Annotated in this window: 220 protein-coding genes, 2 tRNA genes and 1 pseudogene (2 of these 223 cut by a window edge); 100 read left to right on the top strand and 123 right to left on the bottom strand. The window is 68.0% G+C overall.

What is annotated here, in order from left to right:
- The 5 genes in view from AC1RGU_RS06060 to AC1RGU_RS06040 are tightly spaced (at most 40 nt apart) and all read right to left on the bottom strand, a layout consistent with a single transcriptional unit that may run on beyond the window.
- A protein-coding gene (locus tag AC1RGU_RS06060) for an acyl-CoA dehydrogenase family protein (protein ID WP_492695398.1) crosses the window boundary here: on the bottom strand, positions 1 to 324 show its 5' portion. The gene continues 708 nt to the left of window position 1, outside the view; only the first 324 of its 1032 coding nucleotides appear in the window; it begins with the start codon at positions 322 to 324; its stop codon lies off the left edge, out of view.
- Positions 325 to 350: 26 nt separating this feature from the next.
- A complete protein-coding gene (locus AC1RGU_RS06055; RefSeq protein ID WP_492695396.1) occupies positions 351 to 1541 on the bottom strand; it encodes an acyl-CoA dehydrogenase family protein in 1191 nt (396 codons plus the stop codon).
- 40 nt (positions 1542 to 1581) lie between these two features.
- On the bottom strand, positions 1582 to 2550 hold the full coding sequence (locus tag AC1RGU_RS06050) for a tripartite tricarboxylate transporter substrate binding protein (protein ID WP_492695394.1): 969 nt from the start codon (positions 2548 to 2550) through the stop codon (positions 1582 to 1584).
- Between the two features lie 39 nt (positions 2551 to 2589).
- Positions 2590 to 4677 (bottom strand): acetate--CoA ligase family protein, encoded by a 2088-nt coding sequence (locus tag AC1RGU_RS06045; RefSeq protein WP_492695392.1) that lies wholly within the window; start codon positions 4675 to 4677, stop codon positions 2590 to 2592.
- A 6-nt stretch (positions 4678 to 4683) separates the two neighbouring features.
- Complete coding sequence (locus tag AC1RGU_RS06040) at positions 4684 to 5481, bottom strand: enoyl-CoA hydratase (RefSeq protein ID WP_070059491.1); 798 nt, start codon at positions 5479 to 5481, stop codon at positions 4684 to 4686.
- Positions 5482 to 5571: 90 nt separating this feature from the next.
- Here AC1RGU_RS06040 and AC1RGU_RS06035 point away from each other — a divergent pair, with 90 nt between their 5' ends.
- Both AC1RGU_RS06035 and AC1RGU_RS06030 read left to right on the top strand, forming a co-directional pair.
- Positions 5572 to 6336, top strand: a complete 765-nt coding sequence (locus AC1RGU_RS06035) for an IclR family transcriptional regulator (RefSeq protein WP_492695390.1) — start codon at positions 5572 to 5574, stop codon at positions 6334 to 6336.
- A gap of 11 nt (positions 6337 to 6347) precedes the next feature.
- The gene (locus tag AC1RGU_RS06030; RefSeq protein WP_492695388.1) at positions 6348 to 7613 is read left to right on the top strand and encodes an OmpA family protein; all 1266 of its coding nucleotides are present in this window, start codon (positions 6348 to 6350) and stop codon (positions 7611 to 7613) included.
- Between the two features lie 26 nt (positions 7614 to 7639).
- On the opposite strand, the gene AC1RGU_RS06025 is transcribed toward AC1RGU_RS06030, so the two are convergent.
- Positions 7640 to 8476: a MurR/RpiR family transcriptional regulator gene (locus AC1RGU_RS06025; protein ID WP_062480494.1), complete on the bottom strand. Its 837-nt coding sequence runs from the start codon at positions 8474 to 8476 to the stop codon at positions 7640 to 7642.
- A gap of 159 nt (positions 8477 to 8635) precedes the next feature.
- On the opposite strand from AC1RGU_RS06025, the gene AC1RGU_RS06020 reads away from it, so the two are divergent.
- A complete protein-coding gene (locus AC1RGU_RS06020) occupies positions 8636 to 10381 on the top strand; it encodes an ATP-binding response regulator (protein ID WP_492695386.1) in 1746 nt (581 codons plus the stop codon).
- On the opposite strand, the gene AC1RGU_RS06015 is transcribed toward AC1RGU_RS06020, so the two are convergent.
- Positions 10378 to 11445: an agmatine deiminase family protein gene (locus AC1RGU_RS06015; RefSeq protein ID WP_492695384.1), complete on the bottom strand. Its 1068-nt coding sequence runs from the start codon at positions 11443 to 11445 to the stop codon at positions 10378 to 10380. The genes AC1RGU_RS06020 and AC1RGU_RS06015 overlap by 4 nt on opposite strands.
- Before the next feature lie 98 nt (positions 11446 to 11543).
- Here AC1RGU_RS06015 and AC1RGU_RS06010 point away from each other — a divergent pair, with 98 nt between their 5' ends.
- From AC1RGU_RS06010 to AC1RGU_RS06000, 3 genes are all read left to right on the top strand, one after another.
- Complete coding sequence (locus tag AC1RGU_RS06010) at positions 11544 to 12437, top strand: LysR family transcriptional regulator (RefSeq protein WP_492695382.1); 894 nt, start codon at positions 11544 to 11546, stop codon at positions 12435 to 12437.
- Positions 12438 to 12514: 77 nt separating this feature from the next.
- Positions 12515 to 13678, top strand: a complete 1164-nt coding sequence (locus tag AC1RGU_RS06005) for an agmatine deiminase family protein (RefSeq protein WP_492695380.1) — start codon at positions 12515 to 12517, stop codon at positions 13676 to 13678.
- 34 nt (positions 13679 to 13712) lie between these two features.
- A complete protein-coding gene (locus AC1RGU_RS06000) occupies positions 13713 to 14813 on the top strand; it encodes an agmatine deiminase family protein (protein WP_492695378.1) in 1101 nt (366 codons plus the stop codon).
- A 17-nt stretch (positions 14814 to 14830) separates the two neighbouring features.
- On the opposite strand, the gene AC1RGU_RS05995 is transcribed toward AC1RGU_RS06000, so the two are convergent.
- Together AC1RGU_RS05995 and AC1RGU_RS05990 are read right to left on the bottom strand one after the other, a co-directional pair.
- Complete coding sequence (locus tag AC1RGU_RS05995) at positions 14831 to 15478, bottom strand: response regulator (RefSeq protein WP_492695376.1); 648 nt, start codon at positions 15476 to 15478, stop codon at positions 14831 to 14833.
- Between the two features lie 78 nt (positions 15479 to 15556).
- Complete coding sequence (locus tag AC1RGU_RS05990) at positions 15557 to 16057, bottom strand: hypothetical protein (protein WP_492695374.1); 501 nt, start codon at positions 16055 to 16057, stop codon at positions 15557 to 15559.
- Between the two features lie 227 nt (positions 16058 to 16284).
- Between AC1RGU_RS05990 and AC1RGU_RS05985 the strand changes: the two genes are divergently transcribed.
- Positions 16285 to 17946, top strand: coding sequence for a GMC family oxidoreductase (locus AC1RGU_RS05985; protein WP_492695372.1), 1662 nt, complete (start codon positions 16285 to 16287; stop codon positions 17944 to 17946).
- On the opposite strand, the gene AC1RGU_RS05980 is transcribed toward AC1RGU_RS05985, so the two are convergent.
- Genes AC1RGU_RS05980 through AC1RGU_RS05945 form a run of 8 tightly spaced genes read right to left on the bottom strand, consistent with a single transcriptional unit; the run spans position 17912 to position 24621 of the window.
- The gene (locus AC1RGU_RS05980) at positions 17912 to 18940 is read right to left on the bottom strand and encodes a LacI family DNA-binding transcriptional regulator (RefSeq protein ID WP_159272412.1); all 1029 of its coding nucleotides are present in this window, start codon (positions 18938 to 18940) and stop codon (positions 17912 to 17914) included. The two genes, AC1RGU_RS05985 and AC1RGU_RS05980, sit on opposite strands and share 35 nt — an antisense overlap.
- A gap of 1 nt (position 18941) precedes the next feature.
- A complete protein-coding gene (locus AC1RGU_RS05975) occupies positions 18942 to 19922 on the bottom strand; it encodes a 2-hydroxyacid dehydrogenase (protein ID WP_492695369.1) in 981 nt (326 codons plus the stop codon).
- Positions 19922 to 20875 carry a sugar kinase gene (locus tag AC1RGU_RS05970; RefSeq protein ID WP_095744765.1) on the bottom strand — a complete coding sequence of 318 codons (954 nt, stop codon included), beginning with the start codon at positions 20873 to 20875 and terminating at the stop codon, positions 19922 to 19924. The genes AC1RGU_RS05975 and AC1RGU_RS05970 overlap by 1 nt, the downstream gene beginning before the upstream one ends.
- A gap of 10 nt (positions 20876 to 20885) precedes the next feature.
- Positions 20886 to 21629, bottom strand: a complete 744-nt coding sequence (locus AC1RGU_RS05965; protein ID WP_492695366.1) for a sugar phosphate isomerase/epimerase family protein — start codon at positions 21627 to 21629, stop codon at positions 20886 to 20888.
- Complete coding sequence (locus tag AC1RGU_RS05960; RefSeq protein WP_056583293.1) at positions 21629 to 22384, bottom strand: amino acid ABC transporter ATP-binding protein; 756 nt, start codon at positions 22382 to 22384, stop codon at positions 21629 to 21631. The genes AC1RGU_RS05965 and AC1RGU_RS05960 overlap by 1 nt, the downstream gene beginning before the upstream one ends.
- A 27-nt stretch (positions 22385 to 22411) precedes the next feature.
- On the bottom strand, positions 22412 to 23209 hold the full coding sequence (locus AC1RGU_RS05955; protein ID WP_095744763.1) for a transporter substrate-binding domain-containing protein: 798 nt from the start codon (positions 23207 to 23209) through the stop codon (positions 22412 to 22414).
- Between the two features lie 55 nt (positions 23210 to 23264).
- Positions 23265 to 23918 carry an amino acid ABC transporter permease gene (locus AC1RGU_RS05950; protein ID WP_492695363.1) on the bottom strand — a complete coding sequence of 218 codons (654 nt, stop codon included), beginning with the start codon at positions 23916 to 23918 and terminating at the stop codon, positions 23265 to 23267.
- Between the two features lie 31 nt (positions 23919 to 23949).
- Positions 23950 to 24621 (bottom strand): amino acid ABC transporter permease, encoded by a 672-nt coding sequence (locus AC1RGU_RS05945; RefSeq protein WP_062474717.1) that lies wholly within the window; start codon positions 24619 to 24621, stop codon positions 23950 to 23952.
- A gap of 135 nt (positions 24622 to 24756) precedes the next feature.
- Between AC1RGU_RS05945 and AC1RGU_RS05940 the strand changes: the two genes are divergently transcribed.
- Together AC1RGU_RS05940 and AC1RGU_RS05935 are read left to right on the top strand one after the other, a co-directional pair.
- On the top strand, positions 24757 to 26451 hold the full coding sequence (locus AC1RGU_RS05940) for a hypothetical protein (RefSeq protein WP_492695360.1): 1695 nt from the start codon (positions 24757 to 24759) through the stop codon (positions 26449 to 26451).
- 289 nt (positions 26452 to 26740) lie between these two features.
- Positions 26741 to 27490 (top strand): metallophosphoesterase family protein, encoded by a 750-nt coding sequence (locus AC1RGU_RS05935; RefSeq protein ID WP_492695358.1) that lies wholly within the window; start codon positions 26741 to 26743, stop codon positions 27488 to 27490.
- 7 nt (positions 27491 to 27497) lie between these two features.
- Here AC1RGU_RS05935 and AC1RGU_RS05930 read toward each other — a convergent pair whose 3' ends face one another.
- A complete protein-coding gene (locus AC1RGU_RS05930) occupies positions 27498 to 28034 on the bottom strand; it encodes a cysteine hydrolase family protein (RefSeq protein ID WP_492695356.1) in 537 nt (178 codons plus the stop codon).
- Positions 28035 to 28188: 154 nt separating this feature from the next.
- Between AC1RGU_RS05930 and AC1RGU_RS05925 the strand changes: the two genes are divergently transcribed.
- Positions 28189 to 29316: an MBL fold metallo-hydrolase gene (locus tag AC1RGU_RS05925; RefSeq protein WP_492695354.1), complete on the top strand. Its 1128-nt coding sequence runs from the start codon at positions 28189 to 28191 to the stop codon at positions 29314 to 29316.
- A 115-nt stretch (positions 29317 to 29431) separates the two neighbouring features.
- Here the strand turns inward: AC1RGU_RS05925 and AC1RGU_RS05920 are convergent, their stop codons facing one another.
- Positions 29432 to 29698 carry a hypothetical protein gene (locus AC1RGU_RS05920; RefSeq protein WP_492695352.1) on the bottom strand — a complete coding sequence of 89 codons (267 nt, stop codon included), beginning with the start codon at positions 29696 to 29698 and terminating at the stop codon, positions 29432 to 29434.
- 179 nt (positions 29699 to 29877) lie between these two features.
- Here AC1RGU_RS05920 and AC1RGU_RS05915 point away from each other — a divergent pair, with 179 nt between their 5' ends.
- Positions 29878 to 30831, top strand: coding sequence for an ABC transporter substrate-binding protein (locus tag AC1RGU_RS05915; RefSeq protein ID WP_492695350.1), 954 nt, complete (start codon positions 29878 to 29880; stop codon positions 30829 to 30831).
- A gap of 21 nt (positions 30832 to 30852) precedes the next feature.
- Here the strand turns inward: AC1RGU_RS05915 and AC1RGU_RS05910 are convergent, their stop codons facing one another.
- From AC1RGU_RS05910 to AC1RGU_RS05890, 5 genes are all read right to left on the bottom strand, one after another.
- Positions 30853 to 31050 carry a hypothetical protein gene (locus tag AC1RGU_RS05910; RefSeq protein WP_223301260.1) on the bottom strand — a complete coding sequence of 66 codons (198 nt, stop codon included), beginning with the start codon at positions 31048 to 31050 and terminating at the stop codon, positions 30853 to 30855.
- Positions 31050 to 33446 carry a DNA topoisomerase IV subunit A gene (gene parC, locus AC1RGU_RS05905; protein WP_095744758.1) on the bottom strand — a complete coding sequence of 799 codons (2397 nt, stop codon included), beginning with the start codon at positions 33444 to 33446 and terminating at the stop codon, positions 31050 to 31052. The genes AC1RGU_RS05910 and parC overlap by 1 nt, the downstream gene beginning before the upstream one ends.
- Positions 33447 to 33533: 87 nt before the next feature.
- Positions 33534 to 34469 carry a lytic transglycosylase domain-containing protein gene (locus tag AC1RGU_RS05900; RefSeq protein ID WP_492695346.1) on the bottom strand — a complete coding sequence of 312 codons (936 nt, stop codon included), beginning with the start codon at positions 34467 to 34469 and terminating at the stop codon, positions 33534 to 33536.
- 34 nt (positions 34470 to 34503) lie between these two features.
- Entirely contained in the window at positions 34504 to 36492 is a 1989-nt protein-coding gene (locus AC1RGU_RS05895) for a DNA topoisomerase IV subunit B (protein ID WP_070059512.1), read from the bottom strand.
- Positions 36493 to 36566: 74 nt separating this feature from the next.
- A complete protein-coding gene (locus tag AC1RGU_RS05890; RefSeq protein WP_159272439.1) occupies positions 36567 to 37478 on the bottom strand; it encodes a LysR family transcriptional regulator in 912 nt (303 codons plus the stop codon).
- A gap of 90 nt (positions 37479 to 37568) precedes the next feature.
- Between AC1RGU_RS05890 and AC1RGU_RS05885 the strand changes: the two genes are divergently transcribed.
- The 8 genes from AC1RGU_RS05885 (at position 37569) to AC1RGU_RS05850 (ending at position 45094) form a co-directional block, all read left to right on the top strand.
- Positions 37569 to 38765: a serine hydrolase domain-containing protein gene (locus AC1RGU_RS05885; protein WP_492695342.1), complete on the top strand. Its 1197-nt coding sequence runs from the start codon at positions 37569 to 37571 to the stop codon at positions 38763 to 38765.
- Positions 38758 to 39954: an MFS transporter gene (locus tag AC1RGU_RS05880; protein WP_492695340.1), complete on the top strand. Its 1197-nt coding sequence runs from the start codon at positions 38758 to 38760 to the stop codon at positions 39952 to 39954. Before AC1RGU_RS05885 ends, AC1RGU_RS05880 begins: the two co-directional genes overlap by 8 nt.
- 131 nt (positions 39955 to 40085) lie before the next feature.
- Positions 40086 to 41312 carry an MFS transporter gene (locus AC1RGU_RS05875; protein WP_492695338.1) on the top strand — a complete coding sequence of 409 codons (1227 nt, stop codon included), beginning with the start codon at positions 40086 to 40088 and terminating at the stop codon, positions 41310 to 41312.
- Positions 41313 to 41354: 42 nt separating this feature from the next.
- Positions 41355 to 41498: a hypothetical protein gene (locus tag AC1RGU_RS05870; RefSeq protein ID WP_167395003.1), complete on the top strand. Its 144-nt coding sequence runs from the start codon at positions 41355 to 41357 to the stop codon at positions 41496 to 41498.
- Between the two features lie 43 nt (positions 41499 to 41541).
- On the top strand, positions 41542 to 42114 hold the full coding sequence (locus AC1RGU_RS05865; RefSeq protein ID WP_492695336.1) for a class I SAM-dependent methyltransferase: 573 nt from the start codon (positions 41542 to 41544) through the stop codon (positions 42112 to 42114).
- A 71-nt stretch (positions 42115 to 42185) separates the two neighbouring features.
- The gene (gene dapA, locus AC1RGU_RS05860; RefSeq protein WP_370680965.1) at positions 42186 to 43082 is read left to right on the top strand and encodes a 4-hydroxy-tetrahydrodipicolinate synthase; all 897 of its coding nucleotides are present in this window, start codon (positions 42186 to 42188) and stop codon (positions 43080 to 43082) included.
- A 150-nt stretch (positions 43083 to 43232) separates the two neighbouring features.
- Positions 43233 to 44309, top strand: coding sequence for an NlpB/DapX family lipoprotein (gene bamC, locus AC1RGU_RS05855; protein ID WP_492695333.1), 1077 nt, complete (start codon positions 43233 to 43235; stop codon positions 44307 to 44309).
- A gap of 5 nt (positions 44310 to 44314) precedes the next feature.
- Positions 44315 to 45094, top strand: a complete 780-nt coding sequence (locus tag AC1RGU_RS05850; protein WP_492695331.1) for an MBL fold metallo-hydrolase — start codon at positions 44315 to 44317, stop codon at positions 45092 to 45094.
- A gap of 78 nt (positions 45095 to 45172) precedes the next feature.
- Here AC1RGU_RS05850 and AC1RGU_RS05845 read toward each other — a convergent pair whose 3' ends face one another.
- The 3 genes from AC1RGU_RS05845 to AC1RGU_RS05835 all read right to left on the bottom strand — a co-directional run bounded on the left by AC1RGU_RS05845 (position 45173) and on the right by AC1RGU_RS05835 (position 47154).
- Entirely contained in the window at positions 45173 to 45421 is a 249-nt protein-coding gene (locus AC1RGU_RS05845; RefSeq protein ID WP_492695329.1) for a hypothetical protein, read from the bottom strand.
- Positions 45422 to 45515: 94 nt separating this feature from the next.
- Positions 45516 to 46022 carry a hypothetical protein gene (locus tag AC1RGU_RS05840; RefSeq protein ID WP_492695327.1) on the bottom strand — a complete coding sequence of 169 codons (507 nt, stop codon included), beginning with the start codon at positions 46020 to 46022 and terminating at the stop codon, positions 45516 to 45518.
- Positions 46012 to 47154, bottom strand: coding sequence for a JmjC domain-containing protein (locus AC1RGU_RS05835; RefSeq protein WP_492695325.1), 1143 nt, complete (start codon positions 47152 to 47154; stop codon positions 46012 to 46014). Before AC1RGU_RS05835 ends, AC1RGU_RS05840 begins: the two co-directional genes overlap by 11 nt.
- 14 nt (positions 47155 to 47168) lie before the next feature.
- On the opposite strand from AC1RGU_RS05835, the gene AC1RGU_RS05830 reads away from it, so the two are divergent.
- A complete protein-coding gene (locus tag AC1RGU_RS05830; RefSeq protein ID WP_369647612.1) occupies positions 47169 to 47693 on the top strand; it encodes an FKBP-type peptidyl-prolyl cis-trans isomerase in 525 nt (174 codons plus the stop codon).
- Between the two features lie 70 nt (positions 47694 to 47763).
- Here AC1RGU_RS05830 and AC1RGU_RS05825 read toward each other — a convergent pair whose 3' ends face one another.
- The 4 genes from AC1RGU_RS05825 to coaBC form a co-directional block, all read right to left on the bottom strand.
- Positions 47764 to 48264 carry a glycine zipper 2TM domain-containing protein gene (locus AC1RGU_RS05825; RefSeq protein WP_492695323.1) on the bottom strand — a complete coding sequence of 167 codons (501 nt, stop codon included), beginning with the start codon at positions 48262 to 48264 and terminating at the stop codon, positions 47764 to 47766.
- Between the two features lie 189 nt (positions 48265 to 48453).
- Positions 48454 to 48900, bottom strand: coding sequence for a dUTP diphosphatase (gene dut, locus AC1RGU_RS05820; RefSeq protein WP_070059522.1), 447 nt, complete (start codon positions 48898 to 48900; stop codon positions 48454 to 48456).
- Positions 48901 to 48916: 16 nt separating this feature from the next.
- Positions 48917 to 49357, bottom strand: coding sequence for a hypothetical protein (locus AC1RGU_RS05815; RefSeq protein ID WP_492695321.1), 441 nt, complete (start codon positions 49355 to 49357; stop codon positions 48917 to 48919).
- Positions 49357 to 50580, bottom strand: coding sequence for a bifunctional phosphopantothenoylcysteine decarboxylase/phosphopantothenate--cysteine ligase CoaBC (gene coaBC / locus AC1RGU_RS05810; protein WP_492695319.1), 1224 nt, complete (start codon positions 50578 to 50580; stop codon positions 49357 to 49359). The genes AC1RGU_RS05815 and coaBC overlap by 1 nt, the downstream gene beginning before the upstream one ends.
- 124 nt (positions 50581 to 50704) lie before the next feature.
- Between coaBC and pyrG the strand changes: the two genes are divergently transcribed.
- The 8 genes from pyrG to AC1RGU_RS05770 are packed head-to-tail and all read left to right on the top strand — an operon-like array spanning position 50705 to position 57523.
- Positions 50705 to 52387 (top strand): CTP synthase, encoded by a 1683-nt coding sequence (gene pyrG / locus AC1RGU_RS05805; protein ID WP_062474658.1) that lies wholly within the window; start codon positions 50705 to 50707, stop codon positions 52385 to 52387.
- On the top strand, positions 52384 to 53241 hold the full coding sequence (gene kdsA, locus AC1RGU_RS05800) for a 3-deoxy-8-phosphooctulonate synthase (RefSeq protein ID WP_492695317.1): 858 nt from the start codon (positions 52384 to 52386) through the stop codon (positions 53239 to 53241). Before pyrG ends, kdsA begins: the two co-directional genes overlap by 4 nt.
- The gene (locus AC1RGU_RS05795) at positions 53238 to 53528 is read left to right on the top strand and encodes a DUF1330 domain-containing protein (RefSeq protein WP_062474654.1); all 291 of its coding nucleotides are present in this window, start codon (positions 53238 to 53240) and stop codon (positions 53526 to 53528) included. The genes kdsA and AC1RGU_RS05795 overlap by 4 nt, the downstream gene beginning before the upstream one ends.
- Positions 53529 to 53580: 52 nt before the next feature.
- On the top strand, positions 53581 to 54864 hold the full coding sequence (eno, locus tag AC1RGU_RS05790) for a phosphopyruvate hydratase (protein ID WP_062474653.1): 1284 nt from the start codon (positions 53581 to 53583) through the stop codon (positions 54862 to 54864).
- Positions 54865 to 54879: 15 nt separating this feature from the next.
- Positions 54880 to 55158: a cell division protein FtsB gene (gene ftsB / locus AC1RGU_RS05785; protein WP_070059525.1), complete on the top strand. Its 279-nt coding sequence runs from the start codon at positions 54880 to 54882 to the stop codon at positions 55156 to 55158.
- 22 nt (positions 55159 to 55180) lie between these two features.
- Positions 55181 to 55813 carry a nicotinamide riboside transporter PnuC gene (pnuC, locus tag AC1RGU_RS05780; protein ID WP_492695315.1) on the top strand — a complete coding sequence of 211 codons (633 nt, stop codon included), beginning with the start codon at positions 55181 to 55183 and terminating at the stop codon, positions 55811 to 55813.
- The gene (locus AC1RGU_RS05775; protein WP_492696446.1) at positions 55810 to 56487 is read left to right on the top strand and encodes an AAA family ATPase; all 678 of its coding nucleotides are present in this window, start codon (positions 55810 to 55812) and stop codon (positions 56485 to 56487) included. Before pnuC ends, AC1RGU_RS05775 begins: the two co-directional genes overlap by 4 nt.
- Before the next feature lie 52 nt (positions 56488 to 56539).
- Entirely contained in the window at positions 56540 to 57523 is a 984-nt protein-coding gene (locus AC1RGU_RS05770; protein ID WP_492695313.1) for a hypothetical protein, read from the top strand.
- A 2-nt stretch (positions 57524 to 57525) separates the two neighbouring features.
- On the opposite strand, the gene AC1RGU_RS05765 is transcribed toward AC1RGU_RS05770, so the two are convergent.
- Entirely contained in the window at positions 57526 to 58401 is an 876-nt protein-coding gene (locus AC1RGU_RS05765) for an AraC family transcriptional regulator (RefSeq protein WP_492695311.1), read from the bottom strand.
- Positions 58402 to 58507: 106 nt separating this feature from the next.
- Here AC1RGU_RS05765 and AC1RGU_RS05760 point away from each other — a divergent pair, with 106 nt between their 5' ends.
- Both AC1RGU_RS05760 and AC1RGU_RS05755 read left to right on the top strand, forming a co-directional pair.
- On the top strand, positions 58508 to 59296 hold the full coding sequence (locus tag AC1RGU_RS05760) for an SDR family oxidoreductase (protein WP_492695309.1): 789 nt from the start codon (positions 58508 to 58510) through the stop codon (positions 59294 to 59296).
- Between the two features lie 25 nt (positions 59297 to 59321).
- On the top strand, positions 59322 to 60197 hold the full coding sequence (locus tag AC1RGU_RS05755) for an NAD(P)-dependent oxidoreductase (RefSeq protein WP_492695307.1): 876 nt from the start codon (positions 59322 to 59324) through the stop codon (positions 60195 to 60197).
- 12 nt (positions 60198 to 60209) lie between these two features.
- Here the strand turns inward: AC1RGU_RS05755 and hslO are convergent, their stop codons facing one another.
- Both hslO and AC1RGU_RS05745 read right to left on the bottom strand, forming a co-directional pair.
- Complete coding sequence (gene hslO / locus AC1RGU_RS05750; RefSeq protein WP_492695305.1) at positions 60210 to 61208, bottom strand: Hsp33 family molecular chaperone HslO; 999 nt, start codon at positions 61206 to 61208, stop codon at positions 60210 to 60212.
- 31 nt (positions 61209 to 61239) lie between these two features.
- Positions 61240 to 61764 carry a gamma carbonic anhydrase family protein gene (locus tag AC1RGU_RS05745; protein WP_070059531.1) on the bottom strand — a complete coding sequence of 175 codons (525 nt, stop codon included), beginning with the start codon at positions 61762 to 61764 and terminating at the stop codon, positions 61240 to 61242.
- Between the two features lie 39 nt (positions 61765 to 61803).
- Between AC1RGU_RS05745 and AC1RGU_RS05740 the strand changes: the two genes are divergently transcribed.
- Together AC1RGU_RS05740 and AC1RGU_RS05735 are read left to right on the top strand one after the other, a co-directional pair.
- Complete coding sequence (locus tag AC1RGU_RS05740) at positions 61804 to 62616, top strand: ferritin-like domain-containing protein (RefSeq protein WP_492695302.1); 813 nt, start codon at positions 61804 to 61806, stop codon at positions 62614 to 62616.
- Positions 62613 to 63293 carry a pentapeptide repeat-containing protein gene (locus AC1RGU_RS05735; RefSeq protein ID WP_492695300.1) on the top strand — a complete coding sequence of 227 codons (681 nt, stop codon included), beginning with the start codon at positions 62613 to 62615 and terminating at the stop codon, positions 63291 to 63293. The genes AC1RGU_RS05740 and AC1RGU_RS05735 overlap by 4 nt, the downstream gene beginning before the upstream one ends.
- Positions 63294 to 63296: 3 nt before the next feature.
- Here the strand turns inward: AC1RGU_RS05735 and AC1RGU_RS05730 are convergent, their stop codons facing one another.
- The 9 genes from AC1RGU_RS05730 to phnD all read right to left on the bottom strand — a co-directional run bounded on the left by AC1RGU_RS05730 (position 63297) and on the right by phnD (position 71410).
- A complete protein-coding gene (locus AC1RGU_RS05730) occupies positions 63297 to 63749 on the bottom strand; it encodes a MaoC family dehydratase (protein ID WP_062474638.1) in 453 nt (150 codons plus the stop codon).
- Between the two features lie 39 nt (positions 63750 to 63788).
- The gene (locus tag AC1RGU_RS05725) at positions 63789 to 64922 is read right to left on the bottom strand and encodes a thiolase family protein (RefSeq protein WP_492695298.1); all 1134 of its coding nucleotides are present in this window, start codon (positions 64920 to 64922) and stop codon (positions 63789 to 63791) included.
- A gap of 95 nt (positions 64923 to 65017) precedes the next feature.
- A complete protein-coding gene (locus tag AC1RGU_RS05720; protein ID WP_062474634.1) occupies positions 65018 to 65599 on the bottom strand; it encodes a TetR/AcrR family transcriptional regulator in 582 nt (193 codons plus the stop codon).
- A 45-nt stretch (positions 65600 to 65644) separates the two neighbouring features.
- The gene (locus tag AC1RGU_RS05715) at positions 65645 to 66637 is read right to left on the bottom strand and encodes a Bug family tripartite tricarboxylate transporter substrate binding protein (RefSeq protein WP_492696445.1); all 993 of its coding nucleotides are present in this window, start codon (positions 66635 to 66637) and stop codon (positions 65645 to 65647) included.
- 44 nt (positions 66638 to 66681) lie between these two features.
- On the bottom strand, positions 66682 to 67650 hold the full coding sequence (locus AC1RGU_RS05710) for a Bug family tripartite tricarboxylate transporter substrate binding protein (protein WP_062482231.1): 969 nt from the start codon (positions 67648 to 67650) through the stop codon (positions 66682 to 66684).
- A 73-nt stretch (positions 67651 to 67723) separates the two neighbouring features.
- Positions 67724 to 68827 (bottom strand): iron-containing alcohol dehydrogenase PsrA, encoded by a 1104-nt coding sequence (gene psrA / locus AC1RGU_RS05705; RefSeq protein ID WP_492695295.1) that lies wholly within the window; start codon positions 68825 to 68827, stop codon positions 67724 to 67726.
- A 50-nt stretch (positions 68828 to 68877) separates the two neighbouring features.
- Positions 68878 to 69696 (bottom strand): phosphonate ABC transporter, permease protein PhnE, encoded by an 819-nt coding sequence (gene phnE / locus AC1RGU_RS05700; protein ID WP_492695293.1) that lies wholly within the window; start codon positions 69694 to 69696, stop codon positions 68878 to 68880.
- Positions 69693 to 70550 (bottom strand): phosphonate ABC transporter ATP-binding protein, encoded by an 858-nt coding sequence (phnC, locus tag AC1RGU_RS05695; protein ID WP_492695291.1) that lies wholly within the window; start codon positions 70548 to 70550, stop codon positions 69693 to 69695. Before phnC ends, phnE begins: the two co-directional genes overlap by 4 nt.
- A complete protein-coding gene (gene phnD, locus AC1RGU_RS05690; RefSeq protein WP_139705648.1) occupies positions 70547 to 71410 on the bottom strand; it encodes a phosphonate ABC transporter substrate-binding protein in 864 nt (287 codons plus the stop codon). Before phnD ends, phnC begins: the two co-directional genes overlap by 4 nt.
- A gap of 250 nt (positions 71411 to 71660) precedes the next feature.
- Between phnD and AC1RGU_RS05685 the strand changes: the two genes are divergently transcribed.
- Positions 71661 to 72545, top strand: a complete 885-nt coding sequence (locus tag AC1RGU_RS05685; RefSeq protein WP_062482221.1) for a LysR substrate-binding domain-containing protein — start codon at positions 71661 to 71663, stop codon at positions 72543 to 72545.
- 14 nt (positions 72546 to 72559) lie between these two features.
- Here the strand turns inward: AC1RGU_RS05685 and xerD are convergent, their stop codons facing one another.
- Both xerD and AC1RGU_RS05675 read right to left on the bottom strand, forming a co-directional pair.
- Positions 72560 to 73474 (bottom strand): site-specific tyrosine recombinase XerD, encoded by a 915-nt coding sequence (gene xerD, locus AC1RGU_RS05680; RefSeq protein WP_492695288.1) that lies wholly within the window; start codon positions 73472 to 73474, stop codon positions 72560 to 72562.
- A 67-nt stretch (positions 73475 to 73541) separates the two neighbouring features.
- A complete protein-coding gene (locus tag AC1RGU_RS05675) occupies positions 73542 to 74516 on the bottom strand; it encodes a tripartite tricarboxylate transporter substrate binding protein BugE (RefSeq protein WP_070059541.1) in 975 nt (324 codons plus the stop codon).
- Positions 74517 to 74632: 116 nt separating this feature from the next.
- Here AC1RGU_RS05675 and AC1RGU_RS05670 point away from each other — a divergent pair, with 116 nt between their 5' ends.
- The 4 genes from AC1RGU_RS05670 (at position 74633) to AC1RGU_RS05655 (ending at position 81232) form a co-directional block, all read left to right on the top strand.
- Positions 74633 to 75550, top strand: a complete 918-nt coding sequence (locus AC1RGU_RS05670; RefSeq protein WP_492695286.1) for an AEC family transporter — start codon at positions 74633 to 74635, stop codon at positions 75548 to 75550.
- Between the two features lie 271 nt (positions 75551 to 75821).
- The gene (locus AC1RGU_RS05665) at positions 75822 to 78413 is read left to right on the top strand and encodes a type VI secretion system Vgr family protein (RefSeq protein WP_492695284.1); all 2592 of its coding nucleotides are present in this window, start codon (positions 75822 to 75824) and stop codon (positions 78411 to 78413) included.
- On the top strand, positions 78410 to 80248 hold the full coding sequence (locus AC1RGU_RS05660; protein ID WP_492695282.1) for an esterase/lipase family protein: 1839 nt from the start codon (positions 78410 to 78412) through the stop codon (positions 80246 to 80248). Before AC1RGU_RS05665 ends, AC1RGU_RS05660 begins: the two co-directional genes overlap by 4 nt.
- Positions 80249 to 80266: 18 nt before the next feature.
- Positions 80267 to 81232 carry a T6SS immunity protein Tli4 family protein gene (locus AC1RGU_RS05655; protein WP_492695280.1) on the top strand — a complete coding sequence of 322 codons (966 nt, stop codon included), beginning with the start codon at positions 80267 to 80269 and terminating at the stop codon, positions 81230 to 81232.
- A gap of 491 nt (positions 81233 to 81723) precedes the next feature.
- Here AC1RGU_RS05655 and AC1RGU_RS05650 read toward each other — a convergent pair whose 3' ends face one another.
- The 4 genes from AC1RGU_RS05650 to AC1RGU_RS05635 all read right to left on the bottom strand — a co-directional run bounded on the left by AC1RGU_RS05650 (position 81724) and on the right by AC1RGU_RS05635 (position 86352).
- Complete coding sequence (locus AC1RGU_RS05650; RefSeq protein ID WP_492696444.1) at positions 81724 to 83142, bottom strand: carotenoid oxygenase family protein; 1419 nt, start codon at positions 83140 to 83142, stop codon at positions 81724 to 81726.
- Between the two features lie 26 nt (positions 83143 to 83168).
- Positions 83169 to 84209, bottom strand: a complete 1041-nt coding sequence (locus AC1RGU_RS05645) for a MerR family transcriptional regulator (protein WP_492695278.1) — start codon at positions 84207 to 84209, stop codon at positions 83169 to 83171.
- A 100-nt stretch (positions 84210 to 84309) separates the two neighbouring features.
- Positions 84310 to 85062, bottom strand: a complete 753-nt coding sequence (locus AC1RGU_RS05640; RefSeq protein WP_492695276.1) for a sulfite exporter TauE/SafE family protein — start codon at positions 85060 to 85062, stop codon at positions 84310 to 84312.
- A 39-nt stretch (positions 85063 to 85101) separates the two neighbouring features.
- The gene (locus tag AC1RGU_RS05635; RefSeq protein WP_492695274.1) at positions 85102 to 86352 is read right to left on the bottom strand and encodes an MFS transporter; all 1251 of its coding nucleotides are present in this window, start codon (positions 86350 to 86352) and stop codon (positions 85102 to 85104) included.
- 89 nt (positions 86353 to 86441) lie between these two features.
- On the opposite strand from AC1RGU_RS05635, the gene AC1RGU_RS05630 reads away from it, so the two are divergent.
- The 7 genes from AC1RGU_RS05630 (at position 86442) to AC1RGU_RS05600 (ending at position 92992) form a co-directional block, all read left to right on the top strand.
- Positions 86442 to 87335 carry an AraC family transcriptional regulator gene (locus tag AC1RGU_RS05630; RefSeq protein ID WP_070059575.1) on the top strand — a complete coding sequence of 298 codons (894 nt, stop codon included), beginning with the start codon at positions 86442 to 86444 and terminating at the stop codon, positions 87333 to 87335.
- Between the two features lie 59 nt (positions 87336 to 87394).
- Positions 87395 to 88081 (top strand): phosphatase PAP2 family protein, encoded by a 687-nt coding sequence (locus AC1RGU_RS05625; protein ID WP_095950754.1) that lies wholly within the window; start codon positions 87395 to 87397, stop codon positions 88079 to 88081.
- Between the two features lie 168 nt (positions 88082 to 88249).
- Positions 88250 to 88492 carry an acyl carrier protein gene (locus tag AC1RGU_RS05620; RefSeq protein ID WP_062472943.1) on the top strand — a complete coding sequence of 81 codons (243 nt, stop codon included), beginning with the start codon at positions 88250 to 88252 and terminating at the stop codon, positions 88490 to 88492.
- On the top strand, positions 88489 to 89706 hold the full coding sequence (locus AC1RGU_RS05615; RefSeq protein ID WP_492695271.1) for a beta-ketoacyl-[acyl-carrier-protein] synthase family protein: 1218 nt from the start codon (positions 88489 to 88491) through the stop codon (positions 89704 to 89706). Before AC1RGU_RS05620 ends, AC1RGU_RS05615 begins: the two co-directional genes overlap by 4 nt.
- Before the next feature lie 122 nt (positions 89707 to 89828).
- Positions 89829 to 90284, top strand: a complete 456-nt coding sequence (locus tag AC1RGU_RS05610) for a DUF2501 domain-containing protein (protein WP_070059578.1) — start codon at positions 89829 to 89831, stop codon at positions 90282 to 90284.
- A gap of 61 nt (positions 90285 to 90345) precedes the next feature.
- Entirely contained in the window at positions 90346 to 92076 is a 1731-nt protein-coding gene (locus AC1RGU_RS05605; protein WP_492685196.1) for a SulP family inorganic anion transporter, read from the top strand.
- 31 nt (positions 92077 to 92107) lie between these two features.
- A complete protein-coding gene (locus AC1RGU_RS05600) occupies positions 92108 to 92992 on the top strand; it encodes a LysR family transcriptional regulator (RefSeq protein ID WP_070059579.1) in 885 nt (294 codons plus the stop codon).
- A gap of 2 nt (positions 92993 to 92994) precedes the next feature.
- On the opposite strand, the gene AC1RGU_RS05595 is transcribed toward AC1RGU_RS05600, so the two are convergent.
- Positions 92995 to 93408, bottom strand: coding sequence for a GFA family protein (locus AC1RGU_RS05595; protein WP_492695268.1), 414 nt, complete (start codon positions 93406 to 93408; stop codon positions 92995 to 92997).
- A 133-nt stretch (positions 93409 to 93541) separates the two neighbouring features.
- Here AC1RGU_RS05595 and AC1RGU_RS05590 point away from each other — a divergent pair, with 133 nt between their 5' ends.
- On the top strand, positions 93542 to 94048 hold the full coding sequence (locus AC1RGU_RS05590) for a GNAT family N-acetyltransferase (RefSeq protein ID WP_492695266.1): 507 nt from the start codon (positions 93542 to 93544) through the stop codon (positions 94046 to 94048).
- Here AC1RGU_RS05590 and AC1RGU_RS05585 read toward each other — a convergent pair.
- Positions 94032 to 94613: a DUF3299 domain-containing protein gene (locus AC1RGU_RS05585; protein WP_139706795.1), complete on the bottom strand. Its 582-nt coding sequence runs from the start codon at positions 94611 to 94613 to the stop codon at positions 94032 to 94034. The genes AC1RGU_RS05590 and AC1RGU_RS05585 overlap by 17 nt on opposite strands.
- 136 nt (positions 94614 to 94749) lie before the next feature.
- Between AC1RGU_RS05585 and AC1RGU_RS05580 the strand changes: the two genes are divergently transcribed.
- Complete coding sequence (locus tag AC1RGU_RS05580; protein ID WP_070059738.1) at positions 94750 to 95277, top strand: DUF2306 domain-containing protein; 528 nt, start codon at positions 94750 to 94752, stop codon at positions 95275 to 95277.
- Here AC1RGU_RS05580 and arfB read toward each other — a convergent pair.
- Genes arfB through AC1RGU_RS05560 form a run of 4 tightly spaced genes read right to left on the bottom strand, consistent with a single transcriptional unit; the run spans position 95246 to position 98342 of the window.
- Positions 95246 to 95653, bottom strand: a complete 408-nt coding sequence (gene arfB, locus AC1RGU_RS05575) for an alternative ribosome rescue aminoacyl-tRNA hydrolase ArfB (protein ID WP_062472954.1) — start codon at positions 95651 to 95653, stop codon at positions 95246 to 95248. The two genes, AC1RGU_RS05580 and arfB, sit on opposite strands and share 32 nt — an antisense overlap.
- Positions 95654 to 95669: 16 nt before the next feature.
- Complete coding sequence (locus AC1RGU_RS05570) at positions 95670 to 96854, bottom strand: acetyl-CoA C-acyltransferase family protein (protein WP_056583174.1); 1185 nt, start codon at positions 96852 to 96854, stop codon at positions 95670 to 95672.
- Positions 96855 to 96897: 43 nt separating this feature from the next.
- On the bottom strand, positions 96898 to 97689 hold the full coding sequence (locus AC1RGU_RS05565) for an enoyl-CoA hydratase/isomerase family protein (RefSeq protein ID WP_492695263.1): 792 nt from the start codon (positions 97687 to 97689) through the stop codon (positions 96898 to 96900).
- Positions 97686 to 98342 carry a TetR/AcrR family transcriptional regulator gene (locus AC1RGU_RS05560; protein ID WP_235926668.1) on the bottom strand — a complete coding sequence of 219 codons (657 nt, stop codon included), beginning with the start codon at positions 98340 to 98342 and terminating at the stop codon, positions 97686 to 97688. Before AC1RGU_RS05560 ends, AC1RGU_RS05565 begins: the two co-directional genes overlap by 4 nt.
- Before the next feature lie 168 nt (positions 98343 to 98510).
- Between AC1RGU_RS05560 and AC1RGU_RS05555 the strand changes: the two genes are divergently transcribed.
- Genes AC1RGU_RS05555 through AC1RGU_RS05530 form a run of 6 tightly spaced genes read left to right on the top strand, consistent with a single transcriptional unit; the run spans position 98511 to position 105133 of the window.
- A complete protein-coding gene (locus tag AC1RGU_RS05555) occupies positions 98511 to 99350 on the top strand; it encodes an ABC transporter ATP-binding protein (protein WP_354347120.1) in 840 nt (279 codons plus the stop codon).
- Positions 99350 to 100228, top strand: a complete 879-nt coding sequence (locus tag AC1RGU_RS05550) for a branched-chain amino acid ABC transporter permease (RefSeq protein ID WP_062472963.1) — start codon at positions 99350 to 99352, stop codon at positions 100226 to 100228. The genes AC1RGU_RS05555 and AC1RGU_RS05550 overlap by 1 nt, the downstream gene beginning before the upstream one ends.
- A gap of 2 nt (positions 100229 to 100230) precedes the next feature.
- On the top strand, positions 100231 to 101268 hold the full coding sequence (locus tag AC1RGU_RS05545) for a branched-chain amino acid ABC transporter permease (RefSeq protein WP_307694195.1): 1038 nt from the start codon (positions 100231 to 100233) through the stop codon (positions 101266 to 101268).
- A gap of 15 nt (positions 101269 to 101283) precedes the next feature.
- Complete coding sequence (locus AC1RGU_RS05540) at positions 101284 to 102471, top strand: ABC transporter substrate-binding protein (protein ID WP_487849224.1); 1188 nt, start codon at positions 101284 to 101286, stop codon at positions 102469 to 102471.
- A gap of 8 nt (positions 102472 to 102479) precedes the next feature.
- Entirely contained in the window at positions 102480 to 103313 is an 834-nt protein-coding gene (locus tag AC1RGU_RS05535; protein WP_095744716.1) for an ABC transporter ATP-binding protein, read from the top strand.
- Entirely contained in the window at positions 103310 to 105133 is a 1824-nt protein-coding gene (locus tag AC1RGU_RS05530) for an AMP-dependent synthetase/ligase (protein ID WP_492695261.1), read from the top strand. Before AC1RGU_RS05535 ends, AC1RGU_RS05530 begins: the two co-directional genes overlap by 4 nt.
- Before the next feature lie 16 nt (positions 105134 to 105149).
- Here the strand turns inward: AC1RGU_RS05530 and AC1RGU_RS05525 are convergent, their stop codons facing one another.
- The gene (locus AC1RGU_RS05525; RefSeq protein ID WP_223301262.1) at positions 105150 to 105479 is read right to left on the bottom strand and encodes a hypothetical protein; all 330 of its coding nucleotides are present in this window, start codon (positions 105477 to 105479) and stop codon (positions 105150 to 105152) included.
- Positions 105480 to 105488: 9 nt separating this feature from the next.
- On the bottom strand, positions 105489 to 108110 hold the full coding sequence (gene clpB, locus AC1RGU_RS05520) for an ATP-dependent chaperone ClpB (protein WP_159272522.1): 2622 nt from the start codon (positions 108108 to 108110) through the stop codon (positions 105489 to 105491).
- Between the two features lie 156 nt (positions 108111 to 108266).
- Here clpB and AC1RGU_RS05515 point away from each other — a divergent pair, with 156 nt between their 5' ends.
- On the top strand, positions 108267 to 109247 hold the full coding sequence (locus AC1RGU_RS05515) for a Bug family tripartite tricarboxylate transporter substrate binding protein (RefSeq protein WP_172438470.1): 981 nt from the start codon (positions 108267 to 108269) through the stop codon (positions 109245 to 109247).
- Between the two features lie 116 nt (positions 109248 to 109363).
- Entirely contained in the window at positions 109364 to 110200 is an 837-nt protein-coding gene (locus tag AC1RGU_RS05510; protein WP_492695259.1) for an acid phosphatase, read from the top strand.
- A 16-nt stretch (positions 110201 to 110216) separates the two neighbouring features.
- Here AC1RGU_RS05510 and AC1RGU_RS05505 read toward each other — a convergent pair whose 3' ends face one another.
- Positions 110217 to 110702 carry a molybdenum cofactor biosynthesis protein MoaE gene (locus tag AC1RGU_RS05505; protein WP_447743081.1) on the bottom strand — a complete coding sequence of 162 codons (486 nt, stop codon included), beginning with the start codon at positions 110700 to 110702 and terminating at the stop codon, positions 110217 to 110219.
- A gap of 36 nt (positions 110703 to 110738) precedes the next feature.
- On the opposite strand from AC1RGU_RS05505, the gene AC1RGU_RS05500 reads away from it, so the two are divergent.
- A complete protein-coding gene (locus AC1RGU_RS05500) occupies positions 110739 to 111764 on the top strand; it encodes a hypothetical protein (RefSeq protein WP_492695258.1) in 1026 nt (341 codons plus the stop codon).
- A 238-nt stretch (positions 111765 to 112002) separates the two neighbouring features.
- Positions 112003 to 112902: a 4-hydroxy-tetrahydrodipicolinate synthase gene (gene dapA, locus AC1RGU_RS05495; RefSeq protein ID WP_492695256.1), complete on the top strand. Its 900-nt coding sequence runs from the start codon at positions 112003 to 112005 to the stop codon at positions 112900 to 112902.
- Here the strand turns inward: dapA (AC1RGU_RS05495) and AC1RGU_RS05490 are convergent.
- From AC1RGU_RS05490 to AC1RGU_RS05460, 7 genes are read right to left on the bottom strand one after another with little or no spacing between them, the layout of a single operon-like run.
- Positions 112889 to 113140 carry a MoaD/ThiS family protein gene (locus AC1RGU_RS05490; RefSeq protein WP_492695254.1) on the bottom strand — a complete coding sequence of 84 codons (252 nt, stop codon included), beginning with the start codon at positions 113138 to 113140 and terminating at the stop codon, positions 112889 to 112891. The two genes, dapA (AC1RGU_RS05495) and AC1RGU_RS05490, sit on opposite strands and share 14 nt — an antisense overlap.
- A gap of 8 nt (positions 113141 to 113148) precedes the next feature.
- Positions 113149 to 114438: a molybdopterin molybdotransferase MoeA gene (locus AC1RGU_RS05485; RefSeq protein WP_492695252.1), complete on the bottom strand. Its 1290-nt coding sequence runs from the start codon at positions 114436 to 114438 to the stop codon at positions 113149 to 113151.
- Positions 114431 to 114976 carry a molybdopterin-guanine dinucleotide biosynthesis protein B gene (gene mobB, locus AC1RGU_RS05480; RefSeq protein WP_095744706.1) on the bottom strand — a complete coding sequence of 182 codons (546 nt, stop codon included), beginning with the start codon at positions 114974 to 114976 and terminating at the stop codon, positions 114431 to 114433. Before mobB ends, AC1RGU_RS05485 begins: the two co-directional genes overlap by 8 nt.
- Positions 114977 to 114992: 16 nt before the next feature.
- Entirely contained in the window at positions 114993 to 116408 is a 1416-nt protein-coding gene (gene thrC, locus AC1RGU_RS05475) for a threonine synthase (RefSeq protein ID WP_492695250.1), read from the bottom strand.
- The gene (locus AC1RGU_RS05470; RefSeq protein WP_095950776.1) at positions 116405 to 117727 is read right to left on the bottom strand and encodes a homoserine dehydrogenase; all 1323 of its coding nucleotides are present in this window, start codon (positions 117725 to 117727) and stop codon (positions 116405 to 116407) included. The genes thrC and AC1RGU_RS05470 overlap by 4 nt, the downstream gene beginning before the upstream one ends.
- Positions 117728 to 117741: 14 nt before the next feature.
- A complete protein-coding gene (locus AC1RGU_RS05465) occupies positions 117742 to 118779 on the bottom strand; it encodes a DUF1176 domain-containing protein (RefSeq protein ID WP_492695247.1) in 1038 nt (345 codons plus the stop codon).
- Positions 118776 to 120008 carry a pyridoxal phosphate-dependent aminotransferase gene (locus AC1RGU_RS05460; RefSeq protein ID WP_062472994.1) on the bottom strand — a complete coding sequence of 411 codons (1233 nt, stop codon included), beginning with the start codon at positions 120006 to 120008 and terminating at the stop codon, positions 118776 to 118778. The genes AC1RGU_RS05465 and AC1RGU_RS05460 overlap by 4 nt, the downstream gene beginning before the upstream one ends.
- Before the next feature lie 100 nt (positions 120009 to 120108).
- On the opposite strand from AC1RGU_RS05460, the gene AC1RGU_RS05455 reads away from it, so the two are divergent.
- From AC1RGU_RS05455 to AC1RGU_RS05420, 8 genes are all read left to right on the top strand, one after another.
- Positions 120109 to 120492 carry an Mth938-like domain-containing protein gene (locus tag AC1RGU_RS05455; RefSeq protein ID WP_062472996.1) on the top strand — a complete coding sequence of 128 codons (384 nt, stop codon included), beginning with the start codon at positions 120109 to 120111 and terminating at the stop codon, positions 120490 to 120492.
- Positions 120493 to 120636: 144 nt separating this feature from the next.
- The gene (locus AC1RGU_RS05450; RefSeq protein ID WP_062472998.1) at positions 120637 to 121113 is read left to right on the top strand and encodes a peroxiredoxin; all 477 of its coding nucleotides are present in this window, start codon (positions 120637 to 120639) and stop codon (positions 121111 to 121113) included.
- Between the two features lie 217 nt (positions 121114 to 121330).
- Positions 121331 to 123145 carry a PhoH family protein gene (locus AC1RGU_RS05445; protein WP_492695245.1) on the top strand — a complete coding sequence of 605 codons (1815 nt, stop codon included), beginning with the start codon at positions 121331 to 121333 and terminating at the stop codon, positions 123143 to 123145.
- A gap of 155 nt (positions 123146 to 123300) precedes the next feature.
- Positions 123301 to 123675: a VOC family protein gene (locus AC1RGU_RS05440; RefSeq protein WP_062473002.1), complete on the top strand. Its 375-nt coding sequence runs from the start codon at positions 123301 to 123303 to the stop codon at positions 123673 to 123675.
- Between the two features lie 6 nt (positions 123676 to 123681).
- Positions 123682 to 124131: an EVE domain-containing protein gene (locus AC1RGU_RS05435; RefSeq protein WP_062473004.1), complete on the top strand. Its 450-nt coding sequence runs from the start codon at positions 123682 to 123684 to the stop codon at positions 124129 to 124131.
- A gap of 43 nt (positions 124132 to 124174) precedes the next feature.
- Entirely contained in the window at positions 124175 to 124624 is a 450-nt protein-coding gene (locus tag AC1RGU_RS05430; RefSeq protein WP_139706139.1) for a GyrI-like domain-containing protein, read from the top strand.
- Positions 124621 to 125100: an MGMT family protein gene (locus AC1RGU_RS05425; RefSeq protein WP_095744698.1), complete on the top strand. Its 480-nt coding sequence runs from the start codon at positions 124621 to 124623 to the stop codon at positions 125098 to 125100. The genes AC1RGU_RS05430 and AC1RGU_RS05425 overlap by 4 nt, the downstream gene beginning before the upstream one ends.
- On the top strand, positions 125100 to 125849 hold the full coding sequence (locus AC1RGU_RS05420) for a helix-turn-helix transcriptional regulator (RefSeq protein ID WP_492695242.1): 750 nt from the start codon (positions 125100 to 125102) through the stop codon (positions 125847 to 125849). Before AC1RGU_RS05425 ends, AC1RGU_RS05420 begins: the two co-directional genes overlap by 1 nt.
- Before the next feature lie 15 nt (positions 125850 to 125864).
- Here AC1RGU_RS05420 and dnaB read toward each other — a convergent pair whose 3' ends face one another.
- From dnaB to ppsA, 7 genes are all read right to left on the bottom strand, one after another.
- A complete protein-coding gene (gene dnaB / locus AC1RGU_RS05415; protein WP_062473012.1) occupies positions 125865 to 127271 on the bottom strand; it encodes a replicative DNA helicase in 1407 nt (468 codons plus the stop codon).
- A 172-nt stretch (positions 127272 to 127443) separates the two neighbouring features.
- Positions 127444 to 127896 (bottom strand): 50S ribosomal protein L9, encoded by a 453-nt coding sequence (rplI, locus tag AC1RGU_RS05410; RefSeq protein WP_056583114.1) that lies wholly within the window; start codon positions 127894 to 127896, stop codon positions 127444 to 127446.
- Between the two features lie 15 nt (positions 127897 to 127911).
- Positions 127912 to 128193, bottom strand: a complete 282-nt coding sequence (rpsR, locus tag AC1RGU_RS05405; RefSeq protein ID WP_007830781.1) for a 30S ribosomal protein S18 — start codon at positions 128191 to 128193, stop codon at positions 127912 to 127914.
- A gap of 21 nt (positions 128194 to 128214) precedes the next feature.
- A complete protein-coding gene (gene priB / locus AC1RGU_RS05400) occupies positions 128215 to 128529 on the bottom strand; it encodes a primosomal replication protein N (RefSeq protein WP_062473014.1) in 315 nt (104 codons plus the stop codon).
- A 4-nt stretch (positions 128530 to 128533) separates the two neighbouring features.
- Entirely contained in the window at positions 128534 to 128908 is a 375-nt protein-coding gene (gene rpsF, locus AC1RGU_RS05395) for a 30S ribosomal protein S6 (protein WP_062473016.1), read from the bottom strand.
- A 116-nt stretch (positions 128909 to 129024) separates the two neighbouring features.
- Positions 129025 to 129483 (bottom strand): hypothetical protein, encoded by a 459-nt coding sequence (locus AC1RGU_RS05390; protein ID WP_492695240.1) that lies wholly within the window; start codon positions 129481 to 129483, stop codon positions 129025 to 129027.
- A gap of 213 nt (positions 129484 to 129696) precedes the next feature.
- Positions 129697 to 132093, bottom strand: a complete 2397-nt coding sequence (gene ppsA, locus AC1RGU_RS05385) for a phosphoenolpyruvate synthase (protein WP_062473021.1) — start codon at positions 132091 to 132093, stop codon at positions 129697 to 129699.
- A gap of 193 nt (positions 132094 to 132286) precedes the next feature.
- Here ppsA and ppsR point away from each other — a divergent pair, with 193 nt between their 5' ends.
- Positions 132287 to 133108, top strand: coding sequence for a posphoenolpyruvate synthetase regulatory kinase/phosphorylase PpsR (gene ppsR, locus AC1RGU_RS05380; protein ID WP_492695238.1), 822 nt, complete (start codon positions 132287 to 132289; stop codon positions 133106 to 133108).
- A 41-nt stretch (positions 133109 to 133149) separates the two neighbouring features.
- Here the strand turns inward: ppsR and AC1RGU_RS05375 are convergent, their stop codons facing one another.
- From AC1RGU_RS05375 to ahpC, 8 genes are all read right to left on the bottom strand, one after another.
- Positions 133150 to 133950, bottom strand: a complete 801-nt coding sequence (locus AC1RGU_RS05375; protein WP_492695236.1) for a heme ABC transporter ATP-binding protein — start codon at positions 133948 to 133950, stop codon at positions 133150 to 133152.
- Positions 133947 to 134984 (bottom strand): FecCD family ABC transporter permease, encoded by a 1038-nt coding sequence (locus AC1RGU_RS05370; RefSeq protein ID WP_492695234.1) that lies wholly within the window; start codon positions 134982 to 134984, stop codon positions 133947 to 133949. The genes AC1RGU_RS05375 and AC1RGU_RS05370 overlap by 4 nt, the downstream gene beginning before the upstream one ends.
- Entirely contained in the window at positions 134981 to 135889 is a 909-nt protein-coding gene (locus AC1RGU_RS05365) for a heme/hemin ABC transporter substrate-binding protein (RefSeq protein ID WP_492695232.1), read from the bottom strand. The genes AC1RGU_RS05370 and AC1RGU_RS05365 overlap by 4 nt, the downstream gene beginning before the upstream one ends.
- 33 nt (positions 135890 to 135922) lie before the next feature.
- Complete coding sequence (locus AC1RGU_RS05360; RefSeq protein WP_354347170.1) at positions 135923 to 136309, bottom strand: VOC family protein; 387 nt, start codon at positions 136307 to 136309, stop codon at positions 135923 to 135925.
- Entirely contained in the window at positions 136306 to 137391 is a 1086-nt protein-coding gene (locus AC1RGU_RS05355) for a hemin-degrading factor (RefSeq protein ID WP_492695230.1), read from the bottom strand. Before AC1RGU_RS05355 ends, AC1RGU_RS05360 begins: the two co-directional genes overlap by 4 nt.
- 37 nt (positions 137392 to 137428) lie before the next feature.
- Complete coding sequence (locus AC1RGU_RS05350) at positions 137429 to 139645, bottom strand: TonB-dependent hemoglobin/transferrin/lactoferrin family receptor (RefSeq protein WP_492695228.1); 2217 nt, start codon at positions 139643 to 139645, stop codon at positions 137429 to 137431.
- 160 nt (positions 139646 to 139805) lie between these two features.
- A complete protein-coding gene (ahpF, locus tag AC1RGU_RS05345) occupies positions 139806 to 141362 on the bottom strand; it encodes an alkyl hydroperoxide reductase subunit F (protein WP_492695226.1) in 1557 nt (518 codons plus the stop codon).
- 88 nt (positions 141363 to 141450) lie between these two features.
- Entirely contained in the window at positions 141451 to 142014 is a 564-nt protein-coding gene (gene ahpC, locus AC1RGU_RS05340) for an alkyl hydroperoxide reductase subunit C (protein ID WP_070059611.1), read from the bottom strand.
- Between the two features lie 259 nt (positions 142015 to 142273).
- Here ahpC and bfr point away from each other — a divergent pair, with 259 nt between their 5' ends.
- The 6 genes from bfr to AC1RGU_RS05310 all read left to right on the top strand — a co-directional run bounded on the left by bfr (position 142274) and on the right by AC1RGU_RS05310 (position 147371).
- A complete protein-coding gene (gene bfr / locus AC1RGU_RS05335; RefSeq protein WP_062473038.1) occupies positions 142274 to 142750 on the top strand; it encodes a bacterioferritin in 477 nt (158 codons plus the stop codon).
- A gap of 131 nt (positions 142751 to 142881) precedes the next feature.
- Positions 142882 to 143529, top strand: coding sequence for a PepSY-associated TM helix domain-containing protein (locus AC1RGU_RS05330; RefSeq protein WP_447743029.1), 648 nt, complete (start codon positions 142882 to 142884; stop codon positions 143527 to 143529).
- A 98-nt stretch (positions 143530 to 143627) separates the two neighbouring features.
- Complete coding sequence (locus AC1RGU_RS05325) at positions 143628 to 144128, top strand: DUF2271 domain-containing protein (protein WP_492696443.1); 501 nt, start codon at positions 143628 to 143630, stop codon at positions 144126 to 144128.
- Between the two features lie 47 nt (positions 144129 to 144175).
- Positions 144176 to 144985, top strand: coding sequence for a DUF4198 domain-containing protein (locus AC1RGU_RS05320; RefSeq protein WP_492695223.1), 810 nt, complete (start codon positions 144176 to 144178; stop codon positions 144983 to 144985).
- Positions 144986 to 144999: 14 nt separating this feature from the next.
- On the top strand, positions 145000 to 146010 hold the full coding sequence (locus tag AC1RGU_RS05315) for an FAD:protein FMN transferase (RefSeq protein ID WP_492695221.1): 1011 nt from the start codon (positions 145000 to 145002) through the stop codon (positions 146008 to 146010).
- Positions 146007 to 147371, top strand: a complete 1365-nt coding sequence (locus AC1RGU_RS05310; RefSeq protein WP_492695219.1) for a sulfite reductase subunit alpha — start codon at positions 146007 to 146009, stop codon at positions 147369 to 147371. Before AC1RGU_RS05315 ends, AC1RGU_RS05310 begins: the two co-directional genes overlap by 4 nt.
- Before the next feature lie 18 nt (positions 147372 to 147389).
- Here AC1RGU_RS05310 and AC1RGU_RS05305 read toward each other — a convergent pair whose 3' ends face one another.
- Complete coding sequence (locus AC1RGU_RS05305) at positions 147390 to 147611, bottom strand: hypothetical protein (protein WP_139140281.1); 222 nt, start codon at positions 147609 to 147611, stop codon at positions 147390 to 147392.
- Between AC1RGU_RS05305 and AC1RGU_RS05300 the strand changes: the two genes are divergently transcribed.
- From AC1RGU_RS05300 to hemP, 7 genes are all read left to right on the top strand, one after another.
- Entirely contained in the window at positions 147610 to 149991 is a 2382-nt protein-coding gene (locus AC1RGU_RS05300) for a catecholate siderophore receptor Fiu (protein WP_492695217.1), read from the top strand. The genes AC1RGU_RS05305 and AC1RGU_RS05300 overlap by 2 nt on opposite strands.
- Positions 149992 to 150094: 103 nt before the next feature.
- A complete protein-coding gene (locus AC1RGU_RS05295; RefSeq protein ID WP_070059743.1) occupies positions 150095 to 150775 on the top strand; it encodes a Fe2+-dependent dioxygenase in 681 nt (226 codons plus the stop codon).
- Positions 150776 to 150886: 111 nt separating this feature from the next.
- A complete protein-coding gene (locus AC1RGU_RS05290) occupies positions 150887 to 151159 on the top strand; it encodes a (2Fe-2S)-binding protein (RefSeq protein ID WP_062473051.1) in 273 nt (90 codons plus the stop codon).
- A gap of 104 nt (positions 151160 to 151263) precedes the next feature.
- On the top strand, positions 151264 to 151953 hold the full coding sequence (locus tag AC1RGU_RS05285; RefSeq protein ID WP_070059744.1) for an energy transducer TonB: 690 nt from the start codon (positions 151264 to 151266) through the stop codon (positions 151951 to 151953).
- Between the two features lie 22 nt (positions 151954 to 151975).
- On the top strand, positions 151976 to 152692 hold the full coding sequence (locus AC1RGU_RS05280; RefSeq protein WP_062479023.1) for a MotA/TolQ/ExbB proton channel family protein: 717 nt from the start codon (positions 151976 to 151978) through the stop codon (positions 152690 to 152692).
- Positions 152693 to 152700: 8 nt separating this feature from the next.
- Positions 152701 to 153114: an ExbD/TolR family protein gene (locus tag AC1RGU_RS05275; protein WP_062479026.1), complete on the top strand. Its 414-nt coding sequence runs from the start codon at positions 152701 to 152703 to the stop codon at positions 153112 to 153114.
- 105 nt (positions 153115 to 153219) lie between these two features.
- Positions 153220 to 153432 carry a hemin uptake protein HemP gene (gene hemP / locus AC1RGU_RS05270; RefSeq protein ID WP_116907940.1) on the top strand — a complete coding sequence of 71 codons (213 nt, stop codon included), beginning with the start codon at positions 153220 to 153222 and terminating at the stop codon, positions 153430 to 153432.
- A 183-nt stretch (positions 153433 to 153615) separates the two neighbouring features.
- Here the strand turns inward: hemP and AC1RGU_RS05265 are convergent, their stop codons facing one another.
- On the bottom strand, positions 153616 to 154023 hold the full coding sequence (locus AC1RGU_RS05265; RefSeq protein ID WP_056583078.1) for a GlcG/HbpS family heme-binding protein: 408 nt from the start codon (positions 154021 to 154023) through the stop codon (positions 153616 to 153618).
- A 171-nt stretch (positions 154024 to 154194) separates the two neighbouring features.
- Here AC1RGU_RS05265 and AC1RGU_RS05260 point away from each other — a divergent pair, with 171 nt between their 5' ends.
- A complete protein-coding gene (locus AC1RGU_RS05260) occupies positions 154195 to 154896 on the top strand; it encodes a Bax inhibitor-1/YccA family protein (RefSeq protein WP_062479032.1) in 702 nt (233 codons plus the stop codon).
- 46 nt (positions 154897 to 154942) lie between these two features.
- Here the strand turns inward: AC1RGU_RS05260 and rlmD are convergent, their stop codons facing one another.
- The 5 genes from rlmD to surE all read right to left on the bottom strand — a co-directional run bounded on the left by rlmD (position 154943) and on the right by surE (position 159987).
- Entirely contained in the window at positions 154943 to 156379 is a 1437-nt protein-coding gene (rlmD, locus tag AC1RGU_RS05255; protein ID WP_390345153.1) for a 23S rRNA (uracil(1939)-C(5))-methyltransferase RlmD, read from the bottom strand.
- A 67-nt stretch (positions 156380 to 156446) separates the two neighbouring features.
- Complete coding sequence (locus AC1RGU_RS05250) at positions 156447 to 157520, bottom strand: sigma-70 family RNA polymerase sigma factor (protein ID WP_492695214.1); 1074 nt, start codon at positions 157518 to 157520, stop codon at positions 156447 to 156449.
- Positions 157521 to 157524: 4 nt separating this feature from the next.
- Positions 157525 to 158436, bottom strand: coding sequence for a peptidoglycan DD-metalloendopeptidase family protein (locus AC1RGU_RS05245; RefSeq protein ID WP_492695212.1), 912 nt, complete (start codon positions 158434 to 158436; stop codon positions 157525 to 157527).
- 11 nt (positions 158437 to 158447) lie between these two features.
- On the bottom strand, positions 158448 to 159224 hold the full coding sequence (locus AC1RGU_RS05240) for a protein-L-isoaspartate(D-aspartate) O-methyltransferase (RefSeq protein WP_062479039.1): 777 nt from the start codon (positions 159222 to 159224) through the stop codon (positions 158448 to 158450).
- 4 nt (positions 159225 to 159228) lie between these two features.
- Positions 159229 to 159987 (bottom strand): 5'/3'-nucleotidase SurE, encoded by a 759-nt coding sequence (gene surE / locus AC1RGU_RS05235; protein WP_492695210.1) that lies wholly within the window; start codon positions 159985 to 159987, stop codon positions 159229 to 159231.
- A 128-nt stretch (positions 159988 to 160115) separates the two neighbouring features.
- On the opposite strand from surE, the gene AC1RGU_RS05230 reads away from it, so the two are divergent.
- The gene (locus AC1RGU_RS05230; RefSeq protein WP_095744683.1) at positions 160116 to 161102 is read left to right on the top strand and encodes an NADPH:quinone oxidoreductase family protein; all 987 of its coding nucleotides are present in this window, start codon (positions 160116 to 160118) and stop codon (positions 161100 to 161102) included.
- Positions 161103 to 161199: 97 nt separating this feature from the next.
- Here AC1RGU_RS05230 and AC1RGU_RS05225 read toward each other — a convergent pair whose 3' ends face one another.
- A complete protein-coding gene (locus AC1RGU_RS05225; RefSeq protein WP_056583066.1) occupies positions 161200 to 161547 on the bottom strand; it encodes an H-NS histone family protein in 348 nt (115 codons plus the stop codon).
- A 286-nt stretch (positions 161548 to 161833) separates the two neighbouring features.
- Positions 161834 to 161909: transfer RNA gene (locus tag AC1RGU_RS05220), tRNA-His, on the bottom strand.
- 277 nt (positions 161910 to 162186) lie between these two features.
- Here AC1RGU_RS05220 and AC1RGU_RS05215 point away from each other — a divergent pair.
- Positions 162187 to 162435: a GlsB/YeaQ/YmgE family stress response membrane protein gene (locus AC1RGU_RS05215; RefSeq protein ID WP_062479046.1), complete on the top strand. Its 249-nt coding sequence runs from the start codon at positions 162187 to 162189 to the stop codon at positions 162433 to 162435.
- Between the two features lie 95 nt (positions 162436 to 162530).
- Positions 162531 to 162863: a hypothetical protein gene (locus AC1RGU_RS05210; protein WP_095744681.1), complete on the top strand. Its 333-nt coding sequence runs from the start codon at positions 162531 to 162533 to the stop codon at positions 162861 to 162863.
- Positions 162864 to 162869: 6 nt separating this feature from the next.
- Here the strand turns inward: AC1RGU_RS05210 and AC1RGU_RS05205 are convergent, their stop codons facing one another.
- From AC1RGU_RS05205 to AC1RGU_RS05180, 6 genes are all read right to left on the bottom strand, one after another.
- Positions 162870 to 163544 (bottom strand): histidine phosphatase family protein, encoded by a 675-nt coding sequence (locus tag AC1RGU_RS05205; protein WP_492695208.1) that lies wholly within the window; start codon positions 163542 to 163544, stop codon positions 162870 to 162872.
- A 111-nt stretch (positions 163545 to 163655) separates the two neighbouring features.
- A complete protein-coding gene (locus tag AC1RGU_RS05200; protein ID WP_492695206.1) occupies positions 163656 to 165575 on the bottom strand; it encodes a SurA N-terminal domain-containing protein in 1920 nt (639 codons plus the stop codon).
- Between the two features lie 76 nt (positions 165576 to 165651).
- Positions 165652 to 165727 (bottom strand) — tRNA-Val (locus AC1RGU_RS05195).
- Between the two features lie 29 nt (positions 165728 to 165756).
- Positions 165757 to 166029, bottom strand: a complete 273-nt coding sequence (locus AC1RGU_RS05190; RefSeq protein ID WP_007830705.1) for an HU family DNA-binding protein — start codon at positions 166027 to 166029, stop codon at positions 165757 to 165759.
- Between the two features lie 209 nt (positions 166030 to 166238).
- On the bottom strand, positions 166239 to 167324 hold the full coding sequence (locus tag AC1RGU_RS05185; RefSeq protein WP_492695205.1) for a tartrate dehydrogenase: 1086 nt from the start codon (positions 167322 to 167324) through the stop codon (positions 166239 to 166241).
- Complete coding sequence (locus tag AC1RGU_RS05180; RefSeq protein ID WP_492695203.1) at positions 167321 to 168232, bottom strand: alpha/beta fold hydrolase; 912 nt, start codon at positions 168230 to 168232, stop codon at positions 167321 to 167323. Before AC1RGU_RS05180 ends, AC1RGU_RS05185 begins: the two co-directional genes overlap by 4 nt.
- Before the next feature lie 70 nt (positions 168233 to 168302).
- On the opposite strand from AC1RGU_RS05180, the gene AC1RGU_RS05175 reads away from it, so the two are divergent.
- Positions 168303 to 169265: a LysR family transcriptional regulator gene (locus AC1RGU_RS05175; protein ID WP_082818222.1), complete on the top strand. Its 963-nt coding sequence runs from the start codon at positions 168303 to 168305 to the stop codon at positions 169263 to 169265.
- A 12-nt stretch (positions 169266 to 169277) separates the two neighbouring features.
- On the opposite strand, the gene AC1RGU_RS05170 is transcribed toward AC1RGU_RS05175, so the two are convergent.
- From AC1RGU_RS05170 to uvrC, 3 genes are read right to left on the bottom strand one after another with little or no spacing between them, the layout of a single operon-like run.
- A complete protein-coding gene (locus tag AC1RGU_RS05170; protein WP_492695201.1) occupies positions 169278 to 170165 on the bottom strand; it encodes a DMT family transporter in 888 nt (295 codons plus the stop codon).
- The gene (gene pgsA, locus AC1RGU_RS05165; protein ID WP_062479069.1) at positions 170162 to 170728 is read right to left on the bottom strand and encodes a CDP-diacylglycerol--glycerol-3-phosphate 3-phosphatidyltransferase; all 567 of its coding nucleotides are present in this window, start codon (positions 170726 to 170728) and stop codon (positions 170162 to 170164) included. Before pgsA ends, AC1RGU_RS05170 begins: the two co-directional genes overlap by 4 nt.
- A 57-nt stretch (positions 170729 to 170785) precedes the next feature.
- Positions 170786 to 172759: an excinuclease ABC subunit UvrC gene (gene uvrC, locus AC1RGU_RS05160; protein ID WP_492695199.1), complete on the bottom strand. Its 1974-nt coding sequence runs from the start codon at positions 172757 to 172759 to the stop codon at positions 170786 to 170788.
- A gap of 151 nt (positions 172760 to 172910) precedes the next feature.
- Between uvrC and AC1RGU_RS05155 the strand changes: the two genes are divergently transcribed.
- On the top strand, positions 172911 to 174998 hold the full coding sequence (locus tag AC1RGU_RS05155; RefSeq protein WP_492695197.1) for a gamma-glutamyltransferase family protein: 2088 nt from the start codon (positions 172911 to 172913) through the stop codon (positions 174996 to 174998).
- 65 nt (positions 174999 to 175063) lie between these two features.
- On the opposite strand, the gene AC1RGU_RS05150 is transcribed toward AC1RGU_RS05155, so the two are convergent.
- The gene (locus AC1RGU_RS05150) at positions 175064 to 176512 is read right to left on the bottom strand and encodes a M20/M25/M40 family metallo-hydrolase (RefSeq protein ID WP_492695195.1); all 1449 of its coding nucleotides are present in this window, start codon (positions 176510 to 176512) and stop codon (positions 175064 to 175066) included.
- A 103-nt stretch (positions 176513 to 176615) separates the two neighbouring features.
- Between AC1RGU_RS05150 and earP the strand changes: the two genes are divergently transcribed.
- From earP to AC1RGU_RS05135, 3 genes are all read left to right on the top strand, one after another.
- Positions 176616 to 177716: an elongation factor P maturation arginine rhamnosyltransferase EarP gene (earP, locus tag AC1RGU_RS05145; RefSeq protein WP_492695193.1), complete on the top strand. Its 1101-nt coding sequence runs from the start codon at positions 176616 to 176618 to the stop codon at positions 177714 to 177716.
- Positions 177717 to 177869: 153 nt separating this feature from the next.
- A complete protein-coding gene (gene efp, locus AC1RGU_RS05140) occupies positions 177870 to 178424 on the top strand; it encodes an elongation factor P (RefSeq protein ID WP_062479082.1) in 555 nt (184 codons plus the stop codon).
- Positions 178425 to 178546: 122 nt separating this feature from the next.
- On the top strand, positions 178547 to 179410 hold the full coding sequence (locus AC1RGU_RS05135; protein WP_492695191.1) for an LOG family protein: 864 nt from the start codon (positions 178547 to 178549) through the stop codon (positions 179408 to 179410).
- A gap of 10 nt (positions 179411 to 179420) precedes the next feature.
- Here the strand turns inward: AC1RGU_RS05135 and AC1RGU_RS05130 are convergent, their stop codons facing one another.
- The 8 genes from AC1RGU_RS05130 to pncB form a co-directional block, all read right to left on the bottom strand.
- The gene (locus AC1RGU_RS05130; protein WP_354347215.1) at positions 179421 to 180071 is read right to left on the bottom strand and encodes a TetR/AcrR family transcriptional regulator; all 651 of its coding nucleotides are present in this window, start codon (positions 180069 to 180071) and stop codon (positions 179421 to 179423) included.
- Between the two features lie 2 nt (positions 180072 to 180073).
- A complete protein-coding gene (locus tag AC1RGU_RS05125; RefSeq protein WP_492695189.1) occupies positions 180074 to 180520 on the bottom strand; it encodes a hypothetical protein in 447 nt (148 codons plus the stop codon).
- An 82-nt stretch (positions 180521 to 180602) separates the two neighbouring features.
- A complete protein-coding gene (locus AC1RGU_RS05120; RefSeq protein ID WP_492695187.1) occupies positions 180603 to 182141 on the bottom strand; it encodes an MFS transporter in 1539 nt (512 codons plus the stop codon).
- A 109-nt stretch (positions 182142 to 182250) separates the two neighbouring features.
- Positions 182251 to 183414 carry an MFS transporter gene (locus tag AC1RGU_RS05115; RefSeq protein WP_492695185.1) on the bottom strand — a complete coding sequence of 388 codons (1164 nt, stop codon included), beginning with the start codon at positions 183412 to 183414 and terminating at the stop codon, positions 182251 to 182253.
- The gene (locus AC1RGU_RS05110; RefSeq protein WP_492696442.1) at positions 183411 to 184781 is read right to left on the bottom strand and encodes a DNA recombination protein RmuC; all 1371 of its coding nucleotides are present in this window, start codon (positions 184779 to 184781) and stop codon (positions 183411 to 183413) included. The genes AC1RGU_RS05115 and AC1RGU_RS05110 overlap by 4 nt, the downstream gene beginning before the upstream one ends.
- A gap of 42 nt (positions 184782 to 184823) precedes the next feature.
- Positions 184824 to 185816: a 2-hydroxyacid dehydrogenase gene (locus AC1RGU_RS05105; protein ID WP_492695183.1), complete on the bottom strand. Its 993-nt coding sequence runs from the start codon at positions 185814 to 185816 to the stop codon at positions 184824 to 184826.
- Positions 185817 to 185850: 34 nt separating this feature from the next.
- Positions 185851 to 187263, bottom strand: coding sequence for a sodium:proton antiporter (locus tag AC1RGU_RS05100; protein ID WP_492695181.1), 1413 nt, complete (start codon positions 187261 to 187263; stop codon positions 185851 to 185853).
- A gap of 36 nt (positions 187264 to 187299) precedes the next feature.
- Positions 187300 to 188520, bottom strand: a complete 1221-nt coding sequence (pncB, locus tag AC1RGU_RS05095; RefSeq protein ID WP_070059637.1) for a nicotinate phosphoribosyltransferase — start codon at positions 188518 to 188520, stop codon at positions 187300 to 187302.
- 185 nt (positions 188521 to 188705) lie between these two features.
- Between pncB and AC1RGU_RS05090 the strand changes: the two genes are divergently transcribed.
- Together AC1RGU_RS05090 and AC1RGU_RS05085 are read left to right on the top strand one after the other, a co-directional pair.
- On the top strand, positions 188706 to 188939 hold the full coding sequence (locus AC1RGU_RS05090; protein ID WP_062470554.1) for a CsbD family protein: 234 nt from the start codon (positions 188706 to 188708) through the stop codon (positions 188937 to 188939).
- Between the two features lie 67 nt (positions 188940 to 189006).
- Positions 189007 to 189417, top strand: coding sequence for a hypothetical protein (locus tag AC1RGU_RS05085; protein ID WP_095950978.1), 411 nt, complete (start codon positions 189007 to 189009; stop codon positions 189415 to 189417).
- 61 nt (positions 189418 to 189478) lie between these two features.
- Here the strand turns inward: AC1RGU_RS05085 and AC1RGU_RS05080 are convergent, their stop codons facing one another.
- Both AC1RGU_RS05080 and AC1RGU_RS05075 read right to left on the bottom strand, forming a co-directional pair.
- Complete coding sequence (locus tag AC1RGU_RS05080) at positions 189479 to 189940, bottom strand: acyl-CoA thioesterase (RefSeq protein ID WP_492695178.1); 462 nt, start codon at positions 189938 to 189940, stop codon at positions 189479 to 189481.
- Positions 189937 to 190863: a histone deacetylase family protein gene (locus AC1RGU_RS05075; RefSeq protein WP_095950674.1), complete on the bottom strand. Its 927-nt coding sequence runs from the start codon at positions 190861 to 190863 to the stop codon at positions 189937 to 189939. Before AC1RGU_RS05075 ends, AC1RGU_RS05080 begins: the two co-directional genes overlap by 4 nt.
- 184 nt (positions 190864 to 191047) lie before the next feature.
- Here AC1RGU_RS05075 and AC1RGU_RS05070 point away from each other — a divergent pair, with 184 nt between their 5' ends.
- Positions 191048 to 191599, top strand: coding sequence for a phasin family protein (locus tag AC1RGU_RS05070; protein WP_095950673.1), 552 nt, complete (start codon positions 191048 to 191050; stop codon positions 191597 to 191599).
- Between the two features lie 130 nt (positions 191600 to 191729).
- Positions 191730 to 192488, top strand: coding sequence for a 3-hydroxyacyl-CoA dehydrogenase (locus AC1RGU_RS05065; protein ID WP_056590186.1), 759 nt, complete (start codon positions 191730 to 191732; stop codon positions 192486 to 192488).
- Here the strand turns inward: AC1RGU_RS05065 and AC1RGU_RS05060 are convergent.
- Positions 192436 to 193383: a YihY/virulence factor BrkB family protein gene (locus AC1RGU_RS05060; protein WP_492695175.1), complete on the bottom strand. Its 948-nt coding sequence runs from the start codon at positions 193381 to 193383 to the stop codon at positions 192436 to 192438. The two genes, AC1RGU_RS05065 and AC1RGU_RS05060, sit on opposite strands and share 53 nt — an antisense overlap.
- Positions 193384 to 193457: 74 nt before the next feature.
- On the opposite strand from AC1RGU_RS05060, the gene dnaG reads away from it, so the two are divergent.
- From dnaG to AC1RGU_RS05040, 4 genes are all read left to right on the top strand, one after another.
- The gene (dnaG, locus tag AC1RGU_RS05055) at positions 193458 to 195494 is read left to right on the top strand and encodes a DNA primase (protein WP_062470571.1); all 2037 of its coding nucleotides are present in this window, start codon (positions 193458 to 193460) and stop codon (positions 195492 to 195494) included.
- 296 nt (positions 195495 to 195790) lie between these two features.
- Positions 195791 to 198154, top strand: a complete 2364-nt coding sequence (rpoD, locus tag AC1RGU_RS05050; RefSeq protein WP_062470575.1) for an RNA polymerase sigma factor RpoD — start codon at positions 195791 to 195793, stop codon at positions 198152 to 198154.
- A gap of 108 nt (positions 198155 to 198262) precedes the next feature.
- Positions 198263 to 199501: a multidrug effflux MFS transporter gene (locus AC1RGU_RS05045; protein WP_062470580.1), complete on the top strand. Its 1239-nt coding sequence runs from the start codon at positions 198263 to 198265 to the stop codon at positions 199499 to 199501.
- Positions 199502 to 199513: 12 nt separating this feature from the next.
- A complete protein-coding gene (locus AC1RGU_RS05040) occupies positions 199514 to 200641 on the top strand; it encodes an HPP family protein (RefSeq protein ID WP_492695173.1) in 1128 nt (375 codons plus the stop codon).
- A gap of 48 nt (positions 200642 to 200689) precedes the next feature.
- On the opposite strand, the gene AC1RGU_RS05035 is transcribed toward AC1RGU_RS05040, so the two are convergent.
- From AC1RGU_RS05035 to AC1RGU_RS05025, 3 genes are read right to left on the bottom strand one after another with little or no spacing between them, the layout of a single operon-like run.
- A complete protein-coding gene (locus tag AC1RGU_RS05035) occupies positions 200690 to 201688 on the bottom strand; it encodes a Bug family tripartite tricarboxylate transporter substrate binding protein (protein ID WP_492695171.1) in 999 nt (332 codons plus the stop codon).
- Positions 201689 to 201727: 39 nt separating this feature from the next.
- The gene (locus tag AC1RGU_RS05030) at positions 201728 to 202927 is read right to left on the bottom strand and encodes a CaiB/BaiF CoA transferase family protein (protein ID WP_492695169.1); all 1200 of its coding nucleotides are present in this window, start codon (positions 202925 to 202927) and stop codon (positions 201728 to 201730) included.
- The gene (locus AC1RGU_RS05025) at positions 202924 to 203871 is read right to left on the bottom strand and encodes a hydroxymethylglutaryl-CoA lyase (protein WP_492695167.1); all 948 of its coding nucleotides are present in this window, start codon (positions 203869 to 203871) and stop codon (positions 202924 to 202926) included. The genes AC1RGU_RS05030 and AC1RGU_RS05025 overlap by 4 nt, the downstream gene beginning before the upstream one ends.
- A 100-nt stretch (positions 203872 to 203971) precedes the next feature.
- Here AC1RGU_RS05025 and AC1RGU_RS05020 point away from each other — a divergent pair, with 100 nt between their 5' ends.
- The 5 genes and pseudogenes from AC1RGU_RS05020 to AC1RGU_RS05000 all read left to right on the top strand — a co-directional run bounded on the left by AC1RGU_RS05020 (position 203972) and on the right by AC1RGU_RS05000 (position 210618).
- Positions 203972 to 204889 (top strand): LysR family transcriptional regulator, encoded by a 918-nt coding sequence (locus AC1RGU_RS05020; RefSeq protein ID WP_492695165.1) that lies wholly within the window; start codon positions 203972 to 203974, stop codon positions 204887 to 204889.
- A gap of 119 nt (positions 204890 to 205008) precedes the next feature.
- Positions 205009 to 205902, top strand: a pseudogene (locus tag AC1RGU_RS05015) (MBL fold metallo-hydrolase); the annotation flags it as partial.
- A complete protein-coding gene (locus AC1RGU_RS05010) occupies positions 205896 to 206624 on the top strand; it encodes a DsbA family protein (protein ID WP_492695163.1) in 729 nt (242 codons plus the stop codon). The pseudogene AC1RGU_RS05015 and the gene AC1RGU_RS05010, both read left to right, overlap by 7 nt.
- A 130-nt stretch (positions 206625 to 206754) precedes the next feature.
- Positions 206755 to 208092: a sigma-70 family RNA polymerase sigma factor gene (locus AC1RGU_RS05005; RefSeq protein ID WP_492695162.1), complete on the top strand. Its 1338-nt coding sequence runs from the start codon at positions 206755 to 206757 to the stop codon at positions 208090 to 208092.
- 153 nt (positions 208093 to 208245) lie between these two features.
- Positions 208246 to 210618 (top strand): TonB-dependent siderophore receptor, encoded by a 2373-nt coding sequence (locus AC1RGU_RS05000; protein ID WP_492695160.1) that lies wholly within the window; start codon positions 208246 to 208248, stop codon positions 210616 to 210618.
- Positions 210619 to 210627: 9 nt separating this feature from the next.
- Here AC1RGU_RS05000 and AC1RGU_RS04995 read toward each other — a convergent pair whose 3' ends face one another.
- From AC1RGU_RS04995 to AC1RGU_RS04950, 10 genes are all read right to left on the bottom strand, one after another.
- On the bottom strand, positions 210628 to 210927 hold the full coding sequence (locus AC1RGU_RS04995; RefSeq protein ID WP_492695158.1) for a putative quinol monooxygenase: 300 nt from the start codon (positions 210925 to 210927) through the stop codon (positions 210628 to 210630).
- Positions 210928 to 211050: 123 nt separating this feature from the next.
- The gene (locus AC1RGU_RS04990) at positions 211051 to 212754 is read right to left on the bottom strand and encodes a tannase/feruloyl esterase family alpha/beta hydrolase (RefSeq protein WP_492695156.1); all 1704 of its coding nucleotides are present in this window, start codon (positions 212752 to 212754) and stop codon (positions 211051 to 211053) included.
- Between the two features lie 38 nt (positions 212755 to 212792).
- A complete protein-coding gene (locus tag AC1RGU_RS04985) occupies positions 212793 to 213500 on the bottom strand; it encodes an ABC transporter ATP-binding protein (protein WP_492695154.1) in 708 nt (235 codons plus the stop codon).
- Complete coding sequence (locus tag AC1RGU_RS04980) at positions 213493 to 214254, bottom strand: ABC transporter ATP-binding protein (RefSeq protein WP_492695152.1); 762 nt, start codon at positions 214252 to 214254, stop codon at positions 213493 to 213495. Before AC1RGU_RS04980 ends, AC1RGU_RS04985 begins: the two co-directional genes overlap by 8 nt.
- Positions 214251 to 215237, bottom strand: coding sequence for a branched-chain amino acid ABC transporter permease (locus AC1RGU_RS04975; protein ID WP_369644033.1), 987 nt, complete (start codon positions 215235 to 215237; stop codon positions 214251 to 214253). Before AC1RGU_RS04975 ends, AC1RGU_RS04980 begins: the two co-directional genes overlap by 4 nt.
- 1 nt (position 215238) lies before the next feature.
- Positions 215239 to 216111 (bottom strand): branched-chain amino acid ABC transporter permease, encoded by an 873-nt coding sequence (locus tag AC1RGU_RS04970; RefSeq protein ID WP_056582994.1) that lies wholly within the window; start codon positions 216109 to 216111, stop codon positions 215239 to 215241.
- A gap of 331 nt (positions 216112 to 216442) precedes the next feature.
- Entirely contained in the window at positions 216443 to 217627 is a 1185-nt protein-coding gene (locus AC1RGU_RS04965; protein WP_070059658.1) for an ABC transporter substrate-binding protein, read from the bottom strand.
- A 155-nt stretch (positions 217628 to 217782) separates the two neighbouring features.
- On the bottom strand, positions 217783 to 218772 hold the full coding sequence (locus tag AC1RGU_RS04960; protein WP_062470620.1) for a PDR/VanB family oxidoreductase: 990 nt from the start codon (positions 218770 to 218772) through the stop codon (positions 217783 to 217785).
- Between the two features lie 43 nt (positions 218773 to 218815).
- A complete protein-coding gene (locus tag AC1RGU_RS04955) occupies positions 218816 to 219589 on the bottom strand; it encodes a GntR family transcriptional regulator (RefSeq protein ID WP_062470623.1) in 774 nt (257 codons plus the stop codon).
- A protein-coding gene (locus AC1RGU_RS04950; RefSeq protein ID WP_492695150.1) for an aromatic ring-hydroxylating dioxygenase subunit alpha crosses the window boundary here: on the bottom strand, positions 219589 to 219598 show its end. Its footprint extends 1100 nt past the window's final position; only the last 10 of its 1110 coding nucleotides appear in the window; its start codon lies beyond the right edge, outside the window; it ends in the stop codon at positions 219589 to 219591. The genes AC1RGU_RS04955 and AC1RGU_RS04950 overlap by 1 nt, the downstream gene beginning before the upstream one ends.

The following is a 219598-nucleotide window of genomic DNA, read 5'->3' as shown; positions in this document are numbered from 1 at the left end:
CGACTCGGGCGGTGCATCGCCACACGCCTGCAGCCACAACGGCAACAGCACGGCGCTGCCAGCCAGCGGCAGGCTCAGCAACTGCTGGCCTGCGGCCTCGGCCACGATGCAGGCCTCGCTCATGCCGAGCCCCAGGCCGTCGTGCGCCTCGGGCACCAGCAGCGCCATCCAGCCCATGCCGGCCATGTCGGCCCACAGCGACTGCTGCGTGACATCGGTCCAGGGCAAGGCGCGCCGTGCGCGCACGAGCGGGTGGTGGTCGGCGAAGAAGCGGTGGGCCGACGCGTGCAGCATCTGCTGCTCGTCGTTCAATGCGAAATCCATGGCGGTCGTCGTGTCGTCGTCTTCAATCAGTTCTTGGGCAGGCCCAGCATCTGCTCGGCCAGGATGTTGCGCTGCACTTCGGAGGTGCCTGCCAGGATGGTTTCGGCGCGCGTCCACAGGAAGTCGCGCACCCAGGCCGCGGCCTGCGGGTCGGCGCCCGTGGGCTCGGGGCCGGCCAGCGCGCGCTCGTCCAGCACTTCCATGGCGGTGGCGAGCAGCTTCTGGTGCGACTCGCTCCAGTGCAGCTTGGTCGACGAGCCCTCAGGCCCCGGCGGACCGCCGCGCATCGCGTGCGTGAGCGCGCGGTACGACTTGAGCTTGAGCACGTGGCTGTCGACCGCCAGCCGCGCGAGGTCGCGCCGCAGGTGCGGGCAATCGAGCGCGGGGCGTCCGCCCCTCTGCACGCTGGCCGCCAGCCGCGTGAGCGCGCCCAGCTCCTGCGTGAAGCGCACCTGGCGCGGAATGAAGTAGGTGCCGCGCTCGAAGCTCGCGGCCGCCATCGCCAGGCGCCAGCCGCCGTTCTCCTCGCCCACGAGCGCATCGAGCGGCACCTTCACGTCCTCGAAGAAGACCTCGTTGAAGTCCGACTCGCCCGTGATCTGGCGGATGGGTTCCACGCGCACGCCGGGGCTCTTCATGTCGACCAGCAGGAAGCTGATGCCCTTGTGGCGCGCGGCCGCGGCGTCGGTGCGCGCGAGCACGAAGCAGTGGTCGGCAATGTGTGCGAACGAGGTCCACACCTTGTGGCCGTTGAGCACGTAGTGGTCGCCGCGCCGCTCGGCCCGCGTGGACAGCGCCGCGAGGTCGGAGCCCGCGCCGGGCTCCGAGTAGCCCTGGCACCAGATCTCGCGGTTGCTCAGGATGCCCGGCAGGTAGCGGGCCTTCTGCGCCTCGCTCGCGAAGTGGATCAGCGTGGGCGCCAGGATGCCGTGGCCGATGATGTTCACGCCCAGCGGCGCGCCGATGCGGGCCTGCTCCTCGTGGAAGATGGCCTGCCGCGTGAGCGGCCAGGCCTTGCCCCCGTGGGCCTCGGGCCAGCCCAGGCCCGACCAGCCGGCCTGGCACACGTGGTCTTCCCAGGCGCGGCGCCATGTCAGCTCGTTGGCGTCGGGCGCGCCGCCGGGCCAGGCCGCGACGAAGCGCGGATAGTGCGTCTCGAACCAGTCGCGCAACGTGAGGCGGAAGGCTTCATCTTCCGCCGAGTAACCCACTTGCATGCTTGTCTGCTTTCTCGTTCTTGCTGATGGATCGCGGGTGTCAGTCGGCCTTTGCGCCAGAGTCCTTGATGACCTTGGCCCACTTGACGATGTCCTTGCGCAGGAACGCCGCGAACTCCTCGGGCTTGTTGCCGATGATGTCCAGGCCCAGGCTGCGGAACTTGTCTTTCACCTCGGGTTCCTTGAGCACTTCCTGCAGCTCGTCGTGCAGCTTGTTCACGACCGCCGGGGGCGTCCTGGCCGGCGCGACCACGCCCAGCCACGGCATGGCTTCGTAGCCGGGCAGGCCTGACTCGGCGACGGTGGGCGTGTCGGGCAGCGACTGCGAACGCTGTGCCGTGGTCACGGCCAGGAGGCGCACCTTGCCGTCCTTGATGAAGGGGCCCGAGGACGCGTACGCGTCGAACATCACCTGCAGCTGGCCGCCGATCATGTCGGTGAGCGCGGGCGCGCTGCCCTTGTAGGGGATGTGCTGCATCTTCACGCCGGCCACGCTGTTGAAGAGTTCGGCCTCCAGGTGCGTGGACGTGCCCGCGCCCACCGAGCCGTAGTTGGCCTTGTTGGGGTTGGCCTTGAGCCAGCTCACCAGCTCGCCCACGTTCTTCGCCGGAATGCTCGGATGCACCACCAGCACGTGCACCACCGAAGCCACCTGCGAGACCGGTGCGAAGTCTTTCACCGGGTCGTAGTTGACCTTGCTGTACAGGCTGGGCGCGATGCCCAGCGACGAGGCCGCGAGCAGCAGCGTGTGGCCGTCGGGCGCGGCCTTGGCCACGTACTCCGACGCGATCATGGTGCCGGCGCCGGGCTTGTTCTCCACCAGCACGGGCTGGCCCAGGCGCTTGTGCAGGCGCTCGGCCAGCAGGCGCGACATGATGTCGGCCGCGCCGCCGGGCGAGAACGGCACGACGAGCGTGACGGGCTTGGTCGGGTAGGTCTGTGCCGCGGCAGTGCCGCCCGCCAAAGCGGCGGCGGCCAGGGCCACGCAGGCCAGTGCTTTCTTGAACATGGGATGTCTCCTGTCTCTGTCGATGGTTGTGGTTGTGTCTTACGAAGCCAGGACCAGCGCGTCGAGCGCGCGCACGCCCTGGCCCTGTTCCTTCACGAGCAGCGGGTTGACCTCGACCTCGTCTGCCTGTTCCTGCAACGCCAGCACGGCGCGTGAAAATCCGGCGATGGCGCGGCACGCGGCCTCGACGTCGCCCAGCGGCCGGCCGCGGTAGCCCGTGAGCAGCGGAAAGGCCTTGAGCTCGCCCAGCATGTCGCGCGCCATGGCCTCGTCGACGGGCAGCACACGGTGGCTCACGTCCTTGTACAGTTCGGTGAGCACGCCGCCCAGGCCCACGGTCAGCGTCATGCCGAACACCGGGTCGCGCGTGGCGCCGAGGATGAGTTCGGCCTGCCCTGCTTCCATCTTCTGCAGCAGCGCGCCGTCGATCTGCGCCGTGGGCGCGTAGGCGCGCGCCGAGGCCATCACCTCGTCGAAGGCCTTGCGCACCTCCTGCGCATTGCCCAGCCGCAGGCGCACGCCGCCGGCCTCGGTCTTGTGCGCGATGTCGGCGCTGAGCACTTTCAGCACGACCGGAAAGCCCAGCCGCCCGGCCACGGCCGCGGCTTCGTCGGCGGTGCGCGCCACGGCCTCGTCGACCGGCTGCACGCCGAACTCGGCGAGGTAGCGCTTGGTGGTGTGCTCGTCGGCGCGGCCCGCCAGCGCGGCGCGCGCGGGCGCGGGCTGGCTGCGCACCTGCAGCCAGGGGTTGTGCTTGCGCCGCTCCTGCCACAGCAGGAAAGGCGACAGCGCCGACACCGCCACGCCGATGTCCTCGAACACCGGCACGCCGCCCGCGCGCAACTGCTCGCGCGTCTTCGCTGCGCCGGTGTCGATCGCGACGATCAGGCGCGGGTGCTTCTCGGCCACGGCGCACAGGTCGTCGGCCATGCGGTCGAGCATGTAGCCCGGCGCGTAGACCACGATGGCGTCGATGGCGTCGGACACCGCCAGCGCTTCCATCGCGGTGCGCACGAAGCCGGGGTCATTCACCACGTTGCCCGTCACGTCGACCGGGTTGGAGACCATGCCGTAGTCGGGAATGCCGGCGCGCAGCTGGTCCTGCAGCGGCTGCGGCAGCGTGGGCACGTCGAGCCCCTGGCCGATGAACTTGTCCGCCAGGATCGCGCCCAGCGCGCCCGAGATGGTGATGATCGCCACGCGCTTGCCGGCGCTGCGCTGTCGGTAGCCGGCCAGGTGCGCGAGCTGCGCCATCTGCGCGAAGTCGTGGCTCTGGATGATGTTGAGCTGGCGAAACGCGGCCTGGTAGATCTGCTGGTCGCCCGCCAGCGCCGAGGTGTGCGAGCGCACGGCCTCGGAGCCCTTCTCGGTCTCGCCGGCCTTGTAGAGGATGAGCAGCTTGTCGCGCCGCACGAACTCGGCCGCGGCCTCCATGAAGCGCGGGCCGTCGCGCAGCTCTTCGATGTAGCCGATGCCCACCTCGGTGGCGTCGTCCTGCGCCAGGTACTCGAGGTACTGCGCGAAGTCCACGCAGGCTTCGTTGCCGGTGTTGATGAAGTGGCTGAAGTCCACGCCCAGCCGGCGCGCAATGGCGTACACGGCCGCGCACACGTTGCCGCTTTGTGTGAGCAGGCTCACGCGGCCCGGGCCCTGCTGCATCGGCGCGGTGTTGAACACCGAGGCAAAGTTGGTGTGGGCCTGCGTGTTGAGGTTGGCAAAGCCCATGGCGTTCGGGCCCGCGACCACCATGTCGGTGGTGGCCACGAAGGCTTCCAGCTCGGCCTGCAGCGCGGCGCCCGCGTCACCGGCTTCGGCAAAGCCCGCGGCATACACGATGACGGCGCGCACGCCGCGCGCCTGGCAGCGATTGAGCATCGGCGTGACCTCGGCCGCGGCCAGTGCGAGCACCACCAGGTCGGGTGCGGCAGGCAGCGCTTCGAGGTCGGGCCAGCAGCGCAGGCCGAAGACTTCTTCGTACTTCGGATTGATCGGGTAGATCGCGCCCCGGTAGCCGAATTTCGTGAGGTGAGCGAGCGGCATGCCACCGATGCGCGCGGCATTGCCGCTGGCGCCGACCACGGCGATCGAGGCCGGGTTCAGCAGGGGTTCGAGACGGTGCAAGGTCATCTTGATTCAGGCGGAGGCGGGGTTCTTCTGGATGGCCGAGGCCAGGCCGCGGTCGCGGGCCGTGAGAAAGCCCTCGCTCAGGTGCGAGAGCTGGTGCGTGTCGAAGTGCGCGGCCAATGCGGTGCGCAGGCCCTGCGCGTCGAGCGTGCGGTTGATCGAGCGCTTGATCAGGCGCAGCCCGAACGGCGGCGCCTTGGCGATCTGCTGCGCGAGCGCCAGTGCGGCGTCGGCCAGCTCGGCATCGGGCACGACGCGGTTCACCATGCCGATGGCGTGCGCCTCCTGTGCCGACAGCTTGCCGCCGGTGTAGAGCATTTCCTTGGCCTTGCGCGCACCCATCACCCAGGGGTGGATCAGCACCTCGGTGGCCGCCGCGCCCAGCGTGTGGCCCACGGGGTCGCTGAAGAAGGCCGACTCGCCCGCGACCACCAGGTCGCACATGTTGGCGATCATGAAACCGCCCGCCACGCAGGCGCCCTGCACCTGCGCAATGGTGGGCTTGGGAAAGTCCCAGATGCGCATCGAGTAGTCGAAGTAGCGCAGCTCTTCGTAGGCCCAGCGCTCTTCCACCGTGAAGTTCGCGCGCTCGGCCTGCGCCTGCTTGAGGTCGTGGCCGGCCGAGAAGTGCGCGCCCTTGCCGCCGAGCACCACGGCGTTCACCGTGTCGTCGCGCGCGGCGTCGTCGAAGGCGGCCATGAGCTCGTCCAGCATCTGCTGGCTCTGGGCGTTGCGCTGGGCGTCGCGGGCCAGCAGGATGCGGCGCACGGCGCCGTGGTGTTCGATTTCGAGGGTGTCGTACGCCATCGTGTGTCTCCGGGTCTGTGTCTGGGGCGGGCGCAGTTTAGACTTCGAAATTCCTGCATCCCAAACACTAATTCCAATTTCTCCCACTATATGGACGAACCCAGAGAGACCGCCGGCGCCCAGAGCCTGCGGCGCGCCCTGCAGCTGCTGCGCCTGCTGGCCGAGCACCACGAGGAAGGCATCAAGCTCACCGAGGTGATCGCCGCCTCGGGGCTGGAGCGCTCCACCGTGCATCGCCTGCTGTCGTGCCTGGCCGAGGAGCAGTTCGCCGAGCGCGACCCCGACGGCAAGGCCTACCGCCTGGGCATCGACGCCATGCAGCTGGGCTTCGCCTCGATGCGCCGCGTGCCGCTGGTGGACTCCTGCCGCGCGCTCATGCAAAAGCTCGCGCGCATGTCGGGCGACACCGTGTTCCTCGTGATCCGCCAGGGCGACTACTGCGTGTGCCTGCACCGCGAGGAAGGGCACTTTCCGGTGAAGGTGTTCACCACCGACGTCGGCGGACGCCGCCTGCTGGGCCTGGGCGCGGGCGGGCTGGCGCTGATGGCAGCGCTCACCGACGCCGAGATCGACCGCATCCTCGAGCGCCACACCGCCGAGTACGCGCAGGCCGGCTTCACCCGCGAGCGCATGAAGCAGGCCGTGAAGCGCACGCGCGCGGCGGGCCATGCGGACATCGTGGACACGCTCACCGAAGGGGTGTCGGGCGTGGGGCGCACGTTCGCGGCGTCGGCCACCACGTTGGCGGCGATCAGCTTCGGCGCGATCACGCCGCGGCTGCCGCCGGCGCGCAAGAAGGAGATGGCGCAGTTGTTGAAGGCGCAGTTGCCTTCGGGTGACACAAGCGCCCGGTAGGCTGCGCCCTGATGAAAAATCCCACCCTCCTGTCCGCATTGAAGTGCACCCTCGTTGCCGTCGCCTGCATGGGTGGCAGTCAGGCCCTGGCCTGGAGCAACACGATCATCGGGGGGACCGATGCCCTGTTCGAGCCGGGCAGCACCACGATCACGCCCATCAGCCAGGCGAAGCTCCTGCAGTTGGCGGAACAGGCCGATCAACGGGGCCAGATCGAGGTCATGATCGTGGTGGGCCATGCAGAAGCCTCGGAACCCGATCCGGTCGCGCTGAGCGAGCGCCGCGCGACGGCGGCGCGCTTCCACATGATCCAGCTCGGGGTTGCGCCCCGGCTGATCTATACGGAAGCCAAAGGGGCCACCCGACCGCTCACGGGAGAGGCTGCGGCACTGCACCGCCGCGCGGAGGTCGAGTACCGCGGCGTCTACGACCGGACCCCGGGTACCCGCGGCTTTCGCCTGCTCGACACCTGGCTGGGCAGCGCTTCGCGCGCCGCGCCGCGAGACACGCAGGCGCAGGACGCATGGGATGCGATGACGCCGCTGCAATTCCTGCCGCTCATCAAGGACGCCGCCTTGCGCGCGCGGTTCCTGCAGAAGTACCAGTTGCTCGCCATCTACCGGCAGGACGACGGCCTGCTCAGGCAACTGCAAGCCCTGGCCTCACCGGACGCGGTGCCCGACGTGCTGTCGCCTGCACTCATGGCCGCGGCCCTCGGTACACCCTATGCGCAGGCCTCGCTGGCTGCGGCACTGCCGCGCGCCGATGTCCGCACGCCCGCGTCGCGCGATTTCGCGCGCGCCTTGTGGTGCGGTGCCCCTTTTGAATGGAGGCCCCTCATCGACCGGGCCACCATGCAGCGCATCCGGATTTCGCAGATGCTCGCCGACCTGCCACCCGCAGCCCAGCAAGAGTGGGTCGTGTGCGCTGCCCGGCGTGGCAGGCCGGAGGTGTCGGCGGAGGACCTGCGGTTCCTGATGTCGCACCGCCTGGGACTCGATGCCCCGGGCAGCCACAGCCGAACGGCGCTGCATGAGGCGGTTCTCTCGTCCGATCCGACCGCGGTGCGGGCGCTGCTGACCGCGGGGGCCAACCCGAACGCAGCGGACGCTGATGGGAAGACGCCGCTGCATCTGGTGAGTTCGGCAAGCCTCGGCCCCATGTCCGTCGCGCCCTGGGAAACGAAACGCGCGCTCTGGGACGCGCTGCTTGCCTCGGGCGCAAGCACCTCGATCGCGGACAAGCAGGGCGGGCGCCCCATCCTCGAGCCGAAGTAGCGCACGCAGGCGCGCGAAGGCGCCCCTCAGAGTTCGCCGTTTTCCTCGTGCCCCAGCTCGATCGCCGCCAGCCGCTTGCGCCCGGCCGAGCCGGCGGCCTCGATCACCATCGTGGCGATCAGGTCGCACACGCCCATCACGGCCGCGTGGTTGTCGAGCAGCCCCGGGCCGCGGCAGTCGCATTGCAGCGACCAGGTGGCGCCCGCGAAATCGGGCGAGGCGCGGTCGCTGATGTAGACGATCTTCGCGCCGACACGCTGCGCGCCCGCCAGCAGCGTGTCGAGTTGGCGCGTCTGGCGGCGCGTGCCGAACACGATCACGCAGTCGCGCTCGCCCAGCCCCGCCAGGTGCTCGGCCAGCGTCTCGCCGGGGCCCGGAATGGCGGTGACGCGCGGTACCACCTGGATGATCTGCCAGCGCAGGTACAGCGCGAACGCGTGGCTGCTGCGCGTGCCGAAGATCAGCACCTGCCCCGCGCCGATGATCGCCTTCACGATCTCGGCCATCTGCTTGTCGCTCAGGCGCTCGAAGGTGCTCGCCAGGTTGGCCTGCGACTGCTGGAAGTGCGTGGCCACGAGGTGGCCGCGCTTGGAGGCTTCGGTGGCGTTCTGGAACAGCGGCGAGCCGGTCTGCTTTTCTTCGCGCACCTGGCGCCGCGCCTCTTCGTAGTTCTCGTAGCCGATGCGCCGGATGAAGCGGCTCACCGTGGAGGGCGACACACCCGCCAGCTCCGCCAGTTCATTGCCCGCATAGCTGGCCAGCTCGCCGGGAAACTCCAGGACGAAATCGGCAAGCTGGCGTTCGGTCGCGGACAACTGGTCGAGCTGGCTGCGAACGCGGCGGACGAAGGAATCGGCGGACATGGGTGGGCGGTGGGAAGCGGCGCACGATGATGCCATGCGCCTGCGGCACCCCGGGCAAACGCACGCATTGGACTAAAGTCCCATGACGCCCCCCACGCCACGCGTTACCTTGGGATCGCCACCTTCGGCGATCCCACCTCCCCCACCCGCCACACACCGATGAGCGCCACCCCACCCACGACGCCCGCCGACCCCGTCTTTGCCGCGCGCATGGCTGCCTTGCGACGCAACTTTCCGTTCTCGCTGCTCGGCGTGATGCTCACGGCGGGGCTGGTGGTCGCGGCGCTGTGGGGCGCCGTTCCGCACGAGCAGTTGCTGGCCTGGGTGGGCGCCAACGCGGTGCTGACGGCAGCGCGCGCCTGGCAGGTCGCACGCTACCGGCAGGCCGAGCACGACCCGGGCGCGCTGCGGCGCTGGCGGCGCGGCGCGATGGTCGGCGCGGTGCTCGGCGGGTTGCTGTGGGGGCTGCCGCTGGCGGGGTGGATGCTGCAGGTGTCGCTGCCGCAGCAGATGTTCATCGTGGTGGCGATGCTCACCATGGGCACGGGCGCGATCTACGCCTACTGCATCGACCTGGGCCTGCTCTACGGTTTCCAGGTGACGTACTTCGCGCCCGCAATCCTCGCGATGGCCACGCTCGACGACGTGCTGCTGCGCGTGATGTCGGCGGCCGGCGTGCTCTACCTGTTCGTCACGCTGGCCTTCGCGCAGCGCATGTACCGCACGCAGGTCGACTCGCTCGAGCTGCGTTTCGAAAACCTCTACCTGCTGCGCCAGCTGCGCCTGGAGAAAGACGCGGCCGAGCGCAGCGACCTCGCCAAGTCGCGCTTCCTGGCCGCGGCCAGCCACGACCTGCGCCAGCCGGTGCATGCGCTGAGCCTGTTCGTGGGCGTGCTGCGCGGCCAGGCGCTGCCGGCGGCGAGCCGGCACGTGGTCGACAGCATCGGCCGCGCCGCCGCGGCGATGGGGCTGCTGTTCGAAGGCCTGCTCAACATCTCGCGGCTCGACGCGGGCGTGGTGCGCGTGAAGGCGCGGCCGTTTGCGCTGGCGGGCCTGCTCGACCAGATCCAGCTGGAGTTCGCGCCGCAGGCGGCGGGCAAGGCACTGTCGCTGCGCTTGCGTGCGGGCGATGCCGTGGTGCACTCCGACCCCGCGCTGCTCGACCGCGTGCTGCGCAACCTGGTGGAGAACGCGATCCGCTACACGGCGCGCGGCGGCGTGCTCATCGGCTGCCGCCGCGCGGGCGCCGACGCGCTGCGCATCGAGGTGTGGGACACCGGCCCCGGCATTCCGCCCACCGAGCAGGAGCAGGTGTTCTGGGAGTTTCATCAGCTCGGCAACCCCGAGCGCGACCGCACCAAGGGGCTGGGCCTGGGCCTGGCCATCGTGCGCCGCACGGCCGCGTTGCTCGGTCATCCGCTGGCGCTGCGCTCGCGCGTGGGCCGGGGCACGGTGTTCTCGGTGACGGTGCCGCTGGCGCGCCAGGCGCTGCCCGCGCCCGAGGCACCGCCCGCGCCGCTGCCGGCCGACACCGGCCGCCTCGTGCTCGTGGCCGAGGACGACGGCGAAAGCCGCCTGGGCCTGCAGCTGCTGCTCGAAAGCTGGGGCCTGCGGGTGATCGCGGCCGAAGGCGGCGACGAGCTGCTGGCGCTCGCCGCGCGCCAGCCCGGCAAGCCGGCGCTCATCGTCAGCGACTACCGCCTGCGCGCGGGCGAGACCGGCATCGACGTGGTCGATCGCCTGCACGAGGAATACAACGACGACACGATTCCCGCGCTGATCGTGAGCGGCGACACCGATCCGCGGCGCCTGAGCGACGTGGCGGCGCGCGGCTGGCAGATGCTGCACAAGCCGGTGGACCCGGCGCAGCTGCAGGCGACGGTGTCGCAGCTGATCGCGCCCTAGAAGCCGCGCGCGGCCAGGCGATTCCCCTGCATCGGTTGCTGCTGCGTCGAGCAGTGCACGGCGCCGCCGCCCAGCGAGATCGCGTCGATGGGCAGCAGCTCGACGCGGCGGCCTGGGAACGCACGCGCGAACACCTCGCGCGCCTGCGCATCGCGCGGCACGCCGAAGGCGGTCGAGATCACCGCGCCGTTGACGAGGATGTAGTTCGAATAGAGGTCGCAGAAGCGCGCGCTGCCGTAGCTGTGCACGTCGCGCGGCACGGGCAGCTCGAGGATCTCGAAGCGACGGCCGCACGCATCGGTCGCCAGTTCGAGCGCGCGGCGGTTCTCCTGCATCGCGCGAAAGTAGTCGCCCTGGTCGGGGTCGGCCGCATTGAAAAGAATGCGGGCCGGCGCAATGAACGACGCGATGCCGTCGACGTGGCCGTCGGTCTCCACCTCGGCCGCGTGGCCCGGCAGCCAGACGATCTTCTGCACGCCCAGCATGCGCCGCAACTCGGCCTCGATCTGCGGCTTGCGCAGGCCCGGGTTGCGGTTGGGGTGCAGCAGGCAGCTCTCGGTGGTGAGCAGCGTGCCCTGCCCGTCCACGTAGAAGGCGCCGCCTTCGAGCACCATGTCCGAACGCACCAGCGGCACGCCGGCCAGCGCGGCGATGTCCCCGGCGGCGCGCTGGCAGCCGTCGTGCGGGTGGTACTTCTCGCCCCACGCGTTGAAGCGGAAACCCACCGCGGTCTGGCTCGCTTGGTGCTCGTCGACGAGGAAGATCGGACCGCAGTCGCGCAGCCAGTTGTCTTCGGCCGCGATGGGCACCACGCGCACCTGCGGGCCGCAGGCCGCGCGGGCCGCGTCGGCCAGCGGTGCGTGCGCGGCCACGATGCAGCGCTGGTAGCGCGCGATGGTGCGCGCCAGCAGGCCGAACGCGCGGCAGACCGCGTCGTAGTGCGCGCCCCACAGGGCTTCGCGGTGGTCGAGCACCGGCCAGCCCAGCCAGATGGCGGCCATCGGCTCCCATTCGGCGGGCATGCGCAGGCCGGCGCGGCGAGCGTCGAAATCGTTGGAAATCAAAGGGTCCTTCAGAAGAAATTGCAGGGACGCCCACTCTGACTTGAATTTCTTCGATGAAAAAGCGACATTTCTTGGCTGAATTCATCGACCCCATTCATATGTCCAACACCCGGCTGCCCTCTTTCAAGTTCCTCATCGGCTTCGAGGCGGCGGCGCGCCTGGGCAACTATTCGCGTGCGGCGGAAGAGCTGTTCGTCTCGCAGTCCGCCGTGAGCCACCAGATCTCGCAGCTGGAGCAGCAGGTCGGCCAGCCGCTGTTCCGGCGCAAGGGACGCGGCGTGGAGCTGACGGTGGCGGGCAGCCTGCTGCTGGACAGCGTGGGCAAGTCGCTCGAGCACATCCGCAACGGGCTGGCCCGCATCGAGACCTACATGGACGACCGGCTCGTCACGCTGGTGTGTCCCGCCCCCGTGGCCAGCGGCTGGCTGCAGCCGCGGGTCGACCGGCTGCTGCAGGCGCACCCGGACCTGTGCCCGATCATCTCGGTCGACGAGAGCGCGCGCTTCATCGACGAGCTCGACGTGGACATCGCCATCACCCGCGCGCCGCTGCGGCAAGAGGGTGTGTTCGAGGTGCCGCTGCTCACCGACGAACTCGTGGCCGTCGGGCCGCCCGCGCAGAAAGACGACGCCGGCCTCGGCCTGCTGTGCCTCGAAGAAGACCTCACGAGCGACCGCATCGGCCCCTTCATCCGCGCGCATTTCGGCGGCCTGCGCAAGGCTGCGATCTACGACGACCCGCGCCTGGTGCTCGACGCGGCCTTGCGCGGCCGGGGCATCGCGCTGGTGTCGCGCCTGCTGGCCGACGACGCCCTGCGCACGGGGCAATTGCGGCGGCTGGCGGACAGCCCGAGCCTGCCGCTGGGCACCCTCTGGATCGCGTGCGCCGAGGGCCCCTCGCGCCTGCCGCTGGTGCGGGAGGTGTTCGACAGCCTGCGGCTGTTTGCGCAGGAAGACGCTGGCGATATGAGCCAGATCGATCAATCCCTTTAAAAGACATCAATTGTGTAGATAGATAGGCGTCGACAGAATCCGGGGCTTCCTAGAACTTAGTAATAACCCTGATTCCAATGACAACGCGACGCACTCTCCTGGGCCTGGGCGGCCTGGGCCTTTTCGGTGGACTCGTGACCGCCTGTGGCGGCGGCGGTGGTGGGAGCGGCAGCGGCATGCTGCCGCCCTTCCCCGTGCCCATGCCCGCCCCTTCGCCTGCACCCGCCCCGGCGCCCGCGTCCGGCTGGCGCATGCCCGACGAAGGCGACGCCCACCGCGCCGTGTGGATGGCCTTCGCCGCGCGCGAATCCATCTGGACGGCCGAGATGCGCCAGCCGGTGTTTCAGGCGCTGGCGCGCATCGCCAATGCCATCAGCGTCTACGAACCGGTCAAGATGCTGGTGAACCCCGCGGATGTTTCCACGGCCCGCCAACTGTGCGGCTCCAACGTGCACCTGATCGAACACGCCATCGACGACCTCTGGATGCGCGACACCGGCTGCGTCTTCGTGCGCAACGCCCGTGGCGAGCGCGCCGCCGTGAGCTTCAACTTCAACGGCTGGGGCAACCAGCAGGCCCATGCACGCGACGCCACAGTCGCCGCGCGCATGGCCGAACTCACGGGGGTGCCGCTGCTGCGCAGCAGCCTGGTGATGGAAGGCGGCGGCATCGAGGTCGATGGCCAGGGCACGGCGATCATCACGGAGAGCTGCGTGCTCAACAAGAACCGCAACCCGGGCGTCAGCAAGGCCGACGCGGAGGCCGAGCTCAAGCGCCTGCTGGGGCTGGACAAGATCATCTGGCTGCCGGGCATCGCGGGCCGCGACATCACCGACGGCCACACCGACTTCTACGCGCGCTTTCTCAAGCCCGGCGTGGTCGTGGCGGCGCTGGACACCGACCCGAAATCGTACGACCACGCCGTGACACACCGCCACCTGGAGCTGCTGACCGGCGCCACCGACGCGCGCGGGCGCCCGCTGCAGATCGTCACGCTGAAGACGCCGAGCCAGGTGCGCCCCACCTTTGCGCGCAAGGAGTTCGCGGCCGGCTACGTCAACTTCTTCCTCACCGACAAGGCGGTGTTCATGCCCGAGTTCGGCGACGCCGTGGCCGACAGCGCAGCCCGCGCGGCGCTGGCCGCGCACCTGCCCAGCCACCAGATCGTGCAGCTGGACATCGACGCCATCGCCGCGGGCGGCGGCGGCATCCACTGCACGACGCAACAGGAACCGGCGTGATGCCGCGCCCCCTCCCCTGACTCCGGAGACCGACATGCACCTTCCCCTGACCCGCCGCCGCCTGCTGCACGGCATGGGCCTGGCGCCCCTGGCCTCGTTGGGCCTGGTCGCCACGGCCACGGCCGCAGCACCCGACACCTGGCACATGCCCGACGAGGGCGACGCGCACCGCGCCACCTGGATGTCCTTCGGCCCCAGCGAACGCGTCTGGGGGCGGCGCCTGCTGAAGCCGGCGCGCGAGCACCTGGCGCAGATCGCCCGCACCATCGCCGCCTTCGAGCCCGTGCACCTGCTGGTGCGCGAGCAGGAGCACGACCTGGCGGCGCGGCTGTGCGGCAACCGCGTGACGCTCGAGGTGCAGCCGGTGGACGACCTCTGGATGCGCGACACCGGCCCCGTGTTCGTGCGCAACGGCGCGGGCGAATGGGCCGGCGTCGATTTCAACTTCAACGGCTGGGGCAACAAGCAATCGCATGCGCGCGACGCCGAAGTGGCCGAATACGTGACCGACGCCGCCGAGGTGCAGCGCCTGCGCACGCGGCTCGTGCTCGAAGGCGGCGGCATCGAGGTCGACGGCGCGGGCACGGCCATCATCACCGAGAGCTGCGTGCTCAACCCCAACCGCAACCCCGGCCTGCGCAAGGAGGCCTGCGAAGCCGAGCTGAAACGCCTGCTGGGCCTGCGCAAGATCATCTGGCTGCCCGGCATCGCGGGCCGCGACATCACCGACGGCCACACCGATTTCTATGCGCGCTTTGCCGCACCGGGCGTGGTGGTCGCGGGCCTGGACGACGACCCCGACTCCTACGACCACGCCGTGACCCGGCGCCACCTGGAGATCCTGCGCCAGGCCACCGATGCGCGCGGCCAGCGCCTGCGCGTGGAAGTGCTGCGCGGCCCGGAATCGGTGCGCAGCACCTACGAATCGGACGAGTTCGCGGCGGGCTACATCAACTTCTATGTCTGCAACGGCGCCGTCATTGCGCCGCAGTTCGGCGACGCGCGCGCCGACGGCAACGCTCGCTCGCTTCTGCGCGAGCTGTTCCCAAAACGGGAGATCGTGCAGCTCGACATCGACGCCATTGCCGCGGGCGGCGGCGGCATCCACTGCACGACGCAGCAGCAGCCGCGCTGACGGCGTTGCGGCGCTGACTAGCGCGGGCGCCCGAGCATGCCCGCGCGCCGCGCCGCGATCACGGCCTGCGTGCGGCTGGTCACGCCGAGCGCGCCGAAGATCGCCGAGATGTGCGCCTTGATCGTCTTCTCGCTGGTGGCCAGGCGCAGCGCGATCTCGGCGTTGCGCAGCCCTTCGCACAGAAGCTGCAGCACCTCGGCCTGCCGCGCCGTGAGCGTGCTCAGCACGTCGGTGGGCGTCGACAGCACGGGCAGCGACGCACCGCCCGCCGGCGAGGCCTGCACCACGTTCTGCTCGCCCGCCATGACGCGGCGCAGCGCGTCCATGAGCTGCTGGCTGTCGGCCGACTTGTGCACGAAGCCCTGCGCGCCGGCGTCCAGCGCGGTGTCGATGTCCTGCGGGTCTTCGGAGGCCGACAGCACCAGGATGCGCAGGCCGCCGCGCCGCCGGTGCAGCTCGGCCAGCAGCGCCGCACCGCCGAGGTCGGGCAGGTAGTAGTCGGTCATCACCGCGTCGAGCTGGGGCAAGGTAGCGAGCGCCTCGAGCGCTTCGGCGCCGTTGCGGGCCGTGGCGACGGTCATCGTCGGCTCGGCTTCGCGCAGCGCGAGGAACAGGCCTTCGCGAAACATCGCGTGGTCGTCGATCAACAGGATGGTGGCGGGCATCCTTCGATTCTGGCGGCAACCGGCGTCGAACCCCACGGTTCCCCGTGGGTGCCGGAGGAAACCCGCCGGGTATCGCCCTCAGCGGTCGGCGGGTGGACGGCGCGCCGCCGCCGTGCGCGAACCCAGCCGGGGCGACATGCGCGATGCCGCGCGACGGTGGCGCAGCACGCGCGAACCCCGGCGCTCTGGCGGTGCTGGCGCCGGTGCCTGCCGGTGGGCCTCGAAGCGCGCTTCCTTCTGCTTCAGGTAGTGCATGAGCACGTGCGACACCATGTTCAGCCCGATGGTGCCGAACGCTGCCGGAAAGATGTACAGCGCGATCGACAGCTCCGACGAGAAGACGAGGTCGTCCGCCAGCGAAGGCGTGGCCTGCGCCAGCCGCGCCAGTGCGCGCAGCAGGAAGATGTCCGCGCCCGCCAGCGCGATCAGCAGCAGGCCGAAGGCCAGCACGGTGGTCTTGGAGAACTCGCGCCGCACGAACAGCGAGACGAAGATCGCGGCGGGCAGCACCAGCGAGCACAGCACCAGCCCCCAGAAGCGGACCTCGGTGAATATCGTCGCGTCTGAAAGCAGGTGCATGGGCAGAGCGTTGAAGGGCGGGCGCAGGGTCGAGCGCTCCGAAGGCGCATTGGGCCACGGGCGGCGCGTTGCAATTTGTCCGCTGGGTGAAGCCGCAGTAAAGCCCCGGGGTGCGCTCACGGCAGGGGAAACCCGCGGGGCCCGACCCCGGGGACGCTGGCCACAATGCCGGTGCGCGCATCGGCGCAGGGCGCCCCAACATCCAACGACAAGAAGGACCAGAAGCCATGGCGGAATTCGACTACGTGATCGTGGGCGGCGGCTCGGGCGGCGCCACGCTGGCCTCGCGCCTGAGCGAAGACCCGTCGGTGACGGTCTGCCTCATCGAGGCCGGCGGCGACGGCCGCGGCATCCTCGTGCGGGCGCCGGCCGCCGTGGTGGCGATGCTGCCGGGCCGCCCGCGCATCAACAACTACGCCTACCAGACCGTGCCGCAGCCCGGCCTCAACGGGCGGCGCGGCTACCAGCCGCGCGGGCGCTGCCTGGGCGGCTCCAGCGCGATCAACGCCATGCTCTACGTGCGCGGCCACCGCGAGGACTACGACGACTGGGCACGCGCGGGCTGCGCCGGCTGGAGCTTCGACGAGGTGCTGCCGCACTTCCTGCGCGCCGAAGGCAACCAGCGCGGCGCCAGCGCGCTGCACGGCGCCGACGGACCGCTCCAGGTGTCGGAGCAGCAAAGCCCGCGCGCCATCACCGAGGCCTTCGTGCGCGCTGCCGCCGAGTGCGGCATTGCGCGCAACGACGACTTCAACGGTCCCGAGCAGGAAGGCGCGGGGCTCTACCAGGTGACGCAGTTCCACGGCGGCGCGAAAAACGGCGAGCGCTGCTCGGCCGCCGCGGCCTACCTGCACCCGGTGATGGACCAGCGCCCCAACCTCTCGGTGATGACCGGCACGCAGGCCCTGCGCGTGGTGCTCGAAGACCGGCGCGCGGTGGGCGTCGAGGTGCGGCGCGGCGGCAACGTCGAAACCATTCGCGCACGCCGCGAGGTGGCGCTGTGCGGCGGCGCCTTCAACTCGCCGCAGCTGCTGATGCTCTCGGGCATCGGCGACCCCGACGAGCTCGCGCGCCACGGCATCGCCGTGCGGCATGCGCTGCGCGGCGTGGGGCAGAACCTGCAGGACCACTGCGACTTCATCGTCGCCTACAAGTCCAAGCAGACCGACATGTTCGGCATCGGCCCGGTCGGCGGGCTGCACCTGCTGAAGGCCATCAACCAGTGGCGCCGCGACGGCACGGGCCTGGTCGCCACGCCGTTCGCGGAAGGCGGCGCCTTCATCAAGTCGTCGCCCGAGCTGCGCCGGCCCGACCTGCAGCTGCACTTCGTGATCGCGATCACCGACGACCATGCGCGCAAGCTGCACGCGGGCTTCGGCTTCTCGTGCCATGTGTGCGTGCTGCGCCCCAAGGGCCGGGGCGACGTGCGGCTGAACGACGCCAGCCCCGACTCGGCGCCGCGCATCGACCCGCGCTTCCTGGCCGACCCGGAAGACATGGCGCTGCTGCTGCAGGGCGTGAAGAAGACGCGCGAGATCATGCGCGCGCCCGCGCTCGAAAAATACCGCCACCGCGAGGTCTACACCGCCGACGCCCACACCGACGCGCAGCTCGAAGAGCACATCCGCGCGCGCGCCGACACCATCTACCACCCCGTGGGCACCTGCAAGATGGGCGTGGATGCGATGGCGGTGGTCGACCCGCAATTGCGCGTGCACGGCATCGCGGGCCTGCGCGTGGTCGACGCCTCGGTGATGCCGACGCTGATCGGCGGCAACACCAACGCGCCGACGATCATGATCGCGGAGCGCGCGGCCGGCTGGATGCGCGGGCCGGCCTCCTTCGCGGCATCCGCTACGGCAGTGCCGTCGATGAGCCTCGCACCATGAGTTCGCCCGGCAGCAGCAGCTGACGCGGCGCCGCGTCGAGCCCGCGCAGGCGCTCGATGAGGCAGGTGGCCGCCGCCCGGCCGATCTCGTCGGTGGGCTGCGCCACGGTGCTCAGGCCCGGCCCGATCAGCGAGGCCCATTCGGGATCGTCGAAGCCCACGAAGCCCAGGTCGGCGCCGAAGCGCCAGTCGAGCCGCGCCATGGCCTGCGCCACGCGCAGCGTGACCACGGCATTGCCCGCGACCACCGCGGCGCGGCGACCGCGCTTGGCGCGCTGGCGCAATGCGCGCAAGGCGTCGTCGAGCGCGTCGTTCTCGCCTTCGACCGATTCGAAGACCTCGCCCGCCACGCGCGGCTCGTGCGCGGCCACGCAGGCGCCGAAGGCGGCCGTGCGCTCGCGCCGCGAGCTCACGCCCTTCTGCGGCTCGGTGACGTACAGCAGCTCGCGATAGCCGCCTTCGACCAGGTGGCCGCAGGTGTCGCGCATGGCGGCGTGGTTGTCGAGCGAGACGAAGTCGGTGTGCATGCCCGTGTGCCGGCGGTCGACCAGCACGGCGGGCTTGCCGTGCAGCGTGACCGCATCGACCACGTTGCTGCCGCGCCCCAGCGTGTTGAGGATGAAGCCGTCGACCTGGTAGCCCGCCAGCGCATTGATGGCCTCGCGCTCGCGTTCGCTCTCGTTGCCGAGGTTGAACAGCATCACGAGGTAGCCGGCGTCCTGGCAGGCCTTCTCGGCGCCGCGCAGCACGGCCACCGAGTACGGGTTGGTGATGTCGGCCACGATCAGGCCGATGAGCCGCGAACGGCCGTGGCTCAGCGCCTGCGCCATCGGGCTGGGCGAGTACGCCAGCTTGGCGATGGCGGCTTCGACGCGCGCGGCGATGTCGGGGCTCAGCAGGCGCTCGCGGTGGTTCAGAAAGCGCGAGACGGTGGCCTTGGAGACGCCCGCGGCTTCGGCGACGTCGGCGATGGTGGCGCGGCCTGTGGGCTTCATGTCAGGCGGCGGCGGTGTCGTAGGGTGCCGTGGGCTTCTGGCCCGCCAGCACCTGCAGCAGGTTGGTCGTGGCCAGCTCGGCCATCGCGTGGCGCGTCTCGTGCGTGGCCGAGCCGATGTGCGGCAGCGGCGTGACGCGCGGGTGCGTGCGCAGCGGCGAGTCGGCCGGTAGTGGCTCCTTCGCGAACACGTCGAGACCGGCGGCGCGCAAGGTGCCGTGGTCGAGCGCGTCGAGCAGCGCGGCTTCGTTCACGGTGGCGCCACGGCCGCCGTTGATGAACGACGCGCCCGGCTTCATGCGCGCGAAGAACGCGGCGTCGATCATGCCGCGCGTGGCGTCGGTCAGCGGCAGCATCGCGAGCACGATGTCGGCGCGCGCGAGCAAATCATCGAGCGGCGTGTGCGTGGCGCGGCCTTGCAGCTCGGGCGCCTGCGTGGCCAGGTCGACCGCGCGACGCGAGTGATAGAGCACCGGCATGCCGAAGCCCAGCGCGGCACGGCGCGCCACGGCCTGGCCGATGCGGCCAAAGCCGAGGATGCCCAGCGTCTTGCCATGCACGTCGGTGCCGAAGAATTCCTCGCCGATGTTCTTGGTCCAGCGGCCTTCGCGCACCATCGTCGACAGCTCGACCACGCGCCGCTGCGTGGCCATGAGGATCGCGAACACCGTGTCGGCCACCGTCTCGGTGAGCACGTCGGGCGTGTGGCACAACACGATGCGGCGCTTGTTCAGTTCGGCCAGTGGGTAGTTGTCGACGCCGACCGACACGCTCGAAATCACTTCGAGCTGCGGCGCTGCATCCAGCAGCGCAGCGTCGACGTTGTAGCTCGAACCGATCAGCCCGTGCGCAGTGGCAAGCGCAGCGGCAAAGGCCTCGGGCGCCTTGCGCGGATCGGCCACGGTGACGTGGTGCACCGCCTGCAGCCGCGCCAGCTGGTCTTCGGGCAAGGCCCGGAACACCAGCACATTCTTCTTGGTCATCACAGTCCCGCTTCTTCGAGTTGCGCCCGCGTCGGCAGGCCTTCGGTGTCGCCGAGCACCTGCACGGCGCGCGCGCCGATCCAGGCGCCGCGGCGCACCGCGTCGGGCACGCTGCGGCCTTCGAGCAGCGCGCTCACCACGCCGGCCGCAAAGCCGTCGCCCGCGCCCACGGTGTCGATCACTTCCTTCACCGGGAAGCCGTCGACATGGCCGGTGCCGGCCACGTCGCTGTCGTAGTAGGCGCCGGCCGCGCCGAGCTTGACGACGACCAGCTTCGCGCCGCGCTCGCGGTAGAACTTCGCCACGTCTTCGGGCTTGTCGTGGCCGGTGAGCAGCAGGCCCTCTTCGATGCCGGGCAGCACCCAGTCGGCGCGCGAGGCGAGCTCGTTCACCCAGTGGCGCATCGTTTCGGTGGACGACCACAGCGTGGGCCGCAGGTTGGTGTCGAACGAGATGGTGCGGCCGGCCGCGCGCATCACGTCCATCGACTTGAGCGCAGCCTGCAGGCTGGTCTCGGAGATGGCGGCGAACACGCCGGTGGCATGCAGGTGGCGCGCCGAGCGCAGCCAGGCTTCGTCGACATCGGCCGGGCCCATGTGGCTGGCGGCCGAGCCCTTGCGGTGGTATTCGATCGGCGGGTCGCTGCCGTCGGTGACGCGGCCCTTGAACTGGAAGCCGGTGCGCTGCGTCGCGTCGGTGATCACGTGCGAGCAGTCGATGCCCTCGGCGCGCATCGCGGCCAGCAGCGCGCGGCCCATCGAATCGGTGCCCAGGCGGCTGGCCCAGCCGACCTTCAGGCCCAGGCGCGACAGGCCGATGGCCACGTTGGTCTCGGCGCCGGCGGTGCGCTTGTGGAACGACTGGGCGTCTTCCAGCGGGCCGGGCCGGTCAGCCACCAGCAGCAGCATGGCTTCGCCGAACAAGGCGACATCGAAAGCGGTGGGTTCCGTCATGTGTGTATCCCTACGCCCGTGCGGCGCGGATGAAGTCAATCTGCGTGCGAGTGACGGCCAGCAGGTCGTCACCCACCAGAGGGTATTCGATGGCGTGGGGCACGTCGGCCGGCAGTGCGCGCAGCACCGCGCGCCACGGCGCGACCGAGTCGCCCAGCGGCACCGCCACCCACTTGTGCGGCAGGCGCTGCGCGCCCTTGCAATGCACGTAGCGCACGCGGTGACCCAGCGCCTGCGCGGCCTGCAGCGGACACTCGCCGAGCCAGTGCCAGTTGCCCATGTCGAAGGTCATTCCGAGCGGCACGCCGGCGCGGTCGGCCACGTCGAAGAAGGTCTGCAGCGCGGCCAGCGTGCCGGCGCGCACCGTCTGGTCGTTTTCGATGAGCAGCTCGACGCGGGTCTCGGCCAGCGCGACCTTCAGGCCCCAGAGCGAGCCGTGCGACGCGGGCTGGAAGTCGCCGATGGACATCTTGAGCCGCTTCGCGCCCACGCGCGTGGCGGCGGCGATGCCGCGCTGCAGCGCGGCGCTGTCGAGCCAGCCGCCTTCGGCCCACAGGCCTTCGGGGCTGGAGTACACGGAAGCAAGACCGTTCAGCGCGGGCAGTTCCGCATCGGCGTCGCGCAGCATCTCGCCGCGCACTTCCACCGCATCGGCACCGGCCGCGCGCGAGAGTTGCGAGCACCAGAGCTGGCCGTGCCGCCCCACCTCGGCCGCACCGAAGGACGACAGAGAAATCAGGACTTCGAAGGCCATCAGTGGGCTTGGTGCGAGCTGAGAATTTGCCCGAGGAACTGGCGCGTGCGCTCGTCCTTGGGGTTGCCGAAGAACTCCTGCGGCGGCGCCTGCTCGACGATCTTGCCGTCGGCCATGAAGATCACGCGGTCGGCCACGCTGCGGGCAAAGCCCATTTCGTGCGTCACGCACAGCATGGTCATGCCGTCTTCGGCCAGGCCGATCATGGTGTCGAGCACTTCCTTGACCATCTCGGGGTCGAGCGCGGAGGTGGGCTCGTCGAACAGCATGATCTTGGGCGACATGCACAGCGCGCGCGCAATGGCCACGCGCTGCTGCTGGCCGCCCGAGAGCTGGCTCGGGTACTTCTTCGCCTGCTCGGGAATGCGCACGCGCGTGAGGTACTTCATGGCCACCTCTTCCGCCTGCGCCTTGGTCATGCCGCGCGAGCGCATCGGCGCCAGCGTGCAGTTCTCCAGGATGGTGAGGTGCGGGAACAGGTTGAACTGCTGGAACACCATGCCGACTTCGGCACGCACTGCGTCCACGTTCTTGCCGCCCGCGGTGAGGTCGATGCCGTCGACCACGATGCGGCCCTTTTGCACCGTCTCGAGCCGGTTGATGCAGCGGATGAGCGTGGACTTGCCCGAGCCCGAGGGCCCGCAGATCACGATGCGCTCGCCCTGGCGCACCGACAGGTCGATGCCGGTCAACACCTGGAATTCACCGTACCACTTGTTGACCGCTTCCATGCGGATGATCGATTCCGTCGTCATGCCAGGATTCCCTTCAAGCGCTTTCGCTTATTGCATCTTCGGCAGGTCGGCTTGCAGCCACTTTTGATAGAGCTTGTTCAGCTCGCCGTTGGCGGTGTTCTTCTGCACGAATTCGTTCACGGCCTTGGTCAGCTCTTCCTGGCCCGGACGCATCGCGATGCCCATCGATTGCTGCACCAGCGTGAACTTGTTTTCGAAGGTGTTGGCCGGCACGCGCTTGGCGATCTGCGCCGCGACGGTGACCGAGCAGCCGATGGCATCGACCTGGCCCGAGATCAGCGCCTGCATGGCCGAGGCGTCGTCGTCGAAGCGGCGGATCTCGGTGCCTTCGGGTGCAGCCTTGGTCACGGCCACGTCTTGCGTCGACGCGCGGGCCACGCCCACGCGCAGGCCCTTCAGGTCGCCTGCCGCCTTGATGGAGGTCTTGGTCGCGCCGTACAGCACGATGGTCGCGGCCGCGTAGGGCTGCGAGAACTGCACCTGCTTGGCGCGCTCGGGCGTCACGGCCAGCGAAGCCACCAGCAGGTCGACCTTGTTGGTCAACAGGAACGGAATGCGGTTCGGGCCGGTCACCGGCACGATGTTGGCCTTGACGCCCCAGTCTTTCGCCAGCAGCTTGGCCACGTCGGCGTCGTAGCCGTCGGGCTGGTTCTTGGCGTCGGTGGTGCCGTAGGGCGGGAAGTCGACCAGCATGCCGATGGTGATCTCGCCCTTCTTCTTGATGTCGGCCATGCTTTGCGCCGAAGCGAAGGGAGCGAACACGGTCAGCGCGGCGCCGAGGCCCAGGGCTGCGATGGCAGCGCGGCGGGTGGTGGTAACGGTCATTGGATGTGTCTCCTGAATAAAGAAAGGAAGCGACGAGAAAGAAAAAGCGAAAGGGTCAACGTGCGAGCGCCTGGGCGCGCTTGCGCTCCATGCGCGCCGCCAGCAGCGACAGCGGCCAGCAGATCGCGAAGTAGATGGCGGCCACCACCGAGAACACGATGAGCGGCTGGAAGGTGGCGTTGTTGACGATCTGCCCGGCGCGCGTGACCTCGACGAAACCGATGATGGCCGCGAGCGAGGTGCCCTTGATGATCTGCACCAGGTAGCCCACCGTGGGCGCCAGCGCGATCTTGAAGGCCTGCGGCAGCACCACGTCGCGCATGCGCGCCACGTAGTGCAGGTTCAGCGCCTGCGCCGCCTCCCACTGGCCGCGCGGAATGGCCTGGATGCAGCCGCGCCAGATCTCGCCCAGGAAGGCCGCGCTGTTCAGGATGAGCGCCACGCCCGCGGCGACCCACGGGTTGATGTCCAGCCCGAGCACCGGCGCGCCGAAGAACACCAGGAACAGCTGCAGCAGCAGCGGCGTGCCCTGGAAGATCTGGATGAAGGTGGTCGACACGGCGCGCGCCCACGTCGATTCCGACGTGCGCATCAGCGCGATGAGCAGCCCCAGGATGGCGCCGCCCACGAAGGCGATGGCCGACAGCGCCAGCGTCCACTGGGCCGCTTCGAGGATGAAAAGGAATTCGGGAAAACCGAAGGTGCGCATGGTGTGTGCTCCGTCCGTCGTGGTCAGTCAGTTACCGGCGGTCCGGGTAGTTGAGCGTGCGCTTGTAGATCAGCTTGAACATGGCCGAGAAAGCCAGTGCCAGCGCGAGGTAGATGGCGGCCACGACAATGTAGATCTCGAAGCTGCGGAAGGTCTGCGACTGCAGGTTGGCGGCCACCGAGGTCAGGTCGTCGGCCGAGATGACCGAGACCACGGCCGAACTCAGCATCAGCAAGATGAACTGGCTCGTGAGCGCCGGGTAGATCGCCTTCAGCGCGGGCTTGATGATCACGAAGCGGAAGATCTCCCAGGGCTTGAGGTTGAGCGCGCGGCCCGCCTCGATCTGGCCCTTGGGAATCGACTCGATGCCCGCGCGGATGATTTCCGTGGCATAGGCGCCCAGGTTCACCACCATCGCCACCAGCGCGGCCGTCTGCGGCGACCAGCGCAGGCCGATGGCCGGCAGCGCGAAGAAGAAGAAAAACAGCTGCACGAGGAACGGCGTGTTGCGGATCACCTCGATGTAGGCATTGACGATGAAGCGCAGCCAGCCCGGCCCCGAGGTCTTGCCCCAGGCACAGAAGATGGCCACCACCAGCCCCAGCAAGGTGGCGGTGAGCGAGAGCTGCACCGTGATCCACGTGCCCTTGAGCAGCAGCGGCCAGGCGGCAAAGACGGCGTCGAATTGGAACTGGTAGTTCATGGCGGAGCGTGCACGGCCAGGCCGTGCGCAGACCCTGAAAGGAATGCTTGCAGCTTAAATGAAACCGGTTTCAGGCCTAGCTAGGGATTCCCCTAGGTGGGCGTTTTGCCCTACCCGCCTGCCTACACTGGCGCGATGCCGAACCCCCACGCGGACCCCACTTCTTCCCCGGCAGGCACCCCGGCCACCGGCCCCGTCGTGCAGCATTTCCGGCAGGCGCTGCTCTGGCCCCTTCGCCTGGTGCCGGCGCCCGGCGCGGCGCCCACGCACCACGGCCCCTGGCACGTGCTGCGCGACCTGGGCGAGGCCTCGCCCTGGCGCGAGGAGGTCGACGAATACACCGGCGACAGCGGCCGCTTCCACGAGCGCCACTACAACGAGTTCGTGAGCTTCCTGCCCTATGTGCAGCGCTTCCTGTACGGCGAAGGCCGATCGCGCGGCAGCACCGACGGCACAGGCAGCGACGGCGATTCGCCGATGCGGGTGTTCCGCCGCCGCGACATCGCGTCCGTGCGGCTGGTGGCCCACCCCGGCGAGGCGCCCATCACCCTCGACGTGATTCACTGCGACCTGTACTTCTTCTTCGACATCGACGTGGTGCTGCTCAACCTCGAGGTCGGCACCGACCACCTGAGCCTGGCGCAGGCGCAGGACATCCTCTACCGCTTCGGCCGCGCCTACCCTTCGGGCTGGGAGCCCGACGGCGCCGCCCTGCACTGCATGGCCAGCGTCGAATGGCTGGACGCCGACGGCCGCGTGCTCGCCGCCTCCGACGCACAGCAGCGCGACGCCTTCCTGTCGCACGTGGCCCAGCACCGCGCGCCGCGCATCGCGGCGCACTGGGCCTACCTGATGCAGCCGCTGGTGAGCGACCACTCGGACGACCCCGGCGTGCTGCGCTACCGCCAGATCGAGTACTACCGCATGCCGGTGATGGCCTACCTGTCGCTGGACGACCCGCGCCGCCTCACGCGCGACGACTTCGTGCGGCTCGCGCTCGTCACCGGCGCGGGCGGGGCCGACGCCCACCTGCCCTATGCCGAGCACCACCTGGCCGACTTCGAGCACAAGTACTGCTACGACCGCTTCTGGGTGAACACGGGCGCGGCGCCCAACACGCGCTACCTGTGCAACGGCCACGCCCTCGTCGTGGTGGGCGACGCGCGCTCCGAGTTCTTCTGCTGCCGCGACCGCGGCGTGCTCGCGCAGTTCAGGCACCAGCACTTCCTGCTGTTCCTCATCGCGCATTTCCAGAAGGCCTCGCTGCTGATGTTCTCGGACCAGCTGGTCGAGGCGCTGAAGAAGCTCGACATCCGCAGCACGCCGAGCGTGAAGCAGTTCAAGCGCGCCATCCGCGCGAGCTTCGAGCGCTTTCTTCGCTTCACGCACCGCTATTGGTTCCACGAGATTTCGGAGCAGGCGCAGGTGCGCGCGCTCTCGCACATGTGCGCCGCGCACCTCGGGCTCGACCCGCTGTACGACGAGGTCAAGGCGCGCATCGCCGACATGAACACCTACCTCGATGCCGACAGCCTGCGCCGGCAGGCCAGCACCGTGGTGCGGCTCACGGTGGTCACGCTGTTCGGCCTCATCGGCACCGTCACCACCGGCTTCCTCGGCATGAACCTGCTGGCCGAAGCCGACGCGCCGCTGTGGCGCAAGGCGATCTGGTTCGGCGTGGTGTTCGTGTTCACCACCTGGCTCACGATCTACACGATGGTGAAGTCGCAGCGGCTGTCGGACTTCATCGATGCGCTGTCGAACGACCGGCTGAGTTTCAGGGGCAAGCTGGCGGCGCTGGCGCGGGTGTGGCGGGCGGGAGCGGACTGATCAGGGCGACGCTCCCGCCGACGCGGTACCTTGCTCCGCGAATGTCCCCCGGGGCTTCGCCCCTCCTCCTTGATTTCGCTGCGCAAGGCACCGCATCGACGTGAGCGTGTTCAGTGCGGTCGTTGATCGGCGAGCACCCACAGCGTGTCCCGTGCGCAGGACACTGGGTGCTTCCCGCAGCGAAATCAAGGAGGAGGCCGCAGGCCGGGGGACATTCGCGGAGGGAAGTACCCGGTGGCCTGTGCACGCACCCCGAACTAAGATCACCGCCCTCACAAAGAAGCCACGCATGCGCATCGCCCTTGTCTCCGACATCCACGGAAACCTTCCCGCACTGAAAGCCGTCGTCGAGGACATCGCACGCCGCAACGTGGATGCCACCGTCAACCTCGGCGACAGCCTCTCAGGCCCACTGATGCCGCTGGAGACTGCGCAGTTCCTGATGGCGCAGGACTGGGTCCAGCTCGCCGGCAACCACGAACGGCAACTGCTCACGTTGCCGACCTCCGGCCAGCGCGGCGAGTCCGACGCCTTCGCACACGCCCGACTCGGCGCAGCAGAGTTCGCATGGATCGCCTCGCTCACGCCACGCCTGCGCTTGAGCCCCGAGGTGCTGCTGTGCCACGGTACGCCGGAGAGCGACCTCACCTACTTCCTCGAGACCGTCGAACCCACGCAACTGCGCATGGCCACTGCGGCAGAGATCGATGCGCGTCTCGGCACTGTGGAAGCCGGCACGGAGCTGGTCGCCTGCGGCCACACGCACCTGCCGCGCGTGATGCACGCATCCAACGGCATCTTGATCGTCAACCCGGGCAGCGTCGGCCTGCAGGCCTATGGCGACGCGCATCCGCACCCGCACCACGTGGAGACCGGCTCACCCGATGCGCGCTACGCGCTGGTCGAACGGCACGACCACGGGCAGTGGACCTGCACGCTGGTCACCGTGCCCTACGACCACGTGGCCATGGCGGCACTGGCTGCTGCCAATGGGCGTGCGGACTGGGCCCACGCACTGGCCACCGGGCGCATGCCCTAGCGCCAGATCAATCGCCGAAAGCGATGTCCGCGCTGTCGACCGCGCGGATCGGCACGCCGAAGCTCGTGATGTCCGACAGCGTCGCGTTGTGGTGCGCGCGGATGAAGGCGCCCTTGGCGTGCGGCTTGTCGTGCGAGGTGTGGGCGTCGGCCGCCAGCACCACCTCGTAGCCCAGCGCGGCGGCGCGGCGCACGGTGGTGTCCACGCAGAACTCCGACGAATAGCCGCAGACCACCACGCGCCGCACGCCCTGCCCCGACAGCCAGGCTTCGAGCGGCGTGCGCAGGAACGCGTCGGGCGTGGTCTTGCGCAGGCGCGCGTCGGCCGGCGTCACCTGCAAGGCATCGGCCAGCTGCCAGCGCTCGGAATCGAACTCCAGGTCGATGGCGTTCTCGTGCTGGACGAAGGCCACCGGCACGCCAGCCGCGCGGGCCCGTGCCGTGAGCGCGTTGATGCGCCCGATGACCGCTTCGGCCTCGTACGGCCGGGGCGGATCGTCGCAAAGGCCGCGCTGCATGTCGATGACGAGGATGGCAGTTTTCATGGCAATGAAGGGCTGAAGCCGTGGATCGCCGCAGTATGCCGCCGGCCCGCGGATTGCCCCCGCTCGCCGAATGTTTCTGTCGCTGAAACCATTGAAAAGCCAACTCCCGCTAGTCTCGCGCCTCAAGACCAACACACACGCAGAGGGCTTTCCCATGGCTGACGAATCGGATTCGCAAGGCGCTTATTTACCCCGGCTGCTGCACCGCAGCGCGGTGCTCGCCACGGCGGGCTGCGCGTTCGTGGCCGGCTGCAGCAGCGCCGGCGGCGGGGAAACGCGCTACGAGAACTCGCCGCAGTTCAAGGGCGGCGTGTTCCAGAACATGCCCAACCCCGAGCTGCAGCCCGCCGCCAGCACCTGGCGCATCTGGTCGCGCTTCATCGTCGGCAGCAAGGTCGACACCGTGCCGGTCGACCCCATTCCGGTGCGCGCCCTGACGCCCCAGGCGCTCGACGCGCTCGCGGCCGACGCCAACCATGTGGTGCGCCTGGGCCACTCGTCGCACCTGCTGAAGCTCAAGGGCAAGTACTGGCTCATCGACCCCGTGTTCAGCGAACGCGTCTCGCCCTTCACCTGGGTCGGGCCGAAGCGTTTTCACAAGCCGCCGATCCAGCTGGAGCAGCTGCCGCCGATCGAGGCCGTGATCCTCTCGCACGACCACTACGACCACCTCGACGTCGCCACCATCGAGTACCTGGCCACGCGCGTGCAGCGCTACTTCGTGCCGCTGGGCGTGCGCGCCCGGCTCATCGAGATGGGCGTGCCCGCCGAGCGCGTGACCGAGCTCGACTGGTGGCAAGGCGGCGAGCACGCGGGCGTGAAGCTCACGGCCACGCCCGCGCAGCATTTCTCGGGCCGCGCGGTCACGCTGACCGACCGCGACCGCACGCTGTGGGCCTCGTGGGTGGTGCAAAGCGGCGACCAGCGCATCTTCTACAGCGGCGACTCGGGCTACTTCCCCGGCTTCAAGCAGATCGGCGAACGCTTCGGCGGCTTCGACCTGGCGCTGATGGAAAACGGCGCCTACGACGCCTACTGGCCCGGCGTGCACATGACGCCCGAGCAGAGCGTGCAGGCCTTCGAAGACCTGCGCGGCAAGGTGCTCTATTCGGTCCACAACAGCACCTTCGACCTGGCCTTCCACACCTGGCACGACCCGCTGGACCGCATCGCCGACCTGGCGCAGGCGAAGAAGATCGACCTGGCCACGCCGGTGATCGGCGAGGTGCTCACGGTGGGCCAGGCGCGCACCAACGTGCGTTGGTGGGCCGGGCTGAAGTAAGGAGCGCGCCGTCCACACGGCGGTGTGTATTTCAAATGTTGCTCGCCACTTTTGGAAGGTTTACAGACAGTTAACCAGCAGCCGGTTCAATCGCCGTGTCGCCGCGACGAATCCCTCACCGGACGCCGATCGCGGACGACACCGTCATCTGCAAGGCAGCAGCCACAGGGAGCAAGGTGATCACAAGAAGAACCGGCAAGAAAGGAGGCGGCATCCCCGCCATCTCGACGCGCGCCCCGAGGCGCCGCCTGGCGCGCATCGCCAGGGGTTTCGCCACGGGGCGCGTGCTGGCATCGATCGCGGGCGCAGGGGCCGTCGCACCCTCGATGCGCCGCACATCGGCCTGATCGTCAGCAACCCGGACAACCCCTTCTTCCTCCATGTCTGACACTGCCGCAGCCCACGCTGCCGACCCGCGACAACATCGGCACCGACCGGGGTCGGCAGGTTCGTCCATTCCCCCACGCTTGCCGCCGCAGATCGCGGATGCGAGGCGGTGCGGAACATGTCATCATCCCCACCCCTTCACCGGCCCCCTCTCGCAACGAGGCCCTCGCACCCATGCCCATGAAACGTCCCTGGCGCACCTGGCTGCTGGCCCTCCTCCTCGCCGTGGGCCCCGTGGGCAGCGCGCTCGCGACACATGCCAACCATGGCAAGGGCCCGCGCGTCGGCGTGCTCGTGAGCGACCTGCGCAACCCCTTCTTTGCCTACATCGCGCGCGCAGTGGAAAGCACGCTGGCCACAGACAGTCGCAACGCGGCGCACATCACGGTCGTGTCGAGCGGGTTCGATCCGCAGCGGCAGGACGAACAGCTCAAGGAAATGATCCGCCAGCGCGTGCAGCTGGTGATCGTGACGCCGGTCGATTCGACCACCCTGCACGCCCGCGTCGCGGAGGCGCGCGCCGCCGGCATCAAGGTGGTGGCGGTCGATGCGCTCGTGCAAGGTGCGGACGCGGCCGTGGTGACCGACAGCCGCGCGGCCGGCAAGCTCTCTTGCGAACACCTGGTGCGCACGCTCGGCGGCAAAGGCGAAGTGGCGATCATCGACGGCCCGCCGAACACGGCCGCGGTGGGCCGCGTCAACGGCTGCCGCGAGGCATTGAACGCCGCACCCGGCGTGCGCGTCGTGTCGATGGCGCTCAATGGCGGCGCCACCAAGGACGGCGGCGTCGAACAGATGACGCGGCTGCTCGCGCGCCATCCGAAGCTGTCGGGCGTGTTCGCGATCAACGACCTGTGCGGCATCGGCGCGGAACTGGCGGCCCAGGTCGCGGGCCGGCGCGACATCGTCATCACGGCGATGGACGGTTCGCCGGAGGTGGCGCAGCGGCTGCAGGACCCGACCACCTTGATCGTCGGCAGCGCGACGCAGTCGCCCACGTTGATGGGCCAGCGAGCGGCCCAGATCGGGCTGAAGCTCCTGAAGGGCCAGCCCCCTCAGCAGCGCGTGCTGCTGTTGCCGTCCAAGCTCGTGACGCGCGAGAACGTCGACGGCTACGGGGGCTGGTGAGCCAGCCCTCGGCCTGCCTGCCTACTTGCCTTCCTGCTCGCGCCGCTCGCGCGCGCGCCGCACCTGGCGCGTCTCGTTGGCCTGCGCCGCAGCGCGGTCTTTCGCGCGCCGCTTGCCCTGGCGCTTCTCGCGCATGCGGCGCCCCAGGATGTAGCTGCCGAAGCCCGTGACCACGGCGAGGACCACGCCGAGGATGCTGATGTCGATGCCGCCCAGCATCAGAGCACCCGCACCACGCTCGCCGGCGTGAATCCGAGGTCTGCCACCTTGCCCTTGCGCGCGCGGGCCCCCATCGCGTTGTTGAGCGAGCGGATCTCGAGCGTTTCTTCGCGCTCCTTGCCGCCGCGGGCGACGCCTTCGATCCGCACGCTGCGCGTGTAGGCCACCGCACCGGCCAGCGATTCCTTGGCCTCCAGGTCGATCAGCATCAGGCCGCGGCCGCCCTTGGGCAGGCTCTTGAGCTCGGCGATGTCGAAGGTCAGGATGCGCTTGCCGCTCGAGGCGCAGGCCACGTGCGTCGCAGCCGGCATCGGCTCGGCGCCGCTCGCGCCGCCCACCAGCGACGGCCGGCACAGCTGCTCGCCCTCGCCCACGTCGATGAAGGCCTTGCCGCCGCGCTGGCGCGACATCATGTTCTCGATGGTGGCCATGAAGCCGTAGCCGCCCGTGTTGGCCAGCAGCAGGCAGGCGCCCACCGGGCCCGCGAAGAAATGCGTGACGTGCGTGCCGGCATCAAGCTCGATGAGCGTGGTGACGGGCTGGCCGTCGCCGCGCGCGCCGGGCAGCGAGGCCACGGGCACGGTGTAGACGCGCACGCTCTTGTCCTTGGCACTGCCGAAGACCAGCAGCGTGTCGACGCTGCGGCACTCGAAGGCGCCGTAGAGCGTGTCGCCCGACTTGAAGCTGTACTCGGGCGCGGTGCCGCCGTTGCCGGCCGCCTTCTCGCTGGCCCAGCCCTTCTGCGCGCGCACCCAGCCCTTCTGCGACACGATCACGGTGACGGGCTCGTCGACCACCTTCACCTCGGCCACGGCGCGCTTCTCGGCCTGGATGAGCGTGCGGCGCGGGTCTTCGAAGGTCTTGGCGTCGGCCTCGATTTCCTTCACCAGCAGGCGGCGCAGCGTGGCCGGGCTGGAGAGGATGTCTTCGAGCTTCTTCTGCTCGTCGCGCAGACCGGCCAGCTCCTGCTCGATCTTGATGGCCTCGAGCCGCGCGAGTTGGCGCAGCCGGATTTCAAGGATGTCCTCTGCCTGCCGTTCGCTGAGGTTGAAGCGCGCGATGAGCGCCGCCTTCGGGTCTTCCGCCGCGCGGATGATGGCGATCACCTCGTCGATGTTCAGCAGCACCAGCTGCCGGCCTTCGAGGATGTGGATGCGGTCCTGCACCTTGTCCAGGCGATGGCGCGAGCGCCGCTCGACGGTGATCTCGCGGAACGCGATCCACTCGTTGAGCATCTGGCGCAGCGACTTCTGCGTGGGCTTGCCGTCGATGCCGACCATCGTGAGGTTGATCGACGACGAGGTCTCGAGCGAGGTCTGCGCCAGCAGCGTGGTCACGAACTCGTCCTGGCTGATGCGCGAGGTCTTGGGCTCGAACACCAGGCGCACGGCGGCGTCCTTGCTCGACTCGTCGCGCACCACGTCGAGCACCGACAGCATCGCGGCCTTGAGCTGGGTCTGGTCGGCGGACAGCGCCTTCTTGCCGGCCTTGACCTTCGGGTTGGTGATTTCCTCGATTTCTTCCAGCACCTTCTGCGTGCTCACGCCCGGCGGCAGTTCGTTGACCACGAGCTGCCACTGGCCGCGCGCGAGGTCTTCGATCTTCCAGCGCGCGCGCACCTTGAGCGAGCCGCGGCCGGTGCGATAGGCGTCGGCGATGTCGCTCGCGCTGCTGATGATCTGCGCGCCGCCCGGGTAGTCGGGGCCGGGCACGAGGGCGAAGAGTTCTTCTTCGCTGAGCTTGCCGTTGGACTTGATCAGCGCCACGCAGGCGTCGGCGATCTCGCGCAGGTTGTGGCTCGGGATCTCGGTGGCCAGGCCCACGGCGATGCCGCTGGCGCCATTGAGCAGCGTGAACGGCAGCCGCGCGGGCAAGAGGCGCGGCTCTTCGGTGCTGCCGTCGTAGTTGGGAATGAAGTCGACCGTGCCTTCGTCGATCTCGTCGAGCAAGAGGCTGGTGATGCGCGCCAGGCGCGCCTCGGTGTAGCGCATGGCCGCGGCGCCGTCGCCGTCGCGGCTGCCGAAGTTGCCCTGGCCGTCGACCAGCGGATAGCGCTGCGAGAAGTCTTGCGCCATGCGCACCAGCGCGTCGTACGCGGCCTGGTCGCTGTGCGGGTGGAAGCGGCCGAGCACGTCGCCGACGACGCGCGCGCTCTTCACGGGTTTGGCGCCCACAGTGCCGTTGGTGCCGCCGAAGCCCAGGCCCATGCGCGACATCGAGTACAGGATGCGCCGCTGCACCGGCTTCTGGCCGTCGGACACATCGGGCAGCGCGCGGCCCTTGACCACGCTCAGGGCGTATTCGAGGTAGGCGGTCTGCGCGTAGTCGGCCAGCGTGAGGGTGGTGTCGCCGTCGGTGGGGCCTGCAAGGTCGAGCGGAGGTTGAGAGTCGTCCATGAAGAAGAGAGAAAGAAAAACAGTGACGGGCGGCGTGCGTTCGCGCTCAGCCCAAAATGAAAGTGGGGTGCATGGCGGCCTGCGGGATCACGACAGCGGCGACGGCGGCGAGGCGTCACCCGGCTCCGCCGCGCTGGTCGGCACGTCGGACGGCTCGGGAATATCGGGCATGGTCGGCACGTTGCGCGGCGACTCGGACGGCATGTTGCCGCGCCCGATCGCACCGCCCTTGGGCACCGACATTTCCATGCGGATGCGCCCCGGCGTCCTGCCACCACTGCTGCCACTGCCGCTGCGCAGGTTGCCGCCCACGGTCACGGCCGAGGGCTTGAGGTACGCATACAGCTGCAGCACGGTCTGCACGTAGTTCTGCGTTTCCTTGTAGTTCGGGATCTTGTTGCCCGCGCGCTGCACCGCGCCCTCGCCCGCGTTGTAGGCGGCCAGCGCGAGCTCGATCTGGCCCGGGAACATCGCGATCAGGTCGCGCAGGTAGCGCGAGCCGGCGGCGATGTTGATGTGCGGGTCGAACAGCTTCTTCTCGATCGTGCCGCGCTTGTCCGTCGCCACGCCGTAGCGCTGCGCGGTGGCCGGCATGAGCTGCATGAGCCCCATCGCGCCCTTGGGCGAGACGGCTTTTGCATCGAAGCCCGACTCGGTGGCGACCAGCGCCTGCAGCAGCTCGTAATCGATGGCGTGCTTGCTCGACGCATCGCGCAGCGCCGCCTTGGCGGTCTTGTAGCCGGGCGAGGCCTCGAACATGGCGAGCAGGTTCTGCGACGCCGGCGACACCCTGCCGTCGAGCCGGCGGTGGATGCTGCCGCGGCCCATCGGCGACAGGCCCTTGGCGGTGTCGAAGCTCTGGCCGCCCTGGAAGAAGAGCTTGTAGCGCTCGTCGACCTTCTCGGCCGCGAAGTGCGCCACGCCGTTACTGTCGATGTAGCCGTAGATGTCGGTCGCGTGCGCGAGCCCCTGCTGCATGCACAGCAGAAGGGCCAACCACAGCGAACGCTTGAAAACCGACATGGCGTGTGAGAAGAAGGAAAGAAAAAGGAAACTGTCAGACGTCGATATCGACGTCGTCTGCGCGCAATTCCATGAGCTCGCGCCGCGCCGCCGCTTCGCCCTTGCCCATCAGCTTGGTGATCTCGCCCTGGGTGGACGAAAAATCGAACCGCCCCAATTGGACCTTCATCAGGCGACGGGTGTCCGGATTGAGCGTGGTTTCCCACAATTGTTCCGCGCTCATTTCGCCCAGGCCCTTGAAGCGGCTGATGCTCCAGGCGCCTTCGCGCACGCCATCCTTGCGCAGTTTGTCGAGCGTGGCGGTGAGTTCGCCCTCGTCCAGTGCATAGACCTTGGAGGCCGGTTTCTTGCCGCGCGCGGGCGCATCGACCCGGAACAGTGGCGGCTTTGCGACATACACGTGGCCGGCTTCGATGAGCTTGGGAAAGTGCCGGAAGAACAGCGTGAGCAGCAGCACCTGGATGTGCGAGCCGTCCACGTCGGCATCCGACAGGATGCAGATCTTGCCGTAGCGCAGGCCGCTCATGTCGGGCGAATCGGTGGGGCCGTGCGGATCGACACCCACGGCCACCGAGATGTCGTGGATTTCGGTGTTGGCGAAGAGGCGGTCGCGCTCGACCTCCCAGGTGTTGAGCACCTTGCCGCGCAGCGGCAGGATGGCCTGGCTTTCCTTGTCGCGGCCCATCTTGGCGCTGCCGCCGGCGGAGTCGCCCTCGACCAGGAAAACTTCGTTGTGGCTGATGTCCTTGCTCTCGCAGTCGGTCAGCTTGCCGGGCAACACGGCCACGCCGGAGCCCTTGCGCTTCTCGACCTTCTGGCCGGCGCGCTGGCGCGTCTGGGCGGCCTTGATGGCCAGCTCGGCCAGTTTTTTGCCGTAGTCGACGTGCTGGTTGAGCCACAGCTCGAGCGTGGGGCGCACGAAGCTGGACACCAGGCGCACGGCGTCGCGCGAGTTCAGGCGCTCCTTGATCTGGCCCTGGAACTGCGGGTCGAGCACCTTGGCGCTGAGCACGTACGAGGCGCGCGCGAACACGTCTTCGGGCAGGAGCTTCACGCCCTTGGGCAGCAGCGAGTGCAGCTCGATGAAGCTCTTCACCGCGTTGAACAGGCCGTCGCGCAGGCCGCTTTCGTGCGTGCCGCCGGCGCTGGTGGGAATCAGGTTGACGTAGCTCTCGCGCACCGGCTGGCCGTCTTCGGTGAAGGCCACGCACCAGTCGGCGCCCTCGCCTTCGGCGAAGTTGTCGGCGTTCTTGTCGGCATGGCCGCTGCCTTCGAACAGCGGAATGACCGGGTCGCCGTTGAGCGTCTGCATGAGGTAGTCGCTCAGGCCGCCCTTGTAGAGCCACTGCTGGCTTTCGCCGGTCTTCTCGACGGCCAGCGTGACGCTCACGCCGGGCATCAGCACGGCCTTGCTGCGCAGCAGGTGGGTGAGTTCGCCCATGGGCAGCGCGGCGGTCTCGAAGTACTTGGCGTCGGGCCAGGCGCGCACGGTGGTGCCCTGCTTGCGTTCGCCGGCTTCGAGCTTGCGGATTTCGAGCGCCTCGATCACGTCGCCGGCGCTGAAGGCCAGCTTGGCGACCGAGCCTTCACGGTGCGAGCTGACTTCGAGGCGCTTGGACAGCGCGTTGGTCACCGACACGCCCACGCCGTGCAGGCCGCCCGAGAAGCTGTAGGCGCCGCCCGAGCCCTTGTCGAACTTGCCGCCGGCGTGCAGCCGGGTGTAGACCAGCTCGATCACGGGGGCCTTTTCTTCGGGGTGCAGGCCGAAGGGAATGCCGCGGCCGTCGTCCTCGACGCTGACCGAGCCGTCGGTGTGCAGCGTGACCTTGATCTTCTTGCCGTAGCCCGCCAGCGCTTCGTCGGCGGCGTTGTCGAGCACTTCCTGGATGATGTGCAGGGGGTTGTCGGTCCGGGTGTACATGCCCGGGCGCTGCTTCACGGGCTCGAGGCCCTTGAGCACGCGGATGGAGCCTTCCGAATAGCCGGAAGCGGAGTCTGAAGATGTCTTGGGGGAAGTCGCCATGGGGGCGGATTGTAGTCAGTTGGGTTGAAATGACTGGATACCCATACAGGCACCGGCTTCGGTCTTTTCGCACATCAGGCGGGAGTTTCTGCGGGCGGACCGAACATCCGCGCGCCCAGGAAATCGATGAACGCCCGCAGCTTGGGCGACGGATGGCGCCCCGAAGGCCACAGCACGCGGAACGCGATGGTACGGGGCCGCAGCAGGTGGTCGGCCAGTACGGGCTGCAGCGCCCCCTCGGCCAGCGCGGCGCGCACGCTGAAGTCGGGCAGGCAGGCGATGCCGCGTCCGCGCAGGGCAAAGCACAGCCGGGTCTCGATGTTGTTGCAGATCATCGAGACCGGCGGGCGCACCTCGCTGCCGTCGGGCCCGGGCGCGAGCGGCCAGACCTCGACCTTGCCGGTCGCCGGGTAGCGGTAGTGCAGGCAGGCGTGGCGGGCCAGGTCGTCCGGCGAGGCGGGCGTACCGTGGCGCGCCAGGTACGCGGGCGAGGCCACCAGCAGCTGCGAGAACTCGCCCAGCTGGCGCGACGACAACCGTGAATCCGCCGGCTCGCCGGTGCGCACCACGGCGTCGAAGCCCTCCTCGATGACGTCCACGAGGCGATCGCTGAAGTCGAGGTCGAGCTCGATCGCCGGGTAGGCGGCCATGAAGTCGGCCAGCACCGGCAGCACCAGCGAGCTGACCAGCGGCAGGCTCACGCGCAGCCGCCCGCGCGGCGCCTCGGCGGCGTGCGACAGCTCCTGCTCGGCGGCCTCGATTTCGGCCAGCACGCGGCGGCTGCGCGCCAGGAACAGCGCGCCCTCGGCGGTGAGCGTGATGCTGCGCGTGCTGCGGTGGAACAGGCGCACACCCAGCCGCTCCTCGAGCCGCGCCACGCGCTTGCCCACGGCCGAGGCCGACACGCCGAGCGCGCGCCCGGCGGCCACGAAGCTGCGGGTCTCGGCGACCTGAACGAAGACGGCAAAGCCGCTGAGGCTGTCCATGGGGAATCTCCATTGCGGACTTCAACGTCCGCATTGAGCGGAACTGTAGCCGTCTTTATCCGAAGTCGGCTTCTTCCTATCGTGGGCCGCATGACCTTTCTCCCCGACATTTCCCCCACTTTCACCCCTGCGTGGCAGGGCCCGGACCCGTCGCGCATCGACGCGACCATCGACCGTGCGCTGGCCGAGCAGCGGCTGGTTGGCGCCGTGGTGCTGGTGAGCCGCGGTGGCCGCCTCGTCCACCGGCGCGCTGCCGGCCTGGCCGACCGCGAGGCCGGCCGGCCGATGCGCGAGGACGCGCTGTTCGGGCTGGCCTCGGTGTCCAAGCCCATCGTCTCGACCGCCGCGATGGTGCTCGTGGACCAGGGCCGGCTCGACCTGGACGACCCGGTGACGCGCTGGCTGCCGGATTTCCGCCCGCGCCTTCCCAATGGCGGCGGCGAAGCTGTCATCACGCTGCGGCAGCTGCTGACCCACACGGCCGGGCTGGGCTACCGCTTCCTCGAAAGCACGGACGACGGCCCGTACGCACGCGCCGGCGTGTCGGACGGCATGGACCGCGACGACGGCCTCACGCTGGCCGGCAACCTGCAACGCCTGGCCGGCGTGCCGCTGCTGTACCCGCCCGGCACCGGATGGCTCTACTCGCTGGCCATCGACGTGCTCGGCGCGGTGGTCGAGGCGGCCAGCGGCCTGCCGCTGCCCGAGGCGGTGCGCACGCTGGTGACCGTGCCGCTGCAGATGCACGACACGGGCTTCGCCGCCGTCCCCGGCGACCCGCGGCTGGCCACGCCTTATGTGAACGGCCCCGGCGTCACGCCGCCGCAGCGCATGGACGGCCCCGTCGTCGCCACGCCGTTCGAGGGCGCCGTCGGCATCCGCTTCGACCCGGCGCGCGCCTTCGACGCCAGCGCCTGGCCCTCGGCCGGTGCCGGCATGGTCGGCAGCGCGGGCGACTTCCTGCGCCTGCTCGACACGCTGCGCACCGGCGGCGCCCCGCTGCTGGGCACCGCCACCGTCGACGCCATGGGCCTCAACCACACGGGCGCCTGGGGGCCGGCGGACGCGCCGGGCTGGGGCTTCGGCCTGGGCTTTTCGGTGCTGCACGACCCGCAGCCCACGCAGACGCCCGAATCGCCCGGCACCTGGCGCTGGGGCGGCGCCTACGGCCACGCCTGGTTCGTCGACCGGGCGCGCGGGCTCAGCGTGGTGGCCTTCACGAACACGCTCTATGAAGGCATGTCAGGCCGCTTCGTCACCGAACTGAGGGACGCCGTCTATGCGTGACACGACCTCTTCTTCACCGCTGCCCCAGTCCGGCCTGCTGGCGCTGGCAGCCGGCGGCTTCATCACCATCCTCACCGAGGCGATGCCGGCCGGCCTGCTGCCGCAGATCGGCGCCGACCTGGGCGTTGCGCCCGCGCTGGTCGGCCAGCTCGTCACCGTGTATGCGCTGGGTTCGCTGGTGGCGGCCATTCCGCTGGTGGCCTTCACGCGCGGCTGGCGGCGCCGGCCGCTGCTGATGGGCGCGATCGGCGGCTTCGCGGTGGTCAATACGGTGACGGCGCTGTCGCACGACTACACGCTGACGCTGGTCGCGCGCTTCTTCGCCGGCGTGTTCGCGGGCCTGCTGTGGGCGTTGCTGGCCGGGCACGCGGCGCGCATGGTGGCGCCGTCGCAGCAGGGTCGGGCCATCGCCGTGGCGATGCTGGGCGCGCCGCTGGCGCTGTCGCTGGGCATTCCGGCCGGCACGCTGCTGGGCGCGAGCGTCGGCTGGCGGCCGGCCTTCCTGATCATGTCGGCGCTGTCGGTGCTGCTGCTCGGCTGGGTGCGCTGGCAGGTGCCCGACTTCCCGGGCCAGGAGGCCGGACGCCAGCAGAGCGTGCGCCGCGTGTTCCTGCTGCCGGGCGTGCGGCCGGTGCTGGCCGTGATGTTCGCCTTCGTGCTGGCGCACAACATCCTCTACACCTACATCGCCCCCTTCCTGGCGCACGCCGGGCTCGGCGCGCAGGTCGGGCGGGTGCTGCTGGTGTTCGGCGCCGCGTCGCTGGGCGGCATCTGGCTCACCGGCGTGCTGATCGACCGCTGGCTGCGCACACTGGTGCTGGCCGGCACGGCCGCCTTCGCGCTGGCGGCGCTGATGCTCGCCGCGGCGGGCGGATCGGCAGCGGGCGTGTACCTCGCGGTCGCGGTCTGGGGCCTGGCCTTCGGCGGCGCGGCGACGCTGTTCCAGACCGCCTCGGCCCAGGCCGCCGGCGACGCGGCGGACGTGGCGCAGTCGATGGTCGTGACGACCTGGAACCTCGCCATCGCGGGCGGCGGGCTGGCAGGCGGCCTGCTGCTGCAGGGCGGCGGCGCGGGCAGCCTGCCCTGGTCGCTGCTGGCGTTGCTGGTGCCCGGGCTGGTGCTGGCGTGGCGGGCCTGCGAGCACGGCTTTCCGGACGCGCGTGGCGCGGCGGCGGCACCGGCACGCTGACCCCAAAGGCAGGCCACGCGCCTGCCTTCTTTCTTTGATGCCGTGCGCGCATTGAAACCGCGCCCACAAATCATCAATGGCGATGGCCACCGCGCCACCTGCCACAGCATCCATTTCGCTACATTCGAAGGATGCAAGCCTCCCCCGCTCCCACCCTTTCGATCAAGCAGGTGCTGTTCTGTGGCGCCATGATCGTCACGCTCTCGATGGGCATCCGCCACGGCTTCGGCCTCTGGCTGCAGCCCATCACGCAGGCACAGGAGTGGAACCGACAGACCTTCTCGTTCGCGCTGGCGGTGCAGAACCTGTCGTGGGGCATCTTCGGCGTGTTCGCGGGCATGCTGGCCGACCGCTTCGGCGCGTTCCGCGTGCTGATCGGCGGCTCGCTGCTGTACGCGGCAGGCCTCTTCGGCATGGCGCATTCGCCGACGCCGCTGCTGTTCACGTTGAGTGCGGGCGTGCTGATCGGCGCGGCGCAGGCGGGCTCGACCTACGCCGTGATCTACGGCGTGATCGGCCGGCAGATCCCGGCCGAGCGCCGCTCGTGGGCGATGGGCGTGGCCGCGGCGGCCGGCTCATTCGGGCAGTTCCTGATGGCGCCCATCGAAGGCCGCCTGATCGGGGCCTTCGGCTGGCAGACGGCGCTGGCCGTGGTGGCGGTGCTGGTGCTGGTGATCGTGCCGCTGGCCTTCGGCCTGCGCGAACCCAAGACCGCGGCCCTGGGCGGCCACCGTGACCAATCGGTGCTGCAGGCCGTGGGCGAGGCCTTCCGCTACCCGAGCTTCGGCTTGCTGATGGCGGGCTACTTCGTCTGCGGCTTCCAGCTGGCTTTCATCGGCATCCACATGCCGACCTACCTGCGCGACAAGAACCTGTCGCCCGAAGTGGCGGGCTACGCGCTGGCGCTGATCGGCCTGTTCAACGTGTTCGGCACCTACACCGTCGGCCTGCTGGGGCAGAAGCTGTCCAAGCCCAAGATCCTGGCGGCCATCTACTTTGCACGGGCGGTGTCGATCGCCCTCTTCCTGCTCGTGCCGATCTCGCCGCTGAGCGTGTACGTCTTCTCGGCGGCGATGGGCTTCCTGTGGCTGTCGACCGTGCCGGCCACCAACGCCATCGTGGCGGGCATCTTCGGCGTGGCCCACCTGTCGATGCTCAGCGGCTTCGTGTTCCTGAGCCATCAGGTGGGGTCGTTCCTGGGCGTGTGGCTGGGCGGCTTCCTGTATGACACGACGGGCAGCTACAGCATCGTCTGGTACATCTCGATCGCGCTGGGCGTGTTCGCGGCGCTGATCAACCTGCCGGTCAAGGAAAGCGCCATTGCGCGCGGAGTGCGGCCGGCCGCCGTGGCGGGCTGACGGCCCGCGCTTTTCGTCTCTTGTTTGCAAGGAGCCATCGCCATGACGCCCCGCACACGCAACCACTACCTGGCCCAGGCCGCCTGGCTCGCCGCCGTGCTGGCGGCGCTGGGCGGCGTGTTCGCGCTGTACGTGCATCCGACGTTCCTGGTCACGCTGGTCGACCAGGTGTGGTCCTGTTTCTGAACAACTTCGCCCCGAAATGCCCGCAAGTCGGGCCCAGGCAGCTATGAAAGATGTAGCAATCCCCGTGCATGCGAGCACGGCGCCCTCTGAATGGATCGTGCGCTGGTCGCATCTGCTTGCCCCGAACGCCACGGTGCTCGACGTGGCCTGCGGGTCCGGGCGGCACATGCAATGGTTCGCCGGGCGCGGGCATGCGGCGACCGGCGTCGACCGGTCGCCCGAGGCCGTCGAGGCGGCCGGCGCCTTCGGTCGCGTGGTGGCGGCCGACATCGAATCGGGCCCCTGGCCCTTCGCGGCCCAGCGCTTCGGCGCGGTGGTCGTCACCAACTACCTCTGGCGCCCGCGCATGGCCGACGTCGTGGCCGCCGTGGCGCCGGGCGGCGTGCTGCTGTACGAGACCTTCGCCGCCGGCAACGAGACCGTCGGCAAACCCTCGCGGCCCGATTTCCTGCTGCAGCCGGGCGAGCTGCTCGGGGCCTGCGCCAGCCTGCAGGTGATCGCCTATGAAGACGGCTTCCTGCCGGAGCCGGCGCGCTTCGTCCAGCGCATCGCCGCCGTGCGGCCCGGCGAAGCGGCCGCGGGCGCCCCGCCGCGCCACTTCCTGAAGGCCAGCTGAGCTGGCCGACACAACTGTCTCCGGCCCGGCCGGAGTCAGTAGAATGGCCGCTTTCGTCCACCGACAAAGAGATTCCCTTGGAGCAACTGACAGGCAGCATCGTCGCGCTCGTCACGCCGATGCACGACGACGGCAGTGTCGACTACCCCGCCCTGCGGCGGCTCATCGACTGGCACATTGACGAAGGCACCGACTGCCTTGGCGTGGTCGGCACCACCGGCGAATCGCCGACGGTCGATGTGGAAGAGCACTGCGAAATCATCCGCGTATCCGTCGAGCAGGCCCGGGGCCGCGTGCCCGTGATGGCCGGCTGCGGCGCGAACTCGACCAAGGAAGCCATCGAGCTCGCCAAGTTCGCCAAGGGCGTCGGCGCCGACTCGCAGCTGCAGGTCGTTCCCTACTACAACAAGCCCACGCAAGAGGGCCAGTACCAGCACTTCAAGGCCATCGCCGAAGCTGTCGGCGACCTGCCCGTCGTGCTGTACAACGTGCCCGGCCGCACCGTCGCCGATATGGCGCACGACACCGTGCTGCGCCTGGCGCAGGTGCCCGGCATCATCGGCATCAAGGAAGCCACCGGCAACATCGAACGTGCCCAGTGGCTCATCCGCGACCTGCCGAAGCACTTTGCCGTCTACTCCGGCGACGACCCGACCGCGGTCGCGCTCATGCTGTGCGGCGGCCAGGGCAACATCAGCGTCACGGCCAACGTGGCGCCGCGCAAGATGCACGAGCTGTGCGTGGCGGCGCTGGCCGGCGACGTCAAGCGCGCGATGCAGCTGCAGTTCGAACTGATGCCGCTGCACCGCAACCTGTTCGTCGAACCCAACCCGATCCCGCTCAAGTGGGCCATGGCCCGCCTGGGTCTGTGCGGCGGCGCCCTGCGGCTGCCGCTCACGGAACTCGGCGAAGCGAGCCGCCCGGCGGTCGAGGGCGCCCTGCGCGCCACCGGCCTGCTCAAGGACTGACCGAGCTTCCCACCGATCACACCGGTTCCCGCCTGCCCTTTCCCCCTGTTCGCAGCAAGGTCAAGCAACCTTTTGCCGCAACGGTGCTCAGAGAGGGCGGGGCGCTGGGGCCCATCGATTGACCGAACCATTCCACCAAGGAAGACGACGTTGAAGAACATTTCGCGACTTGCACTGCTGGCCCTCGTTGCCAGCCTCGCCGCCTGCTCCGTCCTCGAGAGCGACAAGATCGACTACAAGAGTGCAGGCAAGGCCCCGACGCTCGAAGTCCCACCTGACCTTTCGCAGCTCTCGCGTGACAACCGCTACGCGGTGCCGGGCGGCGCCGTCACCGCCAACGCCTACCAGGCCGGCATCGCGAACGCACCGGGCATCCCCACCGCCGTGGCCAACATTGGCGACGTGCGCATGGAGCGCTCAGGCACGCAGCGTTGGATCGTCATCAACCGCACGCCCGACCAGCTCTGGGAGCCCGTCAAGGACTTCTGGCAGGAAAGCGGCTTCCTGCTGACCACCGACCAGCGCAACCTGGGCATCATGGAAACCGACTGGGCCGAGAACCGCGCCAAGCTGCCGCAGGACATCATCCGCGGCACGCTGGGCAAGCTGGTCGACTCGGTCTACTCGACCGGCGAACTCGATCGCTTCCGCACCCGCCTGGAGCGCAGCACCAACGGCACCGAGATCTTCGTCAGCCACCGCGGCATGCAGGAGGTCTACAACAATTCCCGCCAGGACCAGACCGTGTGGCAGCCCCGCCCGAGCGATCCTGAGCTCGAGACCGAATTCCTGCGCCGCCTGATGGTCAAGCTCGGCGTGTCGCAAGAGCAGTCGAAGATCCTCGCCGCGACCACCGCAGCGCCCAAGACCGCCACCGTGGCCACCGTCGGCAACCAGCCGGTCGTGCAGATCAGCGAAGGCTTCGACCGCGCATGGCGCCGCGTCGGCCTGGCCCTGGACCGCACCGGCTTCACCGTCGAAGACCGCGATCGCAGCGCCGGCACCTACTACGTGCGCTACGTGACGCCGAACCCCGACAAGAAGGACGATGGCTTCTTCGGCAAGCTGTTCAGCTCCAAGAAGGACGAAGCGCCGATCAAGTTCCGCATCTCGGTCAAGAGCCAGGGCGAAGCCACCACGGTCTCGGTCCTGAACGACGCCGGCGCGCCCGAAACCTCGGCCAACGCGCAGCGCATCGTCAAGGTCATCGCCGACGACCTGAAGTAAGCCCCATGCTCCGCTTCCGAAGCCTCGGCAGCGGCAGCACGGGCAACGCCGCGCTGGTCGAAGCAACGACCAGCGCCGGCCGCACCACCCGCCTCCTCGTCGACTGCGGCTTCGGCATCCGCCAGCTCGACCGGCGCCTGGCCCAGGCGGGCCTGGCTGCCGCAGACCTCGACGCCGTCTTCATCACCCATGAGCATGGCGACCACATCGGTTGCGCCCATGCCCTGTCGCTGCGCGACCGCATTCCGGTCTGGATGAGCGAAGGCACCTGGCTCGCGACCGGCGGGCGCGACTACGAAGGCCGCCTGCACCTGGCGCGCGACGATGCCGAGTTCACGGTCGGCGACCTCTGCCTGCAACCCTTCACCGTGCCCCACGACGCCCGCGAGCCGCTGCAGCTGCGCTGCACCGACGGCAACCGCACGCTGGGCGTACTGACCGACCTGGGCCACGCCACCAGCCACGTGCTGGCCCGGCTGCGCGGCGCGCATGCGCTGCTGCTGGAGTTCAACCACGACAGCGACCTGCTGGCCGGCTCGGCCTACCCGTCGTTCCTGAAGCAGCGCGTGGGCGGCAACTACGGCCACCTGTCGAACACCGCGGCGGCCGAGATCGCGCGTGCCGTGCTTCACGACGGGCTGCGCCACGTGGTCGCGGCGCACCTGAGCGAGCAGAACAACCGGCCCGAGATCGTGCGGCGCCTGATGGCCGAGGCGCTGGGCGGCGATGAAGCCGAGATGCTCACGGCCACCGCCGCCGACGGCTCACCCTGGCTCGACGTCTGAGCAGGCGAGGCATTGCCCTCCCCCAATGAAAAAGCCGCCCGAGGGCGGCTTTTTGCATGGTGCGGACCTGCAGCGGAATTACTGCTTCGGTGCCTCGCCCTTCTTGGCGGCCTCGGTCGCGGCGTTGGCGGCGTCCAGGGCCGAAGAAGCGGCAGCCGACGGTGCCGACGCAGGTGCGGCGGCCGGCGGTGCGGCGGGTGCGGGTTCGGTCACGGGAGCGGGCGGCGGGGTCACGACCGCGGGGGCGACGTCCTCTTTCTTTCCGCAGGCCACCAGGGCGGCAGCGGCGATCAGCGAGGCAATCAGGACGGACGACGACTTCTTCATGAGGACTCCTTTGGCAATGAAGGTCTGGAACCAAAAAATTCTAGACCGCCAACCCCGCCCGGATATGTCGCAGGGGTGTATTTGCGGCATTGGCTTACAAGCCGAGCGTGGAGGCGGGAAAGGCCGGTCGCCCCTGGCGCCAGCGCTCGTCGAGGCCTTCGCGCAGGTCGCGCCGCGCACGCGGCTCGCTGCTGCAGACACCGCGGCTGCGTTCGGGGTCGATGCGGTGCAGGCACCAGGTGGGCGTCCAGAAGGCGCTGGGCACCTCCTCTGCCGTGCCTGAGCGACCTGCCGCGCGGCATTCGACGATGTGGTCCCAGGTGCGGCGCCACGTCACGAAACGCGCATGACCACGCTCGATCAGGTCGAAGCGCCCTGCCAGCAGCAACAGGCGACGCCCGCTGGCCGACCACGCCTGCAGCGCCTCGATGCTCGCGCGCTCGCCCAGGGGCCAGTCGGCGAAGTCGGGGTCGCTGAAGACGATCTCGTTCCAACCCTGGTGCGCAGCGGCGGACAAGGCCCCGCGAACGAGGTCGGCGAACGCCTCGCGTCCGTCGAAGCGGCCTTCGGTCAGGACCGGTGCGGCACCTTCATTCGGCATGCAGCCAGCCCGCCTCGCACCACTCGCCCAGCAGCGCCCGCGCGCCCTCGCTGGCGCGGGCCAGCTCGCGCGCACCGAGCGCACGCTGGTCGGCCAGCCGCCGCATCAGCGTGGCGTCGGCCCCGCCGGCGCGGAAGCTCTCGCCGTTGATGTAGACGTGCCGCGCGTCGTAGAGCATGCGCGTGCGGCGGTCGAGCGCGACTTCGCGCAGCACCTCGGGCACTTCGTTGCCCTCGCCGAACCAGACGTTGGCCTTCGGCTCGGTGAGCGATTCGCCCAGCGCGCGGTCGATGGCGTCGGGGTCGCGCAGCGCGGCCTCGACGGCCTTGCGTGCGAAGTCCTGCAGCGCAGCCGGCATCGCGGCCGGGGCCTCGACGGCAGGTTGCGATGGGTCGCGGTAGCGCGCGAGCTCGGCCGGACCCGCGTCTTCCAGGTCTTCGGCATAGGCCTGCGCCACGCGCGCCAGCAGGTCGGCGCCCAGCTCGCCCACGGCGGACGACCGCAGCCCGATGGAATACGTCATGCAGTCGTCGCCCACCGCCACGCCGTCGTGGGCGTATTTGGGCGGCAGGTACAGCATGTCGCCGGGCTCGAGCACGAAGATCTGCTCGGGCTCGAAGTGCTCGAGCACCTTGAGCGGCACGTCGGGCTGCAGCCGCAGGTCGGACTGCTTGCCGATGGACCAGCGGCGCTGGCCCTGCGCCTGCAGCAGGAACACGTCGTAGCTGTCGAAATGCGGGCCGACGCCGCCGGTGTCGCTCGCGTAGCTGATCATGAGGTCGTCCAGGCGCGCGTCGGGCAGGAAGCGGAACTGCCGCAGCAGGTCGTGCACGCCGTCGTGGTGCAGGTCGACGCCCTGCACCAGCATCGTCCAGCCCGGCTGCTTCAGCGGCGGCAGCGCGCGCCGGGGCAACGGGCCGTGCTTGAGCGACCAGCCGGCCTTCCCATGCCGGATCAGGCGCGACTCGACCCCCTCGCGCTCCGCCAGCGCGAACAGCGCTTGGCGGTCGATCGGTGGCACCATCGAGGGAACGGCCTGCCGGATCAGCAGGGGTTTCTTTTGCCAGTACCGGCGCATGAACTGCGCGGGACTCAGGCCGCCAAGCAAGGGCAGCGGTTGATTGATCTCCATGGGAGAATTCTGCAATGGAAATCTCTGAACAATGCGTGGTCGGCCTGACCTGGACCATGAAAGACACGCTCGGCGATGTGCTGGACGTGCTCGACGAGCCGGTGGAATTCATGGTGGGCGGCGACGACCTCTTCGACGTGATCGAGGCCGCCCTGCAGGGCCATGAGCCCGGTGCGCGCGTCCAACTGCAGATCGAACCCGAGCAGGGCTTCGGCGACTTCAACGACCAGCTGCTCTTCCTGGAGCCGCGCACGCTGTTCCCCGAAGGCACCGAGGAAGGCATGACCTTCGACGGCTCCGCCCTGCCCAAGGGCGTGAGCGACGGCATCCCCAAGGACGCGATCTACACCGTGGCCGAGATCTACCCCGACCACCTCGTGCTCGACGGCAACCACCCGCTGGCGGGCATCGCGATCCGCCTGGACATCACGGTGCGTTCGGTGCGCGAAGCCACCGAAGAAGAAGTCGGCCGCGGCACGGCAGGCACTGCCTTCTTCAAGGTCCCGCCGATGGCGCCGGGCGGCCAGATGCTGCACTGAGACCACGCCACTTCACAAAGCAAAAGCCGGGCAGTGCCCGGCTTTTTTCTTTGCGCGCGCGGCCGACCGCTTACATGCGCGAGATGTGCCCGTTGTCGATGCGCACGCGGTCGCCGATGCGCAGGTCGCCCGGGTTTTGCACGTCGAAGGCACGGTAGCCGCCCCGGTCGGTCTGCACCGAGACGCGGTAGCTTTCGTAGGCACGCGGGCCGTTCTGCTGGGCCTCGATGGTGTTGCCCAGCAAGGCGCCGCCCACGAGGCCGAGCGCAGTGGCTGCGGCACGGCCGTTGCCGCGTCCGAACTGGTTGCCCACCACGCCGCCGATGAGACCGCCCGCGATGGCACCGCCACCCGTGGTGCCGACGCCTGCGGTTTCGCTGCGCAGTACCTCGATGTTGGCCACGTGGCCGTACTCGACGTAGGCGGCTTCCTGGTACTGGATCGCCCGCGGCGGGGCCTGGTAGGGGTAGCGCGAGGCCTGGTAGACCGGGGCCGGCGCGACACAGGCCGTGAGCGTGGCCAGTGCGAGCACGGACGCCGTGACGGAAATGAAGCGCATTGAGATGTTCATGAAAGAGGCTCCTCGAAGAAAACAGCACGCGCCCGGACGGGCTGCATGCCTGCCTGTGTCTAACGCCTCAGCCGAAGCCGCGATGACGAAAGACACACGCTGAAACCTTCGAGACGAACCACGCGCCGGCGGTTCCGTTCTTTACGCCTTGGATACTCAGGTGCCCTTCAGCTTTGCTGGGGCAAAGGCTCAGTGCTTGCCCGTCGAGCCGTAGCCGCCCTCGCCGCGTTGCGAGGCCTCGAACTCGGCGACCACGCGAAACTGCGCCTGCACCACCGGCACGATCACCAGCTGCGCGAGCCGCTCCATCGGCTGCAGCACGAAGGGCGTGTTGCTGCGGTTCCAGGCGCTGACCTTCAGCTCGCCCTGGTAGTCGCTGTCGATCAGGCCGACGAGGTTGCCCAGCACGATGCCGTGCTTGTGGCCCAGGCCCGAGCGCGGCAGGATCAGCGCCGCATAGGCCGGATCGGCCAGGTGGATCGCGATGCCGGTGCCCACCAGTTGCCAGGCATTGGGTTCGAGCGTGACCGGGGCGTCGAGGCAGGCCCGCAGGTCGAGGCCGGCGCTTCCGGGGGTGGCATACGCGGGCAATTGATCCACCATGCGCGGATCGAGGATTCGGACGTCTACGTTCACTGACTTGCTGCCTTGTTTACTTCTGTTGCTGTTCTTTTTGCCTGCGGGCGGCCTCTTCGAGCACCTGCTGCCACTTGGCGACCCCGGGCCTCAGGTTGAGCCCCTTGAGAAAACGCTTGCCGAACCAGGCCGCCGCGGCGGCGCCCAGGACGAGCACGGAGAGCGGCACGCCGATGGCCCACAGCACCAGGAACACCAGCGCCCCCATGCCGGCCAGCACCTTGAGCGTGCCCAGGGGGATGGCCTTGGTGCCGTCTGCCTTCGCGGCCTCGCCACCCGGCGATTCACGCCGCGTGGCCACGGTGCCCTGCGCACCGGGCGAAGGCGTCATGCCGACGTCCAGCCCGTGCTCGGATTCCTTGCCCGGAACGCGGGCAGACTGGCCGGCCCGCGCCGACAACTGCTCCACGTAACGGGCGAAGTCGCCATTCGGCGGTGTGTTCGATTCGGTGTTCATCAGGCCCTCCAATCCGGAAGTCGCGCGGCAATCTCCGTCATCAGTTCACGCGCCAGCCGAAGCTTGGGCGCACGGGGCAGTTCACGCACGCCCTTCGCGTCCACCAGCAGCAGCGCGTTGTCGTCCTGCCCGAAGGTCAGCGGGCCGATGTTGCCCACCAGCAGCGGAATGCCCTTGCGCTCGCGCTTGGCCTTGGCGTGCTCGGCGAGGTTCTCGCTCTCGGCGGCGAAGCCCACGCAGAACAGCTTCCTGGCCTGGGCGCGTTCGCTTTTTGCCACCGTGAGCAGGATGTCGGGGTTCTCGACGAAGTGCAGCACCGGCGTCTGGCCGCTGCCGTCTTTCTTGATCTTCTGGTCGCTGTGCGTCGCCGGGCGCCAGTCGGCCACGGCGGCCGTTGCTACAAAAATGCTAGCTGCCTGCGCAGCGCGGGTGGTGGCTTCGAGCATCTCCTGCGCCGACAGCACGTCGATGCGGCTCACGCCGCGTGGGGTCGGCAGGTGCACCGGGCCGGCCACCAGCGTGACCTCGGCGCCGGCCTCGCGCGCCGCGCGGGCGATGGCGAAACCCATCTTGCCGGACGAATGGTTGGTGATGCCGCGAATCGGGTCCAGCGCCTCGAAGGTCGGGCCGGCCGTGACCAGCACCTTCTGCCCCGCCAGCAGCTTGGGCTGGAAGAAGGCCGTGATGTCCTCGAGCAGCTGCGCCGGTTCGAGCATGCGCCCGTCGCCGGTTTCGCCGCAGGCCTGCCAGCCGCTGCCCACGCCCAGCACGGTCGCGCCGTCGGCCGACACCTGCATCAAATTGCGCTGCGTGGCCGGATGGGCCCACATCTCGCGGTTCATGGCCGGGGCGATCAACAGCGGCACGCGGTCGGTCGGACGCGCCAGGCACAGCAGGCTCAGCAGCTCGTCGGCGCGGCCCTGCACCAGCCGCGCGATGAAGTCGGCGCTGCAGGGCGCCAGCACGATCGCATCGGCCTCGCGGCTCAGGTTGATGTGCGGCATGTTGTTGGGCTCGCGGGCGTCCCACTGCGAGGTGTAGACGGTGCGCCCCGAGAGCGCCTGCATGGTGACCGGCGTCATGAACTGCTCGGCCGCCTCGGTCATCACGACCTGGACGGTGGCGCCCGCCTTCACGAGCAGGCGGCACAGCTCGGCCGATTTGTAGCAGGCGATGCCCCCTGTGAGTCCGAGGACGATGTGTTTGCCGGCGAGATCTTGCATGGGACATATTGTTGCTCACATACCGACAAGATCAGGAACCGGATGGCCTTCGGCCGTGGAGGCACAAAGGGGACACCTATAATCGCAATTTCCCACTGCCCGGATTCACGCGTCCGGAACTGGCATGACCAAATTTGTCTTCGTCACCGGTGGTGTCGTATCTTCCCTTGGCAAGGGAATCGCCTCCGCCTCGCTCGCCGCGATCCTCGAATCGCGCGGCCTCCAAGTCACCCTCATCAAGCTCGATCCGTACATCAATGTCGACCCCGGCACGATGTCACCGTTCCAGCATGGTGAAGTGTTCGTCACCGATGACGGCGCCGAGACCGACCTCGACCTCGGCCACTACGAGCGCTTCATCAACACGCGGATGCGCAAGGCCAACAACTTCACGACCGGTCAGATCTACAAGACCGTGCTCGAGAAGGAACGCCGCGGCGACTACCTCGGCAAGACCGTCCAGGTCATTCCGCACATCACCAACGAGATCCAGGAATACATCAAGCGCGGCGCCGGCATCGGCACGGCGCATGAAGTGGACGTGGCCATCGTCGAAATCGGCGGCACCGTCGGCGACATCGAGTCGCTGCCCTTCCTGGAAGCCGTGCGCCAGATGAGCCTGCGCATGGGCCCGAACAACTCGGCCTTCGTGCACCTGAGCTACGTGCCCTGGATCGCCGCCGCCGGCGAGCTCAAGACCAAGCCCACGCAGCACACCGCCAAGGAACTGCGCGCCATCGGCATTCAGGCCGACGCCCTGCTGTGCCGCGCCGACCGCCCGATCCCCGACGACGAGCGCGCCAAGATCTCGCTGTTCTCGAACGTGCCCGAATGGGGCGTGATCTCCATGTGGGACGTGGACACCATCTACAAGGTGCCCCGCATGCTGCACGAACAGGGCCTCGATGGCCTGATCTGCGACAAGCTGCGCATCAACACCCCGCCGGCCAAGCTCACGCGCTGGGACGAGCTGGTGTACGAGGTCGAGCATCCGCAACAGGAAGTGTCGATCGCCATGGTCGGCAAGTACGTCGACCTGTCGGACAGCTACAAGTCGCTCAACGAAGCGCTGCGTCACGCCGGCATGAAGAACCATGCGCGCGTGAAGATCGACTACATCGACTCCGAGACGATCACGGCGCAAGACGTGTCGCGCCTGGCCAAGTACGACGCCATCCTGGTGCCCGGCGGCTTCGGCCAGCGCGGCGTCGAAGGCAAGATCTCGGCCGCCCGCTTCGCCCGCGAATCGAAGGTGCCCTACCTGGGCATCTGCCTGGGCATGCAGGTCGCCACCATCGAGTACGCCCGCCACGTGGCCGGCCTGAAGAACGCCAACAGCACCGAGTTCGACCCGGAAACGCCCACCCCCGTGATCGCGCTGATCACCGAGTGGAAGGACCGCGACGGCACCGTGAAGACGCGCGACGAGAAGTCCGACCTCGGCGGCACCATGCGCCTGGGCGCGCAAAGCTCCGACGTCTCGCCGGGCACGCTGGCGCACAGCATCTACGGCGACGTGGTCACCGAGCGCCATCGCCACCGCTACGAAGCCAACGTCAACTACCTGGACGAGCTGCGCAACGCCGGCCTCGTGATCTCGGCGCTCACGCAGCGCGAACACCTGACCGAAATCGTCGAGCTGCCGCAGAACGTGCACCCGTGGTTCATGGGCGTGCAGTTCCACCCCGAGTTCAAGTCAACGCCGTGGGGCGGCCATCCGTTGTTCAACGCCTTCATCAAGGCGGCGCTCGACCACAAGGACAAGGGCGCGGGCAGCACCAACAAGACGCTCAAGGCAGTGGCATGAAGCTTTGCGGATTCGACATCGGGCTGGACCAGCCTTTCTTCCTGATCGCCGGCCCCTGCGTGGTCGAATCCGAGCAGCTGCAGATGGAGACGGCCGGCACGTTGAAGGAAATCACCGCGTCGCTGGGCATCCCGTTCATCTTCAAGAGCAGCTTCGACAAGGCCAACCGCTCCTCGGGCACGAGCTTTCGCGGCCCGGGCCGCGACAAGGGCTTGGAGATCCTGGCCAAGGTGAAGCGCGAACTCGGCCTGCCCGTGCTGACCGACGTGCACACCCATGAAGACATCACCGAGGCCGCCAAGGTGGTCGACGTGCTGCAGACACCCGCCTTCCTGTGCCGCCAGACCGACTTCATCCACGCCGCGGCGCAGTCGGGCAAGCCGGTGAACATCAAGAAGGGCCAGTTCCTCGCACCGCACGACATGAAGAACGTGATCGACAAGGCCCGCGCTGCTGCAAAAGAAGCCGGCCTGGACGAAGACAGCTTCATGGCCTGCGAACGCGGCGCCAGCTTCGGCTACAACAACCTCGTGTCGGACATGCGCTCACTGGCGATCATGCGCGAGACGAAGGCGCCGGTCGTGTTCGACGCCACCCACTCGGTGCAGCTGCCCGGCGGCCAGGGCACCAGCTCGGGCGGCCAGCGCGAAATGGTGCCCGTGCTCTCGCGCGCGGCCGTGGCCGTGGGCGTGGCCGGTCTCTTCATGGAGACGCACCCCGATCCGAACAAAGCCCTGAGCGACGGCCCCAACGCCGTGCCGCTCAAGCACATGAAGGCCCTGCTCGAGACGCTCGTCGCGCTCGACCGGGTCACCAAGAAAAACGCTTTCCTCGAGGACAGTTTTCAAGCATGAGCAGCGGTTACGTCATTGCCCACGTCGAAGTCACCAACCCGACGCAGTACGAGGAATACAAGAAGTGGTCGAGCGTCGCGATGCAGGCGCACGGCGCCGAAGTCTGCGTGCGCGGCGGCCAGGTGCAGCCGCTCGAAGGCGACTGGAAGCCCACCCGCGTCGTCGTGCTCAAATTCCCCAGCTTCGAAAAGGCCAAGGCCTTCTACGAGACGCCCGAATACCTGAAGGCGCGTGAAGCGCGTGCCGGCGCCGCCATCATGAACATGATCGCGGTCGAAGGCCTTTGATTCCGTTTTTTGCCAGTCCACTCCACCAAGAGACCCAGAGAAAGAGATAGAGATGAGTGCAATCGTTGACATCGTCGGCCGCGAAATTCTCGACAGCCGAGGCAACCCCACCGTCGAGTGCGACGTGCTGCTCGAGTCGGGCACCATGGGCCGCGCGGCCGTGCCCTCGGGCGCTTCGACCGGTTCGCGCGAGGCCATCGAGCTGCGCGACGGCGACAAGAGCCGCTACCTCGGCAAGGGCGTGCTGAAGGCCGTCGAGAACATCAACACCGAGATCTCGGAAGCCGTGCTGGGCCTGGACGCCAGCGAACAGGCCTTCCTGGATCGCACGATGATCGACCTGGACGGCACCGACAACAAGGCCCGCCTGGGCGCCAACGCCACCCTCGCCGTCTCGATGGCCGTGGCCCGCGCCGCGGCCGAAGAGTCGGGCCTGCCCCTGTACCGCTACTTCGGCGGCATGGGCGGCATGCAGCTGCCGGTGCCGATGATGAACGTCATCAACGGCGGCGCGCACGCCAACAACAGCCTGGACCTGCAAGAGTTCATGATCATCCCCGTGGGCGCCAAGAGCTTCCGCGAGGCCGTGCGCTACGGCGCCGAAGTGTTCCACGCCCTGAAGAAGATCCTGGGCGACCGCGGCATCAGCACCGCCGTGGGCGACGAAGGCGGCTTCGCTCCCAGCGTCGAGAGCCACGAAGCAGCCATCCAGCTGATCCTGGAAGCCATCGACAAGGCCGGCTACACCGCCGGCGAGCAGATCGCCCTGGGCCTGGATTGCGCGGCCAGCGAGTTCTACAAGGACGGCAAGTACGTGCTGTCCGGCGAAAACCTGTCGCTCACGGCCGAAAGCTGGACCGACATGCTCGCGACCTGGGTCGACAAGTACCCGATCATCAGCATCGAAGACGGCATGCACGAAGGCGACTGGGACGGCTGGAAGCACCTGACCGAACGCCTGGGCAAGCGTGTGCAGCTGGTGGGCGACGACCTGTTCGTCACCAACACCAAGATCCTGCAAGAGGGCATCGACAAGGGCATCGCCAACTCGATCCTGATCAAGATCAACCAGATCGGCACGCTGACCGAGACCTTCGCCGCCATCGAGATGGCCAAGCGCGCAGGCTACACGGCCGTCATCTCGCACCGTTCGGGCGAAACCGAAGACAGCACCATCGCCGACATCGCCGTGGGCACCAATGCCGGCCAGATCAAGACCGGCTCGCTGTCGCGTTCGGACCGCATCGCCAAGTACAACCAGCTGCTGCGCATCGAAGAAGACCTCGGCGACATCGCCGTCTACCCGGGCCGCGGCGCGTTCTACAACCTCAAGTAGCGCCTCGCAGCCTGCATGCGCGCGCGCTTCGTCCCTCCTCTCATCCTGGTGCTGCTGCTGGTCATCCTGCAGTGGCAGCTGTGGAACGGGCGCGGCAGCGTGCGCGAGGTCGCCCAGCTGAGGACCCAGCTGGCCGACCAGAAGGACGCCAACGCCAAGGCCGCCCTCAACAACGAGCGGCTGGCGTCCGAAGTCAATGACCTGAAAGACGGCCTCGAGATGGTCGAGGAACGCGCGCGCGCGGAACTCGGCATGGTCAAACCGAACGAAGTCTTCGTGCAGATCGCGCACTGATCCTTTCTTTCGCCGCTTCTCGATGCCAGAGCTTCTCTCGGCCTCCGCCTTTGCGCTGTGGGGTTCTCCCGTCACCTGGCTCGAACTCGTCGCCGCCGTGCTCGCGCTCGCGATGGTCGGCTGCAACATGCGCGAGATCCACTGGGGCTGGCCGCTGGCGATCGTCAGCTCGCTGCTCTACGTGGTGGTGTTCGCCAACGCACGCATCTACGGCGACGCCTCCCTTCAAGTCTTCTTTGCCTTCGTCGCCCTGTGGGGCTGGGCGCAATGGCTGCGCGGCTTTCGCGCCGACGGCAGCGCCTTGCGGGTCAGCCGGCTGTCGCCGCGCGGTACCGCGTACGCCCTCCTGGCCTGCGCCATTGCGTGGCCCGTGGTCGCCCTCTTCCTGCGTCGCTTCACCAACACCGACGTGCCCTGGTGGGACGGCTTCGTCACCGGCCTGAGCCTGGTCGGGCAGTTCCTGCTCGGACGCAAGTTCATCGAGAACTGGCTCATCTGGCTGGCCGTGAACGTGGTCAGCGTGGGCCTGTTCATCCACAAGGGCCTGTGGCTCACGACAGCGCTGTACGCGGTGTTCGCCATGCTCAGCGTGGCCGGCTTCCTGGCATGGCAGCGACGCCTGCCGAAGGCCACGACGAAGGCGGTGCCGGCATGACGCCGAACCTGCCGACCGGCTGCGTCATCGCGCTCGTGGGTGCCGAGAGCACGGGCAAGACCGAGCTCTCGCGCGCCATCGCACAGCGCCTGCAGGACCGCGGCACGCCCGTCACGCTGGTGGGCGAGTACCTGCGCGAATGGTGCGAGCGCGAAGGCCGCACACCGCGCCCCGACGAGCAACAGGCCATCGCCGACGAACAGAGGCGCCGCATCGACGCGGCTGCCACCACGGGCGTGGTGGTGGCCGACACCACGGCGCTCATGACGGCGGTCTACAGCGAGCAGTTGTTCGCCGACACCTCGCTCTACGACAGCGCCCTTGCTGCGCAGCGGCGCTATGCCATCACGCTGCTCACCGCGCTCGACCTGCCCTGGGTGGCCGACGACATGCGCGACGGCCCGCATGCGCGCCAGCCGACCGACACGCTCGTGCGCGCCGCGCTCTCGCGCGCGGGGCTCTCGTACGCCGTGGTGCACGGCAGCGGCGGCGAACGGCTGGCGAACGCATGGAATGCGATCAACACCATCGCCGGCAACGAAGGCCGTGCCCGCACGCGCACCCGCCGCGATGCGAAGCCCGCCTCGTGGACATGGCCTTGCGAGAAGTGTTCCGACCCGGAATGCGAACATAAGCTCTTCAGCGACCTGATGGCGCGCCGCGACCCGTCCTGAGCCTTTCGGTTCGCAGGTGCTCGCGCGCCCTCTCCCCTTCACCGGAGACCCGATGCCCGTTTCGATTGCTGCGCGCCTTGCCCCGCGCGCTCCCGCCGCCGCTTTCCTCGCCCTACTGCTGACCGCCGGCGCTGCTTCTGCAGCGCCCGTGGCGGCCACCGTCGAGAACGCCACCACTCCCACGGCCTGCGCCGAGGAAGACAACGTGTCGATGGTGCTGCGCGGCGACGGTATCCGCCACATGCGCATCGAAGCGCTGCAGCCCAGCTACCTCGGCAGCATCGGCAACGACGTCACCGCGCCCGATTTCTCGGGCTGCAACTTCGACGGCGGCGCCCACCCCACCGACCCGGCGCACCGTTTCAAGAAGCGCACCGTCGTGCTGCTCGACAACGCGCAGTGGCGCATCGTCGGCATGACGCTGCCGACCTTCTGGCGTCCGGCGCGCGTGCCGGTGCAGGTCGGCGCGCGCCGCGACCGCGGCTTTCATCTGCTGCAGGTGTTCAAGAAGGAAAACGGCAAGGCGCTCGAGGCCATCGTGCTCTACCCGTCCGACGGCTACTGGCGCCTCAAGCCGCTGCCTGAGGCGCGCTTCGGCGACGGCGTGTACGGCTCGTCGTTCCTGCTCGGCCCGGTCGTGCAGGCCGGGCGACCGGTGGTGGACATCGCGTCGATCCGCGTCGTGCCGAAACCGCTGGCCATCCACCTGCGCTTCGCCGACGGCGGCAGCGCCGTGGCGCGCGTGACCGAGATCAGCCGCACCCGCACTGCACTCGACGTGACGCTCTCCCAACCCACATCGAGTGCGAAGCAGCCCTTCGCGGTGCTGCGCTCGATGTACGTGGCGCCCGACAACGCCGACATGAGCGAGGTGCGCTGGCAGGCCTCGCCGAAGGCGGCCGAGCAGGCGTTGCCGCTGCCCGAAGTGAAGACGCTGAACGCCACGCAGGTGCGCTTCGGCCGCAGCCTGCCCTCCAAGCACAACACGAGCGCGCCCGACATCGCATTCGGCGGCTTCGACGACGAAGCGCGCTGAGCTCAGGCCGCGCGCCGCACCTCGCCGGGCGTGAGGCCCAGCACGCGGCGCATGCAGCGCGCCATGTGGCTCTGGTGCGAGAAGCCGCTCTCGAGCGCCACGAGGCTCGCGGGCATCTCGCTGTTCAGCAGCAGGCTGCGCGCGCGGTCGACGCGGCGGTGCACCACGTAGGCATGCACCGCCTGGCCGGTGGAGCGCTTGAACTGCGTCTTCAGGTGCGAGGCGCTCAGGCCCGCGACCTCGGCCAGCGCGGCCAGCGACAGGTCGCCGTCTAGGTGCGCCTCGATGAACTCCGTGACGCGTTTCAGCTGCAACCGCGTCAGCCCCTGTACGGGTGACGGCGCCACCTGCGGGCCCGCAGCGATCAGTTGCACCGCGAGCGCGGTGCCCAGGCTGTCGGTGTAGAGCCGGCCGTTGGGAAAGCCCGCGCGCCGCTCGGCGTCGAGCGCCCAGGCGATGTGCTCGATCTGCGGGTCGCGAAACTGATGGCGTTCGCCGAGCACCGCGCGCTCGGCCGGCAGGCCCATCTCGTCGGCCGTGCGCACCAGCAGCGCGGGCGCCATGCGCACCACGACCGAGGTGCTCGGCGACTCTTCATGCCAGACGTCGGTGCTGCCGGCCGGCAGGATGTCGAGGTCGCCGCGCGTGTAGAGAAAGCGATGGAACTGGCAGGCGCCCGCCACCGGCGCGCCCGCGTGCAGCTTGAGGCGGTGGTCGGGCAGCGCCTCGTAGCCGACCACGCCGCCGGGGGTCCGGCGCACGTCGACGCGCAGGCTGTCGGTGGCGGGCGGCGCGACGAAGCTGTCGGCCGACAGCGCCACCTCGGACGCCGCACCACCGTGCCCGTGCAGATCGGTGTCCAGATCGGTATCGCTCATCGAAACATTATGGGCCGCGGGCGGCGTGCTTGCCGTCGACCGTTTGTGCTCCCCCACGGCTGAACGTGCGCGACCGCGAGCCGCGCGATCCGGATCATCGACCGCCATGAACACCACACCCCACACTCCCTACGCAGGCAAGAAAGCCGTCATCACCGGCGGCACCCTCGGCATGGGCCTGGCCACCGCGCAGGCGCTGCTCGACGGCGGCGCCGACGTGCTCGTGACCGGACGCAACCCGCAGAACCTGGAGGCCGCGCGCCGCGTGCTCAGCCCCTTCGGCGCGCGCGCCCATGTGCTCGCGTCCGACACGGCCTCGCTGACCGACATCGATGCACTGGCCGCCACGGTGCGCGAGCGCTTCGGCCGCATCGACCTGCTGCACATCAACGCGGGCATCTCGTCGCTCGAGCCCTTCGAACAGGTGACCGAGGCCGGCTACGACCGCGCCTTCGCCGTCAACACCAAGGGTCCGTTCTTCACCGTGCAGCGCCTGGCGCCGCTGATGCCGGCGGGGAGTGCGATCGTCTTCACCTCGTCCATCGCGGACGAAGGCGGCATGCATGGCATGAGCGTGTACAGCGCCACCAAGGCCGCGCTGCGCTCGATGGCCTCGGGCTTCGCGGCGGAGCTGGTGACGCGCGGCATCCGCGTGAACGTGGTGAGCCCCGGCTTCATCGACACGCCCACGCTCGGCGTGACCGATGCGAGCGCCGAGGAGCGCGCCGAGTTCATGCGCCTGGGCGACCAGATCACGCCGATGCGGCGCCACGGCACCTCGGCCGAAGTGGCGCGCGCGGTGCTCTTCTTCGCCTTCGAGGCGACCTTCACGACCGGCGCGCGCCTCACCGTCGACGGCGGGCTGGGCCAGGGCCTGACGCCGGCTGCCGCTTGATCCGATCTCTCACCAAGGACCTCACATGACCGACGTCTCCCTCATCGGCCTCGGCCCCATGGGCATCGCCCTCGCGCGCGCCCTTCGAGCATCGAAGTTCACGCTGACGGTGTGGAACCGCACCGCCGAGCGCGCGACGCCCCTCCTGAACCAGGGCACGGTGCTCGCACCGACAGCTCTGGCCGCCGTGCAGGCGAGCCCCGTCGTGCTGGTCTGCGTGGCCGACTACCCGGCGTCGCGTGCCATCCTCGCCGCGCCCGGCGTTCACGACGCGCTGCGCGGCAAGGTGCTGGTGCAGCTGAGCACCGGCACGCCGCAGGACGCGCGCGACGACTGGGCCGCGCTCAGCGGCGTGGCGTACCTCGACGGCGCCCTGCTCGCCACGCCGGGCCAGATCGGCCGGCCCGACACGCCGCTCTTCATCTCCGGCGAGGCACGCGCCCTCGCCGCCTGCCGGCCGCTGCTCGAAGCCATCGCCGGCAACATCCAGCACATGGGCGAGCCGATCGGCAACGCGGCCGCCTGGGACCTGGCCACGCTCTCGTGCATGTTCGGCGCGATGAGCGGCTTTTTCCACGGCGTGCGCATCTGCGAAGCCGAAGGGCTGCCGGTGGACGGGTTCGCGCAGATGATCGGCGCGATTTCGCCGGTGCTCGGCGAAATGATCCAGGCCGAGGGTGAGGCCATCCACGCCGGCCAGTACGGCGAGCCCGAGAGCTCGATGGCCACCTGCGCGGGCTCGGGCCGGCTCTTCGTGAAGCAGGCACGCGAGGCGCAGCTCGACGCGGGCTTTCCGGATTTCCTGATGGGGCAGTTCGAGCGCGCGATGCGCGCGGGCCTGGGCAACGAGCGCCTGGCCGCGATGGTCAAGGTGCTGCGGCAACCGCCGCAGCCCGCTTGAACCGCGTCGCGCCTACTGGACGACCGGGCTGCCCGGCAGCTGGTCGCCCAGCGGCTTGAACAGCTGCGCGGTGTCGACCGCGTCGAAGCGGTACTGCTTGCCGCAGAAGTCGCAGCCGACCTCGATGTCGCCGCGCTCGGCCAGGATTTCCTCGGCCTCTTCCACGCCGAGCCCGCGGATCATCTGCGCCACGCGCTCGCGGCCGCAGGTGCACGCGAAGTGCGGGCCCAGCAGGCCGGCCTGCGGCTCGAAGCGCAGCAGCTTCTCTTCCCAGAACAGGCGGCGCAGGATGGTCTCGACGTCGAGCGTGAGCAGCTCGTCGCGCGTGAGGCTCGACGCCAGGATCGAGATGCGGTTGTATTCCTCGTTGCGGCCGATCTGGTCCTGGTGCGCCTCGTCGTGCACCTGCTGCGAGGAGCCTTCGAGGTTGCCCTCGCCCTTGATGGGCAGGCGCTGGATCAGCAGGCCGGCCGCCACCTTGTCGTCGGCGGCGAGCACCAGCGTGGTGTCGAGCTGTTCGCTTTGCAGCATGTAGTGCTGCAGCACGTCGCTGAGCTTGCCCAGCTTCTGGCCGTCGTCGCCGAACAGCGGCACGACGCCCTGGTACGGCGTGGTGCCGGGCAGCTTGTCTTTCGGGTCGAGCGTGATGGCGCAGCGGCCCTTGTTGTTCACGTTGACCATGTCGGGCAGGTGCGCGTCGGCCGGCAGGTCGCCGATGACCTTGGCGGTGGCGCGCAGGCTCAGGTCGGGCTTGGCCTCGGCCACCGCCACCTTCACGGGGCCGTCGCCGAAGATCTGCAGGATCAGCGCGCCGTTGAACTTGATGTTGGCCTGCATCAGCGTGGCCGCGGCCGTCATCTCGCCGAGCAGTTCGGCCACGGGCGGCGGATAGGCGCCGGTGGCGGTGTTGGAGGCGCGCCGCGCAAGGATCTCCTGCCACGCATCCGTCAGGCGCACGATCATGCCGCGCACCGGCAGGCCATCGAACAGGAATTTGTGCAGCTCGCTCAAAACGGAATCTTTCTCTGTGTGCCTGCGCGGGTCAGGCGATTTTTTTCAGGCCCTTCGCGAAGCGATGGGCGTTTTCTACATAGTGCTCCGCACTCTGGCGCAGCTTGGCGGCGGCCGCATCGTCGAGCGTGCGCACCACCTTGGCGGGCGAGCCGATGATGAGGGAGTTGTCGGGAAACTCCTTGCCCTCGGTCACGACGCTGCCGGCGCCAACGATCGAATTGCGGCCGATCTTCGCGTTATTCAAGACCACCGCCTGGATGCCGATCAGCGAGTTGTCGCCGATGGTGCAGCCGTGCAGCATCACCTGGTGCCCCACCGTCACGTTGTCGCCGATGGTCAGCGGGCAGCCGATGTCGGCGTGCAGCACCGACAGGTCCTGGATGTTGCTGTTGCGCCCGATGGTCAGCACCTCGGTGTCGCCGCGCAGCACGGCGCCGAACCAGACGCTCGCGTTCTCGGCCAGTTCGACATTGCCCATGACCTGGGCGCTGTCCGCGACCCATGCGCCTTCGCCAAGGCGCGGTGCAATGCCATCCAATTCGTAAATCGCCATCGTGGTTGTCTCCGGAGGGGCAAAACTAGAATTGTAGGGATGCACCCCCGATTGAGCGCGCTGGCCGCACTGCGCCTGACAGACCCCGACGACAAGGTGGCCGCCACGCGCGCCACGGCTGCACAGGCAGCTACCATTTCCATAGCACTCGAGCCCCTGCGCACGCCCGGCGACGACGACGGTGTGCCCGGCCGCCCCGAGCGCCCGCTGCGCGTGGCCGCCACCGCCGTGCAAAAGCGTTCGCCCTTCACGCCGGAAGGCCGCGCCGCGCTGATCCATTCGATCTGCCACATCGAGTTCAACGCCATCAACCTCGCGCTGGACGCCGTGTGGCGCTACGACGGCATGCCCGAGGCCTACTACCGCGACTGGCTGCGCGTGGCCGACGAGGAGGCGCAGCACTTCACGATGCTGCACACGCACCTGCAGGGCATGGGCTGGCGCTACGGCGACTTTCCGGGCCACGACGGCCTGTGGAACATGTGCGAGAAGACCAAGGACGACGTGCTCGCGCGCATGGCGCTGGTGCCGCGCACGCTCGAGGCGCGCGGGCTCGACGCCACGCCGCTGATCCAGTCAAAGCTGAAACGCGTGAACACGCCCGATGCGCTGCGTGCGGTCGAGATCCTCGACATCATCCTGCGCGACGAAGTGGGCCACGTGGCCATCGGCAACCACTGGTACCGCTGGCTGTGCGAACGCGCCGGGCTCGACGCCGAAGCCAACTACCCGGCCCTGGTCGCGCGCTACGACGCGCCGCGCCACAAGCCGCCTTTCAACCTCGAAGCACGCGGCCGGGCGGGCTTCAGCCCCGCAGAGCTGCGCGCGCTGACCGACTCCCGCCCCGAATGACCGAAGTGATTTCCGACCAGACCTGGTCACGCGCCGAGCTGCAGGCCTGCCTGCAAGGCCGCGACACGCCGCCGCATTTCGAACGCTGCCATTTCGACGAGGCCGACCTGTCGCGCCTCGATCTGCGCGGCGCGCAGTTCACACTGTGCAGCTTCGCCGAAACCTCGTTCGACCGTGCGCAGCTGGCGGACACGCGCTGGGTCGGCTGCCGCGCGCGCCAGGCCGACTTCGGCCTCGCCGACCTCACGAACGCGCGCTTCCAGGACTGCGACCTGAACAACACGCAATGGGCGCGCACCAAGCTGGCCTCGGCGCTCTTCACGGGCGTGAAGCTCACCGGCGCGCACTTCGGCGAGGTGTCGGCGCTGGGCGTCGTGTTCAAGGATTCGCTGCTGGTCGACGCGCGCCTGCGCGGCCTGTCGTTTCGCAAGCAGACGCTCGCGCAGCTCGACCTGTCGGAGGCCGACCTGTCGGGCTGCGATTTCCGCGAGACCATCTTCGAAGGCGGCAGCCTGCGTAACGCGCACCTGAAGCTCGCGCGCTTCGAGGGCGCCGACCTGCGCGACGTGGACCTGGGCGGCCTGCGGCTGGCCAACGCCGCGCCGTTCAAGGGCGCGACCATCTCCCACCGCCAGGCCGCCGCGCTGGTCGAGGAACTGGGCCTGCGCGTCGTCTGAAATTCAGGACGTCGCGGTGCGGCTGTGCACCACCAGCTTCGGCGTGAAGTACTGAAGCACCTCGCCGCGCTGGTTGCGCGTCTGGCAGCGCATCGAGACCATCGCGCGGCCGGGCTTGGAGCGCGAGGGCGTGATGTCGACCACCTCGCTCACCACGTGCAGCACGTCGCCGGGCCGCGTGGGCTTGGGCCACTGCAGCTCGCCGCCCGAACCGATGATGCCGTCGGCCAGCGGGATGCCGCTGTCGACCAGCAGCTTCATCGTGAGCGCCGCCGTGTGCCAGCCGCTCGCGGCCAGCCCGCCGAAGAAGGTGTTCTTGGCGGCCTCTTCGTCGGTGTGGAAGGGCTGCGGGTCGAACTGCTGCGCGAAGGCCTTGATCTGCGCCGCGTCGAGCAGGTGTTCGCCGCTCTGGAAACGGTCGCCGACCTTCAGGTCTTCGAGATACAGCTTGTCCATGGGAGTCTCCTTGTTGCGTTGCCCGTCATTCTCGGGCGATCAGATGCGCTCGAGGATGGTGGCGATGCCCTGCCCGCCGCCGATGCATTGCGTGGCCAGCGCATAGCGGCCGTTCTCGCGCGCCAGCAGCGCCGCCGCCTTGCCCGTGATGCGCGCACCGGTCGCGCCCAGCGGGTGGCCGATGGCCAGGCCGCCGCCGTCGAGGTTGACGGTGGCCGGGTCGAGCCCGAGGTCGCGGATGCAGGCCAGCGCCTGCGACGAGAAGGCCTCGTTGATCTCGACCACGTCGAGGTCGGCCACGCTCAGGCCCGCACGTGCGAGCGCCTTGCGCGTGGCGGGAATCGGTCCGATGCCCATGACGGCCGGGTCGACGCCCACGGTCGCGAACGAACGGATGCGCGCCAGCGGCTTCAGGCCGTGCTTGGCGGCGAAGGCGTCGCTGGTGACCAGCACCACGGCCGCACCGTCGGTCAGCGGCGACGAGGTGCCGGCCGTGACCACGCCGTCGGGTCGGAACGCGGGCTTGAGGTTGGCCAGCGCCTCGGCCGAGGTCGAAGGGCGGATGCAGCCGTCGGCATCGACCACCTCGCCGGAGGCCAGGCGCACTGGCACGATCTCGCCGGCCAGCCGGCCCTGCGCACGCGCCTCGGCCGCCTTGCGATGCGATTCGACGGCCAGCGCTTCCTGGTCGGCGCGGCTCACGTTCCAGCGCTGCGCGACGTTCTCGGCGGTCTCGCCCATCGAGATGTAGGCATCGGTGCTGGCCAACAACTCGGGGCTGGGCGAGAAGTTGAAGCCGCCCTGCGGCACCATCGTCATCGACTCCACGCCCACGCACAGGAAAGCGTCGCCCATGCCCGCCTCGATCTGCGCGGCGGCGATGTGCACGGCCTGCATCGACGAGCCGCAGAAGCGGTTCACCGTCATGCCGCCCACCTCGTGCGGCAGCCCGGCCAGCAGGCCGACGATGCGCGCCAGGTTGTTGCCCTGCGACGCCTCGGGGTAGGCGCAGCCCAGGATGATGTCTTCGAGCAACGCCGGGTCGAGGTCGGTGCGCTGCAGCAGGCCCTGCACCACGCCGGCGGCGAGCGTGTCGGGGCGCACTTCGGCCAGTGCGCCCTTCTTCGCGAAGTGGAACGGGGAACGGGCATAGGCGGAAATCACGGCTTTCATGGGAACACTCCTTGGAGAAAAACTACCTTCCAATCGGTAGGCTTCGGGGTTCAAAAAAAAGGCACGTCCGGCGTGCCCGTGGTGAAACGGATCGGTCAGTCCAGCGGCAGCGCACGCCGCAGTTGCGCGATGGCGTCGTCGAAGTCTTCGACGCGCCCCGTCATGCGCGACGCGAGCAACGCGCCCTGACACGACGAGAACACGAAGGCCGCGAGCGAGGCCACGGGGTTGTCTTTCTGTGCCTGCGCCGGCACCAGCGCGCCGAGCACGCCGGTGAGCCACATCACCTGCGTGTTGCGCAGCGCCTGCACGGCCTGGCGCAGGTCTTCGTTGATGCAGTCCCAGCCCGGCGCCAGCGCACCCGCCGGACACAGGCCCGCGCCGGCCTTCAGCGTGTTGCGGTACATGCGGAAATAGGATTCGAGCGCGTCCTTGGGCTCGCGTGCGCGCGCCGCCACCCAGTCCTTGAAGCCCTGCGTGGCGCCCTGGATCACCGCGATGCCCAGCGCTTCCTTGGTGGGAAAGTGGTGGTAGAGGCTCGCCTTGCGCACGCCCACCGCGTTGGCCACGTCCTGGAAGCTGAAGCCCAGGTACGAACGGGTTTCGATGAGCCCACGCGCCACCGCGAGGATCTGATCGCGGGTGCCGCCGGGGGCCAGGGTGGAAGCGTCGTGCATCTACCTACTATAAGGTAGGGAATCTCACCCCTGCAAGCGCCGGGGTCAATCGGCCTTGATGCCCGCGGCCTTCACGATGCGGCCGTTGCTCTCGAACTCGCTGGCGATTTCCTTGGCGAAGGCGGCCGGCGTGCCCGGGGCGGGCACGTTGTCGGTGGCCGTGAGCTTGGCGCGCAGCTCGGGGCTGGCGAGCGCCTTGTTGATCTCGGCGTTGTACTTCGCGACCAGCGCCGCCGGCGTTCCCGCAGGCGCGAACACACCGAACAGCGAATGGATGTTGGCCGCGCTGTAGCCCAGCTCGGCCAGCGTGGGCACCTGCGGCAGGCTCTCGAGCCGCGCGGGCGCACCGGCCGCCAGCGGGCGCAGCTTGCCCGACTGGATGTGCGCCGACAGCGTCGGGCTGGCGTTGGTCGACAAAATTTCGAACTGCCCGCTCAGCGCATCGTTGAGCTGCTGGCCGCCGCCCTTGTAGGGCACGTGCGTGATATCCACGCCCGCCGTCGCCTTCACCTGCTCGAGCACGATGTGCCCCAGCGAGGCCGGCCCCGACGTGGCCCAGCGCACCGCGCCGGGCTGCGCCTTGGCTTCGGCAATCAGCGCACGAAAGTCCTTCGCCTTGCTGGCGGGCGTGGCCACCAGCAACACGGGCGAATACATCACGCTGGCCACCGGCACGATGTCCTTCAGCGGGTCGAACGGCAACTTGCCCAGGTGCGGGCTCAGCACCAGCGGGCTGATGGCCGAGAAGCCCAGCGTCGCGCCGTCGGGCGCGGCCTTGGCCACCGCGTCCATGCCGATGGCGCCGCTCGCGCCCGCGCGGTTGTCGACGATCACCGTGGTGCCCAGCTGCGCGGCGAGCCGGTCGCCGAGCGCGCGCGCGACCACGTCGCTCACGCCGCCCGCCGGGTAGGCCACGATGAGCCGCACCGTGCGCGGCACGGCCTGCGCATGCGCGCCGCTGGCCGCACACAGCGCCGCGGCGGCGAGCAGCCGGGTCGTGGTGCGGCGCGAAGGCTTGGAGGCGGCGAGGAAGTTCATGGTGTCGATGAAAGGCATGCGTCGAGGAGAAGAAGAAAGATCGGTCAGTCCAGCTGCAGCTTGCGCTCGCGGATCAGCTTGGACCATTTCTCATTGTCCGCCTTGACGAACGCCGCAAACGCCGCCGGGCCGAGCGGATGCACCTCGGCGCCGGCCGTCGCGAACTTGGCCTTGATCTCGGGCGTCGCCAGTGCCTTGGCGAGTTCACCCGACAGGCGATCGACCACCTCCTTGGGCATGTTGGCGGGGCCGACCAGCCCCTGGAAGCCGACTGCCTCCATGCCTGCGAGGCCCAGCTCCTTCACCGTCGGCACGTCGGGCAGTTGCGGATCTCGCACCGGGCCGGTCACGGCCAGCGCCTTGAGCTTGCCGCCCTTCACCTGCGGCAGCAGCACGCTGCCCGCGTCGATGAGGATCTGCGTCTGGCCGCCGAGCAGGTCCTGCACGGCCGGCGCGCTGCCCTTGTACGGCACGTGCGTCATGTCCAGGCCCGTCACCTGGTTCATGAGCTCGCCGTTCAGGTGCGTCGAGGTGCCGTTGCCACCCGAGGCGAAGTTGACCTTGCCGGGCTGGCCCTTGGCCCACGCCACGAACTCCTTGAGGTTCTTCGCCGGATGGTCCGGGCGCGTCACCGCGATATAGCTGCCCTGGCTGATCTGGCCGATGTAGGTGAACTGCTTGATCGGGTCGTACGGCGGCTTGCTCTGCAGGTACGGCGCGATGGCGAAGGGGCCGGTGTTGGCCAGCAGCAGCGTGTAGCCGTCGGCCGGCTGGCGCGTGAGCTCGGTCGCCGCGATCATGCCGCTGGCGCCGGGCTTGTAGTCAACCACCAGCTGCTGCTTGAGCGCTTCCTGCAGCGGCACCTGCACCGTGCGCGCCGCGAAGTCGATGCCACCGCCGGGCGGGTAGCCAACGATCAGGCGGATGGGCTTGGCGGTGGGAAAGCCCTGGGCGATGGCAAGGCCGGCGGTCGTGGCCAGTGCGAGGCCGGTGCAGAGTCTGCGAAGGTTCATGGATGTCTCTGGATCTCTCTTGAAGGGAGCGTCCATTTTGAAACATCCCGGGGCCGTGCGGCCCCTGCGCAACTCAGGCTTGCTGCACCTGCACGTCGTTGCCGATGAAGTTGCGCCCGCGCGCCCCGCCCTGCGCATGGCGCAGCATCTCGCGCGCCTCGTCCTCGCCCACGCCGTAGTCGGCGAAGCGCGTCTTCACGCCCAGCGATTCGATGAAGGCCGCGAGCTGCGCCGGCGCGTCGGCCAGCGGCATGCGCAATGCCTGCGCCAGCACCGCGTCGCGGTCGGGCCGCCGGCCGATGGCGCGCGCCAGCACCATCGGCAGCGGGAACGAACAGGCGATGCCGTGCGGCAGGCCGTAGCGCAGCGTCATCTCGTACGAGATGGAATGCGCGAGCGCGGTCTTGGTGTTGGAAAACGCCATGCCCGCCTTCAGTGCCGCGAGTGCCATGCGCCCGCGCAGGTCGACGTCGTCCAGCCGCGCCATGAGCTGCGGCAGCACCTCCAGCGTGTCCTGCACGGCCGCCACGGCGAAGGTGTCGGACAGCGGATTGGCGTTGACGTTCCAGATGGCTTCGAGCGCATGCGACAGCGCATCGAGCCCGCTCTGCAGCGTGACCGCCGCCGGCAGCGACAGCATCAGCTCGGGGTCGATGACCGCATAGGTCGGCCAGGTCTGCGGCAAATGCAGCGAGTACTTCTTCTGCCGCTCGCGGTCCCAGATGGTGGCCCACGGTGTGACCTCGCTGCCGGTGCCGGCCGTGGTGGGCACGGCGATGAGCGTCTTGTGGCGCGTGGCCACGAAGGGCCGCTCGCCCGCGAGGCCCGCCACCAGGTCCGCGAAGCGCCCGTGGTCGTCGGCCACCATCAGCGCCTTCGCGGTGTCGATGGCGCTGCCGCCGCCGACCGCGACGATCACCTCCACGTCGACGTGCGTGCGCCAGAACCATTCGTAGGTCTCGGCCAGTTCCGCGACGTCGGGGTTGGGCCGCGTCTGGTCGAGCGTGCAGGCCAGCGCGTCGCCGAGCACCGACGCCAGCCGGTCCAGCAGGCCCAGCGCGCGCGCCTCGGGAAAGGTCACCAGCGCGGCGCGCCGGCCTTCAAGCAGCTTCGGCAGGGACAGCAGGGCCCCTGCCCCGTACACGCTGTGCACGGGGTTGTGGTAGTTGGCGCTCATGGGAAAGTGGCTTCAGGAGGCGGCAAGAGCCGCAGGGAGGGAGCGGGCCATCAGCGCGCGCCCTGCTGGATCCAGCCGCGCAGCCGGGTCGAGAGGTAGTCGGCCGTCATGACCATCACGACGATCACCAGGATGCAGGTCGCCGTGTCCTGGTACTGGAACAGCTTCATGCTACCCACGAGCTCGAAGCCGATGCCGCCCGCGCCCACCATGCCCAGCACGGTGGCCTGGCGCAGGTTGGTCTCGAAGCGGTAGACGATCACGCCGATCCACGCGGTGACCACCTGCGGAATCACGCCGAAGATGATGGTCTGGATCGGCCCCGCGCCGGTGGCGCGCAGCGCTTCGATCGGGCCCTGGTCGATCTCCTCGATCGACTCGGCGAAGAACTTGCCGAGCATGCCCGCACCATGCAGCGCCAATGCCAGCACGCCGGGGAACGGACCGAGGCCCACGGCCGCCACGAAGATCAGCGCCAGGATGATCTCGTTGATGCCGCGCGTGATGTTCAGCACCTGCCGCATCGCGTGGAACACGGCGACGTTCGGCGAGATGTTGCGCGCCGCGAAGAAGCACAGCGGCACCGCAAGAATCACCGCCAGCAGCGTGCCCCACAGCGCGATCTGCACGGTCTCGATGGCCGGCCTTACGAGCTTGCCCATGAACTCCCAGTTGGGCGGCAGCATGCGCCCGAGGAAGTCGGCGATCCAGGGCATGCCCTTGCCGAGTTCGCTGAAGCTCACCTGGCTGCCGATGGCGGCCCACCAGAGCACACCGATGCCGGCGAGCACGGCCACGGCGTATTTCCACCAGCCGGGGTTGCCGGCGCTCTTGGCGATCAGCAGGTTGTAGCGTCCGAGGGCGATCATGATTGCTCCATGGCGAGTTGCGGGGCGGTGCGCGCCGGCGCCGCATGAAGGGCCGCGGCGGGCACGCTCGGCGTTGCGGTCTCGGGCTCAGCGCCCGCCGCGGCGGCTTCGGTGCCTTCTTCCACGCCGCCCGGATAGATGAGGTGCAGCACCTCGTCGGTCAGCTCCTCGGGCCGGCCTTCGAACACGATGCGCCCGGCCGCCACGCCGATCACGCGCTGCGCGAACTCGCGGGCGTAGTCGACCTGGTGCAGGTTGCAGATCACCGTGATGCCGTCCTGCCGGCTGGCCTGCTTCAGGTAGTTGAGCACCTTGCGCGAGGTCTTCGGGTCGAGGCTGGCCACGGGCTCGTCGGCCAGGATCACCTTGGGCTTTTGCGCCAGCGCGCGCGCAATGCCCACGCGCTGCTTCTGTCCGCCCGAGAGCGTGTCGGTGCGCAGGTCGGCCTTGGGGTCGAGCTCGACGCGGCGCAGGCATTCGCGGGCGATGGCGATGTCCTTCGCGGGGAACACCTGGAACCACGACAGGAGCGCAGGCATGGAACCCAGCCGCCCCGTCAGCACGTTCTTGAGCACCGACAGGCGCGGCACCACGTTGTAGTGCTGGAAGATCATCGCCACGTCGCGGCGCACCTTGCGCAGGCCGGCGCGGTCACCGCGCGAGCGCTCGCCGTCGACGTGAATCTCGCCTTCGCTCGGCTCGGCCAGGTGGTTGATGCAACGCAGCAGCGTCGACTTGCCCGCACCCGACGCGCCGAGGATGACGACGAACTCACCCTTGGCCACCGTGAGGTCGACACGGTGAAGCGCGGTGAAGTCGCCGTAGCGCTTGCACAGCCCGCGGATCTCGATCATTTCATCTTCCTCAGGTCGAGGTTCAGCACCTTCGCCGTGTCGCGGATGATGTTGTAGGCCGCGTCGTTGGTCGGATGGAAACCGTTGAGCAGGCCCTGGTCGGACCAGGGGATGTCCTTCACCTGCAGGAAGGCGGCCTGCACGCGCGTCTTCAGGTCGGCGGGCAGGTCCTTGCGCCACACGGTGGGCGACTCGGGAATGGGTTCCGACTTCCAGACTTCGACCAGGTCTTCACGCTTGACCAGTCCCTTGGACACGGCGGCATCGAGGATGCGGTCGGCGATGGCCGCGGCATCGACCTTCTTGTTCTGCACCGCGATCGCGCTCGAGTCGTGCGAGCCCGAGAAGATCACGCGGCCGAAATCCTTGTCGGGGTTGAAGCCCGCCTTCAGCAGGCCGGCCTTGGGAAACAGATGGCCCGAGGTGGAGCTCGGGTCGACGAAGGCGAAGGTCTTGCCCTTGAGGTCGGCCACCGTCTTGATGCCGGTGTCCTTGTGGGTCACGATCTGGCTGTGGTACGAGGTGCGCCCGGCCTTCTTGGTCTCGGCCACCGCGAAGGCCTCGATGTCGGCCACCGTGGTGCCCAGCACATACGAGAACGGGCCGAGGTAGGCCACGTCGAGCCGCTTGGAACGCAGCGCCTCGATCACGCCGTTGTAGTCGGCCGCCACGAAGGGCTTGACCGCGAAACCGAGGGCCTTGGACAGCATGTCCATCATGGCCTGGCTGTTGGCGATCATGGCGCGCGAGTCCTCGGAAGGAATCAGCCCGACAGTGAGAACCTGCTGTGCCCGTGCCATCGGCACGAAGGCGGACGCTGTCACGGCGGCAGTGCCGAGCAGCAGCTTTCTACGCTTCATCATGGTTGTCTCCAGTGGTCTGCGTTGCATGGAATCCTCAGGTCGTTTCGAAGGGCAAAAGTACCCGTCTCGGGTCTTCCAGTCGTGCGTGTCATGGTCATGACAACGCGAGGATTCGGGACGTCCGGCGTGTTTCTGTCGAGGCCTGGTCCGTCTTGAGCGCGAGTACATCACTGGTACTCATATCGATCAAATTCAAATTTTTTCGATGATCTATATACTGAACCTATAGATAAGAAAGGCTCCCGCGATGCGCCTCACCCAGCTGCGTTCCTTCTATGCCGTGGCCCGCGAAGGCAGCTTCACGCGGGCCGCCGAGCACCTGCATGTGAGCCAGCCCACCATCACCACGCAGGTGCGCTTTCTCGAAGAGGCCTACCAGGTCGAGCTCTTTCACCGGCGCGGCCGGCGCGTGCAGCTCACCGAGATCGGCGAGCAGCTCATGCAGCTGGCGCAGCAGATCTTCAGCCTCGAAGGCGATGCGGTGGCGCTGCTCGGCGACGCCGGCAAGCTGCGCACCGGCCACCTGCGCGTGGCGGCCGTGGGCCCGTACCACGTGACCAAGATGCTGGTCGACTTCAGCCTGCGCTACCCCGACGTGAAGGTCACGGTAAGCACCGGCAATTCACAGGACGTGCTCGACCGCCTGCTCGACTACAGCGCCGACGTCGGCGTGCTCGCGCAGCTGGTGCGCGACGACCGGTTTCTGTCGGTACCCTTCAGCCAGCACCCGGTCGTGATGTTCGTGCCCTCCACACACCGCTTCGCGAAGCGGCGCAACATCCGGCTCGCCGAGCTGCAGGGCGAGCGGCTCATCCTGCGCGAGCAAGGATCGACCACGCGCAAGGCGCTCGAACTGGCGCTCGCGAAAGCCAAGGTCGAGGTCGACGTGGTGATGGAGATCAGCAGCCGCGAAGTGATCCGCGAAGCCGTGGCGCAAGGCCTGGGCATCGCGGCCGTGTCGGGCGTGGAGTTCGTGCCGGGGCCCAACCTGCACATGGTCGGCTTCAGCGACACCGAAATTTTTACCTACGCCCACGTGCTGTGCCTGGCCGAGCGGCGCGAGATGCGCATGGTGAGCGCCTTCTACGACACGCTGGTGCCAGCCATCGAAGCGCGCAAGCGCAAGAGCTGAGAACGAACGCCGCGTCAGCCGCGCGGATGGTGCGCCGCGTGCAGCTGCTTCAGGCGCTCGCGCGCCACGTGCGTGTAGATGGTGGTGGTCGAGATGTCAGCGTGGCCCAGCAGCAACTGCACCGCGCGCAGGTCGACGCCATGGTTCAGCAGGTGCGTGGCGAATGCGTGGCGCAGCGTGTGCGGCGACAGCGGCACGTGGATGCCCGCCGCGGCCGCCTGCTTCTTCACGATGACCCAGAACATCACGCGCGTCATGCCCGCGCCGCGTGCGGTCACGAACAGGTCGGGCGTCTGCTGGCCGTCGAGGATCACGGGACGCGACTCGTCGAGGTAGCGCTCGATCCAGCGCCGCGCCTCGGCGCCGAAGGGCACGAGGCGCTCCTTGTTGCCCTTGCCGAGCACGCGCAGCACGCCATCGTTGAGGCTCATGTCGATCGCCTTCAGCGCCACCAGCTCGCTCACGCGCAGGCCGCTCGCATACATCAGCTCCAGCATCGCGCGGTCGCGCAGGCCGAGTGGGCTCTCGACATCGGGCGCGGCCAGCAGGTCGTCGACCTGCTTCTCGGACAGCGTCTTGATCGCGCGCGGCATCTGGCGCGCGGGCATGAGGCGGATGCTCGGGTCGGCCGTGATGCGCCGCTCGCGCAGCGCCCACCGGTAGTAGCGCTTGAACACCGTGAGCCGCCGGTTCGCCGAGGTCGCCTTGCCCTTGGTGGACAGGCGCACGCCCATGTAGGCCTGCAGGTCGGTCTCGCGCGCGGCGTCCAGCCCCATGCCGCCCCGCTGTTCGCGCAGCCACTGCGCGAACAGCGCGAGGTCGCGGCGGTAGGCGGCCAGCGTGTTCTTCGACAGCCCGTCCTCGAGCCAGAGGGCGTCGATGAAGGTGTCGATGTCGGCGGTGGGGGGAGCGGCGGCGGCCTCGGTCATGCGATGCAAGATAACAAAAGAAAAAGCCGCCCGGAACGCGGGCGGCTTTTGTGGGGAGCGAAGCCGGTCAGTCGAGCTTGAGGTTCTGCTTCTTCACGACCTGCTTGTACACGTCGAACTCGGCCTTGATCTGCGCGGCGAACTGGTCGGGCGTGTTGGCCACGATCAGCGAGCCCGTGTCTTCGATGCGCTTCTTCACAGCCGGATCTTCCACCGCCTTCTTCACGCCCGCGTTGATCTTGTCGACCACTTCCTTCGGCAGGCCCTTGGGGCCGAGGATGCCGTAGTAGGCCATGCGGTTGACCGGCTCCAGGCCGACTTCCTTGAAGGTCGGCACGTTCGGCAGGCCGGCCACGCGCGTCGGCGCCGACACCACGATCGGCACCAGGCGGCCGCTCTGGATGAAGGGCATCGCCGAGGGCAGGTTGTCGAAGATGATCGGCACCTGGCCGGCCACCACGTCGTTCAGCGCCGGGCCTGCGCCGCGGTACGGGATGTGCGTGACGAAGGTGGTGGTCAGGCTCTTGTACAGCTCCATCAGCAGGTGGCCGATGCCGCCCGTGCCCGACGAGGCGTACGAATACTTGCCCGGGTTCTTCTTCAGCTCGGCCACGAACTCGGCGTAGTTCTTGGCCGGGAAGCTCGGGTTCACCGCGATCACGTTCGGCGTGGCCGCGATGTTGATGATCGGCGTGAAGTCGGTGATCGGGTCGTACGGCGTCTTCGGGTTGATGGCCGGATTGGCCGCCGTGCTCGACACCGTGGCCACGCCCAGCTTGTAGCCGTCGGCCGGTGCGCGCGCGGTTTCGGCCGCGCCCACGATGCCGCCGCCACCGGCGCGGTTGATCACCACCACGGGCTGGCCCAGCACCTTGCCCAGCGGGTCGGCGATCACGCGCGCCACGATGTCCGTCGTGCCGCCGGGTGCGAACGGCACGCTCAGTTCGACCGGCTTGGTGGGATAGCCCTGCGCGAAACTCTGGCCTGCCACTGTGACCAGCGCGGCAGCGCCCACGAACGCGCTCCATTGACGACGTTGCATCGATAACTCCTTGACTTGACGGGACCGGCCGGGGCGGCCGGAAAAAAGCGAAGCCCGGATGCTAGCGGGTCGGGGCTTTCCGTCATGCTGTGGAATACCCACGGTTGTGCCGGTTTATGCTCGAAGCGGTGAACTACGCGCAGCTGCTCTTCCCCGATTTCTCCCTCATCGCCATCGGCTGGCTCCTGTGCCGCTACACCGCGCTCGACCGCCGCGTGTGGGACCAGGTCGAGAGCCTGGTGTATTACTTTCTATTTCCCGTCCTGCTGTTCCATTCGATCGTGCGCAGCCCGCTCGACTTCGGTGCGACCTCGAGCCTGCTGACCGCGGGCGTGGGCGTCGGGCTGGCCGGCATCGCGATGGCCTACGCCCTGCCCTTCGTGCCTGGCCTGCGCACGCACATCGACCGGCACGACCATGCCGCGAGCGCGCAGATCGCGTTCCGCTTCAACTCCTTCATCTGCCTGGCGCTGGCCGAGCGGCTGGCCGGGCCCGAGGGCCTGCTGCTGATCGCGGTGTTGATCGGCGTGTGCGTGCCGATGTTCAACATCGCCGCCGTGTGGCCGATGACGCGGCATGCGCAAACCGGCTTTGTGCGGCAGCTGGTGCGCAACCCGCTGATCGTGGCGACGCTGGCGGGGCTGCTGGCCAATGTGCTGGGGCTCACGGTGCCTAGCTGGTTGACGCCTACGCTCACGCGGATCGGGGCTGCGTCGCTGGCGTTGGGGCTGCTGGCGGCGGGGGCGGGGATGCAGTTTGCGACGTTGGGGAGGGGGAAGGTGTTGGCGGTGTCTGTGCTGGCGATACGGCATTTCTTTTTGCCGCTCGTGGCTTGGGGGTTGTCGCTTGCACTGAAGCTGGACGCTACGCAGGCGTCGGTGTTGATGGCTTTTTCTGCTGTGCCTACTGCTTCCAGTGCTTATGTGTTGGCGGCGCGGATGGGATACAACGGGCCTTATGTGGCGGGGTTGGTGACGCTGTCTACGATCTTGGGGGTGGTTAGTTTGCCGTTTGCGTTGGCGTTGCCGCGTTAGATTGTTGAAAACAAGCAACACCCAGCCCGCGCTGCGCCAGCGGTCCCTCTTTTGCTTTCGTAGTCCTCGTCATCGACTGGCATTGCAGCGGTCTCTGCAAACTACTTCGCACTCCCTTTGAGTTTGTCCGCAGGCAGGCGCCACGTGACCATTGTTTGCTTTGGTGCAACGTGCGCACGCCCCAGACTTTTTGACCGATCACTCGTCAAAAGTCCAACGCGTGCCTTCCATCTTTACCACTTCACGAACCATCTCCGTCAGCAGCGCGGCCATGCCCAGCCTGCTGGCCGAGCCAGCGCTCGAATTCAAGTCGCTCGACGGCAGCGAGGCACTGGGGGAACTCTTCGAATACACCGTCCGGCTGCAGACCCCCGACAGCCCGGAACTCACTGACTTTCTGACGGCCAACGTACCGGTCAAACAGCTGATCGGCAAAGAATTCTGCATCCGCATCGAACTCGACGGCAAAGGCATCGGAGCAACAACTCGCATTGGCGCGGGCACACGCGAAATCAATGGTCTGGTGACAAGTGCACGGTTTGTGCAACACGAGAACCGCCGAGGCATCTACGAAGTCGTCCTGCGGCCTTGGTTGGTCTTGGCCACACGCACCAGCGACTACAAGATCTTTCAGAACAAGACCCCGCTGCAGATCGTCGACGAGGTGCTCACCGACTACAGCTTTCCGACCGAAAAGCGGGTCACCCATCACTATCCGCAGCGAGTGTTTCAGGTCCAGTATGGCGAAACCGACTTCGAGTTCATTACGCGGCTGATGCAGGAATTCGGCCTCTACTATTTCTTTGAGCACAAGGACGGCGCGCACAAACTGGTTCTGGTGGACGATGCCGGCGCACACATGAAGTTCGGGAGTGAGGCTTACCACACGATTCACTACTACCCGCCAGGCCACAAGATCGATGAGGAGTATTGCCACGACTTCTGCAGCATCGAAAACCTGGAGTCGGGCCGTTGGGTGACGGACGACTTCGACTTCACGCAACCCCGAGCCCGGCTGCGGCAGTCCTCCGAAATGCCGCGCAATACCGGCAACAACGCGCAAGAGATGTACAAGTGGCCCGGCGACTACACCGACCCGGGCGAAGGCGGCGATTTCGCACGGACGCGCATGGAAGCGACGGGCGCACCCGGCAGCCGCGGCAGAGGGAGCGGCAACCTGCGGGCGGTGGTCACGGGATGCACCTTCTCGTTGGCCAACTACCCTCAAGACTCTGCCAACCTCGAATACTTGGTCATTGCCAGCACCTTGCGCCTGCACGAGAGCGCACATGCCAGCGGCCAGGAAGACTACGTTTGCCATACCGATTTTCAGGTTCAACCCGCTGGCAACATCTTTCGCTCGCCCCAGACCCAGCCCAAACCCGGCACCATGGGCCCGCAGACGGCGATCGTCGCCGGCCCCGCCGGGCAGGAAATATGGACCGACGAGTACGGACGCATCAAGGTCAGCTTTCACTGGAACCGCTACTGCACCAAGGACGAACACTCTTCCTGCTGGATTCGTGTTTCATCGCCCTGGGCTGGCACTCAGTTTGGCGGCACTCACGTTCCACGCATCGGACAAGAAGTGATCGTCGACTTCGAGAACGGCGACCCCGACCGTCCCATCGTGATCGGACGCGTCTACAACCGGCTCAACATGCCGCCGAGGCATCTGCCCGAACAGAAAAATCTCTCGGGCTTTCGCAGCCGCGAACTGAGTGCGGATGGCAGCGGCCTCGCTACGCGAGGTAACCATCTCGAGCTTGACGACCATCCCGGCAAAATTCAGGCGCAACTCAAGAGCGATCACCAGAGCAGCAGCCTCAGTCTCGGGCACATCGGGCGCATTGAAGACACCGCTGGCCGCAAAGATGACCGGGGCCAAGGCGTCGAACTGCGTACCGACGGCCATGGTGCCATCCGTGCCGCCAAAGGCTTGCTCGTCACCACGCAGGCAAGGCCCAATGCCCAGGCGCACATCACTGACATGGGCGAAACGGTTGCCCGCCTGGCCGCCGCACGCGATCTGCACGAGGGGATGAGCCAGACGGCACAGCAGGCCAAATCGCATCTGCCGGGCGATCAGGATGTCGTCGCGAAGGTCCTGAAGACGCAGAACGATGCGATCAAAGGTGATGGCGGTCTCACTCCGGAAGGCCAGTTTCCTGAACTCAACGAACCTCATCTGGTCTTTGCCAGCCCAGCAGGCATTCACAGCGCCGCTGGCACCACCACGCACATTGCCAGCATCGCACACAACGCCTTGACCAGCGGTGGTCATACCAGCATCAGCGCAGGCAAGAGCTTGCTGGCCAGTGTCAAGGATGCCGTGCGTCTCTTTGCCTACAAGGCCATTCGTTTGACTGCGGCCACTGCAGGAATCGACATCGTAGCACTGCAAGACAGCATCAACCTCGTGGCCAGGCTCAACATCAGACTGGAAGCCAACAGGATCAGCATCACTGCCAAGGAAGAGATTCTGATCAACGGAGGAAGCAGCTACACCTGCTGGAATGCCGCGGGCATCGTGCATGGCACCAACGGTGTGTGGCGTGCTCAGGCAGCCACCCACAGCTTCGCGGGACCCGTCAGCAGAAACGCCGAGATGAAGAATCAGGACGTGAATGCGCCGTTCGATCAGGAGGTAATTTTTCACCACCCCGACGACAAGAAAACGCCCGCAGCCAAGCAGCTTTTCGAACTCACCCGAGATGACGATCCGGCGCCGCCTGCCGGTGATCCGGCCGGGAAAGGCGGCGCTACCACGGCCACCGATGGCGCCACGCGCCTGCAGCGTTCCGATGGACCGGAGATCTATCGGGTGCGGTGGCTGGGAAAAAACAAGAACGGGAGCAAATGATGGCCGTACAAGGCGAAGACGAAGACGCGTGGCTGGATTTCAGCCTGGGGATGGGTGGGTTTGCCGATGTGGCGGTCGCAACCACCCCAGTGGCGGACAAACGCAAGGTTCATGTGCGTGTACCCCCAGGTAAGCTGATTCCTGTCATTTTTTTGCCCGGCATCATGGGCAGCAATCTGCGCCTGTCGCGGGACCGCCAGACGCAACTCAAGCGCAGCGACAACCTCTCCTGGGGGCCCGACAAGACGGGGGATGCCCTGGCCCGCCGCAACGCCAGCCCCGCCGAGCGGCAGATGCGCCTGGACCCGGATGAAGTGGAAGTGGACCGCTACAAAGTGACCGACAACGGCGCCGAGCGTTTCGATGCCACTGGAAACGAAACCATCAGCTCCGACCAGCGCCACAACAATGTTCCCGATGACCTGGGCGACATCGGCAAGCTGCTCGTCAGTGACCCCAAAGTCGATCCTCAGCATCCACTAGCGAGCAACCGGCAGAGCTTTACCGCGGCACAAAAGGCCAGGGCACGCGGCTGGAGCGAGGTCATGTTCGGCTCCTACGGAGACATCATCAAGCGTATGGAGCAACAGCTCAACAACATGCTGCAGGGGGCTGGCGAGAACATGAAAGTTTCCGCATCTTGGTCTAACAAGGACAACCCCGAGGCCCTGGTAGGAAGGCCACCCTCGAGCTTCGGAGGGCAAAGCGGCGAACCGCTGACGGAAGACGAACTCAAGAAGATCGGCGATTGCTGGTACCCCGTGCACGCCTTTGGCTACAACTGGCTCAAGAGCAACGGCGACGAAGCGAAAGCCCTGGCGCCGAAGATCGACAAGCTGGTGGAAACCTACAGCGAGAACGGTTTCAACTGCCCCGGCGTCATCCTCGTAACCCACAGCATGGGCGGAATTCTGGCGCGCGCACTCCTCCGCACGAAGCACAGCAAACTCAAGAGCAAGGTACTGGGCATCGTGCATGGCGTGATGCCCACGACCGGTGCAGCGGCGGCCTACAAACGCATGCGCGCGGGCTTCGAGGGTGGCAGCCTCTTGAACGTGAAGGCGAACATCATCCAAGGTGTGCTGGGCGACAACGGTGCGGAAGTAACAGCGGTATTGGCCAATGCGCAAGGTGGACTGGAGTTGTTGCCGGCAGCAGCCTACGGCACGCAGTGGCTGCAGGTGCAGGACCAAAGTGGAAAAGTTCTGGCTACGCTGCCCCAAGAAAATTCTGTGGATGAAATCTATACGTTGGGATCAAGGAGATGGTGGCGGTTGATCAATCCCGATTGGATTGATCCAGCGGAGCAGATAAAAATGTCTCCGAAGAAAGGCGGCAAGACCAAAGAGCAGATTGGCCCGGAGGCGACAGCCGAACGCATCAAGGAGGCCATGAGATTTGCCAACGCGATCCAGGACACCTTCCACGATTGCACGTACGCGCACTATGGCAGCGATCCAGATCAACCAGCCTGGAATGAGGTCGTCTGGCGCGTTGTCGATGGCGACCCCGCCGCGGCGGGCCCGCCATCGACGTGGACGCTGATCAGCGACGACGGCATCGGCAGGCTGCGTGTTCAAGGCGCCTACGGAGTGGAACTCCAACTCAAGCTCCAGTCTCCAGATACGGCAGCGGACGGAACGGTACCCGTGCAACGCAGCGCGGACAAGGTGCAGGCCCGGATCAAGTTCGTCCAGACGGGCTACGACCACCAGGGCAGTTTCATGAACAGAGGCGCCATCGCCGCGACTTTGTATGGCATCGCGCGGATTGCCAATGCCTACGACCCCGCATGGTGGGCCAAGAAGGACTGGGACTATCCCCAACAACAGTGACTGACAAAGGAAATTTCGATGAACAAACGCGTTGACCTCTTGTTTGAGCGTACCAAGCTGCTGTGTTTCGGGCGTTATGTTCTGACAGCGCCTGTGGACTCACACTTGGTATTCGGGCGCGACTTTCCAACCTTGCCCAACCAGGCCGAGAACATCGAGAAGGTGATGCAAGCCCATCGAGCAAAGATCCTTGATGCGAACGATACCGCCGAGATCACTTACTTTGGCAACGGACCTGCGCCCAACACACGGCTGATCCGGTCATACAAGAGCGTCTCAGCAAAACAGTTAGAACTAGAGGGTTTTCGCTTCTACTACCTGGTGGGTCCGCACATCTTTATGGACAGTGACGCAACAGCAAGAAGTCAAAATGTGACGACAAGGTCCCTGATCAAGGACGCCATCGAAACCGCCAAGAACCTGCGCGCACGCGAACCCGATGAAGTCCCAACGGATCAGGGACTTTGCCACGAATACGGATTCACCCGCGATTCGGCGTTCAGCAGTTCTCTTTCCCAGGTAGGGCTTCACATGGCCGCACTGCCCGACGTCGTGTTCAGCGTCGAGAGCAATCAAGCCGCCAGCACGGAAGGCAGCAATGGCTACGGCCTTCTCAAGCTGATCGGAGATCGAAAGCGGGAAGCCGGGAATCGCTACCCCACGCTCACCACTTTGCGCGAGGGCAGCAAGCAGGTTCACGGCTGGGCGGGCGAAGAGTCTCTGGTGCGTTATCCCGACGGGACGCAGGAGTTCGAATGGCTGTTCGTCGGGGTCAGCGGCAGCATTGCGCGTCCGGCCCGCCTGAATGTGACGATGCACACCAAGGTCGCATCGGATCGCGTGGGTGCGGCCGCGGCTTCCTCACTCAACGACGAAGAGGCCATCGCCCTGTGGGACAAGCTGCTTGAAGGGCTGAAGTTCCGGGTGGCCGTGCCCGGCGCACCCGCTGAGGCGGTTGCGATCACACAAGGAAGCTCTCGATGACAAACAACCCAGCGCCCACGCGCCGCCGAGCACTGCTCTCGATGATTGCGATGACGGTCCTTCCCATACCGTCCCTGGCATCAACAGGAACCATCGCCAGACTTGACGGGGCCCCCGTAAACGGCCTTTGGCGGCCCATCGGCCCTCTACGGTCAGGGGCTACGCATGGCAACAGGTCGACCACCTAACCGCTGTCGGCGCAGTGACCGGACACGCACCATCACCGGTCGCGACTGTCTCCAGCACCAAGCCGCACTGCACGATCTCGCACCCAGACTCGCCGACAGCATCGTTCCTCGTCGACCGGCCAAAGCAGTAAGGCATTCCCAGGGATGCGCCCGCAATCTCCATTTGTTCTTCAACGCCCCCACGATTTTCTTGATCTTGATGAAGAGTGAGTTGTCGCGGCTCACCACGCGGTAGACGCATCCCGTCGTATGGGGCAACGTTGACTTCTTCCGTTCAAGGTCATGCCGTCAAACAACTACGTACTACACGTTCGGCCGCCAGTTGCCGTGAAAGCCGAACGGCACGCGGTGCGGCAGCCGGGCTGTCGCGACGGGCGCGGCGCGCAGGTCGCGGGCATCGAGCACGATCAGGTCGCTGCGCCGGGTCTGCTCGCGCCAGACCACGGCCAGGAGCCAGCCGTCGCCTTCGTCGGCGTCCGGTGCGCGCGGCACGAACACCGGCTCCGACACGACATCGCCCGGCGGCAGCGTGTGGAGGTGACGCTCGCCCGTCTCCAGGTCGAAGCGCGCAAGGCTGTCGAAAAGCACGCTCTCGGCATCGCCCCGGGCGCGGGCGGTCGCATGGCAGGCATAGAAACCGTACCGGGTGCGGCTGCCGGCGAAACGCTCGTCGATGCGCGGGAACTCGCCCACCAGATCGTCGAGGTACTCGCGCTGTAAACCATTGCCGCTGCCGGCCAGGTCGAAGGTCCATCGGCACAGGCGCGCGGCCATCGCGTGCGGGTCGCCGGGGCGGCCCTGCGCATCGGGAAGGCCGGGCGCGGTGTCCGACTGCATCACGAGCGCGACGACGGTGTCACCCTCGTCCCACGCGTTCATGACGTGGAACATGTGGCAGGCCTCGGTCTCGAACCAGCGCAACGTGTCGACCACGGCACCGCGTCGCATCACGCCGACGTGCGTGCGCTTGTCACCATCCCAGGCCAGCAGCGGCAGGCCACGCATCGCGCGCTCCACGCTGGTGGTCAGGGGCATGACCGGAAAGAGCACGTGCCCGCGCGTCAGCATGAAGTCGTGCGCCATGCTGGCGTACGGTGCGTCGAAGGCCTGCAGCTCGGTCACTTCGCACTGGCTGTCCATCACGCCGTAGAGCATGCCGGGCGTGCCGGGGCCGTCGGGTGAGTAGGCGAAGAAATGCAACTCGCCGCTGTGCGGGTCGCGCTTCGGATGCGCGGTGCAGCGCGTGGTCAGGCGGTCGCCGAAGCTCTGGTGCCCCTTCGACGCCAGCGTGAAGGCGTCGAGCTCGAAGGGCTGGTGCGATTCCTCGAGCGCGAACAGCCGGCCGCCGTGCCAGAGTATGCTGGTGTTGGCCGTGCCGCTCTTGCGCCCGATCACCGCCGGGTCGCTGGTCGCGGGGTTGCCGAAGGAGCCGAACAGCGCGCGCCCGGCCTCGTGCTCCAACTGCCACTTGGGCGTGCGCGCCCAGCGGTTGCGGTACGCCACCTGCCCGCCGTCGATGTGAAACGCATGCACCATGCCGTCGCCGGAGAACCAGTGGTAGTTGTCGTCGCGCGGTGCGTGCTGCGGGCTCGGCCCCACGCGGTAGAGCGTGCCCGAGAGTTCCGGCGGGATCGCACCGTCGATGGCGAGGGCCGCGATGTCGTGCTCCTCGGTGAGCGGGGCATAGTTGCCGGTGAAGAAATGGGCGTTGGCCCGGGGCATGGCGGTCACTGGGGGTTCCTGGTCGTTCAAAGGGGATGGGGTTCGGCGAGCTGCGCGATGGCGCGTCCGATGTAGGCCGCCAGCGGCGCGTCGATGCCTGAGCCGGCGCGCAGCGCGGGGTCGTTGCGGAAGGCCTCCTGCAGCTTCGCGTTCAGTGCCGCATCGCCCCCGGCCTTGGCCAGGGACAGCGCCTGCCAGCGGGCGGCCAGCACGCGCACCGGCGCGCTGTCGGGCGCCGCGCCCTGCCGCATCTGCTGTCGCACGTCGGCGATCAGCGGAGGCCAGGCGTCGGTCTGCGCAACGTAGTGCCGCGCGAGCAAGGCCATCTCGGCGGCGTCGCAGTGCGCGCCGTACCGCTGCAGCCGCGCATACGCCATCGCATGTGAGATGAACTGCATGCCGGCGCGGTCGACACCGGTCAGCGAGTGCAGCGCGGGCTCGTTCCAGTGCATCGCGTAGAGCTGCATGAGCAGGGCTTCGTCGCCGCCGGCCTCTTCGAGCAGCAACGCGATCCAGCGCTGCGCGAGGGCCTGCGCCTGTGTGCTTTCCGGCGAAGCGCCCGCGGCGACCAGGGCATGGAGCGTTGCAGTCAGCTCGGCGCGCTCGGGGGCCACCGTGTCGGCGAAACCGTCGCGACCGGTCTGGAGCCGGCCGAGCTCGTCGTCGCTGAAATACTTCGCGCCCGCGACCGTGCGCTCGAGCGCCACGAGCCAGTCGTCGATGGCGGGTTCGGTGCGGGCCTGCAACTGGGCTTGCAGCGTCAGCAGGTGCGTGTGCAATGCCGTGGCCTGCGCGATCTCGCGTTCGAGCTGCGACAGCTGCTGCGTCACGACCTCCGACAGCCCTTCGGCCGCGCGGTCGAGCAGGCCCTGGATCTCGGCCAGCGACAGGTCAAGCCGCCGCAGCGCCTGGATGCGGTACAGCCGCGCGACGTCGTTGCGGTCGTACAGACGGTAGCCGCCGTCCGAGCGCTGCGACGGCACCAGCAGGCCGATGTCGTCGTAATGCCGCAGCGCGCGCACGGTCAGCCCGGTGCGCCGGGCCAGTTCGCCAATCCTCAGGTACATGCCTTCCCTCTCAAGTTGAAGGCATCCTAGAGCGTGCCGTTACGAGAGGGTCAAGGTAGTTTCGTGAAAAGAGGTGCGCCGTTTTACGCCGGCGCGGGCGTCAGCTGCGTTGCAGCAACGCGGGCACCGCCGACGCCAACATCGCGATACCCGACAAGGTCAGGAGGCTCAGCACGATCTTGCGAAACGCCGCTTCGCTGATCCCGATATACAGCCGAGCCCCCAACAACACCGGCACCGCGACAGCCGCCGCGATCAATGCAAGAAGAGGCACCACCGAACGCCCAATACTCCCGCTCGCCACATGCACCGCAAAGGCCACAGCTAGCATCGACAGGTTGAAGTTCTGAATCACAGCACGTTGCGTGTCACGCTGGAAACCCCGCAGCGTGCACCACAACGTAGGCACGACACCCGAGAAGCCGCCGATGCCCGCCATCACACCGCCGATGGCACCCGCAACGCCGTCCGCCGCGCGACCGCCAAAAGTGATCTTCGGCAGGTGCTGCGACATCAGCATGGCCGGGCACCACAGCACCAGCAGCGTACCCAGGCACACCTTGAACAGCACGATGTCCAGGTGCGGCAGCAGCCAGACACCGAAGGGCACGCCGACCAGCCCGCCAAGCACGAAGGGCCAGAGGATGCGTTTGTCGAAAGACCGCCGCACCGTGAGCGCCGCAATCACCTGCCCCGTGAGGGCCCCGAACAGCGCGAGCACGGCAGCCAGCTGCGGCTCCAGCGTCCAGGCCCACACAGACATCGCGACCATGCCGAAAGCAAAGCCCGACAGGCCCTGCACGAACCCCGCCAGCACAGCGCCGACGATCACATAGACATACAAGGCTTGCATGCGGCCGATGATAGGGGGCCGCCCCCGCGCCCAAGTGGCCTACGCCGACGCAGGCACCAGCGCCGTGCGACGCACGCGTCGCACATTGAAGGCGCTGGCAATCAGCACGCCCTGCACCAGCGCCAGCCCGACGATCACGCTCGTGTACTGGCCGTGGTCCATCAGCCGGCCGAACACCAGCGGCGCCACGGCCTGCCCGATGTCCAGGCCCGCGTACACCACGCCGTAGACACGCCCGGTCGCATTGGGCGGCGTCGACTTCTTCACCAGCAGGTCGCGCGACGGCCCGGCGATGCCCGAGACGAAACCCATCGCACCGAACAACACCGGCACCATCACCGGCGGAAACTGCGCAAAGGCCAGCACCAGCGCCAGCGCCGCCGCCACACCGAAGCCCGCGCCCACGATGCGCTCGCAGCGCGAGGGATCGGACGCCAGGAAGCCGCCCACCACCATGCCCGCTGCGCTCGCCACCATGTAGACCGTGAGGCACACCGCCACCAGCGCCACGGGCACCGCGTGCAGATGGCCCGCAGCCACGGGCGCGAAGGTCTGCACCACGCTGATCACGGCGGCGTAGAAAAAGAAGAAACCGAAGCACATCCACACAGCCGGGATGCGCAGGAAGTCGAACTCGCCGCCCACCGGCGCGGGCTCGCCCTGCCCCGTGGCCTTGTGCACGGCCGCAGCATCGAGCGCCAGCACGCTGCGGTAGATCCACAGGATCAGCAACACCACGATCGCCACCACGCCGGCCGAGGCCAGCGCCACGCGCCACGAGAAGGCGATGGCGATCGGCACCACGAAGGCCGGCGCCAGCGCCCAGCCCAGGCTGCCGGTGATGCCGTGCACGCTGTAGGCATGGCCCAGGCGCGTGGGCGCGACCTTGCGGTTGAACAGCGTGTAGTCGACCGGGTGGAACACGCCGTTGCCGATGCCGCCGACCACCGCGCACGCCAGCAGCATCCAGTAGCTCTGCGCCATGGCATAGCCGAAGGCCGCAAGCCCCAGCGCGCCCAACCCGACGAACAGCACCGGGCGCGGGCCCAGCTTGTCGACGATGAAGCCCGAAGCCGCCTGCACGATGCACGAGACCACGAAGAACACGGTGAGCACCGCGCCCAGCTCGGTGTAGCTCACGTTGAACGCGTCCTTCAGCCAGGGAAACAGCGGCGCCAGGATCAGCTGGCTGAAATGGCTCACCGCATGCGCCAGGCCGACCAGCCCGATCAGTTGGGCGTCGCTGCGCAAAGTGGTGGTGGGAACGGCTGTCGAGGAAGTGGATGACATGGATTGCTACAAAAAACCGGTGCGGGCACCGATGCTATGCGGCACCGACGCGGCAGAATGGCGATACAGCGACAACATTTGTCGAAACCATGCCAAGCGCCGTTCCCCCCCACGCTCCGCCCGCTCCCGAGCCCGCCTCCCCCGCCAAGGCGCGCGGAACGCCCACCGCGCCGACCAACAGCGTGGGCCCGCTCACGCCGCACCTATACGCCCCCGACGCGGTGCGCCCGCTGCGCGCCAAGGAACACTTCCTGAGCGCCGACACGCTGGTCGAGCTGCACGAGCACCCGTGGCCGCAGCTCACGTTCTCGACGCGCGGCGTGATCCGCCTGAGCACGCAAGATGGCAGCTACATCGTGCCGCCGTCGCGCGCGCTGTGGGTGCCGGCCAACATGCCGCACAGCATCACGCTGATCGAAGACGCCGAGCTGCGCACCGTCTACCTGCACGCCTGGATCGCGCCCACCTGGGAGAAGTGCGAGGTGCTCGAGATCAGCCCGCTGCTGCGCGCCCTGATGCTCGCGCTCGACACCACGCCCGACGGCCTGCCGCCGGCCGACCCGCACGCGCCGCAGCGCGAACGCATGATCGCGCCGCTGCTGGTCGACGAGGTCGAGCGCGCCACGCAGATCCGCATCGACGTGCCGCTGCCCTCCGACAAGCGCCTGCGCCAGCTGTGCGAGACGCTGCTGCGCAACCCGGCCGACCGCGCGACGCTGGCCGAGCGCGCCGCCGCCATCGGCGCCAGCGAGCGCACGGTGGCGCGGCTGTTCCGCGACCAGCTCGGCATGAGCTGGCAGCAATGGCGCCAGCAGGCCGTGATGGCGCACGCGCTGCCGCTGCTGGCGCGCGGCATGGCCGTGAGCCAGGTGGCGTCGGCCAGCGGCTACGCCACCGACAGCGCCTTCTGCGCCATGTTCAAGGCAGCCACCGGGCGCTCGCCCACCTCGTTCCAGCACCGCAAGCGGCCGGCCACCCTTTGATGCCACAGGGCATGGACCGGGCACGCCATGGTGCTCTGGCAAGATCGGCGACCGACACCATGCACTCACCGATCCCCCTGCACATCGCGGCCGAGGCCAGGCCTGCAACGTGGACCGCCGACATCTGGCTGCGCATCCGCCGCCATTTCCTGCTGAAGGCGGTCGGCACCACGGCCTTCACCTGGCTGTTCTTCATCGGCTACTTCCACCTGCTGCGCAACCCGGCCTTTCCGGTCACGGTGATGCCGCTGACGCCGCTGGACCACCTGATTCCGTTCCAGCCCTACACGCTCGGCGCCTACCTGTCGCTGTGGGTGTACGTGGGCTTTGCGCCGGGGCTGCAGCTCACGTTTCGCGAGCTGGTGGTCTACGGACTGTGGATCGGCGCGCTGTGCCTGAGCGGCCTGGGGCTCTTCTACTTCTGGCCGACGCAGATCCCGCCGCTGGACATCGACGTCTCGGGCTACCCCGGCTTCGCGATGCTGCAGGGCGTGGACGCGGCGGGCAACGCCTGCCCCTCGATGCACGTGGCGGTCGCCATCTTCACCGCCGTGCGCCTGGCCGACGTGCTGCGCGCGGCGCGCACGCCGTGGCTGTTGCAGGCGATCAACTGGGCCTGGTTTGCCGCCATTGCCTATTCCACGCTGGCGGTCAAGCAGCATGTGGTGCTCGACGCGGTGGCCGGCGCGCTGCTCGGGCTGGCCTTTGCGCTGCCCTCATTACGCTGGCGCCCCGGTCCGCGTTGATCCAGAGCCGCCCCGAGGATTTCCCTAAGGTCGAAGCGGATATCATCAAACACCATTGATCACATTCAACACAGGCCGAACGAGGAAGGGATCGACCCCGTGGCCCGCCACCCGCAAGGGACAGGCAGCCCATCGATCAACGGCGGCACAAGACGACAGGCATCGCAGATGAGTTCGCTGAAGGAATTGCAGGACCTGATCCACGAGAAGTACGGCATCGAACCGTCCAAGCTCGACCCCCACGCCTCGATGCGTGAAACCGGCGGACTCGATTCGCTGGCCCTGGCCGAATTCCTGTTCGCCATCGAAGACCATTTCGGCATCACCATGCCCGACGACGACGCGAGCATCGACACCCTGGCCGAGCTCGCGCAACTGGTCGACAAGGTCCGGGCCGCCAAGACAGCGTGAGCACGCACGAAGTCGCCGTCACCGGACTGGGCGTCATGGCGCCGCATGGCGACGCGCCCGACGCACTGTTCGATGCGCTCTTGCAGGGCCGCTCGGCCATCGCACCGGTCTTTCCCGAACTCCCCAAGCCCGCCGCCGCCGCCACGGTCGCCTTCGACGAGACGCGCTGGTTTACCAAGCTGCAGCTCGCCGGTGTCGACCGCGTGAGCCAGCTGGCCGTGGCCGCCGCCGACCTCGCCCTGCGCGATGCCGGCCTGGCGATGAGCGATGCCGGCATCGATGCCGAGCGCGTCGGCGTCTACGCCGGCTGCGGCATGGGCGGCGCCGCCGCGCTCGAGGCCGCCTACCGCGGCAACGGGCGCGTCTCGCCGCTCACCATTCCCGCCTTCATGCCCAACGCGCCGGCCGCTCACGTGGCCATGCGCAACGGCGTGCTGGGCCCGGTGCTCACCTATTCGGTCGCCTGCGCCTCGTCGTCGGTGGCCATCGCCGAGGCCGCCAAGGCGGTGCAGCGCGGCGAGGTCGACATCGCCATCGCGGGCGGCAGCGAAGCGCTGATCGTCCCGGGCGTGGTGCTGGCCTGGCAGGCCATGCAGACGCTGGCCGGGTTCCAGCCCGGCGAAGCGGCCGGCGCGGTGCGCCCCTTTGCCACCGACCGCAGTGGCTTTGCGCTGGGTGAAGGCTCGGCCTTCCTCATTCTCGAATCGGCCGAGCGCGCCCGCGCGCGCGGCGCCCGCCGCTACGCCACGCTGGCCGGCTGGGGCCTGAGCAGCGATGCCACCCACCTCACCAAGCCCGACGCACCGGGCCAGGCCCGCGCCCTGCGCGCCGCGCTGCGCCAGGCCGGCCTGCAGCCGCGCGACGTGGGCTACTGCAACGCGCACGGCACGGCCACCCGCATCGGCGACGTGGTCGAGCGCAACGCGCTGGCCGAGGTCTGGGGCGCCGACTTCGACGCCCTGCGCGTCAGCTCGACCAAGGCGCTGCACGGCCACATGCTGGGCGCGGCCGGGGCCATCGAGGCGCTCATCACCGTGCTGGCGCTGCACCGGCGCGAGCTGCCGCCCAACGCGAACTGCGCCGAGGTCGACCCCGACTGCCGGATGAACCTCGTCGCCCCCGGCGACAGCGCCGCCCCCGGGCTCGAGGCCGCCATCAGCAACTCCTTCGCCTTCGGCGGCACGAACTCCGTGCTGCTGTTCCGCCGAGGCTGAACTGCGTGCTCTTGCGGGCCGTGCGCACCCCGTGGCGCTGTGCCCCGCGCGATAGAGACATTCCGGGCTCTCCGGTATGCTGGTGGGCGCTTCTCCCCCCATGTCCGTCCAAGGAGGCCACCATGCACGTTCGCTCCACATTCGTCGCCCTTGCCCTGCTCGCCGCAGGCGCTTCGGTGCAGGCCAACAACCTGCTCGACCAGCTGAAAGAACAGGCCGGCGCGGCGGTCAACTCGCAAGGCAGCAGCAACAGCAGCGGTGGCGGCTCGGCGCTCAGCAACCTCAGCCTCGGCGGCTTCAAGATGCCCGCCATCGGCTCCAGCACCATCGGCAGCGCGGCCGGCGTGCTCGAGTACTGCGTCAAGAACAACTACCTCGGCGGCGATGCCGCCTCCGTCAAGGACAAGCTGCTCGCCAAGATCACCGGCCAGAAGAAACAGGAAAACGACTTCGCGAGCGGCGCCAAGGGCCTGCTCAAGGGCGGCGACGGCAAGTCGCTCAACCTCAAGGGGCTGTCGTCGAAGGTCAAGGAAAAGGCCTGCGACTACGTCCTGAAAAACGCGACCTCACTGATCTAGGCTCTTTCTCTCTCTCCCGCTCTCCGCGCGCGGCGTGCCCGCCGTGCGCGCGCCCCGCTTCATGAATCCGGCTTCTCCCTCCTCTCCCCCCGCACCGTCTCTTCGCCAGCGCCTCGCACGCTGGGTTCCCTGCCTCGGCTGGCCCCGCCCTTCCGCCGCGCTGCTGCGCAACGAGGCCATGGCCGGCATCACCGTCGCACTGATGGTGCTGCCGCAAGGCGTGGCCTATGCGGCGCTGGCCGGCATGCCGTTGGTCACGGGCGTGTACGCGGCGCTGTTCCCGGCGCTCATCGCCGTGATGTTCAGCTCGTCGCAGCGGCTGTCGGTCGGGCCGACCGCGCTCACCAGCCTGCTGGTGGGCGCGTCGCTCGCGCCGCTGGCGGTGGCGGGCAGCGACGAATGGGTGGCGATGGCGGTGTGGCTCACGCTGATGTCGGGCGCGATCCAGATCGTGCTCGGCGCGGGGCGCTTCGGCTGGCTGCTGCGGCTGGTCAATTCGCCGGTGCTGATCGGCTTCACGCAGGGCGCGGCGGTGCTGATCGCGATCTCGCAGCTGCCCGCGCTGCTGGGCTTCACGGGCCGCACCATTCCGCAGGTGCTGCAGGGCGGGCCGCTGCCCGACCTCACGGCCATCGCCTTCGGCCTGGGCAGCATCGCCGTGCTGTGGCTGGGCAAGCGCTGGGTGCCGCGCTTCCCGACCACGATGGCGCTGGTGGCCGGCGCGGCCGCCATCAGCTGGAGCATCAACTACGCGCTGCGCGGCGGCGCCGTGGTGGGTGCCCTGCCCTCGGGCCTGCCCTCGTTCTACTGGCCCGGGCTGCTGCCGGCGCACACCTTCAGCGCGCTGGTGCTGCCCGCGCTGATGATCACGCTGGTGAGTTTTCTCGAAACCGCGTCGAGCGCCAAGGTCGACAACGGCCGCGCCGGCACGCTGTGGAACGAAAACCAGGACCTGATCGGCCAGGGCCTGGCCAAGCTGGCCTCGGGCTTCACGGGGTCGTTCCCCACCAGCTCGTCGTTCTCGCGCTCGGCCATCACGCTCTACGCGGGCGCGCAGACCGGCTGGGCGACGCTGTTCAGCGTGGCGGTGGTGGCCGGTGCGCTGCTGTGGTTGATGCCGCTGCTGTACCACGTGCCGCAGGCGGTGCTGGCGGCGGTGGTGGTCACGGCCATCCTCGGGCTGGTGAAGCCGTCGAGCTTCACGGCGCTGTGGCGCATCTCGAAGTTGGAGGCCGGCATCGCCTTCGGCACTTTCGTGCTCACCATCGCCACCGCGCCGAGCATCTACTGGGGCGTGCTGGGCGGCCTGCTCGCCAGCCTGGCGCACTACATGTACCGCCACCTGCACCCGCGCATCATCGAAGTGGGCCTGCACCCCGACGGCAGCCTGCGCGACCGCCACCTCTGGAAGCTGCCGCCGCTCGCGCCGCAGCTGTATGCGGTGCGCATGGACGCCGAACTCGACTTCGCCTCCGCCTCCACGCTGGAACGCGCGCTCACGGTCGCGCTGGCCGAGCGCCCCGACCTGACCGACGTGTGCCTGTTCGCGCAGCCGATCAATCGCATCGACATCACCGGCGCCGAAGTGTTCGGCTCGATCCGCCGGATGATGGAATCCAAGGGCGTGCGCCTGCACCTGAGCGGCATGAAGCTGCCGGCCATGCAGGTGCTCGAACGCGCCGGCCTGCTCGCACCGGGGCCGATGCTCTTCAGCTACCGCACCGACGCCGAGGCGCTGGCCGCGCTGATGCCGCGCATCGACATGCCCGAAGAAGCCGAAGCCGCGGCCTGACCGCGCGCGCCTCTTCCCCCACACGGGCGCCATGAAAACCACCATCGAAGAACTGGTCGCCTTCCGCGCCGTGGTGGACACCGGCTCGATCACCGCCGCGGCCGACCAGCTGGGCCAGACCGTGTCGGGCATCAGCCGCGCATTGAGCCGGCTCGAGCAGAAGCTCGGCACCACGCTGATGCGCCGCACCACGCGGCGGCTCGAACTCACCGAGGAAGGCGCCGCCTTCCTGCAGCGCACACGCGCCATCCTCGATGCGATCGACGACGCCGAGGAGCACATGGCCGCGCGCCGCCAGCAACCCGCCGGCCGCCTGCGCGTGAACGCGGCCTCGCCTTTCATGCTGCACGCCATCGTGCCGCTGGTGCCGGAGTTCCGCCGGCTCTATCCGCAGATCAGCCTGGAGCTCGACACCGACGACCTGCCCATCGACCTGCTGGAACGGCGCACCGACGTGGCGATCCGCATCGGCCCGCTGCGCGACTCCACGCTGCACGCGCGCCCGCTCGGCACGCACCGGCTGCGCGTGCTCGCGAGCCCCGCCTACCTCGAAGCCCACGGCAAGCCGCGCAAGGTGGACGAGCTGGCCGGGCACGCACTGCTGGGCTTCACGCAGCCCGAGTCGCTCAACCGCTGGCCGCTGCGCGGCGTGCACGGCGACGAATGGACCATCGCGCCCACCGTGGTCGCATCGAGCGGCGAGACGCTGCGCCAGCTGGCGCTGGCCGGCGTGGGCATCGTCTGCCTGTCGGACTTCATGACCGCCGCCGACCGCGCCAGCGGCGCGCTGGTGCAGGTGCTGCCCAAGGACACGGTCGACGTGCGCCAGCCGGTCAACGCCGTGTACTACCGCAACACGCAGCTGTCGGCGCGCATCACTTCGTTCCTCGACTTCCTGTCTCAGCGCATGGGCTGAATTCAGCCCGGCGGCATCCGCTCGAACTTCGGCAGCGCCGGGTCGAGGAAGTCCCAGGCGTGCCCGCGCACCGCGTATGTGACCGCCTGCGGCCGGTAGCGCCCCGGGTCGTCCAGGCTCGCGGCATGCACGGTGAAGACGCCGGGCATTGCCGCGAATGTCATGTACACGGGCGAGCCGCAGGTCGGGCAGAACGCGCGCGTCTTGACGTTGCCGCTGTCGCCCTTGAGGCTCCACAGCGTGGCCGCGCCGGTCTGCTTCACCTCGGCGCCCGCGAAGCTGAGGTACGAGCCGTGGCCCGTGCCGCTCTTGTGCTGGCAGTCCAGGCACTGGCAGTCGTTCTGGAACACGGGTTCCCCTGAAATCTCGTAGCGGATGGCGCCGCATGCGCAACCGCCGGTGTAGGCCGGGTTCATGGTTCTTGTCCTTTTCGAAGTGGTGAAGGGCAATCTAGCCGCGCGAGGCTTGGAGCGGGGAGTAACAAGATCGTCGTGAATCCGGAGCGGGCCAGAATCCGGCAGTCGCGCAGCCCCATCCGAAGGAAATGCCATGCACGTCGATCTGGTGTCCGAAGCCCAACACGATTCGCTCATCGAGCTGCTGGCCGAACTGCACGCCTTCTACAACGAAGGCGCGCGCGTGCCGCGCGAGCTGGTGCGCGAACACCTGCTGGGCAATCTCCTGGCGCCCGGCTCGCCGCACCAGCTCGTGGTCGCATCGACAGACGCGCACACCGTGGTCGGACTGGCCGCGATCACCTGGGTCTTCTCGCTGGTCGACTTCGCGCCGGAGAAGCGCAGGCACTGCCAGCTCAAGGAGCTCTACGTGATGTCGGGCCACCGCAGCGCCGGGGCGGGCCGCGCCCTCATGGCATGGGTGGCCGCGCGCGCCATCGCCAACGGATGCCACCGCATCGACTGGCCCGTGAAGGCGACGAATGCGCGGGGCATCGCGTTCTATGAAGGGCTCGGCGCGTTCCAGGTTGCGGAGCGACTGAGCTATCGGTTGCTGCAGCCGGCCCTGGGCGAACTGGCGGCCTTCACGGCCCCTGCGTGACAGCCACCCGCTCGACCGCCGCCGACGCGATCTCGTAGCCGCTCACGCCCATGTCGGCCGATGCGTAGCGCGCCGCCTTCAGCGTGCCGCTCACGCGCACCGTGTCCATGGCGTGCAGCCCCTTCACGGGCGCGGGCGCGATCACGTGGACGATCTGGTTGGCGGGCGGCGGCGGGGTGTGGATGCAGGCGCCGAAGTACGGCACCAGCAGAAACTCGCGGATGCCGTCTTGCGTGGCGTCGAGCGGCACGACGAAACCCGAGAGCCTGGCGGGCTTGCCGTCGAGCGCGACGTTGACCGGCGCGTTGTCCCAGACGGCCCGCATCTCGTCGAGCATCTGGATCGCGCGCGGGTCGTTGTCGCGCAGCGCTTCGAGGCTGATGTTGCGGTAGCGCTGGGTCGGGTCCCACTCCTTGGGCACCAGCGCGTCCCAGGCCATCTCCTGCGCGGCCGGCGCGCTGGCCGCGCCCTGCCCCTGGGCCGCGTCCGGGCTGCAGGCGGACAGCAGGCTGCCCGCGACCGCCATCAGCAGCACCATTCCCGTGCGACGAACAAAAACACTCATGGCCCCGATTGTGCTTGCCGAAGGTGACACAGCGCTCGGGGCGGGCCGGAAGACCCGCCCTGAAACGAATGGGCACACATGGCAAAAAGGCGGGCGCCGCGCCAGAATGCCGCACCACGACCACGAGGAGATCCGCATGGCACCCACAGGATGGCTTGGATTGACGTCACTCGGCACGGTTCACACGGCGATCAGCCTGATCGCCGTGTTCGCAGGCATCTGGGCCCTGCTGCGCTACAAGGAAATCACCCTGCGCACCGGCCTGGGCCAGGTCTTCGTCTGGACCACGGTGCTGACCTGCCTCACGGGCTTCGGCATCTTCCAGCACGGCGGCTTCGGCAAGCCCCATGCGCTGGGCATCATCACTTTGGTGGCGCTGGCCGTCGGCGCGCTGGCGGGGTATGGGCGGCTCGGGCCGAAATCGCGCTACATCGAAGCCGTCGCCTATTCGGCGAGCTTTCTCTTCCACTGGATTCCGGCGTTCACCGAAACGCTGACGCGCTTTCCGCTGGGCGCGCCGCTGCTGCCGAACGCCGAGGCGCCCGAACTGAAGGCGATCACCGCGGTGCTCGGCGCGCTGTACGTGGTCGGCGTGACGCTGCAGATCAAGCGGCTGCGCGGCGACAAGCCGGTCAGTCCTGCACCCGCCCGCGCAGGCTCTTGATCTGCGAGCGCTGGCTCTTGCCTTCGAGCCGGCGCTGCTTCGAACCGTAGGTGGGCTTGGTGGCGCGCCGCACGCGCGGCGGCGTGGCCACGCTGTCGATCACCGCCTGCAACCGCGCGAGCGCGTCGGCGCGGTTCATCTCCTGTGTTCGGTGCTGCTGCGCCTTGAGCACGAACACGCCTTCCTGCGTGATGCGGCTGTCGCGCAGAGCGAGCAGCCGCTCCTTCACATCGGCCGGCAGCGAGCTGGCATGGATGTCGTAGCGCAGGTGCACCGCGCTCGACACCTTGTTGACGTTCTGCCCGCCCGCACCCTGCGCACGGATGGCGCTGATCTCGACCTCGTCGGGGTCGATCAGGAGTGGGGGGCGGAGCATGCCCGCGAGTGTGCCTTCAAACGCGTTCAAACACGGCGGCGATGCCTTGGCCGCCGCCGATGCACATCGTGACGAGCGCATAGCGGCCGCCGGTGCGGTGCAGCTCGGCGATGGCCTTCGTCGTGATGATCGCGCCGGTCGCGCCCACCGGGTGGCCCAGCGAGATGCCCGAGCCGTTGGGGTTCACCTTGGCGGGGTCGAAGCCCAGTTCCTTGATGACCGCGCAAGCCTGCGCCGCGAACGCTTCGTTCGACTCGATCACATCGAAGTCGCTGACCTTCAGCCCCGTGCGCTCCAGCACCTTGCGCGTGGCCGGCACCGGGCCGATGCCCATGTACGCCGGCTCGACGCCCGCGTGCGCGTAGCCCACGAGGCGTGCCAGCGGCTTCAGGCCCAGCGCCTTCACGCGGCCACCTTCGGCCAGCACCACGGCAGCGGCGCCGTCGTTGATGCCCGAGGCGTTGCCGGCGGTCACGAGGCCGTCCTTCTTGAACGCGGGCTTCATCTTGGACAGCGTGTCGACGGTGGTGTCGGCGCGCACGTGCTCGTCGGTGTCGAACAGCACGACGCCCTTGCGCGTCTTCACCTCGACCGGAACGATCTGCTCCTTGAAGCGGCCCGCGGCAATGGCGGCGGCGGCGCGCTGCTGGCTGGTCACGGCCAGTTCGTCCATCTGCTCGCGCGTGATGCCGTAGCGCGCGGCCACGTTCTCGGCCGTGATGCCCATGTGGATCTTCTCCCACGGGTCGTGCAGGATGCCCAGCATGTAGTCGACCAGCACCGCGTCGCCCATGCGCGCGCCGTAGCGGGCCGAGGTGTCGAAGTACGGGCCGCGGCTCATCGATTCGGAGCCGCCGCCGATGGCGATGTCGCAGTCGCCCAGCGCAATGGCCTGCGCCGCCGACACGATGGCCTGCAGGCCCGAGCCGCACAGGCGGTTCACGTTGAAGGCCGGCGTCTCGATCGGGCAGCCCGCATCGATGGCGGCCACGCGGCTCAAGTAGGCGTCCTTCACGTCGGTGGGGATCACGTTGCCCATGACCACATGGCCGATGGCGTCGGCGGCCACGCCGCTGCGTTCGATGGCGGCCTTGACGGCGGTGGTGGCCAGTTGCGTGTTGGGCACGTCCTTGAGCGCGCCGCCGAAGGTGCCGATGGCGGTGCGGGCGGTGCCGACCACGAAGATGTCGCGTGAAGTCATGGGATGGATCTCCTGGATTGAAAAAACGAAAACAAGGAATTCTTCAGCGACCCGTGAAGGCCGCGGGCTTCTTGCCGAAAAAGGCATCGAGGCCGATGCGGAAATCGGCGGTGGCGGCGCACGACTGGAACGCGGCCGACTCGGCGTCGAGCTGGCTCGCGAGGTCGCGGTCGAGCGAGCCACGCATCAGCCGGCGCAGGTGGCCCAGCGCCACGGTCGGCCCCTTGGCCAGCCGCTGCGCGAGCGCCATGGCCTCGGCTTCGAGCTCGGCCGCGGGCACCACGCGGTTGATGAGGCCCATGCGCTCGGCGGCGGCGGTGTCGTAGGTGTCGCCGAGCATCGCGATCTCCAGCGCGCGGCGCATGCCGACCAGGCGCGGCAGCGCCCACGAGGCGCCGACGTCGCAGCTGGTGCCGACGTTCACGTAGGCCAGGTTGAAGCGCGTGCCCTCGGCCGCGAGCACGAAGTCGGCCTGCAGCATCAGGCTCAGGCCGGCGCCGGCCGCCACGCCGTGCACCTGGGCGACCAGCGGCGCGTCCATGGCGTCGAGCACGGTCAGCGCTTCATGCAGCGGGCCGATGAGATCGGCCGCGCCCTGCTTCGGGTCGGCGCTGAGCACGCCGAGGTCGCCGCCGGCCATGAAGCCCTTGCCCGCGCCGCTCAGCAGCACGGCGCGCACGCTCTTGTCGGCAGCCAACGTGCGCGCGGCGGTGAGGAAGGCGGTGGCCATCGGCACGTCGATGGCATTGAGCGCGGCCGGCCGGTTGAAGCGCAGCGTGGCCACCGCGCCTTCGCGGCCCACCAGGAGGGGCGAAGAAGAAGTCTCTGAAGTCATGGGTTCGCTTTCGTCGGGGCGCGCTGCAGCACGCCGTTGAGCAGCAGCTCGATGCCCTGGTCGGCGATCTGGTCGGGCGTGAGGTCGCCGTCGGGGCGGTACCAGCGGCCGATCCAGCTCAGCGCGCCGGCCAGCATGAAGGCCGCCATCTTCGGGTCGCAGGGCGCCAGCGCGCCTTCGGCCACGCCCTCTTCGATGAGGCGGCGGAAATGCCCGTCGATGCCGGCCTTGAGGCGGCGCAGTTCCTTCTTGAGCGGATCGGGCAGCGGGTCTTCGCCGATGCGGATCACGCACATGCCGAAGTCCTGCGTGACCACGCCCGAGTAGATGCGCATGCAGGCCTTGAGCTGGTCGATGGCACTGCCGCCCGCGGCGCGCACCTCGCCGATGCCGGTCTGCATGAGGTCCAGCGCCATCTTCACGCACTCGAGCAGGATCTGGTCCTTGTTCTCGATGTAGTAGTACAGCGTGGGCTTGCTCACGTTGAGCCGCTCGGCAATGTCGTCGAGCGAGGTCGCGTGGAAGCCGCGCTCGTTGAACAGCTGGGCGGCCGTGCGCAACACGGCCATGCGCTTGACCTCGCGCTGCTGCGCACGGCGGTCGGCAGGCGCCCACGGGGAGGCTGAAGCAGGAACGGCGGTGGAACGGGGCATGGGGTTTGTGCGGGCGGGGAAAGTCCCGATGCCGCGAACTGCGGCGAACACGGACATTACCGGCCAGTAGGAATTTTACGGGCCAGTAGCATTTCGCTGCTGGACACAAACCCTGACCTTGCGGCGCGCCCCTTAGCCATGCCTGACGAGACCCGACGGGAACCCTCCATGTCCGCACCTTCCGCCACGGCCCCGGTGCTGCAGGCCGAGGCATTGACGCTGGCATTCGGCGGCGTGAAGGCGCTCACCAATGTGGGCTTCAGCGTCGCGCCCGGCTCCATCACCGCGGTGATCGGGCCCAACGGCGCGGGCAAGACCTCGCTGTTCAACACCATCTCGGGTTTCTACAAGCCCTCACAGGGCCGCGTGCTGTTCGAGGGCGCCGACATCACCCGCCTGCCAGCTCCCAAGCGCGCCGCGCTCGGCCTGGCGCGCAGCTTCCAGAACATCGCGCTGTTCCGCGGCATGACCGTGCTCGACAACATCAAGCTCGGCCGCCACGCGCACCTGAAGACCAACGTGTTCGACGCCCTCTTCTACCTGGGCCGCGCGCGCCGCGAAGAAGCCGAGCTGCGCCGCGACGTGGAAGAACGCATCATCGATTTCCTCGAGATCGACCACATCCGCCACGCCTCCGTCGCCGCCCTGCCCTACGGCCTGCAAAAGCGCGTGGAAATGGCGCGTGCGCTGGCCATGCAGCCCAAGGTGCTGATGCTCGACGAACCCGTGGCTGGCATGAACCGCGAAGAGACCGAAGACATGGCGCGCTTCATCCTCGACGTGCGGCGTGAATGGGGCATCACGGTGCTGATGGTGGAGCACGACATGGGCATGGTGATGGACCTGTCGGACCACGTGGTGGTGCTCAACTTCGGCCAGGTCATCGCGCAAGGCACGCCCGCGCAGGTGCAGGCCGACCCGGAAGTGATCCGCGCCTACCTCGGCGCAGGCGACGTGGGCGAGCTACGTCGCCGGCTGCGCGGCGAAGCTGCCGTGGGAGCCGCCTGATGGATTGGGCCTACCTCTTCGAGATCGCACTCACCGGCATCGCCGGCGGCGGCCTGTATGCGCTGGCGGCGCTGGCCTTCGTGCTGGTCTACAAGGCCACGCGCGTGGTCAACATCGCCATCGGCGAGATGCTGATGGTCGGCGCCTACCTGTTCTTCACCTTCGCCGCGAGCTTCTCGCTGCCGATCTGGATGGCGGTGCTGGGCTCGGTGATCGGCACCGGCCTGCTGGGCGCGGTGATCGAGCGCACCATGATCCGCCCGCTGCTGGGCGAGCCGCCGATCTCGGTGTTCATGGTGACGGTCGGTCTCGCATCGATCCTCGTCGGGCTGGTCGAGATCATCTGGACCGCCGACCAGCGCCGCCTGCCCGAGTTTTTGCCCAACACGCCCGTGATGATCGGCGAGGCCTTCCTGGCACCGAAGATCGCCTACGGCGCATTGATCGCGGTGGTGCTGATCGGGCTGGTGCTGCTGCTGTTTCGCTTCTGGCGCGGCGGCGTCGCGCTGCGGGCCACGGCCTCGGACCAGGCCGCCGCCTACTCGATGGGCATCCACGTGCCGCGCGTGTTCTCGCTGGCCTGGGTGGCCTCGGCCATGATCGCGGCGGTGGCCGGCATCATCGTCGGCGCCATCGGCGGCATCTCGTCGTCGATGGGCGTGTTCGGGCTGTCGGTGCTGGTGGTGGTGATCGTCGGCGGGCTCGACAGCGTGCTCGGCGCACTCGTCGGCGGCGTGCTCATCGGACTCATCGAAGCGCTGGCCGGCTCCTACCTGGGCGGCGAATACAAGCTGCTCGCCACCTTCATCGTGCTGGTGTTCGTGCTGATGGTGCGGCCCTACGGCCTCTTCGGCACGCACGAGATCGAGAGACTCTAGCCATGCGCATCGGCACCCTCAAGCAAAGCTACATCGCCGACGCGGCGCTGTTCGATTCGCGCACGCAGAAGGTGTGGCTCGCGATCGGCGCGGCGCTGCTCGTGCTGTTCCCCTTCATGGCCAGCGACTACTGGCTGTACCTCGCGTGCCTTGTCGCCATCAACGTCGCGAGCGCCACGGGCCTGAACATTCTCACGGGCTACACGGGCCTCGTGAGCCTCGGGCAGGCCGCGTTCATGGGGCTGGGCGCCTACACCGTCGCGATCATGCAGACGCGGCTGGGCACGCCCTTCCTGCTGAACATCCTCGCGGGCGGCGTGGTCGCCATGCTCGGCGGCTTGGTCGTCGGCATCCCGTCGCTGCGCGTGAAGGGCCTGTACCTGGCCATCGCGACCATCGCCGCGTCGTTCATCACGCACTTCCTGTTCGCCAACCTCAAGCTCACGGGCGGCACCACGGGCATCTCGCTGCCGCCCGCGCAGCTCTTCGGCCTGCCGCTGGACACGTCGTTCCGCCTGTACTGGGTGATCGTTCCGGTGATGGTGCTCATGGTGCTCGGCGCGGCCAACCTGTTTCGCACGCGCGTGGGCCGCGCCTTCATCGCCATCCGCGACCGCGACATCTCGGCCGAGGTGCTGGGCATTCCACTGCTGCGCTACAAGCTGCTGTCGTTCGGGCTGTCGTCGTTCTACGCGGGCGTGGCGGGTGGCCTGTGGGCCTACTTCTTTCGCGTGGTCACGCCCGAGAGCTTTCCGCTGCTGATGTCGATCTTCTTCCTGGCGGCCATCATCGTCGGCGGCATGGGCACCATCCTGGGCGGCATCTTCGGCGCCGTGTTCATGACCATGGTGCCCGAGCTGCTCAAGCTGGTGGTCGACCTGCTGCCGGGCGGCGTCGAGATGACCGTGTTCCTCTCGCCGGTGCGCACCGTCGTCTTCGGCCTGCTCATCGTCGGATTTCTGGTGTTCGAGCCGCACGGGCTCGCAGAAGTGTGGCGGCGCATACGCCGCTTTTTCCATCTATGGCCGTTTCGTAACTAGAACCAGGAGACACACATGCCCAAGACAACGAAGAAGCTTTCCCCCCAGCGCCGCGCCCTGCTGATCGCCGCGGGCCTGGCCGCCGCCGTGCCCTTCGCGGCGAACGCGCAAGGCAATGAAGACATCGTCATCGGCGGCTCGATCCCGATGACCGGTGTGTTCGCCTTCGCGGGCGTGGGCATCAACGCCGGCATTGCCGACTACGTGAAGATCGTCAACGACGCGGGCGGCATCAAGGGCCGCAAGCTGCGCTACGTGCCGGAAGACACGGGCTACAAGGTCGACGTGTCGGTGGCGGCCTTCAAGAAGATCACGAGCCAGAACAAGGTCAACCTCTACTACGGCGACTCCACCGGTTTCTCCAAGACCATCAACCCCGAGCTGGACCGCGGCGGCCAGATCCTGATGGCGGGCGCCTCGTTTGCCACCGAGCTCAACGACCCGGCCAAGTACCCGAACCAGTTCCTCGTGGGCCCCGACTACACCGAGCAGATCGGCATCCTGCTGCGCCACATCGCCAAGGAAAAGCCGGGCGCGAAGGTGGCCTTCGTGTACTCCGACTCCGAGTTCGGCCGCGACCCCATCGAGGCCAGCGAAGCCGCTGCCAAGAAGCTGGGCCTGAGCGTGCCCGTGAAGCTCATGACGCCCGCGGGCAGCGTCGACGTGTCGACCGAGGTCATCAAGCTGCGCCGCGCCGCGCCCGACTACACGATCTTCCACGGCTACATCCTGGCGCCCATTCCCGAGTTCGTGCAGCAGGGCAAGCAGATGGGCATGACCAGCAAGTGGATGGGCACCTTCTGGACCATGGACAGCTCCACCGTCATGAAGATGGGCGAAGGCGGCGACGGCTTCATGGGCGTCATGCCCTACCGCTACTACTACGACACCTCGGCCAAGGCGCCGATGCTCGACAAGATCCGCGCGCTGCGCCCCGAGTACCAGAGCACGGCCTACACGCAGGGCTTCCTCACGGCGATGCTGTTCACCGAGGCCGCCAAGCGCACGCTCGACGCCGGCAAGCCGCTGGACGGCAAGAACCTGAAGGCCGCGCTCAACACCATCAAGGACTTCGACACCGGCGGGATCATCGGCACGCCGATCACCATCAAGGGCAACTCGATTCCCGTGGGCCGCGTCTACAAGGCCGACATGAAGGCACAGAAGATGGTGCCGGCGTCCGACTGGATCGCACTGAACTGACCGACACGATGGACGCGCGCGCGGCACCGCCCGACCTCGTGCTCGAGGTCAACAACATCGAGGTGGTCTACAACAAGGTCGTGCAAGTCTTGCGCGGCCTGTCGCTGGCCGTGCCGCGCGGACAGATCGTGGCGCTGCTGGGCAGCAACGGCGCGGGCAAGTCGACCACGCTGAAGGCGGTGTCGGGCCTGCTCGCACTGGAAGACGGCGAGGTCGAGGCCGGGCGCATCGTGTTCGACGGCGCGCCCACCGAGCGGCTCGCGCCGCAGCAGCTGGTGCGGCGCGGCCTGAGCCATGTGATGGAAGGCCGGCGCGTGTTCGAGGACCTCACGGTCGAAGAGAACCTGGTCGCCGCGACCTACGCGCTGACCGGGCGCACGGGCGTCGCGCCGGCGTCGCGCAACTTCGACGACGTCTATGCCTACTTCCCTCGCCTGCACGAGCGCCGCAAGGGCCTTGCGGGCTATCTTTCGGGCGGCGAGCAGCAGATGCTCGCCATCGGGCGTGCGCTGGTGGCGCAGCCTCAATTGATATTGCTCGACGAGCCCTCGCTGGGCCTGTCGCCCAAGCTCGTCGAAGACATCTTCACGATCATCGCGCGCATCAACGCCGAGCGCGGCACCTCGATGCTGCTGGTGGAACAGAACGCCAGCGTGGCACTGGCCATCGCCCACACGGGCTACATCATGGAAAGCGGCAAGGTCGTGATCGACGGCAGCGCCGAGCGCCTCGCGGCCGACCCCGATGTGCGCGAGTTTTACCTGGGCGTGGGCGGCAGCGGCGAATCGCGCAGCTTCCGCGAGCTGAAGCACTACAAGCGCCGCAAGCGCTGGCTGTCATGACGACGAACCCGCTCCCTTCGCTCACGCTGCCGCAGATGCTGCGCGAGCAGGCACGCCTGCAGCCGCAGCGCATCGCGATCCGGCAGAAGGACTTCGGCATCTGGCACCCGCTGGACTGGGCCGGCTACCTGCAGCGCGCCAGCCGCTTCGGCCTGGGCCTGCACGCGATGGGCCTCGCGCCCGGCGGGCACCTGGGCGTGATCTCGGAGAACCGCGTCGAGTGGCTGCTCGCGCAGATGGGCGCGGGGCTCATCGGCGCCGTGACCGTGGGCGTGTACCCCACCAGCCCGAGCAACGAGGTCGCCTACGTGGTCGGCCATGCGGACATCGAGGTGATCGTCTGCGAGGACCAGGAGCAGACCGACAAGGTGCTCGACGCCCTCGACCAGTTGCCGCGCCTGCGCAAGATCGTCGTGATCGAGACCAAGGGCCTCGCGAGCTACCCACCCGAAGTGCGCGAACGCATCGCGACCTTTGCGGAAGTCGAGCAGGCCGGCACCGAGGTGCTGGCACGCGACGGCACCGCGCTCATCGACGCCGCGCTGCAGCGCCAGACGCTGGCCGACATCGGTTTGATGATCTACACCTCGGGCTCCACGGGCAAGCCCAAGGGCGCGATGATTTCGTACCGCAACATCCGCGGGGTCGTGCCCGGCATCGTCGATCGGCTCGGGCTCGACGGCAGCACCACGCACCTGTCGTACCTGCCGCTGTGCCACGTCGCCGAGCAGATGCTCACGGCCTTCGTGCCGCTGTACCTGGGCTCGCAGGTCAACTTCGGCGAATCGATCCGCACCGTGCAGGAAGACCTGCGCGAGGTGGCGCCCACCATGTTCCTCGGCGTGCCGCGCATCTGGGAAAAGCTGCACGCGGGCATCAGCATCAAGATGCAGGAAACCGGGCGGCTGCAGCGCGCCCTGTTCCACAAGGCCATCGAGGCCTGCGCGCCGCTGGCCGAGAAGCCGCGCAGCGCCTGGACGCTGGCCGAGCGCGGCCGCTTCGCCCTCGCCTACTGGACCGTACTGCGCGCGCTGCAGAACTTCATCGGCCTGCGCCGCGTGCGCATCGCGCTCACGGGCGCCGCGCCGATTCCCGCGGACGTGGTGCGCTTCTTTCGCACGCTGGGCGTGCCGCTGGTCGAGGTGTACGGCCTCACCGAATCGACCGGCATGGTCTCGGGCCACCGCGCGGACGCCGTGACCATCGGCACCGTCGGGCCACCGACGCTGGGCACCGAGCACCGCGTGGGCGAAGCCGGCGAGCTGCTGGTGCGCGGCGACATGGTGTTCGAGGGCTACTACAAGAACCCCGAGGCCACGGCCTCATCGATCCGCGATGGCTGGCTGCACACGGGCGACGTGGTGCGCGAGGAAGCCGGCGGGCAGCTGCGCATCGTCGACCGGCTGAAGGACATCATGATCACCGCCGGCGGCAAGAACCTCACGCCCTCGGAGATCGAGAACACCATGAAGGGCAGCCCCTTCATCAAGGAATGCATCGTGGTGGCGGACGGCCGCAAGTTCGTCGGCGCGCTGCTGCAGATCGACTACGAAACGGTCGGCAAATGGGCCGAAGCCCAGCGCCTGCCGTTCACGCATTTCCGCTCGCTGGTGGAAGAACCCAAGGTGCGCGCGCTGATCGAGGCCGAAGTGGCGCGCGGCAACGGGAAGCTGGCGCAGGTGTCGCAGATCAGACGTTTTCATCTGCTCACCAAAGAGTTGGACCATGACGACGGTGAAGTCACCGCAACCATGAAGGTGCGGCGCTCCAGCATCTACAAGGCCTACGCCAACGAGATCGAGGCGCTGTACAGCGCCTGATCGGGAAGCAAGAAGCTCAGTCGCCGCGCACGGGGCGGGCCCGCACGTCGGTCACATCGTCGGCCGGGCCCAGCACGACCGGGCTGCGCACCGACTCGCCGCGCGCACGGGCGCTGACCACGTCGGCCGCCGTGGGCTCGGCCGGCTGTTGTGCCGCATGGCGAAATCGGTCGAAGCCCGAGCGCGGGTTGAAACGCATGACCCAGGGCGTCACGGGCTTGCCCGTGAGGCGCCCCCAGGCGTAGCGCACACCCCATACCGCCGCCAGCAGCAGGGCCGCCACGGCCAGGCTGGCCGCGAAGACCAGCCCCAGGAGCAGAAGAATGACGCGAAGAATGAAGTTCATCATCCGACTTTAGGCCGATGCAGCCGCCGTTGGTTCCCCGCCCTTGCGGAACGAGAACTGGCCCGGCGACTGGATCGGGTCGGTTTCGACCTCGATCGTGTCCTTCGGCCCGAAGCTGCCGTCCAGCAACAGCTTCGAGAGCGGGTTCTCGATGCGCTGCTGGATCGCGCGCTTGAGCGGACGCGCACCGAACACCGGGTCGAAGCCGACCTTGGCGATCTCGGCCAGCGCCGCAGGCGACACCTGCAGGCCCAGGTCCATCTTCGCCAGGCGCGCCTGCAGCACCTTGAGCTGGATCGCGGCGATCGATTCGATGTTCTTCGCGTCGAGCGCGTGGAACACGACGGTCTCGTCGATGCGGTTCAGGAACTCGGGGCGGAAGTAGTTCTTCAGCTCGTCCCACACCGCCTCCTTGATCTCCTCGCTCGGCTGGCCCACCATCGCCTGGATGATCGGCGAGCCGATGTTGCTGGTCATCACGATCACGGTGTTCTTGAAGTCCACGGTGCGGCCCTGGCCGTCCGTGAGGCGACCGTCGTCGAGCACCTGCAGCAGCACGTTGAACACGTCGGGGTGGGCCTTCTCGACCTCGTCGAGCAGCACCACGCTGTAGGGCTTGCGGCGCACGGCTTCCGTGAGGTAGCCGCCCTCTTCATAGCCCACGTAGCCCGGCGGCGCGCCGATGAGGCGGGCGACCGAATGCTTCTCCATGAACTCGCTCATGTCGATGCGGATCAGGTGGTCTTCGCTGTCGAACAGGAAGCCCGCGAGCGCCTTGCACAGTTCGGTCTTGCCCACGCCCGTGGGGCCGAGGAACAGGAACGAACCCGTGGGGCGGTTCGGATCGGAGAGGCCCGAACGCGAGCGGCGGATCGCATTGGCGACCGCACCGATGGCCTCGTCCTGGCCGACCACGCGTTCGTGCAGCTTGTCTTCCATGACGAGCAGCTTGTCGCGCTCGCCCTGCATGAGCTTGGCGACCGGGATGCCGGTGGCGCGCGCCACGACCTCGGCGATTTCTTCCGAACCGACCTGCGTGCGCAGCAGCGTGGGCGCACTGGACTTGCCCTTGCTCGCTTCGCTTTCCTCGGCTTCCTTCAGGCGCTTCTCGAGCGCCGGCAGCTGGCCGTATTGCAGCTCGGCGACCTTGTTGAAGTCGCCCTTGCGCTTCCACTCTTCGATCTGGAACTTGATCTTGTCGATGTCTTCGCGCACGTGCGCGCTGCCCTGGGCCTGGGCCTTCTCGGCCTGCCAGATCTCGTCGTAGTCGGCGATTTCCTTTTGCAGCTTGGTGATCTCGTCCTCGATGAGGCCGAAGCGCTTCTGCGAGGCTTCGTCCTTTTCGCGGCGCACGGCTTCGCGCTCGATCTGCAGCTGGATCAGACGCCGGTCGAGGCGGTCCATGACCTCGGGCTTGGAGTCCATCTCGATCTTGATCTTGGCCGCGGCTTCGTCGATGAGGTCGATGGCCTTGTCGGGCAGGAAGCGGTCGGTGATGTAACGGTCACTCAATTCGGCCGCGGCCACGATGGCCGGGTCGGTGATCTGCACGCCGTGGTGCACTTCGTACTTCTCCTGCAGACCGCGCAGGATGGCGATGGTGGCCTCGACGCTGGGCTCGCCCACGATGATCTTCTGGAAGCGGCGCTCCAGCGCGGCGTCCTTCTCGATGTACTTGCGGTACTCGTCCAGGGTGGTGGCACCCACGCAGTGCAGCTCGCCGCGCGCGAGCGCGGGCTTGAGCATGTTGCCCGCGTCCATCGCGCCTTCGGCCTTGCCGGCACCGACCATGGTGTGCAGCTCGTCGATGAAGACGATGGTCTGGCCTTCGTCCTTCGCGAGTTCGTTGAGCACGGTCTTCAGGCGCTCTTCGAACTCGCCGCGGAACTTGGCACCGGCCAGCAGCGCGGCCATGTCGAGCGACAGCACGCGTTTGCCCTTCAGCGACTCGGGCACTTCGCCCGCGACGATGCGCTGGGCCAGGCCTTCGACGATGGCGGTCTTGCCCACGCCGGGTTCGCCGATGAGCACGGGGTTGTTCTTGGTGCGGCGTTGCAGCACCTGGATGGCGCGGCGGATTTCCTCGTCGCGGCCGATGACCGGGTCGAGCTTGCCCAGGCGGGCGCGCTCGGTGAGGTCCAGGCAGTATTTCTTGAGGGCTTCGCGCTGGCCTTCGGCGTCGGCGCTGTTCACGCCCTGCCCACCGCGCACGGCCTCGATGGCGGCCTCGAGCGACTTGCGGCTCAGGCCGTTGTCCTTGGCGATCTTGCCGATGTCGGCCTTGCTGTCGGCCACGGCGAGCAGAAAGAGTTCGCCCGCGATGAACTGGTCATTGCGCTTGATGGCTTCCTTCTCGGTCGCCTGCAGCAGCTTGCCCAGCTCGGGGCCGACCTGCACGATGTCGTGGCCCTGCACCTGGGGCAGTTTCTTGATGGCGCCTTCGGCGGCCTGCAGCAGCCCGGGCACGTTGACGCCGGCACGCTCCAGCAGGGCGCGCGGGCCGTCGTCCTGGCGCAGCATCGCGACCAGCAGGTGGGCCGGTTCGATGTAGGCGTTGTCGCTGCCAAGGGCGAGCGACTGGGCGTCGCTCAGTGCTTCCTGAAATTTGGTGGTGAGTTTGTCTTGTCGCATGGTGGTATTCCTGCATCCAAAATAGGGCTGTTCGGGCACGATTCAAGGTTGCGAATCGGATTTGCACCCTGGGCACGGGTATTGCACCGGGCCCCGCACCTTCCTGCCGTAGGCATTTCTCTCTTTCTTCGAATGGAGTCGATCATGGTTTTTTCAATGCAGCGCGTCCAACCGATGCGCCGCGCGTTCAGCGTGGGTCTCTTGGCTGCGGCCATGGGCATGGCCGGCCTGGCACAGGCCCAGAGCGGCACGCCGGTGCGCCTCTTGGTGGGCTTTCCCGCCGGCGCGGGCACCGACGCCATTGCGCGCACCCTGGGCGAAAAGCTCAAGGACGTGCTGGGCGTGCCCGTGGTGGTCGAGAACCGCGCAGGTGCAGGCGGCCAGATCGCGGCGCAGGCGCTGAAGGCCGCGCCGGCCGACGGCCACACGCTGTTCCTGTCGCATGACCACTCGATCTCGATCCTGCCGCAGGTGGTGAAGAACCCGGGCTTCAACCCCGCGACCGACTTCGTGCCCGTGGCCGGCTTTGCCACCTTTGCCAACGTGCTGGCGGTGTCGGGCGGCACGCCGGCCAAGAGCATCGACGAGTACGTGAAGTGGATCCGCACGCAAAAGGGCGGCAAGGAAACGATCGGTGTGCCGGCGCCGGCGTCGATCCCCGAGTTCCTCGTGAAGATGATCTCGGACAAGTACAAGATCGACGTGCAGCCCGCGCCCTACCGCGGCAGCGCGCCCATGACGGCCGACATGCTGGGCAACCAGATCACGGCGGGCATCGCCTCGGTGCCCGACTTCATCGAGAACCACCGCGCGGGCAAGGTGCGCATCGTGGCCTCCATCGGCGCCAAGCGCCAGGCCCTGCTGCCGAACGTGCCGACCTTCACCGAGCTGGGCTTTGCGAACCTGGAAGACCTGCCCTACTACGGCATCTTCGCGCCGGTGGGCACGCCGCAAGCCGTCATCGACAAGTATGGCGACGCGCTGCAGAAGGTGCTGGCCATGCCCGACGTGAAGCAGAAGCTCACCACCATGGGCCTGACGGTCGGCTACGAGCCCCAGGGCCAGTTCGCGGGCCGCGTGCGCACCTACACGCAGACCTGGGAAAAGATCATCCAGGCGAGCGGCTTCAAGCCCTGAGCTGCGCGACCTGGTACGGCCCGGCACGGCCGTCACCTGGGTGATCTTCCGGCCGGGCGGAGCCCCTCTACGATGGGCCCTCGCCTTCCAACAACAAAGCCGGAGACACATCCCTCATGCGATTCACGACCCTCGCCGCCTCGCTGGCGGCCGCGCTGCTGCTCGGCGCCTGCGGCAGCACCGCGCCGATCTCCCCCGCCGAAGTCGGCGAATTGCGCCCGGGTTCGGGCTACCTCAAGGGCTACCTGCCGGCGGCCGAGCTGCCCGACAGCCTCGCCTTGCTGCCGGCGCCCCCGGCCGAGGGCTCGGCCGCGCTGGCGGCCGACGGCGCCACCTTCCGCGCGCTCACGGCCCTGCAGGGCACGCCGCGCGGCGCACTGGCGGTGCAGGACGCCAACCTCAAGTTTCCGAAGGCCGCCGAGGTGTTCTCGTGCGCGCTGGGCATGCCGATCTCCGAGCAAGCCACGCCGAACCTGAACATGCTGCTGCGCCGCACGCTGGCCGATGCCGGCTCGGCCACCTACAAGGCCAAGAACACCTACAACCGCACACGCCCCTTCGTCGCGTTCAAGACCGGCAGCTGCACGCCTGCCGAAGAGGCCTCGCTGGCCAAGGACGGCTCCTACCCCTCGGGCCACTCGGCCGTGGGCTGGGCCTGGGCCTTGGTGCTGACGGAACTCGCGCCCGAGCGCGCCGACGCACTGCTGCAGCGCGGGCGGGCCTTCTCGCAGAGCCGCGCGATCTGCGGCGTGCACTGGCAGAGCGACATCGAGAACGGTCGGCTGGTCGGCGCGGCGACGGTGGCCAGGCTGCACACGAACCCGGTGTTCCAGGCGCAGATGGTGGGTGCCCGGTCGGAGATCGCGAAGGCACGCGCGGCGGGTGCGGTGCCCGCTCAGGATTGCGGCGCGGAAGCCAAGGCACTGGCGACCTCGGCGCTGATCGCACCGTAAGTCTCGACCGCGCTGCTCAGGTGGCGCTGTTCGAGGCCGCGATGCCCCAGCGCGCCAGCGCCTCGTCGTCGGTCACGCGGGCATCGACCCAGCGCGCGCCCTCGGGCGTCTGCTCCTTCTTCCAGAACGGCGCCTGCGTCTTCAGGTAGTCCATCAGGAACTCGCAGGCCTGGAAGCTCTGGCCGCGGTGGGCGGACACCACCGCCACCATCATGATCTGGTCCAGCGGCTGCAGCAGCCCCACGCGGTGGATCACGCGCGCGCCCAGGATGTCGAAGCGCTTGTGGGCCTCGTCGATCATGGCCTCGATGGCTTTCTCGGTCATGCCGGGGTAGTGCTCCAGCTCCATCGAGGCGATGGTGCTGCCGTCGTTGCGGTCTCTGACCGTGCCGATGAAGCTGCAGACGGCGCCGACGCGCGCGTCGGCCGCGCGCAGGGCGGCGATCTCGGCACCGGCGTCGAAGTCGGCCGTCTGGATGGAAACGCGAGGGAGCGAGGACATGCCCAAATTGTGGCACTGCCGCCCTACACTGCGCCGATGCCGGCCCCCACGTCGCAGCCCCTGACACCCGACGATGTCGAGATGCTGCGGCGCGTCGACCTTGCCGCGCGCACCCCGGCCGCCGGCCTGGCGGTGCTGGCCGTGCTGCTGGCGGGCTGCGCCCTCGTCTTCGTGGTGATCGGGCGGCTGCCCGGCGCCCCGGCGGGCCTGGCCCTGGCGATGAACGCGGCGGCGCTGGTCACCTTGCTGCTGGGCGCGTGGCTGTTCACCCATCGGGCGCGGATCGACCGGCGCCTGGCCCAGGCCACCCGCGAGGCCCTGGCGAAGAACAGCAAGTTCACCGTGGCCGGCACCGTGGACCACGTGGCCGCCCTGCCCGGCGGCGCGCTGCGCTACACGGTCGACGGCCAGTTCCACATCGACGTCGTGCCGGTGCTGGGCCTGGACGCGCCTCGCAGCCACGCCACGGGCCGGCCGCTGACGGCGGTGCGGCACCTGGCACAGGCGCCCGTCGAGATCGAATGCGTGGCGCGCGACAACGCCGTGCATCTGCTGCTGCGCACGCGTTATCCGATGGCGCGCCAGGCCACGCGCACCGAGCGGCCGGCCACCTCGCGCGACCGTCGGCGCGCCGGGCGCTCGGACCGCCGCTTCATGGGCGTCGTGCTGGCGGGCGGCGCGGTCCTGGCGATCGGGACGGCGTGGGCCGACGGTTTTCGCCCGGGCTTCGGCCTGTTCATGGCGGGGTACGCGGCCGCCATCTGCGCGCTGGTGTTCGCGGTCGGCGTGCTGCCGCAGCTGCTGCGCGCACGCCGGTTCACGCACCTGCACACGGTGAGCGGGCCGGTCACCGAAATCCTCACGGCCCAGGTGCCGCAGGGCAAGCACACGGCCGAGGTGCGCTGGTTCCGGGTCGACGGCCAGCTGTTCGGCGCACTCGACCTCAAGACCGACGCGCAGCTGGGCAACCAGGTCACGGTCCAATTCCTGGGCAATGCCCGCGCCGCCGAGGGCGGCCGTGTCGTGAGCCTGCAACGCAGCGCCACCGCACCGCCGGCCTAGGCGCGACAATGCAGCCCATGCCTTCGCGCCGCACGTCCATCCGCCTCTCGCCTTCGTTCGAAGGTCAGGCACGCGCGCGCCAGGGCAACAAAGCCAAAAAACCAAAGCTCGTCTGACCGGAGCCGAGGTTCCGTCGTCGGATGAGCGACGGAACCTGCCAAGGCTTTGGCCCCTCTTGGGTTGCGCGCGCATCGGACGGTGGTTCTTTCCATCGGTCGATTCCTGAAAGGAAGCCTGCGTGCCACATCAACAACCAACCGCCGACACCGCGACCAATTTCTCGGGCCTGTGGGTCGCCCTCGTCACCCCGTTCCGCGACGGCGCGGTCGACCACACCGCCCTGGCGGCGCTCGTGCGCCGGCTCGCCAACGACGGCGTGACCGGCTTCGTGCCCTGCGGCTCGACCGGCGAGGCCGCCGCGCTCGACGAGGCCGAGCAGCTCGCCGTGCTCGACACCGTGCTGACCGCCGCGGGCGGCCTGCCGGTCGTGATGGGCGTGTCGGGCTACCACCTGGGCAAGGCCACGGCCTGGGCCCGCAAGCTCTCGGAACGCCCGCTGGCGGGCCTGCTGGTGTCCGCCCCGCACTACATCCGCCCGTCGCAGGCCGGCGTGATCGAGTGGTTCCACGCCATCGCCGATGCCAGCACGGTGCCCGTGCTGGTCTACGACATTCCCTACCGCACCGGCGTGACCATCGCGCGCGAGACGATGCTGGCGCTGGCCGGGCACCCGCGCATCCGCGGCATCAAGGACTGCGGCGGCGACATGGCCAAGACGCGCGCGGTGATCGCCGACGGCCGGCTGCAGGTGCTCACGGGTGAAGACCACCAGATCTTCGCGACCATGGCCGAGGGCGGCGTGGGCGCCATCGCGGCCAGCGGCCATGTGCAGACGAAGCGCCTCGTGCGGCTGGTGCGCCTGCTGGCCGAGAACCGGCTGGCCGAGGCGCGCGCCGAATGGCAACCGCTGCAACCGCTGCTGGAGATGCTGTTCGCCGAACCCAACCCGGGCCCGCTGAAGGCCTTGCTGGCGCATGCGGGCGAGCTGCGTGATGAGCTGCGCTCGCCGATGACGCGCGCGTCGGACGGCCTGCGCGAGCGCCTCGTGGCGCTGGACGCGCGGCTCAGCCGCCCGTGACGGGCGGGAAGAACGCGACTTCGCAGTCGTCGTTCAGCGCGGCGGCTTCGTCGCTCATGGCCTGGTCGAGCGCCATGCGCACGGCCTTGCCGCGCGCGAGCGCGCTGGCGTAGGCCCCGCCGCGGGCGATGAGCTCGTCGCGCAGGGCTGCGAGCGTGCCGGCGGCTGTGTCGACGGTTTCACCGCTGCTGGACAGCGACTCGCGCACGGAGGCGAAATAACGGATGCGGACCTTCATGGGGTGGTTCAGCCGAGCAGCGATGCGAGAGGAATGAAGTTCACGGTATTGCCGGCCTGGATGGTCCGGCCCGCCGGGTTGTCGACCAGGCCGTCACCCCAGACCATCGAGGTGAGCACGCCCGAACTCTGGTTGGCGAACAGGTCGAGACCGCCTGCCGCGTTGCGCCGCACGCGCAGGAACTCGCGGCGTTTGTCGGCACGCGGCCAGTCGAAATCGGCGCGCAACGGCACGGCCGCGGGCGCCACGCGCGTGGCCCCCTGCAGCGCGAGCAGGAAGGGCCGCACGAGCATCAGGAAGGTCAGGAAGCTCGACACCGGGTTGCCGGGCAGCCCCGTGACGTGGCAGGCGCCCTGCCCGTTGCTGCGTGCGATCGAGCCGTAGGCAAAGGGCTTGCCGGGCTTCATCGACAGCGACCACAGCTGCAGCTCGCCGAGCGACTGCAGTGCGGCGCGGATATGGTCTTCTTCGCCCACCGAAACACCGCCGGTCGTGATGATCAGGTCACTGCTTTCGGCCGCATCGCGCAACGCGGCGATGGTGGCCTCGCGGTTGTCGGGCACGATGCCCAGGTCGTTCACCTCGCAGCCCAGGCGGTGCAACAGCGCCCGCATGAAGAAGCGGTTCGAGTTGTAGATCGCGCCGGGCTTCATCGCGTCGGGCGCGACCTCGCCGGGCATCACCAGCTCGTCGCCGGTGGAGAGCATGGCCACGCGCGGCTTGCGCGCGACCTGCAGCTTGTCGAAGCCGACGCTGGCGGCCAGGCCGAGCGCGGCGGGCGTGAGGCGTTCGCCGCGCTGGAGCACCACGTCGCCCGAGGCCACGTCCTCGCCTGCGCGGCGCACCCACTGGCCGGCCACGGGCGCGATGGCGATGCGCACCGCCCCCAGGCCGCCCTCTTGCGGCGTGGCGGTCGTGTCTTCCTGCATGACGACCGCGTCGGCGCCTTCGGGAATCTGCGCCCCCGTGAAGATGCGCGCCGCCGTGCCGGCCGCGAGCGGCGTGCCGACGGTGCCGGCGGGAATGCGCTGCGTCACCGCCAGCTCGGTGCCGGGCGTGGCGCAATCGGCCGCGCGCACGGCGTAGCCGTCCATCGCGCTGTTGTCGCGCGGCGGCACGGTGAGGCCCGAGACGAGGTCCTGCGCCAGCACGCGCCCGTCGGCGTCGAAGGTGCCGACGCTTTCGGCCGGCAGCAGCGGCCGGGCCTTGGCGAGCAGCACCGCGATCGCTTCATCGAGCGGCATCAGCGGCGGGCGCGAGGACGAGGCGGCGAAGGGAACGGGAGAGGAATCAGCCATGGTGTCCGGGGTTGTAGTCGAAGCGCTCGCCGCTGTCGATCAACCACGTGGCAATGGCCTCGGCGTCGTTGAGGTCGAGCACCGGGCGCGCCGTGGCCTCGGGCAGGCCGTCCGGCGCATCGGTGGCGATGGCGGTGACAAAGGGGTCGTCGATGTAGAGCGCGGGGCGCGGCGCCTCGCCGTCGCCGCTCGGGCGCCAGACCTCGATCTTGAGCACGTCGCTGTGCCGGAAGCCCTCGACCAGCGCCCAGTCGACCGCCGGATGCAACTCGGCGAGCAGCTGGTGCACCGTGAGCTCGACCGGCACCTCGAACTCGCGCATCAGCGCCAGCCGCTGGTCGGACGCGACAACCACCTCGAAGGCCCCGGCCTGCCGGTGGCGCCAGGTGTCCTTGCCGACGTGGTCGATGTCGAAGCGATGGTGCGCATGCTTGACCACCGACACGCGCAGCCCGCGCTGCTTGAGCACGGGAATCAGGCGCTCCACCAGCGTGGTCTTGCCTGCGCCGGAATACCCGGCGAAGCCGACGACCTTCATGCCGCGGGCGCCCCGGTCAGTCGCAGTGCTGGGCGATGTAGGCCTTGACGGCCTCGGCATCGGCCGGCAGCTGGACCACGCGCTTGGGCAAGGCTTCGATGCCTTCGAACTTCTTCGGGCGCGCGGGCTCCTCGCCCAGCGCCTCGACCACCGTGGCCGCGAACTTGATCGGCAGCGCGGTCTCGAGCACCACCATCGGCACGCCGGGCGTGAGCTGCTCGCGCGCGGCCTTGAGGCCGTCGGCGGTGTGCGGGTCGATCAGCGTCGCGAAGCGCTTCTCGGTGTCGCGGATCATCGCGAGCCGGTCGGCGTGCGTGCTGCGGCCGCTGCGAAAGCCGAAGCGCTCGGCGGCCTGCTTGAACGCCGGGTCGGCGCTCAGGTCGAAGCTGCCCGTCAGGCCCAGGTCATCCACGAACAGCTTGCGCAGGCGGTCTGCATCGCGGCCGACGAGGTCGAACACGAAGCGCTCGAAGTTGCTGGCCTTGCTGATGTCCATCGACGGGCTGGAGGTTTCGTGCGTGTCGACCGCTGCGCGCACGCGATACACGCCGGTGCGGAAGAACTCGTCGAGCACGTCGTTCTCGTTGGTCGCAACCACCAGCGTCTGGATCGGCAGGCCCATCATGCGTGCCACATGGCCCGCGCAGACGTTGCCGAAGTTGCCCGAGGGCACGGTGAAGCTCACTGGCTTGTCGTTGCTCGCCGTGGCCTGGAAGTAGCCCGCGAAGTAGTAGACGACCTGCGCCAGCAGGCGCGCCCAGTTGATCGAGTTGACCGTGCCGATGCGGTACTTGCGCTTGAAGCCCAGGTCGTTCGACACGGCCTTGACGATGTCCTGGCAGTCGTCGAACACGCCGGTGATGGCGATGTTGTGGATGTTGGCGTCCTGCAGGCTGAACATCTGCGCCTGCTGGAACGGGCTCATGCGCCCGTCGGGCGAGGTCATGAAGACGCGCACGCCCTTCTTGCCGCGCATGGCGTACTCGGCCGCGCTGCCGGTGTCGCCGCTGGTGGCGCCCAGGATGTTGAGCTCGGCGCCGCGGCGGGCCAGTTCGTACTCGAACAGGTTGCCCAAGAGCTGCATCGCCATGTCCTTGAAGGCCAGCGTGGGGCCGTTGGACAGGGCTTCGAGGTACACGCCATCTTCGAGCTCGCGCAGCGGCACGATCTCGTCGGTGCCGAACACCTCGGCCGTGTAGGTCTTCGCGCAGATCGCCTTCAGGTCGGCCGCGGGAATGTCGTCGATGTACAGCGAGAGGATTTCGAAGGCCAGCTCGGCGTAGGGCAGCGTCCGCCATTTGGCGAGCGTGGCGGTGTCGACCTGCGGGTACGTCTCGGGCAGGTACAGGCCGCCATCGGGCGCCAGGCCTTCGAGGAGGATTTCGCAGAAGCGCTTGCGGTCGGCGTGGCCGCGGGTGCTCAGGTAGTTCACTTCAACTCTTCCTTGCGGATGCGCACGATGGGCTCGAGCACGGTCGGCAGCGCCTGCAGCTCGGCCATGACGTCGTTGACGGTGCCTTCGCGCGCGTCGTGCGTGAGGATGATGAGGTCGGTCTGCGTGGAGCCCTCGCCGCCCACTTCGTCGGCTTCGCGCTGCAGCACGGCGTCGATGCTGATGCCGGCGGTGGCGAGCAGGCCCGTCACCTTGGCGAGCACGCCTGCCTGGTCGGCCACGCGCAGGCGCAGGTAGTAGCTGGTGACGACTTCCGACATCGGCAGCACCTTCAGGTCGCTCATGGCGTCCGGGTGGAAGGCCAGGTGCGGCACGCGGTGCGCGGCGTCGGCGGTGTGCAGGCGGGTGATGTCGACGAGGTCGGCGATCACGGCGCTGGCGGTCGGCTCGCTGCCGGCGCCCTTGCCGTAGTACAGCGTGGTGCCCACGGCGTCGCCGTGCACGACCACGGCGTTCATGGCGCCTTCGACGTTCGCCAGCAGGCGCTTGGACGGCACCAGCGACGGGTGCACGCGCAGCTCGATGCCCTGGGCGGTGCGCTTGGTCACGCCCAGCAGCTTGATGCGGTAGCCGAGCTGTTCGGCGTACTTGATGTCCTGCGCGGCGAGCTTGGTGATGCCTTCGACGTGGGCCTTGTCGAACTGCACGGGAATGCCGAAGGCGATGGCGCTCATCAGCGTGACCTTGTGCGCGGCGTCGACGCCTTCGATGTCGAAGGTGGGGTCGGCTTCGGCGTAGCCCAGGCGCTGGGCTTCCTTCAGCACGGTGGCGAAGTCCAGGCCCTTGTCGCGCATCTCGGACAGGATGAAGTTGGTCGTGCCGTTGATGATGCCGGCCAGCCACTGGATGCTGTTGGCCGTGAGACCTTCGCGCAGCGCCTTGATGATCGGGATGCCGCCGGCCACCGCGGCCTCGAAGGCCACCATCACGCCCTTGGCATGCGCGGCCGCGAAGATTTCGGTGCCGTGCACGGCGAGCAGTGCCTTGTTGGCCGTGACCACGTGCTTGCCGGCCGCGATGGCCTCGAGCACCAGTTGCCTGGCGATGCCGTAGCCGCCGATGAGTTCGATGACGATGTCGATGTCGGGATTGGCGATGACTTCGCGCGCATCGGCGACCACCTTCACGCCTTCGCCGGCCACTTCGCGGGCGCGGGCGGTGTCGAGGTCGGCCACCATGGTGATCTCGATGCCGCGGCCGGCGCGGCGCTTGATTTCTTCCTGGTTGCGCTGGAGCACCTTGAAGGTGCCGCTGCCGACCGTGCCTGCGCCGAGCAGGCCTACTTGGATGGATTTCATGGGAGGGGTCGCGTTCATGGTTTGGATGAGGTGAGAGACGGTGCTGCGGCGTCCACGAGGCGGCTGACGTAGCGCGGCAGGCTCCAGGCGCCGCCCGCGAAGCCGCGGCACATGCCGTCGCCGTTCGCACCGGTGCGCACGAAGGTCGTGCCGTTGAAGTGCCAGGTTTCGCTCGACCAGCAATCGCCGATGCCGCGGCCCTTCATGGAAGAGGTGACGCTGGCATCTTTCTCGTCGAACTCGCCGCTCGCCTCGAGCGACACGGGCGCATAGGGCGGCTTGTCGTTGGCGGTCCAGAGCAGCGTGGTGTAGTTGTACGCGCCCACGCCGCAGCCCAGCGCCAGCAGCACCTTGCGGTCGCTCAGGCGGTGAACCTCCACCGACCTGGCGTTGACCTGGTCCTGGTTGTTGCACCGCTCGCGCGCTTCTTTGAGGTCGAGCGATGGAAAGATGCGCGCGGCCAGCGCGTCGTCGCCAGGTCGCGCCTTCGGCGGCTTGACCACCTGGACGACGGGCATGGGCACCGGCGGCAGCACGGAAGATTCGGGCTTGGCGCCCTTGCGCACCAGCGCACCCGGGGTGCCGACGCGGCCTTGCGTTTCGTCCATTTTCAGCAGCACGGCGTTGAGGCCGGCGAGCGACAGCGTCCACTTCTTGCCGCCGTTGGCCGTGACGGTGGCGTCGTCGCTCTTGAGCAACTCGGGCAGCACGGCGCGAATCTGGCCCTGGTCGAAGCTGGCGGTTCCCGCGTCGAGACCGGACAGCGCGGCCTTGCCGACCTTGAAGCGCAGCGGCCCCTTGGCACTGCCGTCATCGCCGATCTGCAGCTGAATATCGAGGGCCGTGTTCGGCCCGGCCGCGCGGGTGATCAACATCGACACCTGCTGGTGCTCCCCGCCGTCCGCCTGGTAGCCGGCGGCGCGGCAGGTCAGCGTGTTGTCGCAGACCAGTTCCCAATCGTTGTGCGAGAACGAGACCGGCTCTTTCTTCCCGGCCGCGCCGACAGACAGTGCGCCCAGCAACAGCGCGGCAGCGACGCAGGCGGATTTCATGGTCCCGTCTTGCGACGCAACCGGTACTGCTCCAGGAACTTGGCGATGCGGTTGATGGCCTCGCGCAAGTCGTCTTCATGGGGCAGGAACACGATGCGGAAGTGGTCCGGCGTGGCCCAGTTGAAGCCGGTGCCCTGCACCAGCATCACACGGGTTTCCTTCAGCAGCTCGAGGAAGAACTGGCGGTCGTCCGCGATCGGATAGACCGCGGGGTCGAGCTTGGGAAACATGTAGAGCGCCGCGCTGGGCTTGACGCAGCTCACGCCCGGGATGGCGGTGATCAGCTCGTAGGCCAGGTCGCGCTGGCGGCGCAGGCGCCCGCCTTCGCACACGAGGTCGTTGATGCTCTGGTAGCCGCCGAGCGCCGTCTGGATCGCCCATTGACCCGGCACGTTGGCGCACAGGCGCATGTTCGAGAGCATGTTCAGGCCCTCGATGTAGTCGCGTGCGCTGCGCTTGTCGCCCGACACCACGAGCCAGCCGGCACGGTAGCCGCACGAGCGGTAGCTCTTGGACAGCGAATTGAAGGTCAGCGTGAGCACGTCGGTCGACAGGCTGGCGATGGCCGTGTGCTTGACGCCGTCATACAGCACCTTGTCGTAGACCTCGTCGGCGAAGATCACGAGGCCGTGCTCGCGGGCGATCTCGACGAGGCTCTTGAGCAGCTCGTCGGAATACAGCGCGCCGGTCGGGTTGTTCGGGTTGATGACCACGATGCCCTTGGTGCGCGGCGTGATCTTGGCGCGGATGTCGGCCAGGTTCGGCATCCAGCCGTTGTCCTCGTCGCACAGGTAGTGCACCGGCGTACCGCCCGACAGGCTCGTGGAGGCGGTCCACAGCGGGTAGTCGGGGGCCGGCAGCAGCAACTCGTCGCCGTCGTTGAGCAGCGCGTTGGTGGACATGGCGATCAGCTCGCTGGCGCCGTTGCCCAGGTAGATGTCGTCGAGCGTGACACCCGCGATGCCCTGCTTCTGGGTCTCGTGCATCACGGCCTTGCGCGCCGCGAAAACGCCCTTGCTGTCCGAATAGCCCGCCGAGGTCGGCAGGTTGCGGATCATGTCCTGCTGGATCTCCTCAGGCGCATCGAAGCCGAACACGGCCAGGTTGCCGATGTTGAGCTTGATGATCTTCTGGCCTTCTTCCTCCATCTGCTTGGCGGCGTCCATGATGGGGCCACGGATGTCATAGAGGACGTTGGCCAGCTTGGCCGATTTCTTGAGCTGCTTCAAAGGGGCCCTCCCGGGCGGGTTTACTCGAAGGTCAAAGGCCCCTGCGGGCCTCGTGTCACTAGGGAAAACCTATAATTTGACCACAGTTCCCAGTGCCCCGATGAAGCTCCAGCCCGACAAATCCGACGTTCAGACCCTCACCGCACACGGCCCCGGCTGGGTCGCGATCAACAACGAAAAGGTGGAGGGCAGCGTGGTCGTGGGTTCGCGTGGCGAACGCTTTGCCTGGGATTGCACGCGTTTCGACCAGCTGGGGCCCGAACAATTCGCGCAATTGGCCTCGTTGGGCGCCGAACTGGTCATTTTCGGCAGCGGCAACCGCATCCGATTTCCCCAACCCGCATGGCTGCAGCCCCTGATGGCGCAACGCACCGGCGTGGAGACCATGGACACCCCGGCGGCCTGCCGCACCTACAACATCCTGGCCGGCGAAGGCCGGCACGTCATCGCCGCCCTGCTCGTCGAGAGCCCTGCGGGTGGCTGAGAGAGGGGTTTTCGAGGTAAAATACCGGGTTGCGAACCGGCCAGCTACCCCAAGTTAGCAACGACCAATCCTCCGTTCATCGAGCAAGCCCGAAAAAGGCTGAGAGGGCTCGGAGAACGGAATCTAACGGAGAAAACAAGTTTCATGGCGATCGTTGTCAACAAACCCATTCCTGAATTCGACGCCAACGCCACGGGCGGCATCAAGGTTTCGAACACCTCGCACCTCGGCCACGTCATGGTCATGTATTTTTACCCGAAAGATAACACTCCGGGTTGCACGACCGAAGCGATGCAGTTCCGCGACCACTACAAAGACTTCGAAAAAGCCGGTGCCACGGTCTTCGGCGTCTCGCGCGACAACATGAAGTCGCACGACGAATTCAAGGCCAAGCTCGAACTCCCCTTCGAACTCATCGCCGACACCGAAGAAAAAATGTGCCACATGTTCGGCGTGGTCAAGAACAAGATCATGTACGGCAAGAAGGTCAAGGGCATCGAGCGCAGCACTTTCCTGATCGGCGCCGACGGCATCCTGAAGGCCGAATGGCGCGGGCTCAAGGTTCCAGGCCATGTCGAAGACGTCCTCAAGGCCGTCAAGGCACTCAAGAAGGCCGCCTGATCGCGCCGCAAGGCACCGGGCGTGCGCTTTTGCATCAAGTCGTGGGAATTGCCCCACGCGGTGTGCAAAGAGCCTCTGGTGCGTCTTTTGCGGTGTGCATAATGGCCTCATGCCGTTGAGCTCCACGACCGCATCCTCCGAACGAAGCCGCCTGGGTCTACAGGCGGCTTTTTCGTTTTCCGGCCCTCCTCTTTCTTCCTTGCGAGCGACCTGACCCATGCCATTGCCTCCCGCCCCCACGAAACGCGCCGCATTGCTCTCGCCGGATGCCATCGACGCACCCGCCCGTCCCTCGCACAGAAACTCGCGCCGTTCCGGCGATTCGCGCGACGACGCCCCCGCCAAGAGCGGACCGCAGCCGCTGGAGCTGTTCGACAACCTCGGCACGGAAGGCGGCGGCGATGCGCCCACTGCACGCCCAGCGCGTCCGGCACGCCGCTCGAAAACCAAGGCGGCACCCGCCCCGGCGCCCACGTCGGCACCGGTGAGCGCACCGCAGCAGCAACAACAACCCGCGATGGTGCAGGTCGAGACGCGCGTGCCCACGCCCGCCCCAGCCGCCGCCACGCCCGTCGCGGCGCCCCAGCAGGCCCCGGCACGCCCCAAGCGCAAGTCCACCGGTCCCGCCAAGCTGTTCGTGCTCGACACGAACGTGCTGCTGCACGACCCGATGTGCCTGTTCCGCTTCGAGGAACACGACATCTTCCTGCCGATGATCGTGCTGGAAGAGCTCGACGGCCACAAGAAGGGCACGACCGAAGTCGCGCGCAACGGCCGCCAGACCAGCCGCACGCTCGACGCGCTGGCCGCCGCGCAGGACGCCGACATCGACAAGGGCCTGAAGCTGGACACCACCGGCCACCGCGAAGCCGGCGGGCGCCTCTTCTTCCAGACCGCCCCGCTCGACTACTCGCTGCCGATCAGCCTGCCCCAGGGCAAGGCCGACAACCAGATCCTGGGCGTGGTGCACGCGCTGCGCGACGAGTACGCCAAGGACCGTCCGGGCAAGCCGAAGCAGGAAGTGGTGCTGGTGTCCAAGGACATCAACATGCGCGTCAAGGCGCGCGCGCTGGGCCTGGCCGCCGACGACTACCAGAACGACAAGACGCTGGAAGACGGCGACCTGCTCTACGCCGGCTCGCTCGCGCTCCCGCCCGACTTCTGGACCCGCCAGAGCAAGACGGTCGAAAGCTGGCAAAGCGGCAGCAACACCTTCTACCGGATCAGCGGTCCGCTGGTGCCCAACCTCTACATCAACCAGTTCGTCTTCTTCGAGGCGCCCGGCGAGCCGAGCATGTATGCACGCGTCACCGAAATCCGCGACAAGACCGCGGTGCTCAAGACGCTCAAGGACTACAGCTCGGGCAAGAACGCGGTGTGGGGCGTGAACACGCGCAACCGCGAGCAGAACTTCGCGATGAACCTGCTGATGGACCCCGAGATCGACTTCGTCACGCTGACCGGCACGGCCGGCACCGGCAAAACGCTCATGGCACTGGCCTCCGGCCTCACGCAGGTGCTCGACGACCGGCGCTACACCGAGATCATCATGACGCGCGCCACCGTGAGCGTCGGTGAAGACATCGGCTTCCTGCCCGGCACCGAGGAAGAAAAGATGGGCCCCTGGATGGGCGCACTCGACGACAACCTCGAATTCCTGGCCAAGGGCGACGGCGGCGGTGCCGGCGAGTGGGGCCGCGCGGCCACCAACGAGCTGATCCGCAGCCGCATCAAGGTCAAGAGCATGAACTTCATGCGCGGCCGGACCTTCCTGAACAAGTACGTGATCATCGACGAGGCGCAGAACCTCACGCCCAAGCAGATGAAGACACTGATCACCCGCGCCGGCCCCGGCACGAAGATCATCTGCATGGGCAACCTCGCGCAGATCGACACGCCCTACCTCACCGAAGGCTCGTCGGGCTTGACCTTCGCGGTCGACAAGTTCAAGGGCTGGCCGCACGGCGGGCACATCACACTGGCGCGCGGCGAACGCTCGCGCCTGGCCGACTTCGCAAGCGACGTGCTCTAAATTCATCGGCTCCGGCCGACACAAGCCCGCGCATGCTCCCAGAGCATCGCGGGCTTTTTTTCGCCCGCCATGACAGGCTACTGACAAGACGTTGTCAGGAGGCGGCTCGCACCATCCAGGCTCCTTCCAACGCAACGAACGAAAGAGAGCACTTCATGACCACCCATGCCATCACCTGGTTCGAGATTCCGGTCGCCAACCTGGACCGCGCCCAGGCCTTCTACGAAACCGTGCTCGCGCGCAAGCTGCGCCGCGAAGACTTCGGCGGCAACCCCCTGGCCGTGTTTCCCTACGATGACCCCGCCACCGGCGGCGCGCTGAAGCCCGGCGCCAACACCAGTGCGCAGGCGGGCAGCGGCATCCGCGTGTACCTCGACTGCATGCCCAGCATCGATGCCGTGCTCTCGCGCGTCGAAGCGGCCGGCGGGCAGATCGTGGCCCCCAAGTCGGCGCTGCCGCCGGGCATGGGCTTCATCGCCCACCTGCGCGACACCGAAGGCAACGAAGTCGGCCTGCACGCCCCCGCCTGAGACACCATGGCACAACGCAACTGGATTGCGGTCGCCAGTGCCGAGCACGCCCGGCGCGGCCGGGACCACCGGCCGCTCGGGTTCATGCAGGTGGGCCACGGCAAGCTCGCGCCGCTCAAGCGCGTGGCGGCAGGCGACCGCGTGGCCTACTACGCACCGGCCACGGTGTTCGGCGGCACGGACAAGCTGCAGAGCTTCGTGGCGCTGGGCATCGTGCAGTCGGGCGATCCCTACGAGTTCGACATGGGCAACGGCTTCGTCCCGTGGCGTCGCGACGTGGCCTACGTCGCCGCGCACGAGGCGCCCATCGCCCCACTGATCGAACGCCTCGCCTTCATCGAAACCCCGAAGCAATGGGGCTACAAGTTCCGCTTCGGCCTGTTCGACATCACCGACATCGACATGAAACTGATCGCGCAGACGATGAAGGCCGAACCGAAGGCGCTCCTGTTTTGAGCGCTTTCGCCCTCCTCATCCGCCACTTCCGGAGAAACAACGCATGGACCCCATCCGCCAACACCACGACGCCTTCCGCGTCTGCGGCCTCACGGTACGCACCACCAACCGCGAAGAGATCGACCCCGCCACCGCACGCATCGGCGCGCTGTGGAACCGCTTCTTCGGCGAACAGACCTACGAGTCGACGCCGCACCGCACCAGCGACACGCGCATCTTCAGCGTCTACTCCGCCTACGAATCGGACGCGCACGGCGCCTTCGACATGACGGCCGGCGTCGCCGTCTCGGATGGCGCCAACAGCGTCGCCATCGAAGCCGGCGACTACCTCGTGTTCACAGGCCGCGGCGAGATGCCGCAGATGGTGATCGCCACCTGGCAGCGCATCTGGCAGTATTTCGAGGCGCACCCGGAAATCGTGCGCCGCTACCGCAGCGATTTCGAAGCCTACGAGGGGCCGGACGCAGTGGCGATCCATATCGGAGTCTCATGAGCACACGCAAGGGCTGGCGCGACAGGCTGGCCGGCTACCCGAACCTGCCGAACGTGAAGGCCATTCCCCCGGCCATGCGCGCGCGGCATGGCGAGGGCACCATCGCCACGCCCTCGCCCGCTGAAGTCGAGGAGGCCATGCGCGGCGTGCCCGAAGGCCGCCTCGCGACCGTGCTCGGCATCGGCGAAGACATCGCGGCGCGCCACCAGGCCACCATCGGCTGCACCGTGACCACGGCGATCTTCGCCCACATGGTGGCCCACGCCACCGAGGAAGCCATGACGACGGGCGCCGGTCGCACGCCAGGCACACCGTACTGGCGCACACTCAAGATCGGCGGCGAACTCAACCCCAAGTACCCGGGCGGCATCGAGGCCCAGATGTCGCGCCTCGAGGCCGAAGGCCACACGGTGGTCCAGCGCGGCAAGCGCTACTTTGTCGAGGACTTCGCCAGGAAGCTCGTCGGAACGCGTTGATGCGCCGCGCCGACCGCCTCTTCCAGCTCGTGCAGCTCATCCGCGGCCGCCGCCTCACCACGGCCGCCTTCCTGGCACAGCGCCTGGAGGTGTCGGAGCGCACGGTGTACCGCGACGTGGCCGACCTGCAGCACCAGGGCGTGCCGATCGAGGGCGAGGCCGGCGTCGGCTACCGGCTCGGCGCGGGCTTCGAGCTGCCGCCGCTGATGTTCACGCAGGACGAGGCATCGGCGCTCGTGGCCGCCGCACGCATGACCCAGAGCTGGGTCGACCCGGCGATGGCGCGCAACATCGAGACGGGCCTGGGCAAGATCCTGTCGGTGCTGCCACCGGCGGCGCGCGTGTCGGCGGAGGCGCTGGCGCTGTATGCGCCCGCACTCGGTCTCGACGACGCCCTGCGCACGCGGCTGCAGACGCTGCGCGAGGCCGTGCAGGCACATCAGAAGCTGCGCCTGCACTACCGCGACGTCTCGGGCGACGCCAGCGAGCGCACCGTGCGGCCGCTGGGCTGCTTCTATTGGGGCAAGGTCTGGACGCTCTCGACGTGGTGCGAACTGCGCAACGATTTCCGCGGCTTCCGGGTCGACCGCATGGAGGCGGTGGAGGTGCTCACCACGCGCTTCCAGGACGAGCCGGGCAAGACACTGGCCGACCTGCTGCGGCAGGTGAAGGCCGAGGCGCAGCGCCACAAGGTGTGGGAGCAGAAGCCGCCCGCCTCGGCATCCGAACCCGGCAGCGATGCCGGCTGACGAACTGCCCTGCGGTCAGTACTCGTCGTTGTTGCTGTAGCCGACGAGGTTCTCGAACTTGGTGATCGGCTTCAGGAAGGCCAGCTTCACCGTGCCGGTCGGGCCGTTCCGGTGCTTGCTGATGATCACCTCGGCCACGCCCGGCTCCTTCGACTCCTTGTTGTAGTAGTCGTCGCGGTAGATGAACATGATGATGTCCGCGTCCTGCTCGATGGCGCCGGATTCACGCAAGTCGCTCATCATGGGACGCTTGTCGGTACGCGCTTCCACGCCGCGGCTGAGCTGCGACAGCGCGATCACCGGGCACTTCAGTTCCTTGGCCAGCATCTTCAGGCCGCGCGAGATTTCGCCCACGGCCGTGGCGCGGTTCTCGTCGCCCGAGCTGCTGGTGGACATGAGCTGCAGGTAGTCGACCACGATCAGGCCCAGGCGCCCGTACTGGCGCGCCAGCCGGCGCGCGTTGGCGCGCAGTTCGCTGGACGAGAGGCCCGGCGTCTCGTCGATGTGCAGCGACACCGTGCGCAGCTTCTCGATGGCCTCTGTCAGGCGCGGCCACTCCTCGTCGCTGAGCTTGCCGGTGCGCAGGTGGCCCTGGTCGATGCGGCCGATGGAACCCACGATACGCACCGCCAGCTGGGCGGCGCCCATTTCCATCGAGAACACCGCCACCGGCAGCCCCTCTTCGAGCGCCACGTGCTCGGCGATGTTGATCGCCAGCGAGGTCTTGCCCATCGACGGACGCGCGGCCAGCACGATCATGTCGCCCGGCTGCAGGCCCGAGGTCATCTTGTCGAAGTCGTTGAAACCCGTGCGCACGCCCGTGATGTCATTCGGGTTCTCGGCCATCTCGGTCACGCGATCGAGCAGCTCGACCACCAGGGAATCCATGCTCTGGAAGCCCTGCTTCATCCGCGTGCCTTCTTCGCCGATGTTGAAGATCTTCTGCTCGGCTTCGTCCAGGATCTTGTCGACCGGCTTGCCCTGCGGATTGAAGGCGTTGGTGGCGATCTCGTCGGCGGCGGTCACGAGCTTGCGCAGGATCGAGCGCTCGCGCACGATCTCGGCGTAGCGCCGGATGTTGCTCGCGCTCGGCACGTACTGCGCGAGCGAGTTCAGGTAGACCAGCCCGCCGATGTCGTCGGCCTTGCCGAGGTTCTGCAGCTGCTCGAAGACCGTGATCACGTCGGCCGGCTTGCTGGCATTGATCAGCCCGCCGATGGCCGCGTAGATCAGCTTGTGCTCATGGCGGTAGAAGTCGCCGTCGACCAGCAGGTCGCCCATGCGGTCCCAGGCGCCGTTGTCCAGCAGCAAGCCCCCCAGCACACTGGATTCGGCCTCGATGGAATGAGGCGGAATGCGCAATTGCGCGATCTGGCGGTCGGCCGACGAATCATTGTCGGCATAGGAGAAAACAGCGGACATGGACTTCCCTTGCAACCCTGCATGCTAAGCCGCGCAGGACGCGCCGCGTGTGGACAAGGTTGTTAATAAACGGTGAACTTCCGGTGCAGCGAGCTGGACAACCCACGCGCAGAAAAGAAAAAGCCGCCCGAAGGCGGCTTTCTTGCGTCAGCGCACGGGGCGCTGCGAACGATCAGGCGGTTTCGCCGTAGACCGTGACGGTGATCTCGACGACCACGTCGGTGTGCAGCGAGACGCTCACGGTGTTGTCGCCAACGACCTTGATCGGGCCGTTGGGCAGACGCACTTGCGACTTGGCAACCTTGTAGCCCTGCTTGTTCAGCTCTTCGGCGATGTCGCCGTTGGTGACCGAACCGAACAGACGGCCGTCCACGCCAGCCTTTTGGGTCAGCTTGACGGTCGAGCCGGCGAGCTTCTCGCCCTGGGCTTGCGACTCGGCCAGCTTGGCGGCTGCAGCCTTTTCGAGTTCGACGCGCTTGGCTTCGAATTCGGCCTTGTTGGCAGCGGTGGCGCGACGGGCGCGGCCCGAGGGGATCAGGAAGTTGCGTGCGTAGCCGTCCTTGACCTTGACGATGTCGCCCAGGCCGCCGACGTTCAGAACCTTGTCCAGAAGAATGATTTGCATGGTGTGTGCTCCTTCTTAGACGCGGTGCTGGTCGCTGTACGGCACCATGGCCAGGAAGCGCGCGCGCTTGATGGCGGTGTTCAGCTGACGCTGGTAGATCGCGCGCGTGCCGGTCAGGCGTGCGGGGATGATCTTGCCGTTTTCGCTGATGAAGTCACGCAGCGTGTCGATGTCCTTGTAGTCGATTTCTTCGACGCCAGCGACGGTGAAACGGCAGAAGCGCTTGCGCTTGAACAGCAGCGACTGGGTGTTGCGCTTCGGGCGCTTGTCTTTGTTGAATTTCTTGAACGTGGCCATTGGGGGACCTCTTGTCGAAAATTAATCTTGCTGAAAATCCTGGATGTGCAGGACCGGATGCTTGCCGTTGCCCGGTGTCGCGAGAAACCCCTGGAATCGCCAGAGACTTCCCATCGACTGCGCTGCGAGCCGCTCGGCGATGGCGCCGAACGCAACGGCCTTGAGGGCCGTCTTCACCTGCCGGGGCTTTCCCGCCTCCTGGAGCGTCGACTCATGGTCGAGCTTCAGATCGAGGGCGGGCAGGCCGGCTGGCGTGTATCGCAGGGTTCCGAGTTCGGCGACAGAGGCGGTCAGCAGAAGCTGGTTGACCCCGGTCGCCGCAGCGGCAGCCGTCACGCCATCAGTTGTTGTTGGCGGCGTATTCGGCCTGCTGGGCCTTGCGGGCCTCTTCGCGCTCGACCGTCTTCATCATCGACGAAGGACCGGTGTCGGCCTTCTTCTTCTGAACGGTCAGGTGACGCAGCACGGCATCGTTGAACTTGAACGCGTGTTCCAGTTCACCCATCACGGCTTGTTCAGCTTCGATGTTGACGCACAGGTAGTGGGCCTTGTTAAGCTTGTTGATCTGGTAGGCCAGCTGACGGCGGCCCCAGTCTTCAACGCGGTGGACCTTGCCGCCGCCGGCCGTGATCAGGCCCTTGTAACGCTCCAGCATGGCCGGAACTTGTTCGCTCTGATCCGGGTGGATGAGCAAGATGATTTCGTAGTGACGCATGGCACTCCTTGTGGATTCTTCCGTGGAAGAGGAAAAGCCACCCGCAGCGTCGGGCGCGGTATGGCAAGGCAAAGCCGGCGATTATAGCCCTGTGTTGCGCGATCCGGCAAGGCACCTCAGTCGTTGAGGGCCTTGTCGAGGGCGGCGGCCTTCTCCGCGCCCACGGCGGCGCGGATCTTGGGTGCCAGTGCCAGGAGGTCTTCGTAGCTGCTCGTGCCTTCGACCTGGAGGTTGAGTCGGAAGCCCATCAGGCCCAGGCTGCCGGTCAGCTGGGTGGCGATGGGGTACGCGTCCTTGTAGCGCTGCTGGCGGCTGCGACCGGAAGGTGCAGCAGGCGCCGGGGCTGCCGAAACTGCGGGCGCCACGGCTGGCGGCTGGCCGGCCAGGGGCGCCAGCAGGCCCAGTGCGACCATCTGATCGACCTCCTCGCGCCCGATGCCCAGGCCCGAGGCCAGCACGTCGTCGATCGAGCGCTTGCCGTCGAACTGGATGAAGGCCGAGCGCTGGCGCGGCGTCAACGGCACCGAACGGTCCTTGAGGACCTGTTGTCCGGCTTCCGTCTTGACAAGAATCATGGGGGTCTCCGGCGAAGTGCTGACACAGGCCCTGACGGGCCCGCATCACCTCAGGCAGGCAGCCGGATTGCGCCGCCTGCGAATGTCACGAGTCTGACACCGGAAACGCACTTTGTTTCATTTGCACGAGCGGGCACGGGGGAATCCCCCATGGGGATTTCCGCCATTCGCCGCGCGGCATCACGTGGCGGGGTATGCCCGCCGCGCGCTGGCTCAGCCTCGCTGGGCCAGCTGCTGCCAGGTGTCGATCACGCTGTCCGGGTTCAGCGAGATCGATTCGATGCCCTGCTCCGCCAGCCACAGCGCGAAGTCGGGGTGGTCGCTGGGGCCCTGGCCGCAGATGCCGACGTACTTGCCTTCGGCCTTGCAGGCCTTGATGACGCGGCTCAGCAGCGCCTTGATGGCCGGGTCGCGCTCGTCGAAGTCGGCCGCCAGCAGCTCCAGGCCGGAGTCGCGGTCCAGGCCCAGCGTGAGCTGGGTCAGGTCGTTCGAACCGATCGAGAAGCCGTCGAAGAACTTCAGGAACTCTTCCGGCAGCACCGCATTGCTCGGCACCTCGCACATCATGATCAGCTTGAGCGCGTTCTCGCCGCGCTTGAGGCCGTGCTCGCCCAGCAACGTAGTCACGCGCTCGGCCTGGCCCAGCGTGCGCACGAAGGGCACCATGATCTGCACGTTGGTCAGGCCCATGTCGTTGCGCACGCGCTTGAGCGCCTCGCACTCCATGGCAAAGGCCTCGCCGAAGTCGGCGCTCAGGTAGCGCGCCGCGCCGCGGAAACCCAGCATCGGGTTTTCTTCTTCCGGCTCGTAACGGCTGCCGCCGATCAGCTTGCGGTACTCGTTCGACTTGAAGTCCGAGAGACGCACGATGACGGGCTTGGGCCAGAACGCGGCGGCGATCGTCGCAACGCCTTCGGTCACCTTGTCGACATAGAACGCGCGCGGCGAGGCATGACCACGGGCCACCGACTCGACGGCCTTCTTCAGGTCGTTGTCGACGTTCGGGTAGTCGAGGATCGCCTTCGGGTGCACGCCGATGTTGTTGTTGATGATGAACTCCAGGCGGGCCAGGCCCACGCCGTGGTTCGGCAGCTGCGCGAAGTCGAAGGCGAGCTGGGGGTTGCCCACGTTCATCATGATCTTCAGATCGATTTCGGGCATCACGCCGCGCTGCACCTCGGTCACTTCGGTCTCGAGCAGGCCGTCGTAGATGAAGCCGGTGTCGCCCTCGGCGCAGCTCACGGTGACGAGCGTGCCGTCCTTGAGCAAGTCGGTGGCGTCGCCGCAGCCGACCACGGCCGGAATGCCGAGTTCGCGCGCGATGATGGCCGCGTGGCAGGTGCGACCGCCGCGGTTGGTGACGATGGCAGCAGCGCGCTTCATCACCGGTTCCCAGTTGGGGTCGGTCATGTCGGTGACGAGCACGTCGCCGGCCTGCACCTGGTCCATCTCGCTGATGTTGTGCACGATGCGCACGGCACCGGTGCCGATCTTCTGGCCGATGGCACGGCCTTCGGCCAGCACGGCGCCCTTGCCCAGCAGCTTGTAGCGCTGCTCGGCCTTGCCCTGCTGCTGGCTCTTCACCGTTTCGGGACGCGCCTGCAGGATGTAGAGGTGGCCGTCGGTGCCGTCCTTGCCCCACTCGATGTCCATCGGGCGGCCGTAGTGCTCTTCGATCACCAGCGCGTAGCGGGCCAGCTGCTCGACGTCGGCGTCGCTCAGCGAGTAGCGGTTGCGCTGCTCGGCCTTGACGTCGGTGGTCTTGACCAGCTTGCCGCTCGCCTTCTTCTCTTCGGGCGTGGCGAACTCCATCTGGATCAGCTTGGAGCCGAGGTTGCGGCGGATGACGGCCTTCTTGCCGGCCTTGAGGGTCGGCTTGTGCACGTAGAACTCGTCGGGATTCACCGAGCCCTGCACCACCGTCTCGCCCAGGCCGTAGCTGGAGGTGATGAACACGACCTGGTCGAAGCCGGACTCGGTGTCGATGGTGAACATCACGCCGGCGGCGCCGAGGTCGGAACGCACCATGCGCTGCACGCCGGCCGACAGCGCGACCACGTCGTGCTCGAAGCCCTTGTGCACGCGGTAGCTGATGGCGCGGTCGTTGTACAGGGAGGCGAACACCTCCTTCATCTTGTGCAGCACATCGTCGATGCCGACCACGTTCAGGAAGGTTTCCTGCTGACCGGCGAACGAAGCGTCGGGCAGGTCTTCAGCGGTGGCCGAGGAGCGCACGGCGAACGAGGCGGCGGGGTTGCCGGCGCTCAGCGTGGCAAAGGCCTCGCCGATGGCTTTTTGCAGGTCGGCCGGGAACGGCTGGGCCTCGACCATGGCGCGGATTTCAGCGCCGGCCGCGGCCAGGGCACGCACGTCTTCGGTGTCCAGCGCGGCCAGGCGCTTGCTGATCTTGTCGGCCAGGCCGTCGTGCGCCAGGAACTGGCGGAACGCGTGGGCCGTGGTCGCAAAACCGGTCGGCACGCGCACGCCCTGTGGCAGCTGCGAGATCATTTCGCCGAGGCTGGCGTTCTTGCCGCCAACCGACTCGACGTCGGTCATCCTCAGGTTTTCAAATGGCACGACCAGTGCGGTCGCCTCGAAAAGTGCAGACATGGGGAAGCTCCAGAAGTTGAAACCGGCGCTGCATGCAGACGGCGCAGCACGATCGTTGTCGTTGCTTTGGGTGCGGTCGCGGTGTGCATGGAAAGAATTCGAGGGGGTTGGGAAAGCGGATTCCCGATAATGGCCCGGATTGTAGGCGTGGCAGGTCGCGCGCGCCGCAGGACTCCGCCGCAAAAGCAACACCATGCATACACGCACCGTTTTCTTCGTCTCCGACGGCACCGGCATCACCGCCGAAACCTTCGGCAATGCCGTTCTGGCCCAGTTCGAGATGAAGCCGCGCCACGTGCGGCTGCCGTTCACCGACACGGTCGACAAGGCGCACCAGGCGGTGCGGCAGATCAACCACACGGCCGAAGTCGAGGGCGTGCGCCCCATCGTCTTCACCACGCTGGCCAACATGGACGTGCTGGGCGTGATCGAAACCGGCTGCAGGGGCATGCTGCTGGACATGTTCGGCACCTTCGTGCGGCCGCTCGAGATCGAGCTGGCCATGAAGTCGAACCACCGCATCGGCCGCTTCAGTGATGTCAGCAAGAGCAAGGCCTACAACGACCGTATCGCGGCCATCGACTTCAGCCTGCAGCACGACGACGGCCAGAGCCACCGCGACCTGGAAGGCGCCGACGTGATCCTGGTCGGCGTGAGCCGCAGCGGCAAGACGCCCACTTCGCTCTACCTGGCGATGCAGCACGGCCTGAAGGCGGCCAATTACCCGCTGATTCCCGAAGATTTCGACCGCCGCCAGCTCCCGCCGGCGCTGAGCCCGCACCGCAAGAAGATCTTCGGCCTGACGATCCAGCCCGAGCGGCTGAGCGAGATCCGCAACGAGCGCCGGCCCAATTCGCGCTACGCCAGCCTGGAGAACTGCCGCCACGAAATCAGCGAGGCCGAGGCCATGATGCGGCGCGCCGGCATCCGCTGGCTCTCGACGACCACCAAGTCGATCGAGGAAATCGCCACCACGATCCTGCAGGAGCTGCGGCCGGAGCGGCTGGTCTACTGATTTGCTATCTTTTCAGGAGCAAACACCACCCGCCCGTCGCGCTATCCGAACAGATACTGCGTGACGCCGTCCGCGCCGGCCACCGGCTGGCAGGGCATGCGCCAGACGGCCTCGATCAGCGCGGGCTGCAGCACCTCGGCGGTCGCCCCCTGGCGCAGGCCGCCGGGCGCACCCAGCACCACGACCTCATCGGCATAGCGCCGCGCCAGGTTCAGGTCGTGCAGCACGGCCACCACACCCACGCCCCGCGCCGCCCAGGCGCGCAGCAGGCGCATCGCCGAATGCTGGTGCGCGAGGTCGAGCGCGGCGGTCGGCTCGTCGAGCAGCAGCCAGCGGCTCGCGCCATCGGGGCGCGGATGCCAGAGCTGGGCCAGCGCCCGCGCCAGGTGGACCCGCGCCTTCTCGCCGCCCGACAGCGTGTTGAGGATGCGCGGCGCCAGCGCCGTGACGTCGGTCAGGGCCATCGCCTCGGCCATGATCGCGTCCTCGTCGCGGGTCGGTGCGCGGCGGTGCGGGTAGCGGCCGAGCGCGACGATGTCCTGCGCCGTGAAGTCGAAGGCGACCGCGCTTTCCTGCGGCATCAGGGCCCGGCGCAATGCCAGCGTGGGCATGCCGTGGTCTGACAGTGGCCGGCCGTCGAGCATCGCCCTGCCCTGCGTCGGCTCGCGCTGGCCGGCCAGCACCGACAGCAGCGTCGACTTGCCCGCGCCGTTCGGGCCGAGGATCGCGGTCACGCGGCCCGGCGCCAGTTCGACCGATGCATTCGCCAACAGCGTCTTCGCGCCGATGCGCACCTCGACAGCGGCGCACGCCAGCGCTCCGTGTCCCTTCGCCGCCGTCATATGCGCCCCCTGAAGTGCCGCAGCATCAAGAGGAACATCGGCACGCCGATGAAGGCCGTGAGCACGCCCAGCGGCAGCTCGGCCGGCGCCATCACCGTGCGCGCCACCGTGTCGGCCGCGAGCACCAGTGCCGCGCCCAGCAGCGCCGAGGCCGGCAGCACGATGCGGTGGTCGGGCCCGGCCACCATGCGCACCCAATGCGGCGCGATCAGGCCGATGAAACCGATGATCCCAGTCGTGGCCGTCACCGCGCCCACCGCCACCGCGGTGATGACCACGGCACGTCGCTTGGTGCGTTCCACGTCCACGCCGAGCAGCGCCGCCTGCGCCTCGCCGAGCGCGATGGCGTTCAGGGGCGAAGCGAGCGATGCTGCGGCCCAGCACGAGAGCAACACCGCCACACCCACCAGGATGACCGCGCTCCAGCGCGCGCCGCCCAGGCTGCCCAGCAGCCAGAACTGCAGGCTGCGCAGCTGCTCGTCGGTCGCCATCACGCTCAAGAGGCCGAGGCCGGCGCCGGCCAGCGCGTTGATCGCGATGCCCGCCAGCAGCATCAGCGCCATGCGCGTGCCGCCTTCGCTGCGCGACAGACCGTAGATCAGCAAGGTCACGACGAAGCCACCGCCGAAAGCCATGAGCACCAGCGTCCAGCTGCCGAGCGTGCGCGGCAGCATCGGCCAGAACGAGGCGCCCAGCACGATGGTGATGCCGGCCGCCAGCGCCGCGCCGCTGCTGATGCCGATCAGCCCCGGGTCGGCCAGCGGATTGCGGAACAGCCCCTGCATCAGCGTGCCCGCCATGCCGAGTCCCGCACCCGCCGCCACGCCGAGAACCAGGCGCGGCAAGCGGATGTTGAGGAACACGAGGTGCTCGGGCGACTGGCCGCTTGCACCCTGCCCCAGCGAGGTCAGCACGTTCCACAGCTGCGAAAGACTGATGGCGTAGGCACCCGACACGGCGCCCATAGCGAAGGCTGCGGCGAGCAGCACCGCGCTGCCGCCCAGCACGGCACGCGCCCCCAAGCGCTGGCTCATGCGAGCGCGGCCCGGAACTTGTCGTGCAGTTCGCCGATGGCGGCCGGCAGGCGTGGGCCAAAGCCCAGCAGCAGCAAGGCGTCCTGCGTGATGAGCGCGCGCTTCTTGTAAGCCGGCGTCAGCGCCAGTTCGGGCCGCTCCCAGAACTTGTCGACGCCGCCGTGCGCCTCGATGCTCTGCGTGCTCGTGAGGATGATGTCGGGCGCCGCACTGGCCATGGCCTCGGCGGTCATCGGCCGATAACCGTGGAAGCCGCCCAGCGCATTCACGCCACCCGCAAAGCCGATCACCGCATGCGCCGCGGTCTTCTCGCCGGACACCTGCGGGCTCGCACTGTGCGACAGCACGAACAGCACCTTCGGCTTGCGCCCCTTCGCGCCGCCGATGCGCTGCAGCACCTGTGCCCATTCGGCATCGAGCCGGGCCTGCAGTTCGCGCGCCTGCACCTCCTTGGCAGCTGCGCGGCCCACGGCCTGCACCTTGCGCTGCACCTCGCCCCAGCTGTGGTCGGCCTCGATGATCTCGACCTTGACGCCGGCCGTGCGGATCTGGTCGAGCACGACAGTCGGGCCCGACTCATTGGTCGCGATGATCGCGTCAGGCTTCAGCGACAGCAGCCCCTCGGCCGACAGCTGGCGCATGTAGCCCACCTTGGGCGTGGCGCGCGCAGCAGCGGGGAACAGACTGGTGGTGTCGGTGCCGACCAGCTGGCCTTCGGCGCCAAGCGCATAGACCACCTCGGTGATCGCACCGCTGACCGTGACCAGCCGTGGCAGCCGCTTGCTGTCCTGTGCGAACGCGGGCCATGCGCCCGCGCCAAGCGCTGCAGCAGACAGCAGGCGCAGCGCATCACGGCGACGCGGCACGGAAGAAGAAAGAAAAGAGGAATCTCGTTGGTCAGTCATGGGGTCACGGACAGCGAAAGAGAAAGATGCGCGTCAGCCGCGCCGGGGAATGTTGTGCGCGATGCGCCAGAGCACGCCGGTCGGGTCGGTCAGCGTGAAATCGACCATGCCCCACGGGCGCTCGGCGGGCGGCGTGGTCTGCACTGCGTAGCGTTCGGTCAGCCGCTGCGCCTGCACGCGGTCCCACCAGGCCAGCGCGTCATCGACGAGCAGATGCATCATGAAATTCTCTGCATGGGTCTGGACGTAGAAGTCCTGCAGCAGGAAGCTGCTCTCGCCACAGAAGAAGTAAGCAATGCCGTCCTCGTTCGAGGCCAGCGTGAAGCCCAGGTCCTGGTAGAAGGCAATGGAGAGCGCGAAGTCCTTCGCCGGCACGAAGGCCTTGATCTCGACCACGCCCGGAAAGGTGTCAGCACTCATCGCGCTGGCGCTTCCGAGGTGGCCAGGCGCGAGAGCTTGGCCACGATCTGGCGCCACTCCGCGCGCTCGGGCACGCCCGGCTTGCGCGCACCGAAGAACATCGCCATCAACTCGCCCTCGCCATCGAAAGCCTCGACCGAGGTCACGATGCCGTCGCTGGTCGGCTTCTGGACGATCCACACGCTCGCGATGCGGTCTTCGCGCAGGTGCAGGTTGAAGCCGGGGTCGAGCACGTTGAGCCACTGCATGCCATGCATCTCCATCGGCTCGATGCGCACGACCGGCCCCGAGTGGATCTGGATGCAGCCGGGGCTGCCGACGAACACCATGATCGGCGTGCCGTCGAACGAAGCCTCGAGCAGCAGCTCGCGCACCGCGCCAGTCTCGGCCCGCTGCGTGAACTCGCCCTCGGTGAGGCGAAAGCTCTGCTGGCGCTCCACGTCGAACTTGTTGAGCAGGCCGAAGAATTCGTGCGTGTCCTGCATGCCGCGCCAGGCGTCGGCCAGTGCGACCGCATCGATAGCGCCGTCGTCGCGTGGCGCCGCCTTCTTCTCGGCGGGCACGAACTGCACCGGTGCGTCGGGTGCGGCGGTGTAGGTGTCGATGACCGACTGGAACGCATCGTGGTCGGTCGCATCGCGCACGAAGATCTTGTGCACTGCCACGCCCTGCGGGCTGAAGAACTGCAGGCTCAGCGACGGCGGCACGCCGGCATTGGCCGCCGCCTCGCTGACCGCGAACCCTGCATGCCAGCGGCTGAAGAACAGGCGCAGGTCGATGACCTCGCCCAGCGCGAGCCCCATCGCGTCGCTGCCGGACACCTTCTCGTAGACGCCGGTCTTCTCGTGCACCGTGGTCTCGTTGCGGGTGAGCGCCAGCACGGGGCCACACAGCTCCAAGGCTTGCAGCAGCTCGACCCACGGGCCCTTCAGCCGCGTGGCGCGCAGCGCCTTGTCGTGCGCGCCGGTGTGCGCCGCAATGGCAGCGCCTTCGCTCAGGCCCATGGCCGCGGCCGCGTCCTTGTGGCGCATGCCCTTGGCGCGCAGTTCGGCAAAACGGGTGCGGATGTCTTCGGCATTCATCGGGTGTCCTTTGTTTGGAGAGAAGTGGCGGCGCGCGTCAGAAGTCCGCCACGAGCGAGACGTTGAAGCTGCGGCCCGGCTGGGTGTAGGCGTCGCGGATGGCCGAGGTGGTCGTCACGCCGCGCACATCGCTCCACATCCAGTAGCGCTTGTTGGTGAGGTTGGTCACCGACGCGTTCAGGCGCAGGTCCTTGCGGATGCGCCACTGCGCGCTGATGTCCAGCGTGGTGGCCGCCGGCGTGCGGAACTGCAGGCCCGTGGTCACTTCGCTGCGATCGACGTCTTCCCACTCCTTGGCGCCATGATGAACCGCATCGAGGCGCACGCTCCAGGCCGGCGCCTGGTACTTGAGTCCGGCGCTGAACTTCTGCGGATCGATCGAGTTGAGCGGCCGGTTGTTGGTGCGGTCGCGGCCCTGCGTGCGGCCGTAGGCGAAGGGCACGGAGAAGCCGTTGCCGTTCTCGGTGAAATCGAGCTCGCCCTTGATCTCGAAGCCGCTGATGCGCGCGCGCCCGACGTTGACGGTCTGGTAGATCAGCGGGTCGATGCGCGGAATGCCCCGCCCGCCCACGAGCTTGTCGTTCTCGATGAGGTCCTTGTAGTCGCCGGTGAAGGCGGCCACGTCGAAGCTCAGGAGGCCGGTGCGCCCGCGCACGCCCAGCTCGATGTTCTGGCTCTTCTCGGGCTTGAGGTTGGGGTTCGGGATCGTCTTGTAGCCCGAGATCACGTTCTCGAAGAAGTTATTCACCTGGAACGCATTGGGCGCCTTGAAACCCGAGGCGTAGTTGCCGTACACGCTGAACTGGGGCGTGGCGCGGAACAGCACGCCCAGCTTGGGCGACACGGCCGAGCCCGACAGCGACACGGCCTGCGCGTTGAAGCCCGCCTGCTTCGCGTCGAGCGAGAAGCGGTCGAAGCGGATGCCGGGCGTGATGCTCCAGCGGTCGTGGATGAACTCGTCCTGCACGTAGAAGGCGGTCGAGGTTTCGCGCGTGTCGGGAAAGCGCTTGAGCGGGTAGCTCTCGCCGGCCGGCGGCACGAGGCCGGTCTGCAGGTTCTCGACATTGGTGCGCGTGTAGTCCAGGCCGTAGGTGATCTTCTGCGCCCAGCTGCCCATGCGGATCGTCTTGTCGGCCTGCAGGCCGAACTGCCAGGTGTTCTCGTCGTAGGTGACATCGCGCGTGCGGTCGGCCGCGGTGAAGCGGTCTTCGTAGATGTACTCGCGCGAGCCGGCCTTCTGGTAGCTCACGACAGCGAGCAGGTTGTCGGCCACCGCGCTGTTCAGGCGCAACCGGCCTTCGTAGGTGAGGCGGTCGCGGTCGAGGTCGGTCTTGGCGTTGAGGCCGATCACCGAGGTGGACGCATACGGCGGCTTGGCCACGCCCGACAGCAGGTTGTAGCGGCTGCTCTTCTCGACGTGCTCGAAAGTGAAGGCGTGACGCTGGTCGGCGTTGGGCGTGAGGATGGCCTTGGCCAGCAGCGAGCGGGTCTGGTCGCGCTGCGGGTTGGGCGTGGTGCGGTCGAGATTGGGCACGTTGAGCGAGCCCCGGTTCTCGAGTTCGCTGGCGCGCCCGAGGTTGGCGGACACCAGCCATTCGAGCACGTCGTTCGCCTTGCCCGCCAGCGTGACGCCGCCGCGCACGCCGTTGTCTTCGCCGCTGTAGCCGATGTTCGCGCTGCCGCCGAAGGTCTTGCCATCGCGCAGGAAGGACGAGGGCTCGCGGGTGATGAAGTTGACCAGCCCGGCCAGGCCGTCCGAGCCGTACAGCGCCGAGGCCGGGCCCTTGATGATCTCGATGCGCTCGACGAGGCTGATGTCGAAGTAGTCGCGCCCGAACGCATTGGCGCTGAACACGTAGCTGCGCGGCGTGCGGATGCCGTCAGTCAGCAGCAGCACGCGGTTGCCGTCGAGGCCGCGGATGTTGAAGCCCGCGTTGCTGTCGCGCCCGGTGTTGCCCTGCGCCAACCCGAAGCGCGCCGGCGAACGCTTGACCGACACGTTGGGCAGGTCGCGCACGGCATCGCGGATGTCGTGGATCTGCTTGCTCTCGATGTCCTGGCGATTGATGACCTCGATGCTCAACGGCAGGTCGTCCCTGGCCTGCTCCGAGCGCGATCCGCTCACCACCACTTCGCCGAGCGCCGCGAGTTGCTGGGACCACGCAGGCGCGGCGGCCATGCCGAAGGCAGAGGCGATCAGCCAGGGCAGCAGCGCGGGTCGATGGGAAGACGGTCGAGGGAAATGAGCGGCCACGAAAAAGGTCCAGAAAACAGTTGAAGAACTGCTTGCTGGACCTTGAGGCGCAAAGGCTTGCGCGAGTGACCTGGCTGGCAATGAGGGGCAGCGGTGTGCCCGTGTTTTTATTGTATGAGAATAATTCTCATCTTCACAACTTCAGGCACTTAAGACTTACTCACGCAGGGGCCGTCGTACGGATCAGGTGGTCGAACGCACCGAGCGCCGCCTTCGCGCCGTCGCCGGCCGCGATGATGATCTGCTTGAACGGCACCGTGGTGACGTCACCCGCCGCGAACACGCCGGGCACCGAGGTCTGGCCGCGCGCGTCGACAACGATCTCGCCGTGCTTCGTGAGTTCGACCGTGCCCTTGAGCCAGTCGGTGTTGGGCACCAAGCCGATCTGGATGAACACGCCTTCGAGTTCGACCTTCTTCAACTCGCCCGATGCGCGGTCCTTGTAGACCAGCCCGTTGACCTTCTGGTCGCCGGTGATCTCGGTGGTCTGCGCGTTGGTGAAGATGTCGACGTTCTTCAGGCTCTTGAGCTTGCGCTGCAGCACGGCGTCGGCGCGCAGTTGCGTGTCGAACTCGATCAGCGTCACGTGGCCGACGATGCCGGCCAGGTCGATGGCCGCCTCGACGCCCGAGTTGCCGCCGCCGATCACCGCCACGCGCTTGCCCTTGAACAGCGGACCATCGCAGTGCGGGCAGTAGGCTACGCCCTTGTTCTTGAACTCGTGCTCGCCGGGCACGTTGATGTTGCGCCAGCGGGCACCGGTCGAAATGATGACCGTCTTGCTCCTGAGCGACGCGCCGCTTTCGAGCTGCACCTCGATGAGGTCCTTGCCCGGCACCAGCGCCTTGGCGCGCTGCAGATTCATGATGTCGACGTCGTAGTCGCGCACATGCTCTTCGAGTGCGTGGGCGAACTTCGGTCCTTCGGTTTCCTTGATCGAGATGAAGTTCTCGATGCCCAGCGTGTCGAGCACCTGGCCGCCGAAACGTTCCGAGGCAACGCCCGTGCGGATGCCCTTGCGCGCGGCGTACACGGCGGCTGCGGCACCGGCGGGGCCGCCGCCGACGATCAGCACGTCGAACGCATCCTTGGCAGCGATCTTGGCGGCTTCGCGCTCGACGCCGCTGGTGTCGATCTTGGCGAGGATTTCTTCCAGGCTCATGCGGCCCTGGCCGAACTCGGTGCCGTTCAGGAACACGGTCGGCACAGCCATGATCTGGCGTTCCTTCACTTCATCCTGGAAGGTGCCGCCCTCGATCATCGTGGTGCGGATGCGCGGGTTCTGGATCGCCATCAGATTCAGAGCCTGGACCACGTCGGGGCAGTTGTGGCAGGTGAGCGAGACGTAGATTTCGAACTCGAAGTCGCCGTCGAGCGCCTTGATCTGGTCGAGCACGGCCTGCTCGACCTTCGGGGGGTAGCCGCCGATCTGCAACAGCGCAAGGATCAGCGACGTGAATTCATGGCCCATCGGCAGGCCGGCAAAGCGCGGCCCGTGGTTTTCGCTCGGGCGGTTGACCGAGAACGAGGGCTTGCGGTGGTTGTCGTCACGGCTTTCGGTCAGCGTGACCAGCGGCGAGACTTCGGCAACGTCCTTCAGCAGCGACAGCATTTCGCCCGAAGCCTTGCTGTCGTCGAGCGAGGCAACGATCTCGATCGGCTGCGTGGCGCGTTCGAGGTAACTCTTCAATTGGGCTTTGGTGCTGGCGTCAAGCATGGCGGACTCTCTTTCGATAACTGGAAACTATCAACTGGGGACAAAAAAGCCCGGGGCCTCGTGAGCGCCCGGGCTTTGTGCGGGGCGCTTAGATCTTGCCGACGAGGTCGAACGACGGAGCGATGGTCTTGTCACCGTCATTCCACTTGGCCGGGCAGACTTCGTTCGGGTGCTCGGCGGTGTAGACCGCGGCCTTGAGCTTGCGCAGGGTTTCCTTCACGTCGCGGGCGATCTCATTGGAGTGCACTTCGGCGGTCTTGATGACACCGTCGGGGTTGATCACGAAGGTGCCGCGCAGTGCCAGGCCTTCTTCGGGGATGTGCACGCCGAACGCGTTGGTCAGCGTGTGGGTCGGGTCGCCCACCAGGGGGAACTTGGCCTTGCCGACAGCCGGCGACGTGTCGTGCCAGACCTTGTGCGAGAAGTGCGTGTCGGTGGTCACGATGTAGACCTCGGCACCCAGCTTCTGGAACTCGGGGTAGTGGTCGGCCGCGTCTTCGACTTCGGTCGGGCAGTTGAAGGTGAAGGCCGCCGGCATGAAGATCAGCACAGACCACTTGCCCTTGAGCGTCTCGTCGGACACATCGATGAACTTGCCGTTGAGGTAAGCCTGGGTCTTGAAAGGTTGGACTGCGGTGTTGATCAGGGACATGTGATTCCTTGGATGCTGCGGTTGGAAAAATAAGCGGGAGCCATGAGTATAACTACCAATATATCATTTTTGATAGATATCAACTATTGAAAGTATTGGAACCCGCTATGTTTGCCATCGCCTCGCGCGTCGCCTTGCGCCAGGTCAATACGAACGTGTATCACCATCACACGCATGCAGACCGGCGCAGCATGGGTTTGCTTGCAAGCGTGTGTTCGCCCCTCCGACAATCACCGCTTTCAGAACAAGGAAAATAATCATGAAGGGCGACCCCAAAGTCATCGAACACCTGCAGGCGCAGCTCAAGAACGAGCTGACTGCCATCAACCAGTACTTCCTCCACTACCGCATGCTCAAGCACTGGGGCCTGGACAAGCTGGCAAAGAAGGAATACGAGGAATCCATCGGCGAGATGAAGCACGCCGACAAGCTCATGGACCGCATCTTCATGCTCGACGGCCTGCCCAACCTGCAGGACCTGGGCAAGCTGAACATCGGCGAAGACGTGCCCGAACTGCTGCGCTGCGACCTCGGCGCCGAAACCGGCGCGCAAGCGACCATCAAGGACGGCATCGCGCATTGCGAATCGGTGCGCGACTATGTCTCGCGCGACCTGCTGCAAGAGATCCTGGACGACACCGAGGAGCACATCGACTTCCTCGAGACGCAGATCGACCTGATCGACCGCGTCGGCCTGCAGAACTACCTGCAGTTGCAGGTGGGAGAGCTCGAGTAAGCACAACGCAGCGCCGCCACGGCATTGCAAACAAACGGGGCTTCGGCCCCGTTTTTTATTGCTCTTTACTTAACTTCATAGCCACTGAATAGCAGTCATTCTCATTCGCGCGACTACAATTCGCGCTTTCAATGACTGCCCCCGCCCGTTCCGACAACCGCCGCCGCGCCTATTGGCTCAAGACCCTCCACGAGTGGCATTGGGTCAGTTCCGCCATCTGTCTCGTCGGGATGATCCTGTTCAGCGTCACGGGCTTCACGCTCAACCACGCGGGCCAGATCGAGGCCAAGCCGGTGGTCACCACGCACAACGGCACGGTCGACGACGCCTTGCGCGCCCGCCTCGAACAGCAGCTGCCGGCCGCCAAGGCCCAGCAGGGCAAGGCCCCGCTGCCTGCCGAGCTGCAAACCTGGCTGCGCAAGCAGTGGGACATCGACACCGCCGGCCGCGAGGCCGAGTGGTCCGACGACGAAATCTACCTCTCGCTCCCCCGCCCCGGCGGCGACGCTTGGTTGCGCCTGAGCCTGCCCGAGGGCGAGGTCGAATACGAGCGCACCGACCGCGGCTGGCTCTCCTACTTCAACGACCTGCATAAGGGCCGCAACACCGGCACGGCCTGGAGCTGGTTCATCGACATCTTCGCGGCCGCCACGCTGGTCTTCTCGGTCACCGGGCTGTTCATTCTCAAGATGCACGCAGGTAACCGCCCCTTCACCTGGCCCATGGTGGGCATGGGGCTGGTGGTGCCCGTGCTGCTCGCGTTGCTGTTCATTCACTGACCGATCCGATCGACGGATCGGCCGGTGCGTCGTCTTTGCTGATTCAGGAAGAAAGAGGTTTTCCCGTGCACCTTCGCTACTCGCTCGCACCGATCGCCATGTCGGCGCTGTTCGCGGCCCCGGCCCTTGCCGCCGGCCTGTCGGTCAACATCGAGATTCCCCGGCTCAATGTGTCGGAGTACCACCGCCCCTACGTGGCGACCTGGATCGAACGCGCCGACAGCACGATGGCCGGCACGCTGGCCGTCTGGTACGACGTGCGCACCAAGACCAACAACCCCGAAGGCGAAGGCACCAAGTGGCTCAAGGACATGCGCCAGTGGTGGCGCCGCGGCGGCCGTGAACTGGCAGTGCCGGTCGACGGCGTCACCGGCGCCTCCAAGCCCGCCGGCAAGCACCAGCTGAGCTTCACCGAAGGCTCGGGCGCGATGCCCAAGCTCGCCCCCGGCGCCTACAAGCTGGTGGTGGAAGCCGCCCGTGAAGTCGGCGGCCGCGAGGTCGTGACCATCCCGTTCCAGTGGCCGCCCACCGCCGCTGCGCAACCGGTCGCTGCCGGCAAGGAAGAGCTCGGCGAGATCAAGCTCGAGCTCAAGCCCTGAACGCCGCCGCCACCCACTCCGCCCACCCGCTCATTCCAAGGACCACCATGACCCGCTTCACCCTGCGCGCCGCCGGCCTCGCCCTCGCCCTGTCAGCCGTTGCTTCCGTGACCCAGGCGCACAACGCCTGGCTGCTGCCCTCGACCACCGTGCTGTCGAAAGCCGACACCGTGAGCGTCGACGCCGCCGTGTCGAACGACCTGTTCGTTGCCAACCACGCGCCGCTGCGCCTGGACGGCCTGCAGATCACCGCGCCCGACGGCAGCACGGTCAAGCCGGAATCCGAAGCCAAGCTCAAGCTGCGCAACGTGTTCGACGTGAACGTCGCGCAGCCGGGCACCTACCGCATCGCGGTGGTCAACAACGGCGCGTTCGCCGCCTGGAAGGACAAGGCCACGGGCCAGAACAAGCGCGCCCGCGGCACGGCCGAAACCATCGGCAAGGAAATCCCGGCCGACGCGCAGGACGTGACCATCACCCAATCGGCCGGCCGCATCGAGACCTTCGTGACCGTCGGCAAGCCCTCGGCGCTCAAGCCCATCGGCCAGGGCCTGGAACTGATCTCGGCCGGCAGCCCGACCGACCTGGCCAAGGGCGAAAAGGCCACCTTCACGCTGCATCTGGACGGCAAGCCCGCCAAGGACCTTGAAGTGACCGTGACCGCCGGCAACACCCAGTACCGCGACAAGCTCGACGAACTCAAGCTCAAGACCGACGACAAGGGCCAGTTCAGCGTGACATGGCCAAGCGCCGGCATGTACTGGCTCGACGCCAGCACCAAGGACAGCAAGACCACCGTGCCGCAAGCCAAGGAACGCCGCCTGAGCTACGCGGCCACCCTGGAAGTGATGCCCTGACCCTGCGTTTTTCCTTGGGCCTTTCCTTCAGCACCTGGCGCGCGGGCGGCTACGCCAACGCGGCCTTCCCCCGTCCCGCCGATCCCGCCAGCATCCAGCAGCTCGGCGGACAGACGATGGGCACGACCTGGTCGCTGCGCTTCGACAACCCGCGGATGCTGCCGCTCGCGCAGGTGCGCGAGGCGGTCGAAGCGGCGCTCGCGCGCGTGATCGACCAGATGAGCCATTGGGAACCCGACTCCCTCATCAGCCGCTTCAACACCGCGCCCGCCGGTTCGCGCCATGCGCTGCCGGCGGAGTTCGCACAGGTGATGCAGTGCGCCCTCGCGTGGGCGCAGGCCAGCGGCGGCGCGATCGATCCGACGGTCGGTGCGCTGGTGGCGCGCTGGGGCTTCGGCCCCGCAGCGTCACAGGACAACGCCCTGCCCTCACCCGACACGCTGGCCGCGATCCACTCGAACGTCGGCTGGCAACGGCTGACCTTCGATGAGGCCAACCACACGCTGCTGCAACCCGGCGGCGTGCAGCTCGACCTGTCGGGCATCGCCAAGGGCTTCGCGGTGGACCACGGCGTCGACGCGCTGCGCGCACTCGGTCTCACCGACCTGCTGTTCGAAATCGGCGGCGAGCTGCGCGGCATCGGCCGGCGGCCGGGCGGTGCGCCATGGCAGGTGCAGGTCGACACCGAGATGCCGACCCCGCAACGCATCGCCCTGGCCGACATGGCCGTGGCCACCTCGGGCGACCGCTGGCATCGGCGCGCCATCGAAGGCCGCAGCTGGTCGCACACCATCGATCCGCGCGACGGCGAGCCCGTGGCGCATGCGCTGGCCAGCGTCACCGTGCTGCACCCGCAGTGCATGCAAGCGGATGCACTCGCCACCGTGCTGACCGTGCTCGGCCCCGACGAGGGCCCGGCCTTCGCACAGCAGCGCGACATCGCGGCCCTGTTCATCTCTCGCGCCGACGACGGATCGATCTCCGAGCGCGCCACGCCCGCGTGGCAGGCGCAGGCGGGCGCATGACCGAGACCCTGTGGCGTGCGCTGGGCGCCAGCGCGACGGTCACGGCCTATGCCGCGCTGTGTCTGGGCATCTACGCACGCCAGCGACGGCTGCAGGCCACGGCCGCACGCGAAGCCGCGGCCCTGTCGGCCGGTGACGGCGCGCAGGCGTCGCCCACCCTCGTGCTGTTCGCCAGCCAGACCGGCCAGGCGGAAACCATCGCGTGGCAGACCGCGCGGCGGCTGCGCGCGGCGGGCACCGCAGTGCGCGTGATGGCCCTCAACGCCCTCGACAGCGCCACGCTGGCTTCGGCCCGCCGCGCCCTCTTCGTGGCCAGCACCTACGGCGAAGGCGATGCACCCGACGGCGCCAGCGTGTTCGCCGAGCGCGTGATGGGCGCGCCGCTGGCGCTGCCATCGCTGCGCTACGCCGTGCTTGCGCTCGGCGACCGCCAGTACGCCCACTTCTGCGGCTTCGGCCGCGCGCTCGATGCGTGGCTCCACACGGCCGGCGCCGTGCGCGACTTCGAACCCATCGAGGTCGACAACAGCGACCCCGCCGCGCTCGCCGATTGGCACGCCCGCTGGGGCGACACGCCGGAGGGCGGCGACGACGCCCCGGCAAGCTTCGTGCCCTGGCGGCTCACGCGGCGCGAACTGCTCAACGCCGGCAGCACGGGCGGACCTGTCTTCCATCTCGGACTCACGCCGCAAGCCGGCGCCCTGCCGCACTGGGCATCGGGCGACCTGGTGCAGGTCGCCATCGCAAGCGACCCGGCGCGGCCGCGCGACTACTCGATCGCCTCCCTGCCCGCCGACGGCGAACTGCAGCTGCTCGTGCGGCAGGAACAGCATCCCGACGGCTCGATGGGCGCCGCGTCGGGCCTGCTCACCTCGACGCTTTCTGTCGGCGACTCCGTGGCGCTGCGCCTGCGGCCGCACCGCGGCTTCCGGCTGGAGGGCAACGAGAACCGTCCGCTGATCCTGATCGGCAACGGCACCGGACTGGCCGGCCTGCGCGCCCACCTGCGCGCGCGCGCCGCGGCCGGCCGCAAGGACAACTGGCTGGTGTTCGGCGAGCGCCAGTCCGCCCACGACTTCCTCTGCCGCCAGGAAATCGAAGCCTGGCAGGCCGACGGCACGCTCGCGCGGCTCGACATGGTGTTCTCGCGCGACCAGGCCGAGCGCTTCTACGTGCAGCACCGCCTGCTGCAGGTGGCCGACACGCTGCAAGCCTGGCTGCGCGATGGCGCCGCCGTCTATGTCTGCGGCAGCCTGCAGGGCATGGCATCGGGCGTCGACGCAGCGCTGCGGCAGATCGCCGGCGACGACCTCTGGGCCGAACTATCGGCCAGCGGGCGCTACCGCCGCGACGTCTACTGAACGGCCCGCGCGGCCTCGTCAGTTGCGCGCCGGCAACGGAGCAGGCGAAACTTTCTGGTTAAAAGCGGCCAGTTGAGCACCTTGGTATTGAGAAGCAATATCATTTGCATCGATTTGCAAAAACCCTTCGCAAATCAGCTCACCCAGCCAGTCTTGCCGCCCTTTTTCTCCCCGAGAGTGCGCCGCCCGGACCCAGCCAGTCGAGCTCTGCCCGCCCGCCCTTTCTGGAGAAAACAACATGGCCTATATCAAGAGCCGCAAACACGCCGTCGCACGCGCCGTTCCTCACCTTTCGGGTGCCGCCGCAGCCACGCTGCTGGCCATCGCAGCCCCCGCCGCCTTTGCCCAGACCGGGCGGGCCCTGCCTGAAGTCCGCGTGCAGGATTCGAGCGCCGCCGACTACAAGACCGACACCTCGGCCAACCCGAAGTTCACGGCCCCGCTGGTGAACACGCCGCAGACCATCCAGGTGATCAAGGAACAGATCATTCGCGAACAAGGTGCGACCACGCTCACCGAAGCGCTGCGCAACACCGCCGGCGTCGGCACCTTCTTCCTGGGCGAGAACGGCAACACGAACACCGGCGACGCCGTCTTCATGCGCGGCTTCGACAGCTCCAGCAGCATCTTCGTGGACGGCATCCGCGACCTGGGCTCGGTCTCGCGCGACATGTTCAACATCGAGCAGGTCGAAGTCGTGAAGGGCCCGTCGGGCACCGACGTGGGCCGCACCTCGCCCACCGGCTACATCAACCTCGTCACCAAGAAGCCGAAGCTCGAAGACAGCTTCCTGGGCTCGCTCGGTTTCGGCAGCGCCGACTACAAGCGCGGCAGCATCGACTGGAACAAGTCACTCAGCAGCGCCAACGGCATCGGCGCCGCCTTCCGCCTGAATGCGGCGATGGAAGACTCGGGCGTGCCCGGCCGCGACTTCGTCAAGAACAAGCGCACGGCCATTGCACCGTCGATCGCGCTCGGCCTGAATTCGCCCACGCGCTTCTACTTCGACTACCTGCACGTCGACCAGGACAACGTGCCCGATGGCGGCGTGCCGACCATCGGTCTGCCCAGCTACTCGAACCCCGATCCGGTCGCTCTCGGCGCACGTCGCCGCAGCTTCCTGAACTACGCAGCACCGGTCGATCCGAAGAACTTCTACGGCACCGCCTACGACTTCAACAAGGTGACGGCCGACATGTTCACAGCGCGCGTGGAGCACGACTTCACGCCCGACGTCACGCTGCGCAACACGACCCGCTACGGCAAGACGAAGCAGGACTACATGCTGACGGCGTTCATGCTCGGCGGCCTGGGCACCAACGGCAACCCGCCGCCCTCGGGCAACACCGCGTTCCTCAGCACGCCGATCCCGGGCCTGCCGTCGACCTGGACGACCACGCGCAACCTGCCGACCAACAAGAACCAGGAAAACACGATCTTCGTCAACCAGACGAACGTGACCGCCAAGTTCAACACCGGCAGCCTGAGCCACTCGCTCAGCGCGGGCGTCGAGCTGATCCGTGAAGAGCAGTCGAGCCTGGGCTACTTCAGCCCCGGCGCCACGTTCAACGGCAAGGTCGTGCAGAACGGCGCATGGCCCGTGGCCAACCTGTACGCGCCGAACCCGTACGTGAACGGCTACAACCGCATGCTCAGCGGCGCCGACAGCAAGGGCGTGACCAACACGGTCGGCCTCTACGCCTTCGACACCATCAAGCTCAACGAGCAATGGCAGATCACCGGCGGCCTGCGCTTCGACCACTACAGCACCTCGTTCCAGAGCGCGACGCTGTCGACCGCAGCGACCAACCCCGGCCTGCCGGTCGGCACGCTGGTGCCCTCGTCGCTCAAGCTCTCCGACAACCTGTTCACCGGCAAGATCGGCGTGGTCTACAAGCCCGCGAAGAACGGCAGCATCTATGCGGCCTACGGCACCTCGGCCCAGCCCCCGGGCGGCGCGAACTTCTCGCTGTCGGCCGCCGGCACGGGCAGCAGCGCGGCGCGCACCGACTTCCTGCCGCAGAAGGCCAAGACCTTCGAAGTGGGCACGAAGTGGGATGTGCTGGACGACAAGCTGTCTCTGACCGGCGCGGTCTATCGCACCGACGTGAGCAACGAAGTCGTGCAGGACCCGACCAACACCGCGCTGTACTACCAGAGCGGCAAGAAGCGCGTGCAGGGCATCGAGCTGGGCGTGGCGGGCACCATCACCGAACGCTGGGGCATGAGCGCCGGCTTCACGACGATGGACACCAAGGTGCAAAGCGGCCCCAACGTCACGGCCGACGGCACCAACGTGCTGACCTACACGCCGAAGAACTCGTTCACGGCCTGGACCACCTACCAGTTCCCGTTCGGCCTGACGGTCGGCGGTGGCGCGCGCTACAACGGCAAGCTGCACCGCGGCACCGACGGCGCGGTGGGCACGCCGGCGTACATCGACTCCTACTGGGTGTTCGATGCCATGGCGTCGTACCGCATCAACAAGAACGTCGACATCCAGCTGAACATCGCCAACGTGTTCGACAAGCAGTACGCCGCCGCCATCAACAAGAGCGGCTACCGCTACACGCCGGGCCTCCCTCGCTCGGCCAAGATCACCGCGAACTTCGCGTTCTGATCCCGACGACCGCGTCGCCTCCGTGCCGGCCCCTGCGGCAGGCGCGGTGCGACACTCGAGCCCCGGCCTGCGCCGGGGCTTTTTTCTTGTGGAGTTCACCGAAATGATGCTGCATGTGCCCGACGTGCTGAGCCCGGACCAGGTGCGCGAGATGCGCGCCGCGCTCGATGCCACCCACTGGGTCGACGGCCGCGAAACCGTGGGAGACCAAGGCGCGCAGGTGAAGCGCAACCGCCAGTTGCCGGAGTCTTCGCCGGTCTCGCGCGAACTCGGCGCGACCATCCTGGCGGCACTCTCGCGCCACGCGCTGTTCTTCTCGGCCGCGCTGCCCGCGCGTTTCGTGCCGCCGCTGTTCAACCGCTACGAGGGCGGCGAGCACTACGGCGTGCACGTCGACGGCTCGGTGCGCGCGGTGCCGGGCAGCAGCCAGCAGCTGCGCACCGACCTGTCGTGCACCCTCTTCCTGAGCGATCCGGAGGATTACGACGGCGGCGAGCTGGAAGTGATCGACACCTACGGCTCGCACGAGGTCAAGCTGCCGGCCGGCGACCTGATCCTCTACCCGGCGAGCAGCCTGCACCGCGTGCACCCGGTCACGCGCGGGGCGCGGGTGTGCTCCTTCTTCTGGCTGCAGAGCATGGTGCGCAGCGACGCCCAGCGCGGCATGCTGTTCGAACTCGACCAGACGATCCAGAAACTGCGCGCCCGCCTGGGCGAATGCGAGGAAACCGTGGCGCTCACCGGCCACTATCACAACCTCTTGCGGCTCTGGGCCGAGGTGTAACACCGGCTTGCAAAGTCCGGCGGCATGTCAGTCATAGTGATTGCAAATGCGATGGATTCTTATTTATAATGAGTCACATCCAACAGCCAGCCAACTGCCGCTTTCACCGCCATGATCGTTTGCGTCTGCCGCCGAGTCTCTGACCGTGAAATCGCACGTCATGTGCGCGCGGGCATGACTTTCGACGAAGTCCAGTTCGAACTCGGCGTGGCCACCCAGTGTGGCCAGTGTGAAGGTTGTGCCCGCGACATCGTGGCGCAGTGCAGTGTCTCTCACCCGGTCGCCGCCCTGAACTGCGAATCGGCGCCGAGAGCGATCCAGCTTGCCAACTCCATCAAGGAAAGCAAAGCATGGAACTCGTCTCGGCTCTCGGCGGCAGCCTGATCCTCGTCGCCGGCTCTGTCTGGTGGATTTTTCGCAAGTAGCGTCTCTGTAGCGGTTTTGCTGCAATCGGGGCACGATTTGTAGTGCCCGCATTCGAATGGTTGATCGTGTCTGACCGCTTTGCCCCCCCTCCCTCCTTTCTTGGCCTGTCGCGCACTGTCGTCATTGCCGGCGGTGTGATCCTGTTTCACGGCGCCGCGCTCTGGGCGCTGCAAAGCGGCCTGCTGCGCCGGGCCGCCGAAGTGGTGATTCCCGTCGAGATCCTGAGCCAGTTCGTCGAACCGCCGAAACCCAAGGCCGATCCGCCGCCCCCGCCTCCTCCGCCGCCGCAACCCAAGGTGAGCAAGGCGCCGCCGCCGCCGCGCCCGCAGGCCATCCGCGAACCCAAGCCGACGCCCGCGCCGAACGCGACCTCGGGCACCACCGAGCCGCCGCCTCCACCCGCACCCCCGGCACCGCCCGCGCCGCCGGCCCCTCCCGCACCGCCGCCGTCGCCCCCAGCGCCGCCCGCTGTGCAACTGCCGTCGAGCAATGCCGACTACCTGCAGAACCCGAAGGCGGTCTACCCCGCCATGAGCAAGCGGCTCGGCGAGCAGGGCAAGGTGATCGTGCGCGTGCTCGTGGGCGCCGACGGCCTGCCCAAGAGCGCCGAGGTCAAGAAGTCCAGCGGCTTCGACCGCCTCGACGAGGCCGCCGTCGAATACATCATGAAATGCCGGTTCGTGCCCGGCAAGGTCAACGGCGTGGTGCAGGCCATGTCTTACGACGCCCCCGTCAACTACGTCCTGAACTAATTTTTCTCTGGAGCAACTTCGTATGGATTCCCAATTTGGCTTGATGAACGTCTGGAATCAGGGCGACTTCGTCACCAAGGCTGTCGCGGTTCTGTTGATCGGCATGTCCCTCGCATCGTGGATCGTGATCATCGTGAAGGCGCTCGACGTCATCAAATACAAGCGCCTGGCCAAGCACTCGCAGGACTTCTGGCACAGCGAAGACTTCGCCACTGCCCTGAACAAACTGGGCACCGACGACAGCAACCCTTTCCGCGCCCTGGCACTCGAAGGCCGCGAAGCCGCCGCCCACCACCGCAACACGAAGGCGCACCTGCATGACGCGCTCGACGTGAGCGACTGGATCACGCGCGCCCTGCGCAACGGCATCGACGCCTTCACGGCGCGCCTGCAGACCGGCCTGGCCATCCTCGCTTCGGTGGGTTCGACGGCACCCTTCATCGGCCTGTTCGGCACCGTCTGGGGCATCTACCACGCGCTGATGAGCATCGGCTCGGCCGGCCAGGCGACCATCGACAAGGTGGCCGGCCCGATCGGCGAAGCACTGATCATGACGGCCCTGGGCCTGGCGGTCGCCATCCCCGCCGTGCTGGGCTACAACGCCCTGGTGCGCGGCAACAAGTTCGTGCTGACCAAGCTCAACAGCTTCGCCCACGACCTGCACGCCTACTTCGTGACCGGCGCCCGCGTGCAAAGCGGCAGCGGTGAAGCCGTCGTGGTTCCGCTCAAGAAGGGCTGAGCAGCATCATGGCTTTCGGAACGCAAGACGAACCCGATGAGGTGATGAACGAGATCAACATGACGCCGCTGGTCGACGTCATGCTGGTGCTGCTGATCATCTTCATCATCACCGTGCCGGTCATGAAGCACGCGGTCAACATCGACCTGCCCCGCGCCAGCAGCGAGCCCGAGCAGCCCAAGCCGCAGAACATCCTGTTCAGCGTCACGGCCGATGGCGCTTACTACTGGAACGAACAGAAGATCGACGACAGCGAACTGCCGAACCGCCTGGCCGCCGAAGCCGCCAAGGAACCGCAGCCCGAGCTGCACATCCGCGGCGACAAGGCCGTGCGCTACGAGCGCGTGGCCAAGGCCATGGCCGAGGCGCGCGAAGCCGGCGTGCGCAAGATCGGCTTCATCACCGAGCCCGACACGAAGTGATCTGAACGGGGTGAATGACGGATCGAAAAAAAGTTGATCGCGACGATTGACTTTATATTGAGAATCATTATCATTCACTCATCGCTTCCATAAAGGGAACTCCAGATGCCAGCCACCCCGAATGCCTTTTCTGTCCTGAACCACCCTTCGCTCGATCAATCGGGTGGCGGTCATGCATCGATCCAGGCAGCGCTTCCGGCGCCGATGGTCGAAAGCACGGAGCTTCTGAAAGGAAGCAAGACCGTGGGCATCATGCACAACGGCTCGCTCTACCGGCTTCAGGCCACCAAACTCGGCAAGCTGATCCTGACCAAGTAGGTCGTTCAGCCCGCCCCTCGCGCAAGTTTCATCGTGGGGCGACTCGAGGAGATTCATCTCCGAAGGGTCGTTTTTTGCTAGCCAACGGTTCGCCGACTAGCCAAGCTTTTTTTCACGCTGAAGCCCCGAAAAAGAAAACGCCGACCATCTGGTCGGCGTTTTGCTTTGGGCGAATGAAAAGGCTTACAGGCCGAGCGCGGCGATGCCGGCCTTGGCGATCTGCGCATCTTCGTTCGACTTCACGCCGCTCACGCCCACGGCGCCGATGACGTGGCCGTCCTTCACGATCGGCACGCCACCTTCGAGCAGGCCTTCCACCAGGGGCGCCGTCAGGAATGCGGTGCGGCCGCCGTTGATGATGTCTTCATAGACCTTGCTCTCGCGACGGCCCATAGCGGCGGTGTGTGCCTTGGCGGGAGCGATGTGCGAGGACAGCGCGGCGGCGCCGTCCAGGCGCTGCAGCCAGAGCAGGTTGCCGGCGTCGTCGGAGATGGCGATGGTCACGGCCCAGTTGTTCTTCAGGGCCTCGGCTTCCGCTGCAGCGGCGATGGCCTTGACGTCGGCGAGTTCGAGGAATGATTTGGTCTTCATGGATAAGCTCAGGTTGCGTCGAAACCCGACAGCATAACGGCGGGGCGCCACAGCGTCCCGCGGGGGCTTAAGAACAACGGGCATACGGTCTTTGCAAGGCCCCCTCTTGCAGCCCCCTAGAATGCGCCCAACTGCGTGTCATTGCATGCAGCAACCTCAGGAGCTTCGGCCATGAACGACCGTGTGACCACCCTCGACACTTCCACCGGCTACGGCCAGACACTGCCGCAGGCCGAACGCCAGCGCGTGCTGCGCAATACCTACTGGCTGCTGGCGCTGAGCCTGCTGCCCACCGTGCTGGGCGCCTGGATCGGCGTGAGCACCGGCATCACCCGCTCGCTCACCGGCGGACTCGGCCTGATCGTCTTCCTCGGCGGCGCCTTCGGCTTCATGTTCGCGATCGAGAAGACCAAGAACTCCGCCGCTGGCGTGCCGGTGCTGCTGGGCTTCACCTTCTTCATGGGCCTGATGCTGTCGCGCCTGCTCGCGATGGTGCTGGGCTTCAAGAACGGCCCCGAGCTGATCATGACGGCCTTCGGCGGCACCGCCGGCGTGTTCTTCGTGATGGCCTCGCTGGCCACGGTCATCAAGCGCGACCTGTCGGGCATGGGCAAGTTCCTGTTCGTCGGCGCCCTGGTGCTGATGCTCGGCGCGGTCATCAACGTCTTCGTGGGCTCGAGCACCGGCATGCTGGTGATCTCGGTGGCAGCCATTGGCATCTTCTCGGCCTACATGCTCTATGACCTGAAGCAGATCATGGACGGCGGCGAAACCAACTACATCAGCGCCACGCTGGCCCTGTACCTGGACATGTTCAACGTGTTCCAGAGCCTGCTGGCCCTGCTGGGCATCTTCGGCGGCGAGCGCGACTGAGCAGCTTGCTCCGACCCCAAGAAAAAAGGCCCCGCGGGGCCTTTTTTCATTCCAGCTCGAAGACCGCGATCGACTCGACGTGCGCCGTGTGCGGGAACATGTTCACCACGCCCGCGAAGGTGCAGCGGTAGCCCGCCTGGTGCACCAGCAGGCCGGCGTCGCGCGCCAGCGTCGACGGGTTGCAGCTCACGTAGACGATGCGCTTGGGCGGCGTCCAGCCACCGGTGCGCAGTTCAGGCTGCTGGTGCAGGTCGGCCATGGCCTTGGCCAGCGCGAAGGCGCCTTCGCGCGGCGGGTCGACCAGCCATTTGTCGGCACTGCCGTCGGCCACCAGCATCTCGGGCGTCATGTCGAACAGGTTGCGCGCCACGAACCGGGTGGCCGACAGCGCACGCCGCTCGGGCGTTGCAGGCTGGTTTCTCTGGAAGTTGTCGGTGGCGCGTGCCACCAGCGTGTCGCTGCCCTCGATGCCGAGCACCTCGCGCGCCTGGCTCGCCAGCGGCAACGTGAAGTTGCCCAGGCCGCAGAACCAGTCGATCACGCGCTCCTCGGGCTGCACGTCGAGCAGGCGCAGCGCCTTGCCGACCAGCGCGCGGTTGATGTGCGGATTGACCTGGGTGAAATCGGTGGGCTTGAACGGCATCGTCACACCGAACGCGGGCAGGCGGTAGGCCAGCGGCGTGCCGCCCTCTTCCAGCAGCTTCACGGTGTCCGGGCCCTTGGCCTGCAGCCACCATTGAACGCCCTCGTTCTCGGCCGCGAACGCCTTGAGCCGCCCGATGTCGGCGCCCGACAGCGGCTCCAGGTGCCGCAGCACAAGGGCGATGGTGCCCAACGCGGTCGAATCCGGCGCGTCGCCGCAGGCCAGCTCGATCTGCGGGCAGGTCTCGCGCGCGTCCATGGAGCCGATCAGCGCGCGCAGCGGCATCAGCATGGCGCTGACCTGCTTGGGCAGCACGGGGCAGACCTGCATGTCGGCCAGGTAGCGGCTCTTGCGCTCGTGGAAGCCGATCAGCACCGTGCCCTTCTTGACCACGTGGCGCACCGACAGGCGCGCACGGTAGCGGTAGTGCCAGGCCGGGCCTTCGAGCGGGCGCAGCAGGTTCTCGGGCTTGACCTTGCCCAGGTGCCAGAGGTTGTCTTCGAGCGCACGCTGCTTCACGGCCACCTGGGCGGCGGCGTCCAGGTGCTGCATCTTGCAGCCGCCGCACGCGCCCGTGTGCAGGCCGAAGTGCGGGCAGCCGGGGCGCACGCGCTGCGAGGACTCGCGGCGGATCTGCGTGACCGTGCCCTGCTCCCAGTTGTTCTTGCGGCGGTGGACGTTGAACTGCACTTCCTCGAAGGGCAATGCGCCTTCGATGAACACGACCATGCCGTCGGACTTGTGGGAGACGCCTTGCGCGTCCAGGTCGAGCGACTCGACCTGAAGCCATTCATCGGCGGGGTTCGCGGGGACTTTCTTTTCTTCGATGGATTCCGTCATCCCCCGATTGTCTCAGCGTGGCCGGGGTGGTCCCGGCGCGACGGGTTACCTTCTTTTCTTCACACCGCTAGAACAGCGCGTCGCGGCCGACGCCGGAGCGCGCCAGCTGCTTGCGCATCTTGGCCAGCGCCTCGTTCTGGATCTGCCGCACGCGCTCGCGTGTCAGGCCCAGCCGCACGCTCAGCACCTCGAGCGTCTCGGGCTCCCGGTCGTGCAGGCCGTAGCGACCTTCGAGCACCTCGCGCTCCCGCGCGTTGAGGGCCTGCACCCACTGGTCGAGCAGGCGTTCCACCTCGTGCGTGTGCGTCACGCCAGCAGGGTTGCCCTGCTCGTCGTCGGAGGCCACGGTGTCGGCCAACGTGAAGCCTTCCTCGCCGCGCGCGTCGCCTGCATCGAGCGAACGCGGCGCCTCGGCCAGCGCCAGCAAGTCGGCCACCGCCTGCACCTCGCGACCGAGCAGTGCGGCCACGTCCTCGACGCGCACGCCGTCCGGCCGGCTCGCGAGGAACTCCGCATCGCCCTCGAGCGTGCGGCGTGCCCGCAGGACCTGCTGCAGTTCGCGCACGACATGCACCGGCAGGCGGATCGCCCGTGACTGTGTGATGACGGCGCGCTCGACCGACTGGCGGATCCACCAGGTCGCATACGTGGAGAAGCGAAACCCGCGTTCGGGCTCGAACTTCGTGATGGCATGCATCAGCCCGAGGTTGCCTTCCTCGATGAGGTCGGACAGCGGCATGCCGCGCCCCAGGTAGTTCTTGGCGATGTTGACCACGAGCCGCAGGTTGTGCTCGATCATCGACTGCCGCGCCGCGAAGTCGCCGGCGCGTGCGGCGCAGGCGGTGGTGTATTCCTCGGCGGGAGTGAAGAGCCCGGTGCGCCGGACCTGGCGCAGGTAGATGGTCAGGGCATCGGCGCCCTCGCCGCCCATGACCTCGGCGGCGGTGCCGTGGGGCGGGGCCGATGCTGCGGAGGGAATCGACGGATCCGCTGCGGGGTCGTCGGGAAGAGAGTCCGTGCTCAGCGGCTCGTCGCTGCTTTCCTGATGGCCATTGTGGCCACCGTTGCTTCGAGGTGAAGGGCTGCCCTGCCCCGCCAGTCCACGCACGGGCAGTGTGCGAAGAGGGCGGGAGGCAGCCATGGCATCACCGGTTGGGCAGGTAGCGCGACGGGTCGACGGGCTTGCCCTGGCGGCGGATCTCGAAATGCAGCTTCACGCGATCGGCGTCGCTGTTGCCCATTTCGGCGATCTTCTGGCCCTTCTGAACCGACTGGTCTTCCTTCACGAGCAGCGTCTGGTTGTGCGCATACGCCGTGAGGTAGGTGTTGTTGTGCTTCAGGATGATCAGGTTGCCGTAGCCGCGCAGGCCGGCACCGGCGTAGACCACACGGCCATCGGCTGCGGCCAGCACGGGGTCGCCGGCCTTGCCGCTGATGTCGTAGCCCTTGTTCTTGGCTTCGTCGAAACCGGCGATCAGCGAACCGCTCGCAGGCCAGATCCAGCCCAGGTCGTCGTCACCCGAACTGCTCGGGCCCGAAGGCGAGGCCGTGACAGGCGGCTTGGTGGTGCCGCTCGCGCCGCTGGCCGGCACGGCCGGCGTGACGGACGCCTGCGGGGCCACCGGCTTGGTGGTCGCCTCGGTGGCCGCAGCAGGCGCAGAGGTGGACGGTGCCGCGGCGACCGCCGTGCTCCCACCGGTCGGTGGAATCACGCGCAAGACCTGGCCGACTTCGATCAGGTCGGGGTTGTCGAGGTTGTTCCAGCGCACGATGTCCTGCCAGCGCTGGCCCGTTTCGCTGCCGATGCGGCGGATGGAGTCACCGGGGCGCACGGCGTAGTAGCCGGGCTTGCCGTAGTTCTCGATACCGGGGAGCGGTTTGCCGGACGCGTCGGTCGTGATGGGAGGACCGCCGGGCGTCGTTGCCCCGGGTGCGCGCGTCATGGTGCCCCGGTCTTCGACCGGTGCGGGACCGCGCGGTGCGGAGCAGCCCGCGATCACGAGCACAACAGCCAACGTGATGCCTGCGAACAAACTCCGATTGCCAAAACCCTGCATTTGTTATTCCTTCAAGCGATGCCCGATTTTAGGGGGACAAAGTGAACCGCCTCAAGAATGCGCCGCTCGAGCCCACGGGGGGTCTTGTCGATCACGACGAGGGCCTGTCCACCCGTGGCGGAATGGGTCGGCGCGACGATGCGCCCGCCCACCGCGAGCTGCGCGATCCAGGCCTCGGGCACGGCCTCGCCGCCGGCCGCGGCGATGATGCCCGCGTACGGCGCACCCTTCGCGTAACCGATCATGCCGTCGCCCAACATCAGGTGGACGGTGGCCAGGCGGAAGTGCCGCAGATTGGTGCGCGCGCGCTCGTGCAGTCCGCGCAGGCGTTCGATGCTGTAGACCTCGGTGGCCACTTCATTCAGCACCGCGGCCTGGTAGCCGCAGCCGGTGCCGATCTCGAGCACGCGGCCCAGCCGTTCCTGCGGCTTGCCGACCAGCGCCGGTGCGCCCAGCAGCAGCTCGATCATGCGGGCCACCACATTGGGCTTGGAAATGGTCTGCCCCAGCCCGATCGGCAGGCTGGTGTCTTCATAGGCCTGGTTGACCAGCGCGCTGTCGACGAAGCGATGCCGCTCGACGGTGCCCATGGCGCGCAGCACGCGCGCATCGGTGATGCCCTGCGCCGCGAGCTTTTGCACCATGCGCGCCCGCACGGCGTCGGATGCCATCGAGGGCGTGGACGGGACCATCGGCTTGACCGGCACGGCGGGCATGCGCCCGCGCGTGGCGGCCGAGGCGGTGGGGGTCAGTCGAACCGGGAAACTGGGCCGTGGAGGGGTCGCCATGTCGTCAATTGCCGAGACGGGCGACCGTCTCGCGCCATTGGCCCAGGTTGGCGTGGTCGGTCAGGTCGATCTGCAAGGGCGTCAGCGCGATGTGGCCGCCCGCGGTCGCGTGGAAGTCGGTGCCCTCCCCGCTGTCCTTGGCGCTGCCTGCACCGGCGATCCAGTACATGGTTTCGCCGCGCGGACTGTCCTGCGTGATCACCTTTTCGGCGGCGTGGCGGCGCCCGAGCCGGCACACCTTGACCGGTTTCAGTTCGTCGAACGGCCGGTTCGGCACGTTCACGTTGAGCAGGAAGGCGGGGCCGCCGAGCATCTTTTCGCGCTCGATCTGCTGTACCAGCCGGCGCGCCACCTGGGCCGCCGCATCCACGTGCGCCCAACCCTTTTCGATCTGCGAGAAGGCGATGGCCGGGATGCCGAACAGGTAGGCCTCCATCGCCGCGCCCACGGTGCCTGAATAGATGGTGTCGTCGCCCATGTTGGCGCCGTTGTTGATGCCCGAGACCACCAGGTCGGGGCGGTAGTCGAGCAGGCCCTTGAGCGCGATGTGCACGCAATCGGCCGGCGTGCCCGTCACGTAGCGGAAACCGTTGTGCGCCTTGTGCACGTACAGCGGCGCGGCCAGCGTGAGTGCATTCGACTTGGCGCTGTTGTTGTGCTCGGGTGCCACCACCTCGACGTCGGCGATGTCCTTGAGTGCGTCGTGCAACGCGACGATGCCCGGCGCCTGAAAGCCATCGTCATTGGAAATAAGTATCTTCATGGTGCTTCTGGGTGCAGCGGATTGTAGGTGCGGGGTGCGTCGCAGCAGGGACAACGCCGCACCACAGCGCCGCCTATCATCGCCCCGAATTCATTGCCCACACGACTCATTCGAAGGAGACCCCGAGCATGCACGCATGGCTTTGCGAAAACCCCACCGGCGTCGACGCGCTGACCTGGAAAGAACTGCCCACCCCCACGCCGGGCCCGGGCCAGGTGCTGATCGAGATCAAGGCGGCCAGCCTGAATTTTCCCGACCTGCTGATCGTGCAGAACAAGTACCAGATGAAGCCGCCGCTGCCCTTCGTTCCCGGATCGGAATATGCGGGCGTGATCCAGGCGGTGGGCGAAGGCGTCACGCACCTCAAGGTCGGCCAGAACGTGGCGTGCCTGTCGGGCACGGGCGGCTTCGGCACCCACACGCTGGCACCCGCCGCGCTGTGCATGCCGCTGCCCGAAGGCTTTGGCCATGTCGACGCGGCCGCTTTCATCATGATCTACGCCACCTCGTGGCACGCACTGATGGACCGCGCGCAGCTCAAGGCGGGCGAAACGGTGCTGGTGCTGGGCGCGGCCGGCGGCGTGGGCACCGCGGCGATCCAGATCGCCAAGGCGGCAGGCGCCAAGGTGATTGCGGCAGCCTCGACCGACGAAAAGTGCGAACTCTGCCGCTCGATCGGCGCCGACGCGACGATCAATTACACGACGCATGCGCTGCCCAATGGTTTCCGCGATGCCATCAAAGCCGCGACCGACGGCAAAGGCCCGGATGTGATTTACGACCCCGTGGGCGGCGATTTCGCAGAACCCGCATTCCGCTCGATTGGCTGGCGCGGTCGCTATTTGGTGGTCGGTTTTGCATCGGGTCCGATCCCGTCGCTGCCATTGAATCTCACGCTGCTCAAAGGCGCATCGCTCGTGGGCGTGTTCTGGGGCGATTTCGCCAAGCGCGAACCCAAGGCCAATGCGCAGATGATGGCCGAATTGGCCCAGTGGTACGGCCAGGGAAAAATCAAGCCGGTGATCGACAGCACGATGCCGATGGCCGAATTGAAGGCCGCCTATGCGCACATGGGATCGCGCGGCGTCAAGGGAAAACTGGTGATGGTGAACTGATCGGACGAGCGCGCATCACCCTGTGCGCTTCCCAATAAAAAAGCCCGCCGAAGCGGGCTTTTTTATTGGGCGAATGTCCAACTGATTCTGCAGGCAATCACTTGATCTCGTAATCGGAGAGCGACTTGCCAGCTGCCAGGGCTTCCGTGACCCAGCGCGGCTTGCGGCCACGGCCACCGGACCAGGTTTCGCCCGTCGGGCCGCGGTATTTGGCGGCGGCCTTGGCGGCTGCAGGACCTGCGCTGCGCTTGGTTGCGGCGGCACGGCCACCACCCAGCTTCAGATCGGAAGCGGTCAAACCGTATTCCGCAATCTTCCTGCGCACTTCTTCGATCACGCCGGCCCGTTCCTGGTTACGCAGGTCTTCGGCCTGCTTGCGCAATTGCGCAATCTGCTCGTCGTGCTTCTGGATCTGGGAATTGATATCGGCGAGTGACGAAGCCATTGTTGGACTCCTGTTGTGAATTGAAAACGGCTGAATTCTAATTCAAACCACTTTTGCCACAAGCGCCTTTTCAGCAGAAAAATGCAGGCGCATTGGCGAAATGCAACAACCCGCAACACACGCGCACCATTTTGGGTACTTTCAAAATCGGGGGCGATGGGGGAAAGAATGCGGCGTGCAACCTGGCGCTTGAAGCGACGGCGAAGCCAGAAATGACAACGCCGGGCAAGCCCGGCGTTGGAATCCCTTGGGTGCTATTGAGAAATAGCGCTGGGACTGAATTTTTTGGGGTGGCTGATGGGACTCGAACCCACGACGACCAGAATCACAATCTGGGACTCTACCAACTGAGCTACAGCCACCGTAGAGCCTCTGATTGTAGCGTTAAAAATCGCGGCTTTCGCTCCCGCGATCACCAAAGACGCTGAAATGCCACATCGACATGCGGCCCAGCGCGTCCAGAGACCCTCCGCGATGGCCCGCCGCCACACATGCGCCCTGCCCCATGGGCATAACTTCGCAGTCGCCCGTTCGATGTGGCAGGCCGACGCCGACGCGCGAATGGCTCCGCTATCATGAATGCGAGCGGCCCGATCGGGCCCGGCTTTCGCCACTTCACTTCATCAAAGGAACTTCTTCATGAGCATCGTCTGGACTATCCTGATCGGGTTCGTCGTGGGTCTCGTGGCGCGGGCCGTCAAGCCGGGCAACGATTCCGCCGGCTTCATCGTGACCACGCTGATCGGCATTGCAGGTTCGCTGGGCGTGACCTACCTCGGCCAGGCAATGGGCTGGTACACCGCCGGCCAGGGCGCCGGCTTCATCGCCTCCGTGCTGGGCGCGATCGTGCTGCTGATTCTCTACGGCCTCATCAAGCGCAAGAGCTGATGCCCCTGACGCCGTGCCGCGCAACGCGGCCGGCGGTTCTTCCGGCTGCCTGAGCCCCCCACTTCTTCAGCCAGCCTCGCGAGGCCTTCCCGCCGATGCCCCGCAAACCACGCGCCCGTCATCACGTCTATGTGGTCGAACTCGACGACCGCGTCTGGAACAACGGCCGCTTCCGGCGCGCCAACCCCGACTACCAGCTCGGCAAGCCCTTCGTCTATGTCGGCATGACCGGCCTGGACCCCGACATCCGTTTCGACAAGCACAAGGCCGGCATCCAGGCCAATCGCTTCGTGCAGGAATTCGGCCTGCGACTGTTGCCCGCGCTCTACGAACGCTACAACCCGATGCCGTACGACGATGCGCGGCTGATGGAGGTCGACCTGGGCATCGCCCTGCGACGCGCCGGCTACGGCGTCTGGCAGGCCTGACGCGGTTCAGGAGTAGGTGACCCAGTCCGCATACGCCGGGCCGTCGAGGTGCGGCAAGGTGTTGTAGGTCACGAGCATGTGCCGCTTCGGCGTGAAGGCGAATTCGGTCACCGAGCTGTTGCGGATGCGCAGGTTGAGTTCGATGGTCGTCTCGGCGCTCGTGCCCAGCACATGGCCGACCGCGGTGCTGATCGGCCCGCCGCTCGACACCACCAGCACCTTTGCGCCGTGGTGTCGTTCGCGCACATGGTCGAGCGCCGTGGTCACACCGGCCAGGAAGTCGACATAGCTCGGCATGCCGACTGGCGCGGTGCGCCCCTGCATCCATGCGCCGAGCCCGTCGCGCAGCAGACGGAAGTGATGGCGGTACATCTCGGGCGAGTCGGGCTTTTCGAGCTTGCCCTCGTGCACCGTGGCAATGACAGCCTCGCTGTCGTATTCGTTGAGCCCCGGCCAGGGCAGCACGTCGTCGCGCGACAGCCCCAATCCTTGGGCGATGCCCTCCCAGGTCTGCTTGTGGCGCTTCAGCGTGCCGGTGATGACGGCATCGAAACGCATGCCGCGCTCGCGCCAGTATTCGCCCAGGCGCACGGACTGGCGGTGTCCGAGTTCGCTCAGGTTGTCATAGTCGGCAGCACCGAAACTGGCCTGCCCGTGGCGCACGAGGTAAAGGGTTCCCATGCGCCGGATTCTGGCAAGAAGCGCGAACCGCGCTTGTCCCTCGTGCGACCAAAAAAAAGCCCGGGTCATCGAACCCGGGCTTGTTGCGAGCAGCAGTTGCCCGTCTGTGTCTCAGCGCGCCGCTGCAGCAGTCGGCAGCGTGTCCGCCGGCTTCGGCACGAGGATCTCCACCTTGAAGCGTTGCTTCAGCAGCTCGTAGTAGGCAGCGGCTTCGGCGGCGGTCACCGACTGGGCGATCTGCATGCTTTCCTGCTGCGCCTGTTCGGCCGTCGGCGGCGTGCGCGGCACGACCTTGGTCACGCGGACCACGGCATAGCCTTGCGTGCCGAGATCCACGCCGAGCAGCGCGGGCAGCTTGGCGCCGTCGGCACGCAGTGCGGCGTCGATCACCGGCGTCGGCTGCGACTGGGCATCGATGCGCGACACCGTGACCGGTGCGCCGAAGGTGGCGCCGTCGGCCTTCACCTTCCACGCGGCGAGCTTGGCTTCGCCCTCGGTCTTGGCCAGTGCTGCGGCGCGCTCGGTGATGAGCTGTGCGCGGATCTTGTCCTTCACCTCGGCCAACGGAATCGGATGCGCGGCCGTGTACTGCGTCACGCGGCCCGATGCGAGTTGGTTCGGACCGACTTCGATGGCTTCGGTGTTCTGCTTGCGGTCGAGCGAGTCGGAGGCATACAGCGCCTGCAGGAAGTTGCGGCTAGCGAGCGGGCCGGTGGCGCCCGGTGCGGGCGTGCGCGGCACGTTGGTGGCGGTCTGGATCGTGAGCTTCAGCTTCTCGGCGGCCGGCTTCAGGCTCTCGGGTTGCTGATAGACGGTGTCCGTGAAAACTTCCGCAGCCTTCGCGAATTCCTGCGTGGCCTGTTGGGCGCGCACGTCGTTCTCGATGGTCGCGCGCACCTTCTCGAAAGGCGGCACCACGGCCGGCTTGATGTCGGTCAGCTGGATGATGTGATAGCCGAACTCGGTCTCGACGAGGTCGCTGATGTCGCCCTTCTTGAGCGCGAACATCGCGTCTTCGAAAGGCTTGACCATCGCGCCGCGCGTGACGAAGTCGAGGTCCCCGCCCTTCTCGGCCGAGCCGGGATCCTGCGAGTTCTTGCGCGCCACGTCGGCGAAGGTGTTCGGCGCCTTCTTCACGTCGGCCAGCAACTGCTCGGCCTTGGCCTTCGCCTTGGCGCGGTCGCCGCTGGACATGCTGGCCGGCGCGGTGATCAGGATGTGGCTTGCACGGCGCTCTTCCTTGGTACCGAAGCGCGCGGTGTTCTGTTCGTAGTAGGTCTTGAGGTCGGCTTCGTTCGCGACGATGTTCTTCTTCGCGGCGTCGAGGTCGAGCACGAGGTACTCGATGCTGGCCTGCTCCGGCGCCTGGAACTGCGACGTGTGGTCCTTGTAGTAAGCCTCGATGTCGGCATCGCTCACCGTGACCTTCGACGCGAAGCTCTCGGGCGCGATGCGCGCGACCTGGATTTCACGGCGGTCGTAGAAGGCATTCACCGTGGCAGCAGTCAGCGCCGCCGGTGCGAAGCTCGTGCCCGTCACGCCCAGCAGCACCTGCTGCGAGGCCATGTCGGCGCGCACCGAGGCTTCGTACTGCTCGGGCGTGCGGCCGGTGGCGCGCAGGAAGGCTTCGCGGTCGAACTTGCCGTCGGCCGTGCGGAACGCAGCCAGGCCGGCGTCCTGCGCGAACATGCGCGTAAGGCGGTCTTCGGACACCGACATGTTGGTCTTGACCGCCGCGGCCGCCAGCACGCGATCGCGCACCATGCGTTCCAGCGTGGCGTAGCGCAGCGCGTCGGAGTCGAGCAGTGTCGGATCGACGTTGGGCGACTGCTGGCGGATGCGGTCGGTCTCGACGCGGTGCTGCTGGTCCCACTCGGGCTTGGTGATGTCATGGCCCTGGATGCGGGCCACCTTCTCGTCGCCGCCCATGCCCTGGTAGCGCTCGACACCAAAGAAGACGAACGAGGGAATGATCAGCAAGAACAAGAAAATCATCACGACTTTGTTGTACTTGCGGAAGGTATCAAACATGCTTGAACACTCTTTTTCGACGGGCGCCGGACGGCAATAAAAAAGGCGAACCGGTGTTCGCCTTTGCATCGGGTGGTGGTGGGTGCTGAGGGGCTCGAACCCCCGACCTACGCCTTGTAAGGGCGCCGCTCTACCAACTGAGCTAAGCACCCCACCTGGAATACTCTCCGAGTCTACAGCCTCAGTTCAGCGCGTCTTTGAGCGCCTTGCCGGGACGGAACTTCGGGATCTTGGCTGCCTTGATTTTAATCGCGTCGCCGGTGCGGGGATTCCGGCCGGTGCGGGCTGCGCGTTTGCCGACTGCGAAAGTGCCGAAACCGACGAGCGACACGGAACCGCCCTTCTTGAGCGTGGTACGAATGGCGCCAATGGTGGATTCGAGCGCACGGGTCGCTGCGGCTTTGGAAATATCGGCGTTCTTTGCGATGTGCTCAATCAGTTCGGTCTTGTTCACAAGGGCCCCTTGTCGAAAAAAAGTTGGTCGGCTTTCGTCAGCTGCGACCTGGCCGCGACGGGAGCGACTCAAGAACATGGCAGGCCTGACGCCTCGGCAGCGCACTGCCAGCGAGGATTACAACCACTGGTCTGCGGGGTGTCAATAAGACACAACGCACTGCAGCCCAGCGGAGCGCGCGATTTTAGGGGCGTTTCGCGACGTACTTTTCAAAGGGCCTCGGCAATTGCCTTTCCGAGGTCGGCCGTGCCCGCCCGACCGCCGATGTCCGGCGTGCGCGGTGCGCCGCTTTGGGGCGCGAGCACCTTCTCGATGGTCGCCAGGATCGCGTCGTGCGCGTCCTTGTGGCCGAGAAACTCCAGCATCATCGCGCCGCACCAGATCTGGCCGATCGGGTTGGCGATGCCCTGGCCGGCGATGTCCGGCGCCGAGCCGTGCACCGGCTCGAACAGCGAGGGCGTGGTGCGCTCGGGGTTGAGGTTGGCGCTGGGCGCGATGCCGATGGTGCCGGTGCAGGCAGGGCCGAGGTCGGACAGGATGTCGCCGAACAGGTTGCTCGCCACCACCACGTCGAAGAAGTCGGGCCGCTGCACGAAGTGCGCCGTGAGGATGTCGATGTGGAACTTGTCCAGCGTGATGCCCGGGTAGCCCTTGGCCATTTCCACCACGCGCTCGTCCCAGTACGGCATGGTGATCGAGATGCCGTTCGACTTGGTCGCGCTGGTCAGGTGCTTCTTCGGCCGCGATTGTGCGAGTTCGAAGGCGAACTTCAGCACGCGGTCGACGCCCACGCGCGACATCACAGTTTCCTGCACCACGATCTCGCGCGGCGTGCCCTGGTACATGCGCCCACCGATGCTCGAGTATTCGCCCTCGGTGTTCTCGCGCACGATGTACATGTCGATCTCGCCGGGTTCGCGCGGCGTGCCGTCGCGGCGCACCACGGGCGCGACGATGCCGGGCATCAGGCGCGCGGGACGCAGGTTGATGTACTGGTCGAACTCACGGCGGAACATGAGCAGCGAGCCCCACAGCGACACGTGGTCGGGAATCTTCTCGGGCCAGCCGACCGCGCCGAAGAAGATGGCGTCGTGGCCGCCGATCTGGTCCTTCCAGTTGTCGGGCAGCATCTGGCCGTGCTTCTCGTAATAGTCCCAACTCGAGAAGTCGAAGTGGTCGAACTTCAGGTCGATGCCGAATTTGCGCGCCGCCGCATCGAGCACGCGCAGCCCCTCGGGCATGACTTCCTTGCCGATGCCGTCGCCGGCGATGACTGCGATTCTGTGGGTGCTCATGGATGGGCTCCTGGGTGTTCGGGGGAAACGAAAAAATTCAGCACCTCGGCCAGCAAGGCATCGGGCGCCTCTTCGGGGATGTAGTGGCCGCAGGGCAGCGCGCGGCCCGACACGTCGTCGGCGCGCTCGCGCCACAGCGAGAGCACATCGAACGCGCGCCCTACCGCCCCGTGCTCGCCCCACAGCACGCGCAGCGGCTGCGCGAGGCGGCGGCCGGCGGCGATGTCGGCGCGATCGTGCACGAGGTCGATGGTGGCGGAGGCGCGGTAGTCCTCGCAGATGGATTCGGCCGTGCCCGGGATGGCGATGCAGCGTTCGTACTCGGCCAGCACCTCGGGTGCGAACGGCGCGAGCCCCGCGTGCCGCCCGCCCATCACGCTGCGCACGTAGCGCACCGGGTCGGACGCAATCAGCGCCTCGGGCAGCGGCGGCGGCTGGATCAGGAAGAACCAGTGCCAATAAGCTTTGGCAAAAGCTTCGGAGGTGCCTTCGTACATGGCCAGCGTCGGCGCGATATCGAGCAGCAGCATGCGCTCGACCGCGCCGGGATGGTCGGCCGCGAGCCGGTGGGCCACGCGCGCGCCGCGGTCGTGCGCGAGGACGGCGAAGCGTTCAAAGCCATGGTGATGCATGGCGGCCAGCGCGTCGCGCGCCATCTCCCGCTTGCTGTAGGCCGCGTGTTCGTCGTCGCCCGCCGGTCGGCCCGAGTCGCCGTAGCCGCGCAGGTCCACGGCCACCACCGTGAAGCGCTCGGCCAGCGCGGGGGCCACGCGGTGCCAGATCGCATGCGTCTGCGGATGGCCGTGCAACAGCAGCAAGGGAGCGCCCTGCCCGCCGATGCGACCGTGGATGCGCACGCCATCGCGGGCGATGTCGAAGCGGGGAAAGTCGAGGAAGGAAGCCGTCACGCCGCGATTGTGCGTTGCACCCCGGCGGCCATCAAGCAACAATCAGCCAATTCATACTTTCCACTTTGGCATGAATCCTCACGCGATGGAACGCGGCGATCTCGAACTGGTGCTGGCCATCCGCGACCAGGGCAGCCTGGCCGGCGCGGCCGCCACGCTCGACGTGGTGCCCTCGGTCATCACCAAGCGGCTCGGCGCGCTGGAGGCCCGGCTCGGGCAGCGGCTGTTCGACCGCACGACGCGGCGGCTCAGCGTCACGGCCGAAGGCGAGGCCGTGTGCCTGCATGCGCGCACGCTGCTCGAAGGCTTCGCGGCGCTCGAAAGCGAACTCGGCGAGCGGCAGAACGCGCTGATCGGCACGGTCCGCCTCGCGGCCACCTTCGGCTTTGGCCGGCACTGGCTCGGCCCGGCACTCGCGGACTTCCAGGCGCAGCACCCCGGCCTGCAGGTCGAGCTGCTGCTGACCGAGCAACTGCCCGACCTCGGCGCCGAAGGCTACGACGGTGCGGTCTGGCTGTGGGCGGTGCAGCAGCACCGCGCCGCCGACTGGACCACGCGCCGCATCGCGCGCAACCAGCGCGTGCTGGCCGCATCGCCCGATTACCTGGCACGCCGCGGCACGCCGGCCACGGTGGAAGCGCTGGCCACCCACGACTGCCTGATCGCGCGCGAGAACGGCGACGCCGCGCAGTCGCGCCAGTTCGCGCTCTGGACGCTGCGCCACGCGCGCGACGGCAGCACGGCGCGCGTGCGAGTGCAAGGTCCGCTCACGAGCAATTCAGGAGAGATGGTGCGCGACTGGTGCCTCGCGGGCCACGGCGTCATGCTGCGCAGCCTCTGGGACATCGCACCGCAGCTCGCGAGTGGCGAGCTGGTGCGCGTGCTGCCGCTGTACAGCATGCCCGACGCCGATATCCACTGGGTCGCGCCGTGGCGGCCGAAGACGCCGCGCCGTGTGCGCCTGCTGGTCGATCACCTCGTCGAGCAGTTCCGCTCGGAGCCCTGGAAGCCGGCCAAGCCGGCCGGGCGCTGAAGGCAGAGTCGGTCAGCGCTCCGCGCGCACCACGAGGCTCACGCCGACGGCCGTCAGCCCGATGCCCAGCACCGTGGTCCAGGTGATCGGTTCGGCGAACAGCAGCCAGGCCATCAGCGCCGTGCACGGCGGCACGAGGTACAGCAGGCTGGTGACGGCAGTGGCCGTGCCGCGCTGGATCAATAGATAGAGCAGCGAACTGCCGCCCAGCGACAGCGCCAGCACCGACCACGCCATGGCGCCGATCGAATGCGTGTTCCATTCGATGGCCTGCGCCTCGAGCGCGGCGAAAGGCAGGGTCACGAGCAGCGCGGCGGCCATCTGCACCGCGCTGGCGCTGCGCACGTCGCAAGGCGCGACGAAGCGCTTCTGGTACAGCGTGCCCGCCGTGATCGACAGCAGCGCCATCACGGCCAGCCCCATCGTCAGCGCGTTGACCTCGGTGCCCTGCCCCAGCTTGCGCGACACCACCAAGACCAGCCCGGCGAAACCCAGGGCCAGCCCGGTCCACTGCCGTCCCGAGATGCGACCACCATTGAAAGACAGCCACACCGCCGTGAGCACCGGCTGGATGCCGACCAGCAGCGCCACCAGCCCCGCGCCCATGCCCGCATGCACCGCCGCCCAGACGCCACCGAGGTAGCCGGCCTGCATCAGCACGCCAGTAACCGCCAGGTGCCCCCATTGCGCGCGCTTCGCCGGCCACGCGACGCGTGCGAGCATGACCCACACGCCGAAGCAGGCGAGCGACAGCGCATAGCGCACGGCGAGGAACTTGAGGGGCGGCGCGTAGGGCATGCCATAGCGCGCAACGATGAAACCCGTGCTCCAGATCAGCACGAAGACCGCCGGCATCGCCCGCAGCCAGCCTGCGTTGCGGACCGAGACGGCCGCGGTCATTTGGAGTGGGCCCGGATCTCGGGAATGGCCTTTTGCAGGTAATAGACCATCGACCAGACAGTGAGCACCGCCGAGATCCAGATCAGCCACTGGCCCCAGAGGCCGGTGTCGATCACCTTGAAGAGGTGCCCGTCATAGAGCAGGAAGGGAATCGCGACCATCTGCACGGTCGTCTTGACCTTGCCGATCATGTGGACCGCCACGCTCTTGCCGGCACCGATGCGCGCCATCCATTCGCGCAGCGCCGAGATGGCGATCTCGCGGCCGATGATGATGAGCGCCACGAACACGTCGGCACGCTGCAGGTGCACCAGCACCAGCAGCGCGGCGCAGACAAGAAACTTGTCGGCCACCGGATCGAGAAAGGCGCCGAAGGAAGAGGTCTGGTTGAGCTTGCGCGCCAGGTAGCCGTCGAGCCAGTCGGTGGCGGCGAACACGATGAACATGACCGTGGCGATCAGGTTGCGCGTCGGTTCGCTGATCGGCAGGTAGAAAACGCCGACGATCAACGGAATCGCGACGATGCGCGTCCAGGTCATGATGGTCGGTAGGGTCCAGAACATGCGGGCGATTGTGTCATGCACGCGTGAAGCGCCGGAAGGACGGGGGCAATCCCGACTTCAACGCAGCGCGCGATAGATTTCCTCGGCCAGTTCGGTGGCAATACCTTCGACCGAAGCGAGGTCTTCGACGCTCGCCGCCGCCACGCCGCGGATGCCCCCGAAACGCTGCAGCAGGCGCGCCCGGCGCTTCGGGCCGATGCCCGGGATGTCTTCGAGCTGGCTGCCGCCCACGCGCACCTTGGCGCGCTTGGCCCGCATGCCGGTGATGGCGAAGCGGTGCGCCTCGTCGCGGATCTGGGCCACCAGCATCAGGGCCGCCGAATCCTTGCCGAGGTAGACCTTCTCGCGGCCGTCGGCGAACACCAGTTCTTCGAGCCCGACCTTGCGGCCCTCGCCCTTCTCGACGCCGACGATCAGCGACAGCGGCAGGCCCAGCTCGCTGAACACCTCGCGCGCCATCGACACCTGGCCCTTGCCGCCGTCGACCAGCACCAGGTCGGGCATGCGCGCGGCCGGCGTCCTGGGCGGCGGCGCCTCGACGCCCTCGGCCCCTTCGCTCTCGGCATCGCCCGGCGCCAGCGCCTGCGTCTCGGCCGCCATCGCCTCGGCCAGCTTGCCGTAGCGGCGGTGCAGCACCTGGCGCATGGCCGCGTAGTCGTCGCCGGGCGTGATGCCCTCGATGTTGTAGCGGCGGTACTCGCGGTTCTGCATCGTGTGGTGCGCGAACACCACGCACGAGGCCTGCGTGGCCTCGCCCGCCGTGTGCGAGATGTCGAAGCATTCGACGCGGAAGTTGTCCAGGTCGTCCGACGCCAGCTCGAGCGCGTCGGCCAGCGCGCGGGTGCGCGCCTGCTGCGAGCCCTCTTCGGCCAGCAGCCGCGCCAGCTGCAGGCCGGCATTCGTCTCGGCCATTTCGAGCCAGTGGCGGCGCTGTTCGTGCGGCTGGAACACGGCCGTGACGCGCGCGCCGGCCTGCTGCGAAATGGCCTCGATGAGCGCGCGGCTCACCTGCCGGCCCAGCACCAGCGTGGCGGGCACCGGCACGTCGATGTAGTGCTGGGCGATGAAAGCCTCGAGCACCTGCACTTCGATCGGGTCGGCGACCACCGGGTCGGCGCCCTCTTCGGCATCGAGCTCGCCGTGGTGGATCTGCGCCGCGTCGTCCACGTGCACCGGAAAGTACGCGCGGTCGCCCAGGTGGCGCCCGCCGCGCACCATCGCGAGGTTGACACAGGCCTTGCCGCCCTGCACCTTGACCGCGAGGATGTCGACGTCCTTGTCGGACACCACCTCGATCGACTGCTGATGCAGCACGCGCGAGATCGCCGACATCTGGTTGCGCAGCTCGGCCGCCTGCTCGAACTCGAGCTTCTCGGCATGCGCCGTCATGCGCTGTTCGAGCGTGGAGAGCACGCCCTGCGTGTCGCCGAGCAGGAAGGCCTCGGCGCTGGCCACGTCCTGCGCGTAGGCCTCGGGCGAAATGAGGCCCACGCAGGGGCCGCTGCAGCGCTTGATCTGGTACAGCAGGCAGGGCCGCGTGCGGTTGGCGTACACCGTGTCCTCGCAGGTGCGCAGGCGGAACACCTTCTGCAGCAGCTGGATCGACTCCTTCACCGCCCACGCGCTCGGGTACGGCCCGAAGTAGCGGTGCTTCTTGTCGACCGCGCCGCGGTAGTAGGCCAGCCGCGGAAACCCGTGCGAGGCGATCTTCAGGTAGGGGTAGCTCTTGTCGTCGCGAAACAGGATGTTGTAGCGCGGCTTGAGCGTCTTGATCAGGTTGTTCTCGAGCAGCAGCGCCTCGGCCTCGGAGCGCACCACGGTGGTCTCCATGCGCACAATCTTCGAGATCATGTGGCCGATGCGGGTGCCGCCGTGGCTCTTCTGGAAGTAGTTGGCGACCCGCTTCTTCAGGTTGCGCGCCTTGCCCACATACAGTACGGCGCCGGCCGCGTCGAAATAGCGGTAGACACCCGGCAACTGCGGCAGGGCCGCGACTTCGCTGAGCAATTGATCGGAATGCACGTCGGACATGACGGCTATTGTGGCGCGCGGCGTGAGGGCCGGCTGGGCCCGACGCAAAGGCGACACGGACAGGAACGGAATGTGCTCAAGATCGCAGCGGGCGCCGGGGGGCGCCCATTGTCTTTTTTGGCATTCAAATTAACAGCAAAGGGAAATATTCATGAAGAAGAACTCCGTGCGCGCATGGTGGGCATTGACGCCCCTCGCGCTCTCGCTGGCCGTGGCCGGCTGCGGCGGCAACAGCAACAACAACGCGCAGAACAACGCCGCACTGGTCGCGGCCATTGCCGCGATCAACGCGGCCAACCAGCCCACGCCCACGACCCCGCCCGCCGCCGACAACGGCTGCCAGATCCCGAGCAGCGGCACCTCCGTGGTCGTCGGCTCGGGCGACCCGGGCGATCCGGCCGCGCCCGAGCCGGCGTCGGGCTACGTGCCCGGCCACAAGCTGGTGTACGCCAAGAACTACATGGTGGTCGCGAACCATCCGCTGGCCACGCGCGCCGGCTGCGACGTGCTGAAAGCCGGCGGCAGCGCGGTCGATGCGGCGGTGGCGGTGCAGGCCGTGCTCGGCCTGGTCGAGCCGCAGTCGAGCGGCCTGGGCGGCGGTGCCTTCATGCTTCACTACGACGCGGCGACGAAGAAGGTGCAGGCCTACGACGGTCGCGAGACGGCGCCTGCCGCAGCCACCGAGAACTACCTGCGCTGGATCGACGACACGAACGACCAAACCGCACCCAAGCCCGGCGGCGCCCGCTGGAGCGGCCGCTCCATCGGCACGCCCGGCGCCGTGCGCATGCTCGACCTCGCCTATCAAGACCACGGCAAGCTGCCCTGGAAAGACCTGTTCGGCTACGGCATCACACTGGCGTCCGACGGATTCCTGATCGGTGGACGCATGGCGGGCGCCATCGCGGGTTCCGCGGCATACCTGAAGCGCGACGCCGACGCCACGGCCTACTTCTTCAACGCCGACGGCACGCCCAAGGCGCTGGGCACCAAGCTCACGAACCCGGCCTATGCCAGGACGCTGAACACGATCGCCACACAGGGCGCCAACGCCTTCTACACAGGCGACATCGCCCAGGGCATCGTCGACAAGATCGGCATCACCACGGCAGCCAGCGACGGCTCCGCCATCACGCCCGGCAAGACCACGCTGGCCGACCTGGCCAACTACAAGGCCAAGCGCCGCGATCCAGTCTGCAGCACCTACCGCGAGTACTACATCTGCAGCATGTCGCCGCCGTCCTCGGGCGGCATCGCGGTAGTGGCGACCCTCGGCATCCTCGAGACCTTCAACCTGGGCCTGTACAAGCCGACCGCCATCGACCTCGAAGGCGGCAAGCCGAGCGTGATGGGCGTGCACCTGGTGAGCGAAGCCGAGCGGCTGGCGTATGCCGACCGCGACAAGTACGTGGCGGACACCGACTTCGTGCCGCTGCCCGGCGGCAGCCCCGCCATGCTGATCGACAAGTCCTACCTGCAGGGCCGCGCCAGCCTCATCAGCCTGACGAAGAGCATGAATCTCGCCAAGGCTGGCGACCGGGGCGATGTGCCGCTGGGCATCGACAAGACCGAAGAGCATGGCACCACGCACTTCACCGTCGTCGACAAGCAAGGCAACGTGGTCGTGATGACCACGACGGTGGAAGGCAGCATGGGCTCGTTCCACATGACGCAGGGCTTCCTGCTGAACAACCAGCTGACCGACTTCGCACTCAACCCGATCGACACCTCGGTGACCCCGAACGTGAAGTTCGCCAACCGCGTCGCGCCCGGCAAGCGCCCGCGCAGCACGATGGCGCCGACACTGGTGTTCAAGAAGAACGCCGACGGCAGCATGGGCGAGTTCGTGATGGGAACAGGTTCGCCGGGCGGCGGCACGATCATCCAGTACGTGGTGAAGACACTGGTTGGCGCGCTCGACTGGGGACTCGATGCGCAACAAGCCACGTCACTGGTCGACTTCGGTGCCACCAACACCCCGCCACCGACGCCCGCCGGCGCCACTTACAGCCTCACCAACGTGGGCGGCGAGCACCCGGCCATCGACACCTCGAACTCAGGCAACAACGATCCGCTGATCGCCGGCCTGCGCGCGCTCGGCCACACGGTGAACCTCGGGGCGCAGTCCAGCGGCGTGAGCACCATCATCCGCACGAACGTCGGCGGCAAGCCCGTGCTGACCGGCGGCGCAGACCCGCGCCGCGAAGGCATCGTGCTGGGCGACACCTTCACGCCCTGAACGACAAGGGGGCTGGCGCCGCCTTCGCTGCGCCAGCCCCCTCCCTTGCCTGATCACCTGTTGATTTACTTCGCGACTTCCGACACCAGCCGGTACAGGAACTCGCGCCCGTCGTACAGGCGCCGGATCTCGATGCGCTCGTCCAGCCCGTGCGCGCGCGCATCGGCCGGCTCGAGGAACATGCCGGTCACGCCGTACATCGGGATGCCGGCGTTGCGGAGGAACCGGCTGTCGGTGGCGCCGGTGCTCATCGCGGGCACCACGGGCACGCCGGGCCACATCTGCTGCGTGAGCGTCTCGACCGTCTTCACGAGGTCGCCGTTGAGCGGCGAGGCCGGGCTGCGCAGCGGCTTGCCCATGTTGCGCACCACGATCTTGTCGTTGCCCACGGCCTGGGTCAGCAGGCGCTCGACTTCTTCAGGGTCATCGTGCGGCAGGATGCGGCAGTTGACCGTGGCCTTGGCCGATTGCGGCAGTGCGTTCTCGGCATGGCCGGCCTGCACCATCGTCGCCACGCAGGTGGTGCGCAGCTGCGCGTTGTAGGCCGGGTTGGCCGTCATGCGCTCGAGCACGCCGGCGTCGGGGTTGCCGCTGCCGATGGCGCGCATGTCGTCGGCCAGCTGGCCGGTAGCGAAGGGGGCGCTGCGCGCGAAGTAGGTCTTGGTGACGTCCGCGAGCTTGATCGGGAAGGCGTAGTTGCCCAGGCGCTCCAGGCCGGCCGAGAGCGCGTAGATCGGGTTGGTCTTGGTCGGCACCGAGCTGTGGCCGCCCACGTCGCGCGCCTCGAGCATGTAGGTGGTGTACATCTTCTCGGCCACCTGCATGCGGTGCAGGTTCGGCTTGCCGCCGCGCAGCTCGCCGCCGCCGCCTTCGTTGATGCCGAACTCGGCCTGCAGCAGCTCGGGCTTGTTGTTGATGAGCCAGAAGGCGCCGTTGCTGAGCGCGTCACCGCGCTCCTCGTCGGCGGTGAGGGCCAGGATGATGTCGCGCTTGGGCTTGAAGCCTTCCTGCTTGAGCTGCCCGAGCACGGAGACCAGCGCCGCGGCCATGGCCTTGTCGTCGATGGCGCCGCGCGCCGTGAAGTAGCCGCCGGTTTCCTGCAGCTTGAAGGGGTCTGTCTTCCAGTCTTCGCGGCGGGCCTCGACCACGTCGATGTGGGCCAGCAGCAGCAGCGGCTTCTTGCTGCCGTCGCCCTTGAAGCGCAGCACCAGGTTCCCCTTCTTAGGGAAGGGCTCGAAGATCTGGATGTCGCCGGGCGCGAAGCCCGCGTCGACCAGCCGCTTTTCCATGGCCCGCGCCGCGACCGTGTTGTCGCCCACCGAGTGGGTGGTGTTGATCTCGATCAGTTCCTTGTAGATCTCGCGAAAGCGCTGCTGCTGCGCGGTGAGCGGCGCGGTCTGGGCCTGGGCGCCGGCGATGCCGGCCAGGGCCAGCGAGAGCGCGAGCACGCCGCGTTTGGCGCTGCTCAAGGGCGAAGAAGAAAACGACGAACGGCGACGGGTCTGCATCCTCATGGTCTGGCTCTCTCCGATGGTTGTTGTGGCGAGGGCAGCATAGCAAGCGGGCCGCGTTTTCGCCCGCGCCTGAGCGACCGCGAAGACAGGCACACTCGCGGCCATGGGCACGCGCATGCAATGGGACATCTTCTGCAAGGTCATCGACAACCACGGCGACCTGGGCGTCTGCTGGCGCCTGGCCAGCCAGCTGGCGGCGGCGGGTGAACGCGCGCGGCTGTGGGTCGACGACCCGACGGCACTGAACTGGATGGCGCCGGCTGGCTGCGACGGCGTGCAGGTGATCGACTGGTCCGACGCCGAAGCTGTGCGCCGTGCCGTCGCCGACCCTGTGCCAAACGTGTTGGTCGAGGCCTTCGGCTGCGACCCGGAGCCCGAGCTCATCGCGCGTTTCGCGCAAGCCCCGGACCACGCGCAGGCCTGGATCAACCTCGAGTACCTGTCGGCCGAGCCCTATGTCGAGAAACTCCACCGGCTGCCCTCGCCCGTGTTCAAGGGCCCGGGCGCCGGACTGACGAAACGTTTCTTCTACCCGGGCTTCACGCCCGCGACCGGCGGCCTGCTGCGCGAGCCGGACCTGATGGCGCGCCAGGCGCGCTTCGACCGGGCGCGCTGGCTGGAGGCGCAGCAGATTCCCTGGCAGGAAGGCGAGCGCCTGGTGTCGCTCTTCTGTTATGAGCCGCCCGCGCTGGCCGCCCTGCTCGCCCAACTGGCCGCCGACCCGGCGCCCACGCGCTTGCTGGTCACCGCAGGCCGGGCCGCGCATGCGGTGCAGGCCTGCCTTGCGAACACCGACGCGCCCGATCGCCCACCGGGCGGCCGGAGTTCGCTATCAATTTCATATCTCCCCTACCTCAGCCAGGCGGATTTCGACCACCTGCTGTGGGCCTGCGACCTCAATTTCGTGCGCGGCGAAGACTCGCTGGTGCGTGCCCTCTGGGCCGGCGCGCCGCTGGTCTGGCAGATCTACCCGCAGGACGACGACGCGCACCACGTCAAGCTCAACGCCTGGCTCGACTGGCTCGGCGCCCCGCCGGGGCTGCGGCTTTTTCACCACGCCTGGAACGGCTTCGGCGGCGCGCCCCTGCCCGCGCCCGGCCCGCTGGAGGCCTGGCGCGAAACCGCCCGTGCGGCGCGCGACAGGCTGCTCGCGCAGGACGATCTGCTGGCCCAGTTGCGGCAGCTGGTCGCCGGAAAAAGCTAAAATAGCGGGCTTTGCGGAATTCAGCCCTGGCCGCCACGGTCGGGGACGCCTTTCGCCAAACCTGCCGCGGGACATGTACGGCGGGGCCAGATACGACGGCATGCAGCGCCGAGGGCCCCGCGCACCGAGCGGCCAACATCCAGAGAACCTGATATGAAAATCGCTCAAGAAATCCGCGCCGGCAACGTCATCATGCACGGCAAGGACCCGATGGTCGTCCTCAAGACCGAATACAGCCGCGGCGGCCGCAACAGCGCCACCGTGCGCATGAAGATGAAGAGCCTGATCGCCAACTTCAACACCGAAGTGGTCTTCAAGGCCGACGACAAGATCGACCAGATCGTGCTGGACAAGAAGGAGTGCACCTACTCCTACTTCGCCGACCCGATGTACGTCTGCATGGACGCCGAGTACAACCAGTACGAAGTCGAAGCCGAGAACATGGGCGACGCCCTGAACTACCTCGAAGACGGCATGGCCGTCGAAGTGGTGTTCTACGACGGCAAGGCCATCTCGGTCGAACTGCCCACCAGCGTCGAGCGCGAAATCACCTGGACCGAGCCGGCCGTCAAGGGCGACACCTCGGGCAAGGTCATGAAGCCTGCCAAGATCGCCACCGGCTTCGAAGTCGGCGTGCCGCTGTTCGTGTCGCAAGGCGACAAGATCGAAATCGACACCCGCACCGGCGAATACCGCAAGCGCGTCTGAGCGCGTCTGCACCCGGCTGACCACCACCACGACGAAGGCTCCGCAAGGAGCCTTTTTCGTTGGCGGGCACGCGGGTTGCATCGGCGCACAATGCCAAGCCAATTCCGTTCGACGACCGTTTCATGAACAACACGCACAACATTCACGACAAGCGCCTGGCCGATGCCTGGGCCACGCTGCAGTCCCATTCCGACCGGGGCCTGCCCCTCGATCCCGATCCTTCGCGCCTGGCCTTTGCCGACCCCGAGTTCCTGCTGCGCCGCGAAACGCGCGGCATCCGCATGCAGCTCGAGCTGATGAAGCCCGACCTGGAGCAGCGCGCCCACGGCATCGAGAACACGGTGGTGGTCTTCGGCAGCGCGCGTTTCCGCAGCAAGGACGAAGCCGCCGCGCTGGTCGCGCAGGCCGAGGCGGCCGGCGACACGCCCCTGGCCGAGCGCTGGCGCCGGCTCTCGCGCAACTCGCACTACTACGAGAAGGCGCGCACCTTCGGCAAGCTGGTCGCGCAGTACAGCGAGAAGAAGGAACCGCAGGACAAGCTCTTCGTGTGCACCGGCGGCGGCCCCGGCATCATGCAGGCGGCCAACCGCGGCGCGCACGAGGCCGGCGGCCTCTCGGTCGGCCTGGCGATCGCGCTGCCGATGGAAGAAGAAGCCAACCCCTACGTCACGCCGGCGCTGAGCTTCAAGTTCCACTACTTCGCGATCCGCAAGATGCATTTCATGATGCGTGCGAAGGCGCTGGTGGCGTTCCCGGGCGGCTTCGGCACGCTCGACGAGCTGTTCGAGGTGATCACGCTGGTGCAGACCAAGAAGTCGAAGCCGGTGCCGATCGTGCTCTTCGGCTCGGACTACTGGAAGAAACTGATCGACTTCGACTTCCTGGTCGACGAAGGCGTGATCTCGCCTGGCGACGTGAAGCTCTTCGAATACGTCGACGCGCCCGAAGACGCGTGGGACGCCATCAAGCGTTTCTACAAACTCTGACCGCCCCGGGTCAGGCGTCGTCGCTGTCGTCGGGCCGCAGGGCCTGCTCGAAGAAGCGCGTGAGCGCGCGGGCGCGGCGGCGGCGGTCGGCCACGGGGTTCGCGTGCGGCCCCATGGCCACGGCATCGTCGGCCACGCCGTGCAGCGCATTGAAGAGGATCACGGCCGTCAGCGTCGCGTCCTCGACCTCCCACACGCCCGCGGCGTCGCCCTGTTTCAGCAGGGTGACCAGCTGCGTGATGACGACGTTGTCGTTACGCATGCGCCGGTCCTCGGGCCGGTACTCGTGGAACACCACGTCGTGCAGCGCGACGTTGTCCAGGTAGGTCTCCAGCCCCGCTTCCACCCAGGCCTTGAGCCGCGCGCGGTACTTGCCCGGCGCGTGGCGGTCCATCGCCTCCTGCAGGCGGGCGCAGAAGGTGTCGACGAAGCGTTGCTGCAGCGCGCCGAGCAGCGCCTCCTTCGAGGGAAAGTACAGGTAGAAGGTGCCCTTGGCCACCTGCGCACCGGCGGCGATGTCGTCGATGCTGGTGGCGGGGATGCCCTTGGCGATGAACAGCTGCTCGGCGGCGTCCATCAGCGCGACGGCGCGGGTCTGCGGCGCCTTGGTGCGACGGCGCGCGGCGGTGGCGGGGGCGTCGTCGGGGCTGCTGCTTGTCATGCTCAGGTACCGGCGCGTGCCGTGTCGATGGCGGCGCGCACGGCCGCAGCATCGAGACGCAGGCCGCGCGGGGCCAGCACGCGCTCGCGCAGCCAGGCCAGGGCCTCGTCGGTGCGGGCGAAGGTGCTCGCGGGAATGCCGAAGAGTTTTTCGACGTTCATCTTGCTGATCTTCTCGAACTGGTCGGCGGGCACCACGCTCGCCATGCCCATCATATGGCGGCGGATGTCGGCGCCGCGCGCCTGCAGCCACTGCTTGGCACTCTGGGCGCTGCCCTCGGGATGCACCAGCGCGTCGGCATCCGCGAACACGCGCAGCGAGACAAAGGGCTCGCCGCGGTCGAGCCAGCGGTTCCAGTCCTCGGTGAAGGCCTGCAGGCTTTCCAGCGTCTGCAGGCCTGCGGACACGCTGATGACCAGCGGCCATTGACTGAGTTCGTGACGGATCATGAAAGACTCCTTGTAGAGAACCGGAAGGCGCCGGGCACTGCGGCGCAGGAAGGGAATGCGGACGGCGGGCATGGCGAACGGCTCAGGCGCGCGTGGCGGCTGCAAGCGCGGCGGCCCGCGGCCTGACGCGCAGCAGCAGCCCCGCCGCCACCAGGCCGGCCACGCCGGCACAGGCCATCGCGGCGTGGAAACCGCCCGCGAGCGCATCGCTCAGGAGCCGCTGCGCCACGCCCGGGTCGAGCGCGGCCAGCGCGCCGAGGTCGTGGCGGGACACCGCCGCCACGGCGGCCTGCGGTGCATCGGGCACGCCGGCACGCGCGAGCGACTCGGCCATCAGCGCGGTGGCCCGCGTGCGCATCAGCGTGCCGAGCAGCGCGATGCCGATCAGCATGCCGCCCTGGCGCAGCGCGTTCATGGTGGCCGAGGCCATGCCCGAGCGCTGCGCAGGCACCGAGGCCATCACCGCCGTGCTCGTGGCCGGCACGGCCAGGCCCGCGCCCGCACCCAGCGCCACGAAGAGCAGCGCCAGCGGCAGGTAGGGCGTGTCGGCCGAGAACAGCGTCAGCAGCAGCATCGCCACGCCGATCAGCCCGTAGCCCGCGACCATCAGCGTGTGCACCTCGAAGCGGCGCGCCAGCCGGCCGAACTGCGAGGCCACGAGGCCGGTCGCCACGAACTGCGGCACCAGCCGCCAGCCGGTCTCGCTGGCCGACCAGCCCTGCACCTGCTGCAGGAACAGCGAGAAGAAGAACAGGCTGGCGTAGGTCGAAAAGCCCAGCACGAACGAGGCGAAGTTGGTGACCGAAAAGCGCGCGTCGCGGAACAGCGCGAGCGGCAGCAGCGGCCGTTCCACGCGCGCCTCCACGGCCAGGAACAGCGCCAGCCCGACAGCCGCCGCGACGAGCGCGACCGCCGCGTGGCGCGAGCCCCAGCCGTGTTCGCCCGCAGCGATCAGCCCGTAGGTCAGCGCGCCCAGCCAGAGCACGCTGAGCACCTGGCCCGCCGGGTCGAGCGCCGCGTGCTCGGGGTGCGAGGACTCGCGCAGGCCCCACATGCCCAGCACCACGGTCAGCACGCCGATCGGCAGGTTGATGAGGAAGATGCTCTGCCAGCCCGCGTGGTCCACCAGCAACCCGCCGAGCATCGGCCCGAGGATCAGCGACAGCGCCGTGAACGACGACCAGCCGCCGATCACCCGCGCGCGGCTCGCCGGCTCGGGGAAGGCATGCGCCAGCAGCGACAGCGCGCCCGGAATCATCAGCGCGCCCGCCACGCCCTGCACCGCGCGGCCCGCGAGCAGCATCGGCAGGCCCGACGCCATCGCGCACATCGCCGAGCCCACGGTGAAGACCACCACGCCGGCCAGCCAAGCGCGCTTGCGGCCGTAGCGGTCGCCGATCGGGCCGGCCGACAGCATGAAGGCCGACAGGCACAGCGCGTAGATGTCGATCACCCACTGCAGCCCGGCCAGGTCGGTCGCGAGCGCGCGCTGCAGCGTGGGCAGCGCCACGTTGACGATGCTCACGTCGAGCGTGGCGATGAAGCTGCCGAGGTAGACCGCCGCCACCAGGGCCAGGCGGCGGCGCGGGTCGGCAGCCGCCGACGGGGAATGGGAGTCCATGGACGCCTTCGGGTCAGGAAGAAAGAAGGCGTCGATACTGACTTCGAGTCAGTATTCTGTCAATCAAATGAGAATTACTGTTATTTGCAACGTGGGATTCAAACCGCCGTCACAGCTTCAATCCCCAGGTCGCCTTGGCGCCCAATGCCAGCACACCGCCCACCACCCAGAACACGCCGGCAATGCCGATCAGCGCACCGAGCGAGCCGAACAGCATCGGCATCGCGACGCTCGACGCGTTGATGGTCATGAGCCGCAGCCCCAGCGCCTCGCCATGCCGCGCATGCGGCGTGATCTGGTGCAGCATGCTCATCACCATCGGTTGCACCGCGCCGAGCGCGAAGCCCAGCACCACGGAGCAGATGCCCATGGTCCACGGTGAATTCAGCAGCGGGTAGATGGCGAACACGGCCGCCGTGACGACGGTCGAGCTCAGGATCACGCTGCGCTCCGACGCACGCGACGCGATCAGCGGCAGCACGATGCGGATGACTGCCGCGGCGATCGCGAAGGCGCCGAGGATGGTGCCGATCACCGAGGCGCTGATGCCCCGGTCGTGGCCCAGCACCGGTAGCACGAAAGCGTGTACGTCCCAGCTCGACGACTGCAGCCAGTTCACGAACAGCAGGCGGCGGAACATCGGCTCGCGCAGCAGGTCCCAGGCCCGCGTGGGCGCGGCGCCCGGCACCGGCGCCACCCGCGGCGGCTCGTGCGCGCCGCGCGCCAGCAGCCAGCACAGCAGCGGCAAAAAGGCCATCACGGCGAAGCAGATGCGAAAGGCCAGCAGGTCAGCCGGCGCGCGGCCGGCGTGGTCGATCAGCATCCCGGCCAGGAAGGGCCCGACGAAGTTCGCCGCCGCCGGCGCGATGGCCAGCCAGCTGAACACGCGCTTGAGCTGCGTCGGGTCGGTGGCCGAGCGGCCCACGTGCCGCTGCAGCGCGATGACGGTCGCGCCGGTGGCGCCGCCGGTCAGCAGCGCGGCGATGCACATGACGGGGAACACCGGAAAAACCAGCGCCAGCCCTGCCCCGCCCGAGGCCGCGATCACCGACAGCCACAGCGGCCGCTTGAGCCCGTGCCGGTCGGCGAAGCGCCCGGCCGGCAACGCCAGAAACACCTGGGTCAGCGCGAACAGCGCGATCAGCAGGCCGACGGCCGCTGCGCTGTAGCCTTGCTGCAGCGCGAGCAGCGGTGTGGCGAGCCGCATGCCCGCCATCGTGGCGTGCAAACAGACCTGCGCCACGATGACGCGCAGCAGTTCAGAACCTTTCACGGGGTGTCGTCGGCCTCGCTGTCAGTGTCGGCCGTGGGCGGCAGCAGCGCCTGCGATTGCGCCTCGGGCAAGGCCTCGACCTTGCGCAGCGCCAGGCGCATCTGCTTGGCGCGCGTGTCGGCCTTGTCGATGGTGTCGGAGGCCTTGGCCACCTGCTCCTTGATGCGCGCCACCCATTCGCCGTAGCGCTCGAACTCGGTCTTGACCGCGCCCAGCACCTTCCAAACCTCGGAGGCCTGGCGCTCCAGCGCCAACGTGCGAAAGCCCATGTGCAGGCTGTTGAGCATGGCGAGCAAGGTGGTCGGGCCGGCCAGCGTCACGCGGTGCTGGCGCTGGATGGCGTCCATCAGGCCGGGGCGGCGCAGCACCTCGGCGTAGAGGCTTTCGACCGGCAGGAACAGGATCGCGAAATCGGTGGTGTGCGGTGCCGCGAGGTAGTTCTCGGCGATCGACTTGGCCTCGACGCGGATGCGCGTCTCGAGCGCCTTGGCCGCGGCCTCGGCGCCGGCCGCATCGGCGCGCTCGTGGGCGTCGATGAGGCGTTCGTAGTCGTCGCGCGGAAACTTGGCGTCGATCGGCAGCCACACCGGCGCGCCGTCGTCGCCGCGCCCCGGAAAGCGGATCGCGAAGTCGACGCGCTGGCCGCTGCGCGGCTTGGTCTCGACCTGGCGCGCGTACTGCTCGGGCGTGAGCACCTGCTCGAGCAGCGCCTCGAGCTGCACCTCGCCGAACATGCCGCGCGTCTTCACGTTGGTCAGCACGCGCTGCAGGCTGCCCACGCCGACGGCCAGCGTCTGCATCTCGCCCAGGCCCTTGTGCACCTGCTCGAGCCGGTCGGCCACCTGCTTGAAGCTTTCGCCCAGGCGCGCCTCGAGCGTGCTCTGCAGTTTCTCGTCGACGGTCTTGCGCATCTCGTCGAGCTTGGCGGTGTTGCTCTGCTGCAGCTGGGCGAGCTGGGTTTCCATGGTCGTGCGCACCTCGGAAAGGCGGCGCGCGTTCGATTCGCTCAGCCCCTGCAGCTGGGTGTTCAGCGTGTCGGCCAGGGTCTTCTGCAGCGACGCGAGCTGCAGCGCGAAGGCGTCGAGCTGCGCGTTCTGCGTGCGCGTGGCCTCGGCGCCCTGCTGCACCAGCGACTGCTGGAAGGTGGCGAAGGCCTGCGCGGTTTCCTGGCGTGCACCGCGCGAGCTTTCGCCGATCTCGTGGCGCAGCTCGCGCTCGGTGCGTTCGTTGGCGCGGCCCATGGCGGCGAGCACGCCCAGCATTTCGCTGTGATCAGGTGGGGGTGGCCGGCGGGCCAGCAGCCAGATGACCAGCACCAGCTGCACCACGGCGAATGCGGCCAGTGCGGGAAGAATCAGATCCGTCAGTTCCAAGGTGGGGGCGTGTCGCGCTCGCGGTCAGGTTTCAGATTACTTCGTGGCCGCTGGCACCGGCGTGACCGGCGTCAGAGGCCCCTTGCCGGAGCCCCAGGCGATGAGGTTGTCGGCTGCCAGGTCGGCCATGGCGCGACGCGTGGGCACGGTGGCGCTGGCGATGTGCGGCGTGAGCACCACGTTGGGCACGGTGAGCAGGTCGGGGTGGACCTTGGGCTCGCCCTCGAACACGTCGAGGCCGGCGGCGGCGATGCGCTTCTCGCGCAGCGCCACGGCCAGTGCCGCGTCGTCGACGATGCCGCCGCGCGCGATGTTGACCAGCGTGGCGGTCGGCTTCATGAGCGCGATCTCGGCCGCGCCGATGGTGTGGTGCGAGGCTGGCGAGTACGGCACGACCAGCACGACGTGGTCGGCGGTCTTGAGCAGCTCTTCCTTGCCGACGTAGCGGGCCTTGCACTCGGCCTCGAGCGTGGCGTCGAGGCGCGAGCGGTTGTGATAGATCACGTTCATGCCGAAGCCGTGCGCGCCGCGCCTGGCGATGCCCTGCCCAATGCGGCCCATGCCGATGATGCCGAGCGTCGAGCCGTGGATGTCGGAGCCGGCGAACATGTCGTAGCTCCACTTTTCCCACTTGCCCGCGCGCAGGAAATGTTCGCTCTCGGTGATGCGGCGCGCGGTGGCCATGAGCAGCGCGAAGCCGAAGTCGGCCGTGGTCTCGGTCAGCACGTCGGGCGCGTTGGTGCCCAGCACGCCGCGCGCGGCCATGGCGTCGACGTCGAAGTTGTTGTAGCCCACGGCCATGTTGGCGCAGATCTTCAGCTCGGGGCAGGCGTCGAGCACCGCGGCGTCGATGCGCTCGCTGCCGGTGGTGAAGGCGCCCTGCTTGCCTTGCAGCTTCGCGATCAGCTGGTCCTTGCTCCAGGTCTCGTCGGCCTGGTTCGACTCGACCTCGAAATGCTGCGCCAGGCGCGCGAGGGTCTCGGGGAACACCGCGCGCGCGACCAGGATCTTGGGCTTGCTGCTGCTCATGGAACGTGTCTCTTTCTTTGAAGGGCTGGAAGGATCAACGGAAGAAGATGAAGGTGCACAGGACGAACAGCGGGACCAGGATCGCCCCCGACCACGCCATGTAGCCGAAGAAGCTGGGCATGCGCACGCCGCGGCTTTCGGCGATGGCCTTGACCATCAGGTTCGGCGCGTTGCCGATGTAGGTGTTGGCGCCCATGAACACGGCGCCCGCCGAGATGGCGGCCAGCGTGCTGGCATAGGTGGTCATGAGCGCCGCCGGGTCGCCGCCTGCCGTGTTGAAGAACACGAGGTAGGTCGGCGCGTTGTCCAGGAACGAGCTCAGGATGCCGGTGGCCCAGAAGTACATGGCCGGGTCGGGCTGGCCGTCGGCGCGCGTCACGGCCGCGACGATGGCGCCGAACGGGCCCTGCGTGCCGGCCTTGAGCATGGCGATCACCGGGATGATGGTCAGGAAGATGCCGGCGAAGAGCTTGGCCACCTCGGCCATCGGGCCCCACTCGAACTGGTTGTCGGCGTGCACCTTGGGCGCCGTGAGCTTGTACGAGACGATGGCGATCAGCGCCAGCCCCACGTCGCGCACCAGGCCCGGCAGGCCGACCTCGGTGCCGAACACGTCGAACACCACGGGCGATTTCCAGAAGCCGCTCAGCAGCACCAGCGCGACGATGCCGCCCAAGAGCCAGAAATTGGCCGCGCCGTCGAAGCCCAGGCGCGGGGTGTCGGGCGTCGGGTCGACGGGCAGCACGCCGTCCTTGCGGTAGAAGTGGCGGTCGATGGCATAGAACAGCGCCAGCAGCACGGCCAGGATGAAGATCGTCTCGGGCAGGATGTGCTGCGCGGTCCAGAAGAAGCCCACGCCCTTGAGGAAGCCGAGGAACAGCGGCGGATCGCCCAGCGGCGTGAGCGAGCCGCCCGCGTTCGACACGATGAAGATGAAGAACACGATCACGTGCACCTTGCGCTGCCGGTTGTCGTTGGCCCGGATCAGCGGCCGGATCAGCAGCATCGAGGCGCCCGTGGTTCCCATGAAGCTCGCGAGCACCGCGCCGATGGCCAGGATCGCCGTGTTGAGCCCCGGCGTGCCGTGCAGGTTGCCGCGGATGTGGATGCCCCCCGCCACGGTGAACAGCGCCGTGAGCAGGATGATGAACGGGATGTACTCGGCCACCAGCGCATGCACCAGCTGCACGCCCGCCATCCCCGCGCCGTAGGTCGCGGCAAAGGGCAGCAGGAAGGCCAGCGCCCAGGCGGCGGAAATCTTGCCGTAGTGGTGGTGCCAGAACGAAGGCGTGGCCAGCGGCAAGAGCGCGATGGACAGCAGGATGCCGGCGAACGGCACGCCCCACAGCGGCGAGAGCGCGGCACCGTCGAAATCGGCGGCGAAGGCCAGGGCGGGAAAGAGCATCGGCAGCGCCGCGGCTGCCGTCAGTCGGATCGTTTTCTTCATGGGGGCTGTACCGTACCAGACAGGTCAGTACAGCCTTCAAACGGGGGGTTGTTCGATCTCGAACACCTGGCGCAGATAGGCCAGGTATTTCTCGTCCTCGCACATGTTCTTGGACGGCGTGTCCGACAGCTTGGCCACCGGCTGGTCGTTGCACTGGATCATCTTGATGACGATCTGCAGCGGCTCGTAGCCCAGGTCGTTGGTGAGGTTGGTGCCGATGCCGAAGGCCAGCAGGCAGCGGCCGCGGAACTGCTGGTACAGCTCGATGGTGCGCGGCACCGTGAGGCCGTCGCTGAAGATCAGCGTCTTGGTGAGCGGATCGACCCGGTTCGCGTGGTAGTGCGCCAGCATGCGCTCACCCCACTGGAACGGGTCGCCGCTGTCGTGGCGGGCGCCGTCGAAGAGCTTGCAGAAGTACAGGTCGAAGTCGCGCAGGAAGGCGCTCATGCCGTACACGTCGGACAGCGCGATGCCCAGGTCGCCGCGGTATTCGCGGGCCCAGCTCTCGAAGCCGAAGATCTGGCTGTCGCGCAGGCGCGGGCCCAGCGCCTGGCAGGCCTGCAGGTACTCGTGCGCCATGGTGCCCAGCGGAATGAGCCCGAGCTTCATGGCGTACAGCACGTTGCTGGTGCCCGCCAGCTGCGGCAGCCGTTCGCCCGCGGGCGACTTGGCCGGCGGCGAGGCCACGGCGCCGAGCCGCTGGGTCAGGGTGCGCAGCACTTCCTCGTGCCAGTCTTTCGAGAAGCGGCGGCGCGTGCCGTAGTCGGCGATCTTGAGGTCGCCCAGGCCGGCTTCCTGCAGCTGGCTGATCTTGAGGTCGAGGCGGCGGCGGCCTTCCTCGAAATCGGGGTTCTTCTGCGTGTTGCGAAAGTAGACCTCGTTCACGATGGCCAGCACCGGAATCTCGAACAGGATGGTGTGCAGCCACGGTCCCTTGATGCGGATCTCGAGTTCGCCCGAGGGCTGGGGGATGACGTTGATGTACTTCTCGTTGAGCCGGAACAGGCCCAGGAAGTCGACGAAGTCGCTCTTGATGAAGCGCATCGAGCGCAGGTAGGCGAGTTCGGCATCGCGGAACTGCAGCGAGCACAGGCTGCGGATCTCGTCGCGGATCTGTCCCGCGAACTGCGCGAGGTTGACGCCCGGGTTGCGGCACTTGAAGCGGTACTCGACCCGCGCCCCCGGAAAGTGGTGCAGGACCACCTGCATCATCGTGAACTTGTAGAGGTCGGTGTCGAGCAGGCTGTGAATGATCATGGTGCGGTGCGCGGTGTCTCGGGTCTCTGTCGTCGGCGTCCGTTCCATTATCACGGCCTGCGTCGGCCTGTGCCTACGAGGGCCGGCCTGCACGTCCTACCGGCAGGGGGAATCACTCACGCGACATTGATTTCACGGCGGCGGCATGTTCCGCCGGGTCATCACTCTTTCTCAAGGAGATTCGCATGAACAAGGACACCATCGAAGGCAACTGGAAGCAACTCAAGGGCAAGGTCCGCGAGCAGTGGGGCAAGCTGACAGACGACGACTTCGACGTCATCGCCGGCAAGCGCGACCAGCTGCTGGGCCGCATCCAGGAACGCCACGGCATCAGCCGCGACGAGGCCGAGAAGCAGGTCAAGGACTGGGAATCTCGCGACGGCCGCTCGCCGGACGCACTCTGGTTCGAGAAGAACTGAGAAAGAAGCAAGCGCCCTGCGCCCTTCCCTTCTCTTTCCCTGCCATTCACCGCAAAGGACACACACCATGAAAAAACAACACCTCGTCATGCTCGCCCTCGCCTCCACCTTCTTCGTCGCCGGCCAGGCCGGTGCGATGACCAAGGACGAGTACAAGGTCGCCAAGGAAAAGGTCGAGGCCGACTACAAGGTCGCCAAGGCCCAGTGCGACACGATGAAGGACAACGCCAAGGACGTCTGCCAGAAGGAAGCCAAGGGCAAGGAAGAAGTAGCCAAGGCCGAGCTGGAACAGCAGTACCAGCCGAGCGACAGCCATGCCCGCAAGGTGGCCGAAGAAAAGGTGAAGGCCGCCTATGAAGTCGCGAAGGAAAAGTGCGACGACCAGAATGGCGCGGCCAAGGATGCTTGCGTGAAGCAGGCCAAGGCTGATGAAGCCCAGGGCAAGGCCGACATCAAGGCCATGAAGAAGACGATGTAAGCGGGGCTGCGGCCCCTCTCACGGACGGCGCCTGCGGGCGCCGTTTTTCATGGGCGAGCGCTCAGGCCCGCAGCGAATCGACCACCTGCTGCAGCGCCTCGGGCAACGGCACCGGCCGCTGCGTCGCGCGGTCGACATACACATGCACGAAGTGCCCCTGCGCCGCGGCGGTGTCGGAACCCTCGGCGAACAGCGCGATCTCGTAGCGCACGCTCGAGCGGCCCGCCTGCGCCACGCGGATGCCCGCCTCCACCGTCTGCGGGAAGGCCACCGGCGCGAAGTAGTTGCACTGCGTCTCGACCACGAAGCCGATGGTCTGGCCGCCGTGGATATCGAGCGCGCCGCGCTCGATGAGCAGCGCGTTCACCGCGGTGTCGAACCAGCTGTAGTAGACGACGTTGTTGACGTGGCCGTACATGTCGTTGTCGGCCCAGCGCGTCGGGATGCTGCGAAACGCCCGGTAGGCGCTGCGGGTGTGGGGCGTGGGCTTGGGGGTTGAGGTGGGTGGTGTGGGGGCGCTCATCGCGCGGCATTTTGCCAGCGGCGCCAGTAATCGAGCGCCACCCGGAAGGTGCCCAGCTGCACCTGCACCGTCTCGGCAATGTCGCTGGCGTAGCCGCCGGCCATCGCGAAGGCCGTGGGGATGCGGCGCTGCCAGGTCCAGTCGAACACGCGGCGGTCGCGCGCCTCCAGCCCGTCGAAGCTCAGCTTGAGGCGGCCGAGCCGGTCGCGCTCGAAGGGGTCGGCGCCGGCCAGGTAGATCACGAGGCCGGGCGAGAAACGGCGGTCGAGTTCGTCGAGCGCGTGCTCCAGCGCCGCCAGGTAGTCGGTGTCGCCACAGCCGTCGGGCAGCTCCACGTCGAGGTCGCTCGCCTCCTTGCGGAACGGGAAGTTCTTCTGGCCGTGCACCGACAGCGTGAACACGCTCGGGTCGCCCTGGAAGATGCGGGCGGTGCCGTTGCCCTGGTGCACGTCGAGGTCGATCATGGCCACCCTGAGCAGCCGCCCGGCGCGGGCCTGCTCGACCTGCATCAGCCGCGCGGCCACCGCCGCGTCGTTGAAGACGCAGAAGCCGCTGCCCTTGTCGGCGTAGGCGTGGTGCGTGCCGCCCGCCATGTTGGCCGCCACGCCGCCCGCAAAGGCGGCGCGGCAGGCGGCGATGGTGGCGCCGGTGGAGCGGCGCGAGCGCTCGACCATCGCCTCGCTCCACGGAAAGCCGATCTCGCGCATGGCCTGCGGGCTCACGCGGCCTTCGCTGACGGCGGCGATCCATTCGGGGGTGTGGGCCAGCGCGAGCTCGTCGTCACTGGCGCGCGGGGCCGGGTCCATCTCGACGGCCGGCAGCTGCTCCTGCAGGCGATCGCGCAGCATCGCGTAGCGCGACATGGGAAAGCGGTGGCCCGGCGGCAGGGGCAGGACGAACTGCCCGGAATAGAAAGCACGCATGGCCGCATTCTGGCCGCGCAGGCCGGATTTAGAAGGCCGCTTCTAAATTGCTGCACAGCAGCAAAAACCACTTGATCGCCGCGTTCAGCTGCCTATACTTGAGGCCATGCTGCACCGCAACATAGACGACGAGGCGCAGCGCAACGTGAATCGACCACCCCATCATCCTTTCTGGAGATCTCAAATGGCCCTGACCGCTGACCAAATCCTCGCCGCCCAAAAAGCAAACCTCGAAACCCTGTTCGGCCTGACCACCAAGGCCTTCGAAGGCGTTGAAAAGCTGGTCGAACTGAACGTGACCGCTTCCAAGGCCGCCCTGACCGAAGCCCAGAGCACCGCTCAAGCTGCCCTGAACGTCAAGGACGCCCAAGAGCTGCTGACGCTGCAAGCCAGCCTGTTCCAGCCCCTGGCCGAAAAGACCGCTGCCTACAGCCGTCACCTGTACGACATCGCCCAAGGCACCAGCACCGAATTCTCGAAGGCTTTCGAAGCCAAGGCCGCTGAAGCCCAGCAAGCCTTCGTCGGCCTCGTCGACAGCGCTTCCAAGAACGCCCCCGCCGGTTCGGAAACCGCCGTCGCCGTGCTGAAGAGCGCCGTGGCTGCCGCCAACAACGCTTTCGAATCGGTCCAGAAGGCCGTCAAGCAAGCGTCGGACGTCGCCGAAGCCAACTTCAACGCCGTGTCGACCCAAGCCGTCGCCGCTGCCAAGACGGCCACCGCTTCGCGCAAGCGCTAAGCACCGACCACCACCAGTTGTCTCCTTGGGTCCTCACGGATCCAATTCAGGGCCTCATCTTCGGATGAGGCCTTTTTTTTTGGCCGGCGGCCGTCTTCGATAATGCGGGTCTCATTTCAGGAGACTCTCAATGCAGATCGACGGCAAAGTTTTTATCGTGACCGGTGGCGCTTCGGGCCTCGGCGAAGGCACGGCGCGCATGCTGGCCGCCAACGGCGCCAAGGTGGTGATCGCCGACATGCAGGCTGACAAGGGCGAAGCCGTCGCCCGCGAGATCGGTGGCGTGTTCGTGAAGTGCGACGTGAGCCAGGAAGCCGACGGCCAGGCCGCCGTGGCCGCCGCGCTCAAGCTGGGCAAGCTGGTCGGCCTCGTGAACTGCGCCGGCATCGCGCCGGCCGAAAAGACCGTGGGCAAGAACGGCCCGCACGCGCTGGCCGTGTTCAGCAAGACCGTCACGGTCAACCTGATCGGCAGCTTCAACATGATCCGCCTGGCGGCCGACGCCATGGGCAAGAACGAGCCCGAAGCCACCGGTGAACGCGGCGTGCTGATCTCGACCGCCTCGGTCGCAGCCTACGACGGCCAGATCGGCCAGGCCGCCTACAGCGCCTCGAAGGGCGGCGTGGTCGGCATGACCCTGCCCATCGCCCGCGACCTCGCGCGCAGCGGCATCCGCAACATGACCATCGCCCCCGGCATCTTCGGCACGCCCATGCTGTTCGGCATGCCGCAGGAAGTGCAGGACGCGCTGGCCGCCAGCGTGCCCTTCCCGTCGCGCCTGGGCACGCCCGAGGACTACGCCAAGCTGGCCAAGCACATCATCGAGAACGACATGCTCAACGGCGAGGTGATTCGTCTGGACGGAGCGATTCGATTGGCCCCTCGCTGAGCTCGGACGCCGGCGGCTTCGTGCTGCCGGTGCGGTCCAGGCGCTCGTAGTTCGCGATCACCTGGGCCCCGAGCAGCACCAGCATGGCGGCGATTTCCAGGCTCAGCAGCACCACGATCGCCGTGGTGAGCGAGCCGTAGACGATGTTCACCTGCGACAGCGTCGAGAAATACCAGATCAGCACGCGCCGCGTGGCCTCCCACAAGAGCGCAGCGGTCACGCCGCCGAGTAGCGCATGCCGCAGCGACATGCGCCCCGCCGGCATCACGAGGTAGAGCGAGGTCAGCATGAAGATCTCGCCGCCCAGCCCCAGCAGGTACAGCAGCAGGCCCGAAATGCCCGACAGCGACCAGCAGCGCCCCAGCAGGTCGACGCTTTCCTGCCCCACCAGCTGCAGCGCCCCCGACACCAGCGTGACCAGCAGCAGCCCCGCGCACAGGCTCAGGATGTAGAGGTACGGCATCGCCACCGACACCAGGAAGTGGCGCTTGTGATCGTCCTTGCGGTGGTGAAAGATCACCGCCATCGCGCTCTCGAGCACGCTGAACGCCAGCGAGCTGAAGAAGATCATCGTCACCAGCAGCACCGGCCCGAGCACCGAGCGGTGGTCCAGGAAACTCGACAGCTCGGCCACGATCGCTTTCGACTGCCCCGGCAGCAGCCATTCGAGGTAGCGCCCGATGGTGCGCAGCAGCTCGGCCTGGTCGATCACGTGCGACAGCGCCATCACGCTCACGATCAACAGCGGCACGATCGACAGCAGCGCGTAGTAGGCCACCGCCCCTGCCAGCAGCAGGCCCTGGTTGGCGCGAAAGTCCTTGAGCGCGCCCCAGACGAAGCGCAGCGGATGGCGCAGCAGCGGCGCGGCGTGTTGCAAAGGCAGTGGCGTCTTCATGCGTGATGTGGATTTGCGGCGGGGTTCAGTATGCCGCCCGTGCGCTTGCGTATGATTTGCCGCTCCCCGCAGCCATGACCATCCCCGCTTCATTCATCCAGGAACTCATCGCGCGCGCCGATGTGGTCGAAATCGTCGGCCGCTACGTCCAGCTCAAGAAGGCCGGCGCCAATTTCATGGGGCTGTGCCCCTTCCACGGCGAGAAGTCGCCCTCGTTCTCGGTCAGCCCGACCAAGCAGTTCTATCACTGCTTCGGTTGCGGCGTGCACGGCAACGCCATCGGCTTCCTCATGGAACATGCGGGCATGGGCTTCGTCGAGGCCGTGCACGACCTGGCCGGCCAGTACGGCCTGCAGGTGCCCGAGGACGACGTCTCGCCGGCCGAACGCGCCCGCGCCGCCAGCCAGCGCCAGAAGCAGGCCACGCTGACCGACGTGCTCGAGAAAGCCGGCGACGCCTACCGCAAGGCGCTGCGCCAGGCGCCCGGCGCCATCGACTACCTCAAGGGCCGCGGCGTGTCGGGCGAGATCGCCAAGCAGTTCGGCATCGGCTATGCGCCGGCCGGCTGGCGCGCGCTGGCCAGCGTGTTCCCCGACTACGACGACCCGCTGCTCGCCGAGAGCGGGCTGGTGATCGTCAACAACGAGGAAGGCAAGCTCAGCGACGAGGAGGCCAAGCGCTACGACCGCTTCCGCGATCGCGTGATGTTCCCGATCCGCAACGTCAAGGGCGAGTGCATCGGCTTCGGCGGGCGCGTGCTCGGCGACGAAAAACCCAAGTACCTGAACTCGCCCGAGACGCCCGTCTTCAGCAAGGGCCGCGAGCTCTACGGCCTGTACGAGGCGCGCGCCGCCTTCCGCGACCGCGGCTATGCGCTCGTCACCGAGGGCTACATGGACGTGGTGGCGCTGGCCCAGCTCGGCTTTCCGAACGCGGTGGCCACGCTGGGCACGGCCTGCACCACCGAGCATGTGCAAAAGCTCTTCCGCTTCACCGAATCGGTGGTGTTCAGCTTCGACGGCGACGCCGCCGGCCGCCGCGCCGCGCGCAAGGCGCTCGACGGCGCCCTGCCCTACGCCACCGACACGCGCAGCATCAAGTTCCTGTTCCTGCCGGCCGAGCACGACCCCGACAGCTACATCCGCGCGCACGGCGCCGAGGCCTTCGCGGGCTTCGTGGCCGAGGCCACGCCGCTGTCGCGCTTCATGCTCGAGGCCGCCCGCGAAGGCTGCGACCTGAGTTCCGCCGAGGGCCGCGCCCACATGACGAGCAACGTGCGCCCGCTCTGGAGCGCGATGCCCGACGGCGCGCTCAAGCGGCAGCTGCTCAGTGAGATCGCCACGCTGGTCCAGCTCGACGCCGCGGCGCTGTCCGACCTGTGGGCCACCGCCGCGCCCGGCCCGCGCAAGGGCGGCGGCGGCAACAGCCAGCCATCCCAGGCGCCGCAGCGCCACAGCGAGCCCGACAGCTACGGCAACGATCCGGGCGACTACTACCCGGACCTGCCGCCGGCGCAGGACTACGAGCCCCCGCGCTACGAAAGCGAGAGCAAACCCAAGTTCCAGCCGCGCAAGTTCACCAAGGGCAAGCGCTGGGGCGGCAAGTTCGAGGAGCCCATCGAGCCGCTGCGCGGACGCGGCAAGCCGCCGAGCCGGCCCGACGTGGCGGTGCGGCTGGTGCTGTCGAACATGGCGCAGTGGGAGGCGCTGTCGCACGAGCTGCACGTGATGCTGTGCGACCTGCCGGGCGAGCACGGCGCCCTCTTCACCTGGCTGGACAGCCAGCTGCACGAGCACGGCGTGCAACCCTGGGCGGCGTTGCGCGAAGGCCTGCGCGGGCTCGATTTCGCGCCGCTGGCCGAGCGCCTCATGAGCGTTTCCGAGGCCGGGCCGGTGCCCGAGGGCGAGGAAGAACAGCACCTGGCCGAGGCCGCCAAGGAGCTGGGGAGCGTGCTCGACTTCATGCTCGACGACCGGCTCAAGGCCCAACAGAGCGAGGCCATCGCTTCGGTCGGAAAAGACCCGAAAGCCCTGGAACGCTACAAGGCACTGGAAGCCCGCCGGCTCGAATTGCGTGACCGCATTCGCGCGTCGGGGACAGATACTGCTTGAAATTTGCGCAACAGGCTATAATGTAGGGCTTCGCAACTGGCGAAATTAGGCAAGAGCGACAGCAGCACCTCCGGGCCGACCCCTAGCGCAACGCACTCCAACGGTAAATTCCGGCGGAAAGGGTCAATAACCGCAAGGACTGCACACCAAATGTTCGCCCGACATCTTGCCTGGTGAGGAATTAATTCCTCGTTTCCCAATTGTTTTGTCCGTGCCTGTGCACGGGCATGGTGGTGCTGTCCGCGTGACAGCGCGCCTGTGATCCCGCTTGTCTTTTCTTGTCGTAACGAGGTCGTATGCCCAGTTCAAAGAAGCCTGCTCCTTCACTTGCCAAAAGCGTCAAAAGCGTCGCCACCAAGCCCGCAGCAGAGAAACCGCTGAAAGCCGGTGCCAAACCGGCAACCAAGACGGCTGCCGCCGCGTCCAAAACGGCAGCCGCAACGAAAGTGAAAACCGTGCCCACGAAATCGACCTCTCTCGACGATCCAAAAAAAGCCGCGGCCACTGCCACGGCTGCCCCCGCCGCCAAGAAAGTTGGCCGTCCGCCCAAGGCCGCCGGCGCTGCCGCCGCGCCCGCCACCGGCGCCAAGCGCGGGCGCAAGCCCAAGGCCGCCAAGGAAGCCGGCGAGAGCGACATCGACCTGTCGGACATCGAGGAAGACCTGGCCGGTGACGAGCCCGCGGCCGTCGCGACCACTGAAGAGAAGGTCAAGCCGCTGCGCATGAAGATCAGCAAGGCGAAGGAACGCGCCTTGATGAAGGAGTTCGGCCTCGACGAGACCGTGCTCTCCGAAGAAGACCTGGCCAAGCGCCGCTCGCGCCTGAAGACCCTGATCACGCTGGGCAAGACCCGCGGCTACCTCACGCACGGCGAAATCTCCGACCACCTGCCCGACAAGCTGGTCGACGCCGAGACCATGGAAGTCGTGGTCACCATGCTCAACGACATGGGCGTGGCGGTGTACGAGCAGACGCCCGACGCCGAAACCCTGCTGCTGAACAACACCGCGCCCACCGCCACCACGGTGGAAGAAGCCGAGGAAGAAGCCGAAGCAGCTCTCTCCACGGTGGACAGCGAATTCGGCCGCACCACCGACCCGGTCCGCATGTACATGCGCGAAATGGGCACGGTCGAGCTGCTGACGCGCGAAGGCGAAATCGAAATCGCCAAGCGCATCGAAGGCGGCCTGATGGCCATGATGGAAGCCATTTCGGCCTCCCCCGCCACCATCGCCGCGATCCTCGAAATGGCCGCGACCATCCGTGAAGGCAAGGTCGTCATCTCGACCATCGTGGACGGCTTCTCGAACCCGAACGAGGCCGACGACTACGTGGCCGAAGAAGACTTCGACGAATTCGACGAAGAAGACGACGACGACGGCAAGGGCGGCTCCAAGGCCCTGACCAAGAAGCTCGAAGAACTCAAGAACGAAGCCCTCTCGCGCTTCGACCGCATCGCCGAGATGTTCGAGAAGATCCACAAGATCTACGAGAAGGAAGGCTACGGCACGCCCGCGTACACCAAGGCCCAGCAGGCCGTGTCCGACGAGCTGATGACCATCCGCTTCACGGCCAAGACCATCGAGAAGCTGTGCGACCTGGTGCGCACGCAGGTGGACGACGTGCGCAAGAAGGAACGCGAACTGCGCCGCATCATCGTGGACAAGTGCGGCTTCCCGCAGGACGAGTTCATCCGCGACTTCAGCGGCTTCGACAAGAACGGCAACCGCATCGCCTCCAACCTGCTGAACCTCAAGTGGGTCGAGAAGCAGGCCGCGGCCGGCAAGCCCTGGAGCGCCGTGCTCGCGCGCAACATCCCGCCGGTGCAGGAACTGCAGCAGAAGCTCACCGACATCCAGTCGCGCGTGGTGGTGCCGCTGACCGAGCTCAAGGACATCAACAAGCGCATGAACGAGGGCGAATCGTCCTCGCGCGATGCCAAGAAGGAAATGATCGAGGCCAACCTGCGCCTCGTGATCTCCATCGCCAAGAAGTACACCAACCGCGGCCTGCAGTTCCTGGACCTGATCCAGGAAGGCAACATCGGCTTGATGAAGGCTGTCGACAAGTTCGAATACCGCCGCGGCTACAAGTTCTCGACCTACGCCACGTGGTGGATCCGCCAGGCCATCACCCGCTCGATCGCCGACCAGGCGCGCACCATCCGCATCCCGGTGCACATGATCGAGACGATCAACAAGATGAACCGCATCTCGCGCCAGCACTTGCAGGAGTTCGGCTTCGAGCCCGACGCCGGCATCCTGGCCGCCAAGATGGAGATCCCGGAAGACAAGATCCGCAAGATCATGAAGATCGCGAAGGAGCCGATCTCGATGGAAACCCCCATCGGCGACGACGACGATTCGCACCTGGGCGACTTCATCGAGGACAGCAGCAACACGGCCCCCATCGAGGCCGCCATGCAAGCTGGCCTGCGCGACGTGGTCAAGGACATCCTCGACTCCCTCACGCCGCGCGAAGCCAAGGTGCTGCGCATGCGCTTCGGCATCGAGATGTCCACGGACCACACGCTGGAAGAAGTCGGCAAGCAATTCGACGTGACCCGCGAACGCATCCGCCAGATCGAAGCCAAGGCGCTGCGCAAGCTGAAGCACCCGTCGCGTTCCGACAAGCTGCGCAGCTTCATCGACACCCTGTAATCCAGGTTCGCTGAAGCCCAAGCGCCCGCCTTGCCCCTCACCCGGGCGGCGGGCGTTCTCGTTTTTCCACCGACACACAACAAACAAGTACAACGGAGCCGCCTTTCCATGAATCCCGACGCAGACAAACTCTGGCAGGCCCCGCGCTGGGCGCTTGCCGTGCTGCTCGCCGTGCTGGGCATGCTCGGGCCCTTCTCCATCGACACCTACATCCCGGCCTTCTCGGGCATCGCGAAATCGATCGGCGCGACGCCGGCCGAGATGCAGCAGACGCTGTCGGCCTACCTGTTCGGCTTCGCCTTCATGAACCTGTTCCACGGCGCGCTGTCGGACAGCTTCGGCCGCCGGCCGGTGGTGCTGTGGGGGCTGGCGGTGTTCACGCTGGCCTCGCTGGGCTGCGCGCTGTCGCAGAACATCACGCAGCTGGTGCTGTTCCGCGGCCTGCAGGGCCTGTCGACCGGCGCCGGCATCGTGGTGTCGCGCGCCGTGATCCGCGACATGTTCCCGCCGGCCGAGGCGCAGCGGGTCATGAGCCAGGTCACGATCTACTTCGGCGTGGCGCCGGCCATCGCGCCCATCGTGGGCGGCTTCCTGTTCGTGCACGCGGGCTGGCACTCGATCTTCTGGTTCCTCGTGGCCGTGGGCGTGGTGCTGTTCGTCGCCAACTACAAGCTGCTGCCCGAGACGCTGCACAAGGACCACCGCCAGCCCTTCCAGGTGCGCCACCTGATGCGCGGCTACCGCGACCTGTGCTCCGACCCGCGCTTCCTGCTGCTGGCCTTCGCGAGCGGCGTGCCCTTCAACGGCATGTTCCTCTACGTGCTGGCCGCGCCTGCGTTCCTGGGCGACCACCTGGCGCTGCAGCCGCAGCAGTTCTTCTGGTTCTTCCTGCTGACCATCGGCGGCATCATGCTCGGCGCGCGCGCCAGCGGCCGCATGGCCGGCAAGGTGGCGCCCAAGCGGCAGATCCGCGACGGCTTCCTGATCATGATGGTCACCTCGGTGGTCAACGTGGTGGCCAACATCTTCTTCCAGGCGCACGTGGCCTGGGCCGTGTGGCCGCTGGCGGTGTTCGCCTTCGGCTGGGCGCTGATGGTGCCGGTGGTCACGCTGCTGGTGCTCGACCTGCACCCCGAGCGCCGCGGCATGGCCTCGTCATTGCAGGCCGTGATCGGCTCCACCGCCAACGGCGTCGTGGCCGGCGCGGTGGCACCGCTGGTGATGCACTCCACGCTGGCACTGGCCCTCACCTCCGCGCTGATGCTCACGATCGGGCTGGTCGCCTGGGTCTGGCTGCACCACCGCTGGCCCGACATCGGGCGTCGGGTGGCACACGAAGAAGCCTGAGGGGGACGGGGGATGCGATTCGCCGCACTGTGGACCTATCTGCGCGCCTGGCTCCCGGGCCCTTCCAACGTCAACGCGCGCGAGCGCCTGCGCGCCGTGGGCGGCGCAGGCATCGGGCTGCTGATCACCGGCCTGCTGTGCCGCTGGCTGTCCGTGCCGCTGGAGCATGCGGTGTGGCTGGTCGCGCCGATGGGCGCCACCGCCGTGCTCGTGTTTGCCGTGCCCGCCAGTCCGCTGGCGCAGCCCTGGTCGGTGATCGGCGGCAACACGCTGTCGACGCTGGTGGGCATCGCCTGCGCCAGCTGGATTCCCGACACCGCCGTGGCCGCCGCCGTGGCCGTGGCGCTGGCCATCGGCCTGATGTTCTTCACGCGCTGCCTGCACCCGCCCGGCGGCGCGGCGGCGCTGCTGGCGGTGCTCACGCACACCACCGATTTCTCGGCGGCGCTGTTCCCGGTGCTCGTGAACTCGCTGCTGCTGGTGCTGGCCGGCGTGGCCTACAACACGCTCACGGGGCGGCGCTATCCGCACGTGCAGGTGGCACGCCCGCCTTCGCCCGACGCACGCTTCAGCCAGGCCGACATCGACGCCGTGCTGGCGCGCTACAACCAGGTGCTCGACATCAGCCGCGACGACCTCGAGTCGCTCATCCAGCAGACCGAGCTCGAGTCGTACAAGCGCCGCCTGGGCACGCTGCACTGCGCCGACATCATGTCGGGCACGCCGATCTCGGTGGAGTTCGGCACGCCGCTGCAGGAGGCCTGGACGCTGATGCACCAGCACCGCATCAAGGCGCTGCCGGTAACCGACCGCACGCGCCGCGTGGTCGGCATCGTCACGCAGGCCGACTTCTTCCGCCAGCTCGACCTGCAGCACCACGACGGCATCGCGGGCCGGCTGCGCGACCTGATCCGCGCCACGCGCACGGTGATGTCGAACAAGCCCGAGGTGGTCGGCCAGATCATGACGCGCCAGGTGCGCGTGGCCAGCGCCGACCGGCCGGTGGTCGAGCTGGTGCCGCTGTTCTCCGAAGGCGGCCACCACCACATTCCGATCATCGATGAAGATAAGCGGCTGACGGGGATGATCACGCAGTCGGATTTCGTGCGGGCGCTGTACCGCGCGGTGAGCCCGGCGTAACGCCCGCACGTCGCCTCCCCCTTCTCGCGAAGGGGAAGGCGCAAGGCTTCACTCCAGCACCACGTTCGCCTTCTTCACCAGCGCCGCATAGCGCGCGGCCTCGCTGCGAAAATAGCTCGCGGCCTGTTCGGGCGACGTGGGCTTCACGATGTTGCCCTGCTTGTCCATCGCCTCGCGCACCTCGGGCGCGGCAAAGGCGGCCACGATGGCCTCGTGCACGCGCTTGACGTCGGCCGGCTGCATCTTCGGCGGGCCGATCACCGCGAACCAGCCTTCGACCGCGTAATTCGGCAGCCCCTGCTCCGCGATCGTCGCGATCTCGGGCGCGGCCGGCGAACGCGCCGGGCCGCACAGGCCGATGGCGCGCAACGCGCCGCTCTTCAGATGCGGCTGCACCGCCGGCAGCGCGACCACGCCCATCTCGACCTGCCCCGCGATCATGTCGGTCACCATCGGCCCGGTGCCCTTGTACGGAATGTGCCGCGCCTTCACGCCGGCCTCGTCCATGAACATCTCGCCCGCGAGGTGGATGATGGTGCCGTTGCCCGACGAGGCGTAGTTGTAGCCCTCGGGTTTCGCGCGCAGCAGCGCCACCAGCTCCTTCACGTTCTTCGCCGGCAGCTTCGGGTTCACGGCCAGCACCAGCGGCGTGGCGCCGACCACGCTGATGGGCGTGATGTCGGCGATGGCGTCGAAGGGCATCTTCTTGAACACGCTCGGGTTGATCACGTGGTTGTTCGACACCATGCCGAGCGTGAGCCCGTCGGGCGGCGCCTTGATCACGGCCGAGGTGCCGGTGATGCCGCCGGCGCCCGGCAGGTTCTCGATCACCACCGGCTGGCCCAGCGCCTTGCCGAGCGCGACCGAGGCGGCGCGCGCGATGGCGTCCACGCCCGAGCCCGCGCTGATCGGCAGGATGAAGCGCACGGGCTTGTCGCCGCCCTGCGCGAGCACTGGGCGGGCGGCCGACAGCACGACCGCCGACGCGCCCAGGCCGAGCAACGCGCGGCGGTTGAATGAAGCAGAGGAAAACGGAATCGGGCTCATGGGTCTTGTCTCTCTTTGTCTTTGTCGGTGCTTGAAAAATCAGGCTACGGCCGCTTCGGCATGCAGCGCCTCGACCTGCTCGTGCGCGTAGCCCAGCTCGGCCAGCAGCGCACGCGTGTGCTCGCCCAGCGTCGGCGGATGCAGCCGCACCCCCAGGCGCTCGCCGTCGAGCGTGATCGGGAACAGCGTGGTCTGCGCCATCTCGCCGGCCCGCTCGCCGTCGGGCAGGCGGATGTCGGCGAGGCCGCCGGTGGCCTGCAGGTGCGGATCGGCATACAGGTCTTCGGGCCGCGTGATCGGCGCGAACGGCAGGCCGCGCGCCTCGAAGATCGCCGACAGCTCGGCGGCCGAACGGTCGGCCAGGCGCGTGCGCAGCGCGGCCAGCAAGGTCGGGCGCAGGCGCACGCGGTCGTTGTTGGTCTGCAGCGTGGCGTCAGCCTTCAAGTCGTCGAAGCCCAGTGCATCGCAGAAGGTCTTCCACTGCGCGTCGCTCACGGCCGCCAGGAAGATCTGCTCGCCGTCCTTCACGGTGAACACGTCGTACAGCGCCCAGGCCGAGATGCGCTCGGGCATCGGCGCGGCCGCCTGCCCCGTGATGGCGTACTGCAGCATGTGCTGGCCGACCAGGAACACGTTGTTCTCGAACAGCGCCGACTGCACCTCCTGCCCCCTGCCGGTTTCGGCGCGCTGCATCAGCGCGGCGATGGCGCCGATGGCGCCGAACATGCCGCCCATGATGTCGTTCACGCTCGTTCCCGCGCGCAGCGGATCGCCGGGGCGCCCCGTCATGTAGGCCAGGCCGCCCATCATCTGCACCACCTCGTCGAGCGCGGTGCGATGCTCGTACGGGCCGGGCAGGAAGCCCGTGTGGTTCACGTACACGAGGCGCGGATTGAGCTTGCCCAGCGCGGCGTAGCCCAGGCCGTACTTGTCCATCGTGCCGGGCCGGAAGTTCTGCGCCACCACGTCGGCCGTGGCGCACAGGCGCAGCGCGGCCTCGAGCCCCTGCGGATGGCGCAGGTCGAGCGCGATGCTCTTCTTGTTGCGGTTGAACATCGGGAAGAAGCCCGCACCCGCGCCCAGCAGGTGCCGCGTACGGTCGCCGTCGATGGGCTCGACCTTGATGACCTCGGCGCCCAGGTCGGCCAGCACCATGCCGCAGGTCGGCCCCATGACCATGTGCGTGAACTCGACCACGCGGATGCCCGCGAGCGGCAGGCGTTTGGCTTCGGTGCTCATGCGGCGACGCCTTCCGCCGGCGCAAAGGTCTTCGGAAAGCCCGCGCGCCACACCGTGCCCTGCAGCGTCTCGCCATCGAGCCAGCCGGCCACGCGCTGGCGCAGGTGCAGCAGCTGCTGCAGGTCGACACCGGTCGCCACGCCCATGCTCTCGAGCATGAAGACCAGGTCCTCGGTGTCGACGTTGCCGCTCGCGCCCGGCGCATGCGGACAGCCGCCGATGCCAGCCAGGCAGGCGTCGAAGCGCGTGATGCCGACCTCCAGAGCGGCGTAGACATTGGCCAGGCCCAGCCCGCGCGTGTCGTGGAAATGCCCGCACCACAGGCGGTCGCCCGCGATGTGCAGTGCGCGCTCGAACAGGCTGCGCACCATGGCCGGATCGGCGTAGCCCACCGTGTCGGCCAGGCTCACGCGGTCGGCGCCGGCATCGAGCAGCGCCTGCATCAGGCGCAGCACCTCGTCGGGGTCGACATGGCCCTGCAGCGTGCAGCCGAAGGCCGTGCCCACGCCGCCGTCGATCAGCGTCTTCGAGCCCGCCGCGTCGCGCGCCGCGCGGATGCGGCCGACCTCGGCCACCACCTCGTCCGGCGTCTTGCGCAGGTTGGCCAGGCTGTGCGCGTGGCTGGCCGACAGCGGCACCATCATCAGGTCGGCCTCGCCCGCGATGGCGCGCTCGGCGCCCTTCAGGTTGGGCACCAGCACCGAGGCGAAGAGCCCCGGCAGCGTCTTCGCATACGCCAGCAGCTCGGCCGTGTCGGCCAGCTGCGGCAGCAGGTGCGCCGGCACGAACGAGCCGACCTCGATCTCGCGCTGGCCGGCCGCGTGCGCGTCGCGGATCCATTCGAGCTTGCGTGCCGTGGGCAGCACGCGGGCAATGCTTTGCAGGCCGTCGCGCAGGCCCACTTCGCGGACGACCGCGCGCGGCGGCAGGAAGGCGTGAATCAAGAGGGTGTCTCCGTCGTGAGGGAATGACGCCGATCGTAGAAGTTCCGATTCAGTCCTGAAGGTATATTTTGGAAGCCGTTTGCTTCCAAATTGGAACTTCATGAGAGACCTCGACCTGACCACCCTGCGCCTGTTCGTCGCCGTCTGCGACAGCCGCAGCATCGCGCGCGCGGGCGAGCAAGCGAACATCGTCGGCTCGGCGATCAGCAAGCGCCTGGCCCAGCTCGAAGACACGGTCGGCACGCCGCTGCTGCTGCGCAAGCGCCGCGGCGTGGTGCCCACGCCGGCCGGCGAAACGCTGCTCGAACACGCGCGCGCCATGCTCGGCAGCGCCACCCGCATCGAGCGCGACATGGCCGCCTACGCGGGCGGCGCGCGCGGGCACGTGCGCATCCTGGCCTCGGCCTCGGTCATGGCCGAATCGCTCGCCGAGGACGTGGCCGGCTTCCTGCAGGACCCGGCGCACCGCAACATCCGCGTCGACATGGAAGAGCGCGTGAGCCCCGAGATCGTGCGCGGCATCCGCGAGGGCATCGCGTCCATCGGCCTGTGCTGGGACGCGGCCGACCTCGACGGGCTGGAGCGGCGCGACTACCGCTCCGACCACCTGGCCATCGTGGCCCACCCGTCGCACCCCGTGGCCCGCCATGACGCGGTGCGCTTCGAGCAGGTGCTCGACCACGAATTCGTCGGCATGCCCGCGCTCAGCGCCGTGCAGCTGATGCTCGCGCGCGAAGCGGCCGTCGCCGGCAAGCCGCTGGTGTACCGCGTGCTGGTGTCCAACTTCGACGCGGCGCTGCGCGTGGTGCGCGCCGGGCTGGCCATCAGCGTGGTGCCGGCGGAGGTCGCCCGGCCCTTCACCGAGGCCTTCGGACTGCGGCTGATGCCGCTCACCGACGACTGGGCGCGCCGGCGTTTCGCGATCTGTTTTCGCAGCGAGGCGACGCTGTCGCCCTCGGCGCAATTGCTGGTCACCCACCTCGAACGGTGCGCCACGGACCGCTCCGAAGACGCCTGATTCGTCCGATAACAGAAACTATTCATTGTGCTGGCGGTGGTTTTTGTTTCGTTTCGCGCAACCTAACATCCGGTCTGTTCACGCTGTCACCCTCAACCCATCGACCGAAAGACACCGCCATGTTCCGCAGAACCCTCGTTGCCGCCGCCGCCCTGTCCGCCGCCTTCGCCCTCGCGCCGCTCGCCGCCCAGGCGGCCCAGCCGCTGAAGATCGACGTCTACAACCCCGGCACGAAGTCGATGTTCCCTGTGTCGTCGGTGCTGGTCGCCGGCGCCACCGACGCCGTGCTGGTCGACGCCCAGTTCCAGCGCAACGACGCGCAGGCGCTGGTGCAGAAGATCAAGGACAGCGGCAAGAAGCTGACCACGGTCTACATCAGCCACAGCGACCCCGACTACTACTTCGGCCTGGACGTGATCCGCGCCGCCTTCCCCGACGCGAAGATCGTCGCCACGCCGCAGACCGTGGCCGCCATCCAGGCCTCCAAGGACGGCAAGCTCGCGCACTGGGGCCCGATCCTCAAGGACAACGCGCCCCAGGCGCTGGTCGTGCCCGAGCCGCTGGCCGGCGACAGCCTCGTGCTCGAAGGCAAGAAGATCCAGGTCGTCGGCCTGGACGGGTCCTCGCCCGCGCGCACGTTCGCGTGGATTCCCTCGCTGAAGGCGGTGGTCGGCGGCATTCCGGTGTCGGCCAACATCCACGTCTGGGTGGCCGACACGCAGACGGTGCAGTCGCGCCGCGACTGGCTCAAGACCCTCGACCGCATCGCCGCGCTGCACCCCAAGACCGTGGTGCCCGGCCACTACCTGCCGAACGCCGACGGCTCGGCGCCCTACACCGTGGCCTCGGTGAAGTTCACGCGCGACTACCTGAAAGCCTTCGAGACCGAAGCCACCAAGGCCAAGGACTCGGCCGCACTGATCGCCGCCATGAAGCAGCGCTACCCGAAGCTCGAAGACGCCTCGTCGCTCGAACTGGGCGCCAAGGTCATCAAGGGAGAAATGAAGTGGCCCCAGTAACCAGCAACAACGGCGACACCGCCACCCTGCACTGCATCTTCGATCCGCTGTGCGGCTGGTGCTACGCCGCCGCGCCGCTGGTCGAGGCCGCGCGCACCGTGCCGGGCCTGCGCGTCGAACTCCACGCAGGCGGCATGATGACCGGCGCCAACCGCCGCCCCATCACACCGCAATGGCGCGACTACGTGATCCCGCACGACAGGCGCATCGCCGAGCTCACGGGCCAGCCCTTCGGCGAGGCCTACTTCGAAGGCCTGCTGCGCGACACCGGCGCGGTGATGGACTCCGAACCGCCGATCACCGCCATCCTCGCCGCCGAATCGCTGCGCGCGGGCGGCGGGCTGGACATGGCGCACCGCGTGCAACAGGCCCACTATGTCGAGGGCCGGCGCATTGCGGAGGCCGGCGTGCTCGCCGAACTGGCGGTTGAACTCGGCTTCGACGCCGAAGCCTTTGCTGCGGCCTTCGCGCAGCACACGGGCGACGCCACCGCGCAGCACATCGCCGCGAGCCGCGACCTGCTGCAGCGCGCGGGCGGCCAGGGCTTCCCGACCTTCGTGCTGGCGCAGGCCGACGGCAGCGCGGGCCGCATCGACATCGGGCCGTGGCTGGGGCGTGCGGACGACTGGAAGGCACAGCTCGGCACCTTCGTGGCGCCGGCGCCTTCTGCAGCCGCAGCGCCTGCAGCGTGCGGCCCCGACGGCTGCGCGATCTAGCCACATCACCGGTCTGGGCCGGCGATGGCCCCGTTCACCACAGAACGGGGCCGATTCGGGTATGCCGCCATCAAATGAGAACTATTCTCGACAATAATTCTCCTGCGATTCGCGCGCCACACCCCAGCCCATGTCCGCCCAACTCTCCTCCAGCCCGCTGCTGAAAGCCTTCCAGGACAGCTACCAGGAACTGGTGCGCTTCATCGCGCGCCGCACCGGCAGCCCGCACGAGGCGCGGGAGCTGGCGCACGACACCTGGGTCCGGCTGGCCGAGCGTGCGCAAGCGCGGGACGACACCCCCGCCGACCCCGCCCCGCCCGAGGCCGCCGTGCGCGCCTACGTCTACACCGTGGCCGAGAACCTCGCCATCGACCACCTGCGCCGCCGCCAGCGCAGCGCGGAGCGCTTCAGCCCCGCCCCCGTCGACCTCGACACCGGGCTGACGACGGGACACGACCACCACAGCACACGGGACGTGGCCGATGGCGTCGCCCACCGGCAGGCACTCGACGCGGTGGATGCCGCGTTGCGGGCCCTGCCGCCGCGCAGCCGCGACATCTTCCTGGCCGACCGGCTCGACGGCGCCTGCCATGCCGAACTGGCGCGCCGCCACGGCGTGTCGATCAAGACCGTGGAGCGCGAGGTGATGCGGGCGCTCGACAGCGTCGAGGCCGCGCTGCACCGCTGGCGCGGCGAGGTTGCACCGGCGCGCACCGGGCGGCGCCGCGCGCTGTCGGCCCTGCTCGGCGTGGGCGGCCTCAGCGTCGGCAGTGCCGCGCTCTGGCAGGCCTGGCGCCAGTGGATGCCCGGCTACAGCGCCACCCTGGCGACCGCCATCGGTCGCATCCAGGCGCAGGCGCTGCCCGACGGCAGCCGCCTCACGCTCGACGCCGCGAGCCGCGCCGAGGTCCAGTACTTCGCCGCGCGCCGCACCGTGCGGCTGCTGGCCGGCAGCGCCTTCTTCGACGTGGCGCGCGACGAGGCGCGCCCCTTCATCGTCAGCGCCCTGGGCCACGAGATCACGGTGCTGGGCACGCGCTTCGAGGTCGCGCTGCAGGACGGCGGCGTGCGCGTCGCGGTGGAATCGGGCCAGGTGCGGGTGCGCAGCGCAAGCGGCGACGCGCGCGTGCTCGGCGCGGGCGACCGTGCCTTCATCGACACGGCGCTGCAGCTGTCCGCCGCCCAATCGGCCGCGGATGCCGTGAACAGCGCCGTGGCCCCGTGGCGCGACGGCTGGCTCGACTTTCATCACCAGCCGCTCGGCGAGGTGGTGGAGCGCCTGGCGCGCTACAGCCCGCGCCCCCTGCGCGTGGCGCCCCAGGCCGCGCAACTCCCGGTGTTCGGGCGCGTGCGCATTGCCGAAGCGGGCACCTGGCTGCGCCTGCTGCCCAACAGCCTGCCGGTGCGGGTGCGCGAAGACGACGGGGCGGAACGCGCCCTGGTCATCGAACGCCGCCCGATCTCCTGACGCCGGCATCCGCCCGCTGGCCTTGCCTTGTCTTTCTTGCGATCTGCATGAGGGATTGCGCTCGCTCGGTCGTATCAGTCCATGGAGCCCGGAACAACCGCCCTGCGGCCGTTCCGGAATTTTCATGACCCCGACCTGAACCGAGAGAACCGCATGCCCTCCCGCCACCTTCTTCTCCCCGCCGGCCGGCGCCACCTGATCGCGGCGGCCGTGCTGTGCCTGGTCACGCAGGCCAGCCAGACCGCCTGGGCCCAGAGCGCGACACCGCCCGCCGCCGGCGCAGCCATCGCCTTCTCGATCCCCGCCCAGCCGCTGGACCAGGCGCTGAACCAGCTTGCGCGCCAGGCCGGCGTGCAGCTGCTGGCGGCGCCGGGCCTGCTGCAGGGCCTGCAGGGCCGCCCGGTGCAGGCCAACCTCAGCGTGCAGGTCGCCGCCGCACACCTGCTCCAGGGCAGCGGACTGGCCGGGCGCGTAGCGGGCAGCACGCTGGTGATCGAGAAAGCGCCAAGCGCCGCCGGCGCCACCCTGCCGGCCGTGACCGTGAGCGCCACGGCCGAACTCGAAACCAGCCTGGGCCCGGTGCCGGGCTATGTCGCCCGGCGCAGCCAGAGCGCCACCAAGACCGACACGCCGATCCTCGAAGTGCCGCAGTCGATCTCCGTCATCGGCCGCGAAGAACTCGAAGCGCGCGGCGTGCAGACCGTGATGGAAGCCGTGCGCTACGCACCGGGCGTGGTCGCCGGCAACTGGGGCTACGACGCACGCGGCATCGACTGGCTGCTGCTGCGCGGTTTCGACGCCACCGCGGGCAACGCCATGTACCGCGACGGCCTGCTGCTGCCCGCCTACTCGCTGACCGAGCCCTACGGCGTCGAGCGCGTCGAGGTGCTGCGCGGCCCGTCGTCGGTGATGTTCGGGCTGGGCGATGCGGGCGGCATCGTCAACCGCGTCAGCAAGATGCCGAGCAGCACGCCCACGCGCGAGATCGAAGTGCAGTACGGCAGCTTCCAGCGCAAGCAGCTGGCCCTCGACCTGGGCGGCGCCCTGAGCGACACGCTGAGCTACCGCCTCGTGGGCGTCGAGCTGGACAGCAACAGCCAGCAGCGCTATCCCAACGGCGCCCCCGCCGAAGTGAAGCGCAGCTACCTCGCGCCTTCGCTGCGCTGGCAGCCGTCGGCCGCCACCTCGTTCACCCTGCTTGGCGAATTCCTGAAGAGCGATGCCAGCGACGACACCTTCAACGTGACCGACGCGAAGGGACGCGACACCGGGCTCATCCAGGGCGAACCGAACTACAGCCGGATCAAGCAGCAGCAATCGTCGCTCGGCTACCTGTTCGAACACCACATCAACGACGACTGGACGGTGCGCCAGAACACGCGCTACTTCAGCTTCGACACCGACAAGCACCACGTGGTCGTCAACCTCGCACCCGACGGCTATACGCTGCGGCGAACCGCGCGCTTCGCACCCGAGTGGGTCAACCAATGGACCGCCGACACGCAGCTGCAGGGCCGCGTGCGCACCGGCGACGTCGAGCACACGCTGCTGTTCGGCGTCGACTGGTCGCGCGTCCGGTACACGGCCAAGCAGTTCTCCGGGCCGGCGCCGAGCCTGGACCTGCGCTTTCCCGTCAATGGCCTGCCCGTGGCGGAACCGTTCCGGCCCGACAGCAACTTCACGCAGACCACCGAGCAGCTCGGCGTGTACGCACAGGACCAGATCAAGTTCGGCCCCCACTGGTTGCTCACGCTCGGTGGACGGCAGGACCACGTCAAGTCCGCCACCTACGATCGGCTGAAGGGCGAGCGCACGACACAGACCGACGACAGGTTCAGCGGCCGTGCGGCCCTGAGCTACCTCGTCGGCAACGGCTGGGCACCCTACCTCAGCTACGCCGAATCCTTCATGCCGACCAGCGGCGTCGACCTGAACAGCACGCCGTTCCGGCCGAGCCGCGGCAAACAGGTGGAGGCCGGCGTCAAGTTCCAGCCCGAGGGCACGCGCGCGCTGTTCACCGCGGCCGTGTTCGACCTGCGCAAATCCAACGTGGTGACCTACGACCAGAACACCTTCGAGGCGCGCCAGATCGGCCGCATCCGCTCGCGCGGGCTCGAACTCGAAGCCAAGGCCGAGCTGGCACGCGACCTGAACCTCACGGCCTCCTACACCTGGCTCGACACCAAGGTGCGCGAGAGCGCCAATGACACCGAGCGCGGCAAGACACCGATCCAGGTGCCCCGCAACACGGCCTCGCTCTGGCTCGACTACACAATGGCCAACGGCTTCGGCTTCGGCGGCGGCGTGCGCTACATCGGCAAGCGCTGGAACGATGTGGGCAACACCTCGTCCGAAGGCGGCGTCGCGCTGCTCGACGCCACGGTGCACTACAAGCGCGGGCCGTGGCGCTTCGCCTTGAGCGCCACGAACCTGGCCAACCGCCAGTACGCTGCGTCGCGCGCGTACAGCAAGTACTACCCCGGCAGCGACCGCGCGGTGGTCGCGAGCGCGAAGTACCAGTTCTGAGGCCGGCGCCTAGGCGACCTTCTCCAGGAACACCAGCCGGATCGGCGCGTCCAGCAGCGCGTCGAACCGCTTTTCGAAGGCCCTGAAATACGGCGTGGCGAAGTGCGCGTCCAGCGCGGCCTGGTCCTGGAACGACTCGCGCATGTAGAAGCTGCCGGGCTCGTCGCGCAGTTCGAACAAGGTGTAGTCGAGGCAGCCAGGCTCCTGCCGCGTGGGCGCCACCAGCGCGCTCAGGGCGTCGCGCAGCGCCTCGCGCTGGCCGGTCTTGGCCTTCAGGACGGCGATGCTGACGAGGGGCGTGGTGCTCATGGGTCGGTGCGTTGTGAAGTTCGGATGCCAGCAGTCTGCGGCGACCCTCGCACATGAAAAAGCCCCCTCGCCCCGAAACTCCTTCAATCGCCCCTTGAAGATCGCGACCGCTTCAGGCGAGCGCTACCGGCTGCACTGGAAGCTCGCCGCCTGCGACGCATCGCCATTCACATAACGCGGCCACAGCGGCCACTCGCACAGCGGACGCGCGCGGGTCGTCCTGAACGGCGGCTGCACTTCCTGTTCAAGCAATTGCAGCCCGGCCGGCGCACGCCCACGCTCGACCCAGTCGGCCAGCGCGCCGAGCATGTCGACGTTGGCCGGTGCGCCGCTGCCCACATGGTCGACACCGGGCGCGGTGTACAGGCGCATGAAGCGGTCCACGTTCTCGCGGCCCATGCGTGCCACCACCGACTCGTAATAGCGGATGCCCGCGAACGGGCTCTGCGCGTAGTCGGCCATGTGCTCGAGCATCAGCAGCTTGCCGCCGCGCGCGTGGAAGGCGCTCAGGTCGGGGTTGGTCGAGTCCATCAATTGCGACACGGTGGCGATGCGGGCCGCGAAGTCTTCGGCGCGGTAGTTGCGCACGTCGAGCGACGGATTGCGCGCGTAGAAATACTGCAGCGCCCCGCTGCCGTAGAACCATGCGATGCCGTTGCTCGGCTGCGGCGGCACGGTCGGCGCGGCGGAGCCGGTCCACCACGCGTTCCAGCCGCCCATCGAGGCGAAGGCCGGCGTGCCTTCACCGCCGATGCCCCAGCCCGGGTACTCGGTGACGCCATGCGCCAGCGGCACGGGCGAGCGCCACGGCGAGCGCAGCGTGCGCACCGCCTGCACCTGCGCGTCGTTGAGGCAGTTGTCGCCGCTCGTGCCCGCTGCGCAGCGCAAAGTGGTCGGATCAAAGCGCTGCAGGCAGGCCACCGGGTTCGACACGATGCGGTCGGCCACGCCATCCGTCGCGTCGCACGACGCAAGCACCGCGTTGTGCACCAGCTGCACCTGCGCGGGCCGCAGCCAGCCTTCGCCGAAGGTGGCGATGCCGTTGCGCGTGCCCGCATGCTGCAGCCCCGTCCAGTTGATCACCGGCACGCGGCTGAAGATGCCGTCGAAGTCCTGCGGATAGCGCTGCGCCATCGTGAGCGCCTCGCGCCCGCCTTCGGAGCTGCCCATGAAGTAGAGCTTCTGCGGTGCGTGGCCGTAGGCGCGCTGCGTCAGCGCCACCGCCACGTCGCGCACCTTCTTGTACGAGGCATGCGCGAAATTCACGAGCGCCTCGTCGTTGAGCGCGAAGGCCTGCGGCGGCTGGCCTTGCACGTTCTGGTGGCCGGAGTCGGTGCCGTAGGTCACGTAGCCCTGCGCCAGCGGCGTGGGCAGGTCGAAGCGTGCGGCAGGCACCAGCGCCAGGCCGGTGATCAGCGTGCCGTTGAAGCCCCCGCCGCCGTACTGCACGCTGCGCCCGTTCCACGCGAGCGGCAGGTTGACCTGGAACAGGATCGGCGGCGCGCTCGCGTCGACCGGTGCGATGCGCCCGAGCACCTTGCAGTACGCGGGCATTGCCGGCGTGATGCGCGACGCAGGGCTGGGGCCGCGCTCGGCAACGGCCAATGCAGACGCCGGCACGAGCGCTGCCGAGTCGATCGTCGCCGCGCCGCTGGGCAGGCCGATGGCGGTGGCCGCCACCGGCGCGGTGAGCGCCGCACAAGCCTGGGTCGGATCGGCGCCGAGGCCGAGGCGCGTGGGGCCGGTCGGGGCCGTGCCGCATGCGACGAGCAAGGCGGCGGTCGCCAGCATGGCGCCCCCGCTGAACACTGTCTGGGGGATCGCCATCTGTCTGTCTCCTGGTTGTTTTGTGTGATCGGCCGCCGCTACCGCGCCACGCCCAGCAGCCGGTCGAGCACTTCCGGCTGCGCGCGCAGCGCCGCCGCGGTGTCGGCATGCACGATGGTCCCGTGGTCGAGCACCACGGCCTGGTCGGAAATCGCGAGGATCGCCTGCGGGTGCTGCTCCACGATGATCGCGGCCAGCCCTTCGCCCTGCGTGATGCGGCGGATGGCGCGCAGCAGCTCTTCCACGATGATCGGTGCGAGGCCTTCGAGCGGCTCGTCGAGCAGCAGCAGCTTGGGGTTGAGCACCAGCGCGCGGCCCACGGCCAGCATCTGCTGCTCGCCGCCCGACAGCTGCGTGCCCAGGTTGGTCTTGCGCTCGGCCAGGCGCGGGAACATCTCGTAGACGCGCTGCGGGTTCCACTGGCCCGGGCGCTCCACGGCCGTCAGGTTCTCGTGCACCGTGAGCGACTTGAAGATGTTGCGCTCCTGCGGCACCCAGCCGATGCCGGCCGCCGCGCGCTGGTGCGGCTGCAGCTTGTGCAGCGCCGACTGCCCGCCGAGCGCGATGGTGCCGCCGTGCTGGCGCGTGGCGCCGGCCAGCGTGTTGATGAGCGTGGTCTTGCCGGTGCCGTTGCGGCCCAGCAGCGCGAGCGTCTGGCCCTCGCCGAGCGTGAAGGCCACGTCGTGCAGCACCACGGCCTCGCCGTAGCCGGCGCTCAGGTTTTCGATGCGCAGCAGTTCAGACATGGGCATGTTCTCCGTGGCCCAGGTAGACCTCTTTGACCTTCGGGTCATTGGCGATCGTCTCGGGGTCGCCTTCGGTCAGCAGCGCGCCGTTGACCAGCACGGTCATGCGGTCGGCGAAGCTGAACACCAGGTCCATGTCGTGCTCGATGAGCAGCACCGACACGTCGGCCGGCAGCGCGGCCACGGTCTGCAGCAGCTCTTCGCGCTCGCCGGCGGGCACGCCCGCCACGGGCTCGTCGAGCAGCAGCACGCGCGGCTCGCAGGCCAGTGCGATCGCGATCTCCAGCAGGCGGCGCTTGCCGTAGGCCATGAACTTCGTCTGCTGCTGCGCGACGTCGGCGAGGTGGAACTGCTCCAGCAGCTGCCCGGCCCGCTCGGCGATGCGCTTGTCCGCACCCAGCGGGCGCCACCATTGCGCGCCGATGCCCTGGTGCTGCGACACCACGAGCGCCAGCGTTTCCAGCGGCGTCATCGAGTCGAAGAGCTGGCTGATCTGGAAGGTGCGCACCAGCCCGCGCGCCACGCGCTTGTGCGGCGCGAGCGTGGTGATGTCTTCGCCGAGCAGCGAGATGCGGCCTTCGGTGGGCGTGAGCACGCCCGTCAGCAGGTTGATCAGCGTGGTCTTGCCGGCGCCGTTCGGGCCGATGAGCGCATGGCGTGCGCCGCGCTTCAGTTCCATCGTGACGTTGTTCGTGGCGGTGATGCCGCCGAAGCGCATCACGAGGCCTTGCGTCGAGAGCACGGTGTCGGTCATGCCGCACCGCCCTTCTTCTTTGCAGTGCCGAACCATGTCCACGGCTTGAGCAGGCGGTCGCGTCCCACGAGCACCAGCAGCACGAGGATGAGGCCGATCCAGAACATCCAGTACTGCGGCGTCACCGAGGACAGCCAGGTCTGCAGCAGCTTGAAGACGATGGCGCCCGCCACGCCGCCGTACAGCCAGCCCACGCCGCCGATGACCAGCATCAGCAGCACGTCGGCCGAGCGGTCGAAGGCCAGCACGTCGAGCGAGGCGAAGCCGGTGGTCTGCGCCAGCAGCGCACCCGCGGCGCCCGCGATGCCGGCGGCCACGGTGTAGACCACGGCGAGCCGCGACACCACCGGGATGCCGATGGCCATGGCGCGCAGCCGGTTGTCGCGGATGGCCTTGAGCGTGGCGCCGAAGGGCGAATGCACGATGCGGCGCATCACGAGGAACAGCACGAGCATCACGGCCAGCGAGTACCAGGCGGCCGTGCGGCCATACAGGTCGAATTCGAAGAGGCCGAGCACCGGCCCCATCACCACGCCCTGCAGGCCGTCGGCGCCGCCGGTGAGCCAGTCGAGCTTGTTGGCCAGTTCGAGCAGCAGCAGCGCGGTGCCCAGCGTGACCATGAGCCGCGTGAGGTCGCTGCCGCGCAGGATGGTCACGCTGGCCACGAGGCCCAGCACGGCCGACAGCACGGTGGCGAACACGAGGCCGACGGTCGGGTCGGGCATGACCAGCTTGGCGAACAGCGCGGCGGCGTACGCGCCGAAGCCGAAGAAGGCGGCATGGCCGAGCGACACGATGCCGGTGTAGCCGAGGATGAGGTCGAGCGACATCGCGAACAGCGCGACGATGGCGATCTCGTTGACCAGCAGCGAGTGCGAGGGCATGGCCAGCGGCAACGCGAAGGCCACGGCCCAGACCACGAACTCCCAGGGCCGCCAGCGCGCGGTGCGCAGCAGGGCCGATTCATAGGCAGGCGCGCTCATGTCAGCGGCCCCCCTTGCGCGTGAACAGCCCTTGCGGCCGCCACATGAGGATCAGGATCATGAGCAGGTAGACGGTGAACGCGCCCATCTTCGGAATGAAGTACTTGCCGGCCACGTCGGCAATGCCGAGCAGCAGCGCGGCGGCGAGCGGCCCGGTGATCGACGAGGTGCCGCCGACCGAGACGACGATGAGGAAATAGATCATGTACTTGAGCGGGAAGGTCGGGTCGAGCCCGAGGATTTCCGCACCCAGCGCGCCGCCCAGCCCGGCCAGGCCCGAGCCCACGGCGAAGGTCAGCAGGAACACGATGTTGACGTTGATGCCCAGGCCGGCGGCCACGCGCGGGTCGTCGACGGCGGCGCGCAGGCGGCTGCCGAAGCGGGTCTTCGAGAGGATGAGCTGCAGCACCACGGTGAGCACGGCGCACACGGCGATGATGAAGATGCGGTAGTGGCCCATGCCCAGCAGGAACGCGCCGTCGCCGAACTCGCTGCGCCCGCGCAGCCATTCGGGCAGCTGCAGGTTCTGCTGCGACGAGCCGACGAAGTAGTCGACGGCCGCGACGGCCATGAACGCCAGCCCGATGGAGAACAGCACCTGGTCCAGGTGCGGTTTGCCGTACATCGGCCGGTAGAGCGTGCGCTCCAGCAGCGCGCCGGCCAGCGCGACGACGATGAACGCGAGCGGCAGGCAGGCCAGGAACGGCACGCCGAACTTCTGCATCGCGAACACGGTGAGATAGCCGCCCGCCATGGCGAAGGCACCGTGCGCGAGGTTGATGAAGTTCATCAGCCCGAGCGTCACGGCCAGCCCCACGGCGAGGACGAAGAGCAGCATGCCGTAGGCGATGCCGTCGAAAAGAATGGTCAGCATGTCGGTTGTCTGGGTCTGGTGCGGTCGTTCAGGATGCTGCTATTCGGGGTGCGTGCACAGGCCACCGGGTACTTCCCTCCGCGAATGTCCCCCGGGCTTCGCCCCTCCTCCTTGATTTCGCTGCGGGAAGCACCCAGTGTCCTGAGCACGATGGGCGCGGTCGTTGTGCGGGCCGATCAACATGTGCTCTGAACACGCTCACGTCGATGGGGTGCCTTGCGCAGCGAAATCAAGGAGGAGGCCGAAGGCCGGGGGACATTCGCGGAGCAAGGCACCCCGTCGGCGGGAGCGCCGCCCTGAACGGCAGCGCTCCCACGCGACGAAGCAAAAATTACTTGGCCTTGCCCGGGTCCTTCACGCCCTTCAGCACGTCGAACTCGATGTTGTAGAGCTGCCCGTCCTTCTTTTCAACCTTGCGCAGGTACACGTCCTGCACGATGTCGCGCGTCTGCGCATCGATCAGCACCTGGCCGCGCGGGCTCTCGAAGACCTGGCCCTTCATGGCGGCCAGCAGCGCTTCGCCGCCGCCCTGGCCCTTGGTGGTCTTGAGGGCTTCGTAGATCACGCGCATGCCGTCATAGCCGCCCACGGCCATGAAGTTGGGGCGCATCTTCGGGTTGGCTTTCTGGAAGGCCTCGACGAACTTCTTGTTCAGCGCCGAGGGGTGCGCGGCCGAGTAGTGGTGCGAGGTGACCACGCCCAGCGCGCCGTCGCCCATGTCGTTCAGCTGATCGTCGTCCGTCACGTCGCCGGTGGCGATCATCTTGATGCCGGCCTTGTCCATGCCGCGCTCCAGGAACTGCTTCATCACCGCCGCGCCCGCGCCCGAGGGCACGAAGACGAACAGCGCGTCGGGCTTGGCGTCGCGCACCTTCTGCAGGAACGGCGCGAAGTCGGGGTTGCGCAGCGGCACGCGCAGCTTCTCGAGCACCTTGCCGCCGTTGAGCTGGAAGCGGTCGCTGAAGAACTTCTCGGCGTCGTTGCCGGGGCCGTAGTCGGTGACCAGCGTGACCACCGACTTCACACCGTTCTTGGGCGCCCAGTCGCCCATCACCACCGACACCTGCGGCAGCGTGAAGCTGCTGCGCACGATGTAGGGCGAGGCCTCGGTGATGCTCGAGGTGGCCGCGGCCATCACGACCTGCGGCGTCTTCGACTGCGTGGCCAGCGGCGCGGCGGCCAGCGCGGCCGGCGTGATGCCGAAGCCGGCGATCACGTTGACCTTGTCGTTGACGATGAGCTCCTGCGCCAGGCGCTTGGTCACGTCGGGCAGGCCGGTGTCGTCCTTCACGATCAGCTCGACCTTCTTGCCGGCCACGGTGTCACCGTTCTGAGCCATGTACAGGCGCGCGGCGGCCTCGATCTGGCGGCCGGTGGAGGCCGACTGCCCCGTCATCGGCAGGATCAGGCCGATCTTGAACTTGTTGTCCTGGGCGCTGGCCACAGGCAGCGACAGCGCGGTGGCGAGCGCAATCGCCGAAAGGCCGGCGGTCTGGATGAGATGGCGTCTTTGCATGGATTTTTTCCTTTGAGGGACGGAACGCGAAACCGGGCGTATTTTGAACAATTCGCAACAATTGACGGAGCAGGCAACCACCTACCCACCCGCCGCACGGGTCTTTGTTGCGCGATCAGTCGAATGGTTGCGCGATGATCGCGCAACCGATGTTTTCAACGGTCCGGGCGGTACGCGGAATCGAGCGTGAGCGTACCCACGGCGCGTGACACACAGGCGCAGATGCGCGTGGTCGCCTGCTTCTCGTGCGGGCTCAGGAACACGTCGCGGTGATCGACCTCGCCGTCCACGGCCAGCACGTCCATGGCGCACAGGCCGCACTCGCCGCGCTTGCAGTCCGACAGGGTCTGCACGCCGGCCGCATCGAGCGCGTCGAGCAGGGTGCAGTCGGCCGGCACGGTGATCGAGAGGTCGTGGCGCGGAATGCGCACGGTGAAGGCCTGCGTGGCAAGGCGGCCGCTGCTGCCGAAGGTTTCGAAGCGCAGGTCGGCGAGCGGCCGGCCGGCCGCCGCCCACGCGCGCTTGACGGCCTCGAGCATCGGCACCGGGCCGCAGGTGTAGAGCTGGCCGCCGGGCGGCAGCGCGGCGATGGCGGCGTCGAAGTCGATGGGCGCGGCACCTTCGTGCGCCTGCACGCCGGCCTCGCCCAGCGCGTCGCGCAGGGTGTCGAGGTAGCCGAACTCGCCCGCGTGGCGCGCGCCGTACAGCATGGCCACCGGCACGCCGCGGCGTCGGGCCAGCGCGCCCAGGCGCTGCGCCATCAACACCAGCGGCGTGATGCCGATGCCGCCGGCCACGAGCAGGTAGCCGGGCGCCGCGAGGTCGAGCGGAAAGTGGTTCTGTGGCGCGCTCACCTGCAGCCGGTCGCCCTCGGCCAGCCGCCACATCGCGCGCGAGCCGCCACGGCCGTCGTCCAGCCGCTTGACGGCGATGCGCCAGCAGCTGCCGTCGCCCTCGCCCACCAGCGAGTAGGAGCGCGTCTGCACGCGGCCCTGCTCGGTCATCACCTGCACCTGCAGGTGGGCGCCGGGCTCATGCGCGGCGACGAAGTCGGTGTCGGGGCGCAGCGTGAACTCGCGCACGGTGGGCGTGACGTCGCGCAGCGCCACCACCTGCGCCTGCATCCATTGAAGATCGCTTTTCATCGGGGAACACCAGCGGGGAAAGAAAGAAAAAGGAAGTCGTCGATCAGCCGCGACGGCGGATCAGTTGCACGCCCGGCAGCGGACGCTGTTCGGCGCTCGGCGTGCCGTGCAGCGCCTCGCGCAGGTTGCGCCGTGCGATGCGGCTGTGCTCGCGCATCAGCGCCTCGGCGCGCGAGCCCTCGCCGGACTCGATGGCGTCGAGCACCTGCAGGTGCTGGTCCTGCGCGATCACGAGCATGTCGCGCGCGGCCGGCGAATTGGCCTGCACGATGACGAAGCCCGAGGGCGAGGCGAACGGCAGGTTGACCACGCGCTCGAGCTGCTGCGCGATGACGGGGCTGCCCGCCATCTCGCACAGCAGCGCATGGAATTTCTCGTTGTGCGTCACGTAGCGCGAGAAGGCCGCGTCGTCGAGCGCGGGCTCGCGCAGCAGCTCGTCGATGCGCGTGAGGCAAGCGCGCGCTTCGCGCAGCACCACGGGCGCCGCGCCGCGCTCGGCCGCCAGCCGCGCCACCAGGCCTTCGAGCGTGCCGCGCAGCTCGATGGCGTCGGCCACGTCGCGTTCGGAAAAGGTGCGCACCGCATAGCCGCCGTTGGGCAGCGCTTCGAGCAGGCCTTCCTGTTCGAGACGCATGAGCGCGCTGCGCACCGGCGTGCGCGACACGCCGAGCTGTTCGGAGATGGCGACCTCGGCAATGCGTGCGCCGCCGGGCAGCTCGCCCGCCAGGATCATTTCGCGCAGCCGCAACTGCGCCTTCACGGCCTGCGAACTGCCGCTGTCGCCGGGCTCGGCGGGAGAGACGGTGGCGACCTTCATCACGCGGCC

The sequence above is a fragment of the Variovorax sp. GW823-FHT02B07 genome (genome assembly GCF_058797695.1).
The sequence above is the reverse complement of the archived record's forward strand: the minus strand, read 5'-3'. Positions and strand labels throughout refer to the sequence as shown.

Excerpts from the sequence above, each read along its gene's own strand:
- AC1RGU_RS05655 (WP_492695280.1), top strand. The coding sequence starts at position 80,267 with ATGAACAAACGCGTTGACCTCTTGTTTGAGCGTACCAAGCTGCTGTGT.
- AC1RGU_RS05530 (WP_492695261.1), top strand. The coding sequence starts at position 103,310 with ATGACGACGAACCCGCTCCCTTCGCTCACGCTGCCGCAGATGCTGCGC.
- AC1RGU_RS06045 (WP_492695392.1), bottom strand. The coding sequence starts at position 4,677 with ATGACCTTGCACCGTCTCGAACCCCTGCTGAACCCGGCCTCGATCGCC.
- AC1RGU_RS05130 (WP_354347215.1), bottom strand. The coding sequence starts at position 180,071 with ATGACAAGCAGCAGCCCCGACGACGCCCCCGCCACCGCCGCGCGCCGT.
- AC1RGU_RS06025 (WP_062480494.1), bottom strand. The coding sequence starts at position 8,476 with ATGTCCGCCGATTCCTTCGTCCGCCGCGTTCGCAGCCAGCTCGACCAG.
- AC1RGU_RS05080 (WP_492695178.1), bottom strand. The coding sequence starts at position 189,940 with ATGAGCGCCCCCACACCACCCACCTCAACCCCCAAGCCCACGCCCCAC.
- AC1RGU_RS05075 (WP_095950674.1), bottom strand. The coding sequence starts at position 190,863 with ATGCGTGCTTTCTATTCCGGGCAGTTCGTCCTGCCCCTGCCGCCGGGC.
- ftsB (WP_070059525.1), top strand. The coding sequence starts at position 54,880 with ATGCGCGCGCGCTTCGTCCCTCCTCTCATCCTGGTGCTGCTGCTGGTC.
- AC1RGU_RS05545 (WP_307694195.1), top strand. The coding sequence starts at position 100,231 with ATGCGCATCGGCACCCTCAAGCAAAGCTACATCGCCGACGCGGCGCTG.
- AC1RGU_RS04985 (WP_492695154.1), bottom strand. The coding sequence starts at position 213,500 with ATGTCTGAACTGCTGCGCATCGAAAACCTGAGCGCCGGCTACGGCGAG.
- AC1RGU_RS05455 (WP_062472996.1), top strand. The coding sequence starts at position 120,109 with ATGAAGCTCCAGCCCGACAAATCCGACGTTCAGACCCTCACCGCACAC.
- AC1RGU_RS05225 (WP_056583066.1), bottom strand. The coding sequence starts at position 161,547 with ATGGCTTCGTCACTCGCCGATATCAATTCCCAGATCCAGAAGCACGAC.
- AC1RGU_RS05425 (WP_095744698.1), top strand. The coding sequence starts at position 124,621 with ATGAGCACACGCAAGGGCTGGCGCGACAGGCTGGCCGGCTACCCGAAC.
- AC1RGU_RS05265 (WP_056583078.1), bottom strand. The coding sequence starts at position 154,023 with ATGAAGACCAAATCATTCCTCGAACTCGCCGACGTCAAGGCCATCGCC.
- AC1RGU_RS06005 (WP_492695380.1), top strand. The coding sequence starts at position 12,515 with ATGACAACGCGACGCACTCTCCTGGGCCTGGGCGGCCTGGGCCTTTTC.
- pncB (WP_070059637.1), bottom strand. The coding sequence starts at position 188,520 with ATGATCATTCACAGCCTGCTCGACACCGACCTCTACAAGTTCACGATG.
- AC1RGU_RS05100 (WP_492695181.1), bottom strand. The coding sequence starts at position 187,263 with ATGAAGAAAACGATCCGACTGACGGCAGCCGCGGCGCTGCCGATGCTC.
- AC1RGU_RS05580 (WP_070059738.1), top strand. The coding sequence starts at position 94,750 with ATGGCACCCACAGGATGGCTTGGATTGACGTCACTCGGCACGGTTCAC.
- AC1RGU_RS05120 (WP_492695187.1), bottom strand. The coding sequence starts at position 182,141 with ATGGACTCCCATTCCCCGTCGGCGGCTGCCGACCCGCGCCGCCGCCTG.
- xerD (WP_492695288.1), bottom strand. The coding sequence starts at position 73,474 with ATGACCGAGGCCGCCGCCGCTCCCCCCACCGCCGACATCGACACCTTC.
- AC1RGU_RS05830 (WP_369647612.1), top strand. The coding sequence starts at position 47,169 with ATGGAAATCTCTGAACAATGCGTGGTCGGCCTGACCTGGACCATGAAA.
- AC1RGU_RS05390 (WP_492695240.1), bottom strand. The coding sequence starts at position 129,483 with ATGATTCTTGTCAAGACGGAAGCCGGACAACAGGTCCTCAAGGACCGT.
- AC1RGU_RS05850 (WP_492695331.1), top strand. The coding sequence starts at position 44,315 with ATGCTCCGCTTCCGAAGCCTCGGCAGCGGCAGCACGGGCAACGCCGCG.
- AC1RGU_RS05900 (WP_492695346.1), bottom strand. The coding sequence starts at position 34,469 with ATGTCGGTTTTCAAGCGTTCGCTGTGGTTGGCCCTTCTGCTGTGCATG.
- AC1RGU_RS05865 (WP_492695336.1), top strand. The coding sequence starts at position 41,542 with ATGAAAGATGTAGCAATCCCCGTGCATGCGAGCACGGCGCCCTCTGAA.
- rplI (WP_056583114.1), bottom strand. The coding sequence starts at position 127,896 with ATGCAAATCATTCTTCTGGACAAGGTTCTGAACGTCGGCGGCCTGGGC.
- AC1RGU_RS05365 (WP_492695232.1), bottom strand. The coding sequence starts at position 135,889 with ATGACTGACCAACGAGATTCCTCTTTTCTTTCTTCTTCCGTGCCGCGT.
- AC1RGU_RS05930 (WP_492695356.1), bottom strand. The coding sequence starts at position 28,034 with ATGAAAACTGCCATCCTCGTCATCGACATGCAGCGCGGCCTTTGCGAC.
- AC1RGU_RS05660 (WP_492695282.1), top strand. The coding sequence starts at position 78,410 with ATGATGGCCGTACAAGGCGAAGACGAAGACGCGTGGCTGGATTTCAGC.
- AC1RGU_RS05955 (WP_095744763.1), bottom strand. The coding sequence starts at position 23,209 with ATGACCGTTACCACCACCCGCCGCGCTGCCATCGCAGCCCTGGGCCTC.
- AC1RGU_RS04955 (WP_062470623.1), bottom strand. The coding sequence starts at position 219,589 with ATGAAGGTCGCCACCGTCTCTCCCGCCGAGCCCGGCGACAGCGGCAGT.
- AC1RGU_RS05330 (WP_447743029.1), top strand. The coding sequence starts at position 142,882 with ATGACTGCCCCCGCCCGTTCCGACAACCGCCGCCGCGCCTATTGGCTC.
- AC1RGU_RS05870 (WP_167395003.1), top strand. The coding sequence starts at position 41,355 with ATGACGCCCCGCACACGCAACCACTACCTGGCCCAGGCCGCCTGGCTC.
- AC1RGU_RS05975 (WP_492695369.1), bottom strand. The coding sequence starts at position 19,922 with ATGACCAAGAAGAATGTGCTGGTGTTCCGGGCCTTGCCCGAAGACCAG.
- AC1RGU_RS05670 (WP_492695286.1), top strand. The coding sequence starts at position 74,633 with ATGCTCGAAGCGGTGAACTACGCGCAGCTGCTCTTCCCCGATTTCTCC.
- AC1RGU_RS05960 (WP_056583293.1), bottom strand. The coding sequence starts at position 22,384 with ATGACGACGGAATCGATCATCCGCATGGAAGCGGTCAACAAGTGGTAC.
- AC1RGU_RS05645 (WP_492695278.1), bottom strand. The coding sequence starts at position 84,209 with ATGTACCTGAGGATTGGCGAACTGGCCCGGCGCACCGGGCTGACCGTG.
- AC1RGU_RS05585 (WP_139706795.1), bottom strand. The coding sequence starts at position 94,613 with ATGAGTGTTTTTGTTCGTCGCACGGGAATGGTGCTGCTGATGGCGGTC.
- AC1RGU_RS05200 (WP_492695206.1), bottom strand. The coding sequence starts at position 165,575 with ATGTTTGATACCTTCCGCAAGTACAACAAAGTCGTGATGATTTTCTTG.
- kdsA (WP_492695317.1), top strand. The coding sequence starts at position 52,384 with ATGAAGCTTTGCGGATTCGACATCGGGCTGGACCAGCCTTTCTTCCTG.
- AC1RGU_RS05215 (WP_062479046.1), top strand. The coding sequence starts at position 162,187 with ATGAGCATCGTCTGGACTATCCTGATCGGGTTCGTCGTGGGTCTCGTG.
- AC1RGU_RS05035 (WP_492695171.1), bottom strand. The coding sequence starts at position 201,688 with ATGAGCCCGATTCCGTTTTCCTCTGCTTCATTCAACCGCCGCGCGTTG.
- AC1RGU_RS05570 (WP_056583174.1), bottom strand. The coding sequence starts at position 96,854 with ATGACTTCACGCGACATCTTCGTGGTCGGCACCGCCCGCACCGCCATC.
- AC1RGU_RS05045 (WP_062470580.1), top strand. The coding sequence starts at position 198,263 with ATGAATCCCGACGCAGACAAACTCTGGCAGGCCCCGCGCTGGGCGCTT.
- AC1RGU_RS05720 (WP_062474634.1), bottom strand. The coding sequence starts at position 65,599 with ATGCACGACGCTTCCACCCTGGCCCCCGGCGGCACCCGCGATCAGATC.
- rlmD (WP_390345153.1), bottom strand. The coding sequence starts at position 156,379 with ATGACGGAATCCATCGAAGAAAAGAAAGTCCCCGCGAACCCCGCCGAT.
- AC1RGU_RS05555 (WP_354347120.1), top strand. The coding sequence starts at position 98,511 with ATGTCCGCACCTTCCGCCACGGCCCCGGTGCTGCAGGCCGAGGCATTG.
- AC1RGU_RS05290 (WP_062473051.1), top strand. The coding sequence starts at position 150,887 with ATGATCGTTTGCGTCTGCCGCCGAGTCTCTGACCGTGAAATCGCACGT.
- rpsR (WP_007830781.1), bottom strand. The coding sequence starts at position 128,193 with ATGGCCACGTTCAAGAAATTCAACAAAGACAAGCGCCCGAAGCGCAAC.
- mobB (WP_095744706.1), bottom strand. The coding sequence starts at position 114,976 with ATGAAGGTCGTCGGCTTCGCCGGGTATTCCGGCGCAGGCAAGACCACG.
- AC1RGU_RS05490 (WP_492695254.1), bottom strand. The coding sequence starts at position 113,140 with ATGAAGGTCCGCATCCGTTATTTCGCCTCCGTGCGCGAGTCGCTGTCC.
- AC1RGU_RS05620 (WP_062472943.1), top strand. The coding sequence starts at position 88,250 with ATGAGTTCGCTGAAGGAATTGCAGGACCTGATCCACGAGAAGTACGGC.
- AC1RGU_RS04995 (WP_492695158.1), bottom strand. The coding sequence starts at position 210,927 with ATGAGCACCACGCCCCTCGTCAGCATCGCCGTCCTGAAGGCCAAGACC.
- AC1RGU_RS05730 (WP_062474638.1), bottom strand. The coding sequence starts at position 63,749 with ATGGACAAGCTGTATCTCGAAGACCTGAAGGTCGGCGACCGTTTCCAG.
- AC1RGU_RS05310 (WP_492695219.1), top strand. The coding sequence starts at position 146,007 with ATGACCGAGACCCTGTGGCGTGCGCTGGGCGCCAGCGCGACGGTCACG.
- AC1RGU_RS05625 (WP_095950754.1), top strand. The coding sequence starts at position 87,395 with ATGCACTCACCGATCCCCCTGCACATCGCGGCCGAGGCCAGGCCTGCA.
- AC1RGU_RS05505 (WP_447743081.1), bottom strand. The coding sequence starts at position 110,702 with ATGTCCTCGCTCCCTCGCGTTTCCATCCAGACGGCCGACTTCGACGCC.
- AC1RGU_RS05980 (WP_159272412.1), bottom strand. The coding sequence starts at position 18,940 with ATGAAGCCCACAGGCCGCGCCACCATCGCCGACGTCGCCGAAGCCGCG.
- AC1RGU_RS05630 (WP_070059575.1), top strand. The coding sequence starts at position 86,442 with ATGCCAAGCGCCGTTCCCCCCCACGCTCCGCCCGCTCCCGAGCCCGCC.
- coaBC (WP_492695319.1), bottom strand. The coding sequence starts at position 50,580 with ATGCAAGATCTCGCCGGCAAACACATCGTCCTCGGACTCACAGGGGGC.
- AC1RGU_RS05205 (WP_492695208.1), bottom strand. The coding sequence starts at position 163,544 with ATGGGAACCCTTTACCTCGTGCGCCACGGGCAGGCCAGTTTCGGTGCT.
- AC1RGU_RS05715 (WP_492696445.1), bottom strand. The coding sequence starts at position 66,637 with ATGAACTTCCTCGCCGCCTCCAAGCCTTCGCGCCGCACCACGACCCGG.
- AC1RGU_RS05435 (WP_062473004.1), top strand. The coding sequence starts at position 123,682 with ATGGCACAACGCAACTGGATTGCGGTCGCCAGTGCCGAGCACGCCCGG.
- AC1RGU_RS05230 (WP_095744683.1), top strand. The coding sequence starts at position 160,116 with ATGCACGCATGGCTTTGCGAAAACCCCACCGGCGTCGACGCGCTGACC.
- AC1RGU_RS05880 (WP_492695340.1), top strand. The coding sequence starts at position 38,758 with ATGCGTGACACGACCTCTTCTTCACCGCTGCCCCAGTCCGGCCTGCTG.
- AC1RGU_RS05550 (WP_062472963.1), top strand. The coding sequence starts at position 99,350 with ATGGATTGGGCCTACCTCTTCGAGATCGCACTCACCGGCATCGCCGGC.
- pgsA (WP_062479069.1), bottom strand. The coding sequence starts at position 170,728 with ATGTTCTGGACCCTACCGACCATCATGACCTGGACGCGCATCGTCGCG.
- AC1RGU_RS04960 (WP_062470620.1), bottom strand. The coding sequence starts at position 218,772 with ATGAAAAGCGATCTTCAATGGATGCAGGCGCAGGTGGTGGCGCTGCGC.
- AC1RGU_RS05070 (WP_095950673.1), top strand. The coding sequence starts at position 191,048 with ATGGCCCTGACCGCTGACCAAATCCTCGCCGCCCAAAAAGCAAACCTC.
- AC1RGU_RS05935 (WP_492695358.1), top strand. The coding sequence starts at position 26,741 with ATGCGCATCGCCCTTGTCTCCGACATCCACGGAAACCTTCCCGCACTG.
- AC1RGU_RS05635 (WP_492695274.1), bottom strand. The coding sequence starts at position 86,352 with ATGTCATCCACTTCCTCGACAGCCGTTCCCACCACCACTTTGCGCAGC.
- AC1RGU_RS05470 (WP_095950776.1), bottom strand. The coding sequence starts at position 117,727 with ATGAAATCCATCCAAGTAGGCCTGCTCGGCGCAGGCACGGTCGGCAGC.
- AC1RGU_RS05875 (WP_492695338.1), top strand. The coding sequence starts at position 40,086 with ATGCAAGCCTCCCCCGCTCCCACCCTTTCGATCAAGCAGGTGCTGTTC.
- AC1RGU_RS05360 (WP_354347170.1), bottom strand. The coding sequence starts at position 136,309 with ATGAGTGCTGACACCTTTCCGGGCGTGGTCGAGATCAAGGCCTTCGTG.
- AC1RGU_RS05675 (WP_070059541.1), bottom strand. The coding sequence starts at position 74,516 with ATGCAACGTCGTCAATGGAGCGCGTTCGTGGGCGCTGCCGCGCTGGTC.
- AC1RGU_RS05210 (WP_095744681.1), top strand. The coding sequence starts at position 162,531 with ATGCCCCGCAAACCACGCGCCCGTCATCACGTCTATGTGGTCGAACTC.
- AC1RGU_RS05915 (WP_492695350.1), top strand. The coding sequence starts at position 29,878 with ATGCCCATGAAACGTCCCTGGCGCACCTGGCTGCTGGCCCTCCTCCTC.
- AC1RGU_RS05540 (WP_487849224.1), top strand. The coding sequence starts at position 101,284 with ATGCCCAAGACAACGAAGAAGCTTTCCCCCCAGCGCCGCGCCCTGCTG.
- AC1RGU_RS05840 (WP_492695327.1), bottom strand. The coding sequence starts at position 46,022 with ATGCCGAATGAAGGTGCCGCACCGGTCCTGACCGAAGGCCGCTTCGAC.
- AC1RGU_RS05725 (WP_492695298.1), bottom strand. The coding sequence starts at position 64,922 with ATGAAAGCCGTGATTTCCGCCTATGCCCGTTCCCCGTTCCACTTCGCG.
- AC1RGU_RS05895 (WP_070059512.1), bottom strand. The coding sequence starts at position 36,492 with ATGGCGACTTCCCCCAAGACATCTTCAGACTCCGCTTCCGGCTATTCG.
- AC1RGU_RS05665 (WP_492695284.1), top strand. The coding sequence starts at position 75,822 with ATGCCCAGCCTGCTGGCCGAGCCAGCGCTCGAATTCAAGTCGCTCGAC.
- pnuC (WP_492695315.1), top strand. The coding sequence starts at position 55,181 with ATGCCAGAGCTTCTCTCGGCCTCCGCCTTTGCGCTGTGGGGTTCTCCC.
- AC1RGU_RS05595 (WP_492695268.1), bottom strand. The coding sequence starts at position 93,408 with ATGAACCCGGCCTACACCGGCGGTTGCGCATGCGGCGCCATCCGCTAC.
- AC1RGU_RS05000 (WP_492695160.1), top strand. The coding sequence starts at position 208,246 with ATGCCCTCCCGCCACCTTCTTCTCCCCGCCGGCCGGCGCCACCTGATC.
- AC1RGU_RS05500 (WP_492695258.1), top strand. The coding sequence starts at position 110,739 with ATGCCGGCCCCCACGTCGCAGCCCCTGACACCCGACGATGTCGAGATG.
- AC1RGU_RS05430 (WP_139706139.1), top strand. The coding sequence starts at position 124,175 with ATGGACCCCATCCGCCAACACCACGACGCCTTCCGCGTCTGCGGCCTC.
- AC1RGU_RS05650 (WP_492696444.1), bottom strand. The coding sequence starts at position 83,142 with ATGCCCCGGGCCAACGCCCATTTCTTCACCGGCAACTATGCCCCGCTC.
- AC1RGU_RS05925 (WP_492695354.1), top strand. The coding sequence starts at position 28,189 with ATGGCTGACGAATCGGATTCGCAAGGCGCTTATTTACCCCGGCTGCTG.
- AC1RGU_RS05305 (WP_139140281.1), bottom strand. The coding sequence starts at position 147,611 with ATGTTGTTTTCTCCAGAAAGGGCGGGCGGGCAGAGCTCGACTGGCTGG.
- AC1RGU_RS05920 (WP_492695352.1), bottom strand. The coding sequence starts at position 29,698 with ATGGAGGAAGAAGGGGTTGTCCGGGTTGCTGACGATCAGGCCGATGTG.
- AC1RGU_RS05090 (WP_062470554.1), top strand. The coding sequence starts at position 188,706 with ATGAACAAGGACACCATCGAAGGCAACTGGAAGCAACTCAAGGGCAAG.
- AC1RGU_RS05950 (WP_492695363.1), bottom strand. The coding sequence starts at position 23,918 with ATGCGCACCTTCGGTTTTCCCGAATTCCTTTTCATCCTCGAAGCGGCC.
- AC1RGU_RS05040 (WP_492695173.1), top strand. The coding sequence starts at position 199,514 with ATGCGATTCGCCGCACTGTGGACCTATCTGCGCGCCTGGCTCCCGGGC.
- AC1RGU_RS05280 (WP_062479023.1), top strand. The coding sequence starts at position 151,976 with ATGGATTCCCAATTTGGCTTGATGAACGTCTGGAATCAGGGCGACTTC.
- rpoD (WP_062470575.1), top strand. The coding sequence starts at position 195,791 with ATGCCCAGTTCAAAGAAGCCTGCTCCTTCACTTGCCAAAAGCGTCAAA.
- AC1RGU_RS05465 (WP_492695247.1), bottom strand. The coding sequence starts at position 118,779 with ATGAAATCCGCCTGCGTCGCTGCCGCGCTGTTGCTGGGCGCACTGTCT.
- AC1RGU_RS05940 (WP_492695360.1), top strand. The coding sequence starts at position 24,757 with ATGCCGAACCCCCACGCGGACCCCACTTCTTCCCCGGCAGGCACCCCG.
- AC1RGU_RS05135 (WP_492695191.1), top strand. The coding sequence starts at position 178,547 with ATGAACAACACGCACAACATTCACGACAAGCGCCTGGCCGATGCCTGG.
- AC1RGU_RS05985 (WP_492695372.1), top strand. The coding sequence starts at position 16,285 with ATGGCGGAATTCGACTACGTGATCGTGGGCGGCGGCTCGGGCGGCGCC.
- AC1RGU_RS05740 (WP_492695302.1), top strand. The coding sequence starts at position 61,804 with ATGCACCCCCGATTGAGCGCGCTGGCCGCACTGCGCCTGACAGACCCC.
- AC1RGU_RS06055 (WP_492695396.1), bottom strand. The coding sequence starts at position 1,541 with ATGCAAGTGGGTTACTCGGCGGAAGATGAAGCCTTCCGCCTCACGTTG.
- AC1RGU_RS05970 (WP_095744765.1), bottom strand. The coding sequence starts at position 20,875 with ATGACGGAACCCACCGCTTTCGATGTCGCCTTGTTCGGCGAAGCCATG.
- AC1RGU_RS05020 (WP_492695165.1), top strand. The coding sequence starts at position 203,972 with ATGAGAGACCTCGACCTGACCACCCTGCGCCTGTTCGTCGCCGTCTGC.
- AC1RGU_RS05640 (WP_492695276.1), bottom strand. The coding sequence starts at position 85,062 with ATGCAAGCCTTGTATGTCTATGTGATCGTCGGCGCTGTGCTGGCGGGG.
- AC1RGU_RS06040 (WP_070059491.1), bottom strand. The coding sequence starts at position 5,481 with ATGGCGTACGACACCCTCGAAATCGAACACCACGGCGCCGTGCGCCGC.
- arfB (WP_062472954.1), bottom strand. The coding sequence starts at position 95,653 with ATGCTCCGCCCCCCACTCCTGATCGACCCCGACGAGGTCGAGATCAGC.
- AC1RGU_RS06050 (WP_492695394.1), bottom strand. The coding sequence starts at position 2,550 with ATGTTCAAGAAAGCACTGGCCTGCGTGGCCCTGGCCGCCGCCGCTTTG.
- AC1RGU_RS05420 (WP_492695242.1), top strand. The coding sequence starts at position 125,100 with ATGCGCCGCGCCGACCGCCTCTTCCAGCTCGTGCAGCTCATCCGCGGC.
- AC1RGU_RS05320 (WP_492695223.1), top strand. The coding sequence starts at position 144,176 with ATGACCCGCTTCACCCTGCGCGCCGCCGGCCTCGCCCTCGCCCTGTCA.
- AC1RGU_RS05760 (WP_492695309.1), top strand. The coding sequence starts at position 58,508 with ATGAACACCACACCCCACACTCCCTACGCAGGCAAGAAAGCCGTCATC.
- dnaB (WP_062473012.1), bottom strand. The coding sequence starts at position 127,271 with ATGTCCGCTGTTTTCTCCTATGCCGACAATGATTCGTCGGCCGACCGC.
- AC1RGU_RS05485 (WP_492695252.1), bottom strand. The coding sequence starts at position 114,438 with ATGGCTGATTCCTCTCCCGTTCCCTTCGCCGCCTCGTCCTCGCGCCCG.
- eno (WP_062474653.1), top strand. The coding sequence starts at position 53,581 with ATGAGTGCAATCGTTGACATCGTCGGCCGCGAAATTCTCGACAGCCGA.
- AC1RGU_RS05815 (WP_492695321.1), bottom strand. The coding sequence starts at position 49,357 with ATGAACACCGAATCGAACACACCGCCGAATGGCGACTTCGCCCGTTAC.
- AC1RGU_RS05065 (WP_056590186.1), top strand. The coding sequence starts at position 191,730 with ATGCAGATCGACGGCAAAGTTTTTATCGTGACCGGTGGCGCTTCGGGC.
- earP (WP_492695193.1), top strand. The coding sequence starts at position 176,616 with ATGGGCACGCGCATGCAATGGGACATCTTCTGCAAGGTCATCGACAAC.
- AC1RGU_RS05745 (WP_070059531.1), bottom strand. The coding sequence starts at position 61,764 with ATGGCGATTTACGAATTGGATGGCATTGCACCGCGCCTTGGCGAAGGC.
- AC1RGU_RS05945 (WP_062474717.1), bottom strand. The coding sequence starts at position 24,621 with ATGAACTACCAGTTCCAATTCGACGCCGTCTTTGCCGCCTGGCCGCTG.
- AC1RGU_RS05910 (WP_223301260.1), bottom strand. The coding sequence starts at position 31,050 with ATGCTGGGCGGCATCGACATCAGCATCCTCGGCGTGGTCCTCGCCGTG.
- hemP (WP_116907940.1), top strand. The coding sequence starts at position 153,220 with ATGCCAGCCACCCCGAATGCCTTTTCTGTCCTGAACCACCCTTCGCTC.
- AC1RGU_RS05565 (WP_492695263.1), bottom strand. The coding sequence starts at position 97,689 with ATGACTTCAGAGACTTCTTCTTCGCCCCTCCTGGTGGGCCGCGAAGGC.
- AC1RGU_RS05245 (WP_492695212.1), bottom strand. The coding sequence starts at position 158,436 with ATGCAGGGTTTTGGCAATCGGAGTTTGTTCGCAGGCATCACGTTGGCT.
- AC1RGU_RS05375 (WP_492695236.1), bottom strand. The coding sequence starts at position 133,950 with ATGACGGCGGCGAAGGGACACGGAGCGCTGGCGTGCGCCGCTGTCGAG.
- AC1RGU_RS05735 (WP_492695300.1), top strand. The coding sequence starts at position 62,613 with ATGACCGAAGTGATTTCCGACCAGACCTGGTCACGCGCCGAGCTGCAG.
- AC1RGU_RS05510 (WP_492695259.1), top strand. The coding sequence starts at position 109,364 with ATGCGATTCACGACCCTCGCCGCCTCGCTGGCGGCCGCGCTGCTGCTC.
- AC1RGU_RS05765 (WP_492695311.1), bottom strand. The coding sequence starts at position 58,401 with ATGAGCGATACCGATCTGGACACCGATCTGCACGGGCACGGTGGTGCG.
- ppsA (WP_062473021.1), bottom strand. The coding sequence starts at position 132,093 with ATGTCTGCACTTTTCGAGGCGACCGCACTGGTCGTGCCATTTGAAAAC.
- AC1RGU_RS06020 (WP_492695386.1), top strand. The coding sequence starts at position 8,636 with ATGAGCGCCACCCCACCCACGACGCCCGCCGACCCCGTCTTTGCCGCG.
- ppsR (WP_492695238.1), top strand. The coding sequence starts at position 132,287 with ATGCATACACGCACCGTTTTCTTCGTCTCCGACGGCACCGGCATCACC.
- AC1RGU_RS05440 (WP_062473002.1), top strand. The coding sequence starts at position 123,301 with ATGACCACCCATGCCATCACCTGGTTCGAGATTCCGGTCGCCAACCTG.
- AC1RGU_RS05105 (WP_492695183.1), bottom strand. The coding sequence starts at position 185,816 with ATGAGCAGCAGCAAGCCCAAGATCCTGGTCGCGCGCGCGGTGTTCCCC.
- AC1RGU_RS06035 (WP_492695390.1), top strand. The coding sequence starts at position 5,572 with ATGGACGAACCCAGAGAGACCGCCGGCGCCCAGAGCCTGCGGCGCGCC.
- AC1RGU_RS05445 (WP_492695245.1), top strand. The coding sequence starts at position 121,331 with ATGCCATTGCCTCCCGCCCCCACGAAACGCGCCGCATTGCTCTCGCCG.
- AC1RGU_RS05845 (WP_492695329.1), bottom strand. The coding sequence starts at position 45,421 with ATGAAGAAGTCGTCGTCCGTCCTGATTGCCTCGCTGATCGCCGCTGCC.
- AC1RGU_RS05835 (WP_492695325.1), bottom strand. The coding sequence starts at position 47,154 with ATGGAGATCAATCAACCGCTGCCCTTGCTTGGCGGCCTGAGTCCCGCG.
- AC1RGU_RS05260 (WP_062479032.1), top strand. The coding sequence starts at position 154,195 with ATGAACGACCGTGTGACCACCCTCGACACTTCCACCGGCTACGGCCAG.
- AC1RGU_RS05325 (WP_492696443.1), top strand. The coding sequence starts at position 143,628 with ATGTCGGCGCTGTTCGCGGCCCCGGCCCTTGCCGCCGGCCTGTCGGTC.
- AC1RGU_RS05990 (WP_492695374.1), bottom strand. The coding sequence starts at position 16,057 with ATGCACCTGCTTTCAGACGCGACGATATTCACCGAGGTCCGCTTCTGG.
- AC1RGU_RS05605 (WP_492685196.1), top strand. The coding sequence starts at position 90,346 with ATGAATCCGGCTTCTCCCTCCTCTCCCCCCGCACCGTCTCTTCGCCAG.
- rpsF (WP_062473016.1), bottom strand. The coding sequence starts at position 128,908 with ATGCGTCACTACGAAATCATCTTGCTCATCCACCCGGATCAGAGCGAA.
- AC1RGU_RS04980 (WP_492695152.1), bottom strand. The coding sequence starts at position 214,254 with ATGACCGACACCGTGCTCTCGACGCAAGGCCTCGTGATGCGCTTCGGC.
- phnC (WP_492695291.1), bottom strand. The coding sequence starts at position 70,550 with ATGATCGAGATCCGCGGGCTGTGCAAGCGCTACGGCGACTTCACCGCG.
- uvrC (WP_492695199.1), bottom strand. The coding sequence starts at position 172,759 with ATGTCCGACGTGCATTCCGATCAATTGCTCAGCGAAGTCGCGGCCCTG.
- AC1RGU_RS05685 (WP_062482221.1), top strand. The coding sequence starts at position 71,661 with ATGCGCCTCACCCAGCTGCGTTCCTTCTATGCCGTGGCCCGCGAAGGC.
- AC1RGU_RS05250 (WP_492695214.1), bottom strand. The coding sequence starts at position 157,520 with ATGGCTGCCTCCCGCCCTCTTCGCACACTGCCCGTGCGTGGACTGGCG.
- AC1RGU_RS05590 (WP_492695266.1), top strand. The coding sequence starts at position 93,542 with ATGCACGTCGATCTGGTGTCCGAAGCCCAACACGATTCGCTCATCGAG.
- AC1RGU_RS05085 (WP_095950978.1), top strand. The coding sequence starts at position 189,007 with ATGAAAAAACAACACCTCGTCATGCTCGCCCTCGCCTCCACCTTCTTC.
- phnE (WP_492695293.1), bottom strand. The coding sequence starts at position 69,696 with ATGATCGCCCTCGGACGCTACAACCTGCTGATCGCCAAGAGCGCCGGC.
- AC1RGU_RS05240 (WP_062479039.1), bottom strand. The coding sequence starts at position 159,224 with ATGGCGACCCCTCCACGGCCCAGTTTCCCGGTTCGACTGACCCCCACC.
- AC1RGU_RS05535 (WP_095744716.1), top strand. The coding sequence starts at position 102,480 with ATGGACGCGCGCGCGGCACCGCCCGACCTCGTGCTCGAGGTCAACAAC.
- ahpC (WP_070059611.1), bottom strand. The coding sequence starts at position 142,014 with ATGTCCCTGATCAACACCGCAGTCCAACCTTTCAAGACCCAGGCTTAC.
- AC1RGU_RS05610 (WP_070059578.1), top strand. The coding sequence starts at position 89,829 with ATGCACGTTCGCTCCACATTCGTCGCCCTTGCCCTGCTCGCCGCAGGC.
- AC1RGU_RS05355 (WP_492695230.1), bottom strand. The coding sequence starts at position 137,391 with ATGAATGCCGAAGACATCCGCACCCGTTTTGCCGAACTGCGCGCCAAG.
- AC1RGU_RS05525 (WP_223301262.1), bottom strand. The coding sequence starts at position 105,479 with ATGAACTTCATTCTTCGCGTCATTCTTCTGCTCCTGGGGCTGGTCTTC.
- AC1RGU_RS05770 (WP_492695313.1), top strand. The coding sequence starts at position 56,540 with ATGCCCGTTTCGATTGCTGCGCGCCTTGCCCCGCGCGCTCCCGCCGCC.
- psrA (WP_492695295.1), bottom strand. The coding sequence starts at position 68,827 with ATGAGCGCCAACTACCACAACCCCGTGCACAGCGTGTACGGGGCAGGG.
- AC1RGU_RS06000 (WP_492695378.1), top strand. The coding sequence starts at position 13,713 with ATGCACCTTCCCCTGACCCGCCGCCGCCTGCTGCACGGCATGGGCCTG.
- AC1RGU_RS05795 (WP_062474654.1), top strand. The coding sequence starts at position 53,238 with ATGAGCAGCGGTTACGTCATTGCCCACGTCGAAGTCACCAACCCGACG.
- AC1RGU_RS05885 (WP_492695342.1), top strand. The coding sequence starts at position 37,569 with ATGACCTTTCTCCCCGACATTTCCCCCACTTTCACCCCTGCGTGGCAG.
- AC1RGU_RS05295 (WP_070059743.1), top strand. The coding sequence starts at position 150,095 with ATGATGCTGCATGTGCCCGACGTGCTGAGCCCGGACCAGGTGCGCGAG.
- AC1RGU_RS05170 (WP_492695201.1), bottom strand. The coding sequence starts at position 170,165 with ATGACCGCGGCCGTCTCGGTCCGCAACGCAGGCTGGCTGCGGGCGATG.
- AC1RGU_RS05175 (WP_082818222.1), top strand. The coding sequence starts at position 168,303 with ATGAATCCTCACGCGATGGAACGCGGCGATCTCGAACTGGTGCTGGCC.
- surE (WP_492695210.1), bottom strand. The coding sequence starts at position 159,987 with ATGAAGATACTTATTTCCAATGACGATGGCTTTCAGGCGCCGGGCATC.
- AC1RGU_RS05825 (WP_492695323.1), bottom strand. The coding sequence starts at position 48,264 with ATGAACATCTCAATGCGCTTCATTTCCGTCACGGCGTCCGTGCTCGCA.
- efp (WP_062479082.1), top strand. The coding sequence starts at position 177,870 with ATGAAAATCGCTCAAGAAATCCGCGCCGGCAACGTCATCATGCACGGC.
- AC1RGU_RS05060 (WP_492695175.1), bottom strand. The coding sequence starts at position 193,383 with ATGAAGACGCCACTGCCTTTGCAACACGCCGCGCCGCTGCTGCGCCAT.
- AC1RGU_RS05560 (WP_235926668.1), bottom strand. The coding sequence starts at position 98,342 with ATGCCCCGTTCCACCGCCGTTCCTGCTTCAGCCTCCCCGTGGGCGCCT.
- AC1RGU_RS05890 (WP_159272439.1), bottom strand. The coding sequence starts at position 37,478 with ATGGACAGCCTCAGCGGCTTTGCCGTCTTCGTTCAGGTCGCCGAGACC.
- ahpF (WP_492695226.1), bottom strand. The coding sequence starts at position 141,362 with ATGCTTGACGCCAGCACCAAAGCCCAATTGAAGAGTTACCTCGAACGC.
- AC1RGU_RS05755 (WP_492695307.1), top strand. The coding sequence starts at position 59,322 with ATGACCGACGTCTCCCTCATCGGCCTCGGCCCCATGGGCATCGCCCTC.
- AC1RGU_RS05995 (WP_492695376.1), bottom strand. The coding sequence starts at position 15,478 with ATGCCCGCCACCATCCTGTTGATCGACGACCACGCGATGTTTCGCGAA.
- AC1RGU_RS05370 (WP_492695234.1), bottom strand. The coding sequence starts at position 134,984 with ATGAGCCAGCGCTTGGGGGCGCGTGCCGTGCTGGGCGGCAGCGCGGTG.
- bfr (WP_062473038.1), top strand. The coding sequence starts at position 142,274 with ATGAAGGGCGACCCCAAAGTCATCGAACACCTGCAGGCGCAGCTCAAG.
- AC1RGU_RS05155 (WP_492695197.1), top strand. The coding sequence starts at position 172,911 with ATGAAGAAGAACTCCGTGCGCGCATGGTGGGCATTGACGCCCCTCGCG.
- AC1RGU_RS04975 (WP_369644033.1), bottom strand. The coding sequence starts at position 215,237 with ATGAGCGCGCCTGCCTATGAATCGGCCCTGCTGCGCACCGCGCGCTGG.
- dnaG (WP_062470571.1), top strand. The coding sequence starts at position 193,458 with ATGACCATCCCCGCTTCATTCATCCAGGAACTCATCGCGCGCGCCGAT.
- AC1RGU_RS05150 (WP_492695195.1), bottom strand. The coding sequence starts at position 176,512 with ATGAGGATGCAGACCCGTCGCCGTTCGTCGTTTTCTTCTTCGCCCTTG.
- AC1RGU_RS05450 (WP_062472998.1), top strand. The coding sequence starts at position 120,637 with ATGGCGATCGTTGTCAACAAACCCATTCCTGAATTCGACGCCAACGCC.
- AC1RGU_RS05775 (WP_492696446.1), top strand. The coding sequence starts at position 55,810 with ATGACGCCGAACCTGCCGACCGGCTGCGTCATCGCGCTCGTGGGTGCC.
- pyrG (WP_062474658.1), top strand. The coding sequence starts at position 50,705 with ATGACCAAATTTGTCTTCGTCACCGGTGGTGTCGTATCTTCCCTTGGC.
- AC1RGU_RS04970 (WP_056582994.1), bottom strand. The coding sequence starts at position 216,111 with ATGCTGACCATTCTTTTCGACGGCATCGCCTACGGCATGCTGCTCTTC.
- AC1RGU_RS06030 (WP_492695388.1), top strand. The coding sequence starts at position 6,348 with ATGAAAAATCCCACCCTCCTGTCCGCATTGAAGTGCACCCTCGTTGCC.
- AC1RGU_RS06010 (WP_492695382.1), top strand. The coding sequence starts at position 11,544 with ATGTCCAACACCCGGCTGCCCTCTTTCAAGTTCCTCATCGGCTTCGAG.
- AC1RGU_RS05515 (WP_172438470.1), top strand. The coding sequence starts at position 108,267 with ATGCAGCGCGTCCAACCGATGCGCCGCGCGTTCAGCGTGGGTCTCTTG.
- AC1RGU_RS05030 (WP_492695169.1), bottom strand. The coding sequence starts at position 202,927 with ATGAGCACCGAAGCCAAACGCCTGCCGCTCGCGGGCATCCGCGTGGTC.
- AC1RGU_RS05125 (WP_492695189.1), bottom strand. The coding sequence starts at position 180,520 with ATGATCCGTCACGAACTCAGTCAATGGCCGCTGGTCATCAGCGTGTCC.
- AC1RGU_RS05005 (WP_492695162.1), top strand. The coding sequence starts at position 206,755 with ATGTCCGCCCAACTCTCCTCCAGCCCGCTGCTGAAAGCCTTCCAGGAC.
- AC1RGU_RS05600 (WP_070059579.1), top strand. The coding sequence starts at position 92,108 with ATGAAAACCACCATCGAAGAACTGGTCGCCTTCCGCGCCGTGGTGGAC.
- AC1RGU_RS05185 (WP_492695205.1), bottom strand. The coding sequence starts at position 167,324 with ATGAGCACCCACAGAATCGCAGTCATCGCCGGCGACGGCATCGGCAAG.
- clpB (WP_159272522.1), bottom strand. The coding sequence starts at position 108,110 with ATGCGACAAGACAAACTCACCACCAAATTTCAGGAAGCACTGAGCGAC.
- parC (WP_095744758.1), bottom strand. The coding sequence starts at position 33,446 with ATGGACGACTCTCAACCTCCGCTCGACCTTGCAGGCCCCACCGACGGC.
- AC1RGU_RS04990 (WP_492695156.1), bottom strand. The coding sequence starts at position 212,754 with ATGGCGATCCCCCAGACAGTGTTCAGCGGGGGCGCCATGCTGGCGACC.
- AC1RGU_RS05710 (WP_062482231.1), bottom strand. The coding sequence starts at position 67,650 with ATGAACCTTCGCAGACTCTGCACCGGCCTCGCACTGGCCACGACCGCC.
- AC1RGU_RS05275 (WP_062479026.1), top strand. The coding sequence starts at position 152,701 with ATGGCTTTCGGAACGCAAGACGAACCCGATGAGGTGATGAACGAGATC.
- phnD (WP_139705648.1), bottom strand. The coding sequence starts at position 71,410 with ATGAAGCGTAGAAAGCTGCTGCTCGGCACTGCCGCCGTGACAGCGTCC.
- AC1RGU_RS05300 (WP_492695217.1), top strand. The coding sequence starts at position 147,610 with ATGGCCTATATCAAGAGCCGCAAACACGCCGTCGCACGCGCCGTTCCT.
- AC1RGU_RS05965 (WP_492695366.1), bottom strand. The coding sequence starts at position 21,629 with ATGGCCTTCGAAGTCCTGATTTCTCTGTCGTCCTTCGGTGCGGCCGAG.
- AC1RGU_RS04965 (WP_070059658.1), bottom strand. The coding sequence starts at position 217,627 with ATGCAAAGACGCCATCTCATCCAGACCGCCGGCCTTTCGGCGATTGCG.